This is a genomic window from Pseudomonas serbiensis (assembly GCF_030580745.1).
In the GTDB taxonomy this organism is placed as follows: Bacteria; Pseudomonadota; Gammaproteobacteria; order Pseudomonadales; family Pseudomonadaceae; genus Aquipseudomonas; species Aquipseudomonas serbiensis.
Genome location: NZ_JAUQOO010000002.1, coordinates 1 through 228,142 on the forward strand (window position 1 = coordinate 1; position 228,142 = coordinate 228,142).

216 protein-coding genes, 1 other RNA gene and 4 pseudogenes (1 of these 221 cut by a window edge) are annotated in these 228,142 nt (G+C 58.3%); 113 read left to right on the forward strand and 108 right to left on the reverse strand.

Annotation, left to right across the window (positions count from 1 at the left end; genetic code table 11):
- The 3 genes from Q6A51_RS02915 to Q6A51_RS02925 all read right to left on the reverse strand — a co-directional run.
- Positions 1-1,783 (reverse strand): toxin VasX (locus Q6A51_RS02915; RefSeq protein ID WP_322791238.1); only part of this gene is annotated, 1,783 nt, incomplete at its 3' end.
- Between the two features lie 417 nt (positions 1,784-2,200).
- Positions 2,201-2,839 (reverse strand): peroxiredoxin, encoded by a 639-nt coding sequence (locus Q6A51_RS02920; RefSeq protein WP_304574104.1) that lies wholly within the window; start codon positions 2,837-2,839, stop codon positions 2,201-2,203.
- A gap of 169 nt (positions 2,840-3,008) precedes the next feature.
- A complete protein-coding gene (locus Q6A51_RS02925) occupies positions 3,009-4,391 on the reverse strand; it encodes an OprD family porin (RefSeq protein WP_304574105.1) in 1,383 nt (460 codons plus the stop codon).
- 435 nt (positions 4,392-4,826) lie between these two features.
- Here Q6A51_RS02925 and Q6A51_RS02930 point away from each other — a divergent pair, with 435 nt between their 5' ends.
- From Q6A51_RS02930 to tauC, 4 genes are all read left to right on the forward strand, one after another.
- Positions 4,827-5,744, forward strand: a complete 918-nt coding sequence (locus tag Q6A51_RS02930; RefSeq protein ID WP_074569103.1) for an aliphatic sulfonate ABC transporter substrate-binding protein — start codon at positions 4,827-4,829, stop codon at positions 5,742-5,744.
- Positions 5,745-5,958: 214 nt separating this feature from the next.
- Positions 5,959-6,936, forward strand: a complete 978-nt coding sequence (tauA, locus tag Q6A51_RS02935; RefSeq protein WP_122320522.1) for a taurine ABC transporter substrate-binding protein — start codon at positions 5,959-5,961, stop codon at positions 6,934-6,936.
- Between the two features lie 29 nt (positions 6,937-6,965).
- Positions 6,966-7,757 carry a taurine ABC transporter ATP-binding subunit gene (gene tauB, locus Q6A51_RS02940; protein WP_201019400.1) on the forward strand — a complete coding sequence of 264 codons (792 nt, stop codon included), beginning with the start codon at positions 6,966-6,968 and terminating at the stop codon, positions 7,755-7,757.
- Positions 7,754-8,593, forward strand: coding sequence for a taurine ABC transporter permease TauC (gene tauC, locus Q6A51_RS02945; RefSeq protein ID WP_122320524.1), 840 nt, complete (start codon positions 7,754-7,756; stop codon positions 8,591-8,593). Before tauB ends, tauC begins: the two co-directional genes overlap by 4 nt.
- Before the next feature lie 278 nt (positions 8,594-8,871).
- Here the strand turns inward: tauC and Q6A51_RS02950 are convergent, their stop codons facing one another.
- Positions 8,872-9,312 (reverse strand): hypothetical protein, encoded by a 441-nt coding sequence (locus Q6A51_RS02950; protein ID WP_095068289.1) that lies wholly within the window; start codon positions 9,310-9,312, stop codon positions 8,872-8,874.
- Here Q6A51_RS02950 and trmL point away from each other — a divergent pair.
- Complete coding sequence (gene trmL / locus Q6A51_RS02955) at positions 9,311-9,766, forward strand: tRNA (uridine(34)/cytosine(34)/5-carboxymethylaminomethyluridine(34)-2'-O)-methyltransferase TrmL (protein ID WP_095068288.1); 456 nt, start codon at positions 9,311-9,313, stop codon at positions 9,764-9,766. The genes Q6A51_RS02950 and trmL overlap by 2 nt on opposite strands.
- A 106-nt stretch (positions 9,767-9,872) precedes the next feature.
- On the opposite strand, the gene Q6A51_RS02960 is transcribed toward trmL, so the two are convergent.
- Both Q6A51_RS02960 and ompR read right to left on the reverse strand, forming a co-directional pair.
- Complete coding sequence (locus Q6A51_RS02960; protein WP_095068287.1) at positions 9,873-11,186, reverse strand: ATP-binding protein; 1,314 nt, start codon at positions 11,184-11,186, stop codon at positions 9,873-9,875.
- Between the two features lie 159 nt (positions 11,187-11,345).
- A complete protein-coding gene (gene ompR, locus Q6A51_RS02965; protein ID WP_025262398.1) occupies positions 11,346-12,086 on the reverse strand; it encodes an osmolarity response regulator transcription factor OmpR in 741 nt (246 codons plus the stop codon).
- A 300-nt stretch (positions 12,087-12,386) separates the two neighbouring features.
- On the opposite strand from ompR, the gene Q6A51_RS02970 reads away from it, so the two are divergent.
- The 3 genes from Q6A51_RS02970 to gshA all read left to right on the forward strand — a co-directional run bounded on the left by Q6A51_RS02970 (position 12,387) and on the right by gshA (position 16,916).
- Positions 12,387-14,708, forward strand: coding sequence for a Tex family protein (locus Q6A51_RS02970; protein ID WP_304574106.1), 2,322 nt, complete (start codon positions 12,387-12,389; stop codon positions 14,706-14,708).
- The gene (locus Q6A51_RS02975) at positions 14,708-15,091 is read left to right on the forward strand and encodes a PaaI family thioesterase (protein WP_201001202.1); all 384 of its coding nucleotides are present in this window, start codon (positions 14,708-14,710) and stop codon (positions 15,089-15,091) included. Before Q6A51_RS02970 ends, Q6A51_RS02975 begins: the two co-directional genes overlap by 1 nt.
- 235 nt (positions 15,092-15,326) lie before the next feature.
- Positions 15,327-16,916, forward strand: coding sequence for a glutamate--cysteine ligase (gshA, locus tag Q6A51_RS02980; protein WP_304574107.1), 1,590 nt, complete (start codon positions 15,327-15,329; stop codon positions 16,914-16,916).
- Positions 16,917-17,027: 111 nt separating this feature from the next.
- On the opposite strand, the gene argA is transcribed toward gshA, so the two are convergent.
- Both argA and argE read right to left on the reverse strand, forming a co-directional pair.
- Positions 17,028-18,326, reverse strand: coding sequence for an amino-acid N-acetyltransferase (argA, locus tag Q6A51_RS02985; protein ID WP_201001200.1), 1,299 nt, complete (start codon positions 18,324-18,326; stop codon positions 17,028-17,030).
- Between the two features lie 125 nt (positions 18,327-18,451).
- Entirely contained in the window at positions 18,452-19,600 is a 1,149-nt protein-coding gene (gene argE / locus Q6A51_RS02990) for an acetylornithine deacetylase (protein ID WP_304574108.1), read from the reverse strand.
- Between the two features lie 160 nt (positions 19,601-19,760).
- Here argE and Q6A51_RS02995 point away from each other — a divergent pair, with 160 nt between their 5' ends.
- Positions 19,761-21,128 carry a CYTH domain-containing protein gene (locus tag Q6A51_RS02995; protein WP_304574109.1) on the forward strand — a complete coding sequence of 456 codons (1,368 nt, stop codon included), beginning with the start codon at positions 19,761-19,763 and terminating at the stop codon, positions 21,126-21,128.
- A 79-nt stretch (positions 21,129-21,207) separates the two neighbouring features.
- Here the strand turns inward: Q6A51_RS02995 and Q6A51_RS03000 are convergent, their stop codons facing one another.
- Complete coding sequence (locus Q6A51_RS03000) at positions 21,208-21,678, reverse strand: Lrp/AsnC family transcriptional regulator (RefSeq protein WP_304574110.1); 471 nt, start codon at positions 21,676-21,678, stop codon at positions 21,208-21,210.
- Between the two features lie 127 nt (positions 21,679-21,805).
- Here Q6A51_RS03000 and Q6A51_RS03005 point away from each other — a divergent pair, with 127 nt between their 5' ends.
- The 5 genes from Q6A51_RS03005 (at position 21,806) to Q6A51_RS03025 (ending at position 25,849) form a co-directional block, all read left to right on the forward strand.
- The gene (locus Q6A51_RS03005; protein WP_201019404.1) at positions 21,806-22,153 is read left to right on the forward strand and encodes a hypothetical protein; all 348 of its coding nucleotides are present in this window, start codon (positions 21,806-21,808) and stop codon (positions 22,151-22,153) included.
- Positions 22,154-22,263: 110 nt separating this feature from the next.
- Complete coding sequence (locus tag Q6A51_RS03010) at positions 22,264-24,048, forward strand: GspE/PulE family protein (protein WP_201019405.1); 1,785 nt, start codon at positions 22,264-22,266, stop codon at positions 24,046-24,048.
- A gap of 39 nt (positions 24,049-24,087) precedes the next feature.
- Positions 24,088-25,008: an SPFH domain-containing protein gene (locus Q6A51_RS03015; RefSeq protein WP_025258019.1), complete on the forward strand. Its 921-nt coding sequence runs from the start codon at positions 24,088-24,090 to the stop codon at positions 25,006-25,008.
- A 10-nt stretch (positions 25,009-25,018) separates the two neighbouring features.
- Entirely contained in the window at positions 25,019-25,471 is a 453-nt protein-coding gene (locus Q6A51_RS03020) for an NfeD family protein (protein ID WP_201001191.1), read from the forward strand.
- Positions 25,472-25,528: 57 nt separating this feature from the next.
- A complete protein-coding gene (locus Q6A51_RS03025) occupies positions 25,529-25,849 on the forward strand; it encodes a DUF2388 domain-containing protein (protein ID WP_201001189.1) in 321 nt (106 codons plus the stop codon).
- Positions 25,850-25,902: 53 nt separating this feature from the next.
- Here Q6A51_RS03025 and gcvH read toward each other — a convergent pair whose 3' ends face one another.
- The 8 genes from gcvH to Q6A51_RS03065 all read right to left on the reverse strand — a co-directional run bounded on the left by gcvH (position 25,903) and on the right by Q6A51_RS03065 (position 34,854).
- Entirely contained in the window at positions 25,903-26,289 is a 387-nt protein-coding gene (gcvH, locus tag Q6A51_RS03030; RefSeq protein WP_201019407.1) for a glycine cleavage system protein GcvH, read from the reverse strand.
- A 45-nt stretch (positions 26,290-26,334) separates the two neighbouring features.
- Positions 26,335-27,417 (reverse strand): glycine cleavage system aminomethyltransferase GcvT, encoded by a 1,083-nt coding sequence (gcvT, locus tag Q6A51_RS03035; RefSeq protein WP_304574111.1) that lies wholly within the window; start codon positions 27,415-27,417, stop codon positions 26,335-26,337.
- A gap of 147 nt (positions 27,418-27,564) precedes the next feature.
- Positions 27,565-29,181 carry an ABC transporter permease gene (locus Q6A51_RS03040; RefSeq protein ID WP_201019409.1) on the reverse strand — a complete coding sequence of 539 codons (1,617 nt, stop codon included), beginning with the start codon at positions 29,179-29,181 and terminating at the stop codon, positions 27,565-27,567.
- 89 nt (positions 29,182-29,270) lie between these two features.
- Positions 29,271-30,272, reverse strand: coding sequence for an extracellular solute-binding protein (locus Q6A51_RS03045; protein WP_201001184.1), 1,002 nt, complete (start codon positions 30,270-30,272; stop codon positions 29,271-29,273).
- A 160-nt stretch (positions 30,273-30,432) separates the two neighbouring features.
- Complete coding sequence (locus Q6A51_RS03050) at positions 30,433-31,653, reverse strand: 2-octaprenyl-3-methyl-6-methoxy-1,4-benzoquinol hydroxylase (RefSeq protein WP_201019410.1); 1,221 nt, start codon at positions 31,651-31,653, stop codon at positions 30,433-30,435.
- 51 nt (positions 31,654-31,704) lie between these two features.
- Positions 31,705-32,892 carry a 2-octaprenyl-6-methoxyphenyl hydroxylase gene (gene ubiH, locus Q6A51_RS03055; protein ID WP_201001182.1) on the reverse strand — a complete coding sequence of 396 codons (1,188 nt, stop codon included), beginning with the start codon at positions 32,890-32,892 and terminating at the stop codon, positions 31,705-31,707.
- Entirely contained in the window at positions 32,889-34,223 is a 1,335-nt protein-coding gene (gene pepP, locus Q6A51_RS03060; RefSeq protein ID WP_304574112.1) for a Xaa-Pro aminopeptidase, read from the reverse strand. Before pepP ends, ubiH begins: the two co-directional genes overlap by 4 nt.
- Positions 34,224-34,299: 76 nt before the next feature.
- Positions 34,300-34,854 (reverse strand): YecA/YgfB family protein, encoded by a 555-nt coding sequence (locus Q6A51_RS03065; RefSeq protein WP_025258009.1) that lies wholly within the window; start codon positions 34,852-34,854, stop codon positions 34,300-34,302.
- A gap of 148 nt (positions 34,855-35,002) precedes the next feature.
- On the opposite strand from Q6A51_RS03065, the gene Q6A51_RS03070 reads away from it, so the two are divergent.
- From Q6A51_RS03070 to Q6A51_RS03085, 4 genes are all read left to right on the forward strand, one after another.
- Entirely contained in the window at positions 35,003-35,212 is a 210-nt protein-coding gene (locus Q6A51_RS03070) for a TIGR02449 family protein (protein WP_304574113.1), read from the forward strand.
- Positions 35,209-35,538: a cell division protein ZapA gene (locus Q6A51_RS03075; protein WP_201001180.1), complete on the forward strand. Its 330-nt coding sequence runs from the start codon at positions 35,209-35,211 to the stop codon at positions 35,536-35,538. The genes Q6A51_RS03070 and Q6A51_RS03075 overlap by 4 nt, the downstream gene beginning before the upstream one ends.
- Before the next feature lie 30 nt (positions 35,539-35,568).
- Positions 35,569-35,747: non-coding RNA, 6S RNA (gene ssrS / locus Q6A51_RS03080), on the forward strand.
- Positions 35,748-35,837: 90 nt separating this feature from the next.
- Complete coding sequence (locus tag Q6A51_RS03085) at positions 35,838-36,458, forward strand: 5-formyltetrahydrofolate cyclo-ligase (RefSeq protein WP_304574114.1); 621 nt, start codon at positions 35,838-35,840, stop codon at positions 36,456-36,458.
- Between the two features lie 51 nt (positions 36,459-36,509).
- Here the strand turns inward: Q6A51_RS03085 and Q6A51_RS03090 are convergent, their stop codons facing one another.
- Entirely contained in the window at positions 36,510-36,662 is a 153-nt protein-coding gene (locus tag Q6A51_RS03090) for a hypothetical protein (protein WP_201001177.1), read from the reverse strand.
- 188 nt (positions 36,663-36,850) lie between these two features.
- Between Q6A51_RS03090 and Q6A51_RS03095 the strand changes: the two genes are divergently transcribed.
- On the forward strand, positions 36,851-37,300 hold the full coding sequence (locus tag Q6A51_RS03095; RefSeq protein WP_201001175.1) for an EVE domain-containing protein: 450 nt from the start codon (positions 36,851-36,853) through the stop codon (positions 37,298-37,300).
- A gap of 6 nt (positions 37,301-37,306) precedes the next feature.
- Here the strand turns inward: Q6A51_RS03095 and Q6A51_RS03100 are convergent, their stop codons facing one another.
- Complete coding sequence (locus Q6A51_RS03100) at positions 37,307-37,714, reverse strand: flagellar basal body-associated protein FliL (protein WP_201001167.1); 408 nt, start codon at positions 37,712-37,714, stop codon at positions 37,307-37,309.
- 130 nt (positions 37,715-37,844) lie between these two features.
- Here Q6A51_RS03100 and Q6A51_RS03105 point away from each other — a divergent pair, with 130 nt between their 5' ends.
- The 5 genes from Q6A51_RS03105 to Q6A51_RS03120 all read left to right on the forward strand — a co-directional run bounded on the left by Q6A51_RS03105 (position 37,845) and on the right by Q6A51_RS03120 (position 41,706).
- Complete coding sequence (locus tag Q6A51_RS03105) at positions 37,845-38,822, forward strand: NADPH:quinone oxidoreductase family protein (RefSeq protein WP_201019414.1); 978 nt, start codon at positions 37,845-37,847, stop codon at positions 38,820-38,822.
- Positions 38,823-38,953: 131 nt separating this feature from the next.
- Positions 38,954-39,886 carry a hypothetical protein gene (locus Q6A51_RS27320; RefSeq protein WP_322791239.1) on the forward strand — a complete coding sequence of 311 codons (933 nt, stop codon included), beginning with the start codon at positions 38,954-38,956 and terminating at the stop codon, positions 39,884-39,886.
- Positions 39,832-40,590, forward strand: coding sequence for an S-type pyocin domain-containing protein (locus Q6A51_RS27325; RefSeq protein ID WP_322791240.1), 759 nt, complete (start codon positions 39,832-39,834; stop codon positions 40,588-40,590). The genes Q6A51_RS27320 and Q6A51_RS27325 overlap by 55 nt, the downstream gene beginning before the upstream one ends.
- A complete protein-coding gene (locus Q6A51_RS03115; protein WP_201019416.1) occupies positions 40,587-40,877 on the forward strand; it encodes a bacteriocin immunity protein in 291 nt (96 codons plus the stop codon). Before Q6A51_RS27325 ends, Q6A51_RS03115 begins: the two co-directional genes overlap by 4 nt.
- The gene (locus Q6A51_RS03120) at positions 40,858-41,706 is read left to right on the forward strand and encodes a hypothetical protein (RefSeq protein ID WP_304574115.1); all 849 of its coding nucleotides are present in this window, start codon (positions 40,858-40,860) and stop codon (positions 41,704-41,706) included. The genes Q6A51_RS03115 and Q6A51_RS03120 overlap by 20 nt, the downstream gene beginning before the upstream one ends.
- Positions 41,707-41,795: 89 nt before the next feature.
- On the opposite strand, the gene Q6A51_RS03125 is transcribed toward Q6A51_RS03120, so the two are convergent.
- Both Q6A51_RS03125 and Q6A51_RS03130 read right to left on the reverse strand, forming a co-directional pair.
- Positions 41,796-42,443 (reverse strand): energy transducer TonB, encoded by a 648-nt coding sequence (locus tag Q6A51_RS03125; protein ID WP_304574116.1) that lies wholly within the window; start codon positions 42,441-42,443, stop codon positions 41,796-41,798.
- On the reverse strand, positions 42,444-43,127 hold the full coding sequence (locus Q6A51_RS03130) for an energy transducer TonB (RefSeq protein ID WP_304574117.1): 684 nt from the start codon (positions 43,125-43,127) through the stop codon (positions 42,444-42,446).
- Between the two features lie 272 nt (positions 43,128-43,399).
- Here Q6A51_RS03130 and glpT point away from each other — a divergent pair, with 272 nt between their 5' ends.
- A complete protein-coding gene (gene glpT / locus Q6A51_RS03135; protein WP_304574118.1) occupies positions 43,400-44,743 on the forward strand; it encodes a glycerol-3-phosphate transporter in 1,344 nt (447 codons plus the stop codon).
- 1 nt (position 44,744) lies between these two features.
- On the opposite strand, the gene Q6A51_RS03140 is transcribed toward glpT, so the two are convergent.
- The 6 genes from Q6A51_RS03140 to Q6A51_RS03165 form a co-directional block, all read right to left on the reverse strand.
- Positions 44,745-45,419, reverse strand: coding sequence for a gamma-glutamylcyclotransferase (locus Q6A51_RS03140; RefSeq protein ID WP_304574119.1), 675 nt, complete (start codon positions 45,417-45,419; stop codon positions 44,745-44,747).
- A 205-nt stretch (positions 45,420-45,624) separates the two neighbouring features.
- Positions 45,625-46,593: a CDP-6-deoxy-delta-3,4-glucoseen reductase gene (locus tag Q6A51_RS03145; RefSeq protein WP_304574120.1), complete on the reverse strand. Its 969-nt coding sequence runs from the start codon at positions 46,591-46,593 to the stop codon at positions 45,625-45,627.
- A complete protein-coding gene (ubiD, locus tag Q6A51_RS03150; RefSeq protein WP_201001148.1) occupies positions 46,593-48,059 on the reverse strand; it encodes a 4-hydroxy-3-polyprenylbenzoate decarboxylase in 1,467 nt (488 codons plus the stop codon). The genes Q6A51_RS03145 and ubiD overlap by 1 nt, the downstream gene beginning before the upstream one ends.
- Before the next feature lie 269 nt (positions 48,060-48,328).
- Positions 48,329-49,588 (reverse strand): transcription termination factor Rho, encoded by a 1,260-nt coding sequence (rho, locus tag Q6A51_RS03155; protein ID WP_025257997.1) that lies wholly within the window; start codon positions 49,586-49,588, stop codon positions 48,329-48,331.
- Between the two features lie 226 nt (positions 49,589-49,814).
- Positions 49,815-50,144, reverse strand: coding sequence for a thioredoxin TrxA (gene trxA, locus Q6A51_RS03160; protein ID WP_201001146.1), 330 nt, complete (start codon positions 50,142-50,144; stop codon positions 49,815-49,817).
- A 122-nt stretch (positions 50,145-50,266) separates the two neighbouring features.
- Positions 50,267-50,971 carry a FadR/GntR family transcriptional regulator gene (locus Q6A51_RS03165; protein ID WP_201001144.1) on the reverse strand — a complete coding sequence of 235 codons (705 nt, stop codon included), beginning with the start codon at positions 50,969-50,971 and terminating at the stop codon, positions 50,267-50,269.
- 251 nt (positions 50,972-51,222) lie between these two features.
- Between Q6A51_RS03165 and Q6A51_RS03170 the strand changes: the two genes are divergently transcribed.
- The 5 genes from Q6A51_RS03170 (at position 51,223) to ppx (ending at position 55,832) form a co-directional block, all read left to right on the forward strand.
- Positions 51,223-52,008, forward strand: coding sequence for a transporter substrate-binding domain-containing protein (locus Q6A51_RS03170; RefSeq protein WP_304574121.1), 786 nt, complete (start codon positions 51,223-51,225; stop codon positions 52,006-52,008).
- Between the two features lie 29 nt (positions 52,009-52,037).
- Positions 52,038-52,703, forward strand: coding sequence for an amino acid ABC transporter permease (locus Q6A51_RS03175; RefSeq protein WP_201001141.1), 666 nt, complete (start codon positions 52,038-52,040; stop codon positions 52,701-52,703).
- Positions 52,700-53,350, forward strand: coding sequence for an amino acid ABC transporter permease (locus Q6A51_RS03180; RefSeq protein WP_201019528.1), 651 nt, complete (start codon positions 52,700-52,702; stop codon positions 53,348-53,350). Before Q6A51_RS03175 ends, Q6A51_RS03180 begins: the two co-directional genes overlap by 4 nt.
- Entirely contained in the window at positions 53,337-54,071 is a 735-nt protein-coding gene (locus Q6A51_RS03185) for an amino acid ABC transporter ATP-binding protein (RefSeq protein ID WP_201001140.1), read from the forward strand. The genes Q6A51_RS03180 and Q6A51_RS03185 overlap by 14 nt, the downstream gene beginning before the upstream one ends.
- Before the next feature lie 258 nt (positions 54,072-54,329).
- Positions 54,330-55,832, forward strand: coding sequence for an exopolyphosphatase (gene ppx, locus Q6A51_RS03190; RefSeq protein ID WP_304574239.1), 1,503 nt, complete (start codon positions 54,330-54,332; stop codon positions 55,830-55,832).
- On the opposite strand, the gene ppk1 is transcribed toward ppx, so the two are convergent.
- Both ppk1 and hemB read right to left on the reverse strand, forming a co-directional pair.
- On the reverse strand, positions 55,819-58,029 hold the full coding sequence (gene ppk1, locus Q6A51_RS03195) for a polyphosphate kinase 1 (protein ID WP_201019422.1): 2,211 nt from the start codon (positions 58,027-58,029) through the stop codon (positions 55,819-55,821). The genes ppx and ppk1 overlap by 14 nt on opposite strands.
- Positions 58,030-58,045: 16 nt before the next feature.
- A complete protein-coding gene (gene hemB / locus Q6A51_RS03200) occupies positions 58,046-59,056 on the reverse strand; it encodes a porphobilinogen synthase (protein WP_201001137.1) in 1,011 nt (336 codons plus the stop codon).
- A gap of 232 nt (positions 59,057-59,288) precedes the next feature.
- On the opposite strand from hemB, the gene Q6A51_RS03205 reads away from it, so the two are divergent.
- Positions 59,289-59,936, forward strand: a complete 648-nt coding sequence (locus Q6A51_RS03205) for a DedA family protein (protein ID WP_304574122.1) — start codon at positions 59,289-59,291, stop codon at positions 59,934-59,936.
- Positions 59,937-59,995: 59 nt separating this feature from the next.
- Here the strand turns inward: Q6A51_RS03205 and Q6A51_RS03210 are convergent, their stop codons facing one another.
- Positions 59,996-61,870 carry a cytochrome c/FTR1 family iron permease gene (locus Q6A51_RS03210; RefSeq protein ID WP_304574123.1) on the reverse strand — a complete coding sequence of 625 codons (1,875 nt, stop codon included), beginning with the start codon at positions 61,868-61,870 and terminating at the stop codon, positions 59,996-59,998.
- Between the two features lie 355 nt (positions 61,871-62,225).
- On the opposite strand from Q6A51_RS03210, the gene Q6A51_RS03215 reads away from it, so the two are divergent.
- From Q6A51_RS03215 to Q6A51_RS03230, 4 genes are read left to right on the forward strand one after another with little or no spacing between them, the layout of a single operon-like run.
- Entirely contained in the window at positions 62,226-63,620 is a 1,395-nt protein-coding gene (locus tag Q6A51_RS03215) for a COG3014 family protein (protein WP_304574124.1), read from the forward strand.
- 13 nt (positions 63,621-63,633) lie between these two features.
- A complete protein-coding gene (locus Q6A51_RS03220) occupies positions 63,634-64,005 on the forward strand; it encodes a YcfL family protein (protein WP_304574125.1) in 372 nt (123 codons plus the stop codon).
- Between the two features lie 38 nt (positions 64,006-64,043).
- Positions 64,044-64,634: a penicillin-binding protein activator LpoB gene (gene lpoB / locus Q6A51_RS03225; protein ID WP_201001128.1), complete on the forward strand. Its 591-nt coding sequence runs from the start codon at positions 64,044-64,046 to the stop codon at positions 64,632-64,634.
- Positions 64,635-64,637: 3 nt separating this feature from the next.
- Positions 64,638-65,375, forward strand: coding sequence for a penicillin-binding protein activator LpoB (locus tag Q6A51_RS03230; RefSeq protein ID WP_201019426.1), 738 nt, complete (start codon positions 64,638-64,640; stop codon positions 65,373-65,375).
- 90 nt (positions 65,376-65,465) lie between these two features.
- On the opposite strand, the gene Q6A51_RS03235 is transcribed toward Q6A51_RS03230, so the two are convergent.
- From Q6A51_RS03235 to Q6A51_RS03245, 3 genes are all read right to left on the reverse strand, one after another.
- The gene (locus tag Q6A51_RS03235) at positions 65,466-66,098 is read right to left on the reverse strand and encodes a LysE family transporter (protein ID WP_201001124.1); all 633 of its coding nucleotides are present in this window, start codon (positions 66,096-66,098) and stop codon (positions 65,466-65,468) included.
- Positions 66,099-66,182: 84 nt separating this feature from the next.
- Positions 66,183-67,634: a sulfatase-like hydrolase/transferase gene (locus Q6A51_RS03240; protein ID WP_304574126.1), complete on the reverse strand. Its 1,452-nt coding sequence runs from the start codon at positions 67,632-67,634 to the stop codon at positions 66,183-66,185.
- Positions 67,634-69,832, reverse strand: coding sequence for a TonB-dependent receptor (locus tag Q6A51_RS03245; RefSeq protein ID WP_201019428.1), 2,199 nt, complete (start codon positions 69,830-69,832; stop codon positions 67,634-67,636). The genes Q6A51_RS03240 and Q6A51_RS03245 overlap by 1 nt, the downstream gene beginning before the upstream one ends.
- A 236-nt stretch (positions 69,833-70,068) precedes the next feature.
- On the opposite strand from Q6A51_RS03245, the gene Q6A51_RS03250 reads away from it, so the two are divergent.
- Positions 70,069-71,028, forward strand: a complete 960-nt coding sequence (locus Q6A51_RS03250; protein WP_201019429.1) for a LysR family transcriptional regulator — start codon at positions 70,069-70,071, stop codon at positions 71,026-71,028.
- A 3-nt stretch (positions 71,029-71,031) separates the two neighbouring features.
- Here the strand turns inward: Q6A51_RS03250 and Q6A51_RS03255 are convergent, their stop codons facing one another.
- The 4 genes from Q6A51_RS03255 to Q6A51_RS03270 form a co-directional block, all read right to left on the reverse strand.
- A complete protein-coding gene (locus Q6A51_RS03255) occupies positions 71,032-72,099 on the reverse strand; it encodes an ABC transporter substrate-binding protein (RefSeq protein WP_304574127.1) in 1,068 nt (355 codons plus the stop codon).
- Complete coding sequence (locus tag Q6A51_RS03260) at positions 72,096-72,977, reverse strand: TauD/TfdA dioxygenase family protein (RefSeq protein ID WP_201019431.1); 882 nt, start codon at positions 72,975-72,977, stop codon at positions 72,096-72,098. The genes Q6A51_RS03255 and Q6A51_RS03260 overlap by 4 nt, the downstream gene beginning before the upstream one ends.
- 160 nt (positions 72,978-73,137) lie before the next feature.
- Positions 73,138-73,731, reverse strand: coding sequence for a mechanosensitive ion channel family protein (locus tag Q6A51_RS03265; protein WP_201019432.1), 594 nt, complete (start codon positions 73,729-73,731; stop codon positions 73,138-73,140).
- Between the two features lie 16 nt (positions 73,732-73,747).
- Positions 73,748-75,658, reverse strand: coding sequence for an ATP-binding cassette domain-containing protein (locus tag Q6A51_RS03270; RefSeq protein ID WP_304574128.1), 1,911 nt, complete (start codon positions 75,656-75,658; stop codon positions 73,748-73,750).
- A 46-nt stretch (positions 75,659-75,704) separates the two neighbouring features.
- On the opposite strand from Q6A51_RS03270, the gene Q6A51_RS03275 reads away from it, so the two are divergent.
- Positions 75,705-76,169 (forward strand): TIGR02444 family protein, encoded by a 465-nt coding sequence (locus tag Q6A51_RS03275; RefSeq protein ID WP_304574129.1) that lies wholly within the window; start codon positions 75,705-75,707, stop codon positions 76,167-76,169.
- On the opposite strand, the gene Q6A51_RS03280 is transcribed toward Q6A51_RS03275, so the two are convergent.
- Complete coding sequence (locus Q6A51_RS03280; protein ID WP_304574130.1) at positions 76,166-77,134, reverse strand: AlgP family protein; 969 nt, start codon at positions 77,132-77,134, stop codon at positions 76,166-76,168. The two genes, Q6A51_RS03275 and Q6A51_RS03280, sit on opposite strands and share 4 nt — an antisense overlap.
- 216 nt (positions 77,135-77,350) lie before the next feature.
- On the opposite strand from Q6A51_RS03280, the gene Q6A51_RS03285 reads away from it, so the two are divergent.
- The gene (locus Q6A51_RS03285) at positions 77,351-78,025 is read left to right on the forward strand and encodes an FKBP-type peptidyl-prolyl cis-trans isomerase (RefSeq protein WP_201019436.1); all 675 of its coding nucleotides are present in this window, start codon (positions 77,351-77,353) and stop codon (positions 78,023-78,025) included.
- A 76-nt stretch (positions 78,026-78,101) separates the two neighbouring features.
- On the opposite strand, the gene rsd is transcribed toward Q6A51_RS03285, so the two are convergent.
- The 8 genes from rsd to Q6A51_RS03325 form a co-directional block, all read right to left on the reverse strand.
- Complete coding sequence (rsd, locus tag Q6A51_RS03290; RefSeq protein ID WP_304574131.1) at positions 78,102-78,575, reverse strand: sigma D regulator; 474 nt, start codon at positions 78,573-78,575, stop codon at positions 78,102-78,104.
- Positions 78,576-78,749: 174 nt separating this feature from the next.
- Positions 78,750-79,277 (reverse strand): disulfide bond formation protein B, encoded by a 528-nt coding sequence (locus tag Q6A51_RS03295; protein ID WP_304574132.1) that lies wholly within the window; start codon positions 79,275-79,277, stop codon positions 78,750-78,752.
- A gap of 239 nt (positions 79,278-79,516) precedes the next feature.
- Complete coding sequence (locus tag Q6A51_RS03300; RefSeq protein ID WP_304574133.1) at positions 79,517-80,761, reverse strand: heme biosynthesis protein HemY; 1,245 nt, start codon at positions 80,759-80,761, stop codon at positions 79,517-79,519.
- Positions 80,758-81,876: a uroporphyrinogen-III C-methyltransferase gene (locus Q6A51_RS03305; RefSeq protein ID WP_201019439.1), complete on the reverse strand. Its 1,119-nt coding sequence runs from the start codon at positions 81,874-81,876 to the stop codon at positions 80,758-80,760. Before Q6A51_RS03305 ends, Q6A51_RS03300 begins: the two co-directional genes overlap by 4 nt.
- 50 nt (positions 81,877-81,926) lie before the next feature.
- Positions 81,927-82,706 (reverse strand): uroporphyrinogen-III synthase, encoded by a 780-nt coding sequence (locus tag Q6A51_RS03310; RefSeq protein WP_201001111.1) that lies wholly within the window; start codon positions 82,704-82,706, stop codon positions 81,927-81,929.
- Positions 82,703-83,644: a hydroxymethylbilane synthase gene (gene hemC, locus Q6A51_RS03315; RefSeq protein WP_201001109.1), complete on the reverse strand. Its 942-nt coding sequence runs from the start codon at positions 83,642-83,644 to the stop codon at positions 82,703-82,705. Before hemC ends, Q6A51_RS03310 begins: the two co-directional genes overlap by 4 nt.
- 227 nt (positions 83,645-83,871) lie before the next feature.
- Complete coding sequence (locus Q6A51_RS03320; RefSeq protein WP_201001108.1) at positions 83,872-84,618, reverse strand: LytR/AlgR family response regulator transcription factor; 747 nt, start codon at positions 84,616-84,618, stop codon at positions 83,872-83,874.
- Positions 84,615-85,697 (reverse strand): sensor histidine kinase, encoded by a 1,083-nt coding sequence (locus tag Q6A51_RS03325; RefSeq protein WP_201001107.1) that lies wholly within the window; start codon positions 85,695-85,697, stop codon positions 84,615-84,617. The genes Q6A51_RS03320 and Q6A51_RS03325 overlap by 4 nt, the downstream gene beginning before the upstream one ends.
- 135 nt (positions 85,698-85,832) lie before the next feature.
- On the opposite strand from Q6A51_RS03325, the gene argH reads away from it, so the two are divergent.
- Positions 85,833-87,227, forward strand: coding sequence for an argininosuccinate lyase (gene argH / locus Q6A51_RS03330; protein ID WP_201001106.1), 1,395 nt, complete (start codon positions 85,833-85,835; stop codon positions 87,225-87,227).
- Positions 87,228-87,281: 54 nt separating this feature from the next.
- On the opposite strand, the gene Q6A51_RS03335 is transcribed toward argH, so the two are convergent.
- Positions 87,282-87,956 carry a glutathione S-transferase family protein gene (locus Q6A51_RS03335; RefSeq protein WP_201019441.1) on the reverse strand — a complete coding sequence of 225 codons (675 nt, stop codon included), beginning with the start codon at positions 87,954-87,956 and terminating at the stop codon, positions 87,282-87,284.
- Between the two features lie 178 nt (positions 87,957-88,134).
- Here Q6A51_RS03335 and Q6A51_RS03340 point away from each other — a divergent pair, with 178 nt between their 5' ends.
- From Q6A51_RS03340 to Q6A51_RS03350, 3 genes are all read left to right on the forward strand, one after another.
- On the forward strand, positions 88,135-88,410 hold the full coding sequence (locus Q6A51_RS03340; RefSeq protein WP_025257965.1) for a hypothetical protein: 276 nt from the start codon (positions 88,135-88,137) through the stop codon (positions 88,408-88,410).
- A 195-nt stretch (positions 88,411-88,605) separates the two neighbouring features.
- Positions 88,606-88,854: a TIGR02647 family protein gene (locus tag Q6A51_RS03345; RefSeq protein ID WP_201001104.1), complete on the forward strand. Its 249-nt coding sequence runs from the start codon at positions 88,606-88,608 to the stop codon at positions 88,852-88,854.
- Positions 88,855-89,040: 186 nt separating this feature from the next.
- Entirely contained in the window at positions 89,041-91,893 is a 2,853-nt protein-coding gene (locus tag Q6A51_RS03350; protein WP_201019442.1) for a class I adenylate cyclase, read from the forward strand.
- A 49-nt stretch (positions 91,894-91,942) separates the two neighbouring features.
- Here Q6A51_RS03350 and rnk read toward each other — a convergent pair whose 3' ends face one another.
- From rnk to cyaY, 3 genes are all read right to left on the reverse strand, one after another.
- Positions 91,943-92,350: a nucleoside diphosphate kinase regulator gene (gene rnk, locus Q6A51_RS03355; protein ID WP_201001102.1), complete on the reverse strand. Its 408-nt coding sequence runs from the start codon at positions 92,348-92,350 to the stop codon at positions 91,943-91,945.
- A 137-nt stretch (positions 92,351-92,487) separates the two neighbouring features.
- The gene (locus Q6A51_RS03360) at positions 92,488-92,730 is read right to left on the reverse strand and encodes a DUF1289 domain-containing protein (protein ID WP_201001100.1); all 243 of its coding nucleotides are present in this window, start codon (positions 92,728-92,730) and stop codon (positions 92,488-92,490) included.
- Between the two features lie 2 nt (positions 92,731-92,732).
- Positions 92,733-93,065 carry an iron donor protein CyaY gene (cyaY, locus tag Q6A51_RS03365; RefSeq protein WP_025257960.1) on the reverse strand — a complete coding sequence of 111 codons (333 nt, stop codon included), beginning with the start codon at positions 93,063-93,065 and terminating at the stop codon, positions 92,733-92,735.
- A gap of 217 nt (positions 93,066-93,282) precedes the next feature.
- Here cyaY and lptM point away from each other — a divergent pair, with 217 nt between their 5' ends.
- From lptM to Q6A51_RS03395, 6 genes are read left to right on the forward strand one after another with little or no spacing between them, the layout of a single operon-like run.
- On the forward strand, positions 93,283-93,429 hold the full coding sequence (gene lptM, locus Q6A51_RS03370) for an LPS translocon maturation chaperone LptM (protein ID WP_038399723.1): 147 nt from the start codon (positions 93,283-93,285) through the stop codon (positions 93,427-93,429).
- A gap of 9 nt (positions 93,430-93,438) precedes the next feature.
- Positions 93,439-94,686 carry a diaminopimelate decarboxylase gene (gene lysA, locus Q6A51_RS03375; RefSeq protein WP_201019443.1) on the forward strand — a complete coding sequence of 416 codons (1,248 nt, stop codon included), beginning with the start codon at positions 93,439-93,441 and terminating at the stop codon, positions 94,684-94,686.
- 4 nt (positions 94,687-94,690) lie between these two features.
- On the forward strand, positions 94,691-95,521 hold the full coding sequence (gene dapF, locus Q6A51_RS03380) for a diaminopimelate epimerase (RefSeq protein WP_201019444.1): 831 nt from the start codon (positions 94,691-94,693) through the stop codon (positions 95,519-95,521).
- A gap of 13 nt (positions 95,522-95,534) precedes the next feature.
- Positions 95,535-96,269 (forward strand): DUF484 family protein, encoded by a 735-nt coding sequence (locus tag Q6A51_RS03385; RefSeq protein ID WP_201001092.1) that lies wholly within the window; start codon positions 95,535-95,537, stop codon positions 96,267-96,269.
- Between the two features lie 2 nt (positions 96,270-96,271).
- Positions 96,272-97,171: a tyrosine recombinase XerC gene (xerC, locus tag Q6A51_RS03390; protein ID WP_201001090.1), complete on the forward strand. Its 900-nt coding sequence runs from the start codon at positions 96,272-96,274 to the stop codon at positions 97,169-97,171.
- Positions 97,164-97,865, forward strand: a complete 702-nt coding sequence (locus Q6A51_RS03395; protein ID WP_304574134.1) for an HAD family hydrolase — start codon at positions 97,164-97,166, stop codon at positions 97,863-97,865. Before xerC ends, Q6A51_RS03395 begins: the two co-directional genes overlap by 8 nt.
- Positions 97,866-98,096: 231 nt before the next feature.
- Here Q6A51_RS03395 and sutA read toward each other — a convergent pair whose 3' ends face one another.
- From sutA to glnK, 4 genes are all read right to left on the reverse strand, one after another.
- Positions 98,097-98,429, reverse strand: coding sequence for a transcriptional regulator SutA (sutA, locus tag Q6A51_RS03400; RefSeq protein ID WP_025257954.1), 333 nt, complete (start codon positions 98,427-98,429; stop codon positions 98,097-98,099).
- 99 nt (positions 98,430-98,528) lie between these two features.
- Positions 98,529-98,954, reverse strand: a complete 426-nt coding sequence (locus tag Q6A51_RS03405; RefSeq protein ID WP_201001086.1) for a secondary thiamine-phosphate synthase enzyme YjbQ — start codon at positions 98,952-98,954, stop codon at positions 98,529-98,531.
- 243 nt (positions 98,955-99,197) lie between these two features.
- Entirely contained in the window at positions 99,198-100,535 is a 1,338-nt protein-coding gene (locus Q6A51_RS03410; protein WP_198729352.1) for an ammonium transporter, read from the reverse strand.
- Positions 100,536-100,568: 33 nt separating this feature from the next.
- Positions 100,569-100,907, reverse strand: coding sequence for a P-II family nitrogen regulator (glnK, locus tag Q6A51_RS03415; RefSeq protein WP_002555808.1), 339 nt, complete (start codon positions 100,905-100,907; stop codon positions 100,569-100,571).
- 421 nt (positions 100,908-101,328) lie between these two features.
- On the opposite strand from glnK, the gene Q6A51_RS03420 reads away from it, so the two are divergent.
- Both Q6A51_RS03420 and Q6A51_RS03425 read left to right on the forward strand, forming a co-directional pair.
- Complete coding sequence (locus tag Q6A51_RS03420) at positions 101,329-101,595, forward strand: accessory factor UbiK family protein (RefSeq protein ID WP_201019446.1); 267 nt, start codon at positions 101,329-101,331, stop codon at positions 101,593-101,595.
- Between the two features lie 25 nt (positions 101,596-101,620).
- Entirely contained in the window at positions 101,621-102,595 is a 975-nt protein-coding gene (locus Q6A51_RS03425) for a hypothetical protein (RefSeq protein WP_304574135.1), read from the forward strand.
- A 26-nt stretch (positions 102,596-102,621) separates the two neighbouring features.
- Here the strand turns inward: Q6A51_RS03425 and Q6A51_RS03430 are convergent, their stop codons facing one another.
- Complete coding sequence (locus tag Q6A51_RS03430) at positions 102,622-103,164, reverse strand: hypothetical protein (protein WP_201001079.1); 543 nt, start codon at positions 103,162-103,164, stop codon at positions 102,622-102,624.
- A 434-nt stretch (positions 103,165-103,598) separates the two neighbouring features.
- On the opposite strand from Q6A51_RS03430, the gene Q6A51_RS03435 reads away from it, so the two are divergent.
- The 3 genes from Q6A51_RS03435 (at position 103,599) to Q6A51_RS03445 (ending at position 106,194) form a co-directional block, all read left to right on the forward strand.
- The gene (locus Q6A51_RS03435; protein WP_201019449.1) at positions 103,599-103,802 is read left to right on the forward strand and encodes a hypothetical protein; all 204 of its coding nucleotides are present in this window, start codon (positions 103,599-103,601) and stop codon (positions 103,800-103,802) included.
- A 22-nt stretch (positions 103,803-103,824) separates the two neighbouring features.
- Positions 103,825-104,499, forward strand: coding sequence for a hypothetical protein (locus Q6A51_RS03440; protein WP_304574136.1), 675 nt, complete (start codon positions 103,825-103,827; stop codon positions 104,497-104,499).
- A 201-nt stretch (positions 104,500-104,700) separates the two neighbouring features.
- Positions 104,701-106,194 carry a YifB family Mg chelatase-like AAA ATPase gene (locus Q6A51_RS03445; RefSeq protein ID WP_304574137.1) on the forward strand — a complete coding sequence of 498 codons (1,494 nt, stop codon included), beginning with the start codon at positions 104,701-104,703 and terminating at the stop codon, positions 106,192-106,194.
- An 87-nt stretch (positions 106,195-106,281) separates the two neighbouring features.
- Here the strand turns inward: Q6A51_RS03445 and Q6A51_RS27390 are convergent, their stop codons facing one another.
- From Q6A51_RS27390 to Q6A51_RS03455, 3 genes and pseudogenes are all read right to left on the reverse strand, one after another.
- A complete protein-coding gene (locus Q6A51_RS27390) occupies positions 106,282-107,142 on the reverse strand; it encodes a methyl-accepting chemotaxis protein (RefSeq protein ID WP_405046119.1) in 861 nt (286 codons plus the stop codon).
- Positions 107,137-108,258, reverse strand: a pseudogene (locus Q6A51_RS27395) (Cache 3/Cache 2 fusion domain-containing protein); the annotation flags it as partial. The gene Q6A51_RS27390 and the pseudogene Q6A51_RS27395, both read right to left, overlap by 6 nt.
- Before the next feature lie 189 nt (positions 108,259-108,447).
- Positions 108,448-109,368, reverse strand: coding sequence for a LysR substrate-binding domain-containing protein (locus tag Q6A51_RS03455; RefSeq protein WP_304574139.1), 921 nt, complete (start codon positions 109,366-109,368; stop codon positions 108,448-108,450).
- 156 nt (positions 109,369-109,524) lie between these two features.
- Here Q6A51_RS03455 and Q6A51_RS03460 point away from each other — a divergent pair, with 156 nt between their 5' ends.
- On the forward strand, positions 109,525-110,925 hold the full coding sequence (locus Q6A51_RS03460) for a NorM family multidrug efflux MATE transporter (protein WP_201019454.1): 1,401 nt from the start codon (positions 109,525-109,527) through the stop codon (positions 110,923-110,925).
- Between the two features lie 10 nt (positions 110,926-110,935).
- On the opposite strand, the gene Q6A51_RS03465 is transcribed toward Q6A51_RS03460, so the two are convergent.
- Entirely contained in the window at positions 110,936-112,597 is a 1,662-nt protein-coding gene (locus tag Q6A51_RS03465) for a putative bifunctional diguanylate cyclase/phosphodiesterase (RefSeq protein WP_304574140.1), read from the reverse strand.
- Positions 112,598-112,799: 202 nt separating this feature from the next.
- On the opposite strand from Q6A51_RS03465, the gene rep reads away from it, so the two are divergent.
- The 6 genes from rep to Q6A51_RS03495 all read left to right on the forward strand — a co-directional run bounded on the left by rep (position 112,800) and on the right by Q6A51_RS03495 (position 118,132).
- Complete coding sequence (gene rep, locus Q6A51_RS03470; RefSeq protein WP_201001072.1) at positions 112,800-114,809, forward strand: DNA helicase Rep; 2,010 nt, start codon at positions 112,800-112,802, stop codon at positions 114,807-114,809.
- Positions 114,810-114,863: 54 nt separating this feature from the next.
- On the forward strand, positions 114,864-115,433 hold the full coding sequence (locus Q6A51_RS03475) for a xanthine phosphoribosyltransferase (RefSeq protein WP_117163780.1): 570 nt from the start codon (positions 114,864-114,866) through the stop codon (positions 115,431-115,433).
- 66 nt (positions 115,434-115,499) lie between these two features.
- Positions 115,500-116,384 (forward strand): MBL fold metallo-hydrolase, encoded by an 885-nt coding sequence (locus Q6A51_RS03480; RefSeq protein WP_201019456.1) that lies wholly within the window; start codon positions 115,500-115,502, stop codon positions 116,382-116,384.
- A gap of 65 nt (positions 116,385-116,449) precedes the next feature.
- A complete protein-coding gene (locus Q6A51_RS03485) occupies positions 116,450-117,265 on the forward strand; it encodes a sulfite exporter TauE/SafE family protein (RefSeq protein WP_304574141.1) in 816 nt (271 codons plus the stop codon).
- A gap of 13 nt (positions 117,266-117,278) precedes the next feature.
- A complete protein-coding gene (locus Q6A51_RS03490; RefSeq protein ID WP_304574142.1) occupies positions 117,279-117,710 on the forward strand; it encodes a YeeE/YedE family protein in 432 nt (143 codons plus the stop codon).
- Between the two features lie 2 nt (positions 117,711-117,712).
- Positions 117,713-118,132 (forward strand): DUF6691 family protein, encoded by a 420-nt coding sequence (locus Q6A51_RS03495; RefSeq protein ID WP_304574143.1) that lies wholly within the window; start codon positions 117,713-117,715, stop codon positions 118,130-118,132.
- Here the strand turns inward: Q6A51_RS03495 and Q6A51_RS03500 are convergent.
- The 8 genes from Q6A51_RS03500 to dadA all read right to left on the reverse strand — a co-directional run bounded on the left by Q6A51_RS03500 (position 118,121) and on the right by dadA (position 124,970).
- Positions 118,121-120,052: an acetyl-CoA hydrolase/transferase C-terminal domain-containing protein gene (locus Q6A51_RS03500; RefSeq protein ID WP_304574144.1), complete on the reverse strand. Its 1,932-nt coding sequence runs from the start codon at positions 120,050-120,052 to the stop codon at positions 118,121-118,123. The genes Q6A51_RS03495 and Q6A51_RS03500 overlap by 12 nt on opposite strands.
- 105 nt (positions 120,053-120,157) lie before the next feature.
- A complete protein-coding gene (locus Q6A51_RS03505) occupies positions 120,158-120,451 on the reverse strand; it encodes an addiction module antidote protein (protein ID WP_304574145.1) in 294 nt (97 codons plus the stop codon).
- 2 nt (positions 120,452-120,453) lie between these two features.
- Positions 120,454-120,747, reverse strand: a complete 294-nt coding sequence (locus Q6A51_RS03510; RefSeq protein ID WP_304574146.1) for a type II toxin-antitoxin system RelE/ParE family toxin — start codon at positions 120,745-120,747, stop codon at positions 120,454-120,456.
- Positions 120,748-120,888: 141 nt separating this feature from the next.
- Positions 120,889-121,311 carry a c-type cytochrome gene (locus tag Q6A51_RS03515; RefSeq protein WP_201019463.1) on the reverse strand — a complete coding sequence of 141 codons (423 nt, stop codon included), beginning with the start codon at positions 121,309-121,311 and terminating at the stop codon, positions 120,889-120,891.
- Positions 121,312-121,493: 182 nt separating this feature from the next.
- The gene (locus Q6A51_RS03520) at positions 121,494-122,042 is read right to left on the reverse strand and encodes a cupin domain-containing protein (RefSeq protein WP_025257935.1); all 549 of its coding nucleotides are present in this window, start codon (positions 122,040-122,042) and stop codon (positions 121,494-121,496) included.
- 106 nt (positions 122,043-122,148) lie between these two features.
- Complete coding sequence (gene alr / locus Q6A51_RS03525; protein WP_201019464.1) at positions 122,149-123,222, reverse strand: alanine racemase; 1,074 nt, start codon at positions 123,220-123,222, stop codon at positions 122,149-122,151.
- Positions 123,223-123,343: 121 nt separating this feature from the next.
- Positions 123,344-123,697 carry a RidA family protein gene (locus Q6A51_RS03530; RefSeq protein WP_201001054.1) on the reverse strand — a complete coding sequence of 118 codons (354 nt, stop codon included), beginning with the start codon at positions 123,695-123,697 and terminating at the stop codon, positions 123,344-123,346.
- The gene (gene dadA / locus Q6A51_RS03535; RefSeq protein WP_201001053.1) at positions 123,669-124,970 is read right to left on the reverse strand and encodes a D-amino acid dehydrogenase; all 1,302 of its coding nucleotides are present in this window, start codon (positions 124,968-124,970) and stop codon (positions 123,669-123,671) included. Before dadA ends, Q6A51_RS03530 begins: the two co-directional genes overlap by 29 nt.
- Before the next feature lie 156 nt (positions 124,971-125,126).
- Here dadA and Q6A51_RS03540 point away from each other — a divergent pair, with 156 nt between their 5' ends.
- The gene (locus Q6A51_RS03540) at positions 125,127-125,615 is read left to right on the forward strand and encodes an Lrp/AsnC ligand binding domain-containing protein (RefSeq protein WP_025257931.1); all 489 of its coding nucleotides are present in this window, start codon (positions 125,127-125,129) and stop codon (positions 125,613-125,615) included.
- A 12-nt stretch (positions 125,616-125,627) separates the two neighbouring features.
- Here Q6A51_RS03540 and Q6A51_RS03545 read toward each other — a convergent pair whose 3' ends face one another.
- A complete protein-coding gene (locus Q6A51_RS03545; protein WP_200993666.1) occupies positions 125,628-125,981 on the reverse strand; it encodes a YkgJ family cysteine cluster protein in 354 nt (117 codons plus the stop codon).
- Positions 125,982-126,087: 106 nt separating this feature from the next.
- Between Q6A51_RS03545 and Q6A51_RS03550 the strand changes: the two genes are divergently transcribed.
- Positions 126,088-127,389, forward strand: coding sequence for an NAD(P)/FAD-dependent oxidoreductase (locus tag Q6A51_RS03550; protein WP_304574147.1), 1,302 nt, complete (start codon positions 126,088-126,090; stop codon positions 127,387-127,389).
- A 1-nt stretch (position 127,390) separates the two neighbouring features.
- On the opposite strand, the gene Q6A51_RS03555 is transcribed toward Q6A51_RS03550, so the two are convergent.
- The gene (locus Q6A51_RS03555) at positions 127,391-127,624 is read right to left on the reverse strand and encodes a DUF1127 domain-containing protein (protein ID WP_201019467.1); all 234 of its coding nucleotides are present in this window, start codon (positions 127,622-127,624) and stop codon (positions 127,391-127,393) included.
- Between the two features lie 174 nt (positions 127,625-127,798).
- Here Q6A51_RS03555 and Q6A51_RS03560 point away from each other — a divergent pair, with 174 nt between their 5' ends.
- Positions 127,799-129,220, forward strand: coding sequence for an aminotransferase-like domain-containing protein (locus tag Q6A51_RS03560; protein WP_201019468.1), 1,422 nt, complete (start codon positions 127,799-127,801; stop codon positions 129,218-129,220).
- Positions 129,221-129,288: 68 nt separating this feature from the next.
- The gene (locus Q6A51_RS03565; protein WP_201019469.1) at positions 129,289-130,866 is read left to right on the forward strand and encodes a phospholipase D family protein; all 1,578 of its coding nucleotides are present in this window, start codon (positions 129,289-129,291) and stop codon (positions 130,864-130,866) included.
- Here the strand turns inward: Q6A51_RS03565 and Q6A51_RS03570 are convergent.
- Positions 130,863-132,011 (reverse strand): MFS transporter, encoded by a 1,149-nt coding sequence (locus tag Q6A51_RS03570; RefSeq protein WP_304574148.1) that lies wholly within the window; start codon positions 132,009-132,011, stop codon positions 130,863-130,865. The genes Q6A51_RS03565 and Q6A51_RS03570 overlap by 4 nt on opposite strands.
- 117 nt (positions 132,012-132,128) lie before the next feature.
- Positions 132,129-133,622: an aldehyde dehydrogenase gene (locus Q6A51_RS03575; RefSeq protein WP_201001043.1), complete on the reverse strand. Its 1,494-nt coding sequence runs from the start codon at positions 133,620-133,622 to the stop codon at positions 132,129-132,131.
- Positions 133,623-133,871: 249 nt separating this feature from the next.
- On the opposite strand from Q6A51_RS03575, the gene Q6A51_RS03580 reads away from it, so the two are divergent.
- Both Q6A51_RS03580 and Q6A51_RS03585 read left to right on the forward strand, forming a co-directional pair.
- Positions 133,872-134,243 (forward strand): cupin domain-containing protein, encoded by a 372-nt coding sequence (locus Q6A51_RS03580; protein WP_201019471.1) that lies wholly within the window; start codon positions 133,872-133,874, stop codon positions 134,241-134,243.
- 72 nt (positions 134,244-134,315) lie between these two features.
- Positions 134,316-134,519: a hypothetical protein gene (locus tag Q6A51_RS03585; RefSeq protein WP_201019472.1), complete on the forward strand. Its 204-nt coding sequence runs from the start codon at positions 134,316-134,318 to the stop codon at positions 134,517-134,519.
- 67 nt (positions 134,520-134,586) lie between these two features.
- Here Q6A51_RS03585 and rpmG read toward each other — a convergent pair whose 3' ends face one another.
- Both rpmG and rpmB read right to left on the reverse strand, forming a co-directional pair.
- A complete protein-coding gene (gene rpmG / locus Q6A51_RS03590) occupies positions 134,587-134,742 on the reverse strand; it encodes a 50S ribosomal protein L33 (protein ID WP_007894709.1) in 156 nt (51 codons plus the stop codon).
- Positions 134,743-134,752: 10 nt separating this feature from the next.
- Positions 134,753-134,986, reverse strand: coding sequence for a 50S ribosomal protein L28 (gene rpmB / locus Q6A51_RS03595; protein ID WP_025257921.1), 234 nt, complete (start codon positions 134,984-134,986; stop codon positions 134,753-134,755).
- Between the two features lie 364 nt (positions 134,987-135,350).
- Between rpmB and Q6A51_RS03600 the strand changes: the two genes are divergently transcribed.
- Positions 135,351-136,937, forward strand: coding sequence for an ABC transporter substrate-binding protein (locus Q6A51_RS03600; RefSeq protein ID WP_304574149.1), 1,587 nt, complete (start codon positions 135,351-135,353; stop codon positions 136,935-136,937).
- An 88-nt stretch (positions 136,938-137,025) separates the two neighbouring features.
- On the opposite strand, the gene radC is transcribed toward Q6A51_RS03600, so the two are convergent.
- A complete protein-coding gene (gene radC, locus Q6A51_RS03605) occupies positions 137,026-137,700 on the reverse strand; it encodes a RadC family protein (RefSeq protein ID WP_201001037.1) in 675 nt (224 codons plus the stop codon).
- A gap of 134 nt (positions 137,701-137,834) precedes the next feature.
- Between radC and coaBC the strand changes: the two genes are divergently transcribed.
- Genes coaBC through argB form a run of 4 tightly spaced genes read left to right on the forward strand, consistent with a single transcriptional unit; the run spans position 137,835 to position 143,070 of the window.
- Positions 137,835-139,043: a bifunctional phosphopantothenoylcysteine decarboxylase/phosphopantothenate--cysteine ligase CoaBC gene (gene coaBC, locus Q6A51_RS03610; protein WP_201001035.1), complete on the forward strand. Its 1,209-nt coding sequence runs from the start codon at positions 137,835-137,837 to the stop codon at positions 139,041-139,043.
- Between the two features lie 6 nt (positions 139,044-139,049).
- Positions 139,050-139,505 (forward strand): dUTP diphosphatase, encoded by a 456-nt coding sequence (gene dut / locus Q6A51_RS03615; RefSeq protein ID WP_201019474.1) that lies wholly within the window; start codon positions 139,050-139,052, stop codon positions 139,503-139,505.
- A gap of 56 nt (positions 139,506-139,561) precedes the next feature.
- Positions 139,562-142,135 (forward strand): phosphomannomutase/phosphoglucomutase, encoded by a 2,574-nt coding sequence (locus Q6A51_RS27330; RefSeq protein ID WP_322791241.1) that lies wholly within the window; start codon positions 139,562-139,564, stop codon positions 142,133-142,135.
- A 29-nt stretch (positions 142,136-142,164) separates the two neighbouring features.
- The gene (argB, locus tag Q6A51_RS03625; RefSeq protein ID WP_025257915.1) at positions 142,165-143,070 is read left to right on the forward strand and encodes an acetylglutamate kinase; all 906 of its coding nucleotides are present in this window, start codon (positions 142,165-142,167) and stop codon (positions 143,068-143,070) included.
- Positions 143,071-143,254: 184 nt separating this feature from the next.
- Here argB and Q6A51_RS03630 read toward each other — a convergent pair whose 3' ends face one another.
- Positions 143,255-144,118, reverse strand: a complete 864-nt coding sequence (locus Q6A51_RS03630; protein WP_304574150.1) for a hypothetical protein — start codon at positions 144,116-144,118, stop codon at positions 143,255-143,257.
- Positions 144,119-144,582: 464 nt separating this feature from the next.
- Between Q6A51_RS03630 and Q6A51_RS03635 the strand changes: the two genes are divergently transcribed.
- Positions 144,583-144,837, forward strand: a complete 255-nt coding sequence (locus tag Q6A51_RS03635; RefSeq protein WP_201019476.1) for a DUF6124 family protein — start codon at positions 144,583-144,585, stop codon at positions 144,835-144,837.
- Positions 144,838-144,913: 76 nt separating this feature from the next.
- Here the strand turns inward: Q6A51_RS03635 and Q6A51_RS03640 are convergent, their stop codons facing one another.
- Both Q6A51_RS03640 and pyrE read right to left on the reverse strand, forming a co-directional pair.
- Complete coding sequence (locus tag Q6A51_RS03640; protein ID WP_304574151.1) at positions 144,914-145,513, reverse strand: DUF4124 domain-containing protein; 600 nt, start codon at positions 145,511-145,513, stop codon at positions 144,914-144,916.
- A 44-nt stretch (positions 145,514-145,557) separates the two neighbouring features.
- Entirely contained in the window at positions 145,558-146,199 is a 642-nt protein-coding gene (gene pyrE, locus Q6A51_RS03645; RefSeq protein WP_117180673.1) for an orotate phosphoribosyltransferase, read from the reverse strand.
- A gap of 82 nt (positions 146,200-146,281) precedes the next feature.
- On the opposite strand from pyrE, the gene Q6A51_RS03650 reads away from it, so the two are divergent.
- Positions 146,282-147,061 carry an exodeoxyribonuclease III gene (locus tag Q6A51_RS03650; protein ID WP_025257912.1) on the forward strand — a complete coding sequence of 260 codons (780 nt, stop codon included), beginning with the start codon at positions 146,282-146,284 and terminating at the stop codon, positions 147,059-147,061.
- A 259-nt stretch (positions 147,062-147,320) separates the two neighbouring features.
- The gene (gene gmd, locus Q6A51_RS03655; RefSeq protein ID WP_304574152.1) at positions 147,321-148,367 is read left to right on the forward strand and encodes a GDP-mannose 4,6-dehydratase; all 1,047 of its coding nucleotides are present in this window, start codon (positions 147,321-147,323) and stop codon (positions 148,365-148,367) included.
- A gap of 46 nt (positions 148,368-148,413) precedes the next feature.
- Here the strand turns inward: gmd and Q6A51_RS03660 are convergent, their stop codons facing one another.
- Positions 148,414-149,373 (reverse strand): GDP-mannose 4,6-dehydratase, encoded by a 960-nt coding sequence (locus Q6A51_RS03660; protein WP_304574153.1) that lies wholly within the window; start codon positions 149,371-149,373, stop codon positions 148,414-148,416.
- Positions 149,374-149,677: 304 nt separating this feature from the next.
- Here Q6A51_RS03660 and Q6A51_RS27400 point away from each other — a divergent pair.
- The 3 genes and pseudogenes from Q6A51_RS27400 to mltA all read left to right on the forward strand — a co-directional run.
- Positions 149,678-150,400 (forward strand): annotated as a pseudogene (locus Q6A51_RS27400) (PAS domain-containing protein); the annotation flags it as partial.
- 102 nt (positions 150,401-150,502) lie between these two features.
- Positions 150,503-150,937 (forward strand): annotated as a pseudogene (locus tag Q6A51_RS27405) (methyl-accepting chemotaxis protein); the annotation flags it as partial.
- Between the two features lie 116 nt (positions 150,938-151,053).
- Positions 151,054-152,229: a murein transglycosylase A gene (mltA, locus tag Q6A51_RS03670; protein WP_304574154.1), complete on the forward strand. Its 1,176-nt coding sequence runs from the start codon at positions 151,054-151,056 to the stop codon at positions 152,227-152,229.
- A 27-nt stretch (positions 152,230-152,256) separates the two neighbouring features.
- Here mltA and Q6A51_RS03675 read toward each other — a convergent pair whose 3' ends face one another.
- A complete protein-coding gene (locus Q6A51_RS03675; protein WP_201019481.1) occupies positions 152,257-152,718 on the reverse strand; it encodes an RES family NAD+ phosphorylase in 462 nt (153 codons plus the stop codon).
- Positions 152,715-153,164: a type II RES/Xre toxin-antitoxin system antitoxin gene (gene parS, locus Q6A51_RS03680; RefSeq protein ID WP_304574155.1), complete on the reverse strand. Its 450-nt coding sequence runs from the start codon at positions 153,162-153,164 to the stop codon at positions 152,715-152,717. The genes Q6A51_RS03675 and parS overlap by 4 nt, the downstream gene beginning before the upstream one ends.
- A gap of 452 nt (positions 153,165-153,616) precedes the next feature.
- On the opposite strand from parS, the gene Q6A51_RS03685 reads away from it, so the two are divergent.
- From Q6A51_RS03685 to Q6A51_RS03695, 3 genes are all read left to right on the forward strand, one after another.
- Positions 153,617-154,615, forward strand: a complete 999-nt coding sequence (locus tag Q6A51_RS03685; protein ID WP_201019483.1) for a response regulator — start codon at positions 153,617-153,619, stop codon at positions 154,613-154,615.
- Positions 154,616-154,619: 4 nt separating this feature from the next.
- The gene (locus Q6A51_RS03690) at positions 154,620-155,096 is read left to right on the forward strand and encodes a PAS domain-containing protein (protein ID WP_122320436.1); all 477 of its coding nucleotides are present in this window, start codon (positions 154,620-154,622) and stop codon (positions 155,094-155,096) included.
- 90 nt (positions 155,097-155,186) lie between these two features.
- Positions 155,187-156,443, forward strand: a complete 1,257-nt coding sequence (locus Q6A51_RS03695) for a 3-phosphoshikimate 1-carboxyvinyltransferase (RefSeq protein WP_304574156.1) — start codon at positions 155,187-155,189, stop codon at positions 156,441-156,443.
- A 62-nt stretch (positions 156,444-156,505) separates the two neighbouring features.
- Here Q6A51_RS03695 and Q6A51_RS03700 read toward each other — a convergent pair whose 3' ends face one another.
- Together Q6A51_RS03700 and Q6A51_RS03705 are read right to left on the reverse strand one after the other, a co-directional pair.
- The gene (locus Q6A51_RS03700; protein WP_201019485.1) at positions 156,506-157,165 is read right to left on the reverse strand and encodes a ChrR family anti-sigma-E factor; all 660 of its coding nucleotides are present in this window, start codon (positions 157,163-157,165) and stop codon (positions 156,506-156,508) included.
- Positions 157,165-157,677 carry a sigma-70 family RNA polymerase sigma factor gene (locus Q6A51_RS03705; protein WP_201019530.1) on the reverse strand — a complete coding sequence of 171 codons (513 nt, stop codon included), beginning with the start codon at positions 157,675-157,677 and terminating at the stop codon, positions 157,165-157,167. Before Q6A51_RS03705 ends, Q6A51_RS03700 begins: the two co-directional genes overlap by 1 nt.
- 409 nt (positions 157,678-158,086) lie before the next feature.
- Between Q6A51_RS03705 and Q6A51_RS03710 the strand changes: the two genes are divergently transcribed.
- Positions 158,087-158,650, forward strand: coding sequence for a hypothetical protein (locus tag Q6A51_RS03710; RefSeq protein WP_304574157.1), 564 nt, complete (start codon positions 158,087-158,089; stop codon positions 158,648-158,650).
- Positions 158,651-158,717: 67 nt separating this feature from the next.
- Here Q6A51_RS03710 and Q6A51_RS03715 read toward each other — a convergent pair whose 3' ends face one another.
- From Q6A51_RS03715 to Q6A51_RS03735, 5 genes are read right to left on the reverse strand one after another with little or no spacing between them, the layout of a single operon-like run.
- Positions 158,718-159,998 (reverse strand): TRAP transporter large permease, encoded by a 1,281-nt coding sequence (locus tag Q6A51_RS03715; RefSeq protein ID WP_201001015.1) that lies wholly within the window; start codon positions 159,996-159,998, stop codon positions 158,718-158,720.
- Positions 159,999-160,526, reverse strand: coding sequence for a TRAP transporter small permease (locus tag Q6A51_RS03720; protein ID WP_201019486.1), 528 nt, complete (start codon positions 160,524-160,526; stop codon positions 159,999-160,001).
- Between the two features lie 58 nt (positions 160,527-160,584).
- Positions 160,585-161,595 (reverse strand): TRAP transporter substrate-binding protein, encoded by a 1,011-nt coding sequence (locus tag Q6A51_RS03725; RefSeq protein WP_201019487.1) that lies wholly within the window; start codon positions 161,593-161,595, stop codon positions 160,585-160,587.
- 59 nt (positions 161,596-161,654) lie between these two features.
- The gene (locus tag Q6A51_RS03730; RefSeq protein ID WP_201019488.1) at positions 161,655-162,539 is read right to left on the reverse strand and encodes a glucurono-1,5-lactonase; all 885 of its coding nucleotides are present in this window, start codon (positions 162,537-162,539) and stop codon (positions 161,655-161,657) included.
- Positions 162,540-162,563: 24 nt separating this feature from the next.
- Complete coding sequence (locus Q6A51_RS03735) at positions 162,564-163,391, reverse strand: NAD-dependent epimerase/dehydratase family protein (protein ID WP_201001009.1); 828 nt, start codon at positions 163,389-163,391, stop codon at positions 162,564-162,566.
- Between the two features lie 176 nt (positions 163,392-163,567).
- On the opposite strand from Q6A51_RS03735, the gene Q6A51_RS03740 reads away from it, so the two are divergent.
- From Q6A51_RS03740 to Q6A51_RS03760, 5 genes are all read left to right on the forward strand, one after another.
- Positions 163,568-164,263 carry a metallophosphoesterase gene (locus Q6A51_RS03740; RefSeq protein WP_304574158.1) on the forward strand — a complete coding sequence of 232 codons (696 nt, stop codon included), beginning with the start codon at positions 163,568-163,570 and terminating at the stop codon, positions 164,261-164,263.
- Positions 164,264-164,461: 198 nt separating this feature from the next.
- Entirely contained in the window at positions 164,462-165,589 is a 1,128-nt protein-coding gene (locus Q6A51_RS03745; protein WP_201019490.1) for a glycosyltransferase family 2 protein, read from the forward strand.
- A 71-nt stretch (positions 165,590-165,660) separates the two neighbouring features.
- Positions 165,661-166,491: an ABC transporter permease gene (locus Q6A51_RS03750; RefSeq protein WP_201001003.1), complete on the forward strand. Its 831-nt coding sequence runs from the start codon at positions 165,661-165,663 to the stop codon at positions 166,489-166,491.
- Positions 166,481-167,830 carry an ABC transporter ATP-binding protein gene (locus Q6A51_RS03755; protein ID WP_304574159.1) on the forward strand — a complete coding sequence of 450 codons (1,350 nt, stop codon included), beginning with the start codon at positions 166,481-166,483 and terminating at the stop codon, positions 167,828-167,830. Before Q6A51_RS03750 ends, Q6A51_RS03755 begins: the two co-directional genes overlap by 11 nt.
- Positions 167,827-172,200 (forward strand): glycosyltransferase, encoded by a 4,374-nt coding sequence (locus Q6A51_RS03760; RefSeq protein ID WP_304574160.1) that lies wholly within the window; start codon positions 167,827-167,829, stop codon positions 172,198-172,200. The genes Q6A51_RS03755 and Q6A51_RS03760 overlap by 4 nt, the downstream gene beginning before the upstream one ends.
- A gap of 6 nt (positions 172,201-172,206) precedes the next feature.
- Here the strand turns inward: Q6A51_RS03760 and Q6A51_RS03765 are convergent, their stop codons facing one another.
- Genes Q6A51_RS03765 through Q6A51_RS03775 form a run of 3 tightly spaced genes read right to left on the reverse strand, consistent with a single transcriptional unit; the run spans position 172,207 to position 175,574 of the window.
- Positions 172,207-174,213, reverse strand: coding sequence for a DUF7657 domain-containing protein (locus Q6A51_RS03765; RefSeq protein ID WP_304574161.1), 2,007 nt, complete (start codon positions 174,211-174,213; stop codon positions 172,207-172,209).
- Between the two features lie 19 nt (positions 174,214-174,232).
- Positions 174,233-174,574 carry an EamA family transporter gene (locus Q6A51_RS03770; RefSeq protein WP_304574162.1) on the reverse strand — a complete coding sequence of 114 codons (342 nt, stop codon included), beginning with the start codon at positions 174,572-174,574 and terminating at the stop codon, positions 174,233-174,235.
- 1 nt (position 174,575) lies between these two features.
- Positions 174,576-175,574: a glycosyltransferase family 2 protein gene (locus Q6A51_RS03775; RefSeq protein WP_304574163.1), complete on the reverse strand. Its 999-nt coding sequence runs from the start codon at positions 175,572-175,574 to the stop codon at positions 174,576-174,578.
- A 228-nt stretch (positions 175,575-175,802) separates the two neighbouring features.
- On the opposite strand from Q6A51_RS03775, the gene Q6A51_RS03780 reads away from it, so the two are divergent.
- Positions 175,803-176,435, forward strand: a complete 633-nt coding sequence (locus tag Q6A51_RS03780) for a hypothetical protein (protein ID WP_201001000.1) — start codon at positions 175,803-175,805, stop codon at positions 176,433-176,435.
- A gap of 283 nt (positions 176,436-176,718) precedes the next feature.
- Positions 176,719-177,360, forward strand: a complete 642-nt coding sequence (locus Q6A51_RS03785) for a hypothetical protein (RefSeq protein WP_304574164.1) — start codon at positions 176,719-176,721, stop codon at positions 177,358-177,360.
- 39 nt (positions 177,361-177,399) lie between these two features.
- Here the strand turns inward: Q6A51_RS03785 and Q6A51_RS03790 are convergent, their stop codons facing one another.
- From Q6A51_RS03790 to Q6A51_RS27415, 3 genes and pseudogenes are all read right to left on the reverse strand, one after another.
- The gene (locus Q6A51_RS03790) at positions 177,400-179,322 is read right to left on the reverse strand and encodes a HAMP domain-containing methyl-accepting chemotaxis protein (RefSeq protein ID WP_304574165.1); all 1,923 of its coding nucleotides are present in this window, start codon (positions 179,320-179,322) and stop codon (positions 177,400-177,402) included.
- Between the two features lie 251 nt (positions 179,323-179,573).
- Positions 179,574-180,437: a methyl-accepting chemotaxis protein gene (locus Q6A51_RS27410; protein ID WP_405046120.1), complete on the reverse strand. Its 864-nt coding sequence runs from the start codon at positions 180,435-180,437 to the stop codon at positions 179,574-179,576.
- Between the two features lie 39 nt (positions 180,438-180,476).
- Positions 180,477-181,361: pseudogene (locus Q6A51_RS27415) on the reverse strand (methyl-accepting chemotaxis protein); the annotation flags it as partial.
- A gap of 516 nt (positions 181,362-181,877) precedes the next feature.
- Here Q6A51_RS27415 and Q6A51_RS03800 point away from each other — a divergent pair.
- A complete protein-coding gene (locus Q6A51_RS03800) occupies positions 181,878-183,758 on the forward strand; it encodes a methyl-accepting chemotaxis protein (protein ID WP_304574167.1) in 1,881 nt (626 codons plus the stop codon).
- Positions 183,759-183,821: 63 nt separating this feature from the next.
- Here the strand turns inward: Q6A51_RS03800 and Q6A51_RS03805 are convergent, their stop codons facing one another.
- Together Q6A51_RS03805 and rph are read right to left on the reverse strand one after the other, a co-directional pair.
- Positions 183,822-184,184, reverse strand: a complete 363-nt coding sequence (locus tag Q6A51_RS03805) for a DUF4870 domain-containing protein (protein WP_201000990.1) — start codon at positions 184,182-184,184, stop codon at positions 183,822-183,824.
- Positions 184,185-184,206: 22 nt separating this feature from the next.
- The gene (gene rph / locus Q6A51_RS03810) at positions 184,207-184,929 is read right to left on the reverse strand and encodes a ribonuclease PH (RefSeq protein WP_304574168.1); all 723 of its coding nucleotides are present in this window, start codon (positions 184,927-184,929) and stop codon (positions 184,207-184,209) included.
- Positions 184,930-185,211: 282 nt separating this feature from the next.
- On the opposite strand from rph, the gene Q6A51_RS03815 reads away from it, so the two are divergent.
- The 6 genes from Q6A51_RS03815 (at position 185,212) to Q6A51_RS03840 (ending at position 190,488) form a co-directional block, all read left to right on the forward strand.
- Positions 185,212-186,075, forward strand: a complete 864-nt coding sequence (locus Q6A51_RS03815; RefSeq protein ID WP_201019498.1) for a YicC/YloC family endoribonuclease — start codon at positions 185,212-185,214, stop codon at positions 186,073-186,075.
- A 13-nt stretch (positions 186,076-186,088) separates the two neighbouring features.
- Complete coding sequence (gene gmk, locus Q6A51_RS03820) at positions 186,089-186,712, forward strand: guanylate kinase (protein WP_201019499.1); 624 nt, start codon at positions 186,089-186,091, stop codon at positions 186,710-186,712.
- 147 nt (positions 186,713-186,859) lie between these two features.
- On the forward strand, positions 186,860-187,123 hold the full coding sequence (gene rpoZ / locus Q6A51_RS03825) for a DNA-directed RNA polymerase subunit omega (RefSeq protein WP_117163837.1): 264 nt from the start codon (positions 186,860-186,862) through the stop codon (positions 187,121-187,123).
- Between the two features lie 60 nt (positions 187,124-187,183).
- A complete protein-coding gene (gene spoT, locus Q6A51_RS03830; protein ID WP_201000982.1) occupies positions 187,184-189,289 on the forward strand; it encodes a bifunctional GTP diphosphokinase/guanosine-3',5'-bis pyrophosphate 3'-pyrophosphohydrolase in 2,106 nt (701 codons plus the stop codon).
- A gap of 24 nt (positions 189,290-189,313) precedes the next feature.
- Positions 189,314-189,694 (forward strand): RidA family protein, encoded by a 381-nt coding sequence (locus Q6A51_RS03835; RefSeq protein ID WP_201000981.1) that lies wholly within the window; start codon positions 189,314-189,316, stop codon positions 189,692-189,694.
- A gap of 56 nt (positions 189,695-189,750) precedes the next feature.
- Entirely contained in the window at positions 189,751-190,488 is a 738-nt protein-coding gene (locus Q6A51_RS03840) for a hypothetical protein (protein WP_201019500.1), read from the forward strand.
- A 48-nt stretch (positions 190,489-190,536) separates the two neighbouring features.
- Here Q6A51_RS03840 and Q6A51_RS03845 read toward each other — a convergent pair whose 3' ends face one another.
- Positions 190,537-191,385: an SDR family oxidoreductase gene (locus tag Q6A51_RS03845; RefSeq protein WP_201019501.1), complete on the reverse strand. Its 849-nt coding sequence runs from the start codon at positions 191,383-191,385 to the stop codon at positions 190,537-190,539.
- A 207-nt stretch (positions 191,386-191,592) separates the two neighbouring features.
- Between Q6A51_RS03845 and exbB the strand changes: the two genes are divergently transcribed.
- From exbB to Q6A51_RS03895, 10 genes are all read left to right on the forward strand, one after another.
- Complete coding sequence (gene exbB / locus Q6A51_RS03850) at positions 191,593-192,552, forward strand: tonB-system energizer ExbB (protein WP_201019502.1); 960 nt, start codon at positions 191,593-191,595, stop codon at positions 192,550-192,552.
- A gap of 3 nt (positions 192,553-192,555) precedes the next feature.
- Positions 192,556-192,981 carry a TonB system transport protein ExbD gene (gene exbD / locus Q6A51_RS03855; RefSeq protein WP_003377967.1) on the forward strand — a complete coding sequence of 142 codons (426 nt, stop codon included), beginning with the start codon at positions 192,556-192,558 and terminating at the stop codon, positions 192,979-192,981.
- The gene (locus Q6A51_RS03860; RefSeq protein WP_201000977.1) at positions 192,978-193,724 is read left to right on the forward strand and encodes an energy transducer TonB; all 747 of its coding nucleotides are present in this window, start codon (positions 192,978-192,980) and stop codon (positions 193,722-193,724) included. Before exbD ends, Q6A51_RS03860 begins: the two co-directional genes overlap by 4 nt.
- 92 nt (positions 193,725-193,816) lie before the next feature.
- The gene (locus Q6A51_RS03865; protein ID WP_122314833.1) at positions 193,817-194,740 is read left to right on the forward strand and encodes a hydrogen peroxide-inducible genes activator; all 924 of its coding nucleotides are present in this window, start codon (positions 193,817-193,819) and stop codon (positions 194,738-194,740) included.
- 10 nt (positions 194,741-194,750) lie between these two features.
- Positions 194,751-196,826, forward strand: coding sequence for an ATP-dependent DNA helicase RecG (gene recG, locus Q6A51_RS03870; RefSeq protein WP_201000976.1), 2,076 nt, complete (start codon positions 194,751-194,753; stop codon positions 196,824-196,826).
- 86 nt (positions 196,827-196,912) lie between these two features.
- Positions 196,913-198,310, forward strand: coding sequence for an aminoacyl-tRNA deacylase and HDOD domain-containing protein (locus Q6A51_RS03875; protein WP_304574169.1), 1,398 nt, complete (start codon positions 196,913-196,915; stop codon positions 198,308-198,310).
- A gap of 315 nt (positions 198,311-198,625) precedes the next feature.
- On the forward strand, positions 198,626-199,933 hold the full coding sequence (locus tag Q6A51_RS03880; RefSeq protein WP_201000972.1) for a CitMHS family transporter: 1,308 nt from the start codon (positions 198,626-198,628) through the stop codon (positions 199,931-199,933).
- A gap of 267 nt (positions 199,934-200,200) precedes the next feature.
- The gene (locus Q6A51_RS03885) at positions 200,201-201,853 is read left to right on the forward strand and encodes a Na/Pi cotransporter family protein (RefSeq protein ID WP_201019504.1); all 1,653 of its coding nucleotides are present in this window, start codon (positions 200,201-200,203) and stop codon (positions 201,851-201,853) included.
- 57 nt (positions 201,854-201,910) lie between these two features.
- Positions 201,911-203,290 carry a M16 family metallopeptidase gene (locus Q6A51_RS03890; protein ID WP_304574170.1) on the forward strand — a complete coding sequence of 460 codons (1,380 nt, stop codon included), beginning with the start codon at positions 201,911-201,913 and terminating at the stop codon, positions 203,288-203,290.
- A 134-nt stretch (positions 203,291-203,424) separates the two neighbouring features.
- Complete coding sequence (locus tag Q6A51_RS03895; protein ID WP_304574171.1) at positions 203,425-204,618, forward strand: DUF5924 family protein; 1,194 nt, start codon at positions 203,425-203,427, stop codon at positions 204,616-204,618.
- A 3-nt stretch (positions 204,619-204,621) separates the two neighbouring features.
- On the opposite strand, the gene Q6A51_RS03900 is transcribed toward Q6A51_RS03895, so the two are convergent.
- Positions 204,622-205,863, reverse strand: coding sequence for a nucleoside recognition domain-containing protein (locus tag Q6A51_RS03900; protein WP_201019507.1), 1,242 nt, complete (start codon positions 205,861-205,863; stop codon positions 204,622-204,624).
- A gap of 121 nt (positions 205,864-205,984) precedes the next feature.
- Complete coding sequence (gltP, locus tag Q6A51_RS03905; RefSeq protein WP_201000962.1) at positions 205,985-207,313, reverse strand: glutamate/aspartate:proton symporter GltP; 1,329 nt, start codon at positions 207,311-207,313, stop codon at positions 205,985-205,987.
- 812 nt (positions 207,314-208,125) lie between these two features.
- Here gltP and Q6A51_RS03910 point away from each other — a divergent pair.
- The 4 genes from Q6A51_RS03910 (at position 208,126) to Q6A51_RS03925 (ending at position 216,739) form a co-directional block, all read left to right on the forward strand.
- Positions 208,126-211,110, forward strand: coding sequence for a type VI secretion system Vgr family protein (locus Q6A51_RS03910; protein ID WP_304574172.1), 2,985 nt, complete (start codon positions 208,126-208,128; stop codon positions 211,108-211,110).
- Entirely contained in the window at positions 211,107-215,849 is a 4,743-nt protein-coding gene (locus Q6A51_RS03915; protein ID WP_304574173.1) for an RHS repeat-associated core domain-containing protein, read from the forward strand. Before Q6A51_RS03910 ends, Q6A51_RS03915 begins: the two co-directional genes overlap by 4 nt.
- Before the next feature lie 12 nt (positions 215,850-215,861).
- A complete protein-coding gene (locus Q6A51_RS03920) occupies positions 215,862-216,377 on the forward strand; it encodes a hypothetical protein (RefSeq protein ID WP_304574174.1) in 516 nt (171 codons plus the stop codon).
- 98 nt (positions 216,378-216,475) lie between these two features.
- Positions 216,476-216,739, forward strand: coding sequence for a PAAR domain-containing protein (locus Q6A51_RS03925; protein ID WP_304574175.1), 264 nt, complete (start codon positions 216,476-216,478; stop codon positions 216,737-216,739).
- A gap of 127 nt (positions 216,740-216,866) precedes the next feature.
- Here the strand turns inward: Q6A51_RS03925 and choX are convergent, their stop codons facing one another.
- Positions 216,867-217,793, reverse strand: coding sequence for a choline ABC transporter substrate-binding protein (choX, locus tag Q6A51_RS03930; RefSeq protein WP_304574176.1), 927 nt, complete (start codon positions 217,791-217,793; stop codon positions 216,867-216,869).
- A 38-nt stretch (positions 217,794-217,831) separates the two neighbouring features.
- Complete coding sequence (gene betC, locus Q6A51_RS03935; RefSeq protein ID WP_304574177.1) at positions 217,832-219,337, reverse strand: choline-sulfatase; 1,506 nt, start codon at positions 219,335-219,337, stop codon at positions 217,832-217,834.
- A 113-nt stretch (positions 219,338-219,450) separates the two neighbouring features.
- On the opposite strand from betC, the gene Q6A51_RS03940 reads away from it, so the two are divergent.
- From Q6A51_RS03940 to Q6A51_RS03950, 3 genes are all read left to right on the forward strand, one after another.
- Positions 219,451-220,401 (forward strand): choline sulfate utilization transcriptional regulator, encoded by a 951-nt coding sequence (locus Q6A51_RS03940; protein WP_201019512.1) that lies wholly within the window; start codon positions 219,451-219,453, stop codon positions 220,399-220,401.
- Between the two features lie 51 nt (positions 220,402-220,452).
- On the forward strand, positions 220,453-220,785 hold the full coding sequence (locus tag Q6A51_RS03945; RefSeq protein ID WP_201000950.1) for a DOPA 4,5-dioxygenase family protein: 333 nt from the start codon (positions 220,453-220,455) through the stop codon (positions 220,783-220,785).
- Between the two features lie 167 nt (positions 220,786-220,952).
- Positions 220,953-221,876: a LysR family transcriptional regulator gene (locus tag Q6A51_RS03950; RefSeq protein WP_201000949.1), complete on the forward strand. Its 924-nt coding sequence runs from the start codon at positions 220,953-220,955 to the stop codon at positions 221,874-221,876.
- Here Q6A51_RS03950 and Q6A51_RS03955 read toward each other — a convergent pair.
- From Q6A51_RS03955 to trpB, 7 genes are all read right to left on the reverse strand, one after another.
- The gene (locus Q6A51_RS03955) at positions 221,793-222,110 is read right to left on the reverse strand and encodes an AzlD domain-containing protein (protein WP_201019513.1); all 318 of its coding nucleotides are present in this window, start codon (positions 222,108-222,110) and stop codon (positions 221,793-221,795) included. The two genes, Q6A51_RS03950 and Q6A51_RS03955, sit on opposite strands and share 84 nt — an antisense overlap.
- Positions 222,089-222,805, reverse strand: a complete 717-nt coding sequence (locus tag Q6A51_RS03960) for an AzlC family ABC transporter permease (RefSeq protein WP_201019514.1) — start codon at positions 222,803-222,805, stop codon at positions 222,089-222,091. Before Q6A51_RS03960 ends, Q6A51_RS03955 begins: the two co-directional genes overlap by 22 nt.
- Entirely contained in the window at positions 222,802-223,179 is a 378-nt protein-coding gene (locus Q6A51_RS03965) for a GNAT family N-acetyltransferase (RefSeq protein WP_201001381.1), read from the reverse strand. Before Q6A51_RS03965 ends, Q6A51_RS03960 begins: the two co-directional genes overlap by 4 nt.
- 61 nt (positions 223,180-223,240) lie before the next feature.
- Positions 223,241-223,987 carry a 2OG-Fe dioxygenase family protein gene (locus Q6A51_RS03970; RefSeq protein ID WP_201000946.1) on the reverse strand — a complete coding sequence of 249 codons (747 nt, stop codon included), beginning with the start codon at positions 223,985-223,987 and terminating at the stop codon, positions 223,241-223,243.
- A gap of 149 nt (positions 223,988-224,136) precedes the next feature.
- A complete protein-coding gene (locus tag Q6A51_RS03975) occupies positions 224,137-224,619 on the reverse strand; it encodes an anti-virulence regulator CigR family protein (protein WP_201019515.1) in 483 nt (160 codons plus the stop codon).
- A 124-nt stretch (positions 224,620-224,743) separates the two neighbouring features.
- Positions 224,744-225,556: a tryptophan synthase subunit alpha gene (gene trpA / locus Q6A51_RS03980; RefSeq protein WP_201019516.1), complete on the reverse strand. Its 813-nt coding sequence runs from the start codon at positions 225,554-225,556 to the stop codon at positions 224,744-224,746.
- Positions 225,553-226,782 carry a tryptophan synthase subunit beta gene (trpB, locus tag Q6A51_RS03985; protein WP_304574178.1) on the reverse strand — a complete coding sequence of 410 codons (1,230 nt, stop codon included), beginning with the start codon at positions 226,780-226,782 and terminating at the stop codon, positions 225,553-225,555. Before trpB ends, trpA begins: the two co-directional genes overlap by 4 nt.
- A gap of 128 nt (positions 226,783-226,910) precedes the next feature.
- Between trpB and Q6A51_RS03990 the strand changes: the two genes are divergently transcribed.
- On the forward strand, positions 226,911-227,819 hold the full coding sequence (locus tag Q6A51_RS03990; protein WP_304574179.1) for a LysR family transcriptional regulator: 909 nt from the start codon (positions 226,911-226,913) through the stop codon (positions 227,817-227,819).
- On the opposite strand, the gene Q6A51_RS03995 is transcribed toward Q6A51_RS03990, so the two are convergent.
- Positions 227,820-228,142: the 3' portion of a DUF883 family protein gene (locus Q6A51_RS03995; protein ID WP_304574180.1), read on the reverse strand. The gene runs 4 nt beyond the window's last position; 323 of the gene's 327 nt are visible here — the last part of the coding sequence; the start codon falls outside the window, past its right edge — the gene reads right to left on this strand; the stop codon is at positions 227,820-227,822.

Sequence of the window (228,142 nt, forward strand, 5' to 3'; positions counted from 1 at the left end):
TGGCCAGAATCTGGCCAATCATGAAGTTGCGGATCAAGGCCGCGAGGTTCTGGCCCTTGCCCAGCGCCAGACGGCTGTCGACCGGCACCCAGGCCAGCAGCATGTTTTCGGCAATCGTTTTGCCTGCACCACTCGCCAGTTCGCGCAGGGCCTTGAAGGTGTCCTGCACCGGCTGTTTCAGCTTTTTCATCCAGGCCGCGTCGGCGAAACCCTGATGGTTGAGCGCGGCGTTGAGTTCACCAGCGCGGGTGGCCAGGTTGGTGAAGTCACCAATGCCGTTGAGCAGGGCGTTGGCTTCCTGATGCAGGGCTTCCTTGAGGGCGGGAGAGAATCCATAACGCATCGTCCCGAACAGCGTACTGCCCCGGGCTTCCTGCTTGGCCAACCAGACGCTGGCCTGTTGATCCTGGCCATAGACCATCAGCAAGTCGGTCATGACGGTTTGCAGGTACAGCAGGGTTTTCGGGTTGGCTGTGTCGATGAACAGCCTGAGCGGGTCGTTGCCCAGGTGCTCGGCCCATGTCTGGAAATCCGCCTGGGTGTCGCGGACTTGTTGCAGCAGGGCTTCGCTGATGGGCAGGTTGTCTTGCAGATAGGTACGTGCGCCCTTGAGGTCGACTTCACGGCGCCATTTCTCGCGGTCTTTCCAGGACTGCCGGTCGTCCTCGGACGGGTAGCGACCGTAACGTGAACGCAGTTCCTGGCGCATGTCTGCGCTCTTGAACATGTCCATCGTGCCCAGCGAACCGCCCGGAGGATTGCCGTGCATGGTCAGCATCTCCTCCAGGTCCATCTGGTCGAAATACTCCTCCATCTCATGCAGGTAGCGCTGGGTGCTGGCGCTGTCCTCGCGTACCCACGAGGGCAGGTGTTTGAGCTCGCCATTGGCCCCGCAAAGCGCGGTTACGGTCTGAGCCATTTGCAGCTTATGTTCGTGTTCCTGTTGCCAGTTCTGATACGCGGCCTGATCACCCGCCAGTTGCATGCCCAGGTCGTTGAACACGCCCAGCGGGTCGTCGAGGGCGACCAGCAGCGAGCTGCATCTGTCCGGGACATTGCCCAGCCAGTACACATCGGCCCCAAGCGGGGTAAAGAGTGATTTCGCCGCCTGATCAGGCTGTGGCTCGGGCTCGGCTGTCGGAATGGATGAGTCAGCGAAGCGTTTGTCCTCGACCACGTAATTCTTGTCGATATCGGCGACGGCCGTGGCGAGCGTCATCAGTGGCAACGTACCCGGCTCGTTCAGGGTGGCGCAGAAGTTGGCCAGGTCCAGAGGCTTCATCCACAGGGCGCGGCTGTCGGCGTGTGAGCGCATGTGTTCGCAGATTCGCCAGGTCCATTGCACCGGGGAAAAAGCCAAGTGCAGGCGGTTCCTGCGGGGGTAAAGCAGGTAAGGGCTGCCCTCTCCATCGCCGCTGCGAACGTCCCGCCCCAGGTGGGCCTCCGTCCAGACGATGCGCGTCAGGCAGGCATCGGACGCCGAAACTCTGTACTCATGAAACGTCCCTGCCGTCTCGTCGAACACATAGACATACCCGTTGTAGAGCTGGCGCAAGGTGTAGCTGCGGGTCTTGAGTCGTGGCAGCGGGCTCCACTGGCCACGGGCGGGCAAGGGCTTGAGCTGTGCGGGTTCGACATCGTAGCGCGAACGGTCCAGGGCATAACGCACCGGGACAATGGCGATATCCGCCGTCTTGAGCGAACAGGCACAGGTGGCAGAAGACGGAGACTTGTCGAAGCGCGCCCCACGCCGTTCTTGCAGGGTGCCGTGTTTCTTAGTCATGGGACGCACCGTTGCGTGCGTCTTCAGCGGATACCTGGAGGTGAAGAGTGATGAAGCGAGGAGCTTGGTAAACGAGCATGAACATCCCTTGTTCCCTGATGGTTGCCGAGCGACTTCGCTCGGACGTGGGAACGGTCTGTATCAAGAGTCATGCCTGTTAATTTTTCTACATATAAATCAATAGTTTAAATTTAAAACCCATAAAAACTGGTTATTTTTCATACAAAAATCCCGAAAAAGTGCGCAAGCCCATGCGCACCTGCGCAATATCTTGCGCAGGTGGTCGAAGAGCCCTGTTCATAAGGCTTGGAGGGGGTTTCAGGGGTGTTTTATCAAGGATGGGGTGCGCAAAAATTTGCGCACATAAAAAAGGGCCGATAAATCGGCCCGAATAACCCCACTCGATAAATCTGAAAATCAGCGGTTCGGTTGTGGCGTCAGGCGCAGGTAAGGCGTGACGGCCTTGTAGCCTTTAGGAAAGCGTTCCTTGATCTCGGCTTCGTCCTTGATGGACGGCACGATCACTACATCATCACCATCGACCCAGTTGGCTGGTGTAGCGACCTTGTAGTTGTCGGTCAGTTGCAGTGAGTCAATGACCCGCAGGATCTCGTGGAAATTACGCCCGGTGCTGGCCGGATAGGTAATGGTCAGGCGTACTTTCTTGTTCGGATCGATCACGAACAGGGAGCGCACGGTCAGCGTGTCGTTGGCATTGGGGTGGATCAGGTCGTACAGATCGGAAACCTTGCGATCGGCATCGGCCAGGATCGGAAAATTGACCAGCGTGTTTTGCGTGGTGTTGATGTCGTCGATCCATTTGATATGGGAATCGACCGGGTCCACCGACAAGGCAATCGCCTTGACACCGCGCTTGGCAAACTCGTCTTTCAATTTGGCAGTGAAACCCAACTCGGTGGTGCAGACCGGCGTGAAATCGGCCGGGTGAGAGAACAACACGCCCCAGCTATTGCCCAGCCATTCATGGAAACGGATACGGCCTTCACTGGAATCCTGTTCAAAGTCAGGGGCGATATCGCCAAGTCGCAGTGTCATGGTGTTGCTCCTTGTTCGGTCGGGTGTTCATTGAGTTATGGCCCTACTGTGCACCGCCTGCTAAAAAATTAAAAAGAATGGATATCGATTTGGTTAGACCTGAAAGGAATATTAAATTTCAGGCAAAAAGAACCCCGCCGAAGCGGGGTTCCTTTTCAACAGACCAGGCTTATTTGAAAGCGTAGGTGTAGTTGAAGATCAGACGGGTCTGGTCGGTGTCGCTAGCCTGGTTCAGACCTTCGTCGGCACGGTAGGTACCATGACGCACAGTGGTGCCGAAGCCTTTCAACGGACCGCTCTGGATCACGTAGTCGATACGCATGTCGCGTTCCCACTCGGAGTACTCGTGACCAACAGAGTTACGGTTGGTGACGCCGCCTGCGGTAAAGGCAGCGCCTTTGATGTCATCACCACGCAGGTAGGCAATCGCAGCCTTCAGACCTGGGACACCGACCTTGGCGAAGTCATACGAGTACTGACCGAAGGTGGTTTTTTCACCGGCACGGTTGAACTGGTTGATCATCGAGTCAGTGAACAGGTAGAAGCTGGAGCCACCGTTACCTTCGGGACGGCCACGGCCATCAACAACGTTGCCCTGGTTCAGGTTGACGAAGCCACCATCGCCACCCACTTCCTGGTAGCCGGCCAGGAAAGCATGACCACCCAAGGTGTAGGTGAACATCGCAGACCAGGTCTTGTTATCGACTTCGCCTGCATTCTTGGCATAGCCGTTGTTGTTGTTGAAAGCATAACCCGCTACGTTCTTGCTGTTATTGCCATCAGAGCTGCTGTTGAAATAACGCAGGTCAGTCTTGAAGGACTGGTCAGGAGCAATTTGATAAACGTGTACCAGACCCAGGAAGTGCTGTTTGTAGAAGTCTTCCAGGTTAGCGAAGTAGTACTGCAGGGTCAGGTCTTTGGTGGCTTTCCAGTCGCCACCGGCGAAACGGAATTCGTTGCTGTCACGAGTAGCGCCGTTAACAGACAGGCCGGTGAAGTTGCTGGAAGCACGACCAGCAGAACCGGTCAGTTGACCGCCCGTCAGAGTGAAGTTATCCAGATCCTTGGAAGTAACGATACCGCCTTCAAAGGTCTGAGGCAGCAAACGACCGTCGTTGGAAACCAGGATTGGCAGGTTTGGTGCCAGAGCGTTACCGACTTTCAGTTCGGTTTTCGAGAAGCGGACCTTGGCGTTGGCACCACCGCGACTCCAGGAACTGACCGAATCACCGTCAGTATCCATCGGGAAGAAGCTATTCTGGGTAGTAGCGGTCTTGTTCTGGATACCGCCACCCAGATGCACACCCACCAGAGCCTGAACGTCCAGACCGAAACCAACGGTGCCTTCGGTGTAACCCGAGATGAAATCGAACTTCAGACCGGTAGCGGTTTCACGCTGGTCAGTAACGTTACGGCCTTCACGCAGGTCGTTGTTGAAGTACATGGTACGAGAACTAACGGACGCCTTGCTGTCTTCAATGAAACCTGCTGCGCCGGCCTGCTGAGCCAATACACCAAAGGTTACGGCCAGGGCCAGTGTGGACTTCTTCATTGCTACGCTCCTCGTGAATCTAATTTTTTTAATCCATGGTGCCGAGCAAGGCTCTGACCCATGTATTCGCGTTAAGCGACAGGCCCGACCAGAGGTCAATGGTGACTGTGCGCCTCGAGACTCAAATGACTAGACCGCGTTGTCACTGGTGCAAGGTAGTGAAAATCCGATCAATCCAAAAGCAATTATTCGTAACGCTTTTAGACTGATTTGATATATGTCACAACGCATTTCAACCAGGACGCACAGGAGTGTATCCATCAAATAAGCTAATTCCCAAAAAATATTTTTCGACCATTCGTCAGATCGTTTAGTTTTCAGCTACCGGACAACCGGATCTCGACTCTCCAGTCACGAAATCCCAACCGGAAAACCCGCACAATGAAGATAAAATCCCTTACAAAACGGTTACTTGCGAATCAACTAGCAGTAATTATGACAATTGCCACCACCTTGACACTTTCTGTGCCAGCACACGCAAAAGAAACTTTGCGAATCGGCTTTCAGAAGTCCTCAACGCTCATTTCGGTGCTCAAAAGCCAGGGTACGCTGGAGCGTGAACTGAACAAAAAGGGCATTTCGGTGTCATGGCATGAGTTTCCCAGTGGCTTGCCTTTGCTCGAATCACTGAACGTGGGGAATGTCGATTTGAGCGCAGATGTCGCCGATACGGTCCCGGTCTTTGCTCAGGCGGCGGGAGCGCGGCTGACGTATTTCGCTCAGGAAGCCTCTTCTCCATCAGCCCAGGCGATTGTCGTGCGCAGCGATTCGACGTTCAAAACCCTGGCCGATCTCAAGGGCAAGAAAATCGCGGTCACCAAAGCCGCTGGCAGCCATTACCTGTTGATTGCCGCCTTGAACAAGGCTGGCCTGAAGTTCACCGATATTGATCCCGCCTACCTCACACCAGCCGATGGCCGCGCCGCCTTCGAGAACGGCAAGGTGGACGCCTGGGTCACCTGGGAACCCTTCCTCAGCAGCGTACAGCGCCAGTTGCCTACCCGCACCCTGGCCGACGGCACTGACCTGGCCAGCTACAAACGCTATTACCTGACCACCACGCCCTATGCCAATAGCAACCCGGAAGTCCTGAAGGTGGTGTTCGCCGAACTCAAGAAAACCGGCGAATGGGTCAAAGCCCACCCGAACGAAGCCGCAAGGATTCTGAGCCCGCTGTGGGGCAGCCTGGATATCGCGACCGTAGAAGCAGCCAATAAGCGGCGCAGCTATGAGGTGCAAGCGGTACAAGCCGACCAACTCGATGAGCAACAGAGCATTGCCGATGCATTCCTGGCAGCGGGGCTGCTGCCCAAGGCCGTGGACGCCAAGGATGTGCAGGTGTGGAAGCCTTGAAGCCGTAATGCGCAATCTGTGTAAAAGATCGCCGCCTGCGTAGGAGCGAATTTATTCGCGATGCATTTCGCGAATGAATTCGCTCCTACGACTCGGGAACAGTCTCGTTTTCGGCTCATAAGCTAATTCAAAAAAGTTATTTATTTCTAAATTCTTAGATCATTTACGCTCCGCAATCAGCCAGTACCCGGCCCGCCTGATTCGGAGCTTCACCATGAAACTGCACTTCTCCCTGCGCCTTTTGGCGGCCTTGTCTCTGACAGGCGCGTCTTTCCTCACCCAGGCTGCCGACTTCACTGTGGCTTACCAGACCACCGTCGATCCCGCCAAGGTCGCTCAGGCAGATAACGCCTATGAGAAAGCCACCAACTCGAAGATCGAATGGCGCAAGTTCGAGAACGGTGCAGACGTCATCACCGCCATCGCGTCGGGCGATGTACAGATCGGCTATCTCGGTTCAAGCCCCCTGACCGCCGCAGCCACTCGCAAACTGCCGGTTGAAACCTTCCTGATCGCCACCCAGATCGGCGCGGCGGAAGCGCTGGTGGCCCGCAATGGCTCGGGCATCAATACGCCACAAGACCTGATCGGCAAGAAAGTCGCCGTGCCGTTCGTTTCCACAGGCCACTACAGCCTGCTGGCAGCGCTCAAGCACTGGAACATCGACCCGGCCAAGGTCACCATCCTGAACCTGGCGCCACCCGCCATTGCCGCTGCCTGGAAACGTGGGGATATCGACGCGACTTACGTCTGGGACCCGGCACTGGGCGTTGCCAAGGAAACCGGCAAGGTACTGATCACCTCCGGCGAGCTGGCCCAGGCCGGTGCTCCGACCTTCGACGCCTGGATCGTGCGCAAGGACTTCGCGGCCAAGAACCCGCAACTGGTCAGTGCCTTTGCCAAAGTGACGCTCGATGCCTACGCCAGCTACCGTCAGGACCCGAGTGCCTGGATCGCCAATACCGGCAATATCGAAAAACTGAGCAAGCTGTCTGGTGCCAAGACGACTGATATTCCTGCGCTGCTGCAAGGCAACGTTTATCCATTGGCCGCCGACCAGAAAGCTCTGCTGGGCGCACCGACCATCGAGGCTATCACCAAGACCGCTGCCTTCCTGAAAGAACAAGGCAAGGTCGATGCGGTACTGCCTGATTACTCGGCCTACACCAGCGCCAAGTTCATTCCCCAATAATCCACCTGATCGAGAATGAGGCAACAGCCATGGCTCTATTGCAACTGGAGCGTATAAGCGCACAGTACCCCGGCGCGGCAGAGCCTGTGCTGGCGGATATCAACCTGAGCCTGGGGCCGCAGCAATTGCTGGTTGCCCTTGGCCCGTCCGGCAGTGGCAAGACCTCATTGCTCAATCTGATCGCAGGCTTCGTCCAGCCCAGTGCCGGGCGCATCACGCTCGACGGCATTGCTGTAGAAGGCCCGAGTGCAGAGCGCGGCGTGGTGTTTCAGGACGATGCATTGCTGCCTTGGCAGAATGTGCTGGCCAACGTTGCGTTCGGACTTGAGCTGGCAGGTGTCTCCCGAACCGAACGCGAAGCGAAAGCACGGGAAATGCTGGCACTGGTGGATCTGGCCGGTTTCGAGCAACGCCGCATCTGGCAATTGTCGGGCGGCCAGAAACAACGTGTCGGCCTGGCCCGAGCGCTGGCAGCCAACCCTCGGGTGCTGCTGATGGACGAACCCTTCGGTGCCCTCGATGCTTTCACCCGCGAACAGATGCAAGAACTGTTGCTGCAAGTCTGGAGACGCACCGCCAAACCGGTGTTCCTGATTACCCACGACATCGAAGAAGCCGTCTTCCTGGCAACCGACCTGATCCTGCTGGCCCCCAATCCCGGCCATATTGCCGAACGCCTGCAACTGGACTTCGGACAACGCTACAGCGCCGGTGAGTCCGCACGGGCGATCAAGTCCGATCCACGCTTTATCGAAACCCGCGAACACGTACTGGCCAGCGTCTTTTCCCAGCGCAACCTCGCACGGGAGCAGCGCGCATGAGCAGCTATGAACTAGAGAGTCCGGCCAAGACCGGCACAAAGAAAACACCGCGTACGCCACTGCAATTGAAGTTGAGCACCCGCACCATCAGTGTTCTGACGTTGTCGATCCTGTTGGGTCTGTGGTGGGTAGTGACCGCAGCGCAATGGATCGAGCCGCTGTTCCTGCCACCGCCCTCTGACGTTCTCCAGAAAGGCTGGCTGCTGCTGACCACAGGCTATATGGACTCAAACCTCTGGCAGCATCTGGGCGCCAGCCTGCAACGTATCGGCCTGGCATTGGGAGCAGCCATCCTCAGCGCTATCCCGGTAGGCATCGCCATTGGACATAACAGGATCGCCCGAGGCATCTTCGATCCGCTGATCGAGTTCTATCGCCCTATTCCACCACTGGCTTATCTGCCGCTGATCGTTATCTGGTGCGGCATCGGCGAGTTCTCCAAGGTCCTGCTGATCTACCTGGCCATTTTCGCGCCCATCGCCATTGCCACCGCAACCGGCGTACGCACCGTGGACCCGGCCAAACTGCGAGCCGCACAATCTCTGGGAGCCACACGCTGGCAGTTGATCCGCCATGTGATACTGCCCAGCGCCTTGCCGGACATTCTGACCGGCATACGGATCGGGCTCGGTGTGGGCTGGTCGACGCTGGTCGCGGCCGAACTTATCGCAGCCACCAGCGGGCTAGGCTTCATGGTGCAGTCGGCCGCGCAGTTTCTGGTGACGGATATTGTGATTCTGGGGATTCTGGTAATTGCCGTCATCGCCTTTGCCATGGAACTGGGCCTGCGTGCGCTGCAACGCAAGCTGGTGCCCTGGCATGGCCAGAATCACTGACCTGCGCAGCAATACGGCATCGCCTTCGCTTTTCGCACTATTTCGGTGCGCAATTAGCCTGCAAAGAAAGGAAAGGACACTGCTAATGAAGAGGCCTGCAAGACCTGGAAAAATTTCCTGCACCCTCTGGAGCCCATTCTCAAAAGGGTTTCAGACGAAAAAAACTGTTTTTTAAAGTTTCGGCTCAAAGTCTCTCAAAACTGGCACGCACTCTGCATTAGGTTATACATCACCAGTTTTGGGGACCTTGGTACAGGCAGGCCGGGGATTCCCCTCTTTTATTCCTCCCGGAGACTGACCTCCAGTCTCCAGCGCCCGTCCACCTCTGCAGTGCGCCAGTCGCCATGCAGTGGACGGGCCGCCAGGAGAGTCAGCACCAAATCCTTCCCGTTTCGCTCAAGCTTCCAGCGCGCAACCTTGTTGTCGATGCGCAACTGACCATTCCATGGCCGCCCCCAGGACTCGAAACGCAGGACGACTGTTCCGTCGACATGATCGCCCTGAATCTGCGGCTGTTCGTTGAACCAGAGCGCCAGCCCCGTGGGCAACTCCTCGATCTGCTCCAGTTCCAGAGGCGCAGGTTGCTGCAGACGACCGATTATCATCCCGATGGTAAAGCCGACAATCGCCATCGAACCAAGAACTCTTGGCCATAGCTTCGGCCTGGGGTCCTCTTCGGGGGTAGAATGCATCCCGTCCCTTCGTTCGGAGCCGTGCATGTTTCACGTCATCCTTTTTCAACCAGAAATTCCGCCGAATACCGGCAATGTGATCAGGCTATGCGCCAACAGTGGCTGCACCCTGCATTTGATCGAGCCCCTGGGCTTTGAGCTGGACGACAAGCGCCTGCGCAGGGCCGGCCTCGATTATCACGAGTATGCCACGCTGCAAACCCATGCCGACCTGTCCACATGCCTGGAAAAGATCGGTAACCCGCGGCTGTTCGCTTTTACGACCAAAGGCTCGCGCCCGTTCCACGACGTCAGTTTTGAAAAGGGCGATGCCTTCCTGTTCGGCCCGGAAAGTCGTGGCCTGCCAGCCGATATTCTCGACTCACTGACCACAGAGCAAAGATTGCGCCTTCCCATGCGCGAAGGGTGCCGCAGCCTGAACCTGTCAAACACCGTCGCCGTCGCCGTTTATGAGGCCTGGCGCCAGCACGGGTTTGCCTGAGAATTCATACGGGTAGGAGCGAATTCATTCGCGAGAGGCCTGTACATCCGAAGAAAATGTATCGGCCTCAATGACGTCTCGCGAATAAATTCGCTCCTACAACAAATCAGACCGCATCCCTCGGCAGCATCAACCCCAGCGGCAAACGCACTCTTGCTTCAAGCCCGCCACCGGAACGGTTTCTCAGTTCGACATTACCGCCATGCATCGCGGCGATCCGCTTGACGATTGCCAGCCCAAGGCCAGTGCCTTTGCCACTGCGCGCCCGGTCACCACGAATGAACGGATTGAAGATGATGTCCAGCTCCGAAGGATCGATACCTGCCCCCCGGTCCAGCACACTCAGCACGACATAAGGAGCACTCGTATCGCCGGAAACATAAGCGGCGACTTCGATTCCGTTGCCAGCGTGGTGCATGGCGTTGCCGATAAGGTTGGTCAACAGGCGCTTCATTGAAACCCGGCGCAGCGGGAAAGGCGGAATCGGTTCAAGACACAGGCGGATGTGCTCATCCGGATGATTGAACGGCGCGACCACTTCACGCACCAGATCACTGAGGTCGACCTCTTCGATTTCCTCGTCGCGCCCATCGCGGATAAAGGCCAGGAACTGATCGAGAATGGCGTCCATGTCCTCGATATCGCGCACCATGCCTTCGGTGAATTCATTCTCGTCGCTCATCAGTTCCAGCGACAGACGCAGGCGGGTCAGAGGCGTGCGCAAGTCATGGGAAACCCCCGCCAGCATCAACTCACGCTCCTGTCCGGCCTGTTCGACATCCTCGGCCATCTGGTTGAAGGCTCGATAAACCTCGGTCATTTCACTGGGCGTATCGCTGACCGGCAACCGCACACTGCGCCCCTGCCCCAACTGGCGGGCTGCAAAAACCAGCCGTTTGAGCGGCTGATTGAGCTGTCGTACGAAAATCCAGGCCGATGCGGTGGACAACAGCCCGATGGCCAGGAACCAGCCCAACACGTTCCAGATCTTCTGCCCGCGCAGTGGATGCGGGTAAAGCGGCACTTTCAGCCAGCCATCCCCGAGGCTCGGCGCCCGAACCCAGAGAGCAGGAGGTGCATGAACCCGCAAACGCACTTCGGTATCGGCCCCAAGCTCTGCCTGCATCTGGCGCTGATAGATTTCGCTATAAGGCCAATGCTGCTCGCCTTCAGGTACGCCGCCACCAACCACACGAATCAGGCCGGCAGCTTCGGCAATCGCTTCACGGTCGTTTTCATTCGCGGCCCAATAGGCGCGCAAGGTCAAGGCGACGCCATGGCTGTACTGCCTGTCGACCAGCACGTCTTCGTTCATCAGCAGGTAGACCAGCGTCAGCGCCTTGGAAAACAGCACGACAATAAGCACCAGCCAGAGGGTGCGTGAGAAAAAGCTTTGCGGAAACCAGAGCGGAGTCTTCATAACTGCAGCTATACACTTTGCAGGGCGAGCCGGGCTCGCAAGTTTGCGGATCGTGGTCCAGGCCATGGTACGAACGCGAAAACCAAAACGTCGATAGCCCGTTCAGGCTATCGACGCAAGTGGCAAGGACTTCAGTGCTCTGCGCTGGCAATCGACCTGTCAGCGGTTCCCGGCTCCATCCGGAACGAACACATAACCCACGCCCCAGACAGTCTGGATATAGCGTGGCTTGGACGGGTCCGGCTCGATCAGGCGACGCAGACGGGAAATCTGCACATCGATGGAGCGCTCCAGAGCATCCCATTCGCGGCCACGGGCCAGATTCATCAGTTTGTCGCGGGTCAGCGGCTCGCGAGCATGCATGACCAGCGCCTTGAGTACGGCAAACTCACCGGTGGTGAGCATATGCACTTCATCGCCGCGCTTGAGTTCACGGGTTGCCAGGGAAAGCACGTAGTCACCGAAGCTGACAGACTCGTCTTCGCTGCCTGGTGCGCCGGGCACAGGTGCTGCCTGACGACGCAGGACCGCCTTGACGCGGGCCATCAGTTCGTCCGGGTTGAAAGGCTTGGCCAGATAATCGTCTGCGCCCAGCTCCAGCCCCTTGATACGGCTCTGCTCATCGCCTTTGGCAGTGAGCATGATGATCGGCACCTGATTGTTGGCTGCACGCAAACGACGGCAAGCAGACAGGCCGTCTTCTCCGGGCAACATCAAGTCCAGAACCACAAGGTTGAAAACCTCACGGGACAATAAACGGTCCATTTGTTCGACGTTTGCCACCGCACGGGCACGATAGCCCTTGCTGGTGAAAAAACGCTCTAACAGGCTGCTCAACCCCGGATCGTCATCGACGATCAGGATTTTTTCGCCTTCAGCATTTTGTGCAGTGCTGCTCATCGGATGCTCCTTTGATCTCGGGGCGCATTATGGCGTAGCTGCGGTGATGCGCACCGTGTGCATTGTTAGCAGATTTTACTGGGGCCGACATGAATGAGTGATTCTGCTGAGCAAAACTGCTCGCATGGACCGGCCAATCCCCTAATTGGAGTTCGCCGGGTATAATGCGCGGCCCTCAAAGTCAGGCTGTGCCGGACTATGGCGGTTCGCCGGTATTGTTACAAGGCCGGCGAGCGAAGGGCAGGCAAGACAGTTTTTTGTAAAGAATCCAGTTTTTTGCTCACAACTCCAGGTGGTCTTATGGACAGCATCAACAGCCGCATCGCCGAAGAACTGGGCGTGCGCCCTCAACAGGTCGCAGCGGCCGTAGCACTATTGGATGAAGGCTCGACCGTGCCTTTCATCTCACGCTACCGCAAGGAAGTGACCGGCAGCCTTGATGACACGCAATTGCGCCATCTGGAAGAGCGTCTGCGTTATCTGCGCGAGCTCGACGAGCGTCGCGTCAGCATCCTTGCCAGTATCGAAGAGCAAGGCAAGCTGACCCCGGAGCTGGCCCGCGACATCAATCTTGCCGACACCAAGACACGCCTCGAAGACTTGTACCTGCCTTATAAGCAGAAGCGCCGCACCAAAGGCCAGATCGCGCTTGAAGCGGGCCTGGGCGAGCTGGCGGACGGCCTGTTCAACGACCCGTCCCTGACACCGGAAACCGAAGCCGCACGTTTCGTCGATGCCGAGAAAGGCGTGGCCGACGTGAAGGCTGCGCTGGAAGGCGCCAAGTACATCCTGATGGAGCGCTTCGCCGAAGACGCCACGCTGCTGGACAAACTGCGCAGCTTCCTCATGCAGGAAGCCGTGATCAGTGCCCGCGTAGTGCCCGGCAAGGAAGAGGAAGGCGCCAAGTTCCGCGACTACTTCGAGCACGACGAGCCGCTCAAGAGCATGCCGTCACACCGCGCCCTGGCAATTTTCCGTGGCCGCAACGAAGGTTTCCTCAGCTCTGCGCTGAAAGTCGGTGAAGAGTTGCCAGGCACCCTGCACCCGTGCGAACTGATGATCGGCGAGCGTTTCGGCCTGCAGAACCAGAATCGCCCGGCCGACAAGTGGCTGGCCGAAGTCGTGCGCTGGACCTGGAAGGTCAAGCTCTACAGCCATCTGGAAACCGACCTGCTGGGCGAACTGCGCGACAGCGCAGAAACCGAAGCGATCAACGTATTCGCCCACAACCTGCACGACCTGCTGCTGGCCGCTCCGGCCGGCCCGCGCGCCACACTGGGTCTCGACCCGGGCCTGCGCACCGGTTGCAAGGTGGCGGTGGTCGATGCCACCGGCAAGCTGCTCGACTACGCCACCGTCTACCCTCACGTGCCTAAAAACCAGTGGGATCAGACCATCGCTGTGCTGGCCGCGCTCTGCGCCAAGCATTCGGTAGACCTGATCGCCATCGGCAACGGCACTGCCAGCCGCGAAACCGACAAGCTGGCTGCCGAACTGATCAAAAAATATCCAGCAATGAAAATGACCAAGGTCATGGTGTCCGAGGCTGGCGCTTCGGTGTACTCGGCTTCCGAGCTTGCAGCCAAGGAATTCCCGGATCTGGACGTTTCGATCCGTGGTGCCGTCTCCATTGCACGTCGCCTGCAAGACCCGCTGGCCGAACTGGTGAAGATCGACCCGAAATCCATCGGTGTCGGTCAGTATCAGCACGATGTATCGCAACTGAAACTGGCCCGTGGCCTGGATGCAGTGGTGGAAGACTGCGTGAACGCCGTTGGCGTCGACGTGAACACCGCTTCGGTAGCCTTGCTGGCGCGTATTTCCGGCCTGAACACCACGCTGGCGCAAAATATCGTTGCCCACCGCGATGCGAACGGTGCGTTCAAGACCCGTGCCGCGCTGAAAAAAGTCAGCCGCCTGGGTGAAAAGACCTACGAACAGGCTGCCGGCTTCCTGCGCGTCATGAATGGCGAAAATCCGCTGGATTCGTCTGCCGTCCACCCGGAAGCCTACCCGCTGGTGCAGCGCATTGCGGCTGAAACCGATCGTGATATTCGCTCGCTGATCGGCGATGCCAGCTTCCTGAAACGTCTGGACCCGAAGAAATTCACCGACGAAACCTTCGGTCTGCCCACCGTCACCGACATTCTGCAAGAGCTGGAAAAACCGGGCCGCGACCCGCGTCCCGAGTTCAAGACCGCCGAATTCCAGGATGGCGTCGAAGACCTCAAGGATCTGCAACTGGGCATGATCCTCGAAGGCGTGGTCACCAACGTCACCAACTTCGGTGCCTTCGTCGATATCGGCGTGCATCAGGACGGTCTGGTGCATATCTCGGCGCTGTCCGAGAAATTCATCAAAGACCCGCGTGAAGCCGTCAAGGCTGGCGACGTCGTGAAGGTCAAGGTCATGGAAGTCGACATTCCGCGCAAACGTGTCGGTCTGTCGATGCGCATGAGCGATACGCCAGGGGAGAAAATCGACGGTGCCCGTGGCCCGCGTCCGGGTTCTGCGCCGCGCCAGCAAAGCAGTGCGCCACGCAAGGAAACCGCAACGGCGGCTCCGGCCAATAACGCCATGGCATCACTGTTCGCCAATGCCAAACAGTTGAAGAAGCGTTGATGGATATCCCTGAAGATCTGACCCATAGCGCCTACTTCAAGATGCTCGGCTGCGAGCTGCGGCGTCTGGATAAAGGTGTCGCCGAGGTCGCGTTGCCACTGGAGGCGCACCTGCGCAACCGTGGCAACGTGATGCACGGCGGGGCGATTTTCAGCCTGGTGGATATCGGCATGGGGCTGGCGTGTTCCAGCTCCCATGGTTTCGACCAGCGCAGCGTCACCATCGAATGCAAGATCAACTATGTACGCGGCGTATCCGAAGGCGAGGTGTTGTGCATCGCCAAGGTCCTGCATGCAGGCCGCCGCACGCTGGTCGTCGAAGCCGAAGTGGTCCAGGACGACAAACTGGTCGCCAAGGCGCAAGGCACCTTTGCGGTCATCTAAACTTTTACGAAAGTGTGATGAAAGCAATCACTTGCTAGCTCTATAGAGCCGATTTGGGGTAATTTCGGCACCATTAGCGTGGTGTCGGACCCATTTTGACGGTACGACAAAGAGCCGTGATCGTGAGCAGGCGTCAAAGACCCAACCAGGCGACAACGCCAGTTCCTTTCTTCACCCTTGTAGACCGTTCTGTCCACCCCCATATTGGGGCGACCGATGCGTGAAGGAATCCACCTTGAGCGAATTTCTCAACCGCCGCCTGGCTCTTCTTGGCGAGCGTAACAACCTCTCTCTGCTGGAGCAGTGCCTGCACGGTATCGAGCGCGAATGCCTGCGCGTTACCGGCCAGGCAAGCCTGGCACAGACACCTCACCCGCAATCGCTGGGTGCAGCACTGACCAATGGCCTGATCACGACCGACTATTCCGAATCGCTCCTGGAGTTCATCACTCCGGCCCTGACGGACCCGGCACAGACCCTCGACAGCCTGGACAAGATTCATCGCTTCGCCTACAGCAAGCTGAACGACGAATTCCTCTGGAGCCCGTCGATGCCGTGCCCGCTGCCGGCCGAAGAAGAGATTCCGATTGCCTATTACGGCACGTCGAACATCGGCAAGCTCAAGTACGTGTATCGCAAGGGTCTGGCGCTGCGTTATGGCAAGACCATGCAGTGCATTGCAGGGATTCATTACAACTTCTCGCTGCCGGAAGATGTCTGGGCACTGCTCAAGCAGACCGAAGACTTCGCAGGCGACGCACGGGACTATCAGTCGCACTCCTACATTGCGCTGATCCGTAACTTCCGTCGTTACAGCTGGTTGCTGATGTACCTGTTCGGAGCCTCGCCGGCACTCGACGCCGGTTTCCTGCGGGGCCGCGCTCACCAGCTGGAGCATTTCGACGCCGATACGCTGTATCTGCCGTATGCAACCAGCCTGCGCATGAGCGACCTGGGTTATCAGAGCAAGGCGCAAGCCGACCTGACGCCGTGCTACAACGATCTGGTGAGCTACACCGACAGCCTGCGCAAAGCGGTGGCAACACCTTACGCGCCGTATGTAGAAACCGGCACCCATGATCAGAATGGCGAGTGGGTACAGCTCAACACCAACGTGTTGCAGATCGAAAACGAGTACTACTCCAACATTCGCCCCAAGCGCGTGACATATTCGGGCGAACGCCCTATCCAGGCGCTGGTGGCCCGTGGCGTGCAGTACGTCGAGGTTCGCTGCCTGGACATCAACCCGTTCCTGCCGACCGGCATCAACCTGGAGCAGGCTCGCTTCATCGATGCGTTCATTCTGTTCTGCGCCCTTGAAGAAAGCCCGCAACTGGCCAGCCACGAATGCTCCAACGCAGGCTCGAACTTCCTGTCCGTGGTCAAGGAAGGTCGTCGTCCGGGCCTGACGCTGCAACGCAACAATTCGAGCATCGAGCTGAAAGCCTGGGCAACCGAGCTTCTGGAGAAAATCACTCCATTGGCTCAACTGCTGGACAAGGCGCAGGGCAACGACGAGCACATCAGATCGATTGAGGCCCAACAGGCCAAGGTCGACGATTCGTCTCTTACGCCATCTGCACAAGTACTGGCCAGCATGAGAGCCCATGAAGAAGGCTTCACGGCTTTCTCGTTCCGCCAGAGCCAGAAACATGCCGACTACTTCCGCAACTATCCGCTGAGCGCTGAAGATCAGGCGCAGTTCGAGTCGCTGGCGAAAGCTTCGATTGCGGAACAGGCAGAGCTGGAAGAAACCGAAGAAGTCGTGGACTTCGACACCTTCGTGGGCGCGTATCAGGCGAGCATTCTGTCGATCAGCAACTGATGACAGGAACATCACGACACCGTAGGAGCGGATTTATCCGCGAGACATCACTGAAGGCGATGGATAGTCTTCAGACCTCTCGCGAATGAATTCGCTCCTACGCAGGTGGGGTTAAATCGCCTTCTCGAAGATCTTCGAGTTGCGCTGATAGTTATAGAGCGACGCCCGTGCGCTGGGCAGACGATCAACGCTGCTCGGCTCAAAGCCTCGCTCGCGGAACCAGTGTGCGGTGCGGGTGGTGAGTACGAACAAGGTCTTCAGGCCCAACGCCCTGGCACGGTTCTCGATGCGTTCCAGCAATTCATCCCCGCGCCCGCCATGGCGATACTCGGGATTGACCGCCAGACACGCCAGCTCACCGGCCTCGGAGTCCGCGATCGGGTAAAGCGCCGCACAGGCAATGATCAAACCTTCGCGCTCGACCACACTGAACTGCTGGATCTCGCGCTCCAGCACTTCCCGTGAACGACGAACCAGAATCCCCTGCTCTTCCAGCGGCGTGATCAGGTCCATCAGGCCGCCTACGTCTTCGATCGCCGCCTCACGCACCAGCTCGAACTGCTCTTGCGCAACCAGCGTACCGCCACCATCACGGGTGAACAGCTCGTTCAACAGCGCGCCATCTTCGGCATAGCTGACGATATGGCTGCGGCCTACACCGCCACGACAAGCCTCGGCGGCGGCATCCAGCAATTCAGCCTGATAGTTGCTGCCCAAACGCAACAGATGCGCAGGCACCTGCTGTGGACGCAGTTCACGTACCAGACGGCCCTGCTCATCCAGCAAGCCTGTTTCGGCACCGAACAGCAGCAGTTTGTCGGCTCCAAGGTCGATGGCAGCACGGGTCGCGACGTCTTCGCAGGCCAGATTGAAGATCTCGCCCGTCGGTGAATAACCCAGTGGCGACAGCAGTACGATATGGCGCTCATCCAGCAGGCGATTGATACCTTTGCGGTCAACGCGGCGAACTTCGCCGGTGTGCTGATAATCGACGCCTTCAAGCACGCCGATAGGCCGTGCAGTGACAACGTTGCCGCTGGTCACCCGCAACCGCGAGCCCTGCATCGGCGAAGCCGCCATGTCCATGGACAGACGCGCTTCGATGGAAATACGAAGTTGACCCACCGCATCGATCACGCATTCCAGCGTTTCGGCATCCGTGATGCGCATGTCGCGGTGGAAGCGCGGTGTCAGGCCGCGCTGGGCCAGGCGACTTTCGATCTGCGGACGCGAGCCATGGACCAGCACCAGCCGCACGCCCAGGCTGTGCAACAGCACCAGGTCGTGGACGATATTGCCGAAATTGGGGTGCGCAACACCATCGCCGGGCAGCATGACGACAAAAGTGCAATCGCGGTGAGCATTGATATAAGGAGATGCGTGACGAAGCCAGTTAACGTAATCGGGCATAACCGAAAGAGCCTGTAAAAGAATGGACGAAAGACAGAAACACGCACAACGCTGTGGTGGTTATCGTCGGAACAGGCTTGGCAACACGCGCAATCTCCTTCTCTATCGGGTTCTGTCTGGCCCGTTTATTGGGGGCTCAGGCAATAATGCTGGATCAACTGACGTAACAGAAGCACTGTAGGCTCCAGGCGTGACATTTCAAGGTATTCGCCCGGCTGATGCGCACAAGCGATGTCGCCTGGGCCTAGAACCAGTGTTTCGCAGCCAAGGCGCTGAAGATAAGGCGCTTCGGTGCCAAATGCTACTGCTGCCGCCGTATGACCTGTCAGACGTTCTGCAATGCGCACCAGTTCCGCATCCGCCGCCTGCTCGAACGGCGCACACTCCGGGAACAGGGGCGCGTAATCGATCTGCACCTGATGCAGTTCGGCCAGCGGTTGCAGTTTTTGCCGGATAGCGGCCCGCAGGGCGTCCGGGTCCATGCCGGGCAAAGGACGAAGATCGAACTCCAGCGAGCATTGCCCACAAATCCGGTTCGGATTATCGCCACCATGGATGCAGCCGAAGTTCATCGTCGGTTGCGGCACGCTGAACTGCGGGTTGCGGAATTCACGCTGCCATTGCTGACGCAGGCCCTTGAGTTCGCTGATCGCATCATGCATGGCTTCCAGCGCGCTGTGCCCAAGGCTTGGGTCCGAAGAGTGGCCGCTGCGCCCGAGAATCTCGATACGCTCCATCATCACGCCCTTGTGCAGGCGAATCGGCTTGAGCCCGGTCGGCTCGCCAATGACCGCTGCACGCCCCAATGGACGACCGGCCTCAGCCAGAGCTCGCGCTCCAGCCATGGAGCTTTCTTCATCGCAGGTGGCAAGAATCAACAGCGGCTGCTTGAACGGCTGATCGAGCAAACCGCGTACGGCTTCGATAACCAGCGCGAAAAAACCTTTCATGTCGCAACTGCCCAGCCCGACCCAGCGGCCATCGACCTCGGTCAGTTTCAGCGGGTCGGTTTTCCACAGCGCCTCATCGAACGGCACGGTATCACTGTGCCCGGCCAGCACCAGTCCGCCAGGACCTGAGCCATAAGTCGCCAGAAGATTGAATTTGCCCGGCGAGACTTGCTGGATATCACAGGCAAAACCCAGATCGCCCAGCCAACCCGCCAGCAGATCGATCACCGCACAGTTGGATTGGTCCAGAGATGGCTGGGTGCAACTCACCGAAGGCACGGCAATCAACGCAGCGAACTGATCTTTCATGGACGGCAAGGGCATGTATGCTTCCTGTAATCGGGACGGAACACGGACCATCATAGGGCCATAACACCTGCGGAATAAACCGTTGCAGGCCATGTCCTGTACACTGCCGCCCTCAGCAGCCGTCAATCATTGGCTGCGCTCCCGTTATCAGCATCAGCGTTTGGACTCCCCGGCCATGCAAAAAGAAACAGAAATCAAACTCCGCGTCAGCCGCGAGACCCTCGTTGCACTGCGCGAGCACCCCTTGTTGAAGAAGCGCAACAAAAGTGGCTGGGAGCGTATCGATCTGTCGAACCAGTATTTCGACACCCCGGAGCGTGATCTGGCCAAGGCCAAGGTCGCGCTGCGCATTCGTCGCGATGGTGACCGGATCATCCAGACCTTGAAGACTCGTGGGCAAAGCGTGGCAGGCCTGTCGGAGCGCAACGAATTCAACTGGGACCTGCCCAAGGCCAAGCTGGATCTGAAGAAGCTCGAAGGCGACTGCTGGCCCGAGCAACTGGCGGATCTGGACAAGAAAACCATCAAACCACTGTTCACCACTGATTTCGTTCGTGAAAAAGCGGAAATTTCCTGGGGCCGCGGCAAGAGCAAGGTCGTGATCGAGGCGGCTCTGGATCTGGGTCAAGTGGTGCTCGGAAAGCAAAAGGAAGAAATCTGCGAGCTGGAGCTGGAATTGCGCGAAGGCGAATCTGCCGCGCTGCTGGAACTGGCCGCAGAACTGGCCGCCACTCTGCCGCTGATGCCCTGCGATATCAGCAAGGCCGAACGCGGCGAACGCCTGTTCAATGCCGACAGCTATTCCCTGAGCCTGCCTGCGCCAAAGCTGGACGCCGAAACGCCACTGGACGACGCCTATGCGGCACTGGCCTGGTATCTGCTGGGCAGCAGCCAGCGTCTGGCCGAGCAATATCGTTTCAATGGTCATTGGCGCCTGCTGCAAGAGTGGGTCGACCTGCTGGCCGAGTTGCGTTCACTGACCAGCAGCCTCGGACAAGCCGCACCACGCGCCTCGACCGCTCAATTGCGTACCGCACTGGATGCCCTGCTGGAAGACTGGCGCCCGCTGGTGCAAGCCGGCCAGGAAGATGAAGACGTACGCGGCGCGGCTCACGAGCAGTTCCTCGAAGAGCTGCAGGACACCCGTTGGGGCGAGTTCTCGCTGAATACTTCGCGCTGGCTGCTGAACCGCAGCTGGACTGTCGAGCGTAACAACCGCGGCAACCGCCAGGGCGCGGCGCTATTGGCAAGCTGGCTGCCACGCCTGCTCGCCGACGAGGCGACTGCCCTGCAACTGGGCCGCTACCAGCAGCAACCCGAAGACCTGGCCGAGCAATTGCCACGTATCGAACGCATCCAGGCCTGGCTGCACTGGGCACGCGGCGCGCTGGACCTGCCGGAGCTGGATCGTCTGTATGGCGAGTTGAACAAGCTGGAGCAACTGGCTCACCAGAACATCAGTGATGAAGTCCTCGATGCTCGCGTGCAACAGGCGCTGACCGTATTCCAGAGCCGCGCCTGGAAACTCCTGCTGCGTATGTGATTGCTTTCGCGAATGAATTCGCTCCACGCAGTTTGTGAATCCACAACACCGCAGGAGCGACTTCAGTCGCGAAGAGACACTACTTCACAATCGGCAAACTGGTTGTGGACTTGATCTCGGATAACGCCACGGTCGAGTTCACTTCCTGAATCCCCGGCACCATCGACAGTTTTTCAAAGAAAAACCGCTCATACGCCTCGATATCCGGCGTCACGATACGCAGCAGGAAATCCACCGACCCCATCAGCACGTAGCACTCCAGCACCTCCGGGAAACCGCGAATCGAATCGGTGAACTCGGTGAAATTGGAGCGCCCGTGGGCATTGAGTTTGACCTCGGCAAATATCTGCGTATCAAGGCCGATCTTTTTGCGATCCAGCAATGTCACCTGACGCCGTATCACACCTTCATCCTTCAGCCGCTGAATACGTCGCCAGCAGGGCGACTGCGACAAACCCACCTGCTCCGCAACCTGGGCACTGGAGAGCGAGGCATCCTCTTGCAGCAATGCCAGTATCTTGCGGTCGTAAGCATCCAGCTCAACTTGCATAAACAATCCCTTTAAAATCCATATTACGCATTAACAATTCCAAAAAATCGTAAACCTATTGATCATAGACCAGAAATTTCCGTTTCGGCGTGCAAGAATTTCTCCACTCAATACAGGAGAGGCCAGTATGCCCAACCTTGAAGCCGTTGCAGCCCCCGAAATGCGTCCGGACACATGGTCACCCGCCAATTTTTCCTGCTGCGCGCGCTATCAGGTTCTGGCCGAAGCCGAACCGGCTTTGCTGTGTCAGGTCCTGAATCTGTTTGCGATGCAATACCTGACGCCGCAGAACATCATTGTTTCACGCCAGGATCAAATGCTGGCCATTGATCTTCTGGTCGACGGGTTAAGCTGGCATCGGGCTCAGGTGATTGGCGAAAAAATGCGCAATCTGATCGATGTATATTCGGTCGAACTGGAGCAAATACACGCCACAGAGGCCTCTCATCAGCGTGTGGCACTGGCCGCAGGCTGAATTGTCTCGCAAAGATTCGCAATTCCCGGTCGCATAGAGGGCTCAACACTGGCACGCTTGAGGACTATTCTTGCTCATCGTCTGATGATGAATTGCCCCAAGGAGCGCGCATGGCAGTCCTCGCCCCATCGTCACAGGATCGCTGGCTCGATCTGAACGATCTGCTACGTGATCTGGTCGCCCAAGGCGTCCTCACCCAGATCGACGCAGAAACAGCACTCACCCAGCGCCGTAGCGCAGCGAATATCCAGCTCCATCCGCTGGAGTTCATTGCGTCCCAACAGTTCGATGACCTCAAGCGTCCCGGCAAGAAACTCGATCTGGAAACCCTGACCCACTGGCTGGCGCAGCAATGCGATCAGCCGTACATGCGTATCGATCCGCTGAAAATCAATGTCGCGGCGGTTACGCCCCTGATGTCTTACGCCTTTGCCCAGCGCCACAAGATCCTGGCAGTGGCCGTGGATCGCGAGTCCGTAACCATCGCCAGCGCGCAGCCTTATGTTCGCGCCTGGGAAGAGGACCTGGCCCATGTACTGAAACTCTCAATCAAGCGCGTGGTGGCCAACCCGGTCGATATCCAGCGCGTGACAGTGGAGTTCTTCAGGCTGGCGAAGTCTGTCAGCGGGGCCACTTCAACCGATCAAAAAATAAGCAACATGGGCAACTTCGAGCAGTTGCTCAAGCTGGGTGCCAGCGATCAGGAGCCCGATGCCAACGACGCGCATATCGTCAATATCGTCGACTGGTTATTCCAGTACGCTTTCCAGCAACGCGCCAGCGATATCCATATCGAACCGCGCCGCGAGCAAGGCACCGTACGTTTTCGTATCGACGGCGTGCTGCATAACGTCTACCAGTTCCCGTCGCAGGTCACCATGGCGGTGGTCAGCCGCCTGAAAAGCCTGGGCCGGATGAACGTCGCGGAAAAGCGCAAACCTCAGGACGGCAGGGTCAAGACCACAACACCTGATGGCGGCGAAGTGGAGTTGCGGCTCTCGACCCTGCCCACCGCGTTCGGCGAAAAGATGGTAATGCGGATCTTCGACCCCGAGGTGCTGCTCAAGGAGTTCGATCAACTGGGTTTCTCCAGCGATGACTTGCGTCGCTGGCAGGGCATGACCAGCCAGCCCAACGGCATCATTCTGGTGACAGGCCCGACCGGTTCGGGCAAGACCACCACGCTCTACACAACGCTCAAGAAGCTGGCGACTTCAGAGGTCAACCTCTGCACCATCGAAGACCCTATCGAGATGGTGGAGCCAGCCTTCAACCAGATGCAGGTCCAGCACAATATCGACCTGACATTCGCAAGCGGCGTGCGGGCCTTGATGCGACAGGACCCGGATATCATCATGATCGGCGAGATTCGCGACCTGGAAACCGCAGAAATGGCGATTCAGGCTGCTTTGACAGGCCACCTGGTACTCTCGACCCTGCACACCAACGATGCACCCAGCGCCATCAGCCGCATGCTTGAACTCGGCGTGCCGCATTACCTGCTCAAGGCCACCATCCTTGGCGTAATGGCTCAACGCTTGGTACGTACGCTGTGCCCGCACTGCAAGGCTCCGATCAATCTGAACGAAACCGATTGGCAGACCCTGACCCGCCCCTGGCAGGCCCCGGTGCCGAGCGGCGCGCATCAGGCCGTGGGCTGCGTGGAATGTCGTGAAACAGGTTACCGTGGACGCGCCGGTGTCTACGAGATCATGCTTATGTCCGACAGCGTCAAAGCCTTGATCAGCGCCGACCTGGACCTGACCGCCATGCGCCGGCAGGCCTTCAAGGAGGGCATGCGCAGCTTGCGATTGTCCGGCGCGCAAAAAGTCTCGGCAGGACTGACGACACTGGAGGAAGTGCTGCGGGTCACGCCACAGAGCGAGCAGCGCTAGAAAAACGAACTCAACATCAGAAATCGACAGGGAAAGGTTATGCAAATCGGCAGTGTAGTTCTGTTATTCGTCGGCTTGGCAGTTGCTATTGTCTTCATGGGCTTCAAGGTTGTACCGCAGGGCTTCCAGTGGACGGTTGAGCGCTTTGGCCGTTACACGACCACGCTGAAACCGGGCCTCAATATCATTGTGCCCGTGATGGACCGTATCGGGCACAAGATCAACGTCATGGAAAGCGTGCTGGATATTCCACCTCAGGAAGTCATCACCGCCGACAACGCCACCGTACAGATCGATGCCGTATGTTTCTTTCAGGTGGTCAACACGGCACAGGCCGCCTATGAGGTGAACAACCTCGAACACGCCATCCGCAACCTGCTGCAAACCAACATCCGTACCGTGCTCGGCTCCATGGAGCTGGATGCGATGCTCAGTCAGCGTGACAACATCAACGAGCGCCTGCTGCGCACGGTCGATGAAGCCACCGCGCCCTGGGGCATCAAGATCACCCGTATCGAAATCAAGGACATCAGCCCGCCAGCAGACCTGATGGCGGCGATGTCCGGCCAGATGAAGGCCGAACGGATCAAGCGTGCGCAAATCCTTGAAGCCGAAGGCTTGCGCGCCTCTGCGATTCTTACCGCTGAGGGCAAGAAGCAGGCGCAGATCCTGGAAGCCGAGGGTGGTCGTCAGGCCGCATTTCTGGAGGCTGAAGCACGCGAACGTCAGGCCGAAGCTGAAGCGCGGGCTACCCAGGTGGTGTCCGAAGCAATTGCCGGCGGAAACGTACAGGCCATCAACTACTTCGTCGCTCAGAAGTACGTCGAGACACTGGGCAAACTGGCATCTGCCAATAACAGCAAAGTCATCCTGATGCCGCTGGAAGCCAGCCAGGTGATCGGTGCGGTGGGCGGTATCGGAGAAATCGTCAAAGCCACCTTCAACAACCCGAAAGCCTGAGGCAAGGACGATGAATTTCCTGCAAAACCTGTCGGCCTGGGACTGGCTTGGGCTGGGCACGGTGCTGTTGATATTCGAGGTGTTCGGTGCAGGTGGGTATCTGCTATGGATCGGTATTGCGGCGGCATCGGTCGGCGTCCTGACTTTCGTCATGCCCGAGATGCCGTGGGCCTTGCAGTTTCTGCTCTTTGCCCTGTTTTCCGTGCTGACTGCCGCCTATTGGTGGCATCGGCAACGCAGCGTAGCCCGCCCATCGGATCAGCCAGGGCTGAACATGCGCGGACAGGAACTGATAGGTCGCACCTTCACCGTCCAGACCGCGATTGTCGATGGAAGGGGCAAGATCAAGGCGGCTGACAGCGTCTGGATCGTGACAGGACCGGACGCGCCGGAGGGCAGTCTGGTAAAAGTCATTGGTCAGGACGGTGTGATCCTGAAGGTCGAGGCCCTCGACTTAAATTGAACTCATGTGCTGCTCCGGCTATCCAACCCCTCAGAACAACCACAGTCGGAGTACACCATGCGTCTCAAACTTGCTGTCATCACATGTGCCTTACTGTCACTTCCGGTCGGTTCAGCGATGGCCGACGGTTTCTGGCGTAACGTGATTTCGTCCGGTGCTACCACCGGCTCGACTTACCTGACCTTCAAGGATCACAAGCTGATCGTCGCCGCACAGGATGACGCCGGCAGCTTCGTCGCCAGCGATGGTGGTATCCGCGGGCCATTCCTTGAAGCCGCTATCCAGCAGGTGCGCAAGGACAACCCGGGGCTGAATGCCACCGACATGGAACTGGCCAACGCAATCCTCGCCAAGAACCTGGTTGCAGAAAACCAGTAATCGGCGCCCATGAAAAATGCCGCTCGTTCGAGCGGCATTCTTTTGCCCTTCAGTTACTCGCCGATGGCGCTTTTGTAACCTGCGGCATCCAGCAGTTTTGCCAGATCAGCGGTGGCATCGGACGGCTGGAGCTTGAAAATCCAGGCTTCGTACGGAGTGCTGTTCAGCAGTTCCGGAGCATCGGCCAATGCTTCGTTGACCCCGATGACTTCGCCAGCGACAGGCGAGTAGATATCGGAGGCAGCCTTGACCGACTCGACCACGCCAGCGGCGTCAGTGGCGGCGAAAACCTTGCCCACTTCCGGCAGTTCGACGAAAACCACGTCACCCAGCGCTTCCTGAGCATGGTCGGAGATACCAACGGTTACCGTACCGTCTGCTTCCAGACGCGCCCATTCGTGACTTTCGGCGAAACGCAGTTCGGCGGGAATATTGCTCATTTAGTCATCCTCTACATCGAGTCAGCGGAAAACCCGCCAGATAGGTTAGATCAGGGTTTTGCCATGACGTACAAACGCTGGCTGCACCACACGCACCGGATACCATTTGCCGCGGATTTCCACCTCGGCCCGGTCGGCAGTCGCCATCGGAACACGCGCCAGAGCAATCGACTTGCTTAGCGTAGGAGAGAAACTACCACTGGTGATCTCTCCTTCGCCAATTTCTGCGACACGCACGACCTGACGCGCCCGCAACACGCCGCGCTCTTCAAGCACCAGCCCGACCAGTTTCGAGGCTACACCTGCCGCACGCTCGCTCTCCAGCGCATCGCGCCCGATGAAGTCGCGCCCGGCTGGCTCCCATGCAATGCTCCAGCCCATGTTCGAGACCAGCGGCGAGGCATTTTCGTCGATGTCCTGACCATAAAGATTCATGCCGGCCTCAAGACGCAATGTATCGCGCGCGCCCAGACCGATAGGGGAAATACCAGCACCGACCAGATCATTGAAAAAACCGGGAGCCTGCTCGGCCGGCACGATGATTTCCAGACCATCCTCGCCGGTATAACCGGTACGGGCAATGAACCAGTCGCCGTCATCACGGGCTTCAAAAGGCTTGAGCTGATGAATGATCTCGGCACGTGCGCTGGACACCAGTTCGGCAATCCGGCTTCTGGCACGCGGCCCTTGAATCGCCAGCATTGCCAGCCCGGTGCGCTCGACCAGTTGCACGTCGAAACCGGTCAGGTGCGATTGCATCCAGGCCAGGTCCTTGGCACCGGTGGCCGCATTGACCACCAGGCGATAACCACTGGCGGTGAGGTAGACAATCATGTCATCGACGATGCCGCCACGGGCATCGAGCATGGCACTGTACAACGCACGTCCCGGACTTTGCAGCCGTTCTACATCGTTGGCCAGCAGGTAACGCAACCAGGCCTTGGCCTGACTGCCCATGACATCGATCACATGCATGTGAGAGACGTCGAACACTCCGCAATCGCGGCGTACCTGATGGTGCTCCTCAACTTGCGATCCGTAATGCAACGGCATGTCCCAGCCACCAAAATCGACCATCTTCGCGCCAAGCGCGAGGTGCAGGTCAAAGAGTGGGGTACGCTGTCCCATGGGTTTCTCCTTCCGGGCGTGGCGAAGGTGCGGACCGGCAGATCAAAGGCAGCCCCTCGTGGCTAGAGGTTTGCAACAAATGACAGCAAGCCGAACGGTCTGACAGACCGCACCGATTGCGGCGCATTGTAGCCGTATGGGGAGTGACTAACCAATCTGCCGCGCCGATCGCCGGATCAACCCGATCACGGGCAACAACCCGACCAGTACCAGCGTCAGCGCGGGCAATGCAGCACGCGCCCACTCGCCCTCGCTGGTCATCTCAAAGATGCGCACGGCAAGGGTATCCCAGCCAAACGGACGCATGAGCAAGGTGGCGGGCATCTCTTTGAGCACGTCGACAAAGACCAATAACGCCGCGCTCAGTGCGCCCGGAATCAGGAGCGGCAGATACACTTTGAAAAACAACTTTGGCCCGCTGACCCCAAGGCTGCGGGCCGCCTCCGGCAGCGAGGGCCGGATGCGTGACAGGCTGTTTTCCAGCGGCCCATAGGCCACTGCAATGAAGCGCACCAGATAAGCCAGCACCAGAGCCGACAGGCTGCCCAGCAGCAGAGGCTTGCCAGCGCCACCAAGCCAGCCGGAGAGTGGAATCACCAACTCCCGGTCCAGATAACTGAATGCCAGCATGATCGACACGGCCAGGACCGAACCGGGCAGCGCATACCCGAGATTGGCCAGGCTCACGCCAGAGCGAATCACCGGGGTTGGCGCCATGCGTCGGGCAAAGACCAGGATCAGCGCCACACAGACAGTTATAAGCGCAGCGATGCCACCCAGATACAGCGTATGCAGGATCAGGCCGGTATAACGTTCATCCAGATCGAAACGACCTCGCTGCCAGACCCAGACGATCAATTGCAGCATGGGCACGGCAAACGCACAGATAAAGACCAGCCCACACCAGCCAGTGGCCGCCAGCGCTTTCAGCCCACGCAAGTGATAGAGCGCCTTGCCTCGGGGCCGCTCGTTGGTCGCACGACTGGCGCCCCGTGCCCGACGCTCGCCATACAGCACGACCATGACCGCCAGCAGTAACAGACTGGCCAATTGCGCCGCACTGGAAAGGCTGAAGAAGCCGTACCAGGTCTTGTAGATGGCCGTGGTGAAAGTATCGAAGTTGAACACCGACACAGCACCGAAGTCCGCCAGGGTTTCCATCAGCGCCAGTGCCACGCCGGCTCCGATTGCCGGGCGCGCCATGGGCAGCGCCACTCGCCAGAAGGCCTGCAAAGGCGTTTGCCCCAGCACGCGGGCAGCTTCCATCAAACCTTTGCCTTGTGCCAGGAACGCCGTGCGCGCCAGCAGATAGACGTAGGGATAGAACACCAGCACAAGAACGATGATCACCCCGCCCGTGGAACGCACACGCGGCAAACGCAGGCCGTTGCCAAACCATTCACGCATCAGGGTTTGCACGGGGCCGGAGAAATCCAGCAGGCCGACAAAGACAAACGCGAGCACATAGGCCGGAATCGCGAACGGCAGCATCAAGGCCCAGTCCAGCCAGCGTCTGCCGGGAAACTCACAAAGGCTGGTCAGCCACGCCAGACTGACGCCCAGCACCGTCACACCGACGCCGACGCCCAGCACCAGAATCAGCGTGTTGCTCAGCAGGCGAACCATCTGGGTTTCAAGCAGATGCGACCAGATCTCCCGGTCGATGGTTTCCCAGGACAGCAACAGCACGCTCAGCGGCAACAGCACCAAAGCGGCGATGGCAAAAACAAGGGGATACCAGCGGCGTTGGGCGGGATGGGCCAAGGGGGATTCTCAAAAAACATGGAGAACCCCGCAGGAGCAAATTCATTCGCGAATGAATTCGCTCCTGCGGGGGTGTGGCGGGTATTAAATCAATTCCAGCCAGCACGATCCATCATGCGAATCGCTTCGGCCTGACGCTTGCCCGCCACTTCGACTGGAATCGTATCGGCCTTGAACGCGCCCCAGCTCGCAACCTCTGCCGATGGCGCGACTTTCGGGTTGGCCGGAAACTCCTGGTTAGTGCCGGAGAAGATGGTTTGTGCCTCTGGCCCGGTCATCCACTCAACCAAAGCCTTGGCAGCCTCAGGGTGCGGTGCATGTCTGGTCAGACCGATGCCCGACAGGTTGACGTGTACGCCGCGGTCCGACTGGTTCGGCCAGAACAGCTTCACTGCCAGATCCGGGTTTTCCTTGTGCAGACGACCGTAGTAATAGCTGTTGACGATGCCGACGTCGCATTGCCCGGCATTGATTGCCTCAAGCACCGCGATGTCATCGGAGAACACATCGGTGGACAGGTTGTTGACCCAGCCCTTGAGAATCTTCTCGGATGCTTCAGCGCCGTGGGTTTCGATCAGGGTCGCCGTCAGGGACTGGTTATAGACTTTCTTGGCCGTGCGCAGGCACAGACGCCCTTCCCAGTTCTTGTCCGCCAGTGCTTCATAAGTGCTCAGCTCGGCGGGCTTTACCCGGTCCGTCGAGTAGGCGATGGTCCGCGCGCGCAGGCTGAGGCCAGTCCAGGCATGGCTGGAAGAACGATATTGGGGCGGGATATTGGCGTCGATCACAGGCGACGTGAACGGCTGGAGAATCCCCATCTGCTCGGCCTGCCAGAGGTTACCGGCATCGACAGTCAGCAGCAGATCAGCCGTGGCATTCTCGCCTTCGGCCTTGATGCGCTGCATCAGCGGGGCTTCCTTGTCGGTGATGAACTTGATCTTCACCCCGGTCTTGGCCGTGTAGGCATCGAAGACAGGCTTGATCAGTTCATCGATACGCGATGAATACACCACGACTTCATCGGCAGCCTGGGCGGTGCTGCCGAGCACGGTCAGTGTCAAAGCAGCCAGAAGACGCTTGCTAGCCTGCATGGGAGTCTCTCGCGTTCGAAAAATGAGGCGAAATGGTAGTTAATCCCATTTTCGATCACAATCGAACAGCCACCCGAGGCGTTACCAGATGTTTCAAGCCACTGTAGGAACGAATTCATTCGCGAAGGTTTCCGTGAAGGTTTCGCGAATGAATCTGCTCCTACAGGCGTGCAAGCTCAGGGAGTTCACCGGACAATCCCAAGGCTTCACGCACGAACATGGCCTTGGCTTCCGGCATCTTGTTGACCACTTTCAAGCCGGTGTTGCGCAACCAGCGCAGCGGCAGCGGGTTGGCCTGGAACAGGCGCTCGAAACCTTCCATGGCCGCCATCAGTGACAGGTTGTGCGGCATGCGGCGGCGCTCGTAACGACCGAGCACACGGACATCGGCCAGTCGCTCACCACGCTCAGCGGCATGCAGCAACACTTCGGCCAGTACGGCGGCATCGAGAAAGCCCAGGTTCACACCCTGACCGGCCAAAGGGTGAATGGTGTGTGCGGCATCGCCAATCAGTGCCAGCCCCGGCGCGACATAGCGCTTGGCGTGACGCTGACGCAACGGAACACATACTCGCGGGTCGGCCGTCAGCATTTGTCCCAGACGGCCCTCGAAAGCCCGCTCCAGTTCGCGACAGAAGGTTTCGTCATCCAGCGCCATCAGGCGCTCGGCTTCCAGCGGAGTCACCGACCAGACGATGGAACACCAGTGCTCGCCCTCTCGCTCCAGCGGCAGGAACGCCAGAGGGCCATCGTCGGTAAAACGCTGCCAGGCTGTCTTGCGATGAGAGTCTGCCGTACGCACGCTGGTGACGATGGCGTGATGCAGATAATCCCACTCGCGGGTCGGAGTACCTGTCAGGCGGCGTACAGCCGAATTGGCGCCATCGGCAGCGATGACCAGCGGCGCACGCAACTGACGGCCATCGGCCAGTGTCAGCAGCCAGTCGTCGCCGGAGTGACGCATGTGCTCCAGACGGGCATTGCCCAGCAAACCGATATCGCTGTCGTGCAGGCGCTCAAGCAAGGCGTCCTGCACCACGCGGTTCTCGACGATATGACCCAGCACTTCGGCATGCACGCTGGATGCGGAAAAGTGGATCTCGCCGGTGCCGCTGCCATCCCACACATGCATCTGCCCATAAGGGCTGATACGACGGGCGGCGATGCCTTCCCAGACACCAAGGCGCTGCAGAATCCGCTGGCTGGCAGCCGAGAGGGCACTGACGCGAGGCTCAAAGGCCGATTGCGTATCGAACGGCTTGACACTCAGAGGGCCGCCATCGAGCACGACGACATCCAGGCCGCTGCCCTGCAAGGCCAATGCAAGGGCGCTGCCGACCATTCCGGCTCCGACAATCAGCACATCTGCGCGGGTTTCCATGCTTAGATCGTTCTCGCTTGCGGCCTGGGCCGTGTTTTAAAAGTCCGTGCGTCACACATCGGATCGAGTGCCCAGGCCCATGGCCTGACGGGCGAACCAGCGTTTGGCGGGCGGCAGCAGGTCCAGCCCCAGCAACCCCAGGTTGCGACCTGCCGTGACCACCGGCTGCGTACTGCCAAACAGGCGGGTCACCTTGTCGGAGAAACCCACGGTCAGTTGTTGATCGAGGCGCTGACTTTCACGATAGGCCAGCAAGGTCGCCAGATCACCCGGCGACTTGTCGCTTTCGAGCAAGGCTTCGGCCAGGGCATCGGCATCGCGCAATGACAGGTTGAAGCCCTGCCCGGCAATCGGATGCAGACTATGGGCTGCATTGCCCAGCACGACCAGATGCGAGCGAACCTGCTCTTCGGCTTCCACCAGAGAAAGCGGATACACATGTCGCGTGCCGACCTGACGCAAGGTGCCCAGGCGGTAACCGAATACATTTTGCAGTTCACTGAGGAAGCTGCGGTCATCCAGAGCGGCAAGGCGTTGCGTGTCGTTGCCATTGCGCGTCCAGACCAGCGCGCAGCGGTTCTCCGGCAATGGCAGCAGGGCCATGGGCCCCTCGTCCGTGAAGCGCTCGAACGCCTGCCCGCAATGCGCCTCGCTCGGGGTGATATTGGCGATCAATGCGCTCTGATTGTAAGAGCGTTCCCGCACACCAATCCCCAACTGTTCGCGCAGGCTGGAGCGGCCGCCGTCAGCCAGCACAGCCAGATCGCATTCCAGTTCGGTTTCATCATTCAATGTCAGTCGATAGCCATCGGCCAACGCCTGCATGCGCGAGACTTCGGCAGGCACGCGCCACGTGACGACTTCACGGTCCAGGCCGGCCCACAGGCATTGGCCAAGCCAAGCGTTTTCCACCACGTATCCCAGCGCTGGCACGCCTTCTTCCATTGCAGCCAGACGAGTCGCACCGAAGCGCCCACGGTCGGACACCTGAATCTGCATGATGGGTTCGGCACGCCGACTGATCTGCTGCCACAGACCAAGGCGCTCATAGATGCGCCGCGCCCCGAACGAGAGAGCCGAAGAACGTGCATCATAGCTGGGCTGATAGGTATCGCCCGGCGCAAAAGGCTCGATCAATACGATCTTCCAGCCACGCGCCTTGGCTCCCGCCTGCAACGCCAGAGCCAGGCTGGCACCTACCAGACCGCCACCGACAATGGCCAGATTGAAGCGGCTCATGCGGCTTGAGTCCGTGCGGCAGCCATCAAGGCCTCGATTTCAGCGACAGTCTTGGGCACGCCGCCAGAAAGAATTTCGCACCCCTTCTTGGTCACCACTACGTCATCCTCGATTCGCACACCAATGCCTCGCCATTTTTTCGCGACGTTCTGATTGTCGGGAGAGACATAAATCCCCGGCTCCACCGTCAGCGCCATGCCGACTTCCAGCACCCGCCATTCGCCGCCGACCTTGTATTCGCCGACGTCATGCACATCCATGCCCAGCCAGTGCCCGGCACGGTGCATGTAGAACGCCTTGTAGGCTTCGCTCTCGATCAATTCGTCAACGTCGCCCTGCAACAAACCCAGTTCGACCAGCCCGCCAGTAATAACCCTGACCGTCGCTTCATGAGCCTGGTTCCAGTGTTTGCCGGGGCCGATGGCAGCGAACGCGGCTTCCTGAGACTTGAGCACCAGTTCATAGATCGCCTTCTGCTCTGCCGAGAACGTGCCGCTGACCGGAAAGGTGCGGGTGATGTCGCTGGCATAGCAGTCGATCTCGCAGCCGGCATCAATCAACACAAGATCCCCGTCCTTGAGCGGCGCGTCGTTCTGTTGATAGTGCAGGATGCAGGCATTGCGGCCCGAGGCGACGATGGACCCGTAGGCCGGCATCCTTGCCCCGCCCTTGCGAAACTCGTAATCCAGCTCGGCTTCCAGGCTGAATTCATATAGCCCCGCACGGCTGGCCTGCATCGCCCGGATATGGGCGCGTGCAGAAATTTCTGCGGCCTCACGCATGACCTTCACTTCTGCTGCCGATTTATACAGGCGCATGTCGTGAAGCAGATGATCCAGCGCAACGAACTCGTTCGGCGGCTGCGCACCCAGGTGCGCCTTGGAGCGAATGGTGTTGATCCACTCCATCAGATGCCGGTCGAACTCAGGGTTGCTGCCCATGGCCGAGTAAACCCGCTCGCGCCCCTCGATCAGGCCCGGCAGGATGTCGTCGATATCGTTGATCGGGAACGCATCGTCGGCACCGAAATCACGAATGGCGCCTTCCTGGCCTGCACGCAGGCCATCCCACAACTCGCGCTCCGGGTTGCGTTCACGACAGAACAGCACGTACTCGCCATATTCACGCCCCGGAATCAGCACCACCACCGCTTCCGGCTCGGGAAAGCCGCTCAGGTACTGGAAATCGCTGTCCTGCCGGTAGACATGCTCGACATCACGATTGCGAATCGCGACAGCCGCTGCCGGAAGAATGGCGATGCTGTTGGGCACCATCTGGGCCATCAGGGCCTTGCGTCGGCGGGCGTATTCGGACTTCGGAATATTGATCATGGGCAGACGGGGTCCCTTGGTGGAGCTAGCCGGTCAGGACTCTTGAAGCCCTGACACAGCGCGCCGTGATGAACAATCAGTGCAGGGAAGGCTTGGGCTGTGGCGCAACGGCCTTGCTGCATTCGGTGAACAGCAGCAGTGGTGCGACGCGCAGGTACTCCATGACTTCCATATAGTCGCTTTCGCCGTCTTCGGACTCTTCCAGTGCATCCTGGACCTGAGCGATTGCAGCCAAGTCCTGTAACACTTCAGTGGCCTCGATGCTCAACACCGCATCTCCGACTGCCAGACCAAAGCCCGACAGGAAACCCTGGCACCATTGACCCAGTGCGGCCGCACGCTCGGTCAGCGGCTCGTCATCGCCAGGCAGCAACAGTACGACGGTCATGTCATCACCGGTCAACTCGCCCTTGACCATCTCCTGCAAGCCGATCAGTGCCTGACGAACGTTGTCCTCAGGCTCGGTCTCCAGCAGTACGGAAGCATCGGCAAACCAGCCTTCGCTATCGAAGCCGGCACCGGCGCAACTACGCCCCAGCAACAGGCCGTGCAGTTCGGCAGGGGAAACAGGATGACCACTGGTATTGAGCAGAGTGGCAAATGCTTTGTACGGGGAATTCTGAATGGGCATGGGCAGCTAGTCGCCAAACGGCGCAATGTCTAGAATGAAGGCCTTGTATCCTAGACTATCCGCGCAACAAGATCATCAACGCGGCGGTTAGAGGCAGTGGCGTTAACCGACTCCGTGCCATTCATCAGAAAGTACTCAGTGGAAAACAATGGAAGACACCGATCTGCAAGCCCTGATGAACCGGCTGGAATTGCTGCTCAAACACTCCGAGCAACTTAAAAGCCAAAATGCACTCCTACTAGCTCAGGAAAAATCCTGGCGCGAGGAACGCGCCCACCTCATTGAAAAGAACGAAATCGCCCGGCAGAAGGTCGAGTCCATGATTTCGCGCCTCAAGGCCCTGGAGCAAGACTCATGAGTAATGGCAACAGCGTTACCGTTCAAATCCTCGACAAGGAATACTCGATCATTTGCCCTCAGGAAGAGCGCACCAACCTGGTCAGCGCCGCCCGCTACCTGGATGGCAAGATGCGTGAAATCCGCAGCAGCGGGAAAGTGATTGGCGCAGACCGCATTGCCGTCATGGCCGCCCTGAACATCACTCACGACCTGCTGCACAAACAGAATCTGCCTGACGTGCAAACCAGCGGTTCGACCCGCGAACACGTCCGCGACCTGCTGGAAAGAGTCGATCTGGCACTGTCCACAGAAACCCCGACAACACCCGATTCACCACGCAGCTGATTATTTCCGGACGTTTCTGTATACTTGCGCCGCTCCCTGGAGTGCTTGCCAGTCGGTCATGTCCCTGAGCCGATACGCACAACCACGGGGGTTGCACGTTGGGGTTGGTGTGCATGTCCGCTCGACGGAAAGCCTTAAAACCTCCTGCAATCTCCACCTTGAACTTTCGGGTTCAAGGGCTAAACCGACAGCGGTTCGTCGGGGAGTCCACATTCAATTCATTGCCGGTTCTGCTGCCGGCAGTGACGATCCTGTCTCTGGTTTCAACCTCACGGATCAGCCTGCATGATCTTGCACTCATGATCAGCACATCGTCGCTCACACGCACACAACTGCGCCGCCAGCTACGCAAGGCGCGTCGTGCATTGAGTCGCAGCCAGCAACGCGAAGCCGCCCACGGCCTCTATCGCCAACTGGCGCAACACCCACTGTTTCGTCGCGCCCGGCATGTCTCGCTGTATCTGCCCATGGACGGCGAGATCGACCCACGCCTTTTGCTACGCGCCGCCCAACGCCGGGGCAAGGCGACTTACTTGCCAGTGCTCAACGCATGGCCGCGTACCAGAATGGTTTTCCAGCGCGTACGTCCCGGAGAGAAATTCATACCCAACCGTTTTCGCATCCCCGAGCCGCGAATCAACCGCGCACGGCAACGCAATATCTGGGCGCTGGATCTGATCCTGATGCCCTTGGTCGGGTTCGATGACGAAGGCGGACGCCTCGGGATGGGTGGCGGCTTCTACGACCGAAGCCTGGCTTACCTGGCGCGCAGAAAAACCTGGAAAAAACCGCTGCTGCTGGGCATGGCCCATGAATGCCAGAAGGTCGAACGACTTGCACAGGCAAGCTGGGACGTACCGCTGCAAGGCACGGTATCGGACAGACGCTGGTATCTGGCACAAGAAGAATCTGGGAAGTGACGCGGCGGGAGCTACAGGCATAGCCCCCGGAAAAGAAAGATGCTTACAACCTCAATGCCGCCCGGGCACTTTCTGTTGCTGCTGAGTGATCTCGACAGGAGCATCCACCTTGTTGGTCCACAAGCTCTGCGCATAACCGGTAGTCACGATACCCAAGCCGAACAATGCAACTAAAACCCACAGTAAATCCGGCTTGCGTTTCATTGACTGCCCTCCTTCGGCAAATCAAAGCGCTGCCAACAGCCGCTTCTGTACAGGCTGTGTAACAGCAGGGTGCTTAAAAAAGCGGCATTTTGCGATAACGTGAACCAGTACGCAAATAGTGGCGCCAACCGACTGTCGGTTTGTCATAAAAACATCCCGATGTTGTGCATTTCCATGGAGAACACCCAATGGCCTATTGGCTGATGAAATCAGAGCCCGACGAACTTTCGATCAGTGACTTGCAACGCCTCGTCAAAACCCGCTGGGATGGCGTGCGCAACTATCAGGCCCGCAACTTCCTGCGCAGCATGGCAGTGGGGGATGAGTTCTTTTTCTATCACTCCAGTTGCCCGGAGCCGGGCATTGCCGGAGTTGGCAGGATTATCGAAGCGGCTTACCCGGACCCGACAGCCCTTGAACCGCAAAGTCATTACTTCGACGCCAAGGCAAGCGCCGAGAAAAACCCCTGGAGCGCAGTCGATGTAGCCTTCGTGGACATATTCCCGAAAGTGCTGGGGCTGGGTTATCTGAAACAACAAGCGGCGCTTGAGCAACTGCCTCTCGTGCAGAAAGGCAGTCGACTCTCGGTCATGCCCGTGACCGCCGAACAGTGGTCGGCGATCCTGGCACTGCGCTGAAAAGCGTTACTGAACGATGAAGTTGTTAAACAGCAAGTCTTCAACGATCGGCTTGCCCTCTTCGCTGGTCATCACTTGCTGGACCTGCTTGAGCGCTTCCTGACGAATCTTTTCCTTCGCATCGGCGCTGCTCATGGAGTCGACAGTCTGCTGGGTAAACAGGGCAACCAGCAGATTACGGATCAGCGGGTCATTACGTTTCACTGCAGCCTGCGCCTCGGCACCGGTAACGCGCAGGGCGATATCGGCCTTGTAGACGCGCAACTTCGGCCCGCCATCAAGGGCGTAGTTACCCACAAACGGAGGCGTCAGGGAAACATAAGCCGCCTTGGGCTCACCCTCGCCTTCTTTGGCTTCTTCCTGCGCCAGGGCAGGCAGCGACAAGGCCAACAACATCAAGATCCACGCTTTCACAGTCCACTCCTTAATACGGGTTGCCGCGTAGGTTACAGCTTATACACGCTTATAAGGCCGGGCCATGCTCATTGACCCGAAAACCTGCATATCCGACCTTATCGGCCATTACTGGAAAAGGAATAGTCCGATGAAAGCACTGCTTTGCAAAGCCTTCGGTCCTGCCGACACCCTGGTACTGGAAAACGTCGCCAGCCCCGTCATCAAAAAGAACGAAATCCTGCTCGATGTAAAGGCTGCCGGGGTCAACTTTCCAGACACGCTGATCATCGAAGGCAAATACCAGTTCAAGCCGCCCTTCCCTTTTTCACCTGGCGGCGAAGCAGCGGGAATCATCTCGCAGGTCGGTGAAAAGATAACCCACCTCAAACCCGGCGACCGGGTCATGGCGCTGACCGGCTGGGGCAGCTTCGCCGAACAGGTTGCCGTGCCGGGCTACAACGTACTGCCGATCCCGCAAGCCATGGACTTCAACACCGCCGCCGCATTCAGCATGACCTACGGCACCTCCATGCACGCCCTCAAACAACGCGCCAACCTGCAACCCGGCGAAACCCTGCTGGTGCTCGGAGCCTCCGGCGGCGTGGGCCTGGCCGCCGTGGAGATCGGCAAAGCCCTGGGCGCCCGCGTCATCGCCGCCGCCAGCACTGCCGAAAAACTCGAAGTGGCCAGAAACGCCGGTGCCGACGAACTCATCAACTACAGCGAAACCAGCCTCAAGGACGAAGTAAAACGCCTGACCGCAGGCAACGGCGTCGATGTCATCTACGACCCGGTCGGCGGCGACCTCTTCGACCAGGCCGTACGCGCCATCGCCTGGAACGGCCGCCTGCTGGTCGTCGGCTTCGCCAGCGGCCGCATCCCCGAACTGCCCGTAAACCTCGCGCTATTAAAGGGTGCATCAGTAGTCGGCGTGTTTTGGGGCTCCTTCGCGCAAAGACAACCTCAAGACAATGCCGCGAACTTCAAGCAATTGTTTGATTGGTATACAGAAGGAAAGTTGAAACCGCTGGTATCGCAGGTTTACCCGCTGGAAAGAGGTGCAGAAGCGATTGACGTACTGGGGAAAAGAAGTGCGGTGGGGAAAGTGGTGGTGGCGGTTGGTTGAAATGGGGGTAAAAAGACAGAGCCCTGATACTCCCACTTAAATAAATTCACGACTTTCAAAAACAACAAACATATACCTCGTCGTCCGACAGCAAATTCGTAACGTCCAGCCATACAAACAAGGAGATTTGTATGGCTACACGAAGGAAACGACAAACCAACGTACTACATGACAATACAACTGGAACGGTAAACATCACCCCCAGTAGTAATCCTGCACCTCAAAATACCGGCTTCTTTGATCGAAGTTTCACTAATACAGGCTCTTCAAGCCTTAGAAGACGGCGTCGACGGCTGCATGCTCGCGCCCGCCAACAGGCAGCTCAAGCCCGAGCTGCCGCCGAGGCCCAAGCCCAAGCTGAACAGCAGGCACGTGCTCAGGCTCACGCGCAAGCCGCAGAACAAGCACGCGCTCAAGCGGCAGCCGCTCAGGCACAGCGCGAGCAGGCGTATCGACAAGCGATCAGGGACTTCACCCAGACTCAAAAAGCGTTCAGGTCTGATCTTGCTCAGCGTTACGACCAGACCGCACCCGGGCTACCCGCCGCGCTGCTAGGCGAGATTCAATCTGACCTCAAACCACCGGCGGATAACCCGACCCGCCAACAGTCAGCGGACCTGATCCTTCAGGAAAAATCCCGGATCAACTACCTGCTGGCCCGCAAGCAAGCCGAGCTGGAGCAACGCAACCTCAAAACGCTGGCGCATGGCGAGGCGCTGTCAGCCACCACACCTGAGCAGTATCGCCACTACCTGGAATCCCGCAGCCAAGGCGATCAGCAGCGTGCTCAACAGGCCCATCAGGCCTGGACGGATGCCGTGAGCAATGCGCATGAAGCCAGGTTGCTCGCTGAGTCGGTGGCTTTTCTGGAGCAGCGCTCTACGGAGTTGTCCGAGCGTCACGCCCGGATGTCGCAAGCCCGGCCTCACAACTCAATCTGCCGTCACAGGTGGATATGGAATACGTTGCCAGCGTCAACGGCAGCATTGATGTTCCACACCGATTGGTCATGGAGGACGACGGCCAACAATCGGTTGCCAAGTGGGTGGTGGCAGACGGCGTAAAAATCGGCACTAAAGTTCGTGTCCGAAATTTCACATACAACGCTCAGAACAATACCTACGAATTTATTCGTGACGGCGATACCCAGCCAGCACTGGTCTGGACTCCAATTGAACAACCGGCAGACAGCTCCACCCGTTTTCCAGGCCAGAAACCGGCCTTGCCGGTTGACCCGGGAGTGGATGTATCGCCACAAGGCACCCGCGTTGACGAACTGCCTAGCTTCGTCAATGACGACCCTGACGATTACATCCTGGTATTCCCGCCAGGCTCCGGCCTGCCGGACACCTACCTGCTTTTCAAGGACCCGCGGACTATTCCGGGAGTCGCGACAGGATACGGAAAACCGGTAACAGGCATCTGGCTAGGCGAAAACATGCGTGCGCAAGGGGCTTCCATTCCTTCGCATATTGCGGATCAGTTGAGGGGTAGACAGTTCAGTAGTTTTGGCAGATTACGAGCAGAAATCTGGAAGGCGATAGCCAGTGACCCAGAGCTTCAGGAACAATTTACACCATACAACCTTGCGCTGATGAAGTCCGGACGTGCTCCACGACCAAAGCTGGCTGATCAAGTGGGAGGACGGAAAGTTTTTGAGATCCATCATGTGCATGAAATAGCGAACGGCGGGGGTGTTTACGACATTGACAACTTGAGAGTACTTCCTCCCAGACAGCACATCGAACATCACAGGAAATTGCAATGAACCTCAAAAGAAAACTGGAAAATTACACAGAGCAAGAGTTTCTAGACCTTATCAACGAGTTCACCAACCCTAGAAACCTGCCCGGAGAAGAATTTGAAAGACACACGGATCTCTTATTGGACCACTTTATAGAAATAACGGAGCACCCTGACGGCTCAGATTTGATTTATTACGCAGAAGTTCCCACCAATCAGGGCATTCTGGAAACAGTAAAAAGATGGCGTGCTCAGAATGGAAAACCGGGATTCAAATCACCCGACAACCACCATGATCAACCACATCATTAATACAACCTTTTTAACAAGAGAGAACTTCATGGAAGAGTTTCAAAACCATCTTCATAAACTGCCTGACTTTCTGCAAAAAGAGCTGGCTGGTCAAGTCGGCAACACGGTCGGCATGGCCCCCTCTCAGGTGGTTGCGCGTTATCGCGTGAGTGCCGAACATCTTGCGGCGAGCAAACTTGCAGTGATTGCCCCCCAAGACCTCAGTGATGCCAAGCTGTACTTGGGCCATATGTCGCACACCAAGGAGTCTATAGAGAGTCAAGTTGCGCACCAGAACGCGGGAATGACGTGGATAGGGTTCACAATGAACATCTACAACGCTCACATCGCACTGGAATCCAATCGTTTTCTGGCCGAGTTCGCACAGCGCATTGCGCCAGTTGCAGGCCGACTGGCCGAGCAAGAGCAACTGCAAGCCCAACACCTGGCAGCCGAGGCCGCTCGCCTCCAGGCACAGCACGTTGCTGAAGAAGCTGCTCGGATAAAGGCCGAAGAAGAGGCTCGTGAGCTGGCCAGGCGTCAGATCGAAGAAGCAAAGCAGGCTGCGCTGGCACTTGCACGCAGTCAGGTCGAGGAGGCTGCACGAACGCTGGCCGCACGTCAGGCGCAAAGTGAAACGGTCGAGAACCAACCTCAGGTTGCCACTCAGTCAGTCGCGTGGATTCCAGGACCAGAAGCCAGTCAGCAGATCAAGTTGGCGATGAGCAGCCTTGGAGCAAGCATTGAGGTTGCGATCATGGCGTTTCATGAGGCGATGCAGCCGCATGCAGACTTATCCGACGATATCCACTTCGATGAAGTTCTCAGGATGAGCCAAGCCGCCGCTTGACGCCCACCCAGAACAGGCTTCGCGAATAAATTCGCCCCTACGCAGACCGTAGGAGCGAATTTATTCGCGAAAAATACAAACACCCCACGCTACAAACTCCGCCGGACATTCTCCGGCAGATAATCCACATACTTTCTGTCGGGATTTTTTCGACAGTTCTCCAGGATGCCCGGAGTCGCGTTAATAAACTCCATGACCAGCGCCTCCCGCGCATCGGCTGAAAGAAACTGCTGTATGACATGCCCACTTGAAAGGTAGTGCTCCGTTCGGGTCAAGATATCCGCCTTATAAGACGAACCCTTTTCCCGCCAGTTTTCATCTCTTTCTTTAATAAGCTGACGGCATGACACCTTCTTTAACTCGACATTGGCGGTAAGCGACGGTCCTTTATGCGGCCGCCCTAAATAGCTGTATATGACCTTCACCACTTCGCCCTCAGGATTGGGGCCTGACGGCGTCCAGGGCTCGAAACGCCATTGCTCTATAGCCCGCTTGGTTGCAGCGACGAATCTTGGCTCGGTCGAATCAAGTACCTCAAGGAATCGAACCCCGCCATCGGCCTGAATAAAGATCCGTACGACAACATCGCCTTTTACACGTGAACCGCGCAGCTCTTCTGGATACTCGATATCCGGCATGAACAATGGCACCGGGTATGAATCGGCCGCTTTTGCACAGCCCGCAAACAAAAAACCCGTAAACAACAACGCACCCAGCCCATGAGGTTTTCTCGACATTCACAGCGCTCCTTGCAAAACGCTGGGTACATAGTCGGTCTGCGTCAAACCACTCAACAGGCTCTTGATGGAAACGGGAAGGTAGTCCCCATAACTGTGCTCTGGATTAAGCCGGCAGCGTTTCACAATATCTGGTATCGATTGCCCTAACTGCTCAAGCAAGACTTTTCGCTCATCTTCACTGCGTAAAAGAGCGGCATAGCTGCTGAACAGGAACTGACCGGTGTACCAGAACACGTCGACTTTATTCAAAGGCTCCTCCGGGAAGTCCCTTGTTTGCGTATCGACTTCGTTATTCACATAAGCACAGCGGAAATTGCTCAGGCCGATATCAATTTCATCATTGAAGTGCCTGCTTCCGTGAGAGCCAAAAATGACAGGGACCATAATGCTGACTTGCGAAGGCGCGCCAATGGCTCCGATCCATGGGCGATAACGCCATTGGGCCAAGGTCCACACAGCGGCTTCAGTCAGTTCTGGATGCCCGCTTTCTATAGCCCGAACGTCCTGAACATTGCCGCTGGAACTCACCACCAGCTGGACTCGTACCTTTCCGGTGTATCTGCTTTTGATCAAGGCCGGAGGGTACTCGGGTTTGGGCGTAAACAGCGGGACAAGCAAGACATCGGCAGACTGCACCGACAGCGGCAGCAAAAGAACAAAAACAAACACGAAAAGCTTCATCCATAACCTCTACAAACCGCGATATGAACGCCTGCATGGCGTAGCGATCGCGATAGTAGAAGCCTCCCTCAGGGCGCATAAGGACACGAAATCCCATTGCCGCGTAGGACCAATCCCAAACAAATCAGGCGGCGCAAACCAAAACCTGATGTTCACAAAAGAACACGAACAGCCTCACATTTCCTACTGAACTTTCAGAAAAAGCACTGCTTTTTTCTGTAACGAAAATGTAATATTCGCATTCGCAAAAAATAAAAACCCGGAGCGTCTGCATGTTTGCGTTTTTCCGTCCTGCCAAGCACCTGGCACCCATACCCGAAGAAAAGGTCGATAGCACTTACCGTCGTCTGCGCTGGCAGATCTTCGCTGGTATTTTCATCGGTTATGCCGGTTACTACCTGCTGCGCAAGAACTTCTCCCTGGCGATGCCTTACCTGATTGAGGAAGGCTACACACGCGGGCAACTGGGGGTGGCGATGTCGGCCATTGCGATTGCTTACGGCCTGTCGAAGTTCCTGATGGGGCTGGTTTCGGACCGGTCCAACCCACGCTATTTCCTGCCGTTCGGGTTGCTGGTGTCGGCCGGGGTGATGTTCATTTTCGGTTTCGCGCCCTGGGCGACGTCCAGTGTCACGATCATGTTTGTGCTGCTGTTCATAAACGGCTGGGCACAAGGCATGGGCTGGCCTCCAAGCGGGCGGACGATGGTGCACTGGTGGTCGCAGAAAGAACGCGGCGGTGTGGTTTCGGTCTGGAACGTGGCGCATAACGTGGGTGGAGGCCTGATCGGCCCGCTGTTTCTGCTGGGCATGGGCTGGACCAACGACTGGCACGCGGCATTCTATGTGCCGGCAGCCGTAGCCTTGCTGGTAGCGGTATTCGCTTTCGCGACCATGCGCGATACGCCGCAGTCGGTCGGTCTTCCACCGATCGAGCACTACAAGAACGACTACCCGGAAGGCTACGATGCCAGCCATGAAGAAGAATTCAGCGCCAAGGAAATCTTCGTCAAATACGTGCTGCGCAACAAACTGCTGTGGTACATCGCCCTGGCTAACGTGTTCGTCTATTTGCTGCGCTATGGCGTGCTGGACTGGGCTCCAACCTACCTGAAAGAAGCCAAGCACTTCACGGTCGACAAGACTTCGTGGGCGTATTTTCTGTACGAGTGGGCGGGCATTCCGGGCACGCTGCTGTGCGGCTGGATGTCGGACAAGATCTTCAAGGGCAATCGTGGCCTGACCGGCATGGTGTTCATGTTCCTGGTGACCATCGCAACGCTGGTGTACTGGCTGAACCCGGAAGGCAACCCGACCGTCGACATGATCGCTCTGGTTTCCATCGGCTTCCTGATCTACGGTCCGGTGATGCTGATCGGTCTGCAAGCCCTGGAGCTGGCACCCAAGAAGGCTGCCGGTACTGCGGCAGGTTTCACGGGGCTGTTCGGTTATCTGGGCGGCTCGGTCGCAGCAAGTGCGGCGATGGGTTACACCGTTGACCACTTCGGCTGGGATGGCGGTTTCGTGCTGCTGATCGGTGCCTGCATCCTGGCGATGGCGTTCCTTGCGCCAACACTACGTCACAAGCAGGTTGCCAGCACGTCCCGGGAAACTTGAGTCAAAGTGCAACCGGGTTAGACCGGCAACGCTTCAGCCGCGCCTCCAGATTCAGGTCTGGCATGGCGTGGCTACGCAGGGCGTTGGCGGTCTGCTCCACGTAATCGCGGGTGGTGCCATACCGTCCGCTCGCACTGGCCAGCACCTGGCTCAGCACACTGTCCGGCAGGTTGCCCGCGTAACTGGGCAGATGCCGCTCCAGCACAAATCCCAAAGCCTGTACCTGGGTGCCATCTTCAAGACGGCAGCTCAGCCAGTGCGGTCGATAAGAGGGATAAGGCATCTCGCGCTTCCAGAGCGCAAACAGGGACTCTTCAAGGCATTCATCCGGCAAGCGATAGGCGAATCCCGTGCAGGAGCCGCCACGATCCAGACCAAATACCAGGCCGGGCACTTCGGGTGTGCCCCGATGCTCGTGGGACCACAGATACAAACCGCGATGGTAGCCGTGAACGCGCGCGCGCTGACGCTCGACGGCCTTGCATTCAGGACGCCAGATCAGCGAGCCATAGGCGAACAGCCAGACAGGGCCGCCCTTGTGGCGCCGCATGGTGGCATTCATAGATGCAAGCAATTGCTCACGGGTCAGTTGCGGGCCAAGATCGATTACTGGCGGATATTTCAGACCAAGGCCGTCATGCACGGCCACCGCCAATTCATTGATTGGATTGTCCATTTGCCTCCCTGACAGCCTGGCTGTCAGTCATAACCGAGCCCTGAGGACCCGCTCATGGATAAGCGGCGCCAAGGTATCGTGGTGCGGGTCTTGCTGCAGGCCGGGGCCTGTGTTGCGAAAAAGCATACGATGATGTTTTTCATCGCTATAAGCTATAAGCGAATGAAAAAAATTGCAATCCGGTTACAAGGCCGTCAGTCAGAAGCTATGCACGAGGCGCGTAGGCAAAAACGTCAGCACGCATCTGATGAGCGTCCATTCCGGCACCCACCAAGGCATCAAGGGTCGCGTAGATCATGGCGGGCGAGCCGCTGCCATAGACATGGATCGAGGACAGATCGCCGATGTCATCGCGGACCGCTTCATGCAACATCCCACAGCGCCCTTCCCAACCACAAAGGTCGCTGACAACCTTGTGCAGGAACAGGTTGGGCAGCGTTGCCCACTCGTCCCAATGCTGGATTTCGTAAAAATCCTCAGGACGTCGCACGCCCCAGTACAGATGCACCGGATGGCTGAAACCCTTGGCGCGGCAATGCTCGATCAGGCTGCTCATCTGAGCCATGCCCGTACCTGCGGCAATCAATACCAGCGGGCCATCGGGAAGGTCGGCAAGATGGGTATCGCCAAAAGGCAGCTCTACCCGTGCCATTGCGTTGCGCTGAAGCTGTTCGATCAGTGCGCGGGCGCTGGCCTCGCGGACCAGCACGTGCAATTCCAGATCCCGCCCGCGGTGCGGCGCAGAAGCGAGCGAGAAAGCCGACTTTTCGCCGTTCTCGCGCTCGATCATCAGGTATTGCCCGGCGTGATAGCGCGGCAGCTTGCCAGCAGGAGCCCGCAGGCCAACTCGCCAGACATCGCCACCCACTTCCACGCATTCGCTGAGCTGGCAGGCGAATTTGCGAACCGGCAGTTCGCCAAGCGGCAAGACCGCATCCCACAGGACTTCGCAGGTTTCCAGGGGCTCGGCCAGGCAGGTGTAGATCTCGCCATGGGTCAGCTCATCACTGGCCTGCTTCACGCGCCCCTGCACCAACAGCGCCGAGCAGACATGGCAATTACCATTGCGGCAGCTCTGCGGGCATTCATAGCCCAGGCGCTGTGCAGCATCGAGAATCCGCTCGCCCGGCAGAGTTTCCAGCACTGCGCCCGACGGCTGCAACGTTACACGCATCAATCTATTCCCAGTTGATTCCAGATTTCATCGACCCGACGTGTAGTCGCCTCGTCCTTGACAATAGCCCGGCCCCACTCGCGTGTGGTTTCGCCCGGCCATTTATGCGTAGCGTCCAGCCCCATCTTGGAACCCAGCCCGGAGACCGGTGAAGCAAAGTCCAGATAATCGATAGGCGTGTTTTCAATCATGACCGTATCGCGCTTGGGGTCCATGCGCGTGGTGATGGCCCAGATCACGTCGTTCCAGTCGCGAGCGTTGATGTCGTCGTCGGTGACGATCACGAACTTGGTGTACATGAACTGCCGCAGGAATGACCAGACACCCAGCATCACCCGTTTGGCATGGCCAGGATACTGTTTCTTCATGGTCACGACGGCCATGCGATAGGAACAGCCTTCGGGCGGCAGATAGAAATCAGTGATTTCCGGAAACTGCTTTTGCAGAATCGGCACGAACACTTCGTTCAGGGCAACACCCAGAATCGCAGGCTCATCCGGCGGACGACCGGTGTAAGTGCTGTGATAGATCGGCTTGATCCGGTGCGTAATGCGCTCGACGGTAAACACCGGAAAGCTGTCCACTTCGTTGTAATAACCGGTGTGGTCGCCATAAGGACCTTCATCGGCCATTTCACCGGGATGGATCACGCCCTCAAGCACGATTTCCGCGCTGGACGGCACTTGCAGGTTGTTGCCGCGGCATTTGATCAGCTCGGTGCGAGTGCCGCGCAGCAGGCCTGCAAAAGCATACTCGGACAGGCTGTCAGGCACAGGCGTTACGGCACCCAGAATGGTCGCCGGGTCGGCGCCCAGGGCAACGGCCACCGGGAACGGCTCTCCGGGATGCTTGATGCACCACTCCTTGAAGTCCAACGCACCGCCACGATGGCTGAGCCAACGCATGATGACCTTGTTACGCCCGATCACCTGCTGGCGATAGATGCCCAGGTTCTGGCGTTCCTTGTTCGGCCCACGAGTGACCGTCAGACCCCAGGTGATCAGCGGAGCGACATCGCCGGGCCAGCAGGTCTGGACGGGCAGCATGTTCAGGTCGACGTCATCGCCTTCGATGACGATCTCCTGGCACGGCGCATCCTTGACCACCTTGGGGGCCATGGAGATGACTTTCTTGAAGATGGGCAGCTTTGACCAGGCATCCTTCAGGCCTTTGGGCGGCTCCGGCTCCTTGAGGAAGGCCAGCAACTTGCCGATTTCCCGCAATTCCTCGACGGATTCGGCCCCCATGCCCATCGCGACACGCTCAGGCGTACCGAACAGGTTGCCCAGCACCGGAATGTCGAAGCCGACCGGCTTTTCAAACAACAGGGCCGGGCCTTTGGCACGCAGCGTTCGGTCGCAGATTTCAGTCATTTCCAGCACAGGGGAAATGGGCATCTGAATGCGTTTCAACTCTCCGCGCTGCTCAAGCTGCTGCACGAAATCCCTTAGGTCCTTGAATTTCATTAACCCGGCCACTTATTCAAATAGGTGCACATCGTACCTGCTCTGCAGAATCGTGGCAGCCATGAGCAGGCATGGGAGTGAATTTATTCTGGGACAAAGACATGAATGTCATTCGTTGGAGGCAGCTTGCTGGCGAAAAGCATTGCGACATTCAGAAGAAACACCGCTGTCTGAAGCATTGCCGTCGCGGCCAAGGCCCCCTCCCACGGGAATTCTTACGCAAAAAAAATGGCGCCCCGAGGGACGCCACTTCTTGTTCAGGCTGTCGGTTACTTGCGTTTCATCGACAGGAAGAACTCATCGTTGGTCTTGGTCTGCTTGAGCTTGTCGACCAGGAACTCGATGGCAGCGACTTCATCCATAGGATGCAGCAGCTTGCGCAGGATCCACATGCGTTGCAGTTCATCGTCAGCAGTCAACAGCTCTTCACGGCGGGTGCCGGAGCGGTTGATGTTGATGGCCGGGAACACACGCTTCTCTGCGATCTTGCGATCCAGAGGCAGCTCCATGTTGCCCGTACCCTTGAACTCTTCGTAGATCACTTCGTCCATCTTCGAGCCGGTTTCAACCAGCGCGGTGGCGATGATGGTCAGCGAGCCGCCTTCTTCGATGTTACGCGCAGCACCGAAGAAACGCTTTGGCTTCTCCAGGGCGTGAGCATCGACACCACCGGTCAGTACCTTGCCGGAGCTTGGGATCACGGTGTTGTAGGCGCGGGCCAGACGAGTGATGGAGTCGAGCAGGATCACGACGTCCTTCTTGTGCTCGACCAGACGCTTGGCCTTCTCGATCACCATTTCAGCAACCTGCACGTGGCGGGTTGGTGGCTCGTCGAACGTGGAAGCAACCACTTCGCCGCGTACGGTACGCTGCATTTCGGTCACTTCTTCAGGACGCTCGTCGATCAGCAGAACGATCAGATGAACTTCCGGGTTGTTGCGAGTGATGTTCGACGCGATGTTCTGCAACATGATGGTCTTGCCCGCTTTCGGCGGCGCAACGATCAGACCACGCTGGCCTTTACCGATTGGAGCACACAGATCGATCACGCGACCGGTCAGGTCTTCGGTGGAACCGTTACCGGCTTCCATCTTCATGCGTACGTTCGGGAACAGCGGCGTCAGGTTCTCGAACAGAATCTTGTTCTTGGCGTTTTCCGGACGATCGAAGTTGATCGTGTCGACCTTGAGCAGGGCGAAATAACGCTCGCCTTCTTTCGGCGGGCGGATCTTGCCAACGATGGTGTCGCCGGTACGCAGGTTGAAACGACGGATCTGGCTAGGCGAGACATAGATATCGTCCGGGCCTGCGAGATAGGAAGCATCCGCGGAGCGTAGGAAGCCGAAGCCGTCCTGGAGGATCTCCAGCACGCCATCACCAGAAATTTCCTCGCCGCTTTTGGCGTGCTTTTTCAGCAGGGAGAAAATCACATCCTGCTTGCGCGAACGGGCCATATTTTCTATGCCCATCTGTTCGGCCATTTCGAGCAGATCGGTAATCGGCTTTTGCTTGAGTTCAGTCAGGTTCATATGGGAATGACGTAATCATGTATGGAGGGAAATTAAGCTTTTGGCTTAATGAGGCCGCGCCGCAGAGAAGGCGACAGGATCGCGTACTAAATCGAAAGGAGAGCGTCGGCGACGGCTTGCAGGGGGCAATGGAGAATCCATTGCGGGGCCGAATGTACCACTTGATTTTCCAGGCGTCTAGTACGACGCCAGAAAAAACCCCGCTATTCGCGGGGCTTTAGATACATCAAAGATGGGCGTCGAGGAAAGCAGCCAGTTGCGACTTCGACAAGGCGCCTACCTTGGTGGCTTCGACGTTACCGTCCTTGAACAGCATCAGGGTCGGGATACCACGCACGCCATGCTTGCCCGGGGTATCCGGATTCGAATCGATGTTCAGTTTGGCGATGGTCAGACGGCCTTCGTAGGTGCTGGCGATTTCGTCCAGAACCGGGGCAATCATCTTGCACGGGCCACACCACTCAGCCCAGTAGTCAACAAGCACAGGGCCCGCAGCCTTGAGGACATCGGCTTCGAAGCTGGCGTCGGTGACGTGTTTGATCAGGTCGCTACTCATGGAGTTCTCCGAGGTCGTAGGCTAAAAACGACGCTCATCATAGCGGGCCTGATGCCATTCAGGAAGCCGAGGATCATTGAGTCTGGCTATCGGAACCCATGAATATGGTTATAGCCCCGCATTTAGCTGGCGGGTGAAACGAAGACGATACCCGTGCGCAATGCAGCACCACGGATATGTTCCTGCATGGCTTTTTGCGCCGGACCGGAAGCATGCCGGGAAAGGGCCCGCAAAATCTTGCGATGTTCCTGCCAGGTTTCCATGACTCTTCCTGCACGAATGAAAGGCATTTTCTGACTTTCGAGGAAGATATCGGCACCTGCGGTCACAATTCCCAACATGGCCTGATTGCCACTGGCGACCAGAATGTGGCGGTGGAACTCGAAGTCCAGCCTGGACGCCGCCTCGAAATCCCCGGCGCGCAACTCCAGGCGCATGGCTTCGACATTGTCTTCCAGTACGTCCCGCTCGTCGGCGGTCAGGGTGACAGCGGCCAGACCAGCGGCAAAGCCTTCCAGCGCATAACGCAGTTGAAACGTATCCGCTGGAGAAACCCGGGCATCGAAAGGCCAGGAAAAACCGGCCGTGCGCTGTTCTGGTTCAGAAATCGACTGAATGAAAACCCCTTTGCCCGGCTGCACACTGACAATTCCCAAGGCACTCAGCGATGACAAGGCCTCGCGCAACGAGGCTCGACTGACGCCCAGCAAAACCGCCAGATCCCGCTGCGAGGGCAGGCTGTCGCCAGGTTTGTAGCCTTGCTCGGCAATCAGTTTGCGGATTGCTCGAAGAGCCGATTCAGGTACTGCGAGTGAGTTTTGCGGCATCACTGTTCAGGCCAGTCAGTCCAGTAAAAACCCCTTTTATCGCCATCTTCATCATCCGGCAAGCGACGCCCAGCGCTGGGGCGGCGTGGCTTTCAGGCGCGCCAAAGCAGGGCACCCGACAAACCAACTGTTCAGACCAGTAAGACCAAATTCGGCCCGAAAAGCCCGAGTTATGGCACAAACAGAATGACTGGCATGAGCTGTGCACTACGGGACAAGCCAACATCTTTCGTTCCGTTCGGAGATTTCCCATGACCAAGCGTTACAGCGCACTGCTTACTGCCTTGTTTGCCAGCCTGATGCTGAGCCAGACCCCTGCCCATGCCAACGGTCTGGATGACGTAGTAGCGCGCGGCACCTTGAAAGTCGCTGTACCTCAGGACTTCCCTCCGTTTGGTTCGGTCGGCCCGGACATGAAACCACGCGGCCTGGATATCGACACCGCACAACTGCTGGCCGACAGACTGAAAGTCAAACTTGAGCTGACGCCGGTCAACAGCACCAACCGCATTCCCTTCCTGACCACTGGCAAGGTCGATCTGGTGATCTCCAGCCTCGGCAAGAACCCGGATCGCGAGAAGGTCATCGATTTCTCCCGCGCCTATGCACCTTTCTATCTGGCGGTGTTCGGCCCACCTGATGCCCCGATCAAAGACATCAATGACCTCAAGGGCAAGACCATCAGCGTGACCCGTGGCGCTATCGAAGATATCGAACTGACCGCTGTCGCTCCCGAAGGCGCAACCATCAAGCGATTCGAAGACAACAACTCGACCATCGCCGCCTACCTGGCTGGCCAGACTGACCTGATCGCCAGCGGCAACGTGGTGATGGTCGCCATCAGCGAGCGCAACCCGAAACGCATCCCGGGCCTGAAAGTGAAGCTCAAGGATTCGCCGGTCTATGTCGGCGTGAACAAGGGCCAGCCGGAGCTGCTGGGCAAGGTCAACGAAATCCTCAACGCTGCCAAGGCTGACGGTTCGCTGGAAAAAGCTTCCGTGACCTGGCTCAAGCAGCCGCTGCCAGCCGATCTTTGATCACTGCGTTCTGATCACAGGATCCGCCAATGGCTTATCAATTCGACTTTACACCGGTCCTGCAAAGCGCTGATCTCTTGCTGCGCGGGGCCTTGTTCACGCTGGAACTGACTGCCATTGGCACGTTGCTCGGGGTTAGCCTGGGCATCGTTGGCGCAGTCGTGAGGGCCTGGAAGATCCAGCCGTTCGCCACGATCTTCGGCATCTATGTCGAGCTGATCCGTAATACCCCGTTTCTGGTCCAGCTGTTTTTCATCTTCTTCGGCCTGCCATCGCTTGGCATGCAGATTTCGGAGTGGCAGGCAGCCATTCTGGCGATGGTCATCAACCTCGGTGCCTATTCGACGGAAATCATCCGTGCCGGCATTCAGGCGATCCCCAAGGGTCAACTGGAAGCCGCCGCGGCACTGGCCATGAACCGCTACGAAGCGTTTCGTTACGTGGTGCTCGCACCCGCGCTGAGCAAGGTCTGGCCGGCACTGAGCAGCCAGATCATCATCGTGATGCTCGGGTCGTCGGTCTGCTCGCAGATCGCCACCGAAGAGCTGAGTTTTTTCGCCAACTTCCTCCAGTCGCGTAACTTCCGTGCCTTCGAGACCTACATCGTTACCACGCTGGTTTACTTGTGCATGGCGTTGCTGATCCGGCAATTGCTGGCCTGGATCGGACGTCGCTACATATCGAGGAGCCGCTGATGGATTTCACCCTTTGGGACATCCTGCGCAACCTGCTGACCGGCCTGCAATGGACAGTGGCCCTCTCGCTGGTAGCCTTTATCGGCGGCGGCCTGATCGGCCTGCTGGTGATGGGCATGCGCATCTCGGACAAAACCGGGCCACGGGTCGCAGCCACTCTTTATATAGAACTGTTCCAGGGCACGCCGCTGCTGATGCAGTTGTTTCTGGTGTTCTTCGGCGTTGCACTCATGGGCGTGGATATTTCCCCATGGGCCGCTGCAGCTCTGGCTTTGACGCTGTTCACCAGTGCCTACCTGGCCGAGATCTGGCGCGGCTGCGTCGAATCGATTTCAAAGGGCCAGTGGGAAGCTTCCGCCAGCCTGGCGATGACACCCCTTGAACAGATGCGTTATGTGATCCTGCCGCAGGCACTGCGCATCGCCGTGGCGCCGACGGTCGGTTTCTCGGTGCAAGTGGTCAAAGGCACTGCCGTGACCTCGATCATCGGCTTCACCGAACTGACCAAGACCGGCAGCATGCTGGCCAACGCTACGTTTGAACCCTTCATGGTCTACGGCTTCGTTGCCCTGGGCTACTTCATCCTTTGCTACCCCTTGTCGCTCTGTGCGCGCCATCTGGAAAGGAGACTGCATGCCTCTGCTTAGAATTTCCGCCCTGCATAAATACTACGGCGACCATCACGTACTCAAAGGCATCGACCTTTCTGTCGAAGAAGGCCAGGTCGTGGCGATCATCGGCCGTAGTGGCTCGGGCAAGAGCACGCTGCTGCGCACGCTCAACGGGCTGGAGTCGATCAACGATGGCGTGATCGAAGTCGATGGCGAATACCTGGACGCAGCCCGCGCAGACTTGCGCACGCTGCGACAGAAGGTCGGCATGGTGTTCCAGCAGTTCAACCTGTTTCCGCACCTGAGCGTTGGCGAAAACGTCATGCTCGCGCCTCAGGTCGTGCAAAAGGTGCCCAAGGCCGAAGCCGCAAAGCTGGCCAGACAAATGCTGGAACGGGTCGGGCTGGGCGAGAAGTTCGATGCCTTCCCGGATCGTCTTTCCGGCGGTCAGCAGCAACGTGTAGCAATCGCACGGGCACTGGCGATGTCGCCCAAGGTGCTGCTGTGCGATGAGATCACCTCGGCTCTGGACCCGGAACTGGTCAACGAAGTCCTCAGCGTCGTGCGCCAGCTGGCTGCCGACGGCATGACCCTGATCATGGTGACCCACGAAATGCGCTTCGCCCGTGAAGTGGGTGACAAGCTGGTCTTTATGCACCAGGGCAAGGTGCATGAGGTGGGCGACCCGAAAGAACTGTTCGCCAACCCGAAGACCCCGGAACTGGCAAATTTCATCGGCTCGGTGGAGCACGCCTGATCCAGCCATTATGAAAGGGCTTTGCAGGAGCGGATTTATCCTGGCAGCAGTCGCAGATTTGCGAGCGCTTCGCACTTGATCGCGGATAAAACCGCTCCTACAGAATGTTGCTCTTATGCTTGATGGGAGCAACATCCAGCCGAGATGTACCGCTTTCCCGGATAAATCCGGCCCCACAGAGCGGTTCCCGTGCCTGATACATTGGCGGCAGGCATGGATCGTGGCACGATGGCGCGGTTATCGAACGAGATTTTGATCATGCCGCACTCCAAAGCCAAGAATCTTTCCCTGATCGCAGCGATCGACCTGGGCTCAAACAGCTTTCATATGGTCGTTGCCAAGGCGAATCAGGGCGAGATCCGCATACTTGAGCGCCTGGGTGAAAAGGTTCAGCTTGCGGCGGGTGTCAATGACGAACGCCAGCTCAATGAAGAGTCCATGCAGCGCGGGCTCGATTGCCTCAAGCGCTTCGCCCAACTGATCAACGGCCTGCCATTGGGTGCCGTGCGTATCGTCGGCACCAATGCCTTGCGTGAAGCACGCAACCGCAACGAATTCATTCATCGCGCCGAAAAAATTCTGGGGCACCCCGTAGAAGTCATTTCCGGTCGTGAAGAGGCGCGTCTTATCTATCTCGGCGTATCTCACACTCTGGCCGATACCCCCGGCAAGCGTCTGGTGGCCGATATCGGCGGTGGCAGTACCGAGTTCATCATTGGCCAGCGTTTCGAGCCTCTGCTGCGCGAAAGCCTGCAAATGGGCTGCGTGAGCTTCACCCAGCGTTACTTCAAGGACGGCAAGGTCACGCCGGCCCGCTATGCCCAGGCGTACACCGCTGCACGCCTTGAGATCATGAGCATCGAACACGCCCTGCACCGCCTGAAATGGGATGAAGCCATCGGTTCGTCCGGCACCATTCGGGCAATCGGCCTGGCGCTCAAGGCTAACGGTTACGGTTCGGGCGAGGTCAACGCCGAAGGGTTGGCATGGCTCAAGCGCAAACTGTTCAAGCTGGGCGATATCGAGAAAATCGACTTTGACGGTATCAAGCCCGACCGTCGTGCAATCTTCCCGGCAGGTCTGGCGATTCTGGAAGCGATCTTCGACGCTCTGGAACTCAAGCGCATGGACCATTGCGAAGGAGCCCTGCGCGAAGGCGTGCTGTATGACCTGCTGGGGCGCCATCACCATGAAGACGTGCGTGAGCGTACGCTCGGCTCGCTGATGGACCGCTACCACGTCGATCTGGAACAGGCTGCCCGTGTAGAACGCAAGGCGCTGCATGCACTGGAGCAAGTCGCAGAAGCCTGGGACCTGGAAGATGAAATCTATGCCGAGCTGCTGAGCTGGGCCGCCAAGGTGCATGAAGTGGGGCTCGACATCGCCCACTATCACTACCACAAGCACGGCGCCTACCTGATCGAGCACTCTGATCTGGCCGGATTCTCACGCGAAGACCAGCAAATGCTCGCGCTGCTGGTGCGCGGTCATCGTCGCAATATTCCAAAGGACAAGTTCGCCGAGTTCGGCGATGAAGGCATCAAGCTGATTCGCCTGTGCGTGCTGTTGCGCTTTGCGATTCTGTTCCATCACATTCGTGGCACCCAGGAGATGCCACGTGTGATCTTGCGCGCCGATGGTCCGAACCTGGATGCTGAGTTCCCGGACGGCTGGCTGGAAAACAACCAGTTGACTCAGGCCGACTTCGCGCTGGAAGCGGAGTGGCTGACCCGAGTCGGTATCGTCTTTACTGCACGCTGAGTACCGGAATGCTCAGGCGCTCCAGCAGAGTCGCCTGAGCGCTTCGAGCGTTCTGGTTGCCGGTCGGCGTGCTGCGCACGTAACGCCCGTCAGGCTGCAACAGCCAGCTGTGAGTGTTGTCGGTCAGATAACTCTCCAGCTCCTTCTTCACTCGCAGGATCAACTTCTTGCCATCCACCGGGAAGCAGGTCTCGACACGCTTGTCGAGGTTGCGCTCCATCCAGTCGGCACTGGACAGGAACATCTGCTCGTCGCCGCCATTGAGGAAGTAGTAGACCCGCGTGTGCTCAAGGAAGCGACCGATGATCGAGCGCACCTGAATGTTGTGCGAGACACCGGCAATCCCCGGACGCAGGCAGCACATGCCACGCACCACCAGATCGATGCGAACGCCTGACTGACTGGCCTTGTAGAGCGCACGGATGATTTTCGGGTCGGTCAACGAGTTGAACTTGGCGATGATGTGCGCAGGCTTGCCGTCGAGCGCAAATTGCGTCTCGCGGGCAATCATGTCGAGCATGCCTTTCTTGAGCGTGAACGGCGCATGCAGCAGCTTCTTCATGCGCAGGATCTTGCCCATGCCGATCAACTGACTGAACAGCTTGCCGACGTCTTCGCACAAGGCATCGTCGGAGGTCAGCAGGCTGTAGTCGGTGTACAGACGGGCATTGGCCGCGTGGTAGTTACCGGTGCCCAAGTGCGCATAACGCACGATTTCACCGGCCTCGCGACGCAGGATCAGCATCATCTTGGAGTGGGTCTTGAAGCCGACCACACCATAGATCACCACCGCACCGGCCGCTTGCAGACGGCTGGCCAGTTGCAGGTTGGACTCTTCGTCGAAGCGGGCACGCAATTCGATCACCGCCGTGACTTCCTTGCCGTTACGCGCCGCATCGACCAGCGCATCAACGATTTCCGAGTTCGCGCCGCTACGGTACAGCGTTTGCCGCACGGCCAGCACATGCGGGTCTTTGGCGGCCTGACGCAGCATGTCGACAACCGGCGTGAAGGACTCGAAAGGGTGCAGCAACAGGATGTCCTGCTTGCTGACCACGCTGAAAATGTTCTCGCTGTTCTGCAGCAGCTTGGGAATCGCTGGCGTGAACGGCGGGTATTGCAGCTCCGGGTGGCTGTCCAGGCCGGTAATGCTGAACAGGCGCGTGAGGTTTACCGGGCCATTGACCTGATACAACTCCGACTCGGTCAGGTTGAACTGCTTGAGCAGGTAATCCGACAGATGCTTGGGACAGGTGTCCGCCACTTCCAGACGCACCGCATCGCCGTAACGACGCGAGAACAGCTCGCCGCGAAGGGCGCGCGCCAGGTCTTCCACATCTTCGGAGTCCAGCGCCAGGTCGGCGTTACGGGTCAGACGGAACTGGTAGCAGCCCTTGACCTTCATGCCCTGGAACAGGTCATCGGCATGAGCATGGATCATGGAGGACAGGAACACGTAGTTGTCGCCTACCCCGCCCACATCTTCCGGCACCTTGATAATGCGCGGCAGCAGACGCGGAGCCGGGATGATCGCAAGGCCCGAGTCGCGACCAAAGGCATCGATACCCTCCAGTTCAACGATGAAGTTCAGGCTCTTGTTGACCAGCAACGGGAACGGGTGCGTCGGGTCCAGGCCGATCGGGGTGATGATCGGCGCGATTTCATCGCGGAAATAGCGACGGACCCACGTCTTGAGCTTGGTCGTCCAGTAACGGCGACGAATGAACCGGACCTGATGTTTTTCCAGCTCCGGCAACAGAATGTCGTTGAGGATCGCGTATTGACGATCAACATGGCCATGAACCAGTTCACTGATGCGGGCCAATGCCTGATGCGGTTGCAGGCCATCGGCGCCCGCCTGTTCGCGTGCGAACGTGATCTGTTTCTTGAGGCCCGCGACACGAATCTCGAAGAACTCATCGAGGTTGCTGGAAAAGATCAGCAGAAACTTCAGCCGCTCCAGCAACGGATAGGACTCGTCCAGAGCCTGTTCCAATACCCGGATGTTGAACTGCAACTGCGACAGCTCGCGGTGGATATACAGGCTGCTATCGTCCAGATTCGGGATAGCAATGGCCGGCGCCACAGCAGCAGGCGCCTCAATGGCGGCTATAACTTCAGTTTCAGGCTCAACCACTGGCGTAGCCTCCTGAACATCGACTTCAACAGTGGCTTCGGTGAGTCCTTCGGTATTCATGAATGTTCCTGTGAGGCTATTGCCCTTTTAACAGTTGAGCGGCACGGACGGCGAAGTAAGTAAGAATGCCATCAGCACCCGCGCGTTTGAAGGCCGTAAGGGATTCGAGAATCACCCCCTCACTCAGCCAGCCATTCTGGATCGCAGCCATATGCATCGCATATTCGCCGCTCACCTGATAGACAAAAGTCGGGACCTTGAACTCATCCTTGACCCGATAAAGGATGTCCAGATAAGGCATGCCCGGTTTGACCATCACCATGTCCGCGCCTTCAGCCAGGTCGGCGGCCACTTCATGCAATGCTTCGTTACTGTTGGCCGGGTCCATCTGATAGGACGCCTTGTTGGCCTTGCCCAGGTTCAGTGAAGAACCTACCGCATCGCGGAACGGACCGTAATAGGCGCTGGCATATTTTGCCGAATAAGCCATGATCCGAACGTTGATGTGCCCGGCAAGTTCCAGCGCTTCACGAATGGCCTGGATGCGGCCATCCATCATGTCCGAAGGCGCGACCACCTGAGCACCGGCCTCGGCATGGGACAGCGCCTGCTTGACCAGTGCATCGACGGTGATGTCGTTCTGCACATAGCCTTCTTCATCAATGATGCCGTCCTGACCGTGGGTGGTGAACGGGTCCAACGCCACATCGGTGATCACACCCAGCTCCGGAAAGCGGTCACGCAATGCGCGGGTCGCACGCTGGGCGATACCGTCCGGGTTCCAGGCTTCAGCGCCATCCAGGGATTTTTTCTCAAGCGGCGTCACCGGGAACAATGCCAGCGCCGGAATTCCCAGGGCAACCCAGCCTTCGGCTTCCTGAAGCAACAGATCGATACTCAGGCGCTCGACGCCCGGCATCGAGGCAACAGCTTCACGACGGTTTTCGCCATCGAGCACAAATACGGGAAGAATCAGGTCATCGACGGTCACTACGTTTTCACGGACCAATCGACGAGAAAAGTCGTCGCGACGATTACGACGCAGGCGAGTGAGAGGAAACAGGCGGTTTGCGGGGGTAAAGCTCACGGCGAGACTCCTGTAGCCCGCATACGCGGGCAAGCGCGACAGTTATAAGCCGCCATTATGACCAATGTGTGACAGTCATAGTGTGACCTGCGACCGGGGGCCGCAGAAAAGGCCTACAACGAGGATGGACTATTGTGGTTGTAGGAATCTTTAACGTCGAGACACATATCGACACTTTCATGATTGTCTTCGGCGAGTTAGGCTGCGCGTTCATTTCGCCAGCATCCAGACAATGCTCCAGAATTTCTTGAATGATTTCGGCTACTTTGCCCTCTTCCTGGGAACCTTCTTTGAAGGCGAGACCATCTTGGTTCTTGCCGGATTCCTGGCGTTCCGCGGATACATGGACCTCAACGTGGTCATCCTCGTGGCTTTCTGCGGAAGCTACGCGGGCGATCAGCTCTGGTACTACATGGGGCGCAGGCACGGCCGCAAACTGCTTGCACGCAAGCCACGATGGCAGCTCATGGGCGACAAGGCACTGAGGCTGGTACGCAAACACCCGGACATCTGGGTGCTGAGCTTCCGCTTCGTTTACGGCCTGCGAACGGTCATGCCCGTAGCCATCGGCATGTCCGGCTATCCGCCTTTGCGCTATCTGATACTCAACGGTATCGGTGCCGCGATCTGGGCTGCGGCCCTGGGTTCGGCGGCTTACCATTTCGGTGCCGTGATGGAAGGCCTGCTGGGCAACATCAAGAAGTACGAGCTTTGGGTCCTGGGTGGCCTGCTCCTGCTCGGCCTGGCCCTGTGGCTGCGCCGCCGCATCAAGAACGCCCGCATCGCACGCCAGGAAAAACTCTGCTGCGCATCGGCATCGGCGTCTGATGTAGAGGTCGAAGCGCCGGTCGACCTTCAGAAGAAGACAGACGGCCAATAATCTCCCTTCGCGAATAAATTCGCTCCTACCGTAGGAGCGAATTTATTCGCGAACCGCCATCAAGCCTTGAAACGGCTACGCCCGTACAACACCACAATCGCCAGCAACGCAACGGCCTGAGCGCTGAGCGAATACGCATCGGCGTGAATGCCCAGCCAGTCGAACTCGAAGAACGGCACCGGACGTGTACCGAAGATGCCGGCTTCCTGAAGTGCCTTGACGCCATGCCCGGCGAATACCACCGACAATGCACACAGCAGCGCAGCGTTGATACCGAAGAACAATGACAACGGCAGTTTTGCCGAACCGCGCAAGATCACCCACGCCAGACCGACAAGCAGCACCAGCGCAGTGGCACCGCCGGCCAATACCGCGTTGTGCCCGGCAGGTCCTGCCTGTAGCCACAGGGTTTCGTAGAACAGAATGACCTCGAACAGCTCTCGATAAACCGAGAAGAACGCCAGCACTGCGAAACCAAAACGCCCGCCGCCACCGACCAGGCTGCTTTTTACATAGTCCTGCCAGGCATCGGCGTGGCGACGGTCATGCATCCAGACGCCGAGCCACAGCACCATGACGCTGGCGAACAACGCCGTCGCGCCTTCCAGCAGTTCACGCTGGGCCCCGCTGACATCGATGACATAAGCCGCCAATGCCCATGTCGCCAGACCGGCCAACAGCGCCAACCCCCAACCCGCATTGACACTACGCACCGCCGATTGCTGCCCGGTGTTGCGCAGGAACGCCAGGATCGCAGCCAATACCAGAATCGCTTCCAGCCCTTCACGCAACAGAATCAGCAGGCCGGAGATGTAGCTCAGGGAGACACTCAGGCCATCGCTGCCCAGCAGGGCTGCGGACTCCTTGAGTTTGGCCTTGGCGGCCTCCAGCTTCTGGGCCGCCTGAGCCAGCGGCAGGCCGTCCTGCAATGACTGCCGATAAGCCATCAAGGCTTTTTCAGTGTCCTTGCGCACAGTGGCGTCGACGTTATCCAGCGAACTTTCAACCAGCTCGAAACCTTCCAGATAAGCCGCAACCGACAGGTCGTAAGCCTGTTCATGATCGCCAGCGCTGTACGCTGCCAGACTCTTGTCCAGCGTCGTGCTGGTGTAATCGAGCAGTTGTGCCGGGCCACGCTGGACCTGCGGCGGTTGCGCACGCTGGGCACGGAATGTCGCGGCGGCTTCAGGGCCTTCGGCGGCGCTGACTTCCGCTGGCGTCTGACGAGCCAGATCCGCCAGATTGAAGGTCTTGGCGGGCGTGCTCACCGGCTGCGCACTGAAGCTGGCAATGTAGGTTGCGATATCCCAGCGCTGGCGGTCATCCAGTTGGTCGGCAAACGCTGGCATATCGGTGCCAGTGATCCCGAGCCCCAGGGTGTTGTAGATATCGTAAAGACTCAGGCGATCCAGCCGGGCTGCATCGCGCAGATTGGCAGGCGCAGGTGTCAGGCCAATGCCGGCCGGGCCATCGCCTGCACCGGTGTCGCCATGGCAGACCGAGCAGTTCTGCGCATACAGCGGCGCACCGCGAGCAGGGTCAGGTGTAATGATCGGTGCCTGACTGATTTCATAGGCAACCGCCAGCCTTGCCCCCAATTGTCGGGCCTGGCGGGCTACAAACGCGCCGTCTTGCCGCTTGATCACCGCCTCTTTCAGCGCGGCGACGCCCTGCTCCAGCGCATCGCGCTCGGCACGCTGCGGCAAGGCAACGATCAAACCCTGCAACGCGCCGAGAAACTCGACCTGCTCCTGGTATTCAGGCTCATCAACGACCTTGCCATCCGCTACGGTGGCTGGATAGTCAGCACCAATGTAGTCAAGCAGATGCAGCGCCTGGGCAGCGCCATCGGCAGGGTCGGCCAGCAGACCGAAACTGCACAGCGCAAGCAGTGGCAGTAACAACCAGGCCATGAAACGGGAACGCGGGGGCATGAATAAATCTCGACAGGAATGCAATGCGCTGCATTGTTCCCTTCCATCCGCCCCGACTCAATACTCGGCCCCCATATTTGTGACAAAACATTACTAAAAGTCTGACGCAAGGTCACTGAGCCTCGGAAGCTCATGACAAGCCTGGGCAACGCAATGGTGAGCCGCCTGAAGCAATCACAGCCAATGCTATCAAAATGACATTGCCACTCCAAAAACCAAGCCTATAATCGCCCGGCTTTTTCCTGTTGATGGAAGAGACAAATACTCATGCAGCGCTTGTGCTGCTTGTCCAAATGGACTTACGTAGCCGCCTCCAAACCGTTTGGTCGGCTATCGATTTCTGGAAATCATCACCATGCCCTCCCGCTTCCTGACCGCGTTAGCGCTGGTCGCCTCTGTCCACCTGGCAGGCTGCTCCGTCTTCCGTAGCTATGACTCGGAACTGAAGGAAACCAATCAGCAACTGGCCAGCGGCAATGTCGATGCAGCCCTCGGCACACTGGAAAAAAACAACAAAGGCGAAGACAAAGACCTGCTCTATTACTTCGAGAAAGGTGAGTTGCTGCGCTCCAAAGGTGATTTCGCCGGTAGCCAGGCTGCCTGGCGTACAGCCGATCAGGTCGTGTTCAAGTGGGAAGAATCGGTCAAGTTCGATACCGAAAAATACCTCGCCCAGTTCGGCAGCTTCCTGGTCAACGACAAGGTGCGTCGCTACGAAGGCTATGACTATGAAAAGGTCATGCTGACCACCCAGATAGCACTCAATCTGCTGGGCCAGAACGACTTCGACGGTGCCCGTACCGAAATCAAGAAGACTCACGAGCGTGAAGCCGTGATTGCCGACCTGCGCGACAAGGAATACCTCAAGAGCGAGCAGGCAGCCGAAAACAAGGGCATGAAAACCCAGTTCAAGGATCTGAAAGGCTACCCTGTCGAGTCACTGGACGCGCCAGAAGTCGTCGCTCTCAAGAACAGCTACCAGAGTGCGTTCAGTCATTATCTGGCCGGCTTTGTCTATGAAGCACTGGGGGAAAAAGACCTGGCAGCACCGGGCTATCGCAAGGCAGCAGAACTGCGTCCGAACACACCGCTGCTGGAAAAATCCCTGGCCGATCTTGACGCGGCCGCCAGCAAGGATGGCAACAGCGAAGTACTGATCGTGATCCAGAGCGGCTTTGCTCCGGCCCGCGACTCGGTGAGCATCCCGTTGCCGCTGCCGATCAGCGGCAATCTGGTCATTACGCCGCTGTCGTTCCCGGTCATCAAACCGGACACCGGAACCCCGGTCTTCAACCAGATAACCCTGGACGGCCAGCCGCTCAACCTGACGCTGCTCAACAGCACCACTGACATGTCGCGCCGCGCCCTGCGCGACGACATGCCGGGCATCATTCTGCGCACCACCCTTCGCGCCATTACCCGTGGTGTCGCGCAAAAGCAGATCAACGACGTCAACCCGCTGGCCGGGCTGGCAGTCGGTATCGCTTCGGCCATCACCGAAGGCGCCGACACCCGCACCTGGCGCACCTTGCCGGACAACACACTCGTGGCGCGACTGCGTCTGACTCAAGGCATGCATCAGGTCATACTGCCTGGCACGCTGGGCGGTACCCACGTGCAGGTCAAGGTCGATCAGCGCTATCAGGTCGTCACCCTGCGCGCCCTGGGCAATCAGGTATTCACCAACAGCCTCGCGGCCCAGGTCACTCCGACGAATGTCCCGCAAGCCCTTGCTGTCAAACAACCCTGAACGGAGATACCCCATGCGTATCAAGATTTTCGGCGCGCTGGCGCTGGCCCTGCTAGCAGGCTGCGCAACCCCGCCACCTCCCGCTCCGGGCAGCGCAGCCAGTAAAGTGGTGGCTCTGGGCGACATTAAAAGCATTGAAGTCGGTGCCATGCGTGTGGCTCGGGAAAATGGTTTCATGACCGTCAAGGCTCAGTTGACCAACACCAGCAGCCGTAACAAGACGATGTATTACCGCTTCGCCTGGCTGGGTAACGATGGCTTTCCTGTGGCGGACGAAGAAGCCTGGAAAAGCCTGATGCTGTATGGCTCGCAAAGCACCACACTGCCGGCTATCGCTCCAAATCCGCGGGCAACCGATTTCCGCATTGAAATCAACACGCCTTGATCCGCTCCCTATTTCGCTCAGATCAGAAGAGTCCACACATGCTGTTTACACGTATTTGCTCCATCGCCGTCCTGGCCGTTCTGGCCAGCGGTTGCGCCAATAACTCTCCGGTTCTTGGCAGCAAGAACATCAGCTACGGAGACACCAAGGCTGTCGAAACAATTACCAATGAGTTCGGCTCCACCGACCTGCAAATGATTGCCGAGAGCATGACCCGCTCACTGGCACAGTCCGGCATCCTGCAAGGTCGTCCGGTGGTTCAGGTCTACGACGTGAAGAACAAGACCAGCGAGTACATCGACACTCGCGAAATCACCACCTCCATCAAGACCCAACTGATGAAAAGTGGCGTAGCCCGTTTCGCCAGCGACAACACCGAAATGCAGAGCCAGGTCGATCAGCTCAAGCTGCAGAACCAGAGCGGCCTGTACAAGCAGAACACTGTCGCCAAGACCGGCAACATGATCGCGGCCAAATATCGCCTGGAAGGCTCGATCAGCTCCATCGTCAAGCGCAGCAACGATTACAAGGACGTCTTCTATAAATTCAGCCTGCAACTGATCGATGTCGAAAGCGGCCTGGCAGAGTGGATGGACGAGAAAGAAATCCGCAAGACCACGGAGCGTTAAGTGATGCGTGCATGGATTGGCATTATCGGCCTGGCCTGCGCCTTCTCGGCGCAGGCGGCCCCAAAGATCGCAGTGACAGGTATGGCCTATCAGGAACGTGTGGAGCAATACATCCACACCGTTTCGGCACACAGCAACTCGAAAGCCACTTACTACAGCGAAAGCGGCTCGTCGAGCTATGAAGAGTACGAAGCCCGCACCAGCTACATCGAACAGAGCGAGTTGCAGAAATTCAGCGGCGACATCAAGGGCGAGATCCTGAAGTCCGGACTCTTCCAGCTGGTGCAGGGCACGCCCTACAAGACCGGCTCGAAAGAGGATGTCTACGACGTCATAGCACGCATCAAGAGCGGCCACTTCAAAGGCGCGGACTACGTATTGTTCGGCACATTGTCGGACATCGACTTCCGTCAGGACGTGGGCGAGATAGCCAACACCAACAGCTACTCGGCCATTATGGGCCTGACCGTAGTCGGTGATTTCAGCCTGATCAACACCCGTACCTATGAAATAACCTCGGCCTTTACCGCCATGGGCGAAAGCCAGGACACCAAGCTGGTCAACAGCCGGGACGTCAAGATTTCCCTGAACCGGGGTCGTGTGGTGCGTGATGCCTCGAAATCGATTGGTGTCGATGTAGCGCGTCAGTTGCGTGAGCAATTGCGCGGTGAAGTGGAATACACCGGCCAGCCGATACAGCAGAACCTGCCGAGAGATGAAGCCCCCCGTATTTTGCGTTAAGGGCGGTAAGTGGAAAGCTGCAAGCCTCAAGCCTCAAGCCTTTGACTTGTAGCTTGTAGCTTGTAGCTTGTAGCTTTCAGCTTGCTACTTTCAGGCCGTCCCGCGATGAAGCGTCGCCAGAAAGCCCGCAGCCCCTACAAACAGGCTGGCGAAGGTGCGGTTCAGGCGGCGTTGTTGTTTCGGCGTTTTCAGCAGGCGCAACACGCGGGAAGCAAGCCCGGTGTAACCGGCCATGACCACCGAATCCACAACAACCATGGTCACCGCGATGATCATGTACTGGGCCAGCAACGGTTCGGCAGGGTTGATGAACTGCGGCAAGATCGCCAGCATGAACACCAGTGCCTTGGGGTTGCTGATATTGACCAGAAAGCCACGAAACACCAGGCTCAGCGGCTGGCCCACAGGACGAACCGTCGACTCATCGGACAGATCCCCAGGCAACGCCCGCCATTGCTTGATACCCAGGTAAACCAGATAGGCCACGCCAAACCATTTGATCAGGTTGAATGCCAGCTCGGAGGCAGCCAATACGGCGCCCAGGCCCGCAGCGACAATCGCGATCTGCGCCACCAGTGCAATCTGCAGGCCCAGCGCATTCCAATAGCCGCGCCAGAAACCGTATCGCAGGCCGCAGGACATCGACGCAATGGCGCCAGCCCCCGGAGACAGACTGATAATCCAGCAGGCAGCAAAAAAAGCCAGCCACGTTTCAAGCGCCATCACACACCTCAAGCTAATCCGTCAGGCGCTAAATTAGTCTTTAGCGCATGAAGTAGCCAGAGAAAAACTTAGAAAAGCGCGTGCTCAGCGAGGACTGGAAGGGCGCGGCAGGTCCACCGCCGCGAAGCGCTCCCATTGTCGGGTGTCGATCACATCGGCAGTGTCCAGCAACCAGCGCAATACCCGCATCGCAAGCTGCTGCTCAAGTGAGGCATAACGCGCCTGACCGGCCAGATTATGCTGCTCGTGGGGATCGCTGGGGCGATGATAAAGCTCGCCAGGCTCATACAGCCGCCATACGTAAGTCCATTCACGATTGCGCAGCGCAACGACCTTGCCCACCAGTTCCGGCCGATCATGCTGCAACTGGCTCTTGATGTCGTAAGGGAAAGGCCCGCGCTCCAGCAGGTCGGCCTCTTCGATACGAAAACCACCTTCACTGAATGCTTCATCACGATGCGTGGCCGCCGGATCGTACAGACAGGCCGAGAAACTGCGTCCGAAGTGAGCATGCCCGGCACTCACTCCAGCCAGGTCCAATAGCGTCGGGAACACGTCGATCAGCTCAACCAGTGCATCGCTGCGCTCGCCGCCAGCAAGGCCGGGACCGGCAACGATCAGCGGCGTACGCACCAGACATTCATCAACACCTGCTGGCCATTTTTCCACCAGCCCGAAGTCCCCCAGATATTCGCCGTGATCGGAGAAAAAGGTGACAAATGTATTGTCGGCACCGGTACTGGCTTGCAGCCCGTCGAGCAGCCGTCCGACATGGCTGTCGAGTCGCGAAATCATGCCGTAGTAGACCCCGCGAATCTCTCGCCACTGCTCCTCGGTCAGACGATCCCAGCCATGCCGCCGGGCGAGTTCGGCATAGAAGCCTGCTCGCGGGCCAGTGGCATGACGCGGCACCTCAACCGCTTCACGCGGGTATTGCGAAAACCAGGGTTGTTCCACGGCAAACGGCGGATGCGGAAAGATCAACGGGATATACAGCACCCAGGGTTTCGCGGGTGCGCCGTTCAGCCATTGCTCGGCAGTGCGGATCGTGGCCTCGTCAAAATCGACGACATCGCCAGGACGCTCGCCACGATAGTGAGCACGGGCCATCTCATCACGTTCCTGACCGTGATTCTTGCCCATGAAATCGGCAAGGCTGCTCAGTGCCGGATCGGCAAAACCGTGCTCGTCGAGTGACAGCTCGGCTGCTCCGGCAGCGAAGGTATCGCCCCGTGCGCCGGCATGGACCACGTGATAACCGCTTTCCTTGAAGCTGCGCAGAAAGTTGGGCTCCTGCTGGCCGAGCAGATACTGCAAGGAGCGATGGCCATTGACGTGGGGATAGCGCCCGGACAGAAACGACACCCGCGACGGCGAACAGACGCTGTGCTGGGTGAACGCCTCGCTGAAGCGCACACCACGCCCGGCGAGACGATCCAGGTGCGGAGTCTGCACCGGGCTGCGCGGGTTGAAACCCGGCAGGCAATCGACCCGCAACTGGTCTGCGACTATGACGATAAAGTTCGGCAGGCTCATCAAAAATCCTTGCGCACCTGCACGCCAAAGTAACGCTCGTCATCACGCGGCACCATGCGGGTAATGCCGCCAGTACTGGACGTCAGCAACGTGGCATAGGAGCGGTCAGCCAGATTGCGGCCCAGCAAGGCCACGCGCCAGCCTTGGTTGTAATCGGCCAGTGCCACGCTGGCATTCCAGATGCCATAAGAGCCCTGGCGGGTGTCGAGGTTCTGATCGAGGCTGTACTGCACTTCGCTCTGCCAGCTGTAATCGCTGCTCAGCTCCAGATCCAGACCGTTCTGCAGAGGAATGCTGTAGTCGGCGCGCACGTAACTTTTCCAGTCAGGCGCAAACGGCAAGGGCTTGCCGTTGACGTTGCAACTGGCCGCAGCCGCAGGCGGGCACTGGAAATCTTCGATGCGGGCCTGGGTATAAGCCAGCGCACCACTGAGTTTCAATTGCTGGGTGGCTTGCAGTGCCAGGTCCAGTTCAGCACCCTCGCTGCGAACGGAACCGGCATTGATCAGCCGAGTCACCGGCGAACCACCCACCTGGTCGAAAAAGTTGGCCTGATAGTTATCGAAATCACTACGGAATATCGCCAGGTTGGCGGTCAGGCGACGATCCAGCGCCGTGCTTTTCAGGCCGATCTCGTAGTTGTTCGAGGTTTCCGGATCAAGCGCCTCGGTGTCCAGATCGTACATCTGGAAATAGACGTTATAGGCCGGCCCTTTGTAGCCCCGCGAATAGGTGACGTAACCCGTGAGGTTTTCGTTGAAGTCGTGTTGCAGGCCCAATCGACCAGATACCCCGCTATCGCTGTGTGAACCGGACGAAGCGAAAGAAGGACGCATTGCCCGCAAGGTCAGCGGCGAAGTGGAAACCCGCTGGTGGTCGTACTCCACTTCGTCGCGAGTCAGGCGCAGGCCGATAATGGCACGCCAGTCATCCGTGAAATTCAAGGTGCTTTCGCCGAACAGCGCATAGCTGTCGTTGGTAGCGCTGAACTTGCCAGTGGCCGATTGCGCATTGCCCAGAGTGACCAGCCTCCTCAGATAGTCCTCTTTCGATTCGCCGTGATAGAGGTAGACCCCGGCGACATACTCGAAGAACTGCCCGGTGGGCGAAGCCAGCCGCAATTCCTGGCTGAACTGGTCGTAATCGACCTGACCGGTATCGTGCAATGCATCGACAGGCAGACCGGCGAGTCGGTCCTGATCCTGAGACTGATCGTTGTCCCAGCCGCGCCAGGCAGTGATCGACGTCAATGTATAAGCGCCCAGCGACCAGTCCAGTTGTGCCGACAGGCCTTTGTGGGTGTCCTCGGCATGAGTCCGGAAATCGTTCTGCACGTCGCGGTTGGTCGAGGTGGCCCGACCAGGTGCGAAGGATGTCGCGAAACTGCTGGTAGCCTGGTAAGGAACACCGTTTGGCACGGTATTCCTGGCTTCGGTGTAATCACCGATCAGGGTGACCCGCAGATTCTCGGAGGGGTCGAGCTGCAACTTGCCGCGCAGCCCTTTGGTACCGTAGCCATTGACGCTGTCGCCGTTGTAGTCGTTGCGTACATTGCCGTCGTAATCGGCCCACAAGGTACTCAGGGATGCCTTGACCGTATCGGTCAGCGCACCGCCCAGACCAAAGCGCAGGCGTTGTTCGTTGCCCTTGCCGAAAAACGAGTAATCGGCATAACCGCGTGTCTTTTCAGGGATGTCACGGCTGACCACGTTCAACACACCAGCCGAAGCGTTACGACCGAACAGCGTGCCCTGAGGGCCACGCAGCACTTCGATGCGCTCCACTTCCATCAAGTCCAGGGTTGATTGACCGGGACGGCCATACACCACGCCATCGATCACGGTCGATACGCTGGGTTCGACACCCGGCGAAGTGGAGATGGTGCCAACGCCGCGTACAAACAGCGAAGTGTCCTTGCTCGACGCCGCAGTCCGGAAATTGAGGGTCGGGACCTGCTGCACAATGCTCGCCACACTGTTGCGGTTTTCTCGTTCGAGTTGTTCGCCATCGACCACGGAGACCGCAACCGGCACTTTCTGCAGGCTCGACTCGCGGCGTGTGGCCGTAACCGTAACGGCTTTCAGAGCAGTATCGGCCTGTTCTGCCTCAGGCTGGCTGGAGGACGCCGCCTGTGCCGGAGAAAACAGCGGCAGCAAGGTCAGTGCTGCAAGTGGGAGCAGGGAAAAAGGAGGCTTCATTGTTAAGGCTCATGCTAAGGCGTCGGCGAAACCTCCTGGGTGGTGGTAGCGGAGCGTGTTGCCCGGACGCGGCTAAGGTTATGCGTTTTTGATCTTTCCGCCCTGGCTCAAGGCCACCGGATAATGCCGGCCTGCACGTTGGGCGGTAGCCAGCGATGCGGGGCTGTTGTAGCAAGAGGCATCGGCAGCGGGAAATTCATTAATCGCATCACAGGCATGACTCAAAGGTCTGACCCATGGATTTACGCCAGCTTCGCCATTTCCTGGCCTTGGCCAACCACCTGAACTTCACCCGTGCAGCCGAAACCGCCTGCATCACTCAATCCGCTTTCAGCCGCAGCATTCAGGGGCTGGAAAACGAACTGGGTGGCCCGTTGGTAGAACGTGGCAGCCGTGGCGTGGTACTGACCGCCAAAGGCGAAGCATTGCGTGGACGTGCGACTCGCCTGCTGGCTGAGGCCAGTAACCTGCGTGACGAGATGGCCGCCGATGAGTCTTGCCCAGGCACCAGCCGCTTGAGTGTGGGGGTTGGCCCGCTGGTCTCGGCCCACCTGTTGCCTCAGGCACTGGCCAGCTTCGTCGGCGTGTTCCCGCAAACCGTCATGGAAGTGCGCGTGGACAAGCCGTCCAGCCTGCTGACGATGCTCGATGAAGGGCTGATCAGTTTTCTGGTGGCAGACCTGCGGCATATGGATATCGACACCCGCTATCTGGCCAGACCATTGCGCTTCCGGCGTTTCGGGTTGTTCTGTCGGGCCGGCCACCCGCTACTCGGCCATCCCGCCCCACACTTCCGGCAACTGGTGGATTACCCCCGTGCAGCCGCCATGCTGCCGCTGGAGCTACGCGGTCTGCTTCAGGAGCAATGGGGTTCAAAAGGACCGGCGCTGAATCTGGAAACCCAGTACAACGACCTGCTGCCCAAACTGGTGGCGTCGTCCGACAGCATCGGTGTCGCACAACTGGAGGTCATAGAATCCCTGACCGCCTCGGGCGCGTTCCAGCGCCTGCGCTGCCTCGATGAGCCGCTGTTGCTGCGCGATGGCGGCGCCTGCTTTGTCATCGTGCAGCGCGCCGATCAGCCTTTGAGCAACGAAGCCCGCTGCATGATAGAAACGCTGCTGGATATCGACGACTCCGGCAGCAGCGCCGCAGCCCGGCCAACTTACGAAGTGGCGCGTCAACTGGCGCTGTAGAAATCAGGGCTGCGCCTTGCCTTGAGCATCGTAGCGCGGCCATGGTGATGCGCCGTGACGAGCGATGGACTGCTCTACAAAACGCGGCTCAAGCCATTGGGCAACATCGAACTGCCGACGAACAAGGCGCAACTCATGGGCCTGGCGCAGGCTCTCTTCCAGGCTTGCCGTCAGAAAGCTGTCCAGCCGTGGCGAGGAGCGAAAACGCAGATCCGCGCCTTTACTTTCTTCCTTCGCCAGCGCCACCGGAATGCCGCTGGCCTGCTCCTGCCCCACCAGATATTGCTGGTAACCGACTGGCTCGGACAGGCTGCCAGCAATATCCACCAGCACATCGACCAGTGTCTGCGTGGCCTGCGGGTAACGGTCGATAAAGTCCTGAGTGGCCAGCGTGGCGCCCTGAACAGTGGCGTGTGGCGACAGTGTCTGAGTACTCAGCGGAATAGCCATGCCCTTGTCCCGCAAACTCAGTACGTTGAAATTCGACCAGGTCGCATCGACCTGGCCAGCCAGCAGTGCCGCCGCCGCGGCACTCCAGTCCAGGCTGGTGATTTTCAGGTCCTGCTCGCGCAAACCGGCCTCCGCCAGCAGGCGACCAAACGACAGTTGATCGGCTGTGCCGCGATAGAGAGCGACCCGCTTGCCTTTCAGGTCTTCGGCTCGCGCAATGTTTGCCTCGGGGCGGCTGGCCAAGAACATATTGCTGCCACGCGACCCCATCAACACACGAGTCTTCAAGCCACCGGAACGACCGATAATCGCGGCCAGATCACCAAGGCCGACCACATCCAGTTGGCCATTGGCCAAAGCCTCGTTGATTGCCGGGCCTGCGCCACGGAAAAAGTGCCATTCGATGCGCGTACCGCGACTGGCGAAAGCCTCTTCCAACTGGTGCTGACGCTGGGCAATACCCAGCGCTCCCGGCGCGTAGGGTTTATTACGGGTACTCAAATCCGGCACGCCGATGCGAATCACTTCAGGAGCTTCTTCGGCCTGCACGGTTGCGATGCTCAGCCAAGCGCTCATCAACAGTAACAAGGATGCACTCAGGGCTCGCGATACGAAGCTCATGGCTGGATTCCATTCAACGGGTTGGCGGCTTGCGGACGCTGCTCTTCGAGCACGGCGGCGCGACGTACCCGACGAATCGCCGGGAAATAGTCCGAAACGGCAAGGTGCTGGGTGCTGCGATTATCCCAGATTGCCGCACAACCGGCCTGCCAGCGCCAGCGGACCTGAAAGGCAGGGTTTTCCAGATGCTGGAACAGCAGATCCAGAATGGCCCGCGATTCATGCGAGGAAAGCCCGACGATATGTGAGGTAAAGGCACGATTGATGAACAGCGAAGGCCGCCCGGAAACCGGATGACGGCGCACGACCGGGTGGCGCGTGGGTGGCGGCAGCCTGAGCAGGTTGTCGAGTATGCCCGGCTGCTCCAGCTTGCTTGCATAGTCGAACGCGGGGAAAACACTATGAATCGCTTCCAGCCTGTCCAATAACCCGCGCAGCGGTTCGGACAATGCCTGATAGGCGGCTTCGGTATCGACCCATAGCGTGTCGCCACCCACCTCGGGAATGGTTTCGGCATGCAGCACGCCGTATTTCAACGGACGTTCGGCAAAGGTCACATCGGCATGCCAGGTATCGTTGGCGCCCTTGCGCGATTCGTCGTAGTTGAAAACCACGAGTTCCTGAGTGTCGGCGTGCGCCTGAAAGGTCGGATGCACATGCAGCTCACCGAGCCGCGCAGCGAAGTCGCGCTGCTGCAAGGCTGTCCATTGCTGATGTGGGAAGAACAATACCTTGTGACGCACCAGAGCCGCTTCGACCAGCGCCAGTTGCCGGTCATCCAGGGCTTGCAGCTGGATGCCATCGACCCGCGCGCCCAACAAGGGGTTGAGCCGTGTGATGTGGCCCTGAAGATCGTCTTGAATAACCGCAGGCTGCATGTTTCACCCTCTCGAATCCAAACAGAGGGTCACGACTCTAGGCAGGCAAGGCCATGAACAACCAATGCATTGCAGGTCTGGAAGTCATGCAGTGGCCGAATGCAGGTTCGGGGCGAATTCATTCGCGAATGAATTCGCTCCTACGCTGCCGAGCCTGCCGCTATTTCGCTTCGCCGGTCGGCCTCTCGGCAATCACCTGTGGCAATACATCGCTGCCACGCCAGCGGCGAACCGCTTTCTGGAAGAACTGGCTGTTCGGCACCTGCACCAGTGCGCCACCTGTCTCGGGCATTTCGATCAGGGTGGTGAACATCAGGTTGATGGCAACAACCCGGCCTTTGACGCCCGGTTTGTCCAGCGTCTCGACCAGCTCAACCACATCGCCGATGCGAAAAGGGCCGATGGTGAAGATCAGGATGGCGCAGAGCAGGTTTGAGAGCACACTCCACATGGCGAAGAACGCGACAGCCGCAACCGCGACAAAGCCTGACAGCGCAGTCCACAGCACAGTGGCGGAAACACCGAGCCGGCCCAGCACGAAGACAAACGCGCTGCCCATGATCAACCAGCGCAAACCGCCACGGACCGGCACCAGAAGTTCAGGTGGCAGCGGGTAGCGTTCGCCCAGCCCGGTCAGAAAACGGCCTATCAAGCGCTGCAACACGTAACCCGCCAGCAGGATCAACAGGATCTGTATGCCCAGCCAGAGCGGTTCGATCCAGTAGGCCGTCAGCGGCAACCCGAAAAATTCCATCAGCCCCTCACTTCAATTACGACAACGCTTCCAGCTCGGCCTGCATCGACTCAAGCAGTTCCAGCGCTTCCATCCAGGCCTCTTCCAGTTCGGACTCCCGTGTTTTCAGCTTGGCTTGCTCTGCCAGCAGATCACGCAGCTTGTCCTTGTTGGCAGCCTCGTAGTTGGTGCTGTCAGCCAGAGCTTCTTCGACCTTGGCCAGTTTCTCGTGCAAGGTTCCCAGTTCACGCTCAAGCTTGTCGGCTTCGCGTTTGTGGGGAGCCAGTTGCTGACGCAAGGCTGCTGCCTGCTGACGCTGGGCTTTCTTGTCGGTCTTGTCGGCGTTGACCGGCGTGTTGCTGACCGGCGCATTACGCAGGCGGTAATCGGCCAGCCAGCGCGTGTAGTCATCCAGGTCGCCATCGAACTCCTGAACCCGGCCATCGGCGACCAGCAGGAAATCATCGGTGGTGCTCTTGAGCAAATGCCGGTCGTGGGAAACCACCAGCACCGCGCCACTGAACTCCTGCAAGGCCATGGTCAGCGCCAGGCGCATTTCCAGGTCCAGGTGGTTGGTCGGTTCGTCGAGCAGCAACAGGTTAGGTTTTTCCCAGGCAATCAGGGCCAGCGCCAGACGCGCCTTTTCACCACCGGAGAAGTTCACCACCGGCTCGTCCAGACGAGCGCCACGGAAGTCGAAGCCACCCAGGAAGTCGCGCAACGTCTGTTCACGCTCGGTCGGTGCCAGACGCTGCAAGTGCAGCAAGGGGTTGGCCTTGGCATCCAGAGAGTCGAGCTGATGCTGGGCAAAATAGCCAACCGTCAGGTTCTCGCCACGCACCAGACGGCCACCCAACGGCTCAAGCTCACCGGCGAGGTTCTTGATCAGTGTCGATTTACCCGCGCCGTTAGGCCCCAGCAAACCGATGCGGGCACCGGGCGTCAGTTGCAGTTTGACCTTCTCCAGGATGGTCTTTTCGCCATAGCCCAGACGTGCTTCGGACAAATCCAGCAACGGGCTGGAGATTTTGTCGGATTCACGGAAAACGAAGTTGAACGGCGAGTCCACATGCGCGGCGGACAGCTCTTCCATGCGCTCAAGGGCCTTGATCCGGCTCTGCGCCTGACGGGCCTTGGTGGCCTGAGCCTTGAAGCGCGCGATGTATTTTTCCATGTGCGCACGTTGCGCCTGCTGCTTCTCGTAGGCCTGTTGCTGCTGGGCCAGACGTTCGGCACGGGCGCGCTCGAAGGCGCTGTAACCACCGCGATAAAGCGTGATCTTGCGTTGCTCGACGTGGGCGATGTGATCGACCACCGCGTCGAGGAAATCACGGTCGTGGGAAATCAGCAGCAAGGTGCCGGGATAGCTCTTGAGCCAGTCTTCCAGCCACAGAATGGCGTCGAGGTCCAAGTGGTTGGTCGGCTCATCGAGCAGCAGCAGATCCGAAGGGCACATCAGGGCTTGCGCCAGGTTCAGGCGCATTCTCCAGCCACCGGAGAAACTGCCGACCTGACGCTCCATCTGCTCGTTGGTGAACCCCAGGCCCGCCAGCAATTTGCGCGCACGGGCATCGGCGGTGTAACCATCGGCGCTGTCGAGTTCGGCATGCAGACGCGCCTGGGCAGCACCGTCCTGGGCAGCTTCGGCTTCAGCGAGCTGACGCTGAACCTCGCGCAGACGCAGGTCGCCGTCCAGGACATAATCAACACCCAGACGCTCAAGGGTATCGACCTCCTGACGCATGTGCGCAATGCGCCAATCGGCAGGCAGCAGACAATCACCGGAGTCAGGCGTCAACTCACCACGCAACAAGGCGAAGAGGCTGGATTTGCCGGCGCCGTTGGCACCGATCAGGCCGGCTTTCTGGCCGGCGTGCAGGGTCAGCTCGGCGTCTTCTAGCAGACGTTGCGGACCACGCTGTAAGGTAAGGCTTTGAAGTCGAATCATAATGGCGGCGGAGTCTACCAGCTTCGTCTCAAACAGGTAGCTCACTATGCCTTCTGACCTTTGGAGTTTCACCCTCGATTTCTATGCCAGGCCCGGTGTCGAGCAAGCATGCTTGCGCCTGCAAACCAACGGGGCCAATGTCTGCATGGTGCTTTGTGGTGTCTGGCTGGGCAAACGTGGCGTGAAATGTGATGCGCAGCGATTACAGGAAATCGGACAGTTGGCGACGCCATGGCACGATGAAGTGGTGCGCCCTCTCAGAGAATTACGTACGCAATGGCGTAACGCGGCACAAACCGATGCATCGCTGGGCGCATTGCGCGAGCGAGTGAAAACACTGGAGCTGGAAGCCGAGCAGCAGTTGCTCGTGAGATTGCAGGCACTGACACAGGACTGGTCAGTTGAGGAAGCAGATGACTTGCAGCGCTGGCTGGACGGGTTATCCGCAGAGGCAGCCGGCAAGAACCGCGACGCGCTGCATGTGCTGCGCGTCGCGGCGGACCAGCCTTAGGACCCGCTGGTTGGCGTGACGCTATTGGCGGTCGATGGCGCTGGCGCTGCTGGAGCCGGTGTTGCTGCGGCGGCTGGAGCAGGCTTGGCTGCCGGAGCTGGCGTTGCCGGTTTCGCGGCGGCTGCTTTTACCGCCGGCTTGGCAGCAGGTTTGGCTGCTGGTTTTGCGGCGGGCTTGGCTGCCGGTTTGGCTGCGGCCTTGGCTGGCGCTTTAGCCGCTGGTTTTGCCGCACTGCTCGCAGCAGGTTTGGCCGCTGCTGCCGGGGCTTTGGTCGCCGCTGGCTTGGCAACCGGCTTGGCGGCCGTTTTTGCAGCGGCTGGTTTGGCCGCAGCGGTTTTGGCCACAGCTTTCACTGGAGCCTTGGCGGCTGCCGGTTTTGCAGCAACCGGCTTGGCCGCAGTTGGAGCTTTCGCGGCTGCTAGCTTGGCCGCAGTGGATGCAGCTTTGGCAGCGGGTTTGGCCGCAGGCTTGGTTGCAGCTTTGGCTGGAGCCTTGGCGGCAGGTGCCTTGGCCACAGTTTTCCTGGCGGCAGCCGGAGCCTTCGCAGGTGCAGCAGGCTTGGCCTCACGCGAGGTCAGAACCTTGCTGACGGCTTCCTTGACACGACCAACACCCTGGGCAAGTTTAAGGCTCTCTTGAGCGTCGCGCTTGAGTTGCAGAATGTAGGTGCGGGTTTCGGTCTGGCGATCCTTGAGTGCGTCGAGCAAGTCTTCAAGTTCTGCAACGGCACTCTTGGCCTTGGTCTGCGCCTTTGCCTTGCCGGCAGCAGCAGCGTCCTGCAACTTGGTGCGAGACTTGTGCAGTTTTTCCTGTGCTTTACCGCGTTGTTTTTCAAGCTTGGCGAGCAGTTTCTCGGCATCAGCCAAGGCTTGAGAGCAGGCGTCTTCCAGATGTTCGAGCAAGCTGCTCGAAAGATGTTGGAGCAGATGCAATGGAGTGTTTACTGGCTTCTTTTTGGCCGACATGACTTACCTCCTGGCTGACGAAATTGCGGCCCATACTAGACCTCTGTCCGAAGCGCCGCTAGGGCATCTTGACAGCTTCAGATGCACCCTGTTGCATACGACAACAAATGATTAACGCAACTGTTGCAGGAGCAATACGAAATTCACTTGCCCAGAGCCATCACCGCAAGCCCTTGCACTGGCATAATCGCTGACTTCCCAGGCCGGAGAGCATTCATGTCGCGCTACCTGTTAACGTCGTTGTTCCTCTTGATTCCCCTGGCACACGCCGGCGAAACCACTCCGGCGAAGGACTCCCACGACCTTGCTTACAGCCTGGGCGCAAGCCTGGGTGAGCGTCTGCATCAGGAGGTCCCGGACCTTGACCTGACAGCGCTGGTGGAAGGTTTGAAGCAGGCCTATCAAGGAAAGCCTCTGGCGCTCAAGCAAGAACGTATTGATCAGGTTCTCAGAGAACATGACGCCGCATTGGCGCAAGCCGAAGCTTCAGGCACCGATTCACAGAGCGAAGCAGCCCTGAGCGCGGAGCGTCGCTTCATGGACAGCGAAAAAGCCAAGCCCGGCGTGAAGACGCTGGCCGACGGTATTCTGATGACCGAGCTGACACCCGGGACGGGGCCAAAACCTGAAGCCAATGGCCGGGTGGAAGTCCGCTATGTCGGCCGCTTGCCCGACGGCACGATCTTCGATCAGAGCACGCAGCCGCAGTGGTTTCGACTCGACAGCGTAATCAGTGGCTGGACCACGGCCCTGCAAGGCATGCCCGTGGGCGCGAAATGGCGTCTGGTGATTCCTTCTGCGCAGGCATATGGCGCAGAAGGCGCAGGCGATCTGATCGACCCGTTCACGCCGCTGGTCTTTGAAATCGAGCTGGTCGCCGTTTCGCAGTAACGGCAGAGACAGAAATGCGAAAGGGTGCGAACGCACCCTTGGCAATACACATTCCCCCGAAAACGACAGGAGCAGGTCAGGCCTGAGAGGCCGCCTCTTCCTTGTGGGAGTTGTGCAGGACTTCGATCAGGCAGTCTTCAAGCTCGAAGCGCTCATGCAACAGACCACCCAGCTTCTTGAACTCGTTGGCAAAGACTACGCCATCCGAGCAATCGCCTTTTTCACAGTGATCGTTGAAAGTCAGAGCAAGCTTGGTGATACCTTCCAGACGCGGATAGATCGTATCGGCCAGTTCAAGCCCGCGCTCATCGTTGAACGCATGGGCTTCGCTGTTCAGTTGCTCATAGATCTCGAAATGACCGGCTGAAACGTAGTCGACCAGAATTTCACAAAACTTCAGCAGTGCCCCACGATCCGCGGCCAGCAACTCTGGCGTATCGCCGAGAGCGTCATAGGCTCGAACCAATTCATGGCGGTCCTGCAACCAGCGGTCAATCAGCAGATTGACACCGCCCCAGCGTTCCTGAGCATTACGACAACTTTCCAGCATGATGTTCTCTCTTCCCTTAAGGGGCATGCGGTCCTGTGCTGGCCTTACAGTATCGCAAGAACCTAGCCTGATGAAAGCGTCAGGACAGCATACTCCCAATGACGCGTGCGGCTCAGATTATGCCCGCACGCCAAGGCCATCAAGGTACGCAGGAGAGAAAGTTCATACAAGCGTTTAATACCCTCTGCCACCACCCGTGGACATCCAGCGATGTAAGCCACTGAAAATTGGATACAACGCCAGCAAGCTCAGGATCACAAAAGCCAGCAGGCTCCACTCGGGAAGGGTGATACCGAACAGGGACCAATTGATTTCGGCGCATAGATAAGTGTCGTTACGCAGCCGTTCACCCACGCCCTCGAGCGACAGTGCATTGATCACATATTCATGTCGGCCAATGATGGAGCCCAACTCTTCGGCAGATGCCGTTTGCAGCCATATCTGAACCCCCGCCACCAGGACGCCGGTCAGCGACAGCAACAGCAGGGCCAGGCAATAACGGCGCCAACCGGTTTCCTGCGGACCATGAACAGCCGCCACCAGACAAAGCAGGCCACACGCGACAATGATGGTTCGCTGCAAGAGGCAAAGGATGCAGGGGAGCAAGCCGAACGCACGCTGCAAGTAGATGGTGGTACCGATGATCAGTGCACTTGCGATGAATGCCAGGAAGAACAAGGAACGGGTGCGGGCCAGATACATGGCTAATCCGTAACGATATGACGAAGACAGTTACGGTAGAGGAAAGCACGCAACGCTTTCAAGGCGACAAAGTACAGACGTTTCGCTGTTTACAGTGGAAATAAAACACCAGAGAAAGAAGATTCTTTACTGATCACTGTAGGAGCAATCCAAGCCACTGCGAAAGAAAACCAAGCGGCTTGAATTGACCATGTTTTTCAGGCTGAAAGCCCTGAAGCAGGGATTTCATGGCGCTGGATTCAGTTGCTGCTCAATGCCGGAAGCGGACGCGCCAGAAAACGCTCATCAAGCATTCCCAGACCTTCCTGGAACAGTTGATTGCTGCGATCGGTATCGCCCATCTGTGCCAGCAGCCGTGCCAGTTCGGCACAGGTTTCGGGATTGCGCTGCAACCGCAGGCTGCTTTCCAGATAATCACGGGCCTTGCCCCACAGACGGGATTGCAGACATATACGCCCCAGGCTCAGCAACAGGCTCGGGTCATCGGGATGATGCTTGAGCCAGCCTTCGGCAGCCTGCAACTGTTTCGATTCGTCACCGCCGCGCACCAGACCGTAAAGCCTGGCCAAGTGGCTGTTGTAGTCCTTCTTGAGCGCAGTGCGCAGCACCTCTTCGGCCTGGGCCTCGGCCCCCAGACGACGCAACTGCTCGGCATAAGCCAGCACCAGTTGCGGCTCCTGTCTTTGCGCGGAGGTCAGGCCTTTCCAGGCTTTTTCCAGTGAAGGCAGGCCGGTCGGCTCGCCGTCACCCTCCTCGCGATACGCGGCCAGGGTGAGATTCTCGCCCCAGGCACGGCGCTCCAGCTCGGCCAGTTCCCTGGGCGGCAGCACCTTGTCCTTGCGCAACTCGGGCATCAGCCGGATCAGATCGGACCAATCGCCCCGCTGCTGATAAAGGCGCTGTAACTGGCGCAGCACCTGCGGATTGTGTGGATGACGTTCATGCATGGCCTGAAGGGTGCTCAACGCCCCGTCGGTATCGCCCCGGTCCTGTTGCAGTTGCGCATGACTCAAGGCAATTGCCAGCTCCGCCTGCGGCTGACGCTCAAGCGCACGCTCCAGCAGGTTGTCACTTTCATCGTAGCGACCCTGCTCGTTGGCGGCACGCGCCGCACCCAGGTAGTAGAGCAGCGGCTGGGGATCAGACTCGGCGGCGCGATGCAGATGACGCTGCGCGCTGGCCCAGCGGCCTTCGGCAAGATCCATCTGTCCCTGTTCGATTGCCAGTTGCACCCGACGGCTGCGGTTACGGCGCGACCATGGGTTGACCACGCCCCCGGATGTCGTGAGCAGCGTGATCAGTAACCGGGCAATGAAGATCAACAGCACAAGCGCCACGAGCAGGCCAAGAGTCGCCCACAGACTCGATTCATAGCGGAAGTTCTGATAGGCGATCAATACGTAGCCGGAGTGTTCGGCAATGGCGATGCCGATCAGCGCTGCAATAGCGACGGCAATGAACAGCAGCAGGTAGGCGCGCTTCATGGGCTGATCCCCCGAACCTCGGCAGGCTGGCTTGATGCATGACGACGCTCAAGGTAGGCCTGGACTGCGCTCAGGCTCTGCGCCAGATCCGGCGTCACCACCGAAACAGGCTCTTTGATCAGGGTATCCAGACGTTCGCCGATCACCTTGCTCTGCGGCTCATCCTGATTGAAATTGGCCAGCAGGACGCCTTTGGCTTCCAGCAGAGCCTGGGTATACACCTTCGGCTCGCCATTGAGTGCAGCCCATTGCGCCTGCTCCAGCGCCAGGCTCAGTGCCAGACGGACCTGCGCCAGACTCTGGCCGGCCAGTACCGGACGAATGTCCTTGTCGGCGTTGAAGTCGATACGGAAGTAATGGGAAATGTGATTCCACCAGCGGGACCAGTAACTGTCGTCGTTCTTGTCCGTGGCCAGCCCCAACAGCGGCTCGCCTTTATCTTCGTATTCGGGCGCCAGACGGTTGAGCTGCACCGACTGGTCGCGCAACGCCGCCAGTTGCAGGAACAGCCCCGTGCGATCCGGCTGCTCGATACTGCGCAATGCCGCCAGGCTCTTGGCCAATTGTTCACGGGCAGCAAACGAACCCGGATCATCCTGCTCACGCAGGATCTCATCGGCTCCCTGCACCAGCGCCTGGGCACTGTTGATATCCTGCAACGCCGACAGGCGCAGGCTGGCAAGGCGCAGCAGATGCTCGGCCTCGGCCAGACGCCAGTCCTTGCGGCTGGCACCCAGCACGGTTTCCAGACGCTGGCTCAGGCGCTGCTGATCCCCCTGCAATTGCGCGACCAGACGACGGCTGTCTTCCAGTTGGTCTGCAGGAGGAAACTGAGCAAGACGGGCGCTCAATTGCTGGTCATTCTGGGTCAGGGCCAGGGTCTGCTCGGCAATGTTTTCAACCTGTCCTCGCTGCTGCAAGTGACCGGCCTGCAACATGCGCAGTTGCCATACCCCCCAACCGGCGACGGCAACGCCTGCAACACCAAGCAGCAAGGCCAGGATCACCAGACCGTTGCTGCGATTACCCGGACGCAAGGGGCGCACTGGATCGGGTGTGGATGTCGATGTTTTCAACACCGATTCTTCATCTTTTGGCAAGGCTGTTTCGCTCACGTATCCATCCTTTGCATTTGGGCGTAGTAGCGTAAACGACAACTCGTCGATCAATACGCCTTGACGACAGGCTGAGGCTGATCCTGCAACGCTGCCAGCAATGCCGCGGCGTTGGCGCCACGACAATCAACCACGTTTTGAGCCCCGGCGGCACGCGCCATTTCGGCGACCCGGGGGCTCGGTACAAACAAAGGCAACACGGCCAGTTTCGGCCACGCATTGCCTGCTAACTGGAGCAGATGTTCAAAACCCTGCCCACTGCTGACCACCAGCCCGTTCAAGCGTTCCGATTCGACGCGCTGAGAAAGGGTCGAAGGCGGGTACTGTGGCAGAAAACGACGATACAACGGCAGGTAGTCGACACTAACACCTTGCTCGCGCAGACGCTCAGCCAATAGCTCGCGCCCTTCATCACCGCGCATGATCAGCACACGGCTGCCCGGGATGTCGATAGCCTCCTGCAATTTGGGCAGCTCAAGCAAGGCCTCGCTGTCATCCCCATGCTCGGGCCAGCTCACACCGATCAAACCATAGTCCAGCAGAATCTGCCCTGTCGCCGCGCCCACACTGAACCAGGGCTGGATGAAGGGTTGCGGCCAGATTTCATCGATCAGTTCCAGCCCAAGCCGGGCGGCGGGCTTGCTGACGACAATCACAGCGCTATAGAGAGGCAGGTCGAAAATCATCGAGCGTTGCGCAGGTGTTATCGGCAACGGCTCGATTTCAAGCAAAGGCAGACTGCTGCTGAACACGCCGGTCTCGGCCAGGGCCTTGGCCAGTGCTGCCGACTCTTCGGCGGGACGGGTCAGCAACAGACGCCAGGTACTCATTCTTCTCGAGCCTCGCCATAGACAGCCTGAAGAATCTTGCCCGCCCCCTGGGCCAACAAGTCTTCGGCAACCTGGATACCCAACGCCTGAGCCGATGTCTGCGGGGCGCGCGCCTCGGCATGCAGCAACAGGCCGCCTGACGGATCACCCACCAGACCGCGCAACCATACCTGATCGCCTTCCAGCACGGCGTAGCAGGCGATAGGCACCTGACAACCACCGTTGAGGTGCTTGTTCAGCGCACGCTCGGCAATCACGCGCACGGCGGTGTCGCCATGATGCAGCGGCGCAAGCAATGCGTGAATTTCAGTATCGGCGCTGCGGCACTCGATCCCGACGGCGCCCTGCCCTCCGGCAGGCAGGCTGTCATCGACGCTGATGGCCGAGGTGATTCGGTCTTCAAAGCCCAGACGGATCAGGCCGGCAGCCGCAAGAATGATCGCGTCGTACTCTCCGGCATCCAGCTTGGCCAGCCGAGTATTGACGTTACCGCGCAGAAACCGGATTTCCAGGTCTGGACGACGTGTCAGCAACTGAGCCTGACGCCGCAGGCTGGAAGTGCCCACGATGCTGCCAGCAGGAAGCTGCTCCAGACTGCTGAACGTATTGGAAACAAACGCATCACGCGGGTCTTCGCGCTCGCAGATGCAGAACAGCCCGAGGCCTTCGGGGAAATCCATCGGCACATCTTTCATCGAGTGCACGGCGATATCGGCTTCGTTTTCCAGAAGAGCCGTTTCCAGTTCCTTGACGAACAGGCCTTTGCCGCCGATTTTCGACAACGGGGAGTCGAGCAACTTGTCGCCACGGCTGACCATAGGCACCAGAGTCACGATCAACCCCGGATGAGCCTGCTCAAGCCGGGCTTTGACATATTCGGCCTGCCAGAGGGCCAGCGCACTTTTACGGGTGGCAATGCGGATTTCGCGAGAGGACATGAATCAATCCGTGCTTGATAGATGCGACGGATAATAACAGCACAACCTGAACGACTTCAGCGCTGACTCAAAAAGTAAAAACGGCTTCATGACCCGGATCAACGAAACGACAGTGGCTAAAGCGCGACCCGCCTGAAATCGGGGCCTCCACAACGGCAACTCTCTGTGGACAGGAACCGGCTCGACATCCTGCAAGCCTTCCGGCGAGCGCAGCCACTTTTTCGTACCTAAAGCTGTTGCATCATCTTGCGCACCCCGGCGACATGCCGGCGGCTGACGATCAAGGCGTCGCCATTGAGCCCCTTGAGGAACAACTGGAAATGCCCCAGCGGCGTGCGCTGCAAACGCTCGATCCGCTCCCGTGCCACCAGCGCATTGCGATGGATACGCACGAATCGATCACCGAACTCGTCTTCCAGTGCCTTGAGCGGCTCATCCAGCAGTACTTCGCCGCCTTCATGACGCAGGGTGACGTACTTGTGGTCGGCAATGAAGAAGATCACCTGATCCAGCGGGATCAGTTCAATGCCTTTGCGGGTTCGCGCACTGATATGACTGCGCGGACCGTTGCCACTTTCGGCAGCCGGGCGGGTCATCGCTGCCAACTGCACACGATTGGGTCGCTCGGCTTTTCTCAGTGCCTCGAGAAGATTCTCGGGGCGGACAGGTTTGACCAGATAACCGACCGCACTGACCTGAAAGGCATCCAGTGCAAATTCGTCGTGCGCAGTACAAAAGACAACTGCGGGCGGGGTTTCACGCTCGCACAGTTTCGCCGCGACCTGAAGACCGTCGAGACCCGGCATGCGGATATCGAGCAGCACGACATCTGGCTTGAGGTTTTCAATCAGCGCCAAAGCTTCTTCGCCATTGGTAGCGCTGGGTTCAAGTACCCTGTAACCCTCGATTTCACCGACCAATCGGCTCAGTCGCTCGCGGGCCAGGGGTTCGTCATCAACGATCAGGACATTCATATTGCTCTGGCTTCCTGCGTGAGTCTCGCACAAGGATAGCGTAGACAGGTGTAGTGACGACCGTCACGGCGCTCCACGCTCAGACTGGCGTGCGGGCCAAAAAGTGCCGTAATGCGTGCACCTATATTCAACAGGGCCTGTTGAGTACCGTTGGAAGTCTGCCGTGTGGCAACTTCTTCATAGGGATTGCTGACACACAATATGAACTCCCCCCCTTCATAGTCTGCCTCGACTGTGACTATGCCCCCTTCGATACGCGGGGCAATGCCATAGATCAAAGCGTTTTCCAGCAATGGCTGCAAGGTCAACTGGGGAATAGGCAAATCATCAGGAATTGCGCTCACCCTCCAATCCAACTGTAGACGCTCGCCGAGACGATATTGCTCAATCGACAAATATCGTTTCGCCAACGCCAGCTCCTCATGCCATGTCACCAGCGTTCCGGGCTTGGCAAGGCTGGCCCGAAACAGGTCCGACAGATCCAGAACGGCCTGCTCGGCCTTGACCGGATTACTGGCCACCAGGCTGGCAATACTGTTGAGCGTGTTGAACAGAAAATGCGGACGAATCCGTGCCTGAAGCGATTCGATCCTGGCCTGTAGCTCACCCTGCTGTTGCTTGCGCCACTGACTCTGCAAATAAAAATAGCGCAACATCAGCGCCGACATGATCAACGCGATCAACGAATAGCGGATATAGCGCTCAACCATGCTGCCCGGCGAGATCCTGCCGGTCAGTTGGCAGACATCCGTCACCGCCGCACACAACAAGGTTAGCCCGACTACCAGCAAACAGCTGAGAATACCGGCAAGGCCTGCGGGCAGGCGTGCCAGCCAAGGACGCAACGCGCACAGCAAGGCCGCCGACAACAAGACGATCCATTGCACGAACATGGACATCAGCGCCAGACAGACCCAGTCGAACGCCGGGCGCATGGGCTCAAGCAGCACCATGACCAGCACCAGCAACTCGGCCAGTACGACGAGCACCAGCAAGGTCTGCGGCAGGCACAGTTCGGGCAGGAAAAAGTCTTTGCCGGGATCGGCTTTGACTTTGGGGTTCAAAGGGTCTTTTCGCATAGGCTCAGTCTCAGCCCTGGCATCGTCAGCGGCAAGCCATCCGAGAATAAAAAAGCAACAACCTGTTATCATCGCCAGCGCCCTTGTGCCAAGAACCGGGCACGCCACTTTCAGCAGAGCAACGAGCGAATCTCCATGAGCACCGACAAGACCAACCAGTCCTGGGGCGGCCGTTTCAGTGAGCCCGTCGACGCCTTCGTCGCGCGCTTCACCGCTTCCGTCACCTTTGATCAACGCCTGTATCGTCACGACATCATGGGCTCCATCGCCCACGCAACGATGCTTGCCCATGTCGGCGTTCTGACCGAAGCCGAACGCGACACCATCATCGATGGCCTGAAAACCATCCAGAGCGAGATCGAGGCTGGCAGTTTCGAGTGGCGCGTCGACCTGGAAGACGTGCACATGAACATCGAAGCGCGTCTGACCGACCGCATCGGCATCACCGGCAAGAAGCTGCACACCGGCCGTAGCCGCAACGATCAGGTCGCCACCGATATCCGCCTGTGGCTGCGTGACGAAATCGACCTGATCCTGAGCGAAATCACCCGCCTGCAAAAAGGGCTGCTGGAGCAGGCCGAGCGCGAAGCCGAAACCATCATGCCGGGCTTCACTCACCTGCAGACTGCCCAGCCAGTGACGTTCGGTCACCACATGCTGGCCTGGTTCGAGATGCTCAGCCGTGACTACGAGCGCCTGGTCGACTGCCGCAAGCGCCTGAACCGCATGCCTCTGGGCAGCGCCGCGCTGGCGGGCACCACGTACCCGATCGACCGCGAACTGACCTGCAAGCTGCTGGGTTTCGACGCAGTAGGCGGCAACTCGCTGGACGGCGTCTCGGATCGCGACTTCGCCATCGAGTTCTGTTCTGCCGCTTCGGTTGCGATGATGCACCTGTCGCGCTTCTCCGAAGAGCTGGTGCTCTGGACCAGCGCCCAGTTCCAGTTCATCGACCTTCCGGACCGTTTCTGCACGGGCAGTTCGATCATGCCGCAGAAGAAGAACCCTGACGTCCCGGAGCTGGTTCGCGGCAAGAGCGGCCGTGTGTTCGGCGCACTGATGGGCTTGCTGACCCTGATGAAAGGCCAGCCGCTGGCCTACAACAAGGACAATCAGGAAGACAAGGAGCCGCTGTTCGACGCAGCCGACACCTTGCGCGACTCCCTGCGCGCCTTCGCCGACATGATCCCGGCCATCAAGCCAAAGCACGCCATCATGCGTGAGGCCGCGTTGCGTGGTTTCTCCACTGCCACCGACCTGGCGGACTATCTGGTGCGCCGCGGCCTGCCATTCCGCGACTGCCACGAAATCGTGGGCCATGCCGTGAAGTACGGTGTGGAAACCGGCAAGGATCTGGCAGAAATGAGCCTGGAAGAGCTGCGTAAATTCAGCGATCAGATCGAACAGGACGTGTTCGCCGTGCTGACGCTGGAAGGCTCGGTCAATGCACGTAACCACATCGGCGGTACAGCTCCGGAGCAAGTCCGGGCAGCCGTGGGTCGTGGTCAGGCGCTGTTGGCCAGCCGTTAAAAAGGGGCGCCGTCGCGGCCAGGCCTGCCGGGCCGCGACGGGGCAAGACGGTATCTACCCGGCTTTACGCGCCACCGCCTGCACACGCGCCAGGAATGCTGGCCATTCAGCGTCCCTATCGGCCGCTACCCGCTGCACATTCGGATTGAGCGCCAGACGCTCAAGCAGGGCACGCGCCCCCGGCATATCCCGCAACAGATCCATCCCGAACAACTTCTCTGCGACTTGCTGGGCAAGGTCGACGCTGTAAAGAAAATACAGATCCGCCAGGGTGAACTTCTCGCCTGCTACATAGGGTGCAAAACGAGCACGCTGGGCCAGGGCCTGGAATCCCTTGAGCAGGTCCCGGCGCGCCTTGGCCTTGATGTCTTCAGGGGTGGGCCGGCAACCGAAGAGGGCTTCGACGTAACACAACCGCGCTGGCAACTCGATATACAGCTCGATTTCCTTGGCGATGGTCCATACCTGGGCACGAGAGAACGGGTCCTCGGGGAGCAGCGCCCGGCCGGGTTGGGTTTCCTCGATGTAGCGCAGGATGACATCAGTCTCACTGATGAAACCCTGTCCGGTTTCCAGTATCGGCACCTTGCCTCGGGCACTGATCGCCAGTACCTCGGGATTCTGGCATCCATGCAGCGCAACCATTTCAAAGGGTAACTGCTTCTCCAGCAGAGCCAGCTTGACCATATTGAAATAATTGCTTGCGGCAAAACCATAAAGCTTCAGCACGTCGGCCTCCTTGACCATTAAGTTGTTTGTGGCGGTACTTTTATATATTTTTCCAACTGTGTCAGTGGGTTAAGCACTCCTCACACAACTTAAAGACGGTTCTGACAGGCAGGCTTCACCGAAGCCGACACGGGCAAAAGAATCCAGTTAAACTGCCAGCCTTCACTGAGGACTTACCATGACCGACCCAATCGATAACGATGAAGAAGAGTTCACCGCATCGACTCTGATCGAAGCGATTGAAAACCAGATCGAGGCAGATAACCCGCCAGCCGCCAAGGCCACCTACAACAAGCTGACCCTGGTCGGTTATGAGCGTGAAGACATTCTTGAGCTGATGGCACATGTACTGGCAATCGAGATCGATGCCATGCTCGAAGAAGACCGGCCATTCAATACCCAATGGTATGAAACCGCCTTGCGCGCCTTGCCGGAACTGCCGCCAGAGGCCTGACTTCGATATTCCTGCAAGAGATATGCTGCAAAGACTCCAGCCTCTGGCTACACTGCAAAAGCCCCTCTGCCACTCAACACCCTGGGGCTTTCCTGCAAGCTGGCGTTAACGGTCATACAGAACCGACGTGTCACACAGCCTTGTCGATTCTGTAACCCTCACGACCCAGCCAACTACAAAAAGTCTGGAGTCCTTATGTCGTATACCCCTGAGCTGGTTGCCGAACTGGAAATCCTCGCACTGTTCAACCTGGGCAACACCCAGGAAGGCCTCAAAGTCCACCATGTAGCAGCCCCGACAGCCATTGCTGCTGCAAAAAGACTCTTTGCAAAAGGCCTCACCACCCAAGTCGATGGTGGCTATCTGACGAGCCTCGGGCTTGAAGCTGCCGAGCATGCCCAATCGCTGCTGACCATCCTGAACGTCTCCGAAGAGGCTGCCTGAAAAAGACGCCGGGCCTGCCAGTGCAAACAAAAAGGTGCAGCAGGCCCTCCATTTATGGGAATGTACGCCGATAGAAAACCGGCGCCAGAATAATAACCCGACCGTTCATGTATCCTCTCGGCTGTAGTCTTCTTCGCCATCTGCTGACCACTTCAACGCCTGCGCAGGCCAGATGCTTGAGTTGCGATGACGCGAAATCTTGAAATTCGTCCCGACCTGGATGAGGGTATCGACCGCAAGGTACTCAGCCAGTTACGTAACCGCTTCCTGACTCTCAATGACGGGCGGTATGCGCGCGCCATGGAAGGGCTCTCGACTCGTCAACAGAGTGTCCTGACGCTGTTGCCCCTGTGCTTTCACGTCAATCACCCCTTGCTTCCGGGCTATGTTTCCAGCAGCACGCCAGCGGGCGTTTCCCATTACGAACCCGATGCCCAGGCACTGGCAGAAGCTCAGCGGCTGACCCGTTCCTTTTCCTATAAAGCCCGCCACGGCAATCCGCCCCAGCCCATTCATGGCCTGTTCCTGATGGGCAGCCTCGGAACGCTGGCGCAGGCCGAGCAAAGCGATATGGACGTCTGGGTCTGCCACGACTCGGAGCTTGCACCAGAAGCCATCGCCGAACTGCGCAAGAAGTGCCAGGCGCTGGAAACCTGGGCTGCGTCCATGGGTGCAGAAGCGCACTTCTTTCTGATCGACCCGCAACGTTTCCGGGTCGGGGATCGCGACACCCAGCTCAGTTCCGACGATTGCGGCACAAGCCAGCACTATCTCCTGCTGGATGAGTTCTACCGCACCGCCATCTGGCTCGCCGGTCGCACGCCCATGTGGTGGCTGGTGCCGGTCTATGAAGAAGAACGCTACGCCGAGTACACCCACACGCTGCTGTCCAAGCGCTTCATCCGCGCCGACGAAGTACTCGACCTTGGCCCCATGACCCATATTCCACCGGGGGAATTCATCGGCGCGGGGCTTTGGCAACTGTTCAAAGGCATCGAATCGCCCTACAAGTCCGTCCTCAAGCTGTTACTGATCGAGGTCTACTCCAGCGAGCACCCAAGCGTTCAGTGCCTGAGCCTGCGCTTCAAACAGGCCGTATTCGCCAACCAGCTGGATCTGGACGAACTTGATCCCTACATGGTCGTGTACCAGAGGATCGAAGAGCACTTGCAGGCCCGCAACGAAGCGGAACGCCTGGAGCTGGTACGTCGCAGCCTGTATCTGAAGGTCAACAAGAAGCTCACCGGGCCAGCCCGTCAGCGCAGCAATAGCTGGCAGCGATTGCTGCTGGAACGCCTGACCAGGGAATGGGGCTGGGATGAGCGCCAACTGGCGCTGCTCGACAGCCGCAGCCAGTGGAAAGTCCGCCAGGTGGCCCATGAACGCCGGTCACTGGTCAACGAACTGAATTACAGCTATCGCTTCCTGGTGCAGTTCGCACGTACGCAAAACGCGCCAAACGCCATTACTGCCCGTGACGTCAGCGTGCTGGGCCGACGCTTGTATGCTGCGTTCGAGCGCAAGGCAGGCAAGGTCGAGTTCATCAACCCCGGCATCGCACCCGATCTGGCGGAAGACACCCTGACCCTGGTAAACGCCCCCAACAAGCGCGAACCGGGGAAAAACCAGTGGGCCTTGTACAACGGCAACCTTGGAGCACAGGAATGGCAAAGCTTCTCGCCCATCAAGCGCAGCCGGGAATTGCTTGAACTACTGACCTGGTGCCATCGCAACGGCGTGATCGACACCACCACCCGCCTGGCCTTGCACCCTGGCGCCAGCGACCTGAGCGAGCTTGAACTGTTCAACCTGCTGGGAGCCCTGCAACAGACAATCCCCTTGCCACTGAACGAAGTCAGCGACGAGCACCTGCTCAAACCCAGTGTGCCCAACGAGATACTCCTGCTGGTGAACGTGGGCGTCGATCCGCTCAGGCACCATCGTGACCTGAATATCCTGATGACGACCGAGCGTACCGACTCGCTCAGTTATGCTGGCGTGCGGGAGAATCTGGTGCTGACGCTGGACCAGATCACCCTCAACAGCTGGAACGAAACACTGGTCAGCCGCTACGACGGGCCTTACGCCTTGCTCGACTGCATGAGCGAGCTGCTCAGCAATCTGCCCGAGGGCGAGGCCCAGCCGCGCATACGTGTGCGCTGTTTCTGCCACAACCGTGCGCCGGCCATTGCGCAGCGGGTCGAGGAACTGATCAATACCGCGCAGTTGCTGCTCGCCAGAGGCCTGAACCATCGCTACCTGATTCAAGTGCAGCAGCAGTATCACGTACTGAAGATGATTCCCGGTCAAGTGGGCCATGTAGTGGTCAACAGCCTGTCAGGGCTGTTCAATTATCTGGGCGAAGAGTCACCGCGCTACAGCCCGTTGCATCTGGACCCGCAAGCCCTGGACGATCACGACCTGGCGCTGATCCTGCCCTATGGGCAGCCGGAGTGCATTCAGGTGTTCTATCGGGTCAACGAACCGGACGCCGACCTCTATGTGCTCGACGAACACAACGCGCTCTGGCACCAGCGCTTGCCGTATCACGACGAACAGAGCCTTTTGCTGCCCTTGCAGCGCTTCTTCCATTCACTGGTTTACCGGCGCGGCGCATCGCTGCCACTGGATAACCCGGCAGAACCTGTCTTGCTGGACATGCTTTATTACCAGGTATTGCCGTCCGGCGCAGGCCGCGCCCGGCGCATCGAACCCCGCACCGCGCCGACCGCTGCAGACAAGCCGTTCTATGACGTGCAAGCGATTATCGAAGAGACCTCACCGGGCCAGATGAACGTCACGCTGTATTGCGACAACAGCGAGTTTTCCGAACTGGAACATGGCGACCAGCTGTTTGCCGTGGTAGCCCAGCAGATCCTCGAACGCCGCCGCGAACCGCAACGCTACCGCTGCTACATCACCGACCTCGACCTCTCCGGCCTGCTGGATGACGGCCACGGGCAAAGCATCCTGTTCCTGCGCCACAAGGCAGAGCTGGAAAAGGCCCTGAATGAGGAAATGGAGAAGAGCAGTAGGTAAGCTGCAAGTCAAAAGCTTGAGGCTTACAGCTTAAAACTTACAGCTTCCCCTACAAATACTCCCCTGCCGCCTCCGGCTGATATTCCACCGCCAGCAGGGTGAGTTTGAGTGTTTTGCCGCCCGGAGCGGGCCAGTCGATGTGTTGGCCGACCTGCAAGCCCAGCAGGGCCGAGCCTATGGGCGCCAGTACAGAAACCGTGCCTTCGGCACCCGCGTCCTGCGGGTAGACCAGCTTGAGGTGATAATCCTTGCCACTGCCCTCTTCACGGCAATGCACACGCGAGTTCATGGTGACCAACCCGGCAGGCACTTCATCGTGACCGACGATCTGTTCGGCGCGGTCCAGTTCGGCCTGCAAGGCCTCGATGCCGGGGCTGGACACCGTCTGGCTATCGATAAGGCGCTCAAGGCGCTGTACATCGAGCCGGGTGAGGATGATGGAAGGTGTGGTGTTCATGGTTCAGGCAGTCTCCTTTCTTCTGCGCAACAAAAGCAAAACCCCGCCGATACGGCGGGGTTTTGACAAGCCCCTCTATCTAGAGAAGCAGGTTCTGACATTAACATCAGCCAATAAATACACAACCCGACGGGGCGTTAACCCGCGATGCGGTTTTCCTGGGCAAGCTCTCTGCGCTGATCGGCATCAAGGCGAATCTGACGCCGGCGCTCGTCATCGGCCGAACGCCATTCACGAATGTCTTCTACATGACGAAAACAGCCCAGACAGACTTTTTGCTCATCAAGCCGACACAGGCTGACACATGGCGAAGGCACGGCCGGGCTGACGTTGCTGTACAGCGGCTTGGGTGGTCGTGCGGGTGCAGTGTTATCGGTCACGGTCAGATCTCGTCGAAATCCAGCTCGACGCCAGCCTGCTCCTGAGTGATGCGTACCAGCATCTCGCTCAGCAACTCGTCGCTGCTGTCGCACACCCAACGGCTGGTTTCTTCGTCGTAGTCAAAATGAAAGCCGCCCGAGCGCGCTGCCAGCCAGAGCTGACGCAATGGCTCCTGGCGGCTGAAAATGAGCTGAGTGCCGTTCTCGAACTTTACGGTCAGTACGCCAGCAGAGTTTTCAAGGTCCAGGTCCAGATCGCTCTCGTCGAAAATGTCTTCCAGCGCTTGCTGGGTAGCATCCACCAGATCGTGAAAGCGGGCTTCGGTCAAACTCATTACGGGAACCTCGAAAAAATATCTGCTTATGGCACAGGGTCGCAAGATACGGACGCCGCACGGCAAATGCAAAACATACCCGCCAGACGCGCCCTGCAGCAGCTCATATGTAACGATAACGTCAAAGGCCCGCCGGACGGGTGGGCACCTGCATAGGCAAGCCGCCGGGTGGCCGGTATACTCGGGCGCAATTAATGCTTTTACAAAGGATTTCGCCATGAAGCGCCTGATCTCTTCGCTTGCTGCGCTCGTCGCGGTCGCTTGTCTTGTCACTGCGTGCGGCCAGAAAGGCCCGCTCTACCTGCCTGATGACACCAAATCATCCGACGAACAAGCCAAATCGCAATCGCACAAGCATCTTTAAGGGAATTACATGGACGCCTTCAACTACCGCGACGGTGAGCTGTTCGCGGAAGGAGTAGCATTGTCTGCCATTGCCGAGCGTTTCGGCACGCCGACCTATGTCTACTCCCGCGCTCACATCGAAGCGCAATACCGTGCCTACGCCGACGCCCTGAGCGGCATGCCGCATCTGGTGTGCTTCGCCGTAAAAGCCAACTCCAACCTGGGCGTACTCAATGTCCTGGCGCGTCTGGGCGCCGGTTTCGACATCGTGTCCCGTGGCGAACTGGAGCGTGTGCTGGCAGCCGGTGGCAAAGCCGAAAAGATCGTATTCTCCGGCGTCGGCAAGACCCGAGACGACATGCGCCGCGCCCTTGAAGTCGGCGTGCATTGCTTCAACGTCGAGTCCACTGACGAACTCGAACGCCTGCAAGTCGTGGCTGCCGAGCTGAATGTCCGTGCGCCGATCTCCCTGCGCGTCAACCCGGACGTGGATGCAGGCACTCACCCGTACATTTCCACGGGCCTCAAAGAGAACAAGTTCGGCATCGCCATCGCGGACGCCGAAGACGTCTACGTTCGCGCCTCGCAGTTGCCGAACCTGGAAGTGCTGGGTGTCGACTGCCATATCGGCTCGCAACTGACCACTCTGGAACCCTTCATCGATGCACTGGATCGCTTGCTCGATCTGGTGGATCGTCTTGGCGACTGCGGCATTCACTTGCGTCACATCGACCTGGGCGGCGGCCTGGGCGTTCGTTATCGCGATGAAGAGCCACCGCTGGCGGCTGACTACATCAAGGCCGTGCGCGAGCGCCTTGCCGGGCGTGACCTGGGGCTGATGTTCGAGCCGGGCCGCTTCATCGTGGCCAATGCGGGCGTGTTGCTGACTCAGGTCGAGTACCTCAAGCACACCGAGCACAAGGACTTCGCCATCGTCGATGCGGCCATGAACGACCTGATTCGCCCGGCGCTGTATCAGGCCTGGATGGATGTCACTGCCGTGCGCCCACGCGATGGCGCAGCACGTACCTATGACATCGTCGGCCCGATCTGCGAAACCGGTGATTTTCTGGCCAAGAGCCGCGAACTGGCTCTGGCTGAAGGCGATTTGCTGGCTGTTCACTCGGCCGGCGCCTATGGTTTTGTCATGAGCTCGAACTACAACACGCGCGGCCGTACTGCCGAAGTGTTGGTCGATGGTTCACAAGCCTTTGAAGTGCGCCGTCGCGAAACCGTGACCGAGCTGTTCGCTGGCGAAAGCCTGCTGCCGGAGTAAACCCATGCTGCTGCGTTTTACCAAGATGCATGGGCTGGGTAATGACTTCATGGTCCTGGACCTGGTGAGTCAGCACGCTCATATCTTGCCCAAGCACGCCAAACAATGGGGCGACCGCCACACCGGCATCGGTTTCGACCAGTTGCTGATCGTCGAAGCGCCCAGCAATCCGGACGTGGATTTCCGTTATCGGATCTTCAACTCCGATGGCTCCGAAGTGGAGCAGTGCGGCAACGGTGCCCGCTGCTTCGCCCGCTTCGTGCTGGACAAGCGCCTGACAGCCAAACGCCAGATCCGTGTCGAGACCAAGAGCGGCATCATCGAGCTGGATGTCCGCAACGACGGGCAGATCAGTGTCGACATGGGGCCGCCACGCCTGACCCCGCAAGAGATTCCGTTCACGGCTCCTGCCCAGGCGCTGAGCTACGACGTTGATGTCGACGGGCAGAACGTCGAGCTGGCCGCTGTTTCCATGGGCAACCCCCATGCGGTCCTGCGGGTGGACGACATCAACGGTGCGCCGGTGCATGAACTGGGTCCGAAGATCGAACATCACCCGCGCTTCCCGGCACGGGTCAATGTGGGCTTTCTTCACGTCATCGATCGCCAGCGTGCGCAACTGCGCGTCTGGGAGCGCGGCGCAGGGGAAACCCAGGCCTGCGGCACCGGCGCTTGCGCTGCGGCCGTCGCAGCCATCAGCCAGGGATGGATGGATTCACCTCTGTTGATCGACTTGCCCGGCGGGCGCTTGTCCATCGAGTGGGCAGGCCCTGGGCATCCTGTCATGATGACTGGCCCGGCAGTACGGGTTTACGAAGGCCAAGTTCGTCTATGAGTGAGCAAATGCGATGACCGATCAGCCTCCGGCTTCAACCAGCAACACCAGCGAATCGCCTGCCGATAGCGCAGTGCCAAACCTTGAAGCAGAGGCGGTTATCGCTTTCCTGCTCAAACAACCGGACTTCTTCGCCGAACACGACGAGTTACTGGTGTCGATGCGTATCCCTCACCAGCGCGGCGATACTGTCTCGCTGGTCGAGCGTCAGCTCAAATTGCTGCGTGAACGCAATATCGAAATGCGTCATCGACTCTCGCAGTTGATGGATGTTGCCCGCGACAACGATCGTCTGTTCGAGAAAACCCGGCGCCTCAACCTCGCCATGATGGACGCCACCAGCCTGGATGAACTCATCATTGCGGTGGAAGACAGCCTGCGTCAGGAGTTCAAGGTGCCTTTTGTCAGCCTTGTCCTGTTCAGTGACAACCCCATGCCGGTCGGCCGTTGGGTAAGCAGTGCCGACGCACAGAAAGCCATTGGCGGCCTGATTGGCGAGAAAACAGTGTGCGGCGCATTGCGCGAGCATGAACTGACCTTCCTGTTCGGCGACGAACAAAGCAAGGAAGTGGGCTCCACCGCAATCGTGACCCTGAATCATCTGGGCCTGCACGGTGTACTCGCCATCGGCAGCCGCGACCCACAGCACTATAAAAGCTCGGTCGGCACCCTGTTCCTCAGCTATATCGCTGACGTGCTGAGCCGCTTGCTGCCACGCTTCACTCACTCGCTACGCTCGGTTCGCTAGGCATGGAACAGCATCTGGACGCCTACTGCACTCACCTGCGCAGTGAGCGTCAGGTGTCGCCCCATACGCTGGAAGCCTACCGGCGCGACTTGAACAAAGTCCTCGAATTCAGCAAGAAAGCCAATATCTCAAGCTGGGTGGACCTGGATATCCAGCACCTGCGCAGCTTCATTGCCCGCCAGCATCAGCAAGGCCAGTCCTCACGAAGCCTGGCGCGCATGCTGTCGGCAGTGCGCGGGCTCTATAAGTACCTGTGCCGCGAAGGCCTGTGCGAGCACGACCCCGCCAATGGTCTTGCGCCTCCCAAAGGCGAGCGGCGACTGCCCAAGACCCTCGACACCGACCGCACAGCGCAACTTCTCGATGGCGCAGTCGAGGATGATTTTCTGGCTCATCGTGATCAGGCCATCCTTGAACTGCTGTATTCCTCAGGGCTGCGACTGTCGGAGCTTACGAGCCTGAACCTCGACCAGCTGGACCTGAGCGACGGACTGGTCCAGGTGCTCGGCAAAGGCAGCAAGACGCGCGTGCTTCCGGTGGGCAGCAAAGCCCGTCAGGCACTGGAAACCTGGCTGCCCCTGCGCGCCCTGGCCAACCCGCAGGACGACGCAGTGTTCGTCAGCCAGCAAGGCAAACGCCTTGGCCCACGAGCGATCCAGAAGCGGGTCAAGACCGCCGGAGAACGAGAACTGGGACAAAACCTGCACCCGCACATGCTGCGTCACTCATTTGCGAGCCATCTGCTGGAGTCCTCGCAGGACCTGCGCGCCGTGCAGGAACTGCTCGGCCATGCCGACATCAAGACCACACAAATCTATACCCACCTGGACTTTCAACATCTGGCCAGCGTGTACGACAGCGCCCACCCCCGCGCCAGACGCAAAGGATCTGCCGATGATTAAGCTCATTACTTTCGATCTCGATGACACGTTATGGGACACGGCCCCGGCCATCGCCAGTGCCGAAACGGTACTGCGCAACTGGCTGGGCGAGCATGCGCCCAGGCTCGGACCATTGCCGATCGAACACTTGTGGGAAATCCGCTCACGCCTGGTCGAAGCCGAGCCGACCCTCAAGCACCGCATCAGCGCCCTGAGACGACGGGTACTGTTTCATGCCCTGCAAGACGCAGGATACGGCTCCTGCGAAGCACAGGACCTGGCCGAAAAGAGTTTTGAAGTGTTCCTGCATGCCCGGCATCAGGTGCAGATATTCCCAGAGGTGCAACCGACCCTGGAAATCCTCGCCAAGACCTTCACCCTGGGCGTCATTACCAACGGCAATGCCGATGTGCGTCGCCTGGGTCTGGCGGACTACTTCACCTTCGCGCTATGCGCCGAAGACCTGGGCATCGGCAAACCCGATCCCGCGCCGTTTCTGGAAGCGCTCAAACGTGGCAACAGCGACGCCAGCAACGCCGTCCATATCGGCGACCACCCCAGCGACGATATAGAAGGCGCGCAGCGCGCCGGTCTGCGAGCCATCTGGTACAACCCGCAAGGCAAGGTCTGGGAGTCCGAGAAAAGACCGGATGCCGAGATCAGCAATCTGAACCAGCTACCCGAGATCCTGAAACGCCTGCAGGGGCAATGCTGATAAGAGGCTGCTTTCAAAAGTCTGATGGCTAGACTCACAATCAGTGGGAGGGGCCTTGGCCGCGACAGCATAGTTTCAGGCGCTGAAAATATGTTGCCTGTCAGCAGGTCGTCGCGGCCAAGGCCCCTCCCACAAGTACACATATGCCCTGACTGATCGCCCCTGCAAAAGCATCGCCCAAGAAAAAGCCCGCAGCGACAGCGGGCTTTTTCTCATACAGTCATTGCCCCCTTAGATAGGGCGGCTACCGTATTTGTTGTCTGGCTTCTTGGGCGGATCGGCGACCACATTGGCCTCCACTTCCTGCACCTTGCCACCACGAGCGAGGAATTCTTCCATCGCACGGGCCAGAGCATCACGCTCTTTGTTCTTGGCTTCTACGCTGGGCAGCTCATCGACCGAAACAGCAGCCTTGGACTTGCCCTTGGCAGGTGTAGCCGAGACTTCAGCACCATCATCAGAGTCGGCAGCGTCGTCTTCAGGAGCAGCAGCAAGCTCCTCGCCGTCTTCCTCACCTTCCAGATCGTCTACCAGATCGTCGTTATCGTTGTCGTCGTCGCTCATGTTCTACCTCATGACTTGCGAAAGCAGATTAGTTATAGCCCAACAGCCTCAAAAATCGAAGGCTGTCGGAAAAAATTCAACAACCACTGAAAACAGTGGTCATGTCCATTCACCCTGAAGGGTTGCAAGAACATTGCGAGCACCGCCAACCTCTCGATGCTCACCCAAATAAACACCTTGCCAGGTGCCCAACGCCAATCGCCCAGCCGTTACCGGTAAAACCAACTGGCAGCCTAACAAACTGGCCTTGAAATGCGCCGGCAAATCGTCAGGACCTTCGTCGTTATGTTCATATCCGTCAGTACCCTCTGGGACCAGACGGCTGAAAAAGCGCTCGAAATCACGACGTACCGCCGGGTCGGCATTCTCGTTGACGGTCAACGAGGCCGAGGTATGTTGCAGCCACAAATGCAGCAATCCGACTCGACAACCACGCAGCTCAGGCAAGCCTGCCAGTATCTCGTCCGTCACCAGATGAAACCCGCGAGGCCTTGCCCGGAGGGTGATTCTGGATTGATGCCACATACCGTTCTCCGCACGTTCGGCGCGCATTCTAACTCGACTGAGAAAAAAGCAAAGCGCGCAATAAACAAGCCGCTCCCGCAAGTTAACGATCATCCCCGTGACAGCATTACAACCGCTATACCGATAAGCCGTAATCATCGCTAACGACACAGACAATGGAAGCTGTAATGCGCGGATGGTTCACAAAGTCCGGATAAAAAAAATGCCCGGTGAGACCGGGCATTTTTCTGCAACTACGGCTGATTACAAGTTGTAGCCACGCTCGTTGTGTTGCGCAAGGTCCAGACCCACGGACTCTTCTTCGTCGGTCACACGCAGACCGATGACAACGTCCAGCACCTTGAGGATGATGTAGGTCACGATTGCGGTGTAGATGACGGTGAAGGCTACGCCCTTGAACTGAATCCAGACTTGAGCGCCGATGTCGGTCACAGTACCGAAACCGCCCAGTGCAGGAGCAGCGAACACACCGGTCAGGATCGCACCGACGATACCGCCGACACCGTGAACGCCGAATGCATCCAGGGAGTCATCGTAGCCCAGCTTGCGTTTCAGGCTGGTGGCGCAGAAGAAGCAGATCACGCCAGACGCCAGACCGATGATCAGGGCACCCATCGGGCCTGCGGTACCGGCAGCCGGAGTGATGGCAACCAGACCGGCAACCACGCCCGAAGCGATACCCAGGGCGCTTGGCTTGCCGTGAGTCAGCCACTCGGCGAACATCCAGCCCAGAGCAGCAGCAGCGGTAGCGATCTGGGTAACCAGCATGGCCATACCGGCAGTGCCGTTTGCAGCAGCAGCGGAACCGGCGTTGAAACCGAACCAACCGATCCACAGCATGGCTGCGCCGATCAGGGTGTAACCCAGGTTGTGCGGAGCCATCGGAGTGGTCGGGAAACCTTTACGCTTGCCCAGTACCAGACAGGCAACCAGACCAGCCACACCAGCGTTGATGTGAACGACGGTGCCGCCTGCGAAGTCCAGAACGCCCCAGTCCCACATCAGGCCACCGACACCACCCCAGACCATGTGGGCGATTGGTGCGTAGACCAGAGTGAACCAGATGCCCATGAAGATCAGCATCGCGGAGAACTTCATGCGTTCTGCGAAAGCACCGACAATCAGGGCCGGAGTGATGATGGCGAAGGTCATCTGGAAGGTGACGAACACTGCTTCAGGGAACAGGGCCGCAGAACCGGTGATGCTGGAAGGCGTGATGCCCGCCAGGAACGCCTTGCCCAGACCGCCGAAGAAGGAGTTGAAGTTGACGACGCCAGCTTCCATACCAGTAGTGTCGAACGCAAGGCTGTAGCCGTAAACGACCCACAGGATGCTGATCAGACCAGTGATAGCGAAGCACTGCATCATCACGGAAAGAATGTTTTTGGAGCGGACCATGCCGCCGTAGAACAAGGCAAGACCCGGAATGGTCATGAACAGTACCAGAGCGGTAGCTGTCAGCATCCAGGCTGTGTCACCTGAGTTGAGAACAGGGGCTGCCACTTCGTCTGCCGCCATGGCAAGGCCAGGGGTTACGAGGGACAACAGGGCTCCTAGCCCTGCGAATTGACGCAGAGTCATATTGTTTACTCCTGGGGCGTGGGGTTTGGCGGCTTAAATGGCGTCGGTATCGGTTTCGCCGGTACGGATGCGTATAGCCTGTTCCAGATTCACAACAAAAATTTTGCCGTCCCCGATCTTGCCGGTGTTGGCAGCCTTGGTGATGGCCTCGATGACACGATCCAGATCCTTGTCATCGATAGCGACGTCGATCTTCACTTTTGGAAGGAAGTCGACTACGTATTCAGCACCGCGATACAGCTCGGTGTGTCCCTTTTGGCGACCGAAACCTTTTACCTCGGTAACAGTGATGCCCTGCACGCCGATTTCGGACAGCGACTCGCGCACGTCGTCCAACTTGAACGGCTTGATGATGGCAGTGACTAGCTTCATGAAAACTTTCTCCCGAATTGGTGGACTTGCCCCAGGAAAACAAACCCGACTCAAGTCTAAGCGCAGTGCCTGGCTTTGTAACGTGTCGGCCGCCGGTTAAAGGCCAGACCAACTCCAGAAAACCGCTTCTGACGAAACACATCCCCGCTCCGCCTGCCGCACTGCATTCGTCACAGCGACTGCATCAGTGCATGGGTCACAAGCCATTAAGCAGAAAGCTTGCCATCTCCTGAATATTCATCAAATACAGGGCCTTGAGCACTTTTTCAGCCGTGAAAACCCTATCGGCCACCGAACAACGCACAACTACAGTGCACTCGTGCACGCCCCGACGCTCAATAACTGTGCATCGCCAATGCACTGAAAATGACTATAGACGCTGCGTGCTACACTGCCGCCCATCTGATTCAGGAAAAACATCATGCTCGCGCCCAAAGCTTTCCTCGACGCCCTGAGCGGCCACGCCTCCCGCCTGTTCAACGGCGAAACCCCACTGCCACGCAACGAATTCGAGACCCAGTTCAAGGCCCTGCTGCAAAGCGGCTTCAGCAAACTGGATCTGGTCAGCCGCGAAGAGTTCGACAGCCAGATGGCCGTCCTTGCCCGCACACGGGCTCGTCTTGAGGCGCTGGAGGCGAAGGTGGCGCAGATGGAAGAAAAGATCGGGGCCAGCGGCCGGGACGACTGACGTCTGGAGCGATAAGAAGGGATGCATGGCAACGTTTCAATTTCACGATGACCTTGACGGCGCCAAGGCTCATTCAGCGACCCTGGCGCTGCACAGGCTGGAATTCGGGCATCGTGGCTTCCTTCCCCAGCCAGACGACCTGACGGGAACGGTCACATTTATTCGCTATGGCAATAAGTGCTACGCCGTCACTGCCAAGCATGTAGTGGATTCTCTTGCTCGCAAGGCAGCCGAGAGCTATCAACCCCTTCGTTACTTCTGCCCGGTAAACAAGGGGCTGACGATCAAAGGCCCATTTATATCTGCGCCGCTGGACTTCGCGAATAATCAGCCCGATGTCGCTATAACTCCAATCATCGAAGCTTATGTCCTGAGTATCGGTAAACGGCCATTCGTGATCCCGGAACATGATCCTGTCTGGCCCCTGCCTTACGCCATGGCAACAGGATTCCCGACTGCCGAAAAAAGGGATGTGTCAGACAAGTCAGGCAACACCAATCTGAGCATGGGTTTTGTAAGAGCCATCGCAGAAGGCAATGGCGCTGATGGCAAGCATCACAGCGTTACCTTTTACAGCGATCTCGACGCACTACCTCCCATTACAAAGCTGAGTGGCATGAGCGGAGGGCCGGTGTTCTGGTCGGACACCGAACGTTATGGCCTCGTCGGCTTTGTAAAAGAAGCACTGGAACAGGATGGCGGAGAAGTGACCAGCGACACACCCAAGGTCCACTTCGTGGTGCAAAGAGCTGATAGCTTCATTCTGCGTGAATGGATTGATCACGTAGAACGAAACTGGCCTCGTGAAAGAGAAAAGCAGGATGCCCAGGAAGCCCTTTTTTTCAAGGAAACAGAAGAGAAGAGCCAGCGTGACCTGCAAGAGTTTCTCAGGCGTTCACGCCTGAATATCGCCTATCGCGAATGGCGCGCCAGACTGAAACCGGGTGACCGGTCGCCACGCAAAAGAAACTACGAGCAATACTTCCCCGATTGGTTTTGAAAGTCAGGGCAAGGGTTTGATCAAAGCTATCCGGCAAAACCCACCACCTGAATAAAGACTGCCCAACTACCGAGCAGAATCCAGAAAACTGCAAAAATCCAGGGCGTACGCATCGAAAACAGCAACGCCTTGCGATACCCCTTATGCGTAGACTCATGCTCATTGAACAGCGGCGATTCGTCATACGCGATGCCCATGATCGGCTCACTGCGCAGCAACTCGCTTTGCTTGTAATGCCAATGATCGATGATGTCGTAAGCCGCACGAATCCCCGGCCAGGCATTCAACGAACTCAACGCCCCCAACAACGCCAGAAACGGCGGCACAAACATCGTGAACAGCTTGCCCCACTCCGGATTGAGATTGGCCATGCAGGAAGCGAAAGCGATCACAAGAAAGGATTGCGCAGTCAGATAGGCATCCGTTCGGTTGGCCAGAATGGTGGTTTCGTACTGGATCTCCTTTCGGTAGAAATCCAGACGGTCCTTGGGGGAGCCGAACATCTTGGCATCGTGTTCGGTGGCGTTGGAGGTTGTGTCTGTGGTTTGGGAGGTCAGAATTCTTGGCAAGAGCGGTGGTCTCCATGCGGGTTGCCTTGAATGGAGAGTGACCTGTGTGGGGGCTGGGTGTTCAGAAGAATTTACGGGGGGAGTAAATGCTATCGTGATTACACGGCTTCTACCGCGCGCCGGGCTCAGCACATGCAGAGGATCTTCTGCTGGCGTGGTCCAGAAATGGAACCGACCGCTGTCAATCTCATCTATGATTGTGCGATTGCCTTTTAAGGGCGGATGATTGGCGTGATGAGGCAAAGCTATACAGATGTATTTGCAATAGTTTTGCCAAAAATCAGTTGGAGATGGAGTTCGATGAAAATCATCCCTACAATAAGGGCGTTTTTTGGATTTCTCAATATCAAAATGATATCATTAATTCCAAAATGTCACTCTGACTACGCTCATTGAGGAGCGTCAGCCGAATTATTCAAAGGAAGGATCATAGAATGTGGTTCAAGATGCTACTTAGGGCTTTGCTCCCTACCTTTGCCCCCATACCCGAGAAGCGCTCTATTGAAGCAGATGCTGTCGTGGCGCATAAAATTGTTCGTTCCTATGCTCGGGGCAATGTGAATCTGCAGCGCGGCCGATACATGACGGCAGACAAACTCGAAGCTCGCAAGCGCCAGCTCGCTCTCCATTCGTTCTGAGAAAGCTTACATCGTGACAAACTTGTCCCTTCCTGATGTGCAGGAGTTGGATCAGCGCGCACACGCCCATGAATTGGTGCGCCTATTCCAACTCGCCGAGAACAAGATCAAGCTGGTCGAAAACCTCAATGGCGAGCTGTCCATTCCCGCGATAAATGAGCTGCGCTACGCTGGCTATCACATGGCCCAGTATTTGGCAGGAACCGGGGAAGCTCCTGAAACGCAGCTAAGCAAAGCTGAAAATCACTGTAAACGAGCCATCTATGATGCCGTAGAAGCGGGGATCATCAACCAATTAGAGCTGATCAAGAAATTCCAAAATGACTTCGCAGGTGTAGCCATCAAGGATGTCATTCCGCACTACTCGGACCTCCGTAAACGAATCAAAGCTGCGCAGAAGCTGCTCTCTAAATCCAAGGAAGAAAAGCAGAAACGAGCTGACTACTATGAAGAATGCTCAGCGCACCTCGAAAATCTTCGCATTACGTACGAGGAGCTTGAAGACAACCGCGATGATCTAGTAAGGCAGTTGACCAAGACCAATCGAGAGGTGCGTAACTATTTCATGATGGGAGCTACGCTGCTCGTCTGCACTGTGGCCATGATCTACGCAATGCTGGGTTACCATAAACCATTAGCCGAGCCGACTATTGCACTGCAACACCCCCCAGCGCCGGCTGAGGTAGCAAAGCCATAGAACCGCTACGTGTAGAATGACAGGTTTTGGGCGAGCCTAAGCGTGGAGCGTTGACGCTTGCTCAATTACCACTCATGAAAAACACGCCCAGGAAAACCTACTCCCCCGACACAAACAGTAGAAGTTCCCTTCTAGCCCCCCAAAAAACCTGTCTATCCTTCAACACACCGCAGGAAGCGGCTCTCGTCATCAAGGAAGATCATGTCTCTCGCCATCGTCCACAGCCGCGCCCAGGTTGGTGTGGAAGCACCTGCCGTTACGGTCGAAGCCCATCTGGCTAACGGCTTGCCAACCCTGACGCTGGTCGGTTTGCCGGAAGGCGCGGTCAAGGAAAGCAAGGATAGGGTGCGCAGTGCCATTCTCAATTCGGGGCTGGATTTTCCGGCGCGGCGGATCACGCTCAATCTCGCTCCGGCTGATTTGCCGAAAGACGGTGGCCGCTTTGATCTGGCCATTGCGCTGGGGTTGCTGGGTGCAAGCGGGCAGTTGCCGTTGCTGGCGTTGCAGGATGTGGAGTGTCTGGGCGAGCTGGCATTGTCGGGGGCGATTCGGCCGGTTCAGGGGGTGTTGCCTGCTGCGCTGGCGGCTCGGGCGGCAGAGCGCACGCTGATCATTCCGGCGGCGAATGCTGAAGAAGCGTGTCTGGCTTCGGGGTTGCGGGTCATTGCGGTGAATCATTTGCTGGAGCTGGTCGCGCATTTCAATGGGCGCACGCCTATCCAGCCTTATCAGAGCAGCGGGCTTTTGCATCAGCCCAAGCCTTACCCGGATTTGAGCGAAGTTCAGGGCCAGACCGCCGCCAAGCGCGCCTTGGTGGTGGCGGCGGCCGGGGCGCACAACCTGCTTTTCAGTGGCCCGCCGGGCACGGGCAAAACCTTGCTGGCCAGTCGCTTGCCGGGGCTGTTGCCGCCGCTGGATGAGTACGAAGCGCTGGAGGTGGCGGCGATTCAGTCGGTGGCCAGTCAGGTGCCGCTGAGCAGTTGGCCACAGCGGCCTTTCAGGCAACCTCATCACTCGGCGTCAGGGCCTGCGTTGGTTGGCGGTGGCAGTCGCCCTCAACCTGGCGAGATAACATTGGCTCATCACGGAGTTTTATTTTTAGATGAATTACCCGAATTCGACCGCCGCGTGCTGGAGGTTTTGCGCGAGCCGCTGGAGTCTGGCCATATCGTGATTTCCCGGGCGCGGGATCGGGTGCGGTTCCCGGCACGCTTTCAACTGGTCGCAGCCATGAACCCTTGCCCGTGCGGTTATATGGGTGAACCCACCGGACGGTGCCGCTGTTCGACCGAGCAGATCCAGCGTTATCGCAACAAGCTGTCCGGGCCGTTGCTGGACCGGATCGATCTGCACCTGACTGTCGCTCGCGAAGCCACTGCCCTCAACCCGGCACCACAGACCGGCGACGACACTGCCAGTGCCGCCGCGCTGGTTGCAAAAGCCCGTGATCGCCAGCAAAGACGCCAAGGCTGCGCCAATGCCTTCCTCGATCTACCGGGACTGCGTGAGCATTGTGAGTTGTCGGCGGCCGATGAAACCTGGCTGGAAACGGCCTGTGAGCGGCTGACCCTATCGTTGCGGGCCGCGCACCGGCTGCTGAAAGTGGCGAGAACCCTGGCGGATCTGGAGCAGGTGGATGCGATTGATCGTCGCCATCTGGCCGAAGCGTTGCAGTATCGGCCTGCGAGTAATTGAGATCGGTTTCTATGGCAGTCACATCTTTTCGCGGATAAATCCGCTCCTACACGGCTCGGTAGGAGCGAATTCATTCGCGAAAAACAATCAACGGAAGCGATCAACCTCTTGGCGCAACTCAGCCGCCAGGGAGTTGAGCTCTTCGGCGGTGATTGCCAGGTTGGACACCACTTCGCGTTGTTCGCTGTTGGCCATGGCGATGCTTTGCAGGTTGCTGCTCAGCATGGTGGCGGTGCTGCTTTGCTCTTGCGTGGCCGTGGTGATCGCTGCGAACTGGTGGCCGGCGGAGCGGCTTTGTTCGTCGATCTGGGCCAGTGCAGCCGCAACCTTGGCGTTACGCGACAGGCCGTCCTGCATCAGGACGTTGCCCTGCTGCATGGTGCTGATGGCGTTGCCGGTTTCTTGCTGGATGCTGGCGATCATGCCGGAGATTTCGTCAGTGGCCTGACGGGTACGCGAAGCCAGGCTGCGAACCTCATCGGCTACCACGGCAAAGCCGCGGCCTTGTTCACCGGCACGGGCCGCTTCGATGGCTGCGTTGAGTGCCAGCAGGTTGGTCTGGTCGGCAATCGAGGTAATCACGCCGACGATGCTGCCGATTTCCTGGGAACGCTGCCCCAGTGTGTCGATCACGGTCGCAGTGCTGTTCAACGACGTTGCGATCTGTTGCAGCGCAGAAGACGCTTCGTCCATGGAGGTACGACCGATGCGGGTCTGTTGCGCGTTTTCCTGCGCCAGACGCTCGGTGTTCTTCATGTTGTCGGCAATATTCAGAGAGGTAGCGCTGAACTCTTCGACCGCGCCAGCCATGCTGGTGATTTCGCCGGACTGCTGCTCCATGCCTTCATAAGCGCCTCCCGACAGACCGGACAATGCATGAGCACGGGTGCTCACTTCCTGGGCCGCGGTACGGATATGAGAAACCATGTTCGACAGGGCTTCGCTCATCTTGTTGAAGCTACCCGCCAGTTGCCCGATCTCGTCGTGGCTGGAAACCTGCAAGCGGACGCTCAGGTCGCCGGAGCCCAGGGCATCGGCCTGACGCACCAGTTCAGACAACGGACGCAATTTGCTGCGCAGCAGCCAGATGGCGCCGCCCACGGAAATCAACATCGCCAGCAGGCTGCCAATGGCCAGCTTGGTGCCTACGCTCCAGGTGACTTCGCTGATCTCGTCACCCGGCATGCTGGCCAGTACGGTCCACGGGCCACCGCTGAAAGGCTGGCCAACGCTGTAGAAATCCTGCACGCCATCGTTCCAGAACAGTCCTTTGCCTGGCTGTTTGACCGCTCCGGCTACGGACTTGGCAGCATCATCAGGCGATTTGGCGCCTGCTGGCGCGACCAGCCACCGGTTTTGCTCGTCCAGCAATGCCAGCGAGCCGGTCTTGCCGATACGGAAGTTTCTGAGGTTCTCGAACTGGGCTTTCTGCGCGTCGGTGTAATCAAAGCCTACGAACAAGGCTGCAATGATCTTGCCGCTGCTGTCACGAACCGGGCTGTATTGGGTCATGTAGTAGCGTTCAAACAACACTGCCTTGCCCACATACTCCTGACCGGCCATCAGGCGCTCATAGGCCGGGCCTTTGCGATCAAGCACTGTGCCGATGGCGCGAGTGCCGTCCTGCTTGCTCAGGGAGGTGCTGATGCGAACGAAGTCATCGCCACTGCGCACGAAAATAGTGGCGACACCCGCCGTCAGACGACGAAACTCGTCGACCTCGGTAAAGTCGTTGTTCAGAGCTGTATCACCCAGATACAAGCCCGGGGTCTGGGTCCCGGCCACGGTGACAGGCTTGTCGGTCTGCAGGCTCAGGCCGCCAGAGAAACGCTTTTCAAACAGCCCGCTCAGGCGCTGCGTGCTGTCACGCAAGGTGCTGTGAAAAGTGTTGAGCTGGTCAGCGAGCAGACGAGCCTCACTGGACATGTGTTCTTCACGGATGACAAGGTTGGCAGCGTCCAGAGATCGCAAGGCGAAAAGAGTACTGCCGCTTATCACCACCGCAAGAATCACAGCCAAAGCAATACCGAGTTGCGAAGCAATCCGGGCACGGGGCTTGGACATAAAGGCTCCAGGCTGAATTATCGGGTTCGCCAACTCCCTGGCCGACCATCCAGCAAATTCTAATAAGATTTGAGATTAAACCGTTTTGAACAAACGGCCCTTCAAGAGTAAGTTCGGCTCACAAGTGAAATACTTGAGTCCGATGTACGGATATTAGCAAACAGATGGCAAATCGCCCAATCACACTAACTATTTAAGTATTTCGACCTGCGGTAGTTGCATCGCCTGCACTTCGCTTTGCAAAAACTCACTTAACCGCCGCAACCGCTCTAAACCGGGCCTTGTCTTGGGCCAGACCAGATAATAGTTCTCGCCGCTGAACACGGCGGTACGCCAGGGCAAGCTCAAACGGCCCTGTGCGACGTCTTCGGCAACCATCAATAAATCACCCATCGACAGCCCGTAACCCCGGGCGGCCGCGATCATGCCCAGCTCAAGGGTATCGAAAACCTGACCGCCCCTGAGCGAAACCTTGTCGGCCAGCCCCATGCGGTTCAGCCAGGTGCGCCAGTCACGCCGATCCGGCGTCGGGTGCAGCAACTCGATACTCGCCAGCCGCTCGACATCCCACGGCGGATCCTGCAGGAAGGCCGGGGCGCCGACCGGGATCAACAACTCCGGGAACAGCAAAGTCGATTCCCAATCCGGCGGGAAATGCCCACGGCTCAACAGAACTGCACAATCAAAGGGCTCTTGCGAGAAATCCACAGCGTCTATATCCATCCAGGCACTGGTCAACTGGACTTCGTTACCCACCTGTAAATGACGAAAACGGCTGAGCCGCGCCAATAGCCAACGCATGGTCAGGGTCGAAGGAGCTTTCATGCGCAAGATGCCTTCTTCAGCCTGTAACGTACTGCATGCACGCTCAAGCGCCTGAAACCCGTCTCGCACGCCAGGCAACAGGGCACGGGCAGCTTCGGTGAGTTGCAGGTTGCGGCCATTACGCTGAAACAGGCGGCAGGAAAAGTGATCTTCAAGCGTACGAATATGGCGACTGACAGCGCTCTGCGTAATCGACAGTTCTTCTGCCGCGCGTGTGAACGAGGTATGCCGAGCGGCCGCTTCAAAAGCACGCAATGCATATAAAGGCGGAAGACTACGAAGCATGTAGATATTTCCAGAGCGGTAAGTCGCTACTGTACGATAAATGTACTCGCATGAGTTTTTCTCATGCTGATGATCGGATTTATCGCTTTGTGCTTGAGCGCTGGAATGCCGAGAATGTGCGCCTGATCAGTAGACGTGAAGTAGAGCCTCCCCATCATGCAACAGCCCGCCCTCAAAGAACTCTGGATCATCCTGCGCCTGGCCGGGCCGTTGATCGCGTCGCAGATGGCGCACATGCTGATGGTCTTCACCGATACCGTGATGATGGGCAAGATCGGCCCCGAAGCCTTGGCCGGTGGCGGTCTGGGCGCTGCCACTTACAGTTTTGTCTCGTTTTTCTGCGTGGGCGTGATGGCGGCAGTCGGCACGCTGGTGTCGATTCGTCACGGAGCAAACGATGCCGAGGGCGCAACACGGCTGACCCAGGCGGGCTTGTGGCTGGCATGGGGCATGGCGCTGGTGGCGGCGTTGCTGCTGTGGAACCTTGAACCGATCCTGCTCAAGCTCGGCCAGGATGAAGTCAACGTTCATATGGCCGCGCAATTCTTGACCACCTTGCCGCTGGCACTTCCCGGCCTGCTCAGCTTCATGGCCTTGCGTGGTTTCACCAGCGCCCTGGGACGTGCAGGCCCGGTCATGACCATCAGCCTGGCGGGTGCTGCTGCCAACTTCGCGCTCAATTACATGATGATCCACGGCTGGTTCGGCCTGCCCAACCTCGGCCTGATGGGGATCGGGCTGATCACCGCACTAGTGACCAACTGCATGGCACTCGCGCTGGCCCTGCATATCCGCCGCCACCCTGCTTATGCGGCCTATCCGATTCGCAAAGGGCTGTGGCAGTTGTCACGCAGCCACCTTAAAGAACTCTGGAACCTCGGCCTGCCGATTGGCGGAACCTATGCGGTGGAAGTCGGCTTGTTTACCTTTGCCGCGTTTTGCATGGGAGCCATGGGCAGCACCCAGATGGCTGCGCATCAGATCGCCGTTCAGACCGTGTCCATGGCGTTCATGATTCCGGTGGGGATTTCCTACGCCGTCACCATGCGCATCGGCCAGCATTACGGAGCAGGCAATATATTGATGGCCCGAACAGCCGGGCGGCTGGGTATATCGTTCGGCGGAGCAGTGATGCTGATGTTTGGCTTGCTGTTCTGGCTGGCGCCTCATCAAGTCATCGGTCTGTTTCTCGACCTCAATGATCCGGCGTTCACGGAAATTGTGATTCTGGCGGTAAAACTGTTGGCCATCGCGGCATGGTTCGAGCTGCTGGACGGCATGCAAACCATCGCCATGGGCGCCATTCGCGGGCTAAAGGATGCCAAGACCACCTTTCTTATCGGGCTGGTCTGCTACTGGCTGGTGGCAGCGCCCGCAGCATGGCTGCTGGCCTTTTCAACAGAGCTGGGCGCAGAAGGTGTCTGGTGGGGGCTGGCGTTGGGCCTGTTGTGTTCGGCCGTGGCGCTGACCTATGCGTTCGAGAAAAAGACCGCGCGGTTGATAAAAGTGGAGTCGAAGCGCGAGTCAGAAGGCAGCCTGGATGTCATCCACCCATGACTGACAGCCCTCACATCGCACGCGCGGATGAACTCGTTACCGGCCGATCCAGATAGTCACACAACTCAGCCATCGGTAACGGTCGGCTGATGAGGTAACCCTGAACCTGATTGCAACCAAAGCTGCGCAGCAGCGCCAGTTGCTCCTGGTTTTCCACGCCCTCGGCCACCACTTCCAGGTTCAGGTTATGAGCCAGGTTGATCATTGCGTGGACCAGCTTGCGGTTTTCCTCACGCGACTCCATTTCTCCGACAAAGCTTTTGTCGATTTTGAGCAGCTCAATCGGCAGGCTGTTTAGGTGCATGAAGGAAGAAAAGCCGGTGCCGAAGTCATCGAGAGAAAAACGCACGCCCAGGCAACGCAATGCATCCATTATCTGCCGGACCTGATCGCTGCTGCGCATGACCGCCGTTTCGGTCAGCTCGAATTCCAGCCAGTGCGCATCGATTTCATGCTCGGCAATCAGACGGCTGAGGGTCGCCAGAAGCTGGCTGTCCTGAAACTGCCGGAACGACAGGTTGATCGCCATGTGCAGCGGCGCAAAGCCACGCTCGCGCAAGGCCTGCATATCCCGCAGGGCACGGAAAATGACCCAATACCCCAACGGTACAATCATGCCGCTTTGTTCGGCCAAGGGGACGAACTCGCTGGGCAGCAGCAGGCCACGCTCGCTGTGGCGCCAGCGCACCAGTGCTTCAAGGCCGACAACAGCGCCGCTTTCCAGACACAGGCGTGGCTGATAATGCAGTTCAAGCTCATCATTGCGCAGGGCTTTGCGCAGTTCGGCCTCAAGGTCTGCAAGGCTGCGGGCGTTGCGGTTGATGCTTTCGTCGAAAAGATGAAACGTACAGCCTTGAAGGCTCTTGGCCTGGCGCATCGCGATATGGGCATGCCACATCAAGGGGTCAGCACCGGTCTCGACCCGAGAATGAGCGATCCCCAGGCTGCTGCCGATCAACAGGCTTTCACCGTCGATCCAGTAGGGTTCGGACAACGCATCGGTAATCCGCTCGGCCAGTTGTGCAGCACGTGTGGCTGTATGACGGGTGTCGATCAGCAGAGCGAACTCGTCGCCTCCCAGGCGAGCGATCTGATCCCCGGTATCGAGCTGGCTCTTGAGCCGCGCCACCACTTGCAGGATCAACCGGTCACCGGCCTGATGGCCCAGTGCATCGTTGGCACGGCGGAAGTTATCGAGGTCCAGATGCCCCAAGGCAAAACCGCTGCCTTCGGCCAGACGAGCGGTCAGTAACGCCTGAAAACCCTGTCGGTTGGCGATGCCGGTCAGCGGGTCCTGCCCGGCCAGGCGTTGCAGGGTGTCCTCCAGTACTGCGCGCTCACGCACATGACGCAGGCAGCGACGAAGGGTATCGGTCGTCAGGCTGTCACGGATCAGCCAGTCGCTGACACCTGCCGGCGCGACGAACGGTTCTTCGTCGAGCAGCAACACCATCGGCAATACGCAGCTTCCGGCAGGCGGTTGCAGTTCGGAAGTCGTCAACAGCAAGGCCGAGCGCGGTTTGTCGGGCTGGCTGTTGAATGCATTCCAGTCAGCGACCTGATACAGAATGACCTCATCGCCCAGCGGCGCCAGACAATTGCGCAGCAGCGCCAGCCATTCGGGTTCCCTGGCCAACAGTAACAACCGTAAGGGCTCGACAGGCACAGGCACGCTAACTCCCTAACTGCAAAGGAAAAACCGATAAGCATCCACTCAAACGAGTGCGACCGACTGGCGCATCTTCGCGCTTCGGCAAATGTAACAAAAACAAAAAATTTAGATAGCCGTCACTGCGGTGCAATGATGAACACTGCATAAATGTCTGGGCCTGTTAAAATGCCCGACCTTTTCGCAAACGACTCTCTATACCGCCATGTCCCGACTCAATCCCCGGCAACAGGAAGCCGTGAACTATGTCGGCGGCCCTCTTTTGGTGCTCGCCGGTGCTGGTTCCGGCAAGACCAGCGTGATCACACGCAAGATCGCCCATCTGATCCAGAACTGCGGCATTCGTGCGCAGTACATCGTGGCCATGACCTTCACCAACAAGGCCGCACGGGAGATGAAAGAGCGGGTCGGCACACTGCTGCGAGGTGGCGAAGGTCGCGGCCTGACAGTATCGACGTTCCACAATCTGGGCCTGAACATCATCCGCAAGGAGCATGTGCGGCTGGGCTACAAGCCAGGTTTCTCGATCTTCGACGAAACCGACGTCAAGGCCCTGATGACCGACATCATGCAGAAAGAGTATTCGGGCGACGACGGCGTCGACGAGATCAAGAACATGATCGGCGCCTGGAAGAACGACCTGATCCTGCCGCCCGAAGCGCTGGCCAACGCCCGCAACCCCAAGGAACAGACCGCCGCCATCGTCTACACCCACTATCAGCGCACGCTCAAGGCGTACAACGCGGTGGATTTCGACGACCTGATCCTGCTGCCGGTCAAGCTGTTCCAGGAACACGCCGACATTCTGGAAAAGTGGCAGAACAAGGTCCGCTACCTGCTGGTGGATGAGTACCAGGACACCAACGCCAGCCAGTATCTGCTGGTCAAACTGCTGATCGGCACCCGCCACCAGTTCACGGTGGTGGGCGACGATGACCAGTCGATCTATGCATGGCGCGGTGCGCGGCCGGAAAACCTGATGCTGCTCAAGGAAGACTATCCGTCGCTGAAAGTCGTGATGCTGGAGCAGAACTACCGTTCCACCAGCCGCATCCTGCGCTGCGCCAACGTGCTGATTTCCAACAACCCTCACGCCTTCGAGAAGCAGCTCTGGAGTGAAATGGGTCACGGCGACGAGATCCGCGTGATCCGCTGCCGCAACGAAGACGCCGAAGCCGAGCGGGTGGCGATGGAAATCCTCACCCTGCACCTGCGCACCGACCGGCCCTACAGCGATTTCGCCATCCTCTATCGCGGTAACTATCAGGCCAAGCTGATCGAGCTGAAATTGCAGCACCATCAGATTCCCTATCGACTGTCGGGCGGCAACAGCTTCTTTGGCCGCCAGGAAGTGAAGGACCTGATGGCCTACTTCCGCCTGTTGGTGAACCCGGACGACGACAACGCCTTTCTGCGCGTCATCAACGTCCCGCGCCGGGAAATTGGTTCCACGACCCTGGAAAAACTCGGCAACTACGCTACCGAGCGCAAGGTTTCGATGTACGCCGCCACCGAGGAAATCGGCCTGGGCGAACATCTGGACAGCCGTTACACCGACCGCCTGCAACGCTTCAAGCGCTGGATGGACGGCGTGCGCCAGCAATGTGCGCAGAACGACCCTATCGCGGCGCTGCGCAGCATGGTCATGGATATCGATTACGAGAACTGGATTCGTCAGAACAGCTCCAGCGACAAGGCCGCCGATTACCGCATGGGTAACGTCTGGTTCCTGATCGAAGCGCTCAAGAACACCTTGGAAAAAGACGAAGATGGCGGCATGACCATCGAAGAGGCCATTGGCAAGCTGGTCCTGCGTGACATGCTCGAACGTCAGCAGGAAGAGGAAGACGGCGCCGAAGGCGTGCAGATGATGACCCTGCATGCTTCCAAGGGCCTGGAATTCCCTTACGTGTTCATCATGGGCATGGAAGAAGAAATCCTGCCGCACCGCTCCAGCATCGAGGCCGACACCATCGAGGAAGAGCGCCGTCTGGCCTACGTGGGCATTACCCGCGCCCGGCAGACGCTGGCGTTCACGTTTGCCGCCAAACGCAAGCAATACGGCGAGATCATAGACTGCGCGCCAAGCCGCTTCCTCGATGAGTTGCCGCCGGACGATCTGGCCTGGGAAGGCAACGACGACACGCCAACCGAAGTGAAAGCCGTGCGTGGCAATACAGCTCTGGCGGACATACGCGCCATGCTCAAGCGCTGAAACCTGAACAATAAACGATCAACCAATGCGCACTGGCGCACCCAAGGAACCGAAGTGGAAGCACTGCACAAGAAAATTCGCGAAGAAGGCATCGTACTTTCCGATCAGGTCTTGAAGGTCGATGCGTTTCTCAATCATCAGATCGACCCGGCACTGATGAAAGCCATCGGCGACGAGTTCGCCCGGCTGTTCGCGGATGCAGGCATCACCAAGATCGTCACCATCGAGGCCTCGGGCATTGCACCGGCAGTGATGGCCGGCCTGAATCTCGGCGTGCCAGTGATTTTCGCCCGCAAGCATCAGTCGCTGACCCTGACTGAAAACCTGCTGTCGGCCACTGTCTACTCCTTCACCAAACAGGTCGAAAGCACTGTCGCCATCTCGCCACGGCACCTGAACAGCAACGACAACGTGCTGATCATCGATGACTTCCTGGCCAACGGCAAAGCCTCCCAGGCACTGATCTCGATCATCAAGCAAGCAGGCGCCAAGGTGGCCGGGCTCGGCATCGTGATCGAAAAGTCCTTTCAGGGCGGTCGTGCCGAGCTGGATGCGCAGGGTTATCGCGTTGAATCCCTGGCACGGGTGGAGTCGCTGGCAGGTGGCGTGGTGACCTTCAAGTAGAACGGCGACGCTGCCTGTCTACGCTTGCATGGCGTGACAGCCATTTACGGCCATGGAGACACCGCAATGATCATTGGGGAAAGGCTGTATGTCGAAGGCATCTTCGACAGCCATACATGGACCATCAGCTATCTGGTGATGGACCTTGCCAGCAAGCAGTGCGCGCTGATCGACAGCGTGCTGGACTATGATCCGAAGTCCGGCCGTACCCGCACCGAGTCGGCCGATCGCCTGATCGAGCGGGTCAGGGCTTTGCAAGCATCGGTGCAATGGATACTGGAAACCCACGTCCATGCGGATCATGTTTCGGCCGCGCCGTACCTGAAACGGCAACTGGGCGGACAGATCGCCATCGGCAGCCATATCAAGGCCGTGCAGCAAGTCTTCGGCAAGCTGTTCAACGCACCGGAGGACTTCGCCCGCGACGGCACCCAGTTCGATGTACTGCTGGATGACAATGGCGCCTTTTCCATCGGCTCGCTCCAGGCTCAGGCACTGCATACGCCGGGTCATACACCCGCCTGCATGACCTATCTTGTGCAAGTTGGTGACGAAACTGTCGCGTTCGTCGGCGATACGCTGTTCATGCCCGATTACGGCACCGCGCGCTGCGACTTTCCGGGGGCCGACGCCCGAACCTTGTATCGCTCCATTCACCGAATCCTCAGCCTGGCGCCACAAACCCGGCTGTTCATGTGCCATGACTACCTGCCCAATGGCCGCGAACTGCAATACATGACGACCGTTGCCGAACAGCGCGCCAACAACATTCATGTACACGAAGGCATCGACGAAGACGCTTTCGTCACAATGCGCGAAGCACGGGATGCAACCCTGGAAATGCCGGTCCTGATGCTGCCGTCGGTGCAGATCAACATGCGCTGCGGCCACTTCCCCGAACCGGAAGCAAACGGCGTCAGCTACCTGAAAATCCCGCTTAACGTCCTTTGAAGTGCTGTACGCACCCGGAAAGCCTGATATGAGCCCGATATGCCCCATTCACCCTGGGCTGATCCATGGATGAGCACCAACTGCTGGGCGCGGGCCTGGGTATGATCATTGGCGCGGTGCTGGCGCTGACAGGTGCAGGCGGTGGCATTCTGGCAGTGCCGATGCTGGTTTTCGGGCTTGGGCTTTCCATGGTCGAAGCCGCGCCCATCGGCTTGCTTGCGGTGGGTATGGCAGCGGCAGTCGGTGCCATTCTTGGGTTGAAACAGGGTATTGTCCGCTATCGTGCCGCGCTTTATATCGCCGGTATCGGTGCGCTCATGTCACCATTGGGCCTGTGGCTCGCCCATCGTCTGCCCAATACACCGCTGGCACTGCTCTTTGCCGTTGTGATGCTGTACGCCTGCGGACGGATCTTTCTCAAGGCCACCCGCGAGCTGAAATACGGGCCACCGGCCTGTCGTCAGGAAGTCTTGCCTTGTGTGCTCAACCCGCTGCAAGGCCGGTTACGCTGGACAATGCCCTGCATTCGGGCTCTGACACTGACCGGGATGACTTCGGGATTGCTGTCGGGGTTGATCGGCGTCGGCGGTGGTTTTGTCATCATCCCGGCACTGACCCGCTATAGCGACCTGAACATGAAGAGCGTCGTCGCAACTTCATTGGCGGTCATCGCACTGGTTTCAACCGGCAGTGTGATTACCGCCTCCGTAGCTGGCGTAATGCACTGGCCCGTCGGCGCGCCTTTCGCGCTGGGGGCCATTATCGGCCTGATGGGCGGCAGACAGGTTTCCCGCTACCTCGCAGGCCCACGCTTGCAGCAGTTGTTCGCCATTGCCGGGTGGGCTGCCGCCGTCATGCTTATTTTCAGCACCCTGACTTGAGAGGGCGATTACGATGGTCATCGACTGGCTTCACTTCACACCCTGGTCATCGCTGGCCGGTGGTCTGTTGATCGGCCTGGCAGCCAGCCTGTTTGTGCTGGCCAACGGGCGCATTACCGGGATCAGCGGCCTGCTGAGCAGCCTTTTGCAGACGGGTGAAGGTCGTGCCGAGAAAGCCTTGTTCATTTTCGGCCTGTTGATAGCACCCCTGATCTGGGGGCTGTTTACCGTCTTGCCCGCCATGTCGTTTGAAACCTCATGGCCTGGCCTGATTGTGGCAGGCCTGCTGGTCGGTATCGGCACCCGATATGGCTCTGGCTGCACCAGCGGTCACGGCGTATGCGGTATCGCTCGCCTTTCTCCCCGCTCGATGGTGGCAACCGTGACCTTCATGCTGACGGGCTTTACCACGGTATTCATTCTTCGCCACCTGATCGGAGCCTGATCATGCGCAAACTCACGGCACTGATTGCTGGCCTTCTGTTTGGCACCGGCCTGTTGATGGCTGGTATGACTGACCCCGCCAAGGTATTGGGCTTTCTCGACATTGCCGGGCAATGGGACCCATCTCTTGCATTTGTGATGATCGGCGCTATCGCAGTGGCATTCCTGCCGTTTCGCTGGGCAGGCAAACACCGCCATTCACTGCTCGGAGCCCCCATGCAACTGCCAGCCAGCCGAACGCTGGACAAGCGGCTGATCGGTGGCAGCCTGTTGTTTGGCGTCGGATGGGGCATTGCCGGGTTGTGTCCTGGTCCTGCCGTCGCTCTGCTGCTGACTCTCCAGTGGCAACCACTGGTTTTCGTTATTTCGATGCTGGCAGGCATGTTGATTTTCCGGGCTCTGGAAACCCGTTCAAAACGCTGATCCGGCAGAGTTGTGCAGCCCGGCCAGCAGCAAACGCTGGTACAGCTCTTCTTTCAGACCTTGAGGCTCGTCAAGTTGCATGCGCTGCAAGTGCTCGATATAGGCCGAAGGCTCGGGCGCATCCAGTGTGGCTTTGCCCAGCTCCAGAATCTCGGTGAGCTTGAATTTGCTCTTGAGCCAGTTCAAGGCCCGCAGCAGATCACGCTCTCGTGCAGTGAAATCGCAGCCCAGCGGATATTCGATGAACAGCGCCGGATAGCGGGATGCAATGTCTTGCAGGCGCTCGGGGGTGTTCTGGGTAAAGCGCGGGTCGAGGTGAAAATCCTTCGGCAGCTTGCCGGCTTTTTGCGCCTGCTCGATCAGGCCGCTCTGAAAGCGTGAGTCACTGATGTTCAGCAGTCGCTCGATCACCGTCGCATCGGTCTGACCACGCAAGTCGGCAATGCCGTATTCGGTCACGACGATATCGCGCAAATGCCGGGGAATGGTCGCGTGGCCGTACTGCCAGACGATATTGGAGCTGATCTCGCCGCCCGACTCCCGCCAGCTTCGCAGGATCAGAATCGAGCGTGCGTCTTCCAGCGCATGAGCCTGGGAAACGAAGTTGTACTGGCCGCCGACGCCACTGAGCACACGCCCGTCTTCCAGTTGATCGGACACCGCCGCGCCCATCAGGGTCATGGTGAAGGCGCTGTTGATAAAGCGCGCATCACGACGTTGCAGGCGCTTGAGCTCTTCGTTGCCGTACAGCTCGTTGATGTAGCTGATGGCGGTCATGTTGAACTGCGCCAGTCGCTCGGCAGGTAACTCACGCAAGCGCTCATAAAAACTCAGCGGCCCGAGGAAAAACCCGCCATGCAGCACGACACCCTCCGGGTGAACGCTTTCATCGAGGGTTCCCAGATTGGCCAGCCGTTGCAACTCGACATCGGCATACACCTTGCGCCGCACAATACCCGCGTCGGCCAGAACCAGCAGGCCGTTGACGAACATCTCGCTGCATCCGTAAAGCCCGCTGGCAAAAGGCTGGACTCCACCTTCGCGGTCGATCAGGGTCTGCCAGTTGCTCATGTTCAGTTCCGCGAGCAACCCGCGATAGGTTTCGTTATTGGCTTGCCTGGCCAGCAGCGCGGCAGTCAGTGCATCGCCCATGGAACCGATGCCAATCTGCAAGGTGCCGCCATCGCGAACCAGCGTGCTGGCGTGCAGACCGATGAAGTGATCCTGAAAGCCCACCGGCATGTTGGGGGTCGAGAACAGGACGCTGCGCTCCTGCTCATCCAGCAACAGATCAAAAGCATCGACATCCAGTTCTGAGTCGCCGGGCATATAGGGAAGATCGGCATGGATCTGGCCCAGCATCAGAATCGTCTCGCCTGCGGCCCGTCGCTTGGCGACCATCGGCAGCAGATCGAGGGTCACGTCGGGATTACAGCTCAGGCTCAACTTGCCGGGCCGTTGCTCATCACGGGCGACCAGTTGCGCAATCAGGTTCAGGCCACTGGCATTGATGTCCCGCGCCGCATGGCTGTAATTGCTGCTGACGTAGTCTTGCTGGGCAGCTTCGCTATTGAGCAGGCTGCCCGGCTGCATGAAGAATTGCTGGATGCGAATGTTCGGCGGCAGATCGTCACGACGCAGCGCCGATAGAAACTCCAGCTCCGGGTAATCCCCGAAAACCCGCTCCAGGAAAGGCTCCAGAAAACGTCCCTGCAACCCCTCACCCGCCGTCGGCCGCCCCAGACTCAACGCGGTATAAATCGTCAGTTGCCGCTCGGGAAGCTGACTGATGCGCTCGTATAACGCATTGACGAACCGATTGGGCTTGCCCAACCCCAAAGGCATGCCCATATGAATATGCTCGGGCAACTGCGCGAGCACATGATCGACGGCTTGCTCAATGGAACAGGACTTGGGCATCCGAACTCTCCGGGGGTTGTGGCTGGATGGAGGTTGGACCGTCTTGAATGAACAGCGTTGCGGCCCGTAACGGGATTTCTTACACGCGATTGCCTACCCGATGCATCACGGGTGGGCAACGACCCTGGCCTGCAACTCGACCCCCATCGCACGCATCACTTTGAGGATGGTATCGAAACGAGGCTTGGCACCCGGTGCCAGTGCCTTGTAGAGGCTGGCACGCCCAAGACCGGAATCCTTGGCAATTTGCGCCATGCCACGGGCTTTCGCCACATGACCAACGGCACGCATCAGCTCATCGGTGTCGCCTTCGGCCAGCACCTGGGAAAGGTATTCGGTTATTGCTTCATCACTGTCCAGCAGCGATGCCATGTCAAAAGGCACGAGGATCTCGTTCATCATCAAACCTCCTTAGCCATTGTTTTAGCCCGCTTTATATCAGCAGGCTGGGTTGATTTATCGCCTCCCACCAAGAGGACAATGAGCGTCCTGTCGCGGGTCGTGAAATAGACACGGTAGCCAACGCCTACATCCACGCGCATCTCGGAAACACCTTCGCCCACTGACTTCACGTCACCCAGATTACCTGCGGATGCACGCTCGATGCGCCGGGCAATGGCGATTCTTGCGCACATATCACGCAAGGCGGCATGCCATGAAGCGAAAGTACTGGTTTGCTGAACACTATAAGTCATGACGCAAGTGTATCCAACTGGAGACAAAAGTATCACGAAAACTCTGTAAGAATTTCTACCGTTCAGCCTTTGGTTTTCTGTGGCCACAAAAAAACCGCCGAAGATCAGGTTTCCGCGGCGGTTCTCGATACAGCGTTGAGCTTATTTGAGCCCGGACATCTTCTGAATCGCACCTTTGAGGTCCTCATCGGTGCAGTCGCCGCAGGTGCCTTTGGGTGGCATGGCGTTGAGGCCGGTGATGGCTTTGGCCAGCAGGCCGTCAAGGCCACCTTCTTTCCTGGCTCGCTCGTCCCAGGCGGCAGTGTCGCCGATCTTGGGTGCATTCAGCAGCCCGACGCTGTGGCAGGCGGTGCAGTGTTTGGCGATGACATCGTCCGCAGATTTCGCGCCGCCGCCACCGACTGATGCCGTGACTGCCATACCTGCGCATTCCTTGCCTTGAATACAGACCTGCCCGACCGGTTCGAGTCGTTTGGCAATTTCATCATTCGTCGCTGCCTGAGCGTTGAATGCCCAAAAAGCCAACATGGCAGCCGCTGCCAGTCTCTTGTTTATCAGGTTCACGCTTACACCCTCATGGTGACTAATCACGCCCGCGACCACGGTTTGGCAGGCGGGCGAATTATAGCGACTAGCCCTTTGAGCCGAAACACCCCTACAGACAGAAAGGTTATTAGCCTTGAAGCCCGTTCATGGGGTGTCTGGCCAGCCAGCCCGTATACATGAGGCGATTGCGCTACTTCTGGTCAAAAATTGGCCGGGGTGGCTGCGCTGATTAGTCGCGCCGGCACATCGAACGGATTGCGGAATCGATGTGGTTTGGTGCTCTCGAAATAGTAGCTGTCGCCTGCTTCGAGGATGTAGGTGTCCAGACCGACGACCAGTTCCAGTCGTCCTTCGACCAGAATTCCGGTTTCTTCGCCTTCGTGTACCAGCATTTCTTCACCGGTATCAGCCCCTGGCGGGTAGATTTCGTTGAGAAAGGCAATGGCCCGACCGGGATGCGATTTGCCCACCAGTTTCATGGTCACGGCACCATCGGAAATATCAATCAACTCGCTGGCCTTGTAGACCACCTGGGTTGGATTTTCCGGCTCAAGCTCTTCGGAAAAGAACTCGACCATGGACATGGGAATCCCGCCGAGCACCTTGCGCAGGGAACTGATCGAGGGGCTGACGCTGTTTTTCTCGATCATGGAAATGGTGCTGTTGGTCACACCTGCCCGCTTGGCGAGTTCGCGCTGGGACAGGCCCTTGAGCTTGCGAATGGATTGCAGTCGTTCACCGACGTCCAATGCGGCATTCCCCCTGGTTCGGTAAGGTTAAAGTCGAGATGAACGACATGATGGCAACAGCGTTCAGTATTTACAACACTTCGGACTTTTAACCGGGCCAGCGGGGTCATTCTTGCGAATAGACCCTCGGGACACGCCGCAGATTGCAGAATATCTGGTAAGGGATGGTGCCAGCCTGCGCAGCAACTTCGCTGGCCAGTACGTTCTTGCCCCACAGCTCGACACGGCTGCCGAGGCCCGCCTGAGGCAAGTCGGTCAGGTCCACACAGAGCATGTCCATGGAAACCCGCCCCAGCAACCGGCTCGGTTGACCGTCGATCCAGACCGGCGTACCAGTAGGCGCCTGGCGCGGATAGCCATCGGCATAACCCATGGCGACTACACCGACACGGGTCGGGCGTTCGGTGACAAAGATGGCGCCATAACCCACAGGCTCGCCAGCAGGCAGTTCGCGCACGCCGATGATTTTCGACTCCAGAGTCATCACCGGCTGCAAGCGGTCAGCCAGTGCCTGCGGCTGGTCGAAGGGCGTTGCGCCATACAGCATGATGCCGGGACGTACCCAGTCACTGGGAATATTCGGCCAGCCCAGTACCGCGGGCGAGTTGCGCAGGCTGACTTCCGCCATGAGGCCCTGGCGGGCGGCCTCGAATACGGCGACCTGCTCATCGCTGCGCGAGCACGCCAGTTCGTCGGCACGGGCGAAGTGGCTCATCAAGACGATCTTCGCCACCTTGCCGGTCGCCAGCAGACGTTGATAACCCGCCTGATACTCGGACGGATGCAAGCCGACCCGGTGCATGCCGGTGTCGAGCTTGAGCCATACGGTCAACGGCTTGCTGATGCTGGCTTTTTCGATGGCTTCCAGTTGCCATAGGGAATGCACGACGAACCACAGGTCATGCTCAACGATCAGCGCCAGTTCATCGGCCTCGAAGAAACCTTCCAGCAACAGGATCGGCGCACGAATGCCCGCTTCACGCAGCTCCAGAGCCTCTTCGATGCAGGCCACGGCAAAACCGTCGGCTTGGGCCTCCAATGCCTGGGCAACACGCACAGCGCCGTGACCATAAGCATCGGCCTTGATAACGGCGAGGGCTTTGGCACCGGTCGCTTCGCGGGCCAGTTGGTAATTGTGACGCAGGGCTTGAAGATCAATCAGGGCGCGGGCTGGACGCATGGGAAGATAGTTCTGATATAGAAAAGATTAAAACTCATGTAGGAGCGAATTCATTCGCGAAAGCCACACCCAACACATCCATGCAGTATGCGGCTCAGCCTTCGCGAATGAATTCCTACGGTTATGGCAACGCAGCAACCACTGAAAGCTCGACAAGGATCTCCGGTTCGCACAGCTTGGCCTCGACCGTCGCACGCGCAGGTGCGACGCCTTTTGGCAGCCATTTGTCCCAGACACTGTTCATGCCGGCAAAGTGAGCATCGATGTCCTTCAGGTAAATCGTGACAGACAGGATGCGACTTTTGGTTGTGCCTGCCAGGTCCAGAAGACGCTCGATGTTATCGAGTGTCTCGCGGGTCTGCTTTTCGATCCCGCCCGCCATGTCATCCCCCACCTGCCCCGACAGATAAACGGTGCCATTGTGGACGACGATCTGACTCATGCGCTCATTGGTGAGCTGGCGCTGGATTGACATGTTTTGCACTCTCCTTGGTACTGCCATAGCGAGAAATATCGAGGCCTGCGGCACTGATCTGAGGTTTTTCGCTCGCCATGAGGTCGGCCAGCAAACGCCCGGAGCCGCAAGCCATGGTCCAGCCAAGTGTTCCGTGGCCGGTATTGAGGAACAGATTACGGAACGGCGTTGCACCCACGATAGGTGTGCCATCCGGCGTGGTCGGACGCAGCCCGGTCCAGAAACTGGCCTGGGTCAGATCGCCGCCCCGAGGATAGAGGTCGTTGACGATCATCTCCAGTGTTTCGCGACGCCGAGGGTTGAGCGACAGGTCGTAACCGGCAATTTCAGCCATACCGCCAACGCGGATACGGTTGTCGAAACGGGTGATGGCAACCTTGTAGGTTTCATCGAGAATGGTCGAGGTCGGTGCCATGTCGGCATTGGTGATCGGCACGGTCAAGGAATAGCCCTTGAGCGGGTAGACCGGCGCCCGGATACCCAGCGGCTTGAGCAATTGCGGCGAGTAGCTGCCCAGCGCCAGCACATAACGGTCTGCGGTTTCGAGCTTGCCATCGATCCAGACGCCATTGATACGGTCGCCCACATGGTCGAGGCGCTCGATGGACTGGCCGTAACGAAACTCGACGCCCAACTTGACGGCCATTTCCGCCAGACGGGTAGTGAACAGTTGGCAGTCGCCGGTCTGGTCGTTGGGCAGACGCAATGCACCACTCAGAATGTTGGTGACGCCAGCCAGAGCCGGCTCGACCCGGGCAATGCCTTCGCGGTCCAGCAGTTCGTAGGGCACACCGGATTGTTCAAGAACCGCGATGTCTTTCGCAGCGTTGTCCAGTTGCTCCTGGGTGCGGAACAACTGAGTGGTGCCCAGGCTGCGGCCTTCGTAGGCAATGCCGGTTTCAAGACGCAGTTCGTCGAGGCAATCGCGGCTGTACTCGGACAGACGCACCATGCGCTCCTTGTTCACGGCATAGCGGCTGGCAGTGCAGTTGCGCAGCATTTGCGCCATCCACAGATACTGATCGATATCGGCCGTGGCCTTGATCGCCAAGGGCGCATGACGCTGAAGCAGCCATTTGATTGCCTTGAGCGGCACGCCCGGCGCAGCCCATGGCGATGCGTAGCCTGGCGATACCTGGCCGGCGTTGGCAAAACTGGTTTCCATGGCTACGGCTGGCTGACGATCCACCACTGTAACCTGGAAGCCGGCCCGAGCCAGATAATAGGCACTGGTTGTACCGATCACACCACTACCAAGGACCAGAACACGCATGTCGACAACCTCATCGCGGATATCCGCTGACATTTGAAGTTTAAAGCAGGAATGTGTGCAGTATATTGAGCATTGAGCAGTGTATCTCACTGTATATCTGCGTATATTCAGCGCTAATTATCGGCAAAGAACGTTTTCGTAGAGGGGAAACCGCCTGTGCGCACTCAACACCAGTCAAAACGTGAGCTGGACAAGATCGACCGCAATATCCTGCGCATCCTCCAGGCAGACGGACGAATCTCGTTCACGGAGCTTGGGGAGCGCGTCGGGCTGTCGACCACACCCTGCACCGAGCGGGTGCGCAGGCTGGAACGCGAAGGCATCATCATGGGCTACAACGCCCGTCTCAACCCTCAGTACCTCAAGGCCAGCCTGCTGGTTTTCGTGGAGATTAGTCTGGATTACAAATCAGGCGACACTTTCGACGAGTTTCGTCGGGCAATCCTGAAACTGCCTCATGTCCTGGAATGCCATCTGGTGTCAGGCGACTTCGACTACCTGGTCAAGGCCCGCATCTCGGAAATGGCTTCGTACCGCAAGCTGCTGGGCGACATCCTTCTCAAACTGCCCCATGTGCGGGAGTCCAAGAGCTATATCGTGATGGAAGAAGTGAAGGAGAGCCTGAACCTGCCGATTGCGGATTAACCCCACCGGGGTTTAGACCAGCACCTGCCTTGTCGAAGCCATGTACTCATGGATCTGTTTCTCGACCCGAGGATGAATCAGCTCGACAGGTCGCCGTCCGTTCGGGCATGGCAGGGTCTGGGTGGTACCGAACAGACGGCAGATCAGCGGGCGCTCGTCATACACCGTGCAGCCGTTGGGGCCAAGATGCACACAGTTCAGCTCGTTCAGCGCGGCTTCCTGTTCGGCGGCGGTCTTGCGGGGCAGACGGGACATTTCTTCGGGTGAGGTGGTCACCGGGCCACAGCAATCGTGGCAACCAGGCACACACTCGAACGAGGGAATCTGACGCCGCAGATCGCGGATTTTTTCACGGTTGCAGCTCATTGAATCGACCACCCGAACACAGTGATGGGATTTTGCCTCAGTTGGCAGGCGCATGACAGCGGCTTATCCTCGCTGCTGATTTTCACCCCGCCAACAGGATCACTCCATGAACGCCCGCGTTCACCACAACCAGCACGCCGCCTCGTATTACGCCGCCAGCAGCCATCCGCAACCGGATCACCCTGCGCTACAAGGTGAGCTGACGGTGGATGTGTGTGTGGTTGGCGGCGGGTTTTCCGGGCTGAACACAGCCATCGAACTGGCCGAGCGTGGTTTAAGCGTTGCCTTGCTTGAAGCCCGCAAGATCGGCTGGGGTGCCAGCGGACGCAATGGCGGGCAATTGATCCGTGGCGTCGGCCATGACCTTGAGCAGTTCACCCCGGTCATCGGCCATGATGGCGTGCGCCAGCTCAAGCTGATGGGGATCGAAGCGGTCGAGATCGTTCGCCAGCGGGTCGAGCGCCATGGCATCGACTGCGACCTGAAATGGGGTTATTGCGACGTCGCCAACAAGCCGCGTGATCTTGCCGGTTTCGCTGAAGACCTCGAAGAATTGCGCAGCCTGGGCTACCGCCACAGCCTGCAACTGCTGCAACCGGAACAGATGCACTGCGTAGTGGGTTCGGATCGCTACGTCGGAGGCATGATCGACATGGGTTCCGGGCATCTGCATCCCTTGAACCTGGCGCTGGGCGAAGCCGCCGCCGCTCAAGCGCTGGGCGTTCGACTGTTCGAGAACTCAGGCGTGACGCGCATCGACTATGGCCCGCAGGTCAGAGTGCATACCGCATCGGGCTCGGTTCAAGCCAAAACCCTGGTGCTGTGCTGCAACGCCTACATGAATGATCTGAACCCGGAACTCGGCGGCAAGGTTCTGCCTGCCGGCAGCTATATCATTGCGACAGAGCCGCTGACCCAGGCACAGGCAGCCGAACTGATACCGCGGGACATGGCGATCTGTGACCAGCGGGTGACGGTGGATTACTACCGGCTTTCAGCCGACCGGCGCCTGCTGTTCGGTGGCGCGTGTCACTACTCGGGGCGCGCCCCACAGGACATCGCCGCCTACATGCGGCCCAAGATGCTTGAGGTCTTCCCGCAACTGGCCGGGGTGAAAATCGATTATCAATGGGGCGGGATGATCGGCATCGGTGCCAACCGTCTGCCGCAGATCGGCCAGCTCAAGAACCAGCCCAATGTGTTCTATGCCCAGGCCTATGCGGGCCACGGTCTCAATGCCACTCACCTGGCAGGCAGATTACTGGCCGAAGCCATCGCCGGTCAGCACAGCGATGGCTTCGAGTTGTTTGCCAAAGTGCCGCACATGACCTTTCCCGGCGGCCGGTATCTGCGCTCGCCATTGCTGGCGCTGGGAATGCTCTGGCATCGGCTCAAGGAACTGCGCTGACTTACATCTTCCAGAAGGGTTTCATGGCTTCAGCCATGGCCTGTTGAGCATCGAGCCCGATGTCGCGAAGCTGATCGTCGGTCAGCTTCAGCAGCGCGTGGCGGGTTGTCCAGCGGTGACGGTACAGCGCCCAACGGCTCATGTCTGGCTGTGAGTTCGTCCTGGCCTTGACCGAACTCTTCTCCTCCAACTCCTGGCTGTGAAGCGCTAAACGCACATCGCTGAGCCCGTTCATTTTTCGACCCTCCATCACGTTTTGGTGTGATGTCATGATGGAGCGTCCCGGAAAACCATTACAGATTCAAAAACCATTATTTATTTACATACAGACAAGTCAGAATCCGCACTGAATGCTATATTTTTGCCCAATCTGTATTGCTTATCAGCCCACAACACTCAAGAGTACGCCATGACGCTCTACGTCAATCTTGCCGAACTGCTTGGCTCACGCATTGAAAACGGCTTCTATCGCCCAGGCGACCGCTTGCCGTCGGTTCGGGCTCTGAGCCTTGAACACGGCGTCAGCCTGAGCACCGTTCAACAGGCGTATCGAGTGCTGGAGGACAGTGGGCTGGCAGCACCGAAACCCAAGTCCGGCTATTTCGTGCCCGCCAGCAGAAAGGCACCGGCACTCCCGGCAGTGGGCCGCCCGGTACAAAGGCCGGTGGATATTTCCCAATGGGAACAGGTGCTGGACCTGATTCGCGTCTCACCTGCCAATGCAGTTACCCAGTTGGGGCGTGGCATGCCGGATATCAGCAGCCCGACCCTCAAACCGCTGCTGCGCTCGCTGAGTCAGCTGAGTCGCCGCCAGAGCATGCCCAGTCTGTACTACGACAATATCTACGGTGTCCATACACTTCGCGAACAGATCGCACGCCTGATGCTGGATTCCGGCTGTAACCTCACGGCCAATGACCTGATCATCACTACGGGCTGTCACGAGGCCTTGTCGGCGAGCATCCGCGCCATTTGCTCGCCAGGCGACATCGTGGCAGTGGATTCGCCCAGCTTCTTCGGCGCCATGCAGACCTTGAAAGGGCTGGGCATGAAAGCGCTGGAAATCCCCACCGACCCGATAACGGGCATTAGCCTCGAAGCCCTGGAACTGGCGCTGGAACAATGGCCCATCAAGGTCATACAGCTGACGCCCAGTTGCAACAATCCACTGGGCTACGTGATGCCCGAAGCGCGCAAGCGGGCTTTGCTGACCCTTGCGCAGCGTTTCGATGTGGCGATCATCGAGGACGATGTGTATGGCGACCTCGCCTTCAACTACCCTCGCCCGCGCACCATCAAGTCCTTCGATGAAGATGGCCGCGTCCTGCTGTGCAGTTCGTTCTCCAAGAGCCTTGCCCCTGGGCTGCGTGTCGGCTGGGTCGCGCCGGGGCGTTATCTGGAACGTGTGCTGCACATGAAATACATCGGCACCGGCTCGACAGCCCCTCAGCCGCAACTGGCGATTGCCGAATTCCTTCAGGGTGGCCACTACGAGCCGCATCTGCGGCGCATGCGCACGCAATACCAGCGCAGCCGCGACCAGATGATCGACTGGGTCATGCGCTACTTTCCAGAAGGCACACGGGTCAGCCGGCCTCAAGGCGGCTTCATGCTATGGGTGGAACTGGCGGAAGATTTCGACACATTGCGTCTGAATCGTGCCTTGCTGGAGCACAACGTACAGATCGCAGTGGGCAGTATTTTCTCGGCATCGGGAAAATACCGGAACTGCCTGCGCATGAACTTCGCCCCAAAACCGACACCCGAAATCGAGAGCGCCATACGCAAGATTGGCCTGACGATTGCGAAAATGACCGAACAAACCGACTGACGTCTGAAAATCTTTCCGCTATTCCAGGGTCATATCGCATGCGAAACCCTGCCTGACGGATAAACAATTTGAAGAAATCATGGGCCTTGCCCCTTTGCCTGCTGGTTGCGCTGTGCGTCAGTGGCTGCACTCATCTCAGCGTTCCCAACGAGCCGAGCCAGGCCCTGGCGCCTTCAACCTCCGAATTCGGGCGCTCGATCCAGGCCTTGGCAATGCCCCATGAAGGGCGCTCGGGGTTTCGCCTGCTGCCCGAAAGCACCGATGCCTTCATGGCCCGTGCCGAGCTGATCCGCAATGCCAAAAGCAGCCTGGATCTGCAGTACTACATCGTGCATGACGGCCTGAGCACCCGCGCCCTGATCGATGAGCTGCTCAAGGCGGCAGATCGCGGGGTTCGTGTGCGAATCCTGCTGGACGACACCACCAGTGACGGCCTCGATCAGCCCATTGCCACCCTCGCCGCTCACCCGAACATCCAGATCCGCCTGTTCAACCCGCAGAACCTTGGCCGCGAGACCGGCGTGACACGCAGCGTCGGGAGGCTGATGAACCTGTCACGGCAACATCGACGCATGCACAACAAACTGTGGCTGGCCGACAACAGTGTCGCCATCGTCGGTGGACGCAACCTGGGTGACGAGTACTTCGACGCCGAGCCCAACATGAACTTTACCGACATCGACATGCTCAGCGTCGGGCCGGTCGCCGAGCAATTGGGACACAGCTTCGATCAGTACTGGAACAGCACGCTGAGCAAACCCATTGATGAGTTCATGTACATCCTGCCCACCGCCAGCGACCTGACCCAGGCCCGTGAACGGTTGGCCGCTTCTCTGGAAGAGGCCCATCAGCTACATAAAGCCCTGTACGAGCGCCTGATGAGCTACAAGACCCGGCCTCGCCTGAAAACCTGGCTCAACGAACTGGTCTGGGCACACAACCAGGCCTTGTGGGATGCTCCGACCAAGGTACTGGCGCGCGGAGAGCCCGATCCGCACTTGCTGCTCACGACGCAACTGGCTCCCGAGCTGCTGAAGGCGCATCAGGAGTTGATGCTGATTTCGGCGTACTTCGTGCCGGGCGAAGCCGGCTTGCTGTACCTCACCAACCGAGCGGACGCCGGTGTGTCCGTGAGCCTGCTGACCAACTCACTGGAAGCTACCGACGTACCCGCCGTGCATGGCGGCTATGCGCCCTATCGCAAGGCGCTGCTGGAACATGACGTAAAACTCTTCGAGCTGCGCCGCCAACCCGGCGACACGGGAAGCAGCGGCAGCGGCCCGCATCTGTTCAAGAAAAGCTCGTTCCTCACCAGTTCCGACTCAAGCCTGCACAGCAAGGCGATGATTTTTGATCGGCAGAAGATCTTTGTCGGCTCGTTCAATTTCGACCCGCGCTCGGTGCTGTGGAACACCGAAGTAGGCGTGCTGGTCGACAGCCCGCAACTGGCCGAAGAACTGCGCGAACTGACCCTGCAAGGCATGGCCCCGAACCTGAGCTACGAGGTGAAACTGGAAAACGGGCAAGTGGTATGGGTGACCGAAGACAACGGCCAGATGCATACCCTGCACAAGGAGCCAGGCGGCTGGTGGCGCCGCCTGAACTCCTGGGTCAGCAAGGCCATTGGCCTGGAAAAGATGCTCTAAGCGGCAATGGGTTGTTTGCCGCCGAATGCATTGCTTCTCAACGACAGAATCACCAACCCGAATGCCCCGACCGCCATCATCAACGGCAAGGCATGGCCACTGACCCACTGGCTACCGGCACCGGCAGCCAGCGGCCCGAGCAGGCAACCGATGCCCCAGAGCTGAGCCACATGAGCATTGGCGCGCACCAGCGCATCATCGCGATAACGCTCGCCAATCAGAATCAGCGACAGAGTAAACAAACCACCCGCACTGGCGCCAAACAGCACCCACAGTGGCCAGATCAGCACTGTATCGATCAGCAACGGGATCAACAGGCTGGAAACCAGCAAGGCAATCGCGCAGCCCGAGAACAGGGCACGACGCGATACACGGTCAGCCAGCAGGCCGATCGGCAATTGCAGCAACGCATCCCCGACCACCACAGTGCTCACCATCATCAAGGCGATTTCCGGCGTGAAGCCTTCGCGCAGACAGTAAACCGGCAAGAGCGTCAGGATCAGCGCCTCGAACGCGGCAAACAGAGAAACCGCCCAGGCGATGGCCGGCATGCCCCGGCAAAAGCCGAGCAAATCCCGAAACGTCACCGAGCAGGCTTCGGTACTCGGCGCTCCGCTGCGCCCGAGCAACAGCAAGGGTGAACTGACCAGCAGCGCCACGCCGATCCAGAAACCATAATCGGCCTCGGTGCCGATCACGCCCAGCAACAGCGGCCCGGCCAGTTGGCTCAAGGCATAGCAACTGCCATACAGAGCGACCAGACGCCCACGCAAACGCTCGATCACCAACTGGTTGATCCAGCTCTCGCCCAGAATGAAGACGATGGTCAGGATCACGCCCAGCATCAGGCGCAAGACCAGCCAGACCTCGTAATAAGGCAGCAGCGCCAGCAGACCGACCGAGAATGCACCGGCCCACAGACACAGACGCATCAGGTTCGCCGTGCCGAAGTGTGAGGCCAGTCGGCTCGCAAGCCCCGCGCCCAGCAGCACCCCGATGGCAGGCATCGCCGCCATGATCCCGATGGCAAACGTGCCATAGCCCCAGCTTTCCAGCCGCAATGACACCAGCGGCATGCTGACGCCCACCGCCAGGCCGACACTCAGGACCGAGGCCAGCACAGCGAAATAAGTACCCCAACGCATTTCCCTGCTCCGACGGGTCAAGAAGTGTTCAATACAACCGGAAAACCTGGACCTGTGGGAGCGAATTCATTCGCGAATGAATTCGCTCCCACAGATTAAAGCCTTACAAAACCGTGTTTACAGCTTGATCCAGGTTGATTTCAGTTCGGTGTATTTATCGAACGCATGCAGCGACTTGTCGCGGCCATTGCCCGATTGCTTGAAGCCTCCGAACGGAGCGGTCATGTCGCCACCATCGTACTGATTGACCCACACGCTACCGGCCCGCAATGCTCTGGCTGTCAGGTGCGCCTTGGACAAGTCAGACGTCCATACCGCCGCAGCCAGACCATATTGCGTGTCGTTGGCGATCTGAATGGCTTCTTCAGCGCTGTCGAAGGTCAGGACGGACAGAACCGGACCGAAGATTTCTTCCTGGGCGATTTTCATCGCATTGTTCACGCCATCGAAAATGGTCGGCTCGACATACGTACCGCCCGTTTCCTCCAGAATGCGCTTGCCGCCTGCGACCAGCTTGGCGCCATCGGCGTGTCCGGCCTCGATGTACGACAGCACCGTATTCATCTGCTGGGTATCGACCAGAGCACCGACTGTCGTCGCCGGGTCCAGCGGATTGCCTGGCTTCCAGGCCTTGAGAGCCTCGATCACCAGCGGCAGGAAGCGATCCTTGATGGAGCGCTCGACCAACAGCCGCGAACCGGCCGTACAGACTTCACCCTGGTTGAAGGCAATGGCGCTGGCAGCCGCTTCGGCGGCGGCCTGCAAGTCCGGCGCATCGGCAAAGACGATATTCGGGCTCTTGCCGCCAGCCTCAAGCCAGACGCGCTTCATGTTCGACTCGCCCGAATAGACCAGCAATTGCTTGGCGATCTTGGTCGAACCGGTAAACACCACGGTATCCACATCCATATGCAGGGCCAGAGCCTTGCCAACGGTATGACCATGCCCCGGCAGGACATTGAGCACGCCAGCCGGAATACCGGCTTCAATCGCCAGTTGCGCGATGCGGATGGCGGTCAGCGGCGACTTTTCGGAAGGCTTGAGAATCACCGAGTTACCGGTGGACAGCGCAGGCCCCAGCTTCCAGCAGGCCATCAGCAACGGGAAGTTCCACGGCACAATGGCCGCCACAACACCCACAGGCTCGCGGGTTACCAGGCCCAACTGGTCATGAGGCGTGGCGGCGACTTCGTCGTACAGTTTGTCGATGGCCTCGCCACTCCAGCTCAGCGCCTGGGCTGCACCCGGAATGTCGATATTGAAGGAGTCGCTGATCGGCTTGCCCATGTCCAGGGTTTCAAGCAGGGCGAGTTCTTCAACGTGTTTTTTCAGCAGGCCCGCGAAACGGATCATCGTGGCCTTGCGCTTGGTCGGTGCAAGACGCGACCACGCACCGGAATTGAATACGCTACGGGCACTGTCTACGGCACGCTGGGCGTCGGCGGCATCGCAACTGGCGACTTTGGCCAGTAAACGGCCATCAACCGGGCTCAGGCAATCAAAGGTAGCGGCTGAAGCGGAAGCTGTATATTCGCCATGGATGAAGGCGCGGCCTTCTATCTTTAAATCCTGGGCACGTTTTTCCCAGTCAGCATGAGTCAGGGTGGTCATACGCATGTCCTCCTTTTGATGGTAGTGGCGTGGCTGTAGAACATTAAGGACTCGATCCCGAGCCTGCGAGTTCAGCCCGAAGCATTCGCCACCCTAAACCAGCGATCTCGCAAATCCAATATATTTGACAAAAATAGCCACTTTTGGCCGTATATGTTGATTTTATTCAACGACCATTTTAAACGTCACGGCACTTATCAAGGCTGCGCGTTATCCAAGCAGCATCACTTCTCAGCGCCAGGTGAACACATGAGCATCGAAAACATTGTCGATTTCAGCGAAGCCGGTACGACTGCGGAGCACTATCGCCCTGCCCCCGAAAAAGTCTTCAAGGGTGATCCGCAGCAGACGATCTACAACCACTACAACAGCCCGTGCGGACAGATGAATGCCGGCGTATGGGAAGGGACACCTGGGCAATGGCGGGTCAATTACACCGAACATGAGTATTGCGAGATCGTGCAGGGTGTTTCAGTACTGCGTGACGAGGAAGGCCGCGCCAAGACCTTGCGGGCAGGAGACCGGTTCGTGATCCCGGCAGGCTTCAGGGGGACTTGGGAAGTACTGGAAACATGCCGCAAGATTTACGTCGTGTTTGAGGCCAAAGATATAAATAAGTAACGCTTGGGGCGCGTCTGGATCCATGAATCTAGGGGCGTCCATTCCGGACATTCTTCATAAAGGACTATGAAAATGACTAACGAACAAATCACCCAGACCCTTCAATACCTGATCGGCACCCGCTACATACCGACTATCAAGGCCTACATCAGCGAGCTGACCGGCCGTGCCCGGGTTCTGGGTCCTGACGATTTCAGCACCAGGGAATTCGATCTGAACCGCGTCCAGGTAAACACAGATCAGGCAGGTCTGATTTCGAGCTTCACATTTGGCTGATACCACCAAATGACAGACACAAAAAAGCCCGCATTGCTGCGGGCTTTTTTGCAGGAGACAGAATCAATTACTTGATTTTGCCTTCTTTGTAGATCACGTGCTTACGTACAACCGGATCGAATTTTTTGATTTCGATCTTGTCGGGAGTAGTGCGCTTGTTCTTGTCGGTAGTGTAGAAGTGACCAGTACCGGCGCTCGAGATCAAACGAATCAATTCACGCATGATTATCTCCTTAGATTTTGCCGTCGCGGCGCAGATCAGCAAGCACAGCTTCGATGCCACGCTTGTCGATGATACGCATGCCTTTGGCAGATACGCGCAGACGGACAAAACGCTTCTCGCCTTCAACCCAGAAGCGATGATGCTGCAGGTTTGGCAGGAAACGACGACGGGTTTTGTTGTTTGCGTGGGAAATGTTATTCCCGGTTACTGGACCCTTACCAGTAACTTGACAGACTCTCGACATGCCTCAGCCCTCTAAAACCACATGCCCAACCCGGCATGGGTTGGCCGCTTAATCTCTCAGTCATTTGGCGCCAGGCGCCGCGTTTCTTTAAGGGTCTTACCGGCTACACCTACAGTGAAGGAACCGGGCCCCTAGAAAAGAGCGCTGCTTTATACCAGAAACCCTTTGAGGCAACAACAAGCAATGTACTTTGCGCCTCAGGAATATGTATTCGCAAGCCCTGCGCTCAAGCTATACGGGCACGCAGGCAAATTGACCGCTCGTCGCGCTGTGACGATTGTTCTGAGCAGGCACATGGTCTAGGGTAAGGCGCTCACCAGACTGCGCCGGCAGATGGACCCTTTCTGATTACAGGAATATCGCCATGCGTCTTGCTGCAATACCCTTTTTGCTCGCCCCGCTGCTCTTCCCGGTCATGACTCAGGCAGCGAGTCTTGTGGTCTGCACCGAAGCCAGCCCCGAAGGCTTCGATGTCGTGCAGTACAACTCACTGACAACCACCAACGCTTCGGCCGATGTGCTGATGAACCGTCTGGTGGATTTCGATGCCAAGAGCGGCAAGCTGGTACCGAGCCTGGCGCAGGAGTGGACAGTCTCAAGCGACGGGCTGACCTACGATTTCAAACTGCGCTCCGGAGTGAAATTCCATAGCACCGCCTATTTCACCCCGACCCGCGAACTCAGCGCGGAAGACGTAGTGTTCAGCTTCAAGCGCATGCTCGACCCGCAGAACCCCTGGCACAAGATTGCCCAGAGCGGCTTCCCGCATGCGCAGTCCATGCAACTGCCTGCACTGATCAAGAATATCGAATCGCCGGACGCCCATACCGTGCGCTTTACCCTGAACCATGCCGACTCGACCTTTCTGGCGACCTTGAGCATGGGGTTTGCGTCGATCTACTCGGCTGAATACACCGACCAGCTGTTGAAAGCCGGCACACCGGAAAAACTCAACAACCAGCCTATCGGCACCGGCCCTTTCGTATTCAAGCGCTTCCAGAAAGACGCCGTGGTGCGCTACGAAGCCAACAAGGATTACTTCGCGGGCAAGCCTGAAAGCGACACGCTGATTTACGCCATCACGCCGGATGCCAATGTGCGCCTGCAGAAGATCCGCCGTGATGAATGCCAGATCGCGCTTTCACCCAAGCCGCTGGATATCCCGGAGGCCAGCAAAGACCCGGCGCTCAAGGTGGAAAAGAACGAAGCCTTCATGACAGCGTTCGTGGCGATCAACAGCCAGCACGCACCGTTCGACAAACCGGAAGTGCGTCAGGCTGTAAATCTGGCCTTCGACAAGGCGAACTACCTGAAAGCCGTGTTTGAAGACACCGCAGAAATCGCCAACGGCCCTTACCCGCCCAACACCTGGAGCTACGCCAAAGAGCTGCCGGGTTATCCACATGATGTCGCCAAGGCCAAGGAGTTGCTGGCCAAGGCCGGACTGAAGGATGGCTTCAAGACCACCATCTGGACTCGCCCTTCCAGCAGTCTTCTGAACCCCAACCCAAGCCTGGGTGCGCAGTTGCTGCAAGCGGACCTGAAACAGATCGGCATCGATGCCCAGATCAAGGTCATCGAGTGGGGCGAGCTGATTCGTCGCGCCAAGGCAGGCGAGCATGACTTGCTGTTCATGGGCTGGGCAGGCGACAACGGCGACCCGGATAACTTCCTGACGCCGCAGTTCTCCTGTGCCGCCGTGCAGTCGGGCACCAACTTTGCCCGCTACTGCGACAAGACCCTGGACAAGCTGATCAGCGACGGCAAATCCACCAGCGATCAGGCGCAGCGCAGCAAGCTGTATCAACAGGCCCAGGCGCAGATCCAGCAGCAGGCACTGTGGCTGCCACTGGCCCACCCGACCGCCGCCACCCTGACCCGCAAGGACGTTACCGGCTATGAAGTCAGCCCGTTCGGGCGTCAGGACTTTTACAAGGTGAAGGTGAAGTAAGCGCTCTGTGAAACTTCGCGAATGAATTCGCTCCTACGCAGACTGTGTGGGAGCGAATCGGGCGGCGCTCCGCTCATTCGCGAAAGGCCTACACCAAACCCATTTCCACCATCGACAGCGGTTCTCCATCGCCGATGATCACATGGTCCAGCACCCGCACATCGATCAGCGCCAGCGCCTGTTTCAGGCGCTTGGTCAGTTCGATGTCGGAATGGCTGGGGTCGGTGACGCCCGAAGGGTGGTTATGGCACAGGATTACGCTGGCGGCATTGTGGACCATGGCACGTTTGACGACCTGTCGCGGATGCACATACGCCGCGTTGATCGTCCCGTGAAACAGGGTCTCGAACGTCAGGACACGATTCTTGCTGTCGAGAAACAGGCAGCCGAAGACTTCATGCTGTTCCTGCCGAAGTATGGCCTTGAGATACCTGCGCACTTGCAGCGGGCTTTCCAGGATTGAATCACGACGCAATGTTTCGGCCATGTGCCGACGCGCCATCTCCATCACCGCCTGCAACTGGGCAAACTTCGCTGGCCCAAGCCCCAGATGCGAGCTGAACATGCTCAGGTCGCTTTCCAGCAGCGCTCTCAGACTGCCAAATTGATTCAACAGATGACGCGCCAGATCTACAGCGCTTTTTCCGGCCACGCCGGTACGTAAAAAGATGGCTAACAACTCGGCGTCGGAAAGGCTTTGCGCCCCCGATGCCAATAAACGCTCACGCGGGCGTTCGGACACAGGCCAATTGCGAATACTCATAGCACCTCCATGTGTGTGGCGCCGCTGTTCCGGTGCGGTCGCTGTGCTATCTTAGCCCATCTTTTTTGCGCGGCGACCTGGCCTGGGGAGGCGTCATCGCTGTCGCGTATTCAATCGACCAAAAAGGCAGGCCTATGCAGCGGCTGTATCGAAAACGCATCGTTCTGGGCGTCGGCGGCGGCATCGCGGCCTACAAGAGCGCCGAACTGGTTCGCCGGTTGCGCGACCACGGCGCAGAAGTGCGTGTCGTCATGACCAAAGGTGGCGCCGAGTTCATCACGCCCCTGACCATGCAGGCCCTTTCCGGGCACCCCGTACACATGGATCTGCTGGACCCGGCGGCCGAGGCCGCGATGGGCCATATCGAGCTGGCCAAGTGGGCCGACCTGATCCTCGTCGCTCCGGCCACTGCCGACCTGATAGCCCGTCTGTCACAAGGCATTGCCAATGACCTGCTGACCACCATCGTCCTGGCGACCGACGCAACGGTCGCCATTGCCCCGGCCATGAACCAGGCCATGTGGCGCGACGAGTCGGTGCAGGCCAATACCCGCCTGCTGGAAGACCGCGGCTTTCGCGTCTTCGGCCCGGCATCCGGCAGCCAGGCCTGTGGCGACGTGGGTTTCGGGCGCATGCTCGAAGCCAACGATCTGGCCCAGTGCGCCGCCGACTGCTTCCAGCGCCTGACCCTGACCGGCAAGCATGTCCTGATCACCGCAGGCCCGACCCAGGAAAACATCGACCCAGTGCGTTACATCACCAACCACAGCTCCGGCAAGATGGGCTTTGCCCTGGCCGAAGCCGCCGTGGAAGCGGGTGCCCGTGTCACGCTGATTACCGGCCCGGTCAACCTGCAAACGCCGGATCGCGTATCGCGTATCGATGTGGTCAGCGCCCGCGACATGCTGGCCGCCTGTGAAGCTGCGATCCCCTGCGACTTGTTCATCGCCTCCGCAGCCGTGGCCGACTACCGCCCGGAAGTCATCGCGCCACACAAACTCAAGAAAGATCCTACCAACGGCGACGGCCTTCTGCTCCAGATGGTCCGCAACCCGGACATCCTGGCCACCATCGCCACCCGCCCGGATCGCCCTTTCAGTGTCGGCTTCGCCGCCGAGACCGAACACCTGCTCGACTATGCTGCACGCAAGCTCAAGGACAAGAACCTCGACCTGATCGTCGCCAACGATGTTGCCAACCCCAGCATCGGCTTCAACAGCGAGGAAAACGCCTGCAGCGTGATCGACCGGGCGTTGCACGCAACGCTTTTCGCCCAGACCAGCAAGGCCAAGATTGCCCGCCAGCTGATCACTTTTATCGCAGAACGCATGAATCAGGTTTAACTACGAATGCACGCTCTACAAGCAAAGATCCTCGACCCTCGCATCGGCAACGAATTCCCGCTCCCGGCCTACGCCACCCCAGGTTCGGCCGGCCTGGACCTGCGCGCCATGCTCAAGGAGGAAACCATCCTCGAACCTGGCCAGACGCTGCTGATCCCCACCGGCCTGTCGATCTACATCGGCGATCCGGGTCTGGCAGCCATGATCCTGCCGCGCTCGGGCCTGGGCCACAAACACGGCATAGTGCTGGGTAATCTGGTTGGCCTGATCGACTCCGATTATCAGGGCGAACTGATGGTTTCCTGCTGGAACCGTGGGCAGACCGCATTCAAGATTTCCATCGGCGAACGCATCGCCCAACTGGTGCTGGTACCGGTGGTTCAGGCCCGCTTCGAGCTGGTCGAAGAGTTCGATGAAAGCCAGCGTGGCGCTGGTGGTTTCGGTCACTCCGGCAGCCACTGATCGCTCGCGGCTCAGGAAGATCACCCCGTTTCAGGACGAATCGCAGGAGAGGTCGGGTGAAAGGCAGTCAAAACGTGTCAAAGCAGTCTGTAACCGCCACGAACCCGCCTCCGGCTGCAAGCCTGCAAGGCTTGTTTCCCGGCCTCCTCCTTGCCGTCGCAGGCTTGCTGTGCTCAGCGGTGCTGATCTGGTTTGCGCTGTTGAGCAACCCCCAGCAACAAAACCCGCTGACCCAAGCCTGGGGAAGCAGCCAGGCCTCGGCCGTCAATCTGGCCCTCAAGCAGATGAACGCCGACACCCAGGCTGCCGCCTCCAACGACGCTCTCGTACAAGCCCTGCAAAGCAAGGACACTGCTGCGCTGGCGGCACTGCAACACCAGCTCAGGTACTGGGATGGCCTGGTCGGCGCCCGAATCGATCCCAAAGGCCTGAATGACGTCGATCCACAAGGCTCATTGCCAGTGAGCTTTGCGACTCTGGATATGCTGAACGACGCCGCCCAGGGCCAGACCGCACCTCCCGAAGCCCGCAAGCTGGGCGAGCGCTGGGTGATCTACAGCGCAGCACCGGTGCGGGCCAGCCCGACACAACCGGTCATTGGCACCCTGTTGCTGGCGTTCGATCCACAACGCTTGCTCAACGCACTGCCGGTCATGCCTGACGAGGCCGGAAAAATCGTTCTGAGCCAGCAATTCGGCACAGGGCAAGAGCAGGTTTTCCTGCAGCGCGGCGAAGCAGACAACGGCAAGCCGTTGAGCTTCGATACCGGTCATGCCAACTGGAAACTCGAATTCACCCCTGGCTCATCACTGCAATCTTCACCTTCCCTGCTGCTTCTGTCAGTGGCGGCAATCATTGCTCTGGCTGGCGTATTACTGGGGCTGCACTTTAATGAAAGGGCTCTGCAACGGCGTATTTGCGAGGATGCACGGCAACTGAATCAGCTGCTTCAAGAACTCTCGGACGGAAAAACCGTCAAACCCTTCGGTTTGAGCCTTGAGGCACTCAACAGTCTGGCTCAGGCCCTTGCCCGCTTTTCGCCTCGCGGCCAGCCACAGCCGGTCGTGAACGAGGAGTCGGACGCCGCAAGCAGTACGAGAAACAGTGTTTCGACCCCATTCACAGCACCTGACGCCCAATGGACAGATCCGCTGTTTCAAGATACCGATATTCTTGATATCGACCTTCTCGACGAAAACCAGGACTTCCTGAGATCGGAGCATCCCCCAGTTATGAGCAGCCAAGAATCCACGGCACCTAAACTTCCCGACAATATTTTCCGCGCCTATGACATCCGCGGCGTGGTCGGGGATACCCTCAATGCTGAAACGGCTTATTGGATCGGTCGCGCCATAGGCTCCGAAAGCCTGGCCCAGAACGAGCCGAACGTCAGCGTTGGACGCGACGGACGTCTTTCAGGTCCTGAACTGGTGCAACAACTGATTCAAGGCCTGCACGACAGCGGCTGCCACGTCAGCGATGTCGGCCTGGTGCCAACCCCTGCGCTTTACTATGCGGCCAATGTGCTGGCTGGCAAGACCGGCGTCATGTTGACCGGCAGCCACAACCCCAAGGACTACAACGGCTTCAAGATCGTCATTGCTGGCGACACCTTGGCCAACGAGCAGATCCAGGCGCTGCACGAACGCATCAAGACCAACAACCTGACTTCCCAGAAAGGCAGCATCACCAAGGTCGACATCCTTGATCGCTACTTCCAGCAGATCAAGAACGACATCGTGCTGGCTCGCAAACTGAAAGTCGTGGTCGACTGCGGCAACGGCGCAGCCGGTGTGATCGCCCCGCAACTGATCGAAGCCCTGGGCTGTGAAGTGATCTCCCTGTTCGCGGAAGTCGACGGCAACTTCCCCAACCACCACCCGGACCCGGGCAAGCTGGAAAACCTCGAAGACCTGATCGCCAAGGTCAAGGAAACAGGTGCAGACCTGGGCCTGGCCTTCGACGGCGACGGCGACCGTGTGGGCGTGGTGACCAACAAAGGCAATGTGGTCTACCCCGACCGCCTGCTGATGCTCTTCGCTCTGGACGTGCTGAAACGCAATCCGGGCGCCGATATCATTTTCGACGTGAAATGCACCCGCCGCCTGACCCCGCTGATCAGCGAGCATGGTGGTCGTCCGGTCATGTGGAAAACCGGCCACTCCCTGATCAAGAAAGAGATGAAAAAGAGCGGTGCGCTGCTCGCTGGCGAGATGAGCGGCCATATCTTCTTCAAGGAGCGCTGGTTCGGTTTCGACGACGGTATCTACAGTGCTGCACGCCTGCTGGAAATCCTCAGCCAGGAATCCCAGAGCGCCGAAGACCTGTTCGAGACCTTCCCGAACGACATTTCTACGCCTGAGATCAACATTAAGGTGACCGATGTCACCAAGTTCAGCATCATTGAGGCCCTTGAGAAAGACGCCCAGTGGGGCGACGCTAAACTGACCAGCATCGACGGTGTGCGCGTGGACTATCCGAACGGCTGGGGCCTGGTACGTGCTTCCAATACTACGCCAGTGCTGGTATTGCGCTTCGAGGCTGAAACCGAAGCCGAATTGCAGCGTATCAAGGATGTTTTCCACGCCGAGATCAAGAAAGTTGCACCGGATCTCAAACTTCCGTTCTGATTGTTTTTTCCTTTTGACTGGAGCCCTGAATGACCCTCGACCGTGATGCCGCCTCTAATGTAGCCAAGGTTCTATCCGAAGCGCTGCCTTACATTCGCCGCTTCGTCGGCAAGACGCTGGTAATCAAGTACGGCGGCAACGCCATGGAGAGCGAGGAGCTGAAAACCGGCTTCGCGCGCGACATCGTGCTGATGAAAGCGGTAGGCATCAACCCGGTGGTCGTTCACGGCGGCGGCCCTCAGATCGGTGATCTGCTCAAGCGCCTGTCCATCGAGAGTCACTTCATCGATGGCATGCGCGTCACCGATGCCCAGACCATGGACGTGGTGGAAATGGTCCTGGGCGGCCAGGTCAACAAGGACATCGTCAACCTGATCAACCGTCATGGCGGCAGCGCGATTGGCCTGACCGGCAAGGACGCTGAACTGATTCGTGCGCGCAAGCTCACCGTCAGCCGCCAGACACCGGAAATGACCAAGCCTGAAATCATCGACATCGGCCATGTAGGCGAAGTCGTGGGCGTCAACACCGAACTGCTGAACATGCTGGTCAAAGGCGACTTCATCCCGGTCATCGCACCTATCGGTGTCGGCCCGGACGGCGAGTCCTACAACATCAACGCCGACCTGGTTGCCGGCAAGGTTGCAGAAGCCCTCAAGGCCGAAAAACTGATGCTGCTGACCAACATCGCCGGCCTGATGGACAAGCAAGGTGAAGTCCTCACCGGCCTGACCACCGAGCAGGTAGACAGCCTGATCGCCGACGGCACCATCTACGGCGGCATGCTGCCCAAGATCCGCTGCGCACTGGAAGCAGTCCAGGGCGGCGTTCACAGCTCGCACATCATCGACGGCCGCGTACCCAACGCCGTCCTGCTGGAAATCTTCACCGACAGCGGCGTCGGCACGTTGATTACCAATCGCAAGCGTCACTGATTGCGATAAGAAGCGCCCAAAGCCCTGCCAGCTTTTGTTGGCGGGGCTTTTTTACAGGTGTCATGAATTCGGTGCTTCGTGGTCCCGTCGCCGGCAAGCCGCCTCCCACAGACGACACCGCTCTGACTTGGCAACGCTTAACGCAGACAGAGCGAATGAATTCGCTTACCTGATCAACACTCCTCTACAAATCCTCATTCCCGATCGACTTGAAGACTCGCAAGTTACTCTCCTGCCCACCAATGCTCTGATTGACGCTACGGATCAGATTGGCCATGTCCGCCGCGGCTACCCGCAGATCCACGTCTGGCATATGCAGGATGTAGTTTGTCATCACATAAGCATCGTTGATCGCGTGCACCGAAGACAGGGACTGGAGCGGCCCCAGCGGTGCAACGATGCCTGCGGCCCGAAATTGTTCTTCATACTCGATCACCGATTTGAAAGGTAAACCTTTACACAAGTCATCGGTCCCCAGGTACTTGTGAGTGCATTCGTGGATGAGCGTGTCGACCAGATCTTCCATCCGCGTACTCATTACTTTGTTGAACCGGAGATTGACGTCGTTGGAGTTGTGATACCCCGCTGGATTTGTGTTTAGGCAACCGTTAGTCGACGGTCCGCCGAACAGAATGTGAGACAGCGGTTTTGTTACGTAAGCAACCACCCCAGGCCCGGAGGGCTTTAGCCAGTGATAGCCAAACTCCGCCAAACGCAGGCCAGGCGAACGCATACCAGCCAACAATTGCTGCAACTTCAGGTTCAGAGCTTCCAGAGCCTCAAAAACCTGAGGGACCGAACTCAGGCGAAAGTGAACTACCAAATGCCGATAGAAGTCCGGATGTAGCATCTGCACCGACTCTTCGTCGTCAAAGCCTGAGTGTTGCGCCTCTCTGACCACATGAAGGGCGATTACCGCTCTCTCGACAGCTTCGTGAACGGCTGCACGTGCCAGACGCATGGCTTCAGACAATTTGCTTAGCGCAGGGGGCGTAATCTCGTTGATGGCGATAATGTTCAGGCCGCCGATCTTATATTCCACTGCCATGTGTGCTCCGGACCGGATGAGAGTAAGGACGATTGTGCATGACCATCCGTACGAACGGCCAGTTGATACTAGCCTCCGCCCCAGGTCGCCCAATAGAGGCGTATACCTGGAGTGACGCTTATCCGCCCCCGAACTCACGTCCAGGCACCTGATCGCAAGATGCCTCTCTTTCTCTTGAGTGAAACTTCCGAGACAATCTCGACCGCTTGCGCCTGTCTATTTCGGTAACTAGTCTGCGTCGGTCGCTGAAACTCAGCGATCGGGTTTAGCAGCCCGTTCTTATCAGGCGTACAGCGCTCCCATTACCCAAGGTGCTTTTGCGGCCCTGCGTTATGGTGGCCGTGCGTGGGGCATCTTCGGGTGCGCCGGGTTCCTGATAACCGGTCTGCTAACCCGCGCATGGCTACCACCCACTCGTTTAGCAGCGAGGGTGTTGGCTTCTTTTAATTATCAGGAGTTACACCATGGTTAAAAAACTTGTTCCCGACCCGCCTGTTTTTGGGCTGTCCTCCCCGGACAACACCATCGACTGCCATGAAACCCAACTGGCCCATGTCTCAGACCTTTTGCGCTGCGCGGGTGCGACGGCCTATGAAGGTGGCGATGCGTTGAATGGCCAGCAGCGAGACCTGATTATGGCTTCAATGCACTTGATCAGTCAGGCTCAGGGGGTGATTGACCAGATGCTTGATACCCCCGTCTCCAACAGACGAAGTTGAAACATCTTCGCGAATGAATTCGCCCCTACTCGAACCCTGTAGGAGCAATTCATTCGCGAAAACGCCAGACACCACCTTATCTGAGCAACTTCTCCACCCGAGCCCGATCCTCGGCAAAGCTTGCCTCGGCCTGGACGCGGGATGTCTGGTAGCGGGTGATGTCGGCCTGAATACGCTGTTGCTGCTCCTGCACATCGTTCAACTGGTCGATGAGGGCCTGGGGAATCGGGCGGCCGGCGCGTTCCAGGTCGGCGGCCTGGCTTTGCATGTTGCGTTGCTGGGCGGTAAGGCCCTGGATATTGCCTTGGGCCACGCCAATCAACGCATCCAGCTCGGCCAGTTTGCGGGCCTTGACGCGGTCCACCTCTTCGACGCTGCTGTAGAGGCTCAGCAATTGCGCATCGGCGCTGGCCTGAACCTTGTCGGCTTCGGCCTGCCGGATCTGTTCGGCGGTGGGTGCGGGCGGTACGACCTGCACCACTCGCCCCCGGGCGTTGAGCACTTCGTAGCCTTTGGCGACATACTCCGGCGGCACGCCCTGACGATCCAGTACGGTCACGCCGCGGCTGTCGATGTAGCGATAGAACAGAACGTCAGCCGTATCCGCAGCCAGAGCCGCCACGGGCGCCAGTACGCCCAATGACAGCAAAAGCCCCAGCGCATTCAGCAAACGCATGTCGAATCCCGATCACAGCCAGCGACAGCCATACACTCCCCTTGTCAGATTCCGTATTGCGCCCTGTAGGCTTCAACCGCAGGCAAGTGCTGCTTGAGCTGCGGATCGTCTGCAAGGAATTGTAGAACCTGATTGAGGGATACGATGCTCACGACCGGAATCCCGAAGTCACGCTCGACTTCCTGGATGGCCGAAAGCTCGCCATTGCCGCGTTCCTGACGATTGAGTGCGATCAGAACACCGGCCGCAGTTGCGTCCTGGCCCTTGATGATCTGCATGACCTCGCGAATCGCGGTGCCGGCGGTGATCACGTCGTCGATGATCAGCACGTTACCGGTCAACGGTGCGCCAACCAGGCTGCCGCCTTCGCCGTGTGCCTTGGCCTCTTTGCGGTTGAAACACCAGGGCAGATCCATGCCGTGATGTTCAGCCAAAGCCACGGCTGTCGCGGCCGCCAGAGGAATACCCTTGTAGGCCGGCCCGAACAGGACGTCGAAGGAAATGCCACTGTCGACCACCGCTGCGGCATAGAAACGCCCCAGCTGAGACAGGGCCGAACCGCTGTTGAACAGACCGGCATTGAAGAAATACGGACTGGTGCGCCCGGACTTGAGAGTGAACTCACCGAAGCGCAAAACGCCGCGATCGATGGCAAAACGAATGAAATCGCGTTGATACGCTTGCATGAAAAAAGCCCCGAATACCACGGATTTAGCTAAATAGGTAGAGCTCGGGTATCATACACGCACGTGATTTTTGGGGCCATTTATGCGGATCATCAGTGTGAACGTGAATGGCATTCAGGCTGCAGTCGAGCGTGGTTTGCTCAGTTGGCTGCAAGCTCAGAATGCCGACGTCATCTGTCTACAGGACACCCGCGCCTCCACCTTTGAACTGGATGATCCAGCCTTCCAACTGGATGGCTACTTCCTCTATGCCTGCGAAGCCGAAGTTCCAGCCCAGGGTGGTGTGGCGCTGTATTCGCGGTTGCAACCGAAGGCGGTAATCAGCGGCCTGGGCTTTGAAACAGCCGACCGCTACGGGCGTTACCTGCAAGCAGATTTCGATAAAGTCAGTATTGCAACCCTGCTTTTCCCGTCGGGAATGAACGGGGACGAAGACTTGAATCAGAAATTCAAGCTCATGGACGACTTCGCCAAGTACATGGACAAGCAACGCCGCAAGCGTCGCGAGTACATCTACTGCGGCTCGTTCTATGTGGCGCAGCAGAAGCTCGACATCAAGAACTGGCGTGACAGCCAGCAATCTCCTGGTTTCCTGGCACCGGAACGCGCCTGGATGGACGAGATTGTCGGCACCATGGGTTATGTCGACGCTCTGCGTGAAGTCAACCGTGAAGGCGATCAGTACAGCTGGTGGCCCGACAGTGAGCAGGCCGAGATGCTGAATCTGGGCTGGCGCTTCGACTATCAGATCCTGACACCGGGTCTGCGTCGTTTCGTGCGCAGCGCCCGCTTGCCGCGTCAGCCACGCTTCTCGCAGCATGCGCCGCTGATCGTGGACTACGACTGGACCCTGACGATCTGACCCGGACCATCCGGCCCCATGAGAATCAGGCCTTTGCCGGTCGATAGAGAAAATGCCCGTATCGCAAGGTACGGGCATTTTTCTTGCGCGTTATAACGCTCTGCGCCCAGAACGCCCGCGTGCAGTTTCAATTCCGATCTATAGTAGTGACTTCAGTTTGGCTAAAACCTGTTGTGCAGGAATGGCAGGTCTCGCCGAAAGCATGAACACATGGCTATGTAATTCATCAGGACCAGCCATCCCAGACCGGAATCCAGACATGAATGCACCGAAAGAATCCGTCATCATCACAGGCATCACGGGCCAGGATGGCGCTTATCTGACTCAATTGCTGTTGGAAAAGGGCTACAAGGTTTACGGCACTTATCGCCGTACCAGCTCAGTCACCTTCTGGCGTCTTGAAGAGCTTGGAGTCACTAACCATCCCAACCTGCACCTCGTCGAGCATGACCTTACGGATCTGAGCGCAAGCATTCGCCTCCTGCAAAAAGCCGAACCCACACAAATCTACAACCTTGCGGCCCAGAGTTTTGTGGGTGTTTCCTTCGACCAGCCGCTGACTACAGCCGAAATTACCGGGCTGGGCGCCGTCAACCTGCTGGAAGCCATCCGCATCGTCAACCCGAAGATCCGCTTCTATCAGGCCTCGACCTCGGAGATGTTCGGCAAGGTGCAGCAGGTCCCACAAACCGAAGACACCTCGTTCTACCCTCGCAGCCCTTATGGCGTGGCGAAGCTTTATGCGCACTGGATGACGATCAACTATCGCGAGTCCTACGGCATCTTTGGTTCGAGCGGCATTCTGTTCAACCACGAGTCGCCGCTGCGCGGTAAAGAATTCGTGACCCGCAAGATTACCGATGCCGTGGCGCGGATTTCCCTGGGCATGCAGGACGTGCTGGAACTGGGGAACATGGACGCCAAACGCGACTGGGGCTTCGCCAAGGAATATGTAGAAGGCATGTGGCGCATGTTGCAGGCTGACGAGCCGGACACCTTCGTACTGGCCACCAATCGCACTGAAACCGTTCGTGACTTCGTGTCGATGGCCTTCAAGGCCGTCGATATCCATCTGGACTGGAAAGGCAGTGCCGACAATGAGCACGGCATCGACACCCGCACCGGCAAGACCGTGATCCGGGTCAATCCGAAGTTCTATCGCCCGGCCGAGGTCGAGCTGTTGATCGGCAATCCTGAAAAAGCCAAGCGTGTGCTGGGCTGGCAAGCCAGTACCAACCTGGAACAACTCTGCCAGTTGATGGTGGAAACAGATCTGAAGCGCAACAAGAACGGCACATCGTTCTGATGTGATCCCGCGCCCCCGACTGCACAGGCATTCGGGGGCCAGGCAATCAACGAGCCTCTTTTACCTCGGCACGCCAGTAATCCAGAAGTGCTGCGAGGGTTTCCTTCAGATCGATACCGGGTTGCCAACCGATGGCATTGAGAATGGCGGAGTTATCGCCGACGGCGCTGGGAATATCCGAAGGACGCATCCGCTGCGGGTCTTCACCAACTTCGATATCTTTCGGGCTCATTGCCAGGAGCATGTCGAGCATCGTCTGAATCTTGCGCGGCTGGCCGCTGCAAATATTGAAACAGCGCGGATAGTCGCCGTCCCTGTCGGCCAATTGCAGTAACGCGACGTAGGCATTGCAGACATCGCGCACATCAAGAAAGTCGCGCTCGGCCTGCAGATTTCCCACCTTCAATAACGGCGGCTGTTCGCCAGCCTCGACAAGTGCGATCTGCCGGGCAAAGGATGCCGTGGCAAAGTCGGGCGATTGCTGTGCGCCGATATGATTGAAAGGGCGCACGATAATGCCCGGCTGGCCTTGCCGGAAGTATTCGTTGACTGCCGCTTCGGCGGCCAGCTTGCTGGCGGCGTAAGGGTTGAGTGGCTGACACGGGCTGCTTTCATTCAGGGGAATCGCCTGCTTGAAGCTGCCGCCGTAGACCTCCGAAGAGCTGACGAACAATACAAATGCCTTGGGCGCCTTGTTCTGTAAGGCCTGCAACAGGTTGACGCTGCCCATGACGTTGGTTTCCCAGGTCAGCAAAGGCTCCTTGAAGCTGGTCGGCACATGCGTAATGGCCGCCAGATGCACCACATGGGTAGGATCGGCTTCGGCAATGGCCTGTTCCAGAGCCTCGACATTGCGGATATCGCATTGCAGGAGCTGGTCGGCATGGGAGGGTGCGGGCGAGGTGTTTCCCACCAGGGCAATGACATGATGCCCGGCGTCTTGCAGGGTCTCGCATAAAATCTTCCCAACGAAACCGTTGGCGCCGGTAATCAGGATGCGCTGCATCTTGGGGGCTTCCTCAGTGACTTCTGGCAAGTAATGGAGTGTGAAAGGCAGACTTTGCTGCAAGCAGGCTAGCCCGAGTATCCAGCTTTGTCCTGCAATGGGCTTCGCGGGTCAGTATCAGAGGTTTTTTGGCTATCTAAGTTCAGCACATGCATTTTTCCCATACCGCCGTCCGCTCATTAGACGAAGGGCATTAAGCCTTCTACGCTTGGATTCGATAGCACTGAAATCCACTACTCTGGTGTCGCCCATGTTCAATACCAGCTTGAAAAAGGAATTACAGGCGCAACAAGCCGAGTTATCGATGTACCGACAGATGCAAAGGGGCATGGACGCCCGAATGGTGTCCATCACGGTGGATGCCAACTATCGCATTACTCACGCCAACACCAACTTTCTCAAGATGCTGGGTTATTCCGGCGAGCAATTGGTGGGGCGCAACATGGACCAGCTCATTCCGCCTTACGTCAAACAGCTCGACTGCTACCGCAACCTTGTGGCGGCGGTGCAAAAGGGCGAGTCGGCCTTCGACAATTACCGCTTTATCAGGGCTGACGGCAGCCTGGCGTGGATTCGCGCCATGTGGCAGCCGATTCTGGATGACAGCGGCAAACTCCTGGAGATCAAGTGCTATGGCTCGGACATCACCCAGACTGTCGAAACCGCAGCCGAGAACTCGGCCTTCATCCAGGCATTGCTGCGTTCCACCGCCGTGATCGAGTTCGATCTGGGTGGTCACGTGCTGGTCGCCAATGATCAGTTCATGCGAGGCATGGGTTACAACCTTGGACAGATCAAGGGCAAACACCACAGCATGTTTTGCGACACGCAAGAAAGTACATCAAGCCAGTACAAGGACTTCTGGGCCACGCTGAACCGCGGCGAATTCGTGGCCGGTCGCTTCAAGCGTATCGACAGCGCTGGCCGGGTGGTTTGGCTGGAGGCGACCTATAACCCGGTCCACGATGCCCAGGGCAAGCTCTACAAGGTCGTGAAATTCGCTACGGTGGTGACGGATCAGGTCCTGCGTGAAGAAGAGGTCAGCAAGGCAGCCAGTATCGCCTTTGAAATCTCTCAACAAACCGACGTCAGCGCCCAGCGAGGGGCAACAGTGGTCCAGAACACCGTTCAGACCATGCACCGGATCTCCGATGAACTGCAATCTGCCTCCTCGGGCATTGAGGCGCTGGGCAAGCAATCACTGCTGATCAGCTCCATCGTGCAGACCATCGGCGGTATCGCTCAACAAACCAACCTGCTGGCACTCAACGCCGCCATCGAAGCCGCAAGGGCTGGAGAGCAGGGCCGCGGGTTTGCGGTCGTGGCCGATGAGGTCCGCCAACTGGCAGGCCGAACCAGCGCGGCCACCGAAGAGATTGTCAGCGTCGTGCAGCAGAACCAGACACTGGCTGATGAAGCCGTGCGCGGTATGGCCAACAGCAGAGGGCAGGCAGAGCAGGGCCTGGCGCTGGCCAACGAGGCAGGCTCGGTGATTGTCGAAATCCAGGAGGGCGCCAAGCAGGTAGTCGGAGCAGTTGGGCAGTTTGCCAATCAACTGAAATAAGGTAGTAACAGAGTAACTCGATACAGAAACGGACTTGAGCCACAATGGCGCCCTTTAGTTCATGACGCTGCCCGCATGCCGACGCATCGGGCAGCCTGTCGAAGGAAAGTCCACCGATGACTCTGTTTTCCAGACAATGGCGTAAAGGTCTGGCGCTTGCTGCACCACTGACCCTTCTACTCACGGCCTGTGATGTTTCCGAGAAGCCCGCCAAGACCACACCACCTCATACCTCGTACAACAAGGCCACATGGGAAGCCCTGCCGGCTGTTACTGACAGTGACTTGCAGGCAGGCTTCGGCTCATGGCGCAGCGCATGTACTCGTCTCAAGGCCGATCCGGTCTGGGGCGGCACCTGTAGTGCGGCAGCCAGTCTGGCCGCAAATGCCAGCGCGACAGATATCCGCGGTTTCCTGCAAGCCAATCTGCAGGTCTACAGCCTGCGCAATGATGGCGGCAGCGCCGACGGTTTGATTACCGGCTACTACGAACCCATATACCCCGGCAGCCTGACCCAGACCGCACAGGCTTCGGTCCCGGTCTATGGAGTCCCCGACGATCTGATCGTGGTCAATCTGGACAGCATTTATCCAGAACTCAAGGGCAAGCGCCTGCGCGGTCGGCTTGAAGGGCGAGTGCTCAAGCCTTATGACGACGCAGCAACCATCAACGAGCAAGGGCTGAATGCGCCCGTGATCGCCTGGCTGACCAACCCGATGGATCTGCAATTCCTGCAGATTCAGGGTTCCGGACGGGTGAGCCTGCCAGACGGTACGCAAGCACGCCTGGCATACGCCGATCAGAACGGTCGTCCTTATCGCGCCATTGGCCGCTGGCTGGTGGAGCAGGGCGAGTTGAAAAAAGAAGACGTGACCATGGGCACCATCGCAGCCTGGGCCAAGGCCAATCCGCAGCGCATCCCGGAACTGCTGGCCAGTAACCCCAGTTACGTGTTCTTCACTCGCAATCCGGACAGCAACGAAGGGCCGCGAGGTTCACTGAACGTGCCGCTGACTGCAGGTTACAGCGTGGCCATCGACCGCAAGGTGATCCCGCTGGGCAGCCTGCTCTGGCTGTCGACCACACGTCCTGACGGCAGCAGTCTGGTTCGGCCAGTCGCGGCTCAGGACACCGGTGGTGCAATTGCCGGGGAAGTACGCGCCGACCTGTTCTGGGGCACGGGAGACGAAGCCGGGCATCTGGCCGGGGACATGAAGCAGAAAGGCAACATCTGGCTCTTGTGGCCCAAGGACAAAGCCCTGCCTCAGGATCCTGAGCCAGCGCAGAAGTAAGGCTCTGCGCAGCTCAACCGCCTCGGGCTATCCGAGGCGGTTATCCACCGTGAAATCCAGCTCCTTCGCCTTGGCCACAAGGGTCTTGAAGGACGAATGCTGCACATTGAGCAGATAGTTGGATTCACGCGGCACGATCACGCTGGGCACTGCCAGTGCCAGGCTTTGGCCGGAGTCCAGCCACGCATCGCCGAAGGATGCGGTCGAAGGCGGAGCAGGCTCCTCGCGCCAGTCCGGGGGAAGAATGTCGGGGCGCGCCTTGAGGATGCGATCCTTGGGAATCTGTAGTTCAAGCATGACGTAGTGCTGAACCATGCTGGAGTTATCCAGATGGACCAGCACTTCCAGCAATGCCAGTGACTCACTGCCAGCGCAGTACACGCAAGCCCGGCCCTTGCTGTTCCAGCGTCCACCGTAGAGCTTTGCGCCTTCGCCATCGAAAGCCTGGGCCAGCCATTTGCGTTTTACCAGACGGTAGACATGGATCACGCCACAACCCCGTGCTCAAGGCGGCCGATCAGGTCCAGTACGGCCTGGGCTTCGGCCGAAGTCGTGAGCATTTCCAGGGGCCGACGCTGGCCCAGTCCATAGACCGGCTTGGTCAGCCAGCGGCGGGTGGCTTCAATGTCGTCTTCAAACAAATCCAGCGCAGCCTTGTAAATGGCCGCCAGCCGAAACAGTCGGTCGCTTTCCTCTGCATTGAACTGACGCACTTTAAGGCGCCGTTGCAAGGTTGCAGGGGCGATCCCCAGGTGTTCGGCCAGAGTCGAGCGATTCAGGTCGGTGTAGTTGGCCAACCGCTCGAATACTTCGTAGGGCAACCCGGCACGCAGGGAGGTATACAACTGAGCGCCACGAGCAGGAACGCCCAGCTTTTGCCAGAAATCCTCGTCCTGAACCGGGGCAGGGTAATAGTCGCGAATAGCGAGTGGCATGACAGAATCCTTCCATCTACTGATAGTGACTAGCTATATCACTTGATCATTGATCTGTCATTCACACCACGGACAGACGGTTGAAAAACACCCGAATCAACAGGAAGTTCATGCTCTTTTTATTGGCGCAATATCCAGGAAAAAGCGTCAATAAATCATTATGTCATTGAGGTATATATCAGTTTCGTTGCCCTGCTATATTGAACCTGTGCTGTAGCGTAATCCCATGTGCGGCAAGGCTTGGTGCAATAAAGCATCATTGATTCATCAGGCTTTCACGAGCACAGTTATTGCATGAAAACCGGAAAGGGAACTATTGGGTTCAAGGATGTGTGTCGAGGTATCAAAAGGTTTTTTTATTGGCTCCGATCCGGCTCGTTTTCGTGAAGGCAATCGGACGTGTTGATACTCTGCTGCCGTCAGCCTGAAACTTTTGTAGTGAGAAACAATGAATGTCCATGATTCCGCTGCTGATTTGCGATGACTCCAACATGGCTCGCAAGCAACTGTTGCGAGCCTTGCCTGAGGACTGGGGTGTATCGGTCACGATGGCAACCAATGGACTTGAAGGGCTGGGTGCCGTTCGCAATGGATTGGGTCAGGTTGTATTGCTGGACCTGACGATGCCTGTGATGGATGGCTATCAGGCGTTGGCTGCCATCCGTGCAGAAAACCTTGAAGCCAAGGTCATTGTCGTCTCCGGCGACGTTCAGGATGAAGCCGTTCGGCGCGTCATGGAGCTGGGCGCGCTGGCCTTCCTGAAAAAGCCCGCCGACCCCGACGAACTCAAGCAGACCCTTGTACGACTGGGCCTGATGGGCGAACCGACAAAGGTGCCGACCGTCGTTCCTCCACTCAAGGATGGCGTCATCAGTTTCCAGGATGCCTTCCGGGAAACCATCAACGTCGCCATGGGCCGAGCGGCAGCTTTGCTTGCCAAGGTGCTGGGTGTGTTCGTGCAGTTGCCGGTCCCCAACGTCAACATGCTCGAAGTCGGTGAGCTGCATATGGCGCTGGCCGACGCCCACCGCGATCAACGCCTGACGGCGGTGTGCCAAGGCTATATCGGCGGCGGTATTTCCGGCGAAGCGCTGCTGATTTTCCATGACTCCGAACTCTCCGACATGTCTCAGCTCATGCAGCGCAGCTCGCCCGATTATTCGGACATGGAGATGCTGCTGGACCTGTCCACCGTCCTGATCGGCGCCTGTCTGAGCGGGATTGCCGAGCAGATCGACATCGCCTTTTCTCAGGGCCATCCACAGATTCTCGGAGCTCAGGGCGGGATCGATGACCTGATTCGCGTCAACAGCAAGCGCTGGAAGAAAACCCTCGCGGTGGAAATCAGTTACAGCGTCGAAGGCCATAACATCCATTTCGATCTGTTGATGCTGTTCACCGAAGACTCGGTCGAACTGCTTACGCGCAAACTTGCCTACATGATGAGCTGACCCCATGAGCCATATCGATATCAACGAGCTGCATTGGCTATTGGCCGTTACACAGAACATCGATGTCGGCATCGTGGTTCTGGATCGGGATTTCCGGGTGATGGTCTGGAATACCTTCATGGAGAACCGCTCCGGCGTGACACCGTACGAAGCGACCAGCAAGACCTTCTTCGAGCTGTTCCCCGAGGTCAACCAACAGTGGTTCAGCAAGAAGGTCGAGAATGTCGTGACCCTCGGCACGCCCGCCTTCACGATCTGGGAGCAGCGGCCTTATCTGGTGCGTTTCAAGAACTATCAGCCCATTACCGGGCAGGAAGAGTTCATGTACCAGAACACGACGATGTTTCCGCTGCGTGCGACCAACAACGAAATCAACCAGATCTGTCTGGTGATCTACGACGTGACGGATGTGGCCACCAACCGGCATCAGTTGCAGGCGGCGCTCAAGCAACTCTCCGACAGCAAGCCTGCAAACGGGTAAGCATCACAAGGACAAGGGCCGCCATCAGGCTGCGGCCCGCCTCCTGCTCGTGCTAGGATCGCGATTTTTCTGGTGACGTTCAGGGACATCATGCGACCTCAATCCACACTCACTGTTTTGCCTGTCGAGCACCCTCTGGTCGGGCGCGTCAGCCCGCCGGGCTCCAAATCGATCACCAACCGTGCGTTGCTGCTGGCTGGCCTGGCAAAAGGGACGAGTCGCCTGACCGGCGCCTTGAAGAGTGACGATACGCGCGTCATGTCCGAAGCCCTGCGCCTGATGGGCGTGCAGGTCGACGAGCCGGATGACAGCACCTTCGTGGTCACCAGCTCCGGCCACTGGCAGGCCCCGCAACAAGCGCTGTTCCTGGGCAATGCCGGCACCGCGACCCGTTTTCTGACGGCTGCACTGGCCAACTTCGAAGGTGAATTCATCGTCGATGGCGATGAGTACATGCGCAAGCGCCCGATTGGTCCGCTGGTCGATGCCTTGCAGCGCATGGGCGTGCAGGTCAGCGCACCGACCGGTTGCCCGCCAGTCACGATCAAGGGCCTGGGCGGCCTGTCCGCCGGGCGTATCGAAATCGACGGCAACCTTTCCAGCCAGTACGTCTCGGCCTTGCTGATGGCTGGCGCCTGCGGACAAGGCCCGATTGAAGTGGCCCTGACCGGCAGCGAAATCGGCGCACGCGGCTATGTGGACCTGACCCTGGCGGCGATGAAAGCCTTCGGCGCGGAAGTCGAGGCAATTGGCGATGCGGCCTGGAAAGTCTCGGCCACCGGTTATCAAGCCACGGATTTCCATATCGAGCCTGACGCTTCGGCGGCCACTTACCTGTGGGCGGCCCAAGTGCTGACCGAAGGCAAGATCGACCTGGGTGTCGCCACTGAAGAGTTCACCCAGCCCGATGCACTGGCCAGCCAGATCATCGACAGCTTCCCGAACATGCCGGCCGTGATCGACGGTTCGCAGATGCAGGACGCAATCCCGACGCTGGCGGTGCTGGCAGCGTTCAACAACCATCCTGTGCGCTTCGTGGGCCTGGCGAACCTGCGGGTCAAGGAATGCGACCGTATTTCCGCGCTGTCCCACGGGCTGTGCGCCATCGCACCGGGGCTGGCGGTAGAAGAGGGTGATGACCTGCTGGTGCATGCCAACCCGGCATTGAGCGGCCAGACCGTCGATGCGCTGATCGACACCCACTCCGACCATCGCATCGCCATGTGCTTCGCTCTGGCGGGCCTGAAAATCGCGGGTATCCGTATTCTCGATCCAGACTGTGTAGGCAAGACCTATCCCGGTTACTGGGCAGCGCTTGAGTCGCTGGGCGTGCAGATCGAACGCTAAAGCCCTTCGCGAATGAATTCGCTACACCGTGGGGAATTCATTCGCGAAAACGATACTTCGCTTCAGATCCCGAAGATTGGCTGCAACATCCGGGCAATCAGACCCTGGAAACGGAGCGGCGAGTCCGCAGCCAGTACGCAGATGCAATATTCATCTTTATTGGCCGTGGGCTGATGCTGGGTGTCGCTGTCCAGATCGGCGAGGTCTCCGGATCGGTATTCGCCCAGTTCATCGTGATACGAGCCCTGGAGCACAAGGGTCATTTCATTACTCTCGTGGCCATGCAACGGCATGCTGACGCCGGGGGCGATTCTCAGCAGCATGAGCTTGCCTTGCTCAAGCCCCTGGGCACGAACCCGCTGCACGCCGGGGAGCAGGGTTTTCCAGGGTTGCTCGCTCAAATACCGGCCAAAATGAGCGTGCAGAGAAACAGGCAGTAAATCCGCGCTCCGCTCTGGCGATACAACAGACTCGCGCTGTGGCAGGACAGCGGGCAGTTCATCCAGACGAGCAAGCATGGCTGCACGCCCCTTCAGTGGCTCCGCGACGCCACTGTGCTGCTGAATCAGCAAACCACCGATGCGTTCTGCATGGCGCAACCGTGTCCGGCATTCGGCGCACAGCTCAAGGTGAGCAGCGGTGACCAGAGAAATAGCCTGTGAAAGCGCACCCGAGGCGTAACTGACCAGGGTGGCCTCATCGGGGTGATGGACTGGGCTCATCATGACTCCTCGACTCTGGAGCGCAACTTCTGAAAGGCCAGACGCAGACACGACTTCACTGTCCCCAGAGGCATGCCGAGGCGTTGGGCGATCTCTCGATGGCTGAGCGCTTCAAAGTAGGACATCCGTAGAACCCTGGCCTGATCGGCAGGCAGGTTCTGGATGGCCATGTTCAGTTGTTGTTCCTGACGCTGGCTGTAATCGAGCGATCTGTCGGCGGGTGCCTCCAGAAGTTCGAGTTGCTCCAGCGAGTTCTGCACCACGACCCAGCCGCTGTCCTTGCGCACGCTGTCGATATAGAGGTTGCGCGCAATCCTGAACAGCCAGGTTCCGAGGCTGGCCTTGGCCGGATCAAAGGACTCGGCCTTGTGCCACAGCTTGAGCAGTACTTCCTGCACCAACTCTTCGGCCTGCCCGTCAGGCACCTTCAAGCCCGTCAGATAGCGCAACAGGCGAGGGGCGAAGTGATCGTAGATGCGCATGAAGCTGTCGCGGTCCTGACTACGGGCCACGGCGGTGACTTCATCGATCCAAAGTCGGGTTATGGGCAAGTCGCTGGGCGAGGGTGACACGTGACGGAAGGTCCTGATGCTGGCAATGCTGCTCATGATCCACCTTCTGGTCGCCGTTGTCTGGTATTGGTCGGGCTGCCTGTGTGTTACGCAACCTGGGCCAGAACGGATCACAAGATGAACTGCTGCGAAAAATATTTTTTACCTGGCGGCCATGATAGCTGTCTGCCACAGGCTGGTGGAACCTGCGGTGTAGAAAAGCATCGGGAGACCGAATCGGCTCAAAGGCGGGAAGTTTATTTCAAAGCCGTCTAAGCCACTATGATTTCTGACAGTGGCCGAGAACGCCCTATTCATTACCCTAGAAGGCAAGGACGTTACTTCAACTCATCCCCTTGAGGGGGTTCTCATGGACACCAACCTTCCACACCACTCAATGAAAAACCTTCTGTTACGGCTAAGCCTGCTGCTGATGTTTATCGTCGGTACAGGGCTGCTGATCACGCCTGGCCGTGCAGAAGCTATCAATCTGGCCGAATGCACAGGCACCCACACGGCAGAGTGGTCGCCTGGCCTGACCAACACGTCACAAACCATCAATGTTTCGACGAACAGCAACTGGACCGTCTGTGTACTTCCATTAGGCGTCAGCGCAGCATCTGCGCAGAGCTTTCAGGCGACCTTTTCCTGCCAGTCGTTTTTTCTGAAAACACCCACTATCACATGGGTCATCAACTGGAGCGATGGAACCACCAGCACCTACGCATTCACCGCACAGATAGAAAACTCCGGCAACTTGAATACTACGATCATCGGAGATGGCACGATCACCGACGGGCGTTACAAGGGGGCCAAAGCTCAAACCCTTTTCACGCTTGTGAACCTTAAGTCCATCTTGAACAACGACTGCAACCAGCCTTCGGGCGTTACCAAGGTGAGCGGTATTTCAAAACTGGTCATTTCACCTTTATAAGTGAACCCATGCACAAGAAGGTTGTGTGGCCGATCCCGCACAACCTTCCCTGCATCACTTCCCCGCCTTAAAGCACCACGCTGGGCAACCACAGCGAAATGGCAGGAATGTAGGTCACCATCATCAGCACCATGAACAACGCCAGATAGAACGGCAGCAGTGCCTTGACGGTGGCTTCGATGGAGACTTTGCCCACCGCCGCCCCGACGAACAGCACCGCGCCCACCGGCGGTGTAATCAGGCCGATTCCCAGATTGACCAGCATGATCATGCCGAAGTGAACCGGATCGACGCCGATGCCGGTAATCACGGGCAGCAGGATCGGAGTCAGAATCAGGATCAACGGTGCCATGTCCATCACCGTACCCAGCAACAGCAGCATGACGTTGATGCACATCAGGATCACGTAACGGTTATCCGACAAGGTCAGGAAGGCCGTGGTGATCTTCATGGGGATTTCCATCAGCGTCAGGATGTAACCGAAGCTGGCGGCAAAACCGATCAGGATCATGACGATGGAAATGGTCCGCACCGCCCGGTGCATCAGCTTGGGCAGGTCGCGCCACTTGTAGTCGCGGTAGATGAACATGGTGACGAAGAACGACCAGACCACGGCAACAGCCGCCGACTCGGTCGCAGTGAATATCCCGGTGAGGATCCCGCCCAGGATGATGACCATGGCCATCAGGCCCCAGAGCGCATCGGCAGCAATTTTAAGTGCCTGGCGCAGTGGAATGACTTCGCCCTTGGGGTAATTGCGTTTGCGCGCAAAGATCATGCACAGCACCATCAATACCGCGCTGAGCAGCAAGCCAGGCATGATCCCGGCCATGAACAGCGAAGCAATGGACACCGTGCCGCCAGCCGCCAGCGAATACAGCACCGAGTTATGGCTGGGCGGTGTCAGCAAGGCTTGCACCGAACCACTGACCGTCACGGCGGTGGAGAAGTCCCGCGGGTAGCCTTTGCGCTCCATTTCCGGAATCAGCACCGAACCGACCGAGGCGGTGTCAGCCACTGAGGAGCCCGAGATGGCGCCAAAGAAAGTCGAGGCGACGATGTTCACCAGCGACAGACCACCCCGCACGAAACCGACCAGTACACCGGCAAACGCGACCAGTCGTCGGGACATTCCGCCTTCGGCCATGATTGCACCAGCCAGCACGAAGAACGGAATCGCCAGCAGCGAAAACTTGTTCACGCCGCCTGCCACCTGAATCATCAGTGCATCGAAAGGAATCTCGATCCACCAGGCTCCAATAAGCGCCGAAAGGCCCAGTGCATAAGCGACCGGCATGCCCAGGAGAATCAGCGCGATGAAGCTTCCCAGCAATATAAAAGCGTCCATTCATGCAGCCTCTTCGCTTTCTTCCAACAGATCGAAGCGCACGGCACGGCGGTGGCTTTGATCGCCCAGAAACAGTTTTTCCAGCACGAAGATCAGGGTCAGAATTCCGCCAATGGGAATCGGCAGGTAGGAAATCCCCACGCGCAGGAAAGGCATATCACCGAGAAATTGATTCCAGGTCGTCGCGCAGAGCTTGAACCCCTTGGTGGTCATGAACACACACACCACCGCCATGAGGATTTGCACCAGGACCGCAGCGGCCTTGCGCAGTTGCGGCGACATGCGTTCAGTCGCCATCGCTACCGCCATGTGCGCACCGGCACGGTAACTGGCGGCTGCGCCGAAGAAGGTGAACACCACCATCAGCAGGATCGCGGTGGGCTCCGGCCAACTGGAACCACTGCCCAGTACGTAACGGGCGAAAATGCCCCAGGGGATGATCAGGCTCATCGTCAGCACCGACAGACCGGCAATTGCGATGCAGATCCGGTAAAGCACGTCGTTAATGCGCAGTAGCGTATTTTTCATTGGGCTCACCACAGCAGCAAGCGGGCTTTCGCCCGCTGCGCGGCATTATCGAATGGGCTTAGTTGGCGCCGACCTTGGGTGCGTCTGACTTGACGGCTTCGATACGGCTGATCAGGTCTTTGTACGGCGCACCATATTTGTCGCGTACAGGTTGCGTGGCATCGTAGAAAGCCTTCTTCTGCTCAGGCGTGAGAGTGATGAACTCCACACCGCTCGCCTTGAGTTTTGCCTCGGCTTCGGACGACTTCTTGTCCCACAGCACACGCTCTTCCATCTGGGCTTCACGGGCCAGTTTTTTCACCAGCGCCTGCTGATCGGGGTTGAGCTTTTCCCAGGTCGCCTTGGAGATCACCACAGGCTCGGGCAGGATCAGGTGCTCGGTCAGGGTGTAGAACTTGGCGTTCTGATAATGGTTGTGCTCCAGCAAGGTTGGCGGATTGTTCTCAGCGCCGTCGATTACGCCGGTCTGCAAGGCACTGAAGATTTCGCCCGTGGCCATGGCAATACCGTTGCCGCCCATGCCATTGATGGTGTCGATGAATACCGGATTGCCTTGCACCCGGATCTTCATGCCCTTGAGGTCGGAGATCTGACGCACCGGCTTCTTGGTGTACAGGTTGCGAGTACCGCCATCCATCCAGGCCAGGGCCACCAGGTTGAAGTTCGAGTTGGTGATCTTGTCGAGGATTTCCTGACCGATTTCACCGTCGATGATGGCGCGCATGTGTTCATGGTCGCGGAAGACAAACGGCAGGTTGAACACGTTGACGTCCGGTACCACCGGGCCAACGATGCCCAGGCTGACCCTGGCCATTTGTATGGCATTGGCCTGAACCTGCTCGATCACTTCTTTCTCCGAACCCAGCACGCCGCCGGCGAACATCTTGAAGCTGATATCGCCGTTGCTTTGTTCCTGAAGTTTCTTGCCCATGTTCTGTTCGGCCACCACGGGCGGGTAACCGGAAGGATGTACTTCGGCGAATTTGATCTTTATCTCCGCCAGGGCGGCGTTCGAGAAACAGAAAGCCAACGGTAATACGGTGAGGAGGAGCTTGCGTTTGAAATCCATGGAGTTCTCCGATTTTGTTGTTTTTGGTCGGTGCTACGGGGATTTTCAGTGTCAGCAGATCAGCCTTGGAATATCGGCTCCTCAAGTCCCGTAACGCCGGGCCTGAAGGCAAAGACGCCGCCAGCCAGAGGTTGGTCGCTGAGGTCGCCGCCAGGACGAATGGAAGTGATGAACAGGGTATCCAGCCCTGAACCGCCGAAGGCGCACATGGTTGGTTTTTTCACCGGCACGGTCACGGAGCGGTCGAGCTTGCCCTGCGGCGTGAACCGGTGGATCAGACCGGCATCGTTGGCGCAGATCCAGTAACAGCCATCGCTATCGACTGCCGCACCATCGGGGCGGCCCGGATAGTCGTTCATGTCCACAAACAGACGGCGGTCGTAGGGCGTGCCGCTGTCCGTGTCGTAATCGAACGTCCAGATTTTCTGCACGTTGGGGTGAGAGTCGGACAGGTACATCGTTTTACCGTCAGGGCTGAACCCTAGACCATTGGGAACGATATAGCCCTGCAATTGCGAATTCAGTTGCTGTTGCCCCGCGCTGTAGCGATACAAAGCCCCGGCAGACACGCCAGCGGCCATATCGAGCAGCATGGTGCCCGCCCAGAAACGGCCCTGACGGTCGCAGCGACCATCGTTGAAGCGCATGCCCGGCTGGCCATGCTCAACGCCTGCCAACAGGGTACTGGTCAGGTTCTCGCCTTCACCGGGCTGCAAGTGAAACAGGCCACTTTCCATCCCGGCGATCCAGCCGCCCTTGCTGTGGGCTGCAATGCAGGCCAGCATTTGCGGGGCTTTCCAGCTTTGGGTGAGGTTATCGGCAGCATTCCAGCGGTACAGGCGTCCGGCTGGAATGTCGACCCAGTAAAGCGCTTGCTCGCGAACACTCCAGACCGGGCTTTCACCCGTAGCGTTGCGGGCATCGAAGATCAGTTCAGCATCCATGGCGGTTCAGATCTCTATAGATAGTTACTCGTCGCCGAAAGGCCCTGCCGCAACAAAGGCGCCGCCCTGATAGACCATGGCCGGATCGTCGGCCGCCGGCATCGGCTGCGCCTCGACCTTGGCACGAAAGACTTCGGAGCTGTCCTTGGGGGAATATTCCAGATGGCTGGCCAGCCGGTTGTCCCACCACACGGTCTTGTTGTCCGACATCCCGTACACCACGGTATGCCCGACATTCGGCGTATACAGGGCGCGCTCCAGGAGTTGGGTCAGGTCGTCATAGCTGAGCCAGGTGCTCATCATCCGACGGTTTTGCGGTTCATCGAACGAAGAGCCGATGCGGATACTCACAGTTTCAATGCCGTAGCGATCGAAGTAGAAACTGGCCATGTCTTCGCCATAGGACTTGGACAGGCCGTAGTAACCGTCCGGGCGACGAGGGGCATGGGCATCGATGACCTGGTCTTGTTTGTAAAAACCGATGACATGGTTGGAGCTGGCGAAGATCACCCGTTTTACGCCATGGCGACGGGCGGCTTCGTAGATATGAAACACGCCGGCGATATTGGCGCCGAGGATTTCCTCGAAAGGACGTTCGACTGAAACGCCACCGAAATGCAGGATCGCATCGACGCCTTCCACCAGTTGGTGTACGGCCTGTTTGTCGGAGAGATCACATCTCTGGATTTCTTCACTACTATCAATGGCAGGTGCCAGCTCTGCGATATCCGAGAGTCGGAGCGTTTTCGCATAAGGGCGCAGGGTCTTGCGCAGCACCTTGCCCAGGCCTCCTGCCGCACCTGTAAGCAGGAGGCGATTGAAGGGATTTTGAGTGTGACGAGCTATGGTCATGAGAAATTCCTTGTTTGTTATTGTTATATGTTGTCGTACAACGTGAACGAGTATTTACACCAGAGGACGCTTTGTCAACGCATCGGCAACCAATAGCCGGACCGATGGAGGACGCAAATCAGTCAATTCATGTCAGAACCAGTGACTCCGCTGCATCACTCATGCACAGGCCTGTAATGAACACTTTCCAGCATCTCGATACCAACGTTGTCGGACGCGATTTTGCAGTCGGCGATATCCACGGACACTTCGCACGTCTGCAGGGGGTTCTTGATGAGATCGGTTTCGATACGGTCGTCGACCGTCTGTTCTGCGTGGGCAACCTGATTGATCGCGGCCCGCAAAGTTACTTGTCTATCGAATGGCTGGACAAGCCATGGTTCTTTGCCGTCCAGGGCAGCCACGAAGCATTGGCCATCGAGCATGTGGAAGGCGAGATGCTGGACTATCACAAGTATGTCGCCAATGGCGCGAGCTGGTTTCTGGAACTGTCCGATGAAAACCAGCTGCGTTTCGCCGAGCGTTTCGCCCAAATGCCCCTCGCGCTGGAAGTCGACACCCTGAACGGCCTGATAGGAATGGTGCATGCCTGTTGCCCGCTTCCCACCTGGGATCTGCTGCGTTCGGTCCTGCGCGAAGAACTTCCAGGGCTGTTGCAACTGCGCAGATCATGTCAGTGGTCGCATCTGCGCTCGGGAGGCGAGAGCGGCATCCCTGACCTGCGAGCACTGATCGTGGGGCACACCCTGGTGCCGAAAGCCGAAATCATGGGCAATGTCTTTCATATCGACACCGGTGGATGGCAGACCGATAGCATCGGTCACTTCACCATCATGGATCTCGATACGTTCTACATGCATAGCGGGAAATAAAGCAGCGCCCCCGATATTTCTCATGAAGACTTAGTGCAAACAGGAAGTTCATGTTTCACCCATGAAACAACAAGACGGTGTTTATTGATTAAACAATAAAAATATTAACCACCCATCGCCTAAAAAGGCCCGACACCCAAGGGCCTGCCACACTGCTTTTGCAGCAGTAAACGGCCACCCGCTCCCCAGGCCCTGAAAATGATCGACGATCCTGCAAAAGGACGCTCAAGTCATATTCATGGTAGTTCGCGTGTAAATGAAGGTTTGACGCCTCCCGCAACACTGAATGCTTCTGAAGCGATTTCAGAGGCGGTAGCCATCTTTGAAGAAAGCTCAGGACCACCGATATCCGGCACGGCGGGTGAAGAAACCCGTGAGCCACAGCAACAGGATCGTCCACAGGTTGCCATTCTGCTGTGTACTTTCAATGGCCAGCGCTTTTTGCCCCAACAACTGGAGTCCATAAAGAACCAGTGCAGGCCATCCTGGTTCATTGCTTTATCGGATGATGGTTCCAGCGATAACACGCTGGATATAGCGAGCCATTATCAAGCCTTGTGGGGTAAAGAAAAGATCAATGTGTGGCGCGGTCCAGGCCGAGGGTTCGCACGAAACTTCATGTCCATTACCCGCAACACTCCGCAAGCCGACTTTTATGCCTGGTGTGATCAGGACGATATCTGGGACGAAAACAAGTTGCAGGTGGCCGTCAGCTGGCTGCAAAGCGTGCCCCACGACGAACCGGCGATTTATCTGGGTCGCACCGAACTGATCAGCGAACAAGGCGAAGTACTTGGCTACTCGCCGCTGTTCACAAGGCCGCCGTCCTTCGCCAATGCTCTGGTGCAGAACATCGGCGGCGGCAACACCATGGTGTTCAACCATGCAGCCCGCTGCCTGATTCAGGATGCATCCGAACATCTGGCGTTATTGTCGCTGGATATCGTGTCCCATGACTGGTGGGCCTATCTGTTGGTCACAGGAGTAGGCGGGCACGTGCGCTACGACCCCAAGCCCTACGTTCGCTATCGCCAGCATGACGGTAATCTGGTGGGTTCCAACACGGGCTGGAGAGCCCGGATAGTACGTATTCGCCTGCTGCTGAAAGGGCGTTTCCGGGACTGGAACACCACCAATATTGCTGCGCTGGAAGCGGTCATCCTGTATCTGCCCAACGATAGCCGCGACTTGCTGGAACAACTCAAGGCGTTGCGTTCTCCCTCTCTTGCCGTACGCCTGGCAAGTCTCAGACGTACCGATCTTTACCGCCAGACAAGGCTGGGCAATCTGGGATTGCTGATGGCGGTCCTCATTAATGTGATGTGAATTGTCTCTTCGCGAATGAATTCCGGTTTACAGGAGCGAATTCATTCGCGAAAGAGCGCAATGGAGCCCGAATGCTCAACCCCCATCTGGTCCCCGCAGCAAGTCCTGTGGCACTCGTTCGCAGCCTCTGGCATCACCGCCAGCTCATTCTCACGATGACGCGGCGCGATGTGATTGGTCGTTACCGCGGCTCGGTCATGGGCATTGCATGGTCTTTTTTTAACCCCGTGCTCATGTTGGCGGTATACACCTTCGTATTCTCCGAAATATTCCAGGCACGCTGGACAGGTCAGGAAACAGGCAAGGGAACCTTTGCCATTCTGTTGTTCGTGGGAATGATTGTTCATGGTTTGTTTGCCGAGTGTGCCAACCGATCCACCTCGCTGATTATTTCCAACAACAACTATGTAAAGAAGGTGCTGTTCCCGCTGGAAATCCTGCCCGTGGTGACATTGGGCTCAGCAATCTTTCATACGCTGATCAGCCTGGTCGTCCTGTTGCTCGCGCAACTCCTCCTCACTCATACGCTGTACGCAACAGCCATTACCTTTCCGCTGGTCCTGCTGCCGTTGTTGATTGCGACGCTGGGGTTCAGTTGGCTCTTGGCTGCGCTGGGCGTTTACCTGAGGGATGTGGGGCAATTCATTGGCGTGCTGACCACCGTTCTGCTGTTCCTGTCCCCCGTGCTTTATCCGGTGGCGGCCTTGCCGGAGGCTTATCAACCCTGGCTGAAGCTCAACCCGCTGACCTACATCATCGAAGAAAGCCGCAATGTCCTGCTGTTCGGGCTCTGGCCGCAGTGGGACAGCCTTGCGCTGGCGATGCTGATCGGCTTCGGCTTCGCGGCGCTGGGCTTCGGGTTCTTTCAGAAAACTCGAAAAGGGTTTGCCGATGTCCTCTGATGAAATAGCCATCAGCGTACGCGATGTCTCCAAGTGTTTTTACACCTACGACAAGCCTGTGGACCGCTTGCTGCACTCGCTGATCCCAAGGATGCAGTCCATGCTGGGCCTGCCTGCCAGGACCTATGGCCGCGAGTTCTGGGCGCTGCGCAATATCGACTTTGAAGTCGCAAGAGGCGAAACGGTCGCCGTGGTCGGGCGCAACGGCTCTGGAAAATCGACCCTGTTGCAGATCATCTGCGGCACCTTGATTCCCACGGGCGGGGCAGTCGAAACACAGGGTCGGGTTGCAGCCCTGCTGGAACTGGGCTCCGGTTTCAATCCCGAGTTCACAGGCCGGGAAAACGTCTACCTGAACGCCTCGGTACTGGGCCTGGCGCGCGAAGAAGTCGATCAGCGCTTCAGTGCCATTGCCGACTTTGCCGACATCGGCGACTTCATGGATCAACAGGTCAAGACCTACTCCAGCGGGATGGCCGTACGCCTGGCGTTTGCGGTCCAGGCCCAGGTCGATCCACAGGTGTTGATTGTCGATGAAGCGCTGTCGGTCGGGGATGCGAAATTTCAGGCCAAATGCTTCGAGCGGCTACGGCAACTGAAGCAGAACGGTACCAGCATTCTGTTGGTCACCCATGCCAGCGAACAGGTCGTGACCCACTGCAACCGGGCGATCCTGCTCGACCGGGGCCATGTGGAAATGATCGGAGCATCACGCCCGGTCATCAACCGCTACATGGACCTGCTGTTCGGCCGCGACAGGCGCGTCGAGCAAGCTGCGCAGAAACAACAGGTTCCAGTCAATGACCGCAAGAGCGAACACGGGCCGCTCTTGCACTTCGATCACGACGCCTACAGCTCACGCACAGGCTTCAACCAGCATGAATATCGCTGGGGCGATGGTGCCGCCAGCCTTCAGGATTTTCACCTTGCGGCAAACGGCCTTGAGTTCCCTACCAGCATCGGGCCGGGCGACGAGGTCGTGCTGTACCTGGCCATCTGTTTCAACCACACGATCAGCAACCCCGTGCTGGGCTTCACAATAAAGACCAAGGAAGGAGTCACCGTCTATGGCACCAACTCTTACCTGCTGGGCAGCGCTTCCAGCCAGGACATATACAGCGCCGGATCACGGCTCAAGGCCTGTATGAAATTCACAAACCGACTGGCCAGTGGCGACTACTTCATCTCGATAGGCATCGCCTCCCGTGAAGGGGAAGACATCATTCCCCATGACCGCCGCTATGACTCCATTCACTTTGTTGTCGCTGCGACCACCACGCTGTTCGGCCTGGTCGATCTTGCCGTTACGATGGATTTCGACCAGGTAAACCACCCATGATCGAGCTTGAGAAAAGCGGTTACCGCCAGGACACAGACACCGGAGTATGGGCACGGCCCGATTATCAGGGGCTTGCTTACAATGACGGTGACGAAAGCGAAGAGCGCCTGGCACAGATCATACGAGACGCACAGGATTTGTCCGTGTTGTCCGGCGAGTTGGGCAGGCATTGCACGGACTGGGCATCGCTGTACCACCTGGGCCGTGCGCGTGGAAACATCCTGCGCCCTTTTGAACACATTCTGTCAGGCCAGATACTGGAAATAGGTGCTGGTTGCGGCGCCATCAGCCGATACCTGGGGGAGTGCGGCGCCAGCGTGCTGAGCCTGGAAGGCAGTGCGCGCCGGGCCAGGATAGCCGCGAGCCGCACACGGGATCTGAACAACGTCACAATCGTTGCCGAGCGCTTCGACCAGTTCAATCCACCGACTCGTTTCGATGTCATTACTCTGATCGGAGTCCTGGAATACGCCAGCATGTTCGGTCAGGAAACCGATGCAGCCCTGAGCATGCTCAAGCGAGTCAAAAGCTTGCTGAAACCCGATGGAGTGCTGCTGCTCGCCATTGAAAACCAGTTGGGCCTCAAGTACTTCGCCGGCGCACCGGAAGATCATCTCAATAGCCCGATGTACGGGATTGAAGGACGCTACCGCGACCACGACCCCGAGACGTTCGGCCGCAAGCGCTTGATGGCGTTGCTTGAGGAAGCAGGCTTCAGCCGCTCGGAGTTCCTGTTTCCGATGCCCGATTACAAACTGCCCAACTCCATCGTCACCCAGCGCGGCTTTGAACTGGACAGTTTCGATGCAGCAGCCCTGGCCTGGCAGAACGCCAGAAAAGACCCTCAACTGCCCGGCGCGCCCTTGTTCAATCTGGAGCGGGCATGGCCGGTGGTGGTCAGCAATGGCCTGGGCATGGAACTGGCCAACTCCTTTCTGATCGCGGCCTCATCCTTGCAGTCCAGTGTTGTGCCACCCGACATGCTGGCGGGTCATTACAACGTCAGCAGGAAACCTGGCTACTGCAAGCAAACGCTATTCATTGAAACCGATAGCGGCATCGAGGTTCGGCATGAGTCCTTGCGAGCAGAAACGGCAACGGGTGAAAAAAGCGCTTATCGACATGTGCTTTCGCACGTCGACAGGTACCGACGCGGGCAGGCATTGAGTCAGCAATTCCTCAATATCGCCAGCGCGCCCGACTGGACCCTCAAAGACTTCGGGGCGTTCATCTCGCTTTATATGGCAGTACTCGAAACGTTGCTTGAAGAGCAAGGCCATTCAAGGCACTCGAACACCCTTGATGCACAACTGCCAGGGCTGTTTATCGATGCCGTGCCTCACAATATTCTGCTCGACTCACAAGGCCGCCCGGCCCTGATCGATATCGAATGGGATGTTCAGGAGGGCGTACAGCTCGGGCATTTACTGATCCGCGCCCTATTGCTGCTGATTGCCAGCGCCCAGCCGTTCTGCCCCGGCGTCATGCCGCTGACCCGCCGTCAGTTCATCATTCACAGCCTGCGCCATGCGGGCCTGGAAATGACCCTGCCGGAGCTGGAAGCCTTCATCGAAAAGGAGGCGCAGTTCCAGGCATTCGTCAGCGGTATCAATGCCAGCTACTTCCTGAACTGGGAGCCCGAGCAGATCATCAATTCACGGGCAGCTCCCGTTGAATCCAAAGTCCTGGCCAAGCTGTATTACAGCGACGAGGCTGGCAACTTCAAAGAAGATTACGCGCTGAGCATTGAAGTCCTGCCCGGTCATCAACAGTTGCAGTTTCCCCTGCAAAACCTCAAGGCACGCCCCAAAAGACTCAGGCTCGACCCTGTAGACCGTCATATTTCCTTCTCTGTGGATAACTTGCGCATCCTCACGCCACGGGCCGAAATCTGGACCTGGGATGGCGAGGTTGCGTCCCTGCCGTCGGTGTCGGGCCTGATGGAAGTCGAGAGGTCCGGCTTGTCCGTGCTGTTTGTCTGCCTCGACGATGACCCTTACCTGGAACTGCCGGTAGACCTGTCGCAACTGAACGACCTGCATTCAATCGTCTTGAGGCTGGACCTGGTGCTGTACACCGACGAAGTGATCGCCCGGCGCATCAACCAGAATCGCAACTGGGCCAACCAGAATGAGTCTTCGCTACGAACCGCCGTTGAGCCGCTGCATGAACAGATGCAGACGCTGGCCCTGCGCATCAATGAGCTGGAAAGCACCACTTACCTGATCCAGCAGAATGTCGTCGACGGCAAACAACATACAGCCCAGACCGTAGAGCGCCTGCTCAATGATCACGCACACCTGACCAATGGCCGTGAGGCACTTATAGCCAGCCTGGAAAGTGCTCTGCTCAATCAGCAGATTGAAAAGGACACCCACATCCACGCTCTGAACCTGCGCATCCGCGAACTGGAAGGTTCCTATAGCCGCAGGCTGGCAACTCCGCTGCGCCACTCAGCCATCGCGGTGCATCGCCTGGCGCATATCTCGAAGCGCCTGCCGTCACTTGTTCGCCGGGGAGGCGGTTTAAAGAAAACCGCCAGACGGGCTGCCAATGTATTGCAGGAGCATGGCGTGCGGGGGTTACTGGCGCGGATGCGCTGGTTCCTGAGTGAACCGGGCGCGGAACCTGAAAAGGTCGAGATCGAACAGGCGCCAGACCGGCATGACTATGCAGCCTGGATCAGGCAGTACGACACACTCGATGACGATGATCGCCAGGAAATCGCCCGACACATCAGCACCTGGGAAAATCCGCCGCTGATTTCGGTCATTATGCCGGTCTTCGATCCTCCTCTGGACCTGCTGCGCGAAGCCCTCGATAGCGTAAGAAACCAGTTATATCCCCACTGGGAGCTGTGCATCGCCGATGATGCTTCCAGCAATCCCGCGGTGCAGGAGTTTCTGAAGCAGGCCGAGCAACAGAGCCCGAAGATCAACGTCATATTCCGCAGTGCGAACGGGCATATTTCAGAGGCCAGCAATTCGGCCCTCGATATCGCGCAGGGGCAATACATCGCCCTGATGGACAATGACGACCTGCTTCCCGAACACGCGCTGTATTGGGTGGCACGCAAGATCATCGAACACCCGGACGCCGGCCTCATTTATTCGGACGAAGACAAGATTGACCGACAGGGGCACCGCAGCGCGCCTTACTTCAAACCCGACTGGAACGAGTTTCTGTTTCGCTCGCAGAACATGCTGTCCCACCTGGGGGTCTATCGGCGCGATCTAGTCGAGCAGGTGGGTCGATTCCGGGTGAGCTTCGAGGGTTCGCAGGATTACGACCTGGCCTTGCGGTGTAGCGAAAAACTGTCCCGCGAGCAGATCATTCATATCAGTCGTGTGCTGTACCACTGGCGAATTCACGCCGGAAGCACCGCCATGGCTGCCGATGAAAAACCCTATGCAGTCCGTGCCGGCGTGAAAGCCCTCGATGAACATCTGGAACGTACCGGGCACAAAGGCTGGACAGAGTTGCTGCCCATGGGCATGTACCGTGTCCATTATCAACTGCCGCTGCACAAACCTCTGGTCAGCCTGATCATTCCAACCCGCAACGCAGGAGCACTGCTCAAACAATGCATCGATAGTATTCAGAACCTGACCACCTACAGCCCGTATGAAATCGTCGTGGTCGATAACGGCTCCGACGATCTCGAATCTCTGGCTTATTTTGAGCAGATCAGCGAACAACCGAACATGACGGTGCTCAGGGATGACGGCCCTTTCAACTATTCAGCCCTGAACAACAAGGCCGTCAAAATGGCTCGCGGCGAGCTGGTCGGTTTGATCAATAACGATATTGAAGTCATCACCCCCGAGTGGCTGGATGAAATGGTCGCACTGGCCATACAGCCGGAAGTCGGTGCCGTCGGCGCGCGCCTGTGGTTCCCTGATAACCGGCTGCAGCATGGCGGCGTCATTCTCGGTATTGGCGGTATAGCCAACCACTCGCATAAATTCCTGCCCAAGGGCGAATACGGTTATTTCGGGCGGGCGGTATTGATTCAGGAGTTCTCGGCCGTGACCGCAGCCTGCCTGGTTATCCGCAAATCCATATTTGAACAAGTCAACGGACTCAATGACGTGAATCTGAAAGTTGCCTTTAACGACGTCGATTTCTGCCTGCGGGTCAAAGAGGCCGGATACGTCAACGTATGGACACCTTTTGCCGAGTTATACCACCATGAATCGGCAACCCGTGGCTTTGAAGACTCACAGGAAAAACAGGAACGGTTCACCCAGGAAGTCGATTACATGATGACTCGCTGGCCAAATATAAAAATCGATTATGCCTACAACCCGAACCTGACACTGGAGCAAGTAGACTTCGGTCTGGCCTGGCCTTCACGTGTCGAGAAATGATGGGGGTCAGGGCAGTGGTTTGACAAGAAACCACGCCCAGCCTTTTTCAGCACGCTCCATTGATAACGAGGCGTTCTGACTCAACAAGGCACTCTCACTCTCAGGTGCCATGACTCGGCCCGCGCCAGTACGGTTGAAGTCCAGATGCTGCAGATTGACCAGCACCCTGACCACATCGGGAAACGGCACCGTTATCTGTAAATCCTCGACAGCAGGCTGGCCCAGAAAAATGAGGTGTTGATAGCGGTTATAAAGATTCACATCTCTCCCGGAGGGGTCCAGCCGCCTCCATACGGTGGTCTGGGGGTAATAAAAGACGCCATTGACCACTTGATTGCCAGAGGCCAATAAAAACATCGCCGGGATCTGTGAATTGAGCGTGAGAGTCGGAGCCTTCGTCTGCTGACTTTTCAGATAAAGAGGTGCAATGGAAAGGGGATTGAAGCTCAGTGTAATCGCCAGGGTCAGGCCCAGATTCAAACCCAGAAATGCATAGGGTTGCCCGCTCAAAAGAAAGTAGCTGCACGCCATGACCATGAGCATCAGACCGATGAAGATTGGCGCATTCGTGCCCGATAGCAGTGGCTCATCGAACTGGCGAACAGCCGCATAAACCAGAGCAGCCCACACCAATACGATGCCGCCTATCGCGATGTGATTGATCCCGCGTACTGAAAAGCTCTTGCGCACGGGGCGGATCATCAGGTGAGTCAGTATCAGGCAGGCCAGCGCCAAAGCAAGATCGGATCTTTTTGAAGGCACGTACGACAATAGCGAATAGCTGGAGAACGTGTGCCCTACGCCGATCAACATGTAGAACAAGATAAAACCGGTCATGGTCGCCACCGCAATTTCCAGGGCCGTCAGCACACGTTGCTTGGCACGCAGGATAAAAAGCGCTGCCAATGGCAGGAAAAAGTAGTGGAAAGAGGCCATCTCGCTCTGGTTGATAGGCCTGGACTCGGCATATTGCAGGGTCGTGATATTGGTGTAGCCCTTGAGCAGGAAACGCCAGGCCGTATCACCTCCTGCCTCGACATTTCTGTGGCCGGGGTAGACGGTGTGCATCATGGCTTCGATGGCCTCGCGAGCGCTCAGCCACCAACTACCCAAAAGAAAGCCTGCCACTAGCAATGCCAGAACCAGTGCCAACACGGACTCAAGGGTAATCGTCTTGTACAGCCGGTCGCGTATCGTGACTCCCACGGCCAGAGCAATGAACACATAGCCCACCGCTACCTGCCAGGGTGGATACAGCACCAGAACAAACCCGGCGATGGCCACACCCGCCAGCATGCCCAATGGCACCAGCGCCCAAAGCTTTCGAGGCTGCATAATTTTGAGCAGGCACAGGAAAGCGACACAGGGGAAAAAAACCGCATACGCAGGCCAGAACGACCACGCCACCACGTACGGCGCAGAAACGAACAGCAGACTGAATAAAAAGCTCTGCCTCCAGCGGCCGGGAGCGAGAGCATGCAGCACATGAGCAAGCGCCAGAAAGCAGCCAAACGCCGGAAACCACCAGTACCAGGCCAGCGCTCTTTTCAGATCAAAGACAAAGAATCCCCAGGTAGCCGGCTTGGCAAGCAATGAAAGATGGGCAACCGGCAGGCCTGTCATCCCCGCGACCAGCATGTTCTGGCCATCGAGCCCGAGATTGTGATTGACCACCGGATATCGGGGAACATGGTGATGCTGAGCAATGGCCATGGGGGTCAGTACCAGCCACTCATCACTTCGTATCGCTTGCTCATGCCCCCAGAGGAGCGTCATGTTCGCATCGATGAAAGGCGACTGCTGCAACCCCTTGTTCAGGGAAGAGCCTGTCAAACCCAGTATCGTGAACAGCATGAATACGATCAGGACACAGCCACTGAAAAGTGTGGGCTCGCGCAGATCGGTTTTCAGCCAGACCTTGACGCTGCGTCTGAGCCAGTCGGCCTTGATGAAACAGATCATCAGCCCCAACAAGGCAGCCACAACAATGAACTTGATCGCGACAACTTCCATCGTCTTCAGCTCCCCGGATTCATGACCAGACCGTGATTACGATGCCGATCATGATGGTGGCCACACCGATGAAATATTGAGTGTGGAACCGCTCACCGAATATGAAATGGCTAGCGATGGGCACAATGACAAAGGCCAGAGCCATCAACGGATAAATCCTGCCAAGGTCGGCCTTTTGTAAAACCCAGATCCAGGCAATGGTGGTGATGCCATACAAAGCCAGCGACAGGAAAAACCAGCCGAGCATGACCGGATCGTACAGGTCGCCGTTCTGGCGAAAGCTCTGCGCGGTGATCTTGAACAGTATCTGCCCGATGGAAATCCCCAGCACACAGGCCAGCGCCGCGAGATAAGTCGCCATGCTAAAGCTCCCGGGCGAGGAATTTTTTCTGCAGATGAATAGGGCGTTTGGGGACGGATTGAATATCGTAGCCAACAAAGGCCAATATGAACTGGATACCGACCAGTACTGGCAGCGCCGATAACATGACCGTTCCGGGCGAAGTTGCAATTCCCGTGCGCACGGAAATAGCCCAGTGAACGGCACCGAACACCGTCCCGAAAGTCAGTAGAAATATGCCTATAGGAAGCTCAAAGGACGCCAGCGACATATCGCGCAGGTAGTAGTTATAGAACAGACGCTTGAACATATTACGCAGGTGTTTACCCGTGAACTCTCCCAGGATCGAGGATATCTTGAGGTTACTGACTTCATCGCCATATCGGGCGCTCATCGGAATATCCACCACCACGGCGCGCAGCGTACCAAGACGAAACAGCATATCGGTCTCGAAAAAATAGCGAGGGCTGATCTTGCTCATCGGCAAATGCCGGGCAACATCGCTGTGAATCGCGGTATAACCATTGGTCGGGTCGAAAAGATCCCAATACCCTGATGACAGCTTGGTCATCAAGGAAAGTGTGGCATTTCCAAAAATACGCAGGCCGGGCATGCGGTTTATTTCTTCAAGGTTGAAGAAACGATTGCCCTTGGTGTAATCCGCCTCGCCTGTTTGTATCGGCGCGATAAAAGCCGGAATCAACGCCGTATTCATTTGTCCGTCGCCGTCCACCTTGACAATGATATCCATGCCATCCGCCAGCGCGGCGGCGTACCCCACCATGACTGTGCCTCCGACACCAAGATTGACAGAGTTGAATATCACCCTGACCCGGTGATCGGAACATCGCTGCTCGACTTCATCGCCGGAGCCCTCTGGACAACAATCATCCACAACATAAATTCGGCTGACGCTATCACCAATTCCGGCGATCACATCCAGTATGTGGTTTTTCACATTGAAACAAGGGATAACAACTGCCGTTTTGGGTAGACGAGTGATGATGTCATGTGTCGTCATGGAGTTTTCTGACCGTCGCGGAAGGGTTATCAGACACGGCTTATGCGCTACAGTTAAGTCCAACCCACTCAAGAATTCCATACTAAAAAGTGTCACGACTTGACGTAGCCGCCAACTTATAAATATTGAAACACTGTTAACTTATTTGACAGTAACACAGCCTTTACAAAGGCCCGATTATCCGTAACTCCCGACATTAACCTCCCACTATCACAGTTGATCCCCCCCATGAATACACCCACTGAAATCGATATTTCAGGACTAAGGTGTTACGACAAGATTGTCGATGATGTGACCTATAGCGTTCCACGCGGTATCACTCGAGAAACACGAGGCCGGGTCTGGATCGTTCGTGTCCTGAAAAATAAACATGTACTGGTCTCGGCGCGCTTCACCGATCTTCGCTTCGGTGGAACCCGCCGCGCTCTGGAAGCTGCAATCATTCACTTGATCCACAGTGGCCATGCCTGGCGACGTGACGATGTCCTGCAATTGACCGAACATGCCACTGCACACTGGCGTAAAAGGAGTGGTGCTGGTCTGTGTGCGGTCGCGTATGTCCCGAAAAAGGGGCCGGGGCGCGGGGAAACCTTTTTCCTGTCCACCTACAAAAGAGTCGCCAGTGGTCGGGGCCTGGGGAAGCTTCGCTCCAAACTGGTCGAAGTCCTGGAAAATGCCCATGAAATGGAAGAAGGTATTTCGACAATACCTTATTCCACTCAAAAGAAGATTCGTCAGGAGGTTGACCTGTTGTTCGACAGCGAGCAGTTTCAGGCCTTTCTTGAAGCCGGTAAAAGAAAGGCGGACCATATTGCCGTCACTGAATATATCGAGAAGCTGTCCAGGGACCCGGAACCCTAGGCTCTGATTCAGTTCATGACGCCTGAATGTGTATCCTGTTTGTATCTACTTGTTGAACCACTCGACTATCAATGCTCTATTTTACCTTTTGTTTACACTCATCATATTGAGTCACCTGTATCAGGGCGAAGATAATCAGTCGGCATTGATGCCCTCTCACATCAATCACTTTTCGTTATTAATCCTGATGCCGCGATTCATCGTATTCGTTACATCATTCCGTTGGATTGATTACAGGCGCTGCACCCGTTATCGATACCCGAAATAAACAGGAAAGTTGATTATGTTAAAACTGACCTTCAAGGCCAGTACCGACCTGGACGCTACACAATTGCGCTGCTACAACAGGGTCGTTGATGGCATCACCCATAGCGTGCCACGAGGGATAAGTCGTGAAGTACGTGGCAACGCCTGGGTCGTGAAAGTCATCAAGAACAAACAGAATGTATTGCTGGCGCGCTTTACGGATGCGTCTTTCGGTGGGACGCGCAAGGCACTGGAAAGCGCCATCATCCACCTGACGCACAGCGGTCATGCCTGGCAGGCGAGTGACGTCCTGCAACTGGACGAGCGCGCCACCGTGCATTGGCGCAAGCGGAGTGGCGTTGGTCTGTGTGCGGTCGCCTACGTGATGAGCAACAAGCCAGGCCGTGGGGAAACCTTTTTCATCTCGACCTACAAGCGGGTCGAAAGCGGCAGGGGCATGGAAAAGCTACGCGCCAAACTGATCGAGACCCGGACGTGCTCTTATGAAACCGAGCACGAGGTTTCGCCCTTGCCCGAGGCGGTCCGGCAAGAATTGCATCTTGATGTCGACACGCTGTTGCGCAGCGACCGCTTCCAGACGTTTCTTGATGCAGGGAAACGCAAGGCCGATCAAATCGCCGTCAATCAATACGTAGAGGCAATCAGCCGGCACGGATAAGGAGCGCCCCAAGACCCTCAGGCCTTGGGGCACGCTCTGTCAGACCCGGAAGCGGCTGACCATTGTCTGCAACTGAACGCCCAGGCGAGCCAGCTCGACGCTGGAAGCAGCCGTTTCTTCACTGGCCGAAGCGGTCTGCTCGGAAACATCGCGCACGTTGATAATGCTGCGAGTGATTTCCTCGGCCACGGCACTCTGTTGCTCAGCGGCAGCCGCAATCTGCTGGTTCATGGACTGGATGCTGGAGACGGTCTGGGTGATGCTGCCCAGCGATGCACCCGCCTTGCGACTGAGGGTGACACTGTTGGCCGTCAGCTCACGGCTGCTGAGCATGATGCTCGACACCTGGCGGGTACCGTTTTGCAGACCGGCCACCAACGTCTCGATCTCTTCGGTCGACTGCTGGGTGCGCTGCGCCAGACCACGTACTTCGTCAGCCACCACTGCGAACCCGCGACCCGCTTCACCGGCCCGTGCCGCCTCGATGGCCGCATTGAGAGCCAGCAGGTTAGTCTGTTCGGCAACGGCCTTGATCACATCCATGACCTTACCGATCTTGTCGCTTTCCTGCTCCAGTTCGTTCATCGCTTCAGCCGAGCGTCCCACTTCTGAGGCCAGACGTTCGATCTGCGCAATCGCCTCACCCACCACCCTGTCGCCATCGCGGGCTTCACGGTCTGCACTGGATGCCGCTTGCGAAGCCTGTTCGGCGTTGTGGGCAACTTCCTGAACGGTAGCCGACATTTCATTCATGGCCGTGGCCACTTGATCGGTCTCGACTTTCTGATTGTTGACCCCGGCGCTGGTCTGCTCGGTCACGGCCGACAGCTCTTCAGCAGCACTGGCAATCTGGGTCACGCCATCGCGGATACCGACAATCAGGTCGCGCAGGGTAGCGCTCATGCGCTGTACACCCTGTTGCAACACGCCCAGCTCATCGCGGCGTGTGACTGCAATGTTGCGCGACAGATCACCCGACGCGATGCGCTCTACTTCGGCCAGCGTGTCCTGCAAAGGAGCTGTGATCTGGCGGGTGATAATCAGTGCCGCCAGAATGCCCAGAACCAGAGCCAGCACGGTGCCGCCGATCTGCATGTTGCGTGCATGGTCACTGTCTTCAGCGCCCCGAACGGCCTGGAGTTGATACAGCGCTTCACTGACCTTGGCCATCGCTACGCCTTGCTCGGTGTTTTCCTTACGGGCCGCGCTGATAGCAGCATTGGCCGCCTTGAAGTTATCCACAGCCTGGCGATAGCTGACGATCGCGCTTTCCAGTTGCTTGAACTCTTCAACATAGCTGCCATTGAACGCAGCCCTGAGCGGCTCCATCCCCTGCAAGGCAGTATCGAGCTGACGGTATGCGTTCTTTTCAGTGGTTTCGGTAGGTTTGCCGGTGTAGCCACGCACTTCATAGCGGATCAGGGCCAGATTTTCCTTGGCTTTCAGAATCGCTTGATAGCGCCCGAAACGGCGCTCGTCATCCGGCGACATGCCGACCACGTCGTCGATGATCCTGCCGATGATTTCTGCGCCTTTGACAGCGTGGACACCCATGGTTTTACGCAGGGCCGCATCGGAGCGATAAGCCTCGCGCATCCGGTCATACGACTGCTGATACTCAGCAGTGAGCTTGCCCATCTCCTGAAGCCTTTCCTGGTTGCCCGGATAGGTAAAAAGCGCCAGCAGCGAGTTGTGCTTTTCCTTGAGGCGATTCAAAAGGCCCTGAGCGACATCACCCATCTTTTCATCGCCGTCCTCAGTGACGTACTGCAAGCGTCTGAGGCGCAGCTCACTCATTTCTGCATTGAGATTCATGATGTCGGCGACGCGCTCGCTACGCTCGATCAGGCTGCCCAGACCACCCCAGCCCGTCAGCGCCAGGAGACAAGTCAGAATGAGTACTGCGCCAAAGCCCAGGGCGAGTTTCAATTTGACACTGATGTTCGCAAACCATGTATTCATGACATTCCTTCGATTTCCTGAACGCTCGCCAGGGCGATTTAAACCGCGACCAGTTGTCCAGTAAGTGGGCCGGATCGAACTAATAAATTGATACAGATGATTACATGAATAACAGAAAGAATGGCTCATGGCCATTCATTAGTGCATGAGATTTATTCACGCTGGCGCGCGAAAAGGCTTGAGATAGAGCATTCGGGCTCAGAAAAAACAGAGCCCGGCAAAGGCCGGGCTCGAAGGTGACGCACTAGGAATCAGACGCGGAAGTGGCTGACCATCATCTGCAACTGCCCGCCCAGGCGAGCCAGCTCGACGCTGGACGCTGCGGTTTCTTCACTGGCCGAAGCGGTCTGCTCGGAAACGTCACGCACATTGATAATGCTGCGGCTGATTTCCTCGGCCACGGCGCTTTGCTCTTCGGCGGCGGCAGCAATCTGCTGGTTCATCGCCTGAATGTTGGACACGGTCTGGGTAATGTTGCCCAGCGATGCGCCCGCCTTGCGGCTGAGTGAAACACTGCTGGCGGTCAGCTCGCGACTGCTGAGCATGATGCTCGACACCTGACGAGTACCATTCTGCAGACCTGCCACCAGGTTTTCGATTTCCTCGGTCGACTGCTGGGTACGCTGCGCCAGGCCACGAACTTCGTCGGCAACCACCGCAAAACCACGACCCGCCTCACCAGCCCGCGCAGCCTCGATGGCCGCGTTGAGGGCCAGCAGGTTAGTCTGTTCGGCAACGGCCTTGATCACGTCCATGACCTTGCCGATCTTGTCGCTTTCCTGTTCCAGCTCGCTCATGGCGTCAGCCGAGCGGCCTACTTCGGCAGCCAGTTTTTCGATCTGGGCAATCGCTTCACCCACCACCTTGTCACCATCGCGGGCTTCACGGTCGGCATTGGAAGCGGCGTGCGAAGCCTGTTCGGCGTTGCGGGCAACTTCCTGAACAGTGGCCGACATTTCATGCATGGCCGTGGCCACCTGATCAGTCTCGACTTTCTGGCTGTTGACCCCGGCGCTGGTCTGCTCGGTCACGGCCGACAGCTCTTCGGCAGCACTGGCAATCTGAGTCACGCCATCACGAATACCGGTAATGAGATCACGCAGCGTGGAACCCATGCGCTGGATACCTTGTTGCAGCACACCCAACTCGTCGCGACGGGTCACCACAATGTTCTGCGACAAGTCGCCCGAAGCGATGCGGTCCACAACGTCCATGGTTTCCTGAAGAGGACGGGTGATCTGACGGGTGATGAGAACCGCGGCCAGAATGCCCAGGAACAGCGCCAGCACGGTGCAGCCGATCTGCATGTTACGGGCCTGCGCACTTTCCATATCGCGACGATCCAGCTGAAGCTGATACATGTCTTCGCTGATCTTGACGATGTCCTGACCTTGTACGGTCATTTCCTTACGCGCCTGCGAAATATCGTTATTCGCCGTCTTGAAACCCTGAAGCGCAGTGCGATAACTGGCCAGAGAAGCCTCCAGTTGCTTCAGGAGATCACCATGGGTGTCACTGAAGTTGGCTTTGAGCGGAGTCAGCCCCTTGATCGCGTCGTCCAGCTGGTTAACGGCTTTCTGTTCGTTTTCAGGTGTGATGTCAGCGGCATAGCCACGAACTTCATAACGCACCTGCATCAAGTCTTCCCTGGTATTGATGATGAGCTCGTACTGGTTGAAACGGGTTTCATCGGCAGGGTCCAGCTTTTTGACGTCGGCCAGGATCTGCTCGATCAGGGCTGCGCCCTTGACGGCATGTACACCCATCTCAGTACGCATGGCAATGCTGGTCCTGTAGCCATTGCGCATGTTGTTCAGGGATTTCTGGTAATCACTGATCACCACACCCAGCTTCTCAAGCAGCCTTACGTTTTCAGGGCTTTTGAAGGACTTGAGCAGTTTCTCCTGATAGCCCTTGAAGCCATCAAGCGACACTTGAACGGTTTCGGCGACCTTCTCGTCCCCGTTGGCGACCATATATTGCAGGCGCGTCACCCGCAGCTTGGTCAGCTGGGAGTTGAGCGAAGTGATGTCGCTCATCCAGTTACTGCGATCAATCAGACTGCTGAGGCTGGTCCAGCCAGTCAGGGCAAGAATGGCAGTAAAAACAAGTACTAGACCGAACCCAAGGGCCAGTTTCATATTTACGCTGATGTTTGCAAACCAGCTATTCATCGACTTTCTCCAGGATCGTCTAGTTTCAAATTATGGCCGCTGGAAAGTTGTTTTTTTAGGCCGCAGCAAAGGCAATACGTAATGTCACTATCGGCAGATCACAGCTGACCTGAAATAAAAAACAGAGAAAGTTGAAAAAAAACCTCTGGGCTTTCACGAAGCTTTCATTCGCTGCAGCCCACAGTTATAAAGGCATGCAGAGAATGACATTCGTCATACCCTGTCATAAAAAAGACGCCATAAATCTGTCTATAATGGATCCAAAAAAGACCAGCATTGCCGTATGGGTATATAGTACTTTAGCCATAGCGAATAGAACGCCTCTATAAAAACAAATTACCCGAACATCAAAACCTATTGTTTCTGCCGAGATTTATAGTAATGAGCTTGAAGTTCCGTCATAAAATCCTGTTAGCCGCATCGGGTGTCGTGGTATTGGCATTCGCACTATTCACTTTCTATAACGATTATCTGCAACGTACGACCATTCGTCAGAATCTTGAGACGTCTGTAGGACAAGCAGGGGAGTTGGCCGCCAGCAGTGTTCAGAACTGGCTGAGCGGGCGCATTCTCGTTCTGGAAAACCTCGCTCAGAACGTTGCCTTCCAAGGTGTAGGGACTGACCTGAGCGGGCTGGTGTCCCAATCCTCGCTGGTATCCACCTTCCAGTTCACCTATGTCGGTGACAGCAAGGGCACATTCACCCAGCGGCCCAATGTCGAAATGCCGGCGGGTTACGACCCACGCCAACGGCCCTGGTACAAATCGACCATCGAAGCCGGCAAGAGCATCCTGAGTGCGCCTTATCTGGCGTCGGTGGGCGGCCTGGTGGTCACCATCGCCAGCCCGATCAAATCAGGCGGCCAGGTTTCCGGCGTGGCCGGTGGCGACCTGAGCCTCGATACGCTGGTCAAGATCATCAATTCCGTCGAGTTCGGCGGTATCGGTTACGCCTTTCTGGTCAGCGGTGACGGTCAGGTCATCGTCAGCCCGGACAAGGATCAGGTGCTGAAGAACCTCAAGGACATCTATCCGGGCCAGACACTGACTCTGGACAAGCGCCTGCGTGAAGTGACCCTCAATGGCCAGGATCGTATCCTGTCCTTTACCCCGATCACCGGCTTGCCATCGGCCGACTGGTATATCGGCCTGAGCATCGACCGCAACAAGGCCTATGCGCCCCTGAGTCAGTTCCGTAGCTCTGCACTGGTCGCGGTACTCATTGCGGTGGCGGTGATTGCATTGCTACTGAGCCTGCTGATCCGTGCGCTGATGCGCCCACTGACCGACATGGGCCGTGCAATGCAGGACATCGCCCAAGGGGAAGGCGACCTGACTCGTCGTCTGCGTATCCAGGGCCAGGATGAATTCGCCGAACTGGGCGGCTCCTTCAACCAGTTTGTCGAGCGCGTACACGCATCCATTGCTGAAGTGTCGTCCGCAACCGTGCAGGTCCATGACCTGTCGCGGCGTGTGGTGGAGTCGTCCAACGCCTCGATCACAGGCTTCGATGAGCAAAGCGCCCGCACCAACAGCGTGGCCGCAGCGATCAACCAGCTGGGCGCCGCCACTCAGGAAATTGCACGCAATGCGTCCGATGCATCGACCCAGGCCAGCGAAGCCCGTGAACAGGCTGAAGACGGCCGGATTGTGGTGGAAAAAACCATAAACGCCATGAGCGAGCTGTCGAGCAAGATCAGCGACTCCTGCTCCAAGATCGAAACCCTCAATGCCAGCACCGACAACATCGGGCACATTCTGGACGTCATCAAAGGCATCTCGCAGCAGACCAACCTGCTGGCACTCAACGCAGCAATCGAGGCAGCACGTGCCGGTGATGCCGGACGCGGTTTTGCCGTGGTGGCCGATGAAGTGCGCAACCTGGCACATCGCACCCAGGTTTCCGCCGATGAGATCCACAAGATGATCGGCGAGCTGCAAAGCGGTTCTCAGCAAGCCGTCTTGAACATGAACGAGAGCCAGACATCCAGCCAGGACAGCGTGGAGGTTGCCAATCAGGCAGGTAACCGTCTGCGCGATGTAACCCGGCGCATCGGTGAAATCGACGGCATGAACCAGTCGGTTGCAGCGGCTACTGAAGAACAGACCGCCGTGGTGGAAACCCTGAACGTGGACATCAGCCAGATCAACACCCTCAACCAACAGGGCGTGTCCAACCTCAATGAAACCCTCAAGGATTGCGCGGCGCTTTCACAACAGGCCGGGCGTTTGAAGCAACTGGTGGACAGCTTCAAGATCTGATGAGGCCAGCCACGTCAGCCGCCTCCTGTGCAGGAAGCGGCTGACGGGTTTCAGACAGGATCGTTACTTCAGCGCACGCCAGGTGAACGGATAACGATATTCCTGGCCTTCGTTGGCCTTGATCGCAGCAATGATCGTCAGCACCAGAGCGCCGACACCGATCAGCATCAATAGCGGAAATCCGATAACCACGATCACCAGCAACATGCTGACAGCCATGGCAATCGAAACCGTGATCTGGAAGTTCAGCGCTTCCTTGCCCTGTGAATCCAGGAACGGATCAGAGTCCTTCTTGAGCTGCCAGACAATCAGCGGCCCAAGCAGATTGCCGAACGGAAAGATAAACCCGCCGAAAGCCGCCAGGTGACAGAACATTGCCCACTGACGAACATCCCGAGCAGGTTTTGGAAACTGGCTGTCACTCATATGCGGCTCCTTTCATTGCGCATCAGTCGGCCAGTGCGGCACGCTGCAATTCGAACAACTCGGTCATGCCTTTCTGGGCCAGCGCCAGCATTGCGTTCAGCTCTTCGGGCTGGAATGGCGCGCCTTCGGCAGTACCCTGAACCTCGATGAAACCACCGGCGCTGGTCATGACCACGTTCAGGTCGGTCTCGGCGGCGGAGTCTTCCAGATAGTCCAGATCGAGCACTGGCTCGCCCTGATACATGCCGACCGACACGGCAGCGATCATCTGCTTGAGCGGGTCACCGCCCTTGAGGCCGCCGCGCTTCTTGATCACTTTCAGGGCATCGACCAGGGCAACCATGGAGCCGGTGATGGATGCAGTACGAGTACCGCCATCGGCCTGAATCACGTCGCAGTCGACATACAGGGTCACGTCGCCCAGCTTGGACATGTCCAGCGAAGCACGCAGCGAGCGGCCGATCAGACGCTGGATCTCCAGAGTACGCCCGCCTTGCTTGCCACGGCTGGCTTCGCGCTGGTTACGCTCGCCGGTCGCACGCGGCAGCATGCCGTACTCGGCGGTCAACCAGCCCTGGCCCTGACCTTTAAGGAAGCGTGGTACGCCATTTTCGACGCTGACCGTGCAGATCACCTTGGTGTCACCGAACTCCACCAGCACAGAACCTTCGGCGTGTTTGGTGTAGTTGCGGGTGATGCGGATCGGACGGAGCTGATCGGCAGCGCGACCACTTGGACGTTTCATCTGGGATACCTGTACTGGGACGGAAAACTGCCGAGCATTATAGAGGTCACAGCCCAAGCTGGGCATATCTAAAAGTCGCAATACCGATACCGGATAGTTCAAAGGCTCTGGGACCGGGCTTTCAAGCCTCGACCACTGGAAAGAACGGAGCCTTGCATCGCTTGTCACATTCACGGATTGGGAGCCTGAGCTGCACTGCGCTACAATCCTGCGCCTTTGCAGCCTGTCGGCTTTTACGACTTCCGTGACCGCGCTCATGGACCGAACCAAGAGGTACTTCCTATGGTGCACAGCATGACGGCCTTTGCCCGAGTCGAACAGGCCGGCGCTCAAGGCACATTGAGTTGGGAACTACGCTCGGTCAATCATCGCTACCTTGAACCTCACCTGCGTCTGCCGGAATCCTTCCGCGACCTGGAGGGCGCAATCCGCGAGGCCCTGCGCCAGGGTTTGTCACGTGGCAAGGTCGAATGCACCTTGCGCTTCGTTGAGGAAAACGCGGGCAAACCGCTGCAAGTGGACCGCGAGCGCGCCGGACAACTGATTGCTGCTGCCGAAGTCGTCGCCGGCCTGATCAAGCAGCCTGCGGCCCTCAACCCTCTTGAGGTCCTGGCCTGGCCTGGCGTTCTGGTGGCCGACGCCTCGGACCCGCAAGCCCTCAACAATGAAGCCCTGAAACTCTTCAACGAAGCCCTGACCGAACTGAAGAACGGTCGCGGCCGCGAAGGTGCGGATCTGGCCAGGCTGCTCGATGAGCGCCTGACGTCCATCACCCAGGAAGTCGCCACCCTGCGCACTCTGGTGCCACAGATGCTGGCCGCTCAGCGGCAGAAAGTCCTGGATCGCTTTGCCGACATGAAGGCAGAGCTTGATCCCCAGCGCCTGGAGCAGGAAATGGTCCTGCTGGCGCAGAAAAGCGATGTCGCGGAAGAGCTCGATCGCCTGAGCACGCACGTCACGGAAGTGCGCCGCGTGCTCAAGACCGGCGGACAGGCGGGTCGTCGCCTGGACTTCCTGATGCAGGAGCTCAACCGCGAAGCCAACACACTAGGCTCCAAGGCCTTCGACCCACGCAGCACACAGGCTGCCGTCAACCTCAAGGTGTTGATCGAGCAGATGCGTGAACAAGTGCAGAATATTGAGTAAGGCTGAACCTGACATGACCCACAGTACCGGTACCCTGTACATCATTTCCGCTCCGTCCGGCGCAGGCAAGACCAGTCTGGTCAAGGCTCTGATCGACGACTCGGAGCAGCAGATCCGCGTTTCGGTTTCGCACACCACCCGCGCCATGCGCCCCGGTGAAGTCGATGGCGTGAATTATCACTTCGTTGATCGCGCCGAATTCCAGCGCATGATCGACCACGGTGATTTCCTGGAGCAGGCCGAAGTCTTCGGAAACCTCTACGGCACGTCGCAGAGCCATCTGCAGCAGACACTGGACGAAGGCCATGACCTGATTCTGGAAATCGACTGGCAAGGCGCCCAGCAGGTTCGCAAGCAGATGCCTCATGCACGCTCGATCTTCATCCTGCCGCCAACCCAGCAGGCACTGCGCCAGCGCCTGACCAACCGTGGCCAGGACAGCGACGAGATCATCGACGCACGTATGCGCGAAGCGGTCAGCGAAATGAGTCACTACAAGGAATATGAGGCCATCGTGGTCAACGATGACTTCGCCCATGCACTGGAAGACCTGAAAGCGATTTTCCGCGCCAACCGGCTCAGCCTGCAGCATCAGGAAGAGAAATACAGCCAGTTATTCAAAGAGTTACTGGCCTGAACCGACCTTGCGGGCAAGCGCTGACGCCTGCCCGCAACGCTCACCCTTCGGCGTGCCGCTTGAAGCTTGTGGCTAACCGCTTGTAAACTACCGAGTCCGCTCGCCCATCCGGGCACCGCGCATACGCATTTGCTACGAGGAATACCCATGGCCCGCGTGACTGTTGAAGACTGCCTGGAACACGTCGATAACCGCTTCGAGCTGGTCATGCTCGCTACCAAGCGTTCGCGTCAGCTCGCTACTGGCGGCAAGGAGCCCAAGCTGGCTTGGGAAAACGACAAGCCTACCGTCGTCGCTCTGCGTGAAATCGCAGCTGGCCTGATGGACTACTCTGTCATCGCAGAAGCTGAAATCGTTGAAGATGAACCATTGTTCGCAGCGTTCGAGGACGAGTCCAGCGAGGCCGTCTAAGCCTATGCCGGGGCGATGTGGTACGACGCAGTGTAAAAGCCACGAGCAAGGAGTAACGCCTTGCCGAGCATAGACGCACTCGCCGACCGCCTTTCGGCCTATCTTGGCAAGGACCAGGTCAATCTGGTCCGCCGAGCGTATTACTACGCCGAACAAGCCCACGACGGCCAACGCCGTCGTAGCGGCGAAGCTTATGTGACGCACCCGCTTGCGGTTGCGAGCATCCTTGCCGACATGCACATGGACCATCAGAGCCTGATGGCCGCGATGCTGCATGACGTGATTGAAGACACCGGTATCGCCAAGGAAGCACTCTGCTTGCAGTTTGGCGAAACCGTGGCCGAGCTCGTCGACGGGGTCAGCAAGCTGACCCAGATGAACTTCGAGACCAAAGCCGAAGCCCAGGCTGAAAACTTCCAGAAGATGGCCATGGCCATGGCACGCGACATTCGCGTGATCCTGGTCAAGCTCGCCGACCGTCTGCACAACATGCGTACGCTGGAAGTCCTGTCCGGCGAGAAGCGCCGTCGCATCGCCAAGGAAACCCTCGAAATCTATGCCCCGATCGCCAACCGGCTGGGCATGCATAGCGTTCGTATCGAGTTCGAGGACCTGGGTTTCAAGGCCATGTATCCCATGCGCTCTTCGCGCATCAACCAGGCGGTCAAGCGCGCCCGGGGCAATCGCAAGGAGCTGGTCAACAAGATCGAAGAGTCCCTGAGCCATTGCCTTGCAGTGGACGGGATCGAAGGCGAAGTCAGCGGACGCCAGAAACATCTCTATGGCATCTACAAGAAGATGCGCGGCAAGCGTCGCGCCTTCAACGAGATCATGGATGTCTACGCATTCCGCATCATCGTCGACAAGGTCGACACCTGCTATCGCGTGCTGGGCGCTGTACACAATCTGTACAAGCCACTGCCCGGTCGCTTCAAGGATTACATCGCAATTCCCAAAGCCAACGGCTATCAGTCGTTGCACACCACCCTGTTCGGCATGCATGGCGTACCCATCGAAATCCAGATCCGCACCCGCGAAATGGAAGAGATGGCCAATAACGGCATTGCCGCACACTGGCTGTACAAATCCACCGACGACGAGCAGCCCAAGGGCACCCACGCCCGCGCCCGTCAGTGGGTCAAAGGTGTACTGGAGATGCAGCAACGTGCTGGCAACTCCCTGGAATTCATCGAAAGCGTGAAGATCGACCTGTTCCCGGACGAGGTCTACGTCTTCACGCCAAAAGGCCGGATCATGGAGCTGCCCAAAGGCTCCACGGCAGTGGACTTCGCCTACGCAGTCCACACCGACGTCGGCAACAGCTGTATAGCCTGCCGGATCAACCGCAGGCTGGCACCGCTTTCCGAACCGCTGCAAAGCGGCTCGACCGTCGAAATCGTCAGCGCACCGGGCGCACGCCCGAACCCTGCATGGCTCAACTTCGTCGTCACCGGCAAGGCCCGCACCCATATTCGTCACGCCCTGAAGCTGCAACGCCGCTCCGAGTCCATCAGCCTGGGCGAACGCCTGCTGAACAAGGTGCTCAACGGCTTCGAGTGTACGCTGGACAAGATCGCGCCCGAGCGCATCCAGCTGGTTCTGACCGAATACCGCGTCGAAGTCCTGGAAGACCTGCTCGAAGACATCGGCCTGGGCAATCGCATGGCCTATGTGGTCGCCCGCCGCCTGCTGGGTGAAGGCGAACAACTGCCAAGCCCGGAAGGCCCGCTGGCGATTCGCGGGACCGAAGGCCTGGTGCTCAGTTATGCCAAGTGCTGCACGCCGATCCCTGGCGACCCGATTGTCGGGCACCTGTCCGCAGGCAAGGGCATGGTTGTACACCTGGACAACTGCCGCAATATCAGTGAAATCCGCCACAACGCGGAAAAATGCATCCAGCTGTCCTGGGCCAAGGACGTCACTGGCGAATTCAATGTCGAGTTGCGTGTGGAGCTGGAACACCAGCGCGGCCTGATTGCCCTGCTGGCCAGCAGCGTCAACGCCGCCGACGGCAACATCGAAAAGATCAGCATGGACGAACGCGATGGCCGTATCAGCGTGGTCCAACTGGTCGTCAGCGTTCACGACCGCGTGCACCTGGCTCGCGTGATCAAGAAACTACGCGCCCTGACCGGGGTGACACGTATCACCCGCATGCGCGCATAGCCAACCCATCATCAGGAGTTCTTCATGACCAAGACTGTCATCACCAGCGACAAGGCACCTGCGGCCATCGGCACTTACTCCCAGGCGATCAAGGCTGGCAATACCGTCTACATGTCCGGACAGATCCCGCTGGACCCGAAAAGCATGGAGCTGGTCGAAGGCATCGAAGCCCAGATCGTTCAGGTCTTCGAGAACCTCAAGTCTGTCGCTGAAGCCGCCGGTGGCTCCTTCAAGGACATCGTCAAGCTGAACATCTTCCTGACCGATCTGGGCCACTTCGCCAAGGTCAACGAGATCATGGGCAAATACTTCGAGCAGCCTTACCCGGCCCGTGCAGCCATCGGCGTTGCCGCACTGCCACGTGGCGCTCAGGTCGAAATGGACGCGATTCTCGTCATCGAATAAATCATTCCAGCGGGGCGCCAGCCGCTCCGCTTCCCCTGCAAAGGAAGGACTCCGCTATGCGCTCCGCGCTCGCCATCTCACTGCTGGCTGCCATCCTGACTGGCTGCGCCAGCCACGCCGACCGCAACCCTGACGGTACCTGGATCAATCAGAACGCCATCGACGCTGCCGTCAAAGGCGGCAACCTGCGCGAAGCACTGCTTGCCAACGGCCCGAACCTGGAATGGCAGGTGAACACCAAGGCCAATCAGGCCATCTATTCCAATGGTTTCGAGCTGGGCGAAGGCAAGATTGCCAGCGCTGCCGACGGCAAGCTGCACATCGACTTCTACGGCAACTTCTCTGAAGACCTGACCGTCAAGGGCGACCAGTTGATCCAGGCTGCCAGCGAATCAGGTCCGGAGCAGCATTTCGAGAAGCCCGAAAACCCGGCCCCGGAAGGCGCACCTTCTGGCAGCAGCTTTGAAAAAGCCCTGTACGGCGCTTACATGGGCGGCAAATGGACCATCGTCAGTGGCGATGGCCAAGGCAGCACCGTGCAGTTCCTGCCGGACGGCAGCGTGCAGGGTCTTCCCGAAAATGACCGCTACGCCCTGTGTCTGGCGGGCGATTGCGCAGCCATGAGCGGCGAATTCGACAGCATGTGGCTGGAAAAGAACGAACAAGGCAACCCGTGGATCTTTGCCCGCAAAGGCAAGCAACTGGAAATATTCCAGGCACTCAACACGGCTGGCGCTGGCGAGATGCCTCAACTGCGCCCAGGCCAGCGTCACTGGCTGCTCGAACAGCAGTGATGCAGTGAAGACGGGCCCGCTCATCAAGATGACCGGGCCCGCCTCGCATTACCCGAGCAACGCCGCATACCCCGCACGATAATCCGTATACTTCGGCGCCCAACCCAGCGCCCGCGCTCTGGCATTGCTGCATCGCTTGCTGCCCACGCGCTGCACGCTGACATCTTCGGACCATTCGGTCACACCCAGATATTCGCGAATCCAGGCCACTACATCGGCCAGCGCCGCCGGATCGTCATCGACGCCAAGATAGCAATCCTCAAGCGCCACCCCGCGCGCATCGGCCTGAAGCAGAAAAGCCAGCAAACCCGCTGCGTCGTCAGCATGAATGCGATTGGCATAGACCGGCGGGTCGACCCGCACACTATGGCCCTGACGAACACGATTGGAGAGATCGTTGCGACCGGGGCCGTAGATCCCCGTCAAACGCACGACCGTGGCAGGCCAGCCGCTGTTGAGGGCGACCTGTTCGGCCTCCAGCATCACCGTGCCGGAAAAACCCGAGGGCTCGGTTGCCGAGGCCTCATCGACCCATTCGCCATGCTGCTGCCCGTAAACACCGCTGCTGGAGACAAACACAACCCGCCTGGGCTGCTGACCGTGCTGCTTCATCCAGTGCAACACATGAGACAAGCCCTCGACATAGGCGCGTCGGTAGCCGTATTCGTCCCTTTGCGTGGGTGTGGCGCAATAAACCAGATAATCGATAGTATCCGTCGGCCAGTCCTGCGGCTCCAGCCAGTCGAACAGATCGCCCTTTACCGGAATCACGCCTTCAGGCAACTGTGATGTATCACGCCGCAAGCCATGGACGCGCCATTCGAGAGGCAGCAATCGAGTGGCCAGACGAGCGCCTATATCGCCGCAACCGGCGATCAAAAGGGATGGTGCAGACACCTGATACCTCCACATGACAACGAATAAGGCCAAAAAATAATCAGGAATAAAGCAGCCTGATGTTATTTATTGAAAAAAAGATACATTATTACTTCTGCTAACAAGAACGATTTGCAATAATACCCGTCCATTTGTTCCCGCACTCCCGTCGAGCCTATAACGCGACGTCCCGGAACAACCATTATTTCCATTTCAGGTCAGGCCAGCATGACACGCATTCAATCACCCGCTTCGCCAACCAAGCTACCTCGCCTGCCGCGTGCATGGCGTGGTGTGGCTGCCCTTGTGTTGAGCCTGATGCTCGCACCTGTCGCTCTCGCTGACCAATCGGCACCGGCCGCTCAGGCACCTCAAGCCGCTGCCGCTGCTCCAGCCGCCACCGCGCCTGCAACCCAGCCAGAAGCCGTTGCACCTGTCGACACCCTGGAGCCTGTCGTTGAAGAAGCCGGCCTGGGCATGGCTCACGATCTGTCGCCATGGGGCATGTACCAGAACGCCGACATCGTCGTCAAAGCGGTCATGATCGGTCTGGTCATCGCTTCGATCATTACCTGGACCATCTGGATCGCCAAGGGTTTCGAGCTGCTGGGCGCCAAGCGTCGTCTGCGCGTTGAAATCGCTGGCCTGAAAAAGGCCCGCTCCCTGAGCGACGCCAGCCAGAGCGCCAACAAGGAGGGCACCCTGGCTCACCTGCTGGTCCATGACGCACTGGAAGAAATGCGCCTCTCTGCCAACAGCCGCGAGCGCGAAGGTATCAAGGAGCGTGTCAGCTTCCGTCTGGAGCGTCTGGTTGCTGCCTGTGGCCGCAATATGAGCAACGGCACCGGCATGCTCGCCACCATCGGTTCGACGGCTCCCTTCGTCGGTCTGTTCGGTACCGTGTGGGGCATCATGAACAGCTTCATCGGCATCGCCAAGACCCAGACCACCAACCTGGCAGTGGTTGCACCCGGCATCGCCGAAGCCCTGCTGGCAACAGCACTGGGTCTGGTTGCAGCGATTCCGGCAGTCGTTATCTACAACGTCTTCGCCCGCTCCATCGCTGGCTACAAGGCTCAGGTTTCGGACGCTTCCGCCCAGGTTCTGCTGCTGGTCAGCCGCGACCTGGATCACCTGCCGGAAAGCGATCGCAACCAACAGCAACCGCACATGGTAAAGGTGGGCTAAGACGTGGGCCTGCATCTTAACGAAGGCGGCGATGATCTCGCCGAGAACCATGAAATCAACGTGACGCCGTTCATCGACGTCATGCTGGTGCTGCTGATCATCTTCATGGTCGCGGCACCGCTGGCAACGGTAGACATCAAGGTCGACCTGCCAGCCTCTACCGCAACACCGCAACCAAGGCCCGAGAAGCCGATCTTCCTCAGCGTCAAGACTGACAAGAGCCTGTATCTGGGCGAAGAGAAAGTCGCTCGCGAGCAGATTGGTCAGGTGCTGGATGCCAGAACCAAGGGCAAGAAAGACACCACCATCTTCTTCCAGGCCGACAAAGGCGTGGATTACGGCGATCTGATGGAAGTCATGAACACCCTGCGCGGTGCTGGCTACCTGAAAGTCGGTTTGGTTGGCCTTGAGACGGTTGGTAAAAAATGATCACTACGCGCCAAAAACTGACGCGCTATAGCGGTAGTCTGTTGTTGGTGCTGGCTGTGCATGCCATCGCGGTCATCGTCGCACTCCGGTGGCCGGCATCACAGGCTATCGAGCTGCCACCGGCCGCCATGATGGTCGAACTGGCACCGTTGCCCGAGCCCGCACCGCCACCACCGCCCAAGGTCGTTCAGCCGCCGCAACCTCCAGCGCCGGAAGAGGAAATTCCTCTGCCTGAACTGGTCGAGGCGCCAAAGCCGGAAATCGCGGTTCCCAAGAAAGTGGAAAAGCCCAAGCCAAAACCGCAGCCGCCAAAGCCGCAGAAGAAGCCTGAGCCACCGCAGGAAAAGCCTGCCGATGAAAAGCCGGTGGACACGCCGCCAACAACGGCCCCTCCTGCAAAATCGGCTGCACCGACGCCGCCTAGCCCGCCGTCTCCACCCAGCACGGCATTGCCAAGCTGGCAGAGCGACCTGCTGAGGCACTTGAGCAAGTACAAGAAGTACCCTGAAGATGCTCGCCGTCGCGGCATGCAAGGGGTCGCCCGTCTGCGCTTCGTGGTCGATGCGGAAGGCAACGTCCTTTCCTACTCGATTGCCAGCACTTCAGGCAGTCCGGCACTGGACCGAGCCACCATGGAGATGATCCGTCGTGCTCAACCGTTGCCTAAACCGCCAGCGGAAACACTGAACAACGGCACGATCGAAATCCTGGCACCTTTCGTTTATTCCCTGGATAAACGCTGAATAACACTTTTGTTACTCATGAGTGCTTCTGATAACGTGCGTCTATCGATTGCACCCGCTATGCTGGGTCCGCAACTTCATGGACGCACGTTATGACCCTTACAGAATTGCGCTATATCGTTACGCTTGCTCAGGAACAGCACTTCGGCCACGCTGCCGAACGCTGTCACGTCAGCCAGCCCACGCTCTCGGTGGGCGTGAAAAAGCTTGAAGATGAACTTGGTGTGCTGATTTTCGAGCGCAGCAAGAGTGCTGTACGTCTAACGCCTGTCGGTGAAGGCATCGTTGCCCAGGCCCAGAAGGTACTGGAACAGGCACAAGGCATCCGCGAGCTGGCACAGGCGGGCAAGAATCAGCTGACAGCACCACTCAAGGTCGGCGCGATCTACACCGTTGGCCCCTACCTGTTTCCGCATCTGATTCCGCAACTGCACCGGGTCGCCCCGCAAATGCCGTTGTACATCGAAGAGAACTTCACTCACGTGCTGCGCGACAAACTGCGCAACGGTGAGCTGGACGCGGTCATCATCGCCTTGCCATTCAACGAAGCCGATGTGTTGACCCTGCCACTCTACGACGAGCCCTTCTCGGTTCTGATGCCAGCCAACCATCCATGGACCCAGAAAGAGTCCATCGATGCCTCGGCATTGAACGACAAGAGCCTGCTGTTGCTAGGTGAAGGTCACTGCTTCCGCGATCAGGTCCTGGAAGCCTGCCCGACGCTGACCAAAGGCGGCGAAGGTGCCAAGCACACGACGGTGGAATCCAGCTCTCTGGAAACCATTCGCCATATGGTCGCTTCCGGTCTCGGGATCTCGATCCTGCCGCTGTCGGCCGTGGACAGCCATCACTATGCACCCGGCGTGATCGAGGTTCGCCCACTGACAGCACCTGTACCTTTCCGTACGGTCGCTATCGCATGGCGCGCCAGTTTCCCGAGGCCCAAGGCAATCGAGATTCTTGCTGACTCTGTACGCCTGTGTTCCGTGGCTCGTCCAAAAACAGAAGCAAGCTAGGCAGAGAAAAATGAGCGAGCTTTCCAAAGTCTCGGTCACGGCGCTCAAGGGTGTCGGCGAGGCCATGGCTGAAAAGCTGGCAAAGGTGGGCCTGGAAAACCTGCAGGATGTGTTGTTTCACCTGCCGCTGCGCTATCAGGACCGGACCCGTGTTGTCCCTATCGGCGCTCTACGCCCCGGCCAGGATGCGGTGATCGAAGGCGTGGTCAGCGGCGCCGATGTGGTCATGGGCAAACGCCGCAGCCTGCTGGTGCGACTGGGTGACGGAACAGGCGTTGTCAGCCTGCGCTTCTATCACTTCAGCAACGCCCAGAAGGAAGGCATGAAGCGCGGGACTCACCTGCGCTGCTTTGGCGAAGCCAGACCCGGCGCATCAGGCCTGGAGATCTATCACCCGGAATACCGGGCACTGACCGGTGATGAACCCGCTCCCGTGGAGCAGACGCTCACCCCGATCTATCCGACCACCGAAGGCCTGACCCAGCAACGCCTGCGCCAACTCTGCCAGCAAAGCCTGGCAATGCTCGGCCCCAAAAGCCTGCCGGACTGGCTGCCCGAAGAGCTGGCCCGCGACTATCAACTGGCTCCGCTGGACGATGCGATTCGCTACCTGCACCACCCGCCCGCCGATGCCGATATCGAAGAACTCTCGCTGGGCCATCACTGGGCGCAACACCGCCTGGCCTTTGAAGAGTTGCTGACCCATCAGCTTTCCCAGCAACGCCTGCGTGAAAGCCTGCGCGCGCAACATGCACCGGCTCTGCCGCTGGCAAAAAAGCTGCCGAAACAGTTTCTGGCCAACCTCGGCTTTCCGCCCACCGGCGCACAGCAGCGCGTGGGCAAGGAAGTCGCCTACGACCTCAGCCAGCCGGAACCCATGCTGCGCCTGATTCAGGGCGATGTGGGCGCGGGCAAGACCGTGGTCGCCGCACTGGCGGCCCTGCAAGCGCTGGAAGCCGGTTATCAGGTGGCCTTGATGGCGCCCACCGAAATCCTCGCAGAGCAGCACTACATCAACTTTCAGCGCTGGCTTGAACCTCTGGGCGTCGGAGTCGCGTGGCTGGCCGGCAAGCTCAAGGGCAAGGCACGCGCCACCTCGCTGGAACAGATCGCCAGCGGCACACCCATGGTGGTGGGCACTCATGCACTGTTCCAGGACGAAGTGCAGTTCAAGAATCTGGCGCTGGTCATCATCGACGAACAACACCGTTTCGGCGTCCAGCAGCGTCTGGCCCTGCGCAAGAAAGGCGTTGGCGGCATGATGTGCCCACATCAATTGATCATGACCGCGACTCCCATTCCGCGCACCCTGGCCATGAGCGCCTACGCGGATCTGGATACCTCGATCCTTGACGAACTGCCTCCGGGCCGTACACCGGTCAACACCGTGCTGGTGGCCGACAGCCGTCGCATCGAAGTCATCGAACGAGTACGCGCAGCCTGTGCAGAAGGTCGCCAGGCCTACTGGGTCTGTACGCTGATCGAAGAGTCCGAAGAGCTGACCTGCAAGGCCGCCGAGACGTCATTCGAGGAGCTGAGCAGCGCATTGGGCGAGCTTCGTGTCGGGCTGATCCACGGGCGCATGAAGCCTGCGGAAAAAGCCGCCATCATGGCCGAGTTCAAACAGGGCGCTCTGCAATTGCTGGTGGCGACGACAGTCATTGAAGTCGGCGTCGATGTTCCCAATGCCAGCCTGATGATCATCGAAAACCCAGAACGCCTCGGGCTCGCTCAACTGCACCAGTTGCGCGGGCGTGTCGGACGCGGCAGCGCCGTCAGCCATTGTGTACTGCTCTACCATCCGCCGCTTTCACAAGTCGGCCGTCAACGCCTGGGCATCATGCGTGAAACAAATGACGGTTTCGTCATCGCCGAAAAGGATCTGGAATTGCGTGGTCCGGGAGAAATGCTAGGAACCCGACAAACGGGCCTCCTGCAGTTCAAGGTGGCTGATCTAATGCGTGATGCCGATTTGCTACCTGCCGTGCGAGATGCGGCCCACGCGCTTTTGGAGCGTTGGCCACAGCATGTCAGCCCCTTGCTCGAACGCTGGTTGAGGCATGGTCAGCAGTACGGTCAGGTGTGACGCAGGCAACGCTTTGGGAAGCCCATGCGGCCCAAAACAAATAAGGTAGTTATACTGCCGGCAATGTAGGAATACGGACAAAGACCATGACAGAAGTTGCCCACGTCGATGACTCTCACCAAGCCCCGTCGGTAATCCGGCAACTGCTTGAAAAACTGGCCATCCGCTATAACGAAGTCGTGGATGACGCGAGCCTGCCAGCATCGCGCAAAGTCCAGGCCGCGTTGGTCGAAGACGCTGTTGGCGCACTGCTGATTCTGTTCCCGCAAAGCCAGTTGCTGGACCTCAACCGGATCACCGAGCTGACGGGCCGCCAATTGACAGCCGTCCCGCATGATCGCCTCCTGCGCATGCTCGCCAAACACAATCTGCATGCCCTGCCAGGTCTTCCAGCCCTGACCAGTTCTCCTTGCCTTTATGACGACCGTCTCCTGCAAGAGCCCGCGCTACTGATTGGCTCAGGCGAACCGGGCGTGCTGCTCGAAATCAACAGCGAAGACTTCAAAGGCATGCTGAGCAAGGCCAGTGCGGCGCATTTTGGCGAACTGCTGAGCGGCATCCACCCCAACCTTGATCGTCCCGATGACGATCGCGAGGAAATCAACCAGGCCATGCATGCCTTCACGGCACGGCGCATCCAGCAACGTCTGGAAGCAACCCTGGAAATTCCGCCTCTGGCTGGCACGGCGCAGAAGATCATCAAGCTGCGTGTCGACCCCGATGCAACTATCGATGACATTACCGGCGTGGTTGAAACCGACCCGGCACTGGCCGCACAGGTCGTGAGCTGGGCTGCTTCGCCTTACTACGCATCGACAGGCAAGATCCGCTCGGTCGAAGACGCCATCGTCCGCGTGCTGGGTTTCGATCTGGTCATCAACCTCGCGTTGGGCCTGGCGTTGGGCAAGACCCTGAGCCTGCCCAAGGATCATCCGCAGCAGACGACGCCTTACTGGCAGCAGTCGATCTACACAGCCGCTGTCATCGAGGGCCTGACCCGCGCCATCCCGCGCGCCAAACGCCCAGAAGGCGGCCTGACCTATCTGGCCGGCTTGCTGCACAACTTCGGCTACCTGCTGCTGGCCCACGTGTTCCCGCCTCACTTCTCGCTGATCTGCCGTCAGCTTGAGGTCAACCCGCACCTGCATCACAGCTATGTAGAGCATCATTTGCTGGGCATCAGCCGCGAGCAGATCGGTGCCTGGCTGATGCGTTACTGGGACATGCCGGACGAACTGTCCACCGCATTGCGCTTCCAGCATGACCCTTACTACGCGGGCAAGCATTGTGAATATGCCAACCTGATTTATCTGGCTGTGCGCTTGTTGCGCACCAACGGCATCGGCTCAGGCCCACAGCAGGAAATCCCGGACGAGTTGTTCGAGCGCCTGGGCCTGACCCGGGAAAAGGCCAACGAATCTGTCAGAAAGGTTCTGGAAGCCGAAGTCATGCTGCGTGAGCTGGCGTCTCAGTTCGCCCAGTGATCGGCCTTTTCGCGAATGAATTTGCTCCTGTGCAGACTATGAGGGAGCAAATTTATTCGCGAATCCTGTTCAACATTGAAAGGTAAGTGAAAGCTTCTGCAATTAGGATCACCTCACCACCGGCAAAAGACCGGCTAGCCAGGAAACGTGCTCAACGCACTTTCAGGCCCAATTAACAAAAATAAATGGTGATTCCGATGTTTGCTCCGACCCCGATCTACACCCTCCTTGCGCCTCCTCTCCACGTATTGCCCCTGCTGAGCTGATTTCGTTCGATTCATCGTTCCGTAGCCGTATTACGTCTGGAGAATTCCTATGTTGACTTTCCTTGGCTTCGCCATGGTTATTGCGTTCATGTACCTGATCATGAGCAAACGCATGACTGCGCTGATTGCCCTGATTATCGTACCGATCATTTTTGCCCTGTTTGGCGGCTTCGGCCCGCAGATTGGCCCGATGATGCTGGCTGGCATCACCAAGCTGGCGCCAACCGGCGTCATGCTGATGTTCGCAATTCTCTACTTCGCCCTGATGATCGACTCGGGCCTGTTCGACCCGGCCGTGCGCAAGATCCTGAAAATGGTGAAAGGCGACCCGATGCGCATTTCGGTCGGCACTGCCGTACTGGCGCTGGTGGTTTCCCTGGACGGTGACGGCGCGACCACTTACATGATCTGCGTCGCAGCCATGCTGCCGCTCTACAGCCGTGTCGGCATGAGCCCGCGCATCATGGCTGGCCTGATCATTCTGGCTGGCGGCGTGATGAACATGACGCCATGGGGCGGCCCGACCGCTCGCGCAGCCAGCGCCCTGCATGTCGATGCCTCGGATATTTTCGTACCGATGATCCCTGCCATGCTGGCCGGTGTGGTCGCGATCCTGGTCATTGCCTACTTCTACGGCAAACGTGAACGTGCCCGTCTGGGTGAACTGCATCTGCAAGGCGATGAAATCGATCACAGCGAAATCAGTGTTTCGCAGTTCCCGGATGCCCGTCGTCCGAAAATGATCTGGTTCAACGGTGCCCTGACGCTGGCGCTGATGGTCGCCCTGATGATGAGCCTGCTGCCTCTGCCAGTGCTGTTCATGATCGCGTTCAGTATCGCGATGATCATCAACTACCCGAAACTTCAGGACCAGAAGGACCGCGTTGCAGCCCACGCTGGCAGTGTTCTGTCCGTCGTCGGCCTGATCTTCGCCGCCGGTATCTTCACCGGCATCCTGACCGGCACCGGCATGGTCGACGCCATGTCGAAAAGCCTGCTGGCTGTGATCCCGGAAGCGATGGGGCCTTACCTGGCGGTCATCACTGCACTGGCGAGCATGCCGTTCACCTTCTTCATGTCCAACGATGCGTTCTACTTCGGCGTACTGCCGGTGCTCTCTGAAGCAGCAGCCCACTACGGCATCACCCCGGTGGAAATGGCTCGCGCCTCGATCGTCGGCCAACCGGTTCACCTGCTCAGCCCACTGGTTCCATCGACCTATCTGCTGGTTGCACTGGCCGGTATCGACTTTGGCGATCACCAGCGCTTCACACTGAAATGGGCGATCCTGGTCTGCATCTGCATCCTGATCGCTGCACTGCTGATGGGTATTTTCCCGCTGGTCAGCAGCGTTTAATCAAGCCGTGCTCCCCGCCGCCAACCTGACCGTTGGCGGCGGGCACCAGTCAGAAAAGACATATTCCTGGTCGCTGTCCTGATAGCGACGTCAATACACTGATTTATGACAGTTTTATTTCAATAGATCAGTGCCTATGCGATGCTGGCGCCAAGGCCAAAGGCCGACTAAAAGCTTTAGTAGAGCGTCATAAAAAATTTCCGCTCGCTACACGCTGCACCTTCAATCCTTTGCCCTGAATGGGGCACGTCTCAGGGGGCTTTCAGTATGCTGACCCTGCTCGATTTGTTATCCGCCGTCGCCCTGCTGATCTGGGGCACGCATATCGTGCGCACCGGTATTCTTCGCGTGTATGGCGCACAGTTGCGCCGCGTCCTCAGCCAGAACATGTCCAAACGACCTCTCGCGTTTATCGCGGGCATTCTGGTCACCGCATTGGTGCAGAGCAGCAACGCCACCGCCATGCTGGTGACTTCGTTCGTGGGCCAGGGCCTGATGACGCTGACTCCCGCGCTGGCGATCATGCTCGGGGCCGATGTGGGAACGGCACTGATGTCCCGCGTGCTGACCCTGGACCTCTCCTGGCTTTCGCCGCTGCTGATTTTCCTCGGGGTGATTTTCTTTCTGTCGCGCAAACAGACACGAGCAGGGCAATTGGGCCGGGTCGCCATCGGGCTGGGTCTGATCGTACTGGCATTGCAACTGATCGTCAGCGCGACCACGCCCATCACCCAGGCCTCCGGGGTAAAAGTGCTGTTCGCCTCACTGACCGGCGACCTGATGCTCGATGCACTGGTCGGCGCCCTGTTCGCGCTGATCTCCTACTCCAGCCTTGCGGCAGTATTGCTGACTGCCACGTTGGCAGGTGCCGATGTCATTGGCTTGCCGGTCGCTATCGGCCTGGTGATCGGTGCCAATATCGGCAGCGGGCTGCTGGCTTTCCTCAGTACCAGCATGCAAAACGTCGCCGGTCGGCAAGTCGCCCTGGGCAGCCTGCTTTACAAGTTGCTGGGCCTTTTGCTGATCATTCCGGTGCTCGACCCGCTGGTACACTGGCTCTCTTCTCTGGGCTTCAGCCCTCAGGAACTGGTCATCGGTTTTCACCTGATCTACAACACCGCGCGTTGCCTGCTGATGTTGCCCACGGTTGGCCCGATGGCGCGCCTGTGCGCCGCACTGCTGCCCTATCAGGCAGAAACCAACGGCCCGGCCAAGGCAAAGCATCTGGACCTTGCCGCGTTGTCGACACCCAGCCTGGCATTGGCCAATGCCGTGCGTGAAACCTTGCGCATGGGAGACCTGATCGAAAGCATGCTGGGCTCGATGCTCGCGGTACTGCGCGGCACACAAACGGCCGTCACTCAGGAAATGCGCCGCCTGAACGATGATGTGGAAGCGCTCTATAGCGCGATCAAGCTGTATCTGGCCCAGATGCCTCGCGAGGAACTGGGCGAGCACGATAATCGTCGCTGGGCAGAGATCATCGAGCTGACCATCAATCTGGAACTGGCCAGCGACCTCATCGAGCGCATGCTGCGCAAGATCCAGCAGCAGAAGACCTCACAGCGGCGCTCGTTCTCGGAAGTCGGGCTGGAAGAACTGGCCGATCTGCATATCCAGCTGCAATCCAACCTGCGTCTTGGCCTGTCGGTCTTTCTCAGTTCGGATGAAGAGAGCGCCCGCCAGTTGCTAAGGGAAAAGCGCCGTTTCAGAGCGCTGGAGCGGCGTCTGGCGCATGCCCATGTCAGCCGCCTGCAACGCAAGGTCGTACAAAGCATCGAAACCAGTTCGCTGCATCTTGAACTCATCGCTGACATGAAACGCCTTAACTCGCTATTCTGCAGCAGTGCCTATGCCGTGCTGGGAACAGCCGATACTGGAGCCTTGTCGAGCGAGAGCATTCAAGAGCAATCGGTGTGAACGTACCAGGCAGAGCGAAGTCTGTTAAACATACCGGCCCGCAAGGAAAGCTGCTTTATGCGTTGCCTGCTGTTTGCTTGTCTGCTTCTGAGTTCTCTCCCTTCGCTGGCCCTTGATCGTCTTCAGGTCGAGGGCTACCTGTTACCCAACGGCCTGCAAGTGCTGCTCAAGCCGGGCTATGAAAAGGGCCATGTGGCGATTCGGCTGGTGGTCGGCATCGGCTTCGATGACTTCGCCTGTCAGGACAAGGAACTGCCGCATCTGCTGGAGCATTTGCTGTTCAGCGGCACAGACGACAGCGGCGAAGGCGGGCTTGAAGAGCGTATGCAGGCGCTGGGTGGCGAGTGGAATGCGTTCACCAGCAACACCGACACCACTTTCGTGATCGAAGCACCAGCCCGCAATCAGCGCAAGATTCTGGATCTCTTGCTGGAGGTTCTGACCAACACCGAACTGCTGCAAAGCCGTTTCGATGAGGTCAAACGCATCGTCGAGCGCGAAGATGGCGGTCACTTTTCCCACCTGCAGCGCCTGCTTGATCGCCGCGAATCGGGCACCGGTGCCAGCAACCAGTTGGCGATAGAGCTGGGGCTCAAATGCGCCGAGCGTCCAGAGGTCAATGACATTACCCTCAAGCAGGTCGAAGATGTCTTCGCGAGCTGGTACGCCCCCAACAACATGACACTGATCGTTGTCGGCGATCTCGACAGGCTGCTGCCCAGCTATCTGGAACGCACTTACGGGCAGCTCAACCCGACTGACCCCATCGAGCACCCGCCGCTGGCCGAAAGCAATGGCGCAGCCCAGGCTTCGCGCACTCTGATCCGGGGCTTGCTGGGCGAGGGCGCACGCCTGCACCTGACCTTCACCGAACCGCAGCTCGAAAAGCAACACGACGAAACCTGGGAACTGGTCGAGGCCTATCTGGACTGGGCGCTCTATGCAGAACTGCGCCTCAAGCACGGCTTGTCCTATGGCCCATCGGTTGATCGTGAGGTCTTTGGGGAAGTCGGCTTCATGAGCCTGAATGCCGACCTTGAGCGCGAGGACATCCATGAAGCCGAGCAAAGCATTCGCACCCTGCTTGCGCGCCTGAAAAAAGAAGGCATGCAACCTTCCACCTTCGCCCGTCTGCAACAAGCCGCCATCGCCAGACAGGCATGGGCCGTACAGGGCAACAGTGCGCTGGCCGATTACTACTGGAGCGCACTCAATGATTACGAAGACGGACGCTTTGCAGACCCGGCCAAACGCATCAAGAGCGTGAGCCTGGACACCGCCAATCAGGCCCTGCGCCAACTGTTGGCCAAGCCCGGTTATTGGCGGGTCGAAAAGTCATTGCTCAGTTATGACGATTTGTATGGGTTGGCTGCGGTGGTTGCCGGGATGATCGGGTTGTTGGTGTTCTGGCGGGTACGCAAGCGTATTCGCAAGTGAGTTCGCTTCGACCCCTTCATATCCCCCGTCGCGGCCAAGGCCCCTCCCACAATCTGTAAGGGACGGTATTTACACGCACCTTGGCATTGATATGCTGCCGGGGTTTTTGAAGCCAATGAAAGTGAACTGCCCAAATGCCTGACTGGAACTCCTACGTAACGCGCACGCTCGGTCTGATACGGCGCTATCCGAGGGTGATTGCGGCAGGTGGTTTCATCTCCGGGATCGCCAGTTTCATTCTGGTGGACCGTCAGGCCGGGCTGGCGACCTGGATTGCGGTGGTCATGCTGATCAGCTGGCTATGGCTGATGATCGAAAACAGCATGGTGCGGCTGTTCAGCAAGACGTTCGGTCGGGAAATACCTCAGGGCCTGCTGCGTTACGGCACGCAGTTGATTCATCAGGAAAGCCTGTTCTTCGTGCTGCCGTTCTTCTTCATCACCACCACCTGGAACAGCGGACAACTGGTGTTCACCGCCTTGCTGGGGGCCGCGGGGCTTATCTCGATCATCGATCCGCTGTACTACAAATGGCTGGCACCGCGCCGCTGGCTGTTCATGGCGCTGCACACGCTGACGCTGTTCGCGGCACTGCTCACGGCATTGCCCATCATCCTTAACCTGACCACTGCAGAAAGCTACAAACTGGCGCTGGGCACGGCCATGCTGCTGTCATTCCCCAGCCTGGCCTCAAGCTTCCCGATCAATACCTGGCGACGCGGTGTGGCGGTGGTCGCTCTGATCCTGGCCGTCGGCAGTGCAGGCTGGCTGTTACGCTCCTGGGTTCCGCCCGCAACCTTGTGGCTGACTGAAGTCGCCGTGAGCACCAACTTCGATAACAAGAACCGCACACCGGGCGAGAGCATCAGCCAGATAAGCGCCGCGCAGCTACGCCGCGATGGTTTGTATGCCTACACCGCCATCAACGCACCTCGCGGCCTTGAGGAGCGCATTTACCATGTATGGCGACGTAATGGCGAAGAAGTGGATCGTATCGCGCTGGATATTCATGGCGGACGCAAGGAAGGCTATCGTGCCTGGACCCACAAACAGAACTTCCCTCAGGACGTTGTCGGGCGTTGGCAGGTCCGGGTGTTGACCGAAGACGGACAAATGATCGGCGTGCTGCGCTTTGAAGTGACCGATACCGATCAACCGGCAGTCACCAAACCGACAGGCAGGCTGATCAAGCTCAAGCCGGGCGGCGACCAGGAAGAAAGCGCTCCGCAAGCGGAACAGCCCCCCGCTCAGAAGGAAGAGCCCAAGCCCGCGCCGGAACCGGAACAGCCTGCTTCAGAGCCCGCGCCCGAGAAGCCGGCTGCACAATGACGGTCAGGTAGCGGTCGCACCAAAGAACCAGTAGCAGACGAAAATGGCCGCGACGACACCCGAGAACTCGGCCAGCAGTGCGCAACCCACCGCATGGCGCACTCGCTGGATACCGACCGCGCCGAAATACACCGCCAATACATAGAACGTGGTTTCCGTGCTGCCCTGAATCGTGGCGGCAGCCAGCGCAGCGAAGCTGTCCACGCCCTGAGTCTGCATGGTTTCGATCAACAAGGCCCGCGCAGCACTGCCGGAAAAGGGTTTGACCATGGCGGTCGGCAGGGCATCGACAAAGCGCGTATCCCAGCCCAGCCACTCCACCAGATGGCGGATGCCTTCCAGACCGAAGTCCAGCGCACCCGAAGCGCGCAGCACACCTACCGCACACAGCATCGCAACCAGATAAGGCAGCAGGTTTTTGGCAACATCGAACCCTTCCTTGGCACCCTCGACAAACGCCTCATAGACCTGCACCTTGCGCAGCGCACCAATGATCATGAACAACATGATCAGGCCGAACAGCGTCAGGTTGCCGAGAATGGAGGACAGACCGGCCAGCGCCGCCGCCGACAGCGTGCCCAGGAAAGCCATGAAACCACCGAGCAGCAAGGCGCCCGGAATCAGATAGGCAAGCACCACCGGGTCCCACAGACGCAGACGTTGCATGAACGCCACCGACAGCAGACCCACGATAGTCGACACGCTGGTCGCCAGCAGAATCGGCAGGAATACCAGCGTCGGGTCCGGCGCGCCTTGCTGGGCGCGGTACATGAAAATGGTTACGGGCAGCAAAGTCAGGGACGAAGCGTTGAGCACCAGAAACAGGATCTGCGCGTTGCTGGCAGCCGTCTGGCTGGGGTTCAACTCCTGTAGAGAACGCATCGCCTTGAGCCCGATAGGCGTAGCGGCGTTATCCAGGCCCAGAGCATTGGCAGCAAAGTTGAGGGTAATCAGGCCCAGCGCGGGATGGCCCGGCGGCACTTCGGGCATCAGGCGCAGAAACAGCGGGCCAAGCACCTTGGCCAGCCAGTCGACAATCCCGGCCTTCTCGGCAATGCGCAGAAAGCCCAGCCAGAGCGTGAGGGTGCCGAACAGCAGAACCATCACCTCGACCGAGAGCTTGGCCATCGCAAAAATGCTTTCGACCATCGCGGCAAAAATACCGGCGTTGCCTCCAATCAGCCATTGCCCCATGGCGGATACGCACGCAACGATAAAAAAACCAAGCCACAGGCCATTGAGCATCGGATATGTCCCTCACAAGATGCGGCGATGATAGCGGCGGGGCGAGCTGGAGGGAAATCGGGAGCCGCAGATACGACAAACCCCGGAAAGTCCGGGGTTTGTCGGTGTAACCGATCAGCGATCAGTCAGCGAGCTGAGCAGCAGGAACCGGGTCCTTGCTGCGCCAGTGCGGCAGGGAGTTCCAGTAGCGCTGGCCCTTGGCTTCGTCGTACATGCCTTCCCAACGAGCGATAACCAGTACCGCCAGGGCATTACCGATCACGTTCAGTGCGGTACGCGCCATGTCCATGATGCGGTCGACACCGGCGATGAACGCCAGACCTTCCAGCGGAATGCCCGCGCTGCCCAGAGTGGCCAGCAGCACCACGAACGATACGCCCGGCACGCCAGCGATGCCTTTGGAGGTGACCATCAGGGTCAGCACCAGCATCATCTGTGCGCCAACCGACAGGTCGATGCCGTACAGCTGGGCAATGAAGATTGCCGCGATGCTCTGGTACAGGGTCGAACCGTCGAGGTTGAACGAGTAACCGGTCGGTACCACGAAGCTGCAAATGGCTTTCGGCGCGCCGTAGGCTTCCATCTTCTGGATCACACGCGGCAGGACCGTTTCGGAACTGGCGGTGGAGTAAGCCAGGATCAGCTCGTCCTTGAAGATGCGGATCAGCTTCATGATCGAGAAGCCGAACATGCGGGCGATCAGGCCCAGGACCACGAAAGCGAAGAAGGCGATGGCCACGTAAACCAGGATCACCAGCTTGGCCAGCGGCAGCAGGGAAGCGAAACCGAAGTTGGCGACTGTCACCGAGATCAGAGCGAATACGCCAATCGGGGCGTAGTTCATGATCATGTGAGTGACTTTGAACATGGTTTCCGAGACGCCCTGGAACATCTTCACCAGCGGCTCACGCACCTCGGCTTGCAGGCTGGAAAGACCCAGGCCGAACAGAACCGAGAAGAAGATGATCGGCAACATTTCGCCACGCGCCATGGCAGCAAAGATGTTGGAAGGGATCAGGTTGAGGATCGTCGCGATGAATGCGTGATCGTGCTGAACCTCGGCAGTGGTCTGCTGATACTTCGAGATATCGACCGTGCCCAGGGTGCTCATGTCGATACCAGCGCCCGGCTGGAACATGTTGGCCAGAACCAGGCCGACAAGAATCGCAATGGTGGTGACGACTTCGAAGTAAATGATGGTCTTGAGACCGATGCGACCCAGCTTCTTCGCGTCGCCCACACCGGCAATACCGACGATCAGCGATGCAATCACGATCGGGATCACGATCATTTTGATAAGACGAATGAAGATATCGCCTGCTGGTTGCAGGATATTACTGATCCACCAGGCCTTCTCGGCACTGAAGTGGTTGAGCAACGCACCGAGGGCAATCCCCAGTACCAGTCCAATCAGAATCTGCCATGCCAGACTCAGCTTTGCCTTCTTCATTCAATTACCCTTGTTTTTAGTGGCTTGGACATACCCGTAACCGACATGCTGAAACTGCTTTTTCCACAGCAATGCCGAAGCCGAAACGTCCAGAGAAGGTCACCGCAAACGAGCATCAAAGCTCTATAGCAGGCGAAAAAAGGCGCAACTATTCCCATGGCACGGGGGTACGTCTAATGCCATAAACGACTACCTCATGCCGAATCGGCATACAAAAACGACCATTCGTATCTAATAACGACACAAAAAAGTTGTCCCTATTGCCCCCACAAGTGGCTAGAACGTCGCCTCCAGCCTGGCAAGGAGAATTGGCAGCGACTGCATGGCCGAGGGAAAACGGGGCCGTATCCTTACAAGAAATATTGGATCGACGGTCATCCCGGCTCACTGAAAGACGCTGATCCGTCCCATGAATCCACCGCCTGAGGACATACATTCAGCAACATATTTGGCGACTGGGTGAGTGCGCAAGAAGTTGCGCACTGAACTGTGGATAACCCTGTGCATACTTTTATGCAGGGCTTTTAATTCAAGACTTACAGACGATTGCGCAAAAAGTTGCGCAGTAGTGCGCAACTTCTTGCGCACTTTATCCCTGTTTTTTAAAGAAAATCGGGCATGGGTAGCGCTGAAATTTCCTAACCACTTGATACATAAGAGCCTTACCAAAACTGGCATGTCTTTTGATGGGAAAAGGCACCCCGACAGGCCTTTTTGCCCTTTCGGGAGGAGGAGATTCACTCACAGTTTTCAGGCATGGATAGCCAGAAAAGCGATCCGTGCTCGTTGCAGCCCAGCACGAGGAACAAGGGATGTTCTCATCGGCCAACCAGCCCCAATTCACGCTGACCCTCGAAGGTACAGACTTTCAGGTTCTGGCCTTTGAAGGCCGTGAAGCGCTCAACACACCCTTCGCATTTGAACTGGAACTGGTCAGCGAAAAAGCCTCGCTGGACCTCGAAGGGCTGCTGCACAAACTTGCCTTCCTGCAACTGTCGCCCTCAGGCACCGGCATTCACGGCCTGGTGTACAGCATCGCCCAAGGCGAGGCCGGCAAGCGCCTGACTCGCTACCGGATCAGCCTGCGCCCGAAGCTGGCTTACCTGGAACACCGCATCAATCAGCGCATCTTCCAGCAAATGACGGTGCCACAGATCATCACCCAGGTACTGGAAGAGCACGGCATTCTGGCCAGCGATCACCAGTTTCATCTGAGTACGGAATACCCCGAGCGGGTGTACTGCGTGCAATACGACGAGTCCGACCTGCAATTCATCCAGCGCTTGTGTGAGGAAGAGGGGATTCACTACCACTTCCAGCACAGCAGCAGTGCCCACACGCTGGTGTTCGGCGACGACCAGACGGTGTTCCCCAAGCTGGCCCCGGTGGCCTACCAGCAGGACAGCGGCCTGGTGGCCGATACCCCGGTCATCAAGCGCTTCGAGCTGCGCCTGACGACCCGCACCAGTCGCACCACCCGGCGTGACTACGACTTCACCAAGCCGCGTATCGAGCTGGAAAGCGATGCCAAAAGCGAAGCCCAGCCAGATCTGGAGGATTACGACTACCCAGGCCGCTTCACCGATCGCCAGCGCGGCAAGCATCTGGCCAACCGGGCGCTGGAGCGCCATCGCAGCGATTACCGCATGGCCGAGGGCCGCAGCGACCAGCCGCTGCTGGTCAGCGGGCACTTCCTGTCGTTGACCGAACATACCAACGCGGCCTGGAACGATCTGTGGCTGCTCACCGAGATTGTCCACGAGGGCAAACAGCCGCAGGTCCTGGAAGAGTCGGTGACCAGCGACACCACCCACCTCAAGGACGATTTTCACCAGGGCTATCGCAACCGCTTCACGGCCACCCCATGGGACGTGCCATACCGCCCGCCACTGGATCACCCCAAGCCGCAGGTGCTGGGCACCCAGCGCGCGGTAGTCACAGGCCCGGAGGGCGAAGAGATCTTCTGCGACCAGTATGGCCGGGTGAAGGTGCAGTTCTTCTGGGACCGCGAAGGTGAGCACGACGACAAGACCAGTTGCTGGATGCGCGTGGCGTCAAACTGGGCCAGCCAGAACTTCGGCTCGATCAATCTGCCGCGCATCGGCATGGAAGTACTGATCACCTTTCTGGAAGGCGACCCCGACCAGCCGCTGCTCACCGGCTGCCTGTACCACGGCGTCAACCTGCCGCCCTACAAGCTGCCCGATTTCAAGACTCTGGCCACGGTCAAGAGCAAGGAATACAAGGGCAGCCGCGCCAACGAACTGCGTATCGACGACACCACCAGCGAGATCAGCATTGCACTGCGCAGCGACCATGGTGCCAGTGCGATCAACCTCGGCTACCTGACCCATCCACGCCCGTCTGGCGGCAAGCCACGCGGCGAAGGCTTCGAGCTGCGTACCGACCGCCATGGCGCGGTGCGGGCGGCGGCAGGGTTGCTGATCACAACCGAACCACGCCCCAACGAATCGAAACACCACAAGGATCTGCCCGAAACGGCCGAACGACTGGCCACCGCCAGTGAGCAGCAGGACGGCCTGGGCGCCCAGGCTCGCGAAGTGCAGGCTCAGGAAACTGGCGATCAGGACGATGTGGCCAAAGCGCTGCATGCTCAGCACCAAGGCATTCTGGGCAGCGGCCCGGCGAACATGAGCGCCAATGAGTTTCCGGAATTCACAGAACCGCATCTGGTGCTGGCAAGCCCGGCCGGCATCGCCTTGTCCACGCCGCGCTCCAGCCATATCGCCACTGGCGAACACCTGGCCCTGAGCAGCACCGGACACACCAGCCTGTCCATCGGCAAACGCCTGCTGGCCAGCGCCAGCCAGGGCATGCGGCTGTTCGTGCAGAACCTGGGCTGGCGACTGGTGGCCGTCTCCGGCGACATCGACGTCAAGGCCCTCAAGGACAGCATCAACCTGCTGGCCAAGCTCAATATCACCGCCAATGCCGACCGCATCACCATCACTGCCAAGACCGAGCTGGTGATTCAGGGCGGCGGCAGCGCCACCACCTACAACGCGGGCGGCATCACCCACGCCACACCCGGCCCCTACACCGCGCACGCGGCGAACTTTGCCTACACCGGGGCCAAGAGTCTGGCGGGCGTCTTCCCCGAACCACCAAAACCGGGCCAGGGCACGCTGGAGTTGTTCAACCAGTACGCGGGATTGCAGGGCATCAAAGGGGGAGACTTCGAGGTTATCGATGCATTGGGCAAGAGCCTCAAGGGCAGCCTCGACGCCAAGGGCTTTGCCACGGTTTCGGGCGCAGCACCGGGGCCAGCACAAGTGAAGTTCGGGCCGGACCCGGCGGATACCTGGAGTGACGGCAGCTACATCGGCAAACCTGAATGGCCAGCGGAGCAGCCGGAAAGCGACAGCGCGCCGTCGTCCATTCAGGCAATGGTAGCCAGTGTGCTGCCGAGCGAAGGCAAGGCTGCCGAGCTGCTGGACAGCGGCAAGGCGCTGGCCAAGGGCGGGATGGACATGGCCAGCAGTGGAATGGCCGCCGTCCAGAAAGGCATGGGCGTGGTGCAATCCGCGCAAGGAGCCCTGCAGACCGCCCAGCAAGCCAAGAGCGTATTGCAGGCCGGCGCGTCAGGCCTTCCGCAACTGGCCAACCTGGCTGGCACCGCCGTGCCGAGTGCGGCGTCGGTATTGGGCAATGCGAGCAAGTTGGCGCAATTGCCCACGCTACCGGCAATGCCCAAGCTGCCGAGCTTGCCGAGCCTCACGCCTCCCTCGATTCCCCTGAAAACCCCCGATCTTCTGGCGGGTGAGATGCTGTCATGACGACTGAAACTACAGCGGTAGCAAAACGTGAAGCGCAGGTGGCAGTCGCGCCGCTCAATACCCTCGACCTGCAAGACGTGGGACGCGGTGCGGCGGTCTTCGATGCCTGGTTGCAGGAAGTCAGCGGCGGCATCGTGACCCTGGAGCGGATCAAGAACACCGCCGGGGCCTTGCCGGTGGTGGGCAACATCATGGCGCTGGTCGATGCGCTGAGCGATATCGTCACTCTGACCAAGAGCCAGAAACGCGAAATGCTCGACTGGGTAAGCCTGGGCATCAACCTGATCGGCGTGTTGCCAGCGCCACCCACCATGGCTGCGGCGCGCATGAGCCTGCGCCCGACACTGTTTCTGGTGCGCCAGGAACTGCGCCACAGCGCCAAGCTGGTGATGGGCGATGCCCTGATCGAGATTCTGATCGGGCACCTGAACGCCACCATCGTCGGCACCATCGATGACTTCGTCAAACAGGCCGAACCCAAGCTGGCAGCGATCCTCAAGGACGCAGGCAAGCTGGGCGAAGACGTGATCGGCGAAATCGCCAAGGGCCTGGAAGCCGTGGCCAACGGCACCCTCGACGCCAAGGGCGACCTCAAGGCTGCCAACGCCCAGCTCAGCATGGCGGGCGATCAACTGCTCAATGACCCCAAAGCCGCAATCGGCAATATCTTTGGCGGGCTGTTCAGTGCCTACAAGGCGGCAGGCAAAGGTGTCGCCAACAGCGCGGCAAAAAACCTGCTGCCCGACGAAGCCAGGAAACGGGTACTGACCGAAACCGCCGGCCTCAAGGCCATGGGCCCGGAACTGAGCGCCCAGCTAAGCCGCCTGAGCGATCCCCGAGCCTTGCACTCCATTGGCTGGCTGCTGCAAATGCTGGCGACCTCGGTTGCTTCCTGGCGCAAGCGTCAGTTGCGTGGCCAGAGCGCCAGCGTCAAATCGGGCACCACCAGCCAGGCAACAAAGCAAGCGGGCGAAGGAGAAATGGGCGCGCAGGAAAAACAGGCACCCGCCACTGGCAATCCCCAGTGCCAGAAAAACGGGGTCTGTGCCGTTACAGACAAAAGCATCAGCTTCGCCCTCGGCTCCGAAACCTTCAGCCACACCGACTTCAGCCTGCCCGGCCCCTTCCCGATTCACTGGGCGCGCCTCTATAACTCGCGTTTGTCGGCCTACGATCAGGGCATCATGGGCGCACGCTGGATCAGCGAGCTCACTACCCGTTTCGACCGGGTCGACGACGGGCTGATGTTCCACGACGCCGACGGCCGCAGCCATGCCTGCCCGCTGCCTGCGGTCGGCCTGTTCCATTACGACGCCATCGAAAACTTCACCCTGGTGCGCGCCAGCGAAGAGCAACTGGTGCTGTGTCGTGGCTTCGAGCGCAAGGAAACCTACCTGCGCCACGGCAGCCACTACCGACTCACCGGCGTCGAACTGCGCAACGGTGCCGGGGTGATGCTGCATTACGAGCATCGCCATGGCGACTCCAGCGTGCTGTCCGACATCCTGACCTATCAGGGTGGCGACATCAGCAAGGTACACCTGCACGTCGGCACGATGCTCGACGAACATGGCCGCCTGATCGGTCTGTGGGAAATCAAGGACGGCACGCCGCTGCGCCAACTGTGCCGCTACCAGTACGACGCTTATGGCGATCTGGTCCAGGCGCAGGATGAAAACGGTGCCGCCTGGCAGTATCACTACCAGTCGCACCTGATCATCCGCTACACCGACCGCACCGGACGCGGCATGAACCTGCAATGGGACGGCAACGGTGCCGACGCCCGAGCCGTACGCGAATGGGCCGACGACGGCAGTTTCGACACTCGCCTGGAGTGGGACGAAAACATCCGCCTGACCTACGTCACCGATGCCTTGGGCCATGAAACCTGGCACTACTACGACATCAAGGGCTACACCTACCGCATCCGCCACGCCGACGGGCGTTCGGAATGGCTGTTCCGTGACGAGGCCAAGAACGTCGTGCGCCACGTGCATGCCGACGGCAGCACCGACCGCTATCGCTACGACGAGCGCAGCAACCTGCTGCAACATATCCGCGCCGACGACACCGTGGTGCATTACGCCTACGACGATCAGGACCAGTTGATCAAGATCAGCGACGCCGAAGGCGGGCAGTGGCAGCGCGGCTACGATGATCACGGCAATCTGGTCGAAGCCATCGACCCGCTGGGCAACAAGACCGAATACGCCTACAACGACGCAGGTCTGCCCACGGCCATCAAGGACGCCCACGGCAATGAAAAGGTTCTGGCCTACAACGACGCCGGGCAACTCGTCGAATACACCGACTGCTCAGGCAAGAGCAGCGCCTGGGAATACAACGACCTGGGACAGATGGTCAGCTTTACCGATGCCGCGGGCAACACCACCGAGTACCAGTACAAGGCCGGGCACCTGGCGCTGATCATTCACCCGGACAAGACCGAAGAGCGTTTCGAGCGCGATGCCGAAGGCCGACTGCTGGCCCACGTCGATGCCCTGGAACGCTGCACCACCTGGAGTTACAGCGCAGCGGGCATGATTGCCGAACGCATCGATGCTGCCGAACAGACCCTGCGCTACCGCTGGGACCTGCTGGGTCGCCTGACCACCCTGGAAAACGAAAACGAGCGCCGCGCTCACTTCCACTACGACCCGGTAGGCCGTCTGCTGGACGAGTCCGGTTTCGATGGCCGGATCACCCGCTATCAGTACGACCCGGACACCGGCCGTCTGGCCCGCACCGTCAATGGCGAACGGGCCATCGACCTGAGCTTCGACCCCATGGGCCGCCTGATCGAACGCACGGCGCGCCTGGGCGAAAAGGCCCAGACCGAAACCTTTGCCTACGATGGCAACGGCAACCTGATCCTCGCCGATAACCCCGACAGCCGCCTGCAATGGTTCCACGACCCGGCGGGCAACCTGCTGCGCGAGCATCAGCACTATCTGGGGCTGGAAAAACCTCAGGTCGCGGTCTGGCAACATGAATACGACGTGCTCAACCAGCGCATCGCGACCACCCGCCCGGATGGGCATCGCGTCAGTTGGCTGACCTATGGCAGCGGTCACTTGCTGGGAATGCGTCTGGATGACCACGACCTGATCGGCTACGAACGCGACGACCTGCACCGCGAGATCGCCCGTCACCAAGGCAACCGCCTGCTGCAAACCCAGAGCTGGGACCCGGCCGGACGCTTGCAGGAACAACTGCTGGGCCGCTCCGACGACAAATCCACCCTGCTCAAACGTGAATATAAATACGACGCCGCCGGCCAGTTGACCGACATCAACGACAGCCGCCGTGGCCCGCTGGCCTATCGTTACGACCCGGTAGGCCGTCTGCTCAGCGCCACCAGCCGGTTGGGCGTGGAAACCTTTGCCTTCGACCCGGCAGGTAACCTGCTGGACGACACCGTCAACGAAATCCGCCGCCCGCTGGACCAGGACCCCAAGCGCAGCCAGTTGCTGGATAACCTGCTGCGCGAATACGCCGGCACTCATTACGAATACGACGAGCGCGGCAATCAGGTACTGCGCTGGCACAACGGCGCCTACAGCCGCCTGACCTGGGACCTGTTCGACCGGCTGGTGCATTTCGACGATGCGCGCCTGGCAGTGGACTACGCCTACGACGCCTTGGGTCGTCGGCTATACAAGCACTCGACTGCCCATACCCAACACCGCCCCGAAGCGGGCTCGCAATGGAACCGCAACGAACACGCCCGCAAGCAACGCGAACTGGGCTGCGGCTTCACCCTCTACGGCTGGGACGGCGACACCCTCGCCTGGGAAAGCAGCCCGGCACAACACGAAAGCGACACCGGCCGCACCGTGCATTACCTGTACGAACCCGGCAGCTTCGTGCCCGTCGCCCAGGCACTGCGCCAAAGCCCGATCAACCTGCTCGACCTGCCGGATTACAGCGGCCCCTACAACTTCGACGAAGACCCGCTCTGGCATCACACCGCGAAAGTCCAACCCTTCGACGCTCTGGCCTGGTACCAGTGCGACCACCTGGGCACACCACAGGAACTGACCGACCAGGACGGCAACATCGCCTGGAGCGCGCAGTACAAGGCATGGGGAGAAATCAAGGAACAACGCTCGGCCAGCGCCCAACAGCTCGGCCTGACCAACCCGATCCGCTTCCAGGGCCAGTACCACGATCATGAGACAGGACTGCACTACAACCGGTATCGGTACTATGATCCGAGGGTGGGGCGGTTTGTTAGCAAGGATCCGATTGGGTATGCGGGTGGGATAAACCTGTATGCGTATGCGCCGAATCCGGTGGAGTGGGTTGACAGGTTAGGTCTCAGCCCACGCTGCCGATATGACTCAAATATGAATCCATTAGAGAAAATGGCTCACAGTATACATGGCGAATCTATAAAACCCGGTGGATCGCCGAGGGCGTTCAACAGTGAAACAATTGCTGTAGCTGTTCTGGCTAGCCCCAATGGGGAGACTCAGACTGTGGCTGCATCCAGTCGTGGAAGAATGACAGGGGCTCAGAGGGCAAAGGCCGGTCTGTTGGGGGTCACACCTATTTCAGTGCCTAATGTCTCAGGCCCAGAGGGGCATGCTGAAGTTAATATCATCAACCGATATGCAGCGCAGAATGACATGAAGGTCGTTGATATTGCTGCAAGTCGCCCTATATGTTGCTCTTGTGAGGGAGCAATCCTTAATCATGGTGCAAACCCAGTTTCACCTGTTAAACGTAAAAGATAGTGGGGTTTTTAAATGAATAACTCAGAGAAGGTTTCTTTTTTTGTACTGCTGAGATCATTTGATCGATTTGGTGGCTTGCTTAAGGAGATGAAGGTCGATATTCCGAAAGATATCATCTTGTTTCTGGATAAGCTTTGGGCATGCCTTGCTTCAGACTCCAATAAAATAAATATCAAACCCACTGTTAAAATTATAGATTCTGCTGTTGTAGATGAGCAGGACGCAAGTACTGAAGAGGTATTTAAAAATCTCTACATGTACGCACTTTCTGATTTACTTATATTTTTCTCGGAGGGAGAGGAAAGCTTAAGTGCAGCGGAAAGCTCTATTGTAGATGCTTATGATTATATCGCGGCTCAAAATTTCTTACTCAATGAAAAGGGTGGAAAGGCTATGGCGTTGAGTGAAGATGACGAAAGGAAAATCAAAAACGACCCTCTTTATATGAAAGAGCTTGATGCTTTACGAGTAGATAGGGAGTTTGCTGAAAAAATTGGCGAGTGGGAGAGAGTATTAGAGTTTCGATGAATTCCCTGACACGGTTGGCATAAGTGGAGGTGTTTTTATGTTCAGGATAAATACGATGCGCATTGATGCCGTCAAGTAGGTATTAAAAGGAGTACTTAGTGAAAGACATCATCCGCCTGGGCGACGCCACCACTCACGGCGGAGTAGTCCTTGAAGCCTTCTCCCAAACCAACCTCAACGGCAAGCCCATTGCCGGTGTAGGCCATAAAGTCAGTTGTCCTCTGTGCAAAGGGATTTTCCCCATCGCCGAGGGCAGCAGTACTTATGCAGTGGATGGAACGTCCGTGGCCCTGGACGGCATGAAAACCGCTTGTGGCGCCAGCTTGATTGCCAGCGGACCGAAAGGGGCTGTAATCAGTTAGGCAGCGCCCATCAAACACAGAAATGAATTTTCCGTAGGAGCGAATTCATTCGCGAAGGGCCAGTACAGCGCATAAACATTCGCCGTCTGGAACCTTTTCGCGAATGAATTCGCTCCTGTTTTGGCTTTTACAACTTGGCTTTGACCGCCGCCAATCCATCTTTGTCATCGATGGTCTTCACGCCGTCGAGCCATTTATCGAGGACGGCGGGGTTGGCCTTGATCCAGGCTTTGGCGGCTTCGGCGTTGCTGACTTTCTTGTTCGCCACCTCGGCCATGATGCTGTTTTCCATGTCCAGGGTGAAGCTCAGGTTGGTCAGCAGCTTGCCCACATTCGGGCAGGCTTCGGCGTAGCCTTTGCGGGTCAGGGTGTAGACCGAACCGGTTTCACCAAAGTACTTCTCGCCGCCCTTGAGGTAGCGCATGCCTTTGATCTGCACGTTCATGGGGTGCGGCGTCCAGCCCAGGAAGGCGACGAAGGTCTTTCTCTTCACGTTGCGGTTCACTTCGGCCAGCATGGCCTGTTCGCTGGACTCCACCAGTTTCCAGTCGCCCAGCTCGAATTCGTTTTTCTTGATGATCTCCTGTAACGACAGGTTGGCCGGCGCGCCGGAGCCGATGCCGTAGATTTTCTTGCTGAACTTGTCGGCAAATTTGTTCAGGTCGGCGAAATCATGCACGCCGGCCTCCCAGACATAATCGGGCACGGCCAGGGTGAATTCGGTGCCTTCCAGGTTTTTGGCAAGCTGGGTGACATCGCCGGTGGCCACGAACTTGTCGTAGAAGCCTTGTTGCGCAGGCATCCAGTTACCCAGGAACACATCCAGTTGACCGTCCTTGAGACCGCCGAAGGCAATCGGCACCGCCAGCGTATCGACCTTGGCCTTGTAACCCAGGCCATCGAGCAGCAATCCGGTAATGGCGTTGGTGGCGGCAATGTCGCTCCAGCCGGGGTCGGCCATTTTTACCGTGCTGCAACTCTGATCAGCGGCATGCGCAGCCAGGCTGCTGAGCGTCATGACACCGACCGCAAGTGCTGTGGATAACTTTTTCATGCGTGTGACCCTTTTGGTTTTCTCGGTGATGGCAGGGTTCAAGGTTGCGGATAACGGGCCTTGCGCTCCAGATCGTCCAGATCAATATGGTTGCGCATGTACTGCTGACTGGCGTCGACCAGTGGCTGGTGATCCCAACTCTTCAGCTTGCCGATGGCCAGTGTGCTGGCGACAAAACGTCGCCGACGCTGGCTGGCGAGCACCTGATGGTGTATCGCCGGTATGTCCCATTTGGCGCGAGCTTCGGCCAGAAAATCAGTGAACAACTGTTGATGAACGGGCGACTGGCTCAGTTCTTCCTGTTCCTTTGGATCGTTGTCTACATCGAACAATAGGCACGGGTCCTGTTCCGAGTAGATGAATTTGTAGGCGCCCCGACGAATCATCATCAAGGGGCTGGTGGTGCCTTCAGCCATGTATTCGCCGAAAACCTCGTCATGCCCGCCTTCGCCTTGCAGATGCGGTAGCAACGAGCGGCCGTCAAGCGGCAGGCCGCTGTCCAGTTGGCCTTCAGCCAGATCAACGAAGGTCGGCAACAGGTCGGCGGTGGACACCGAAGCACTCACGCGACCCGCCTTGAAGTGGCCCGGCGCGTAGACCAGCAGCGGCACCCGCGCCGACATCTCGAACCAGTGCATTTTGTACCAGAGGCCACGCTCACCCAGCATGTCGCCATGGTCGCCCGAGAACACGATGATGGTGTCTTCGGCCAGGCCCGTTTCTTCGAGTGTTTGCAGCAGTTTGCCGACGTTGTCGTCGATATAGCTGCAAGCGCCGAAGTAGGCACGGCGGGCATCGCGGATCTTGTCCACAGGCAGCGGCTTGTCCCACAGGTCATAAACCTTGAGCAAACGTTGCGAGTGCGGGTCCAGCGTATCCTGATCCGCGTGGGCCACTGGCAGCGGAATCTCTTCGTCGCGATAAAGATCCCAGAACGGTTTGGGGATGGTGTACGGGTCGTGAGGATGGGTCATGGAAACCGTCAGGCAAAACGGCGCGTCGCCGTCCTGGCGAACATGATCGAACAGGTACTGGCGGGCCTTGAATACCACTTCCTCGTCGAAATCCAGTTGGTTGGTGCGCACACACGGCCCGGCCTGAAGCACCGACGACATGTTGTGATACCAACTGGGCCGCACATTCGGCTCGTCCCAGTTCACGGCCCAGCCATAATCGGCCGGATAGATATCGCTGGTCAGCCGCTCTTCGTAACCGTGCAACTGGTCCGGGCCGCAGAAATGCATCTTGCCCGAGAGCGCGGTCTTGTAGCCCAGGCCGCGCAGGTAGTGGGCATAAGTCGGGATGTCTGCGGGAAAATCCGCGGCGTTGTCATAGGCGCCGATCCGGCTCGGAAGCTGGCCGCTGACCAGGGTAAAACGCGAGGGCGCACACAGCGGACTGTTGCAGTAAGCGGAGTCGAACACCACGCCTTCTGCAGCCAGACGGCTCAGGTTTGGCACTTTGACGGGAGACGTTGCGTAGAACGGCAACATGGGCGCGGCCATTTGATCGGCCATGATGAACAGAATATTTTTGCGCTTCATGTAATCTCGGCATCCCATTGTCAGCAGTTATGCGAAAGTGTTGTATCGAGGATGAAGATCTCCGGTTTTACGGTAAAGCCCACACAAAACAATGCCTAGGATAAGCACAGCTTATGTTTGAAACCCTCGGTGACATGTCTCTGGATCTGCTGCGCGCCTTTGAAGCCGCAGCCCGCCTGCGCAGTTTCACGGCAGCGGCCATGGAGCTGGGCACGACCCAGCCTGCGATCAGCCAGCAGATAAAGCGCCTGGAAGAACAATTGGCGACCCGCCTGTTCGACCGTGTCTATCGCGGGATCGAGCTGACCGAGGCCGGAGAAATCCTGTTCGGCCATGTACAGAGCGGGTTGCAGTCCATGGACAGCGGTCTGGTTGCCATTACCGAGCAGCATCAGAACGAGGTGTTGCAGGTCGCGACTGACTTTGCATTCGCCGCCTACTGGCTGATGCCTCGTCTGCATCGCTTTCACAAACACCACCCGGATGTGGACGTCAGCCTTGTGACCAGCGAGCGCAGCCACAGCATGCTCAGCGCCGATATCGATGTGGCGGTGCTGTTCGGAGACGGGCGTTTCAAACAGGGTGAAAGCCGCTGGTTGTTCAGCGAAGAGGTTTTTCCGGTGTGCAGCCCACAGTTGCTTGCCGGCCGGGCAACCCCCTTGCCCAACGAAGTCTTGCGCGAATTCGCGCTGCTGCATTTACGCGGCGAGGGCAGTAACAACTGGTTCGACTGGGCCGGCGTGTTTCGGGAATTCAATATTCCCCAGGCCCCGGCCCCCGGCCAGTTGCGTTTCGACAATTACACGCTATTGATCCAGGCCGCCATTGCCGGGCAGGGTATTGCCATTGGCTGGCGGCATCTGGTCGATGATCTGCTCGATCAGGGCCTGTTGTGCCGCCCTGTTGCAGCCACGGCGATTTCCGCCTGTGGCTATTACGTGGTCCTGCCGCAGCGCAAGCGACGACTTCAGGTCGTGCAGCAGTTTGTCGACTGGCTGGCCAGTGAACAGGCCCTCAGTGGCGACTCATTGACCGGTAAACCACTACCGTCGATTGCGGTTTGATCCTTATCTGTGGATAACTGGGAGCAATCTTGAGTTAGGGAGGACTTGGTAATGCAGGATGTTCAGGGCTATCACGCTCATATTTATTTCGATGCACAGACCATCGGGCAGGCGCGGGCCTTGTGCGAAGCCGCCACTGAAAAGTTTGACATACAGATGGGGAGGGTCCACGAGCGACTGGTGGGGCCGCATCCGGATTGGAGTTGCCAATTGGCGTTCGGGCACTCGCAGTTTGCCGATGTAGTGTTGTGGCTGGCGCGCAATCGAAAAGATCTGGTGGTGTTTTTGCACCCCTTGACGGGCGATGAGCTCAAGGATCACACCGAACATGCCATCTGGATGGGAGAAATTCGGCCTCTGGATATCTCCATATTCAGGGCCTGAGACGCAGGTTCATGAAGGCACAGAGCTGTGTATAACCTGCTCCGCTATAAGCAGTGAAGATGTTCCAGGTCATGGAATGGTGACTTCCACTTCAGGCAAATGGCTTCAGCAGTGGTTTGTCGGTAATGTTTGAATCCAATAGCGCTATCCCGTGGAGATGTCATCACATGGACATTCGCACTCTGAAAAATCTCATGCAAGTCGCGCAGTGCGGTTCTCTGACCGCAGCTTCCGAAATCTGCTGCCTCAGTGTCCAGGCACTGGCCGCGCAGTTGAACAAGGTCGAAGCGCAATTTGGCTTCAAGCTTTTCAAGCGCTCCAACAAAGGGCTGACCCTGACCAGTGCGGGCCAGGAGCTTGAGCCCTACATGGAACAGGTGCTGGAAGCTTCCCGGCAACTGGACAACAAGGTTGCAGCGCTCAGTGTCTCGTCCTCAAGGATCCTGCGGGTGGCGCTCAACAGTACACTGTCGAGCGAGGTCAATCGCTGCATCGTGGCGCGCATGATCGAAGCGTTCGACGACTGCCAACTGGAGTTCAGCTACGCCGAGTCGGTGGAAAACCTGAGCAAGCTGAATCACGAAAGCTTCGATATGGCGGTGCTGATCGGGCCGCAGTCGATACGCCCCAGCGTTCTTCTGCCCTTTGTACAGGTCCAGGTCGTGGGCGTGCATTGCGGGCCGAAAGATACGCCGCTGTCTTCGCTCAATGAAAAACTCCAGGTTCGCCCCAGCAGCAGTTGCCCGTACTCCGACAGTTTCCAGCGCTTCATTGCTGGCGGCACGCCCAAGAAAGGCAAACCGCCGAGCATTGTGTACTCGGGCAGCGAAACGCTGACGCTTTCCTTGATCAGGCAGTTCGACGGCATTGGCCTGGTGTCCAGAAGTGTCGCCGAGCACAGTGGCCTGACCATCGTGCCGGGCTTCGAGGATTCGCTGGAGGTGCATCTGGTCGTGAACAATTCAAGCCTGTCGTGCCAGGCCTTGAATTACGTGGTCCACACTGCATTACAGGACAGCACTGATAATAATGTAGGCCGCCACACCCAGCGCCACACTGAGAAACAGATTCCTGCTCAGGTATGCGCATAACAGCGTCGGCAAGGCGGCAAGAAACTCGGGGCGATCAAGTTGCAGTTGCTGATTCCTGATCAGCAGCGGGGTCACGGTAATGGCAGCCACGATCGCCACAGGCAGGTATTCCAGTGCCTTGGCGATAAAGTCCGGCCAGTGCTCGGTATTGACCTGCAACGGCAAGGTGCGCGGCAGCAGTGTGACGGCGACCATCGACGCCACAACCAGAATCAGGAACGCTTGTTCAGACATAGACCTGCCCCGCAACCCAGAAGTGTGGCGATAAATACATTGAAGGCGGAGTCGCCCAGCAGGCTGAGCCCGCCCATGGTCACGACAGCCACCAGTGCTGCAATCAGCTTCTTGCGGGTATCACACAGCGAAACCAGCACGTACAGCATCATGGCACTCAGTGCGTAATCGAGCTTGTAGCTCACCAGATGCGCCGCATATTGGGCGCACAAGGCACCGAGCAGACCACCGGCGACCCATGAGGTGTGGCAGTAGAGATTGAAACCGATCAGATAACGGGCCGTGACAGGCTGGTCTTTGCCGAGACGGATGCTGTGGAAGGCGAACGACTCATCGGTCAGCTCCGCGCCATAGCAAAAACGCTCCAGACGGCTCAGTTTCAGGGTACGCAAGGCCTTGGCCATATAGACCGACATCAGCATGTGCCGGGCATTGATCAGAAACGTCGTAAGGATGATCGTGGGCAGCGAAGCGCCTGCGCTCAGCAGCGCCAGAGCCGCGAACTGCGAGGCACCGGCATAGACGAACAGACACATCGCAACCGGCAACCAGAGCGGAAAGCCCGCGTTGATCGCCATGAGCCCGAACACGAAGGCAACGGCAAAGTAGCCGGCCACGACAGGGCTCGCTTCAGCAAAAGCACGGGATTTCTGATTCTGGACAGGCAAGGTTTGATCGATCGATAGCTTGCTCAAAGGTCTTTCTCGCAAGTAATTTCGCCCTTGGGCTCATGAAAGCCCAGGCTATTCCAGAAATTACGCCCCACCAGATTATCGCCATCGACGAACAGGAACATGCGCCGCACATTGAGGCGCTTCATGTCCGTGGTTGCAGCATCCACCAGACACTGCCCGACACCCTGGCCGCGATATTCAGGGCTGACCGCCAGATGATTGATGGTCCCGCGAGTTCCCAGAACACCGCCCAGCACCGCGCCAACGACATCGCCTTTGGCATCTTCGGCCAGATAAGCAATGGTAGTCTCGCGGGTCAGGATACGCTGCAAGCATTTGGTGTCCTGCCACTGGCAGAACGCGACCTCTTTGAAAGAGCGGAAAAAGCTCTCCAGCAGCGCAGCATCCTGATAGGTCGCTCGCTTGAGAAGCGCAATTTCAGCAGGTTCGAGGTTTTCAGCGAACGATGTCAAAAGGCGTCCCCGGCAAGGAAAATGAAATAGCCATAATCTGCCGATAGGCCGTTTTATGCGGGTCGCGATTGCTCGCAGGCGTTACGTAGTGGCGCATTTCACGGTCGAGGAAGAAGGTGGTGTCCAGCACTTCATCGTAGGTGAGTGCTGCCAGTTGTTCTTCCTGGGCGTTGTACAGCCGGCTTTGCGCGCCCTCGACGTTCTGCTTGCCCCAGAAATGCACGCCGCTGAAAGGATAGCCATCGCAATGGATGCCTTCAGGAGTGATTTCAAGCGTCTTGCCCGGTTTGATTTCGATACGAATCTGGTGGATCTGGCATTGCCAGACCTTGTCGTGCAACTCCAGGGGCAGCACGTTTTTGTAGACCTCAAAGTCCAGGTCTATGAGGCTGCGTACAACCGGAGAGGCGATGACTTCTTCGGAAAAGTCCTGAAAATGCCGTTCCATGCCGCCAACGTAGCGGTTATGGGCGGTGGACTGGACATAAGCACGGTGTTCGAGTTGACGCAGGTCGCGAGTGACGGGGTTGTATTCAAAGTCGCTATAGCGGCGAAACCGCATGCCTGCATCGGCCTGCCCGTAGTACTTGTCTTCTTCCATGTTCTCCCAGCTCTTGGTGAGCCGGATGAAATCGGCGAAATGACCGTACAAACTAAAATCGCTGCCTAGAACATTTGCAAACTTGTCACGTTGTAGCGAGTGGCCAACTTCCTTGTTCAAGACAAGCATTTTCAGGGTCCTTTTCTACGGTGAGCGCCTAATTTAGACGTCATGGCAGATAGTTCCATGAAAAAGAATTTGAGGCATATCAAGCCCTGATTGATGCGCCTGAAGGGCTGCCTGCCGCAAGCAGACAGCCCGTTTCACGGGCTAGTGAATCAATTCAGTACGCCATCGAGGATAGCGTAGACAATTCCTGTGCCCACCGCGATCAAGACTACGTCGGTACCCAGACGACGCCACTCGTAACCGTCATAACGCGGCAGGTATTGCAGCGAACGACTATCCAGCCGCTTGCCATAACCACGGGGCAGTGGCTTGCCTTTGACAATGTGTACGCCCGGCGGCAGAGGCTGGCCACGGCCGATGACATCGCGATGCTGCTGAAAGGTCTGACGGACCTGGCCGAAGTCCTGAGGTGGACGATTACCGCCACGGTTGTCCTGATGCCCCTGATTGCCATGGCCTTTGTTGCCACCATTGCCACGACCATCGGGGCCGCCATTGTTTTGCGGGCCGTGCTGCTGACCGCCACGATTGTCATCACGCCCGTCACGCTGATCCGGCGCGGCCTGAAGCAGCGGACTAGCGCTGATCAGCAGGATGCCCAGCCCGGCTATAAAACGATTTGGCAGTTTCATGGGGATACCTCAGCATTCAATGAAGCAAAAAAAGGGGCTCAGGACCTTGGCCGTGAACCCCTTGTGTCTTGCTGCATAGGACAGCTAATGGCGAATTGATTCCTCTGTATCAGGAACTTTACCTTCAGCTCTTGCGAGCTTGACGCACACCATCAGCCAACGCCGCACAAAGGCTCAACACGCCATCGACGGCCTCGCCGGGCGACTTGGCTGTGGCGATCTTGTCCACCAGCGCAGAACCGACCACCACGCCATCGGCCAGACGGGCGATAGCGGCTGCCTGCTCAGGCGTACGAATGCCGAAACCGACACTGATCGGCAGAGACGTATGGCGACGCAGACGTGCAATGGCTTCGGTGACGTGCTCGGTGGTAGCCGATCCGGCACCGGTCACACCGGCGACGGACACGTAGTAGACGAAACCGGAACTGCGCTCCAGAACACGTGGCAGACGTGCGTCATCGGTGGTCGGCGTGGTCAGGCGAATGAAGTCGATGCCAGAAGCCTGGGCAGGCGTGGCCAGCTCGGCGTCATGCTCAGGTGGCAGGTCGACGATGATCAGGCCGTCGACGCCCGCATCCTTGGCGGCTGCCACGAATGCATCCACACCAAAACGATGAATCGGGTTGTAGTAACCCATCAGCACGATAGGCGTGGTCTGATCTTCTGCGCGGAACTCGCTGACCATTTGCAGGGTTTTCAGCAGAGTCTGCCCGGCGTCCAGGGCACGCAGGGTCGCCAGTTGAATCGCGACACCATCGGCCATCGGATCGGTGAAGGGCATGCCCAGCTCGATCACGTCGGCACCCGCAGCCGGCAGCCCTTTGAGGACTTTCAGCGACGTATCGTAACCAGGGTCGCCAGCAGTGATGAAGGTCACCAGCGCCGCACGGCCTTCGGTTTTCAGCTGGGCGAAACGTTGCTCAAGACGGCTCATACCGACTTCTCCTGGTTCTGTTCAGCGGCGGCCATGTGGCTCATGACGGTTTGCATGTCTTTGTCTCCGCGACCGGAGAAGCACACGACCATCAAATGGTCCTTGCTCAGAGTGGCGGCACGTTTGATGGCTTCGGCCAGTGCGTGGGCAGTTTCCAGCGCGGGGATGATGCCTTCGAGTCGGCAACACTGATGGAAAGCCTGCAGGGCCTCTTCGTCGGTAATACTCACGTATTCGGCGCGCTTCACTTCATGCAGGTAAGCGTGCTCAGGGCCGATGCCTGGGTAGTCCAGGCCCGCGGAAATCGAATGGGCGTCGGTGATCTGGCCGTCGTCGTCCTGCAGCAGGTAAGTGCGGTTGCCATGCAATACGCCGGGTACGCCGCCGTTGAGGCTGGCTGCGTGCTTGTCGGTGTCGATACCGTGACCACCAGCCTCGACGCCAACGATCTGCACGCTGGCATCATCGAGGAATGGATGGAACAGGCCCATTGCGTTGGAGCCACCGCCCACGCAAGCCACCAGACTGTCCGGCAGACGTCCTTCCTTTTCCTGCATCTGGGCCTTGGTTTCCTTGCCGATGATCGACTGGAAATCACGGACCATCGCCGGATACGGGTGTGGGCCTGCCACAGTGCCGATCAGGTAGAAGGTGTCTTCAACGTTGGTCACCCAGTCACGCAGGGCTTCGTTCATGGCGTCTTTCAGGGTGCCGGTGCCGGAAGTGACCGGCACGATCTCGGCGCCCAGCAGCTTCATGCGAAATACGTTGGCCTGCTGACGCTCGATGTCGGTTGCGCCCATGTAGATCACGCAAGGCAGACCGAAACGGGCAGCGACCGTGGCAGTAGCAACGCCGTGCATGCCTGCGCCGGTTTCCGCGATCAGGCGCTTCTTGCCCATGCGTTTGGCCAGCAGGATCTGGCCGATGCAGTTATTGATCTTGTGTGCGCCGGTGTGGTTCAGCTCTTCGCGCTTGAAGTAGATCCTGGCGCCACCGCAGAACTCGGTCAGGCGCTCGGCGAAATACAGAGGGTTGGGGCGGCCTACATAATCACGCTGGAAGTACGCCAGTTGCTCGGCGAACTCAGGATCGGCCTTGGCGGCTTCGTACTCGCGATTGAGGTCAAGCACCAGCGGCATGAGGGTTTCAGCTACGTAGCGGCCGCCAAATGAGCCGAACAGGCCGTTGGCGTCGGGACCGCTGCGAAAGTTGGTCTGGGTCATGGGGGCTCCAGTTGCAGTCTTGGGCGAATGGGTTGAGCCGTATCGGCAATGGGCTCACTTTAACCAGCGCAAGCCCGGATGAAAACCGATAAGATCGCCACAACCTGTCAGGAAAACTCACACATACCATGAGCCGCGACCTTCCTCCCCTCAATGCCTTGCGCGCTTTTGAAGCCACTGCCCGCCTGGGCAGCGTCAGTCATGCTGCGGAACAGCTGCACGTGACCCATGGCGCGGTCAGCCGTCAGTTGAAAGCCTTGGAAGAACACTTGGGCGTCAGCCTGTTCAGCAAGGATGGTCGCGGCCTGAAACTCACAGATTCAGGTATTCGATTGCGCGACGTCAGCGGTGAAGCTTTCGACCGATTGCGCGATGTGTGTGCCGAACTGAGCCAAGGCAGCGCGGATGCGCCATTCGTACTGGGTTGCTCCGGTAGCCTGCTGGCGCGCTGGTTCATTCCACGCCTTGGGCGCCTGAATGCCGAGCTGCCGGACCTGCGTCTGCATCTCTCGGCGGGCGAGGGCGATCTGGACCCGCGCCGACCGGGGCTGGATGCACTGCTGGTATTCGCGGAGCCCCCATGGCCGGCGGACATGCAGGTTTTCGAGTTGGCCAGCGAACGTATCGGGCCAGTGCTGAGCCCACGCTTCACACATTTCGAGGCATTGCGGCAGGCACCTGCCCAAGCGTTATTGAACGAATCACTGTTGCAAACCACCTCGCGCCCACAAGCCTGGCCAAGCTGGGCGCAACACCACGGGATCGATCCGCAGGCTTTGCGTTACGGGCAGGGGTTCGAGCATTTGTACTATTTGCTGGAGGCAGCAGTCGCGGGCCTTGGCATTGCCATTGCACCCGAGCCGCTGGTCACGGACGACCTGCGGGCCGGACGCCTGGCTGCGCCATGGGGTTTCAGCGAAACCCCGGCACGACTTGCACTTTGGGTCCCCCGACGCGCCGCTGACGGTCGGGCGCAGCAGTTGGCTCAATGGTTGAAAAACGAGCTGGAGCGCTCCATCGAGCCGATCAGAAAATGATCATTCGCCGCGTTTGATCAACAGGTAGGCAGCAAGCAGGCCAATCGCGCCGACTGCAACGCCCGCAGTCGTCCAGGGATGCTCCTGAGCGTAATCGCGGGTAGCGAGTGCGTTTTCACGGGTCTTGACCTTCACGTCCTCGTACAGATCGCTGAGCAGATGGCGCGAATGGCTCAGCGCATTTTCAGCATTGACCTTGAGACTTTTCAGCGTCTTGCGAGACTCCTCGGAAGCATCGCCTTTGAGGCTTTCCAATGACTTGAGGAGGCTTTCGATCTCTGCTTCCATGCTTTGCAACGAGGCTTTACGAAGTGAATTGCTAG

Coding starts and splice junctions, on each gene's coding strand:
- Q6A51_RS03340 (WP_025257965.1), top strand. CDS start 88,135: ATGACCGACCCAATCGATAACGATGAAGAAGAGTTCACCGCATCGACT.
- Q6A51_RS03600 (WP_304574149.1), top strand. CDS start 135,351: ATGCGTCTTGCTGCAATACCCTTTTTGCTCGCCCCGCTGCTCTTCCCG.
- Q6A51_RS03880 (WP_201000972.1), top strand. CDS start 198,626: ATGTTGACTTTCCTTGGCTTCGCCATGGTTATTGCGTTCATGTACCTG.
- ompR (WP_025262398.1), bottom strand. CDS start 12,086: ATGAGCAGCACTGCACAAAATGCTGAAGGCGAAAAAATCCTGATCGTC.
- Q6A51_RS03250 (WP_201019429.1), top strand. CDS start 70,069: ATGGATTTACGCCAGCTTCGCCATTTCCTGGCCTTGGCCAACCACCTG.
- Q6A51_RS03320 (WP_201001108.1), bottom strand. CDS start 84,618: ATGAATGTCCTGATCGTTGATGACGAACCCCTGGCCCGCGAGCGACTG.
- Q6A51_RS03745 (WP_201019490.1), top strand. CDS start 164,462: ATGATCGACGATCCTGCAAAAGGACGCTCAAGTCATATTCATGGTAGT.
- Q6A51_RS02995 (WP_304574109.1), top strand. CDS start 19,761: ATGCAAAAAGAAACAGAAATCAAACTCCGCGTCAGCCGCGAGACCCTC.
- Q6A51_RS03510 (WP_304574146.1), bottom strand. CDS start 120,747: ATGACTTATAGTGTTCAGCAAACCAGTACTTTCGCTTCATGGCATGCC.
- cyaY (WP_025257960.1), bottom strand. CDS start 93,065: ATGAGTTTGACCGAAGCCCGCTTTCACGATCTGGTGGATGCTACCCAG.
- Q6A51_RS03445 (WP_304574137.1), top strand. CDS start 104,701: ATGTCTCTCGCCATCGTCCACAGCCGCGCCCAGGTTGGTGTGGAAGCA.
- Q6A51_RS03300 (WP_304574133.1), bottom strand. CDS start 80,761: ATGAAGCGCGCCTACCTGCTGCTGTTCATTGCCGTCGCTATTGCAGCG.
- Q6A51_RS02975 (WP_201001202.1), top strand. CDS start 14,708: ATGGATATCCCTGAAGATCTGACCCATAGCGCCTACTTCAAGATGCTC.
- Q6A51_RS03065 (WP_025258009.1), bottom strand. CDS start 34,854: ATGCCCATTCAGAATTCCCCGTACAAAGCATTTGCCACTCTGCTCAAT.
- Q6A51_RS03815 (WP_201019498.1), top strand. CDS start 185,212: ATGGTGCACAGCATGACGGCCTTTGCCCGAGTCGAACAGGCCGGCGCT.
- Q6A51_RS03800 (WP_304574167.1), top strand. CDS start 181,878: ATGAGCTTGAAGTTCCGTCATAAAATCCTGTTAGCCGCATCGGGTGTC.
- rnk (WP_201001102.1), bottom strand. CDS start 92,350: ATGAACACCACACCTTCCATCATCCTCACCCGGCTCGATGTACAGCGC.
- rsd (WP_304574131.1), bottom strand. CDS start 78,575: ATGCTGGAAAGTTGTCGTAATGCTCAGGAACGCTGGGGCGGTGTCAAT.
- dapF (WP_201019444.1), top strand. CDS start 94,691: ATGCTGCTGCGTTTTACCAAGATGCATGGGCTGGGTAATGACTTCATG.
- argE (WP_304574108.1), bottom strand. CDS start 19,600: ATGCCCTTGCCGTCCATGAAAGATCAGTTCGCTGCGTTGATTGCCGTG.
- Q6A51_RS03805 (WP_201000990.1), bottom strand. CDS start 184,184: ATGAGTGACAGCCAGTTTCCAAAACCTGCTCGGGATGTTCGTCAGTGG.
- Q6A51_RS03885 (WP_201019504.1), top strand. CDS start 200,201: ATGCTGACCCTGCTCGATTTGTTATCCGCCGTCGCCCTGCTGATCTGG.
- Q6A51_RS03835 (WP_201000981.1), top strand. CDS start 189,314: ATGACCAAGACTGTCATCACCAGCGACAAGGCACCTGCGGCCATCGGC.
- Q6A51_RS03255 (WP_304574127.1), bottom strand. CDS start 72,099: ATGAGCTTCGTATCGCGAGCCCTGAGTGCATCCTTGTTACTGTTGATG.
- Q6A51_RS03690 (WP_122320436.1), top strand. CDS start 154,620: ATGAGCCATATCGATATCAACGAGCTGCATTGGCTATTGGCCGTTACA.
- ppk1 (WP_201019422.1), bottom strand. CDS start 58,029: ATGAATACCGAAGGACTCACCGAAGCCACTGTTGAAGTCGATGTTCAG.
- sutA (WP_025257954.1), bottom strand. CDS start 98,429: ATGAGCGACGACGACAACGATAACGACGATCTGGTAGACGATCTGGAA.
- Q6A51_RS03265 (WP_201019432.1), bottom strand. CDS start 73,731: ATGGAATTTTTCGGGTTGCCGCTGACGGCCTACTGGATCGAACCGCTC.
- Q6A51_RS03755 (WP_304574159.1), top strand. CDS start 166,481: ATGTCCTCTGATGAAATAGCCATCAGCGTACGCGATGTCTCCAAGTGT.
- ubiH (WP_201001182.1), bottom strand. CDS start 32,892: ATGAGCCGCTTCAATCTGGCCATTGTCGGTGGCGGTCTGGTAGGTGCC.
- Q6A51_RS03285 (WP_201019436.1), top strand. CDS start 77,351: ATGTCGCGCTACCTGTTAACGTCGTTGTTCCTCTTGATTCCCCTGGCA.
- Q6A51_RS03785 (WP_304574164.1), top strand. CDS start 176,719: ATGTTAAAACTGACCTTCAAGGCCAGTACCGACCTGGACGCTACACAA.
- Q6A51_RS27320 (WP_322791239.1), top strand. CDS start 38,954: ATGGCTACACGAAGGAAACGACAAACCAACGTACTACATGACAATACA.
- rpmG (WP_007894709.1), bottom strand. CDS start 134,742: ATGCGTGAATTGATTCGTTTGATCTCGAGCGCCGGTACTGGTCACTTC.
- Q6A51_RS03220 (WP_304574125.1), top strand. CDS start 63,634: ATGCGTATCAAGATTTTCGGCGCGCTGGCGCTGGCCCTGCTAGCAGGC.
- Q6A51_RS03345 (WP_201001104.1), top strand. CDS start 88,606: ATGTCGTATACCCCTGAGCTGGTTGCCGAACTGGAAATCCTCGCACTG.
- Q6A51_RS03120 (WP_304574115.1), top strand. CDS start 40,858: ATGATCAACCACATCATTAATACAACCTTTTTAACAAGAGAGAACTTC.
- Q6A51_RS03350 (WP_201019442.1), top strand. CDS start 89,041: ATGACGCGAAATCTTGAAATTCGTCCCGACCTGGATGAGGGTATCGAC.
- Q6A51_RS03240 (WP_304574126.1), bottom strand. CDS start 67,634: ATGAGCCTGCCGAACTTTATCGTCATAGTCGCAGACCAGTTGCGGGTC.
- Q6A51_RS03660 (WP_304574153.1), bottom strand. CDS start 149,373: ATGCAGCGCATCCTGATTACCGGCGCCAACGGTTTCGTTGGGAAGATT.
- Q6A51_RS03140 (WP_304574119.1), bottom strand. CDS start 45,419: ATGGACAATCCAATCAATGAATTGGCGGTGGCCGTGCATGACGGCCTT.
- trpB (WP_304574178.1), bottom strand. CDS start 226,782: ATGACCCAGACCAACTTTCGCAGCGGTCCCGACGCCAACGGCCTGTTC.
- Q6A51_RS02925 (WP_304574105.1), bottom strand. CDS start 4,391: ATGAAGAAGTCCACACTGGCCCTGGCCGTAACCTTTGGTGTATTGGCT.
- Q6A51_RS03455 (WP_304574139.1), bottom strand. CDS start 109,368: ATGCTTCGTAGTCTTCCGCCTTTATATGCATTGCGTGCTTTTGAAGCG.
- tauB (WP_201019400.1), top strand. CDS start 6,966: ATGGCTCTATTGCAACTGGAGCGTATAAGCGCACAGTACCCCGGCGCG.
- gltP (WP_201000962.1), bottom strand. CDS start 207,313: ATGAAGAAGGCAAAGCTGAGTCTGGCATGGCAGATTCTGATTGGACTG.
- Q6A51_RS03385 (WP_201001092.1), top strand. CDS start 95,535: ATGACCGATCAGCCTCCGGCTTCAACCAGCAACACCAGCGAATCGCCT.
- Q6A51_RS03395 (WP_304574134.1), top strand. CDS start 97,164: ATGATTAAGCTCATTACTTTCGATCTCGATGACACGTTATGGGACACG.
- rho (WP_025257997.1), bottom strand. CDS start 49,588: ATGAACCTGACTGAACTCAAGCAAAAGCCGATTACCGATCTGCTCGAA.
- choX (WP_304574176.1), bottom strand. CDS start 217,793: ATGAAAAAGTTATCCACAGCACTTGCGGTCGGTGTCATGACGCTCAGC.
- Q6A51_RS03050 (WP_201019410.1), bottom strand. CDS start 31,653: ATGGAAACCCGCGCAGATGTGCTGATTGTCGGAGCCGGAATGGTCGGC.
- Q6A51_RS03325 (WP_201001107.1), bottom strand. CDS start 85,697: ATGCGAAAAGACCCTTTGAACCCCAAAGTCAAAGCCGATCCCGGCAAA.
- Q6A51_RS03000 (WP_304574110.1), bottom strand. CDS start 21,678: ATGCAAGTTGAGCTGGATGCTTACGACCGCAAGATACTGGCATTGCTG.
- Q6A51_RS03950 (WP_201000949.1), top strand. CDS start 220,953: ATGGACATTCGCACTCTGAAAAATCTCATGCAAGTCGCGCAGTGCGGT.
- Q6A51_RS03175 (WP_201001141.1), top strand. CDS start 52,038: ATGGCTTATCAATTCGACTTTACACCGGTCCTGCAAAGCGCTGATCTC.
- parS (WP_304574155.1), bottom strand. CDS start 153,164: ATGCCACTCGCTATTCGCGACTATTACCCTGCCCCGGTTCAGGACGAG.
- Q6A51_RS03975 (WP_201019515.1), bottom strand. CDS start 224,619: ATGAAACTGCCAAATCGTTTTATAGCCGGGCTGGGCATCCTGCTGATC.
- Q6A51_RS27325 (WP_322791240.1), top strand. CDS start 39,832: ATGGAGGACGACGGCCAACAATCGGTTGCCAAGTGGGTGGTGGCAGAC.
- Q6A51_RS03860 (WP_201000977.1), top strand. CDS start 192,978: ATGATCACTACGCGCCAAAAACTGACGCGCTATAGCGGTAGTCTGTTG.
- Q6A51_RS03710 (WP_304574157.1), top strand. CDS start 158,087: ATGGACACCAACCTTCCACACCACTCAATGAAAAACCTTCTGTTACGG.
- Q6A51_RS03530 (WP_201001054.1), bottom strand. CDS start 123,697: ATGTCAATCCAGCGCCAGCTCACCAATGAGCGCATGAGTCAGATCGTC.
- Q6A51_RS03085 (WP_304574114.1), top strand. CDS start 35,838: ATGATCAGCACATCGTCGCTCACACGCACACAACTGCGCCGCCAGCTA.
- Q6A51_RS03545 (WP_200993666.1), bottom strand. CDS start 125,981: ATGAGCTGCAACCGTGAAAAAATCCGCGATCTGCGGCGTCAGATTCCC.
- hemC (WP_201001109.1), bottom strand. CDS start 83,644: ATGTCCTCTCGCGAAATCCGCATTGCCACCCGTAAAAGTGCGCTGGCC.
- rph (WP_304574168.1), bottom strand. CDS start 184,929: ATGAAACGTCCAAGTGGTCGCGCTGCCGATCAGCTCCGTCCGATCCGC.
- tauC (WP_122320524.1), top strand. CDS start 7,754: ATGAGCAGCTATGAACTAGAGAGTCCGGCCAAGACCGGCACAAAGAAA.
- Q6A51_RS03720 (WP_201019486.1), bottom strand. CDS start 160,526: ATGAAAAATACGCTACTGCGCATTAACGACGTGCTTTACCGGATCTGC.
- Q6A51_RS03015 (WP_025258019.1), top strand. CDS start 24,088: ATGCAAATCGGCAGTGTAGTTCTGTTATTCGTCGGCTTGGCAGTTGCT.
- pepP (WP_304574112.1), bottom strand. CDS start 34,223: ATGATCAATATTCCGAAGTCCGAATACGCCCGCCGACGCAAGGCCCTG.
- Q6A51_RS03310 (WP_201001111.1), bottom strand. CDS start 82,706: ATGAGTACCTGGCGTCTGTTGCTGACCCGTCCCGCCGAAGAGTCGGCA.
- Q6A51_RS03685 (WP_201019483.1), top strand. CDS start 153,617: ATGTCCATGATTCCGCTGCTGATTTGCGATGACTCCAACATGGCTCGC.
- Q6A51_RS03425 (WP_304574135.1), top strand. CDS start 101,621: ATGGCAACGTTTCAATTTCACGATGACCTTGACGGCGCCAAGGCTCAT.
- Q6A51_RS03230 (WP_201019426.1), top strand. CDS start 64,638: ATGCGTGCATGGATTGGCATTATCGGCCTGGCCTGCGCCTTCTCGGCG.
- Q6A51_RS03070 (WP_304574113.1), top strand. CDS start 35,003: ATGGAAGACACCGATCTGCAAGCCCTGATGAACCGGCTGGAATTGCTG.
- Q6A51_RS03715 (WP_201001015.1), bottom strand. CDS start 159,998: ATGGACGCTTTTATATTGCTGGGAAGCTTCATCGCGCTGATTCTCCTG.
- Q6A51_RS03875 (WP_304574169.1), top strand. CDS start 196,913: ATGACAGAAGTTGCCCACGTCGATGACTCTCACCAAGCCCCGTCGGTA.
- Q6A51_RS03495 (WP_304574143.1), top strand. CDS start 117,713: ATGCGCAAACTCACGGCACTGATTGCTGGCCTTCTGTTTGGCACCGGC.
- Q6A51_RS03235 (WP_201001124.1), bottom strand. CDS start 66,098: ATGGCGCTTGAAACGTGGCTGGCTTTTTTTGCTGCCTGCTGGATTATC.
- Q6A51_RS03650 (WP_025257912.1), top strand. CDS start 146,282: ATGCGGATCATCAGTGTGAACGTGAATGGCATTCAGGCTGCAGTCGAG.
- alr (WP_201019464.1), bottom strand. CDS start 123,222: ATGCGTCCAGCCCGCGCCCTGATTGATCTTCAAGCCCTGCGTCACAAT.
- xerC (WP_201001090.1), top strand. CDS start 96,272: ATGGAACAGCATCTGGACGCCTACTGCACTCACCTGCGCAGTGAGCGT.
- Q6A51_RS03410 (WP_198729352.1), bottom strand. CDS start 100,535: ATGACTCTGCGTCAATTCGCAGGGCTAGGAGCCCTGTTGTCCCTCGTA.
- Q6A51_RS03550 (WP_304574147.1), top strand. CDS start 126,088: ATGAACGCCCGCGTTCACCACAACCAGCACGCCGCCTCGTATTACGCC.
- mltA (WP_304574154.1), top strand. CDS start 151,054: ATGACTCTGTTTTCCAGACAATGGCGTAAAGGTCTGGCGCTTGCTGCA.
- Q6A51_RS03185 (WP_201001140.1), top strand. CDS start 53,337: ATGCCTCTGCTTAGAATTTCCGCCCTGCATAAATACTACGGCGACCAT.
- Q6A51_RS03115 (WP_201019416.1), top strand. CDS start 40,587: ATGAACCTCAAAAGAAAACTGGAAAATTACACAGAGCAAGAGTTTCTA.
- Q6A51_RS03560 (WP_201019468.1), top strand. CDS start 127,799: ATGACGCTCTACGTCAATCTTGCCGAACTGCTTGGCTCACGCATTGAA.
- Q6A51_RS03295 (WP_304574132.1), bottom strand. CDS start 79,277: ATGTATCTGGCCCGCACCCGTTCCTTGTTCTTCCTGGCATTCATCGCA.
- Q6A51_RS03700 (WP_201019485.1), bottom strand. CDS start 157,165: ATGAGCCCAGTCCATCACCCCGATGAGGCCACCCTGGTCAGTTACGCC.
- rpoZ (WP_117163837.1), top strand. CDS start 186,860: ATGGCCCGCGTGACTGTTGAAGACTGCCTGGAACACGTCGATAACCGC.
- Q6A51_RS03145 (WP_304574120.1), bottom strand. CDS start 46,593: ATGCGTGTAACGTTGCAGCCGTCGGGCGCAGTGCTGGAAACTCTGCCG.
- Q6A51_RS03010 (WP_201019405.1), top strand. CDS start 22,264: ATGGCAGTCCTCGCCCCATCGTCACAGGATCGCTGGCTCGATCTGAAC.
- Q6A51_RS03865 (WP_122314833.1), top strand. CDS start 193,817: ATGACCCTTACAGAATTGCGCTATATCGTTACGCTTGCTCAGGAACAG.
- Q6A51_RS03280 (WP_304574130.1), bottom strand. CDS start 77,134: ATGTCGGCCAAAAAGAAGCCAGTAAACACTCCATTGCATCTGCTCCAA.
- Q6A51_RS03900 (WP_201019507.1), bottom strand. CDS start 205,863: ATGCTCAATGGCCTGTGGCTTGGTTTTTTTATCGTTGCGTGCGTATCC.
- gcvT (WP_304574111.1), bottom strand. CDS start 27,417: ATGGGACAGCGTACCCCACTCTTTGACCTGCACCTCGCGCTTGGCGCG.
- Q6A51_RS03205 (WP_304574122.1), top strand. CDS start 59,289: ATGCTCCAGAATTTCTTGAATGATTTCGGCTACTTTGCCCTCTTCCTG.
- Q6A51_RS03460 (WP_201019454.1), top strand. CDS start 109,525: ATGCAACAGCCCGCCCTCAAAGAACTCTGGATCATCCTGCGCCTGGCC.
- Q6A51_RS03485 (WP_304574141.1), top strand. CDS start 116,450: ATGGATGAGCACCAACTGCTGGGCGCGGGCCTGGGTATGATCATTGGC.
- gcvH (WP_201019407.1), bottom strand. CDS start 26,289: ATGAGCAATATTCCCGCCGAACTGCGTTTCGCCGAAAGTCACGAATGG.
- Q6A51_RS02970 (WP_304574106.1), top strand. CDS start 12,387: ATGGACAGCATCAACAGCCGCATCGCCGAAGAACTGGGCGTGCGCCCT.
- Q6A51_RS03730 (WP_201019488.1), bottom strand. CDS start 162,539: ATGGATGCTGAACTGATCTTCGATGCCCGCAACGCTACGGGTGAAAGC.
- Q6A51_RS03420 (WP_201019446.1), top strand. CDS start 101,329: ATGCTCGCGCCCAAAGCTTTCCTCGACGCCCTGAGCGGCCACGCCTCC.
- Q6A51_RS27410 (WP_405046120.1), bottom strand. CDS start 180,437: ATGGGTTCCACGCTGCGTGATCTCATTACCGGTATTCGTGATGGCGTG.
- Q6A51_RS03500 (WP_304574144.1), bottom strand. CDS start 120,052: ATGCCCAAGTCCTGTTCCATTGAGCAAGCCGTCGATCATGTGCTCGCG.
- lptM (WP_038399723.1), top strand. CDS start 93,283: ATGAAGCGCCTGATCTCTTCGCTTGCTGCGCTCGTCGCGGTCGCTTGT.
- Q6A51_RS03735 (WP_201001009.1), bottom strand. CDS start 163,391: ATGACCATAGCTCGTCACACTCAAAATCCCTTCAATCGCCTCCTGCTT.
- Q6A51_RS03580 (WP_201019471.1), top strand. CDS start 133,872: ATGAGCATCGAAAACATTGTCGATTTCAGCGAAGCCGGTACGACTGCG.
- Q6A51_RS03790 (WP_304574165.1), bottom strand. CDS start 179,322: ATGAATACATGGTTTGCGAACATCAGTGTCAAATTGAAACTCGCCCTG.
- Q6A51_RS03840 (WP_201019500.1), top strand. CDS start 189,751: ATGCGCTCCGCGCTCGCCATCTCACTGCTGGCTGCCATCCTGACTGGC.
- pyrE (WP_117180673.1), bottom strand. CDS start 146,199: ATGCAAGCGTATCAACGCGATTTCATTCGTTTTGCCATCGATCGCGGC.
- Q6A51_RS03750 (WP_201001003.1), top strand. CDS start 165,661: ATGCTCAACCCCCATCTGGTCCCCGCAGCAAGTCCTGTGGCACTCGTT.
- Q6A51_RS03125 (WP_304574116.1), bottom strand. CDS start 42,443: ATGTCGAGAAAACCTCATGGGCTGGGTGCGTTGTTGTTTACGGGTTTT.
- rpmB (WP_025257921.1), bottom strand. CDS start 134,986: ATGTCGAGAGTCTGTCAAGTTACTGGTAAGGGTCCAGTAACCGGGAAT.
- Q6A51_RS03725 (WP_201019487.1), bottom strand. CDS start 161,595: ATGGATTTCAAACGCAAGCTCCTCCTCACCGTATTACCGTTGGCTTTC.
- Q6A51_RS03970 (WP_201000946.1), bottom strand. CDS start 223,987: ATGCTTGTCTTGAACAAGGAAGTTGGCCACTCGCTACAACGTGACAAG.
- Q6A51_RS03275 (WP_304574129.1), top strand. CDS start 75,705: ATGCCTTCTGACCTTTGGAGTTTCACCCTCGATTTCTATGCCAGGCCC.
- Q6A51_RS03775 (WP_304574163.1), bottom strand. CDS start 175,574: ATGACGACACATGACATCATCACTCGTCTACCCAAAACGGCAGTTGTT.
- Q6A51_RS03260 (WP_201019431.1), bottom strand. CDS start 72,977: ATGCAGCCTGCGGTTATTCAAGACGATCTTCAGGGCCACATCACACGG.
- Q6A51_RS03990 (WP_304574179.1), top strand. CDS start 226,911: ATGAGCCGCGACCTTCCTCCCCTCAATGCCTTGCGCGCTTTTGAAGCC.
- Q6A51_RS03245 (WP_201019428.1), bottom strand. CDS start 69,832: ATGAAGCCTCCTTTTTCCCTGCTCCCACTTGCAGCACTGACCTTGCTG.
- Q6A51_RS03765 (WP_304574161.1), bottom strand. CDS start 174,213: ATGGAAGTTGTCGCGATCAAGTTCATTGTTGTGGCTGCCTTGTTGGGG.
- Q6A51_RS03490 (WP_304574142.1), top strand. CDS start 117,279: ATGGTCATCGACTGGCTTCACTTCACACCCTGGTCATCGCTGGCCGGT.
- Q6A51_RS03940 (WP_201019512.1), top strand. CDS start 219,451: ATGTTTGAAACCCTCGGTGACATGTCTCTGGATCTGCTGCGCGCCTTT.
- rep (WP_201001072.1), top strand. CDS start 112,800: ATGTCCCGACTCAATCCCCGGCAACAGGAAGCCGTGAACTATGTCGGC.
- betC (WP_304574177.1), bottom strand. CDS start 219,337: ATGAAGCGCAAAAATATTCTGTTCATCATGGCCGATCAAATGGCCGCG.
- Q6A51_RS03215 (WP_304574124.1), top strand. CDS start 62,226: ATGCCCTCCCGCTTCCTGACCGCGTTAGCGCTGGTCGCCTCTGTCCAC.
- Q6A51_RS03210 (WP_304574123.1), bottom strand. CDS start 61,870: ATGCCCCCGCGTTCCCGTTTCATGGCCTGGTTGTTACTGCCACTGCTT.
- lpoB (WP_201001128.1), top strand. CDS start 64,044: ATGCTGTTTACACGTATTTGCTCCATCGCCGTCCTGGCCGTTCTGGCC.
- Q6A51_RS03635 (WP_201019476.1), top strand. CDS start 144,583: ATGGTTAAAAAACTTGTTCCCGACCCGCCTGTTTTTGGGCTGTCCTCC.
- Q6A51_RS03890 (WP_304574170.1), top strand. CDS start 201,911: ATGCGTTGCCTGCTGTTTGCTTGTCTGCTTCTGAGTTCTCTCCCTTCG.
- gmd (WP_304574152.1), top strand. CDS start 147,321: ATGAATGCACCGAAAGAATCCGTCATCATCACAGGCATCACGGGCCAG.
- glnK (WP_002555808.1), bottom strand. CDS start 100,907: ATGAAGCTAGTCACTGCCATCATCAAGCCGTTCAAGTTGGACGACGTG.
- Q6A51_RS03435 (WP_201019449.1), top strand. CDS start 103,599: ATGTGGTTCAAGATGCTACTTAGGGCTTTGCTCCCTACCTTTGCCCCC.
- Q6A51_RS03130 (WP_304574117.1), bottom strand. CDS start 43,127: ATGAAGCTTTTCGTGTTTGTTTTTGTTCTTTTGCTGCCGCTGTCGGTG.
- tauA (WP_122320522.1), top strand. CDS start 5,959: ATGAAACTGCACTTCTCCCTGCGCCTTTTGGCGGCCTTGTCTCTGACA.
- Q6A51_RS27390 (WP_405046119.1), bottom strand. CDS start 107,142: ATGAGCGAAGCCCTGTCGAACATGGTTTCTCATATCCGTACCGCGGCC.
- exbB (WP_201019502.1), top strand. CDS start 191,593: ATGACACGCATTCAATCACCCGCTTCGCCAACCAAGCTACCTCGCCTG.
- Q6A51_RS02950 (WP_095068289.1), bottom strand. CDS start 9,312: ATGCACGGCTCCGAACGAAGGGACGGGATGCATTCTACCCCCGAAGAG.
- recG (WP_201000976.1), top strand. CDS start 194,751: ATGAGCGAGCTTTCCAAAGTCTCGGTCACGGCGCTCAAGGGTGTCGGC.
- Q6A51_RS03075 (WP_201001180.1), top strand. CDS start 35,209: ATGAGTAATGGCAACAGCGTTACCGTTCAAATCCTCGACAAGGAATAC.
- Q6A51_RS03915 (WP_304574173.1), top strand. CDS start 211,107: ATGACGACTGAAACTACAGCGGTAGCAAAACGTGAAGCGCAGGTGGCA.
- Q6A51_RS03630 (WP_304574150.1), bottom strand. CDS start 144,118: ATGGCAGTGGAATATAAGATCGGCGGCCTGAACATTATCGCCATCAAC.
- coaBC (WP_201001035.1), top strand. CDS start 137,835: ATGCAGCGGCTGTATCGAAAACGCATCGTTCTGGGCGTCGGCGGCGGC.
- Q6A51_RS03405 (WP_201001086.1), bottom strand. CDS start 98,954: ATGTGGCATCAATCCAGAATCACCCTCCGGGCAAGGCCTCGCGGGTTT.
- Q6A51_RS03770 (WP_304574162.1), bottom strand. CDS start 174,574: ATGGCGACTTATCTCGCGGCGCTGGCCTGTGTGCTGGGGATTTCCATC.
- gmk (WP_201019499.1), top strand. CDS start 186,089: ATGACCCACAGTACCGGTACCCTGTACATCATTTCCGCTCCGTCCGGC.
- argA (WP_201001200.1), bottom strand. CDS start 18,326: ATGCCCGATTACGTTAACTGGCTTCGTCACGCATCTCCTTATATCAAT.
- Q6A51_RS03780 (WP_201001000.1), top strand. CDS start 175,803: ATGAATACACCCACTGAAATCGATATTTCAGGACTAAGGTGTTACGAC.
- ubiD (WP_201001148.1), bottom strand. CDS start 48,059: ATGAAATTCAAGGACCTAAGGGATTTCGTGCAGCAGCTTGAGCAGCGC.
- Q6A51_RS03585 (WP_201019472.1), top strand. CDS start 134,316: ATGACTAACGAACAAATCACCCAGACCCTTCAATACCTGATCGGCACC.
- Q6A51_RS03170 (WP_304574121.1), top strand. CDS start 51,223: ATGACCAAGCGTTACAGCGCACTGCTTACTGCCTTGTTTGCCAGCCTG.
- Q6A51_RS03570 (WP_304574148.1), bottom strand. CDS start 132,011: ATGCGTTGGGGTACTTATTTCGCTGTGCTGGCCTCGGTCCTGAGTGTC.
- Q6A51_RS03695 (WP_304574156.1), top strand. CDS start 155,187: ATGCGACCTCAATCCACACTCACTGTTTTGCCTGTCGAGCACCCTCTG.
- Q6A51_RS03045 (WP_201001184.1), bottom strand. CDS start 30,272: ATGCAGGCTAGCAAGCGTCTTCTGGCTGCTTTGACACTGACCGTGCTC.
- Q6A51_RS03505 (WP_304574145.1), bottom strand. CDS start 120,451: ATGAACGAGATCCTCGTGCCTTTTGACATGGCATCGCTGCTGGACAGT.
- argB (WP_025257915.1), top strand. CDS start 142,165: ATGACCCTCGACCGTGATGCCGCCTCTAATGTAGCCAAGGTTCTATCC.
- trxA (WP_201001146.1), bottom strand. CDS start 50,144: ATGAGTAGCGACCTGATCAAACACGTCACCGACGCCAGCTTCGAAGCC.
- dut (WP_201019474.1), top strand. CDS start 139,050: ATGCACGCTCTACAAGCAAAGATCCTCGACCCTCGCATCGGCAACGAA.
- Q6A51_RS03920 (WP_304574174.1), top strand. CDS start 215,862: ATGAATAACTCAGAGAAGGTTTCTTTTTTTGTACTGCTGAGATCATTT.
- glpT (WP_304574118.1), top strand. CDS start 43,400: ATGTTTGCGTTTTTCCGTCCTGCCAAGCACCTGGCACCCATACCCGAA.
- Q6A51_RS03105 (WP_201019414.1), top strand. CDS start 37,845: ATGAAAGCACTGCTTTGCAAAGCCTTCGGTCCTGCCGACACCCTGGTA.
- Q6A51_RS03895 (WP_304574171.1), top strand. CDS start 203,425: ATGCCTGACTGGAACTCCTACGTAACGCGCACGCTCGGTCTGATACGG.
- Q6A51_RS03165 (WP_201001144.1), bottom strand. CDS start 50,971: ATGCCGCAAAACTCACTCGCAGTACCTGAATCGGCTCTTCGAGCAATC.
- Q6A51_RS03945 (WP_201000950.1), top strand. CDS start 220,453: ATGCAGGATGTTCAGGGCTATCACGCTCATATTTATTTCGATGCACAG.
- Q6A51_RS03090 (WP_201001177.1), bottom strand. CDS start 36,662: ATGAAACGCAAGCCGGATTTACTGTGGGTTTTAGTTGCATTGTTCGGC.
- Q6A51_RS03020 (WP_201001191.1), top strand. CDS start 25,019: ATGAATTTCCTGCAAAACCTGTCGGCCTGGGACTGGCTTGGGCTGGGC.
- Q6A51_RS03575 (WP_201001043.1), bottom strand. CDS start 133,622: ATGACCACCCTGACTCATGCTGACTGGGAAAAACGTGCCCAGGATTTA.
- Q6A51_RS03555 (WP_201019467.1), bottom strand. CDS start 127,624: ATGAACGGGCTCAGCGATGTGCGTTTAGCGCTTCACAGCCAGGAGTTG.
- Q6A51_RS02960 (WP_095068287.1), bottom strand. CDS start 11,186: ATGAAGACTCCGCTCTGGTTTCCGCAAAGCTTTTTCTCACGCACCCTC.
- Q6A51_RS03025 (WP_201001189.1), top strand. CDS start 25,529: ATGCGTCTCAAACTTGCTGTCATCACATGTGCCTTACTGTCACTTCCG.
- Q6A51_RS03640 (WP_304574151.1), bottom strand. CDS start 145,513: ATGCGTTTGCTGAATGCGCTGGGGCTTTTGCTGTCATTGGGCGTACTG.
- radC (WP_201001037.1), bottom strand. CDS start 137,700: ATGAGTATTCGCAATTGGCCTGTGTCCGAACGCCCGCGTGAGCGTTTA.
- Q6A51_RS03955 (WP_201019513.1), bottom strand. CDS start 222,110: ATGTCTGAACAAGCGTTCCTGATTCTGGTTGTGGCGTCGATGGTCGCC.
- lysA (WP_201019443.1), top strand. CDS start 93,439: ATGGACGCCTTCAACTACCGCGACGGTGAGCTGTTCGCGGAAGGAGTA.
- Q6A51_RS03760 (WP_304574160.1), top strand. CDS start 167,827: ATGATCGAGCTTGAGAAAAGCGGTTACCGCCAGGACACAGACACCGGA.
- Q6A51_RS02930 (WP_074569103.1), top strand. CDS start 4,827: ATGACAATTGCCACCACCTTGACACTTTCTGTGCCAGCACACGCAAAA.
- argH (WP_201001106.1), top strand. CDS start 85,833: ATGAGCACCGACAAGACCAACCAGTCCTGGGGCGGCCGTTTCAGTGAG.
- Q6A51_RS03270 (WP_304574128.1), bottom strand. CDS start 75,658: ATGATTCGACTTCAAAGCCTTACCTTACAGCGTGGTCCGCAACGTCTG.
- Q6A51_RS03740 (WP_304574158.1), top strand. CDS start 163,568: ATGAACACTTTCCAGCATCTCGATACCAACGTTGTCGGACGCGATTTT.
- Q6A51_RS03480 (WP_201019456.1), top strand. CDS start 115,500: ATGATCATTGGGGAAAGGCTGTATGTCGAAGGCATCTTCGACAGCCAT.
- dadA (WP_201001053.1), bottom strand. CDS start 124,970: ATGCGTGTTCTGGTCCTTGGTAGTGGTGTGATCGGTACAACCAGTGCC.
- ppx (WP_304574239.1), top strand. CDS start 54,330: ATGCCGCACTCCAAAGCCAAGAATCTTTCCCTGATCGCAGCGATCGAC.
- Q6A51_RS03005 (WP_201019404.1), top strand. CDS start 21,806: ATGCCCAACCTTGAAGCCGTTGCAGCCCCCGAAATGCGTCCGGACACA.
- trpA (WP_201019516.1), bottom strand. CDS start 225,556: ATGAGCCGTCTTGAGCAACGTTTCGCCCAGCTGAAAACCGAAGGCCGT.
- Q6A51_RS03095 (WP_201001175.1), top strand. CDS start 36,851: ATGGCCTATTGGCTGATGAAATCAGAGCCCGACGAACTTTCGATCAGT.
- Q6A51_RS02920 (WP_304574104.1), bottom strand. CDS start 2,839: ATGACACTGCGACTTGGCGATATCGCCCCTGACTTTGAACAGGATTCC.
- trmL (WP_095068288.1), top strand. CDS start 9,311: ATGTTTCACGTCATCCTTTTTCAACCAGAAATTCCGCCGAATACCGGC.
- Q6A51_RS03910 (WP_304574172.1), top strand. CDS start 208,126: ATGTTCTCATCGGCCAACCAGCCCCAATTCACGCTGACCCTCGAAGGT.